The organism is Saccharopolyspora gloriosae, from assembly GCF_014203325.1.
In the GTDB taxonomy this organism is placed as follows: Bacteria; Actinomycetota; Actinomycetes; order Mycobacteriales; family Pseudonocardiaceae; genus Saccharopolyspora_C; species Saccharopolyspora_C gloriosae.
Window position 1 is genome coordinate 1 of record NZ_JACHIV010000001.1, and the last position, 228249, is coordinate 228249.

The following is a 228249-nucleotide window of genomic DNA, read 5'->3' on the forward strand; positions in this document are numbered from 1 at the left end:
TGACCAGCGGATCCGCGGCCGAGGACAGCGAACGGGCCACCCACGGGGTGCCGGCGATCCAGCGGTCCACGCGGCGCAGCCGGTTCGGGTTCGTGGTGCCGCGGGTGGGCACGCCGAGCGCGCGGGCACGTCCGGCCGCCAGCCGGGGAGCCCGCTTGCGGGGCTGGTTCATGCGGTTCCCGCCCAGGTGGTGGAGATCATCCGAGATCAGGCGGGCCGGCGGGCCAGCCACTCGGTGGTGAACCGCTCCTCGGCCGCCAGCAGCTTCTGCACCTGGTCGGCCACGAGGTCTTCGAGCTTGCCGCCGACGAACGGCACGTTCACCCGCACCTCGCCCTCGACGACGAACTCGCTGGCGTCGGCGCCGTCGGTCAGGTCGCGCAGCCACATCGATCCGCCGACCGTGCACGGCACCCCGGCGACCTCGGCCGCGATCTCGCCGGTGTAGTGCCCGTCCTCCTCGCGCCGCCAGGACTCGCTGCGGTCGATCACCAGGTCACCCGCGCCCACGACGGTGCGCGCCACCGGCGGCAGCGAGTCCGTGCGCACGCCCTGGCGCACCTCGAAGCGCACCGCGTCGCCGTCCACCGCGTGCTCCACGAGCTCGTTGCGGGTACCCCCGAGCTCGGTGAGGCGCTCCCGCAGATAGTCGAGGTCGATGAGCGCCGCATGCACCTGCGACGCGGGCCACTCGGAGGTGCTGCGGTGCTCGATGCGGCGTGCCATGGGCGGAAGGTTACCTTTGGCAATCGTGAACCCCTCGATGTCCGGCGCCGAAGGAACCAGCGGTGGCGCGCCGCCGACCGGCGAGCCGACGCCCCACGCCCTGTCCGGCCACACGACGCTGCGCCTCGGCGGCCCGGCCGCCGAGTTCGTCCTGGCCGAACACCCCGACCAGCTGGCCGAGGCGGTCCGGGAGTCCGACGCGGCCGGTCAGCGGCTGCTGGTGCTGGGCGGCGGCTCGAACCTCGTGATCGCGGACGGGGGCTTCGACGGCCGGGTCGTGCGGATCGCCACCCGCGGTCGCCGCTACGACATCGTCGACGGATTCGTGCAGCTCACCGTCGAAGCGGGCGAGGACTGGGACGACGTCGTCGCCGACACCGTCCACCAGGGGCTGGGCAACTTGGAGTGCCTGTCCGGGATCCCGGGGCTCACCGGCGCCACCCCGGTGCAGAACGTCGGCGCCTACGGCGTGGAGATCTCCGAGATGCTCGTCTCGGTGGACCTGCTGGACCGGCACACCGGGCGGATCCGCACGGTGCTGGCCGACGACCTCGGGCTGGTCTACCGGGGCAGCGTGCTCAAGCACACCGCGGACGCGGTGGTGCTGCGCGCCCGCTACCTGCTGCGCGACGGCGGGGAGTCGGCGCCGATCCGGTACGCCGAGCTGGCCCGCGAACTCGACGTGACGCCGGGCGCCCGCGTCGACGTGACCCGGGTGCGCGAGGCCGTGCTGCGCTTACGGCGCACGAAGGGCATGGTGCTCGACCCCGAGGACCACGACACCTGGAGCGCGGGTTCCTTCTTCACCAACCCCATCGTGGCGGCCGACGAGCTGCCCGGAGTGCTGGAGCTGATCGCGGCCCGCGTGGGACCGGACGAGCGGGTGCCGCAGTACCCGGCTTCGGACGGGCGCACGAAGCTCTCCGCCGCGTGGTTGATCGACCGCGCCGGGTTCGGCAAGGGCCACGCGGGCCCCGGCGGGCGCGCGGCGCTGTCCGACAAGCACACCCTGGCGTTGACCAACCGGGGCTCGGCGAGCACCGCCGACCTGCTCCACCTGGCGCGTGAAGTCCGCGACGGGGTGCGTTCGGCGTTCGGCGTGTCACTGGCGCCCGAGCCCGTCCTGGTGGACTGTTCGCTCTGAGGCGTGGGGGCGCGAAGCGCGGTTCCGGTGTGGTGCCGACCGGATTCACCCGCCTGCTGACCGGCCGGAAGAGTGACTCTTCGTGACTATTGATTAACCCTGAGTGTTAAATGGTTGCTGGAGGGGGCCGCCATGCTCAGCATCAGGGAACTTCGGGACAGAGCGGTCATCAGGCCGATCAAGCGCGCGGTCGAGGACCAGCTGCTGGACCTCCCAGGCGTCACCGCGGTCGACATCGGTGAGAAGCGCACCGCCGGCCGGTTCACCGGTGAGCAGGGCATCGTCGTGTCCGTCGCGCGCAAACGTCCTCCCGACCGGGTGTGGCCGGGCACGCACGTCCCCCCGGACGTGCTCGGCATCCCCACCGACGTCATCGAGGAAAAGCCGCTGCTGCAGCACGCGCACACCTGCGCCGAGGAATCGGTGGCGCTGCGCGGGCGCGGTTTCGCGCACGACGGCGCGGTCACCGGCGGGGACGGGCTGGCGCCGTGCCGCTCGGTGCAGCTGGCGCCGCCGGACGCCCGCTACGCGGGCCGGTACCGGCGCACCGGGACGCTGGGCGCGCTGGTCGTCGGGCATCCGCCCGCGGTGGCGACGATGGGCCTGACCACGTTCGACGTGGCCTGCCTCGACGACGGCTGGGCGGTCGGCGATCGGATGGTCGACCCGGACACCGGGCACGTGTACGCGGACCTGGCCCGCGGCGCGCTGTCCGGCCGGGTGGACGCGGCGGCCGTCACCTTGGGCAGGGGCGTCGGCCATTCCCCGGTGATTCCCGGCATCGGTCCGGTGACGGGGCAGTGCGCCGCCTATCCGGGTGAGCCGGTGCGCAAGTGCGGTTACGGCAGCGGTGTCACCAGCGGAGTGGTCACCTCGGTGGACGTGACGCTGCGGGTGGACCACGGCGCGGCGCTGGGCGTGCGGGTGCTGCGCGAGCAGATCCGCATCGACTGCCCCGCCTCCGCCGGGTGCTTCCTGCGTCCCGGGGACGCCGGCGGTGTGGTGGTCAACCACGACGGCCGGGTCGTCGGGCTGCTGTTCGCGGGCACCCGCAGCGGGATGACCGGCTTCGCCAGCCCCATCGTGGACGTGCTGGCCGAGCTCGACGTGGAGCTGTGCGTGCTGCACCGCCAGCTCCAAGTGTGATCGCGGATGTGCGGTGAGTTAGCCCACGGATGTGATCGTTCGCGCGATCGAGTTCTCGCGGCGACCGCGCGAGCCCGATGTCGATCACGGTCGGCGAGCGCCCTTCCCCCTGGTCATGGCCCTGTCGAGTGAGCCGGTCCCGCCCGATCGTGCGGTTCGCGCGGCCCGGGGGCGCTCGCAGCGGCGATGCTGTGACCCGACACACTGTTGATCGGCGACATCTTTTCTGGTCGCCGGACGTCTTCGAGTAGTGAGAACCATGTCGGAACGGATCGGGGTCAAGGAGTGCTGAGCAGGGTGGGTCGGTCGCGGGTACGGCTGCTGTGGACTGCGCTGGCGGGCGCGTTGGCGGCCGTGCTGCTGATATCGGGTTGCGGGTCGCAGTCCTCGGGCGGAGGTGGCACCGGGGGTGGCGCGCAGGCGCAGGCGCCCGCGGCCAAGGTGCACCTCGAACCCGGCGGCGGTGGCGACGTCAACCCGGCCGCGCCGGTGAAGGTCAGCGTCGAACGCGGCAAGCTCGACGACGTCGCGCTGACCAACGGCGACGGCAAGGAGGTCGAGGGCGAACTGGCAGCCGACGGCCTCAGCTGGACCGCCGGCGAGCAGCTCGGCTACGGCAAGACCTACACCTGGTCCGGCGAGGCCACCGGCACCGACGGGCAGAGCGTCCCGGTCCAGGGCAGCTTCACCACCGTGTCCCCGGCGAAGACGGTGCGCGCCACCGTCAACCCGACCGACCACACCGAGGTCGGCGTCGCGATGCCGATCAGCGTCAAGTTCGACCAGCCCGTCACCGACAAGGCCGCCGCGGAACGCGCGCTGCAGGTGCGGCCGTCCGTGCCCGTCGAGGGCGCCTGGGCGTGGCTGTCGGACAAGCAGGTGGACTGGCGGCCGAAGGAGTACTGGCCCGCGGGAACCCAGGTCGAGGTCGACGCCAACCTCTACGGCGTGCACTACGGCGAGGGCGAGTACGGGCGCTCCGACCTGACCACGAAGTTCTCCGTCGGCCGCTCGCAGATCGTCAAGGCGGACGCGTCCACGCACCAGATGATCGTCGAGCAGGACGGCAAGCAGATCGCGAGCTACCCGGCCAGCTACGGCAAGGACCACGATCCGGAGCTGAACACGCCCAACGGCACCTACATGGTGATGCAGAAGAACCCCGTCGAGATCATGGACAACCCCCGCTACGGCTACACCGACGTGGAGAAGAAGTGGGCCGTGCGGATGTCCAACCACGGTGAGTTCATCCACGAGAACGAGGAGAACCGCGCCAACCTCGGCAAGGTCAACACCTCGCACGGCTGCATCAACCTGTCGGAGGCGGACGCGAAGGCCTACTTCGACGGCGCGCTGATCGGCGACCCGATCGAGGTCACCGGTGCGGTCACCACGATGGAACCGCGCTTCGACGTCTTCGACTGGATGATCGATTGGGAGCAGTGGCAGCAGAAGTCCGCGCTGTGATCTAGCGCTGCGCTTTCCCGGTCCCGCGAGGGCGGTTCGATCCGCCCTCGCGGGACTTTTTCATGCCCGGTGCCGATCCCCGGCTGTGAACAGCGTCACCAGCCGCTCGGCGTTCGAGCCGGTCGCCGCGAGCTCCGGGGTAGCGTCAGCGGGCTGTGCTCGGCGGCGCAGGAATGTTTTCCCCCGCACCGGCGTCGAGCTTCTACAGCGTCCGAAACGGATCGGACGTCCGCGCGGACGTCCCCGACAAGGTTTGCGATAGGGCTAGTCGATGACTTCTGGCACCGCCCGGATGCGGCCCCGCCGCGCCGCCGTGTTCTCGTTGCACACTTCGCCGCTGGAGCAGCCCGGCACCGGTGACGCGGGCGGGATGAACGTCTACATCGCGCAGACCGCGACCCGGCTGGCCGAACTCGGCACCGAGGTGGAGATCTTCACCCGCGCCACGTCCTCCGAGGTGCCGCCGGTCGCGGAGCTCGCGCCGGGCGTCACGGTGCGCCACGTCGTGGCCGGTCCGTTCGAGGGCTTGGACAAGAACGAGCTGCCCGCGCAGCTGTGCGCGTTCGCCGCGGGCGCGCTGCGCGCGGAGGCCCGGCACGAGCCGGGGTTCTACGACGTCGTGCACTCGCACTACTGGCTGTCCGGGCAGGTCGGCTGGTTGGCCAGGGAACGCTGGGGAGTGCCGCTGGTGCACACCGCGCACACCCTGGCGAAGGTGAAGAACACCGCGCTGGCCGCGGGCGACACCCCCGAGCCGCGGGTCCGGGTGCTCGGCGAGGAGCAGGTGGTCGCCGAGGCGGACCGCCTCGTCGCGAACACCGAGGTGGAGGCGTCCGACCTGGTCCGGCTCTACGGCGCCGACCCGGCGGAGGTGGCGACCATCCCGCCGGGCGTGGACCTGCGCCGGTTCACGCCGGGAGATTCGGCCGCGGCGCGCGCCCGGTTCGGGTTGTCGCGGGACGCGCTGGTGTTCGCGTTCGTCGGCCGCATCCAGCCGTTGAAGGCACCGGACGTGCTGCTGCGCGCGACCGCGGAGCTGCTGGCCCGGCGTCCCGAGCTGCGCCCGCGGTTGGCGGTGCTGGTCGTCGGCGGCCCGTCGGGCAGCGGGCTGGAACGCCCGGAGGCGCTGCAGGAGCTGGCGCGGGAACTCGGCATCGCCGATGTGGTGCGCTTCCTGCCGCCGCAGGGCGGGGAGGCGCTGGCCGACGTCTACCGGGCCGCGGACGTGGTGACGGTGCCCAGCTACAACGAATCGTTCGGCCTGGTCGCGCTGGAGGCGCAGGCCTGCGGCACGCCGGTGGTGGCGGCCGCGGTCGGCGGCCTGCCGGTGGCGGTGGCCGACGGCAGGTCCGGGCTGCTGGTCGCGGGGCACGGTACGGACCAGTGGGCGGACGCGTTGAGCTCGGTGGCCGACGCCGGTTTACGCACCCGGCTCGCGGCGGGGACGGTGGAGCACGCGGAGACGTTCTCCTGGGACCGCACCACGGAGGCGTTGCTGGACACCTACGCGCGGGCGAAGCACGCGTTCCACTCGCAGTTCAGCTTGGAGGTGACGGCGTGACCGTCGTGGAGACCATCGAGTCCGCGCTGGACGCGAGCGAACTGGACTACCGGCAGGAGGCCGACGGCCGGTTCTTCGTGACGTTGCCGGGCACGAAGAAGCTGCAGACGAACTGCTGGCTGGTCGTGGCCGAGCACGCGGTGGTCGTGGAGGCCTTCGTGTGCAGGCAGCCGGACGAGGCGCACGAGGACGTCTACCGGTACCTGCTTCGGCGCAACGCGCGGCTCTACGGCGTGCACTACACGATCGACGGGACCGGGGACATCTACCTGGTGGGCCGGATCGGCCTGCACGCGGTGACGGCGGAGGAGATCGACCGGGTGCTCGGGCAGGTGCTGGAGGCCGCGGACGGGGATTTCAACTCGCTGCTGGAACTGGGGTTCGGCACCGCGATCCGCCGGGAGTGGGGCTGGCGGGAGTCGCGCGGCGAGTCGCTGGCGAACCTGCGGCCGTTCGAGCAGCTGGTGCGCCGGGACGGTCCGCTGGCGCCGGCGGACGAAGAACGGGCCTGACCCCCTGCTCCTGCGTGCGTCCGCTGGTCGGACCGGCGGACGCGAGGGGCGGCTCGGGAGAGAGGGGGAGTCGCGAGCTCGAACCGCCCCACGCGTGAGGTCCCGCCTGCGGGCCCAGTGGGCGGGGGGCACCCGGGGCCCGGCGGGGCGTGGTTCGACGGGGGAGACGAACCACGCTCTTTTTGTTGCTCTCGTCCGGACCGGGGAGTGCGTGGGAGCCGATCCGCGAGAGCAGTGTCAACTTCGCAGAGTCACGCACTGGCCACAAGTCCGATCTATTACTCCATTCGAGTGATCTTCCCCACTAGGGGTAACGCTGCGGATTAATCATCAAGGAATAGTGTGCTCGTTTGTGACTGGCGACACTTTCGTGTCACGGTGGCACGGTGAATGGATAACCGTCGGGTGACGACCACAACCGATTTGCGGGGTCACTGCCAGCGGCTGCGTTCCCCCGAAGATCATCACTCGATACGGTGGCGCACTGCTCTGAGTGATCGACCACGGGGTGGTCGTTGTGTCGCGCAACTGAAAAATTCTCATGTTTCATGCATGGTCACTCAGTCGCGGAGCAGTGGAGGCTGACCCGATCGGCCCAGTTCCGGTTGGTACTGCGTCGTTCGGGGGACGGGGACGATGTTCAGTGCGATCGGGTGGCCTCCCGAGGGCCTCGCGAGCTCGTCGCCGCCCCTCGCGTCAGGGCCCTGAGGTTCGCGGGCGCGCCCGCGGCGGCCGGGCACGCGGCGCGGACGGCTTGTCATAGCCTGAGCCCATGACTGTCGGGACTCTGGTACTGCTGCGACACGGCGAAAGCACCTGGAACGCCGAGAACCTGTTCACCGGCTGGGTCGACGTTCCCCTCTCCGAGAAGGGCACGACCGAGGCGCGCCGCGGCGGCGAGCTGCTGCGCGAAACCGGGGTGCTGCCCGACGTGCTGCACACCTCGCTGCTGCGCCGGGCCATCACCACCGCCAACATCGCCCTGGACGGTGCCGACCGGCACTGGATCCCGGTGCGCCGGGACTGGCGGCTCAACGAGCGGCACTACGGCGCGCTGCAGGGCAAGAACAAGAAGCAGACCCTGGACGAGTACGGCGAGGAGCAGTTCATGCTCTGGCGCCGCTCCTACGACACGCCGCCGCCGGAGATCGAGCCGACCGACGAGTTCAGCCAGGAAGGCGACCCGCGCTACGCGGACCTCGGCGCCGACATGCCGCGCACCGAGTGCCTCAAGGACGTCGTGGCGCGGCTGCTGCCGTACTGGGAGAACGCGATCGTGCCGGACCTGCGGGCCGGCCGGACCGTGCTCGTGGCCGCGCACGGCAACTCGCTGCGGGCGCTGGTGAAGCACCTCGACGGGATCTCGGACGAGGAGATCGCCGGGCTGAACATCCCGACGGGCATCCCGCTGCGCTACGACCTCGACGAGCAGCTGGCCCCGACCAACCCGGGCGGCACGTACCTGGACCCGGACGCCGCCGCCTCGGCCGCGGCGGCGGTGGCCAACCAAGGGCGCTGATCCGAGATCGCCTCGCCACCGGTGCGCAGCGGCGCCCGGTGGCGAGGCGATCACCGGCCGTAGTCTCACCGGGCGACACCTGAGCGAAGGTGTCGCCCGTTCTACGTCCGCTCCCTGTTCACGCGGGGAGCGCGGCAACGGTCCGCAGCTGAACCCGGCTCCACTTTCGAGTGAATCAGAGGTGAAGAACCCTCCGATTCATGTCGCGGGTGTCACGGATCGCGCTCGCGGGCTGGTCCAGCACCGCATCTCCCTGCTTACGATGCTGCTGTGACCGCATTGGGCTATACCGCCCTGATCATCGGCTTGCTGGCGATCGGTGTGGCGGCCGGGTACCTGGCCGCGCGGACGGCGCGGCACCGCGAACGCCGTCGGCCCGAGGGGCCGACCGTCGCGGAACTGCTGCAGCGACTCGTGCACCGGACGAACAACGGCATCGTCGTGCTCAACCGGTTCGGCGACGTGGTGCTGAACAACCCGCGCGCCGACGAGCTCGGCTTCGTCCGCGACAACCAGGCCGACCCCCGCGCCCGCAAAGCCGCCGAAGAGGCGCTGGAAACCGGCGAACCGGTGACCGTGGACCTGTCCCCGCTGAACCGCACGTCGCTGCGCGGTCGCGGACCGGCCGCGGTGCTCGGCGAAGTGCGACCGCTCGGCGACGGGTTCACCGTGATCGACGCGGGCGACGAGTCCGACGCCGTCCGGCTGGAGGCGACCCGGCGGGACTTCGTGGCCAACGTCTCGCACGAGCTCAAGACCCCGGTCGGCGCGCTCGCGCTGCTGGCGGAAGCCGTGATCGACGCCTCCGACGACGCCGACGAGGTCCGCCGGTTCTCCACCAAGATCCTGCACGAGTCGACCCGGCTGGGCACGCTCGTCTCCGAGCTCATCGCGCTGTCCCGGCTGCAGGGCGCCGAACGGCTGCCCGAGCTGACCACCGTCGAAGTCGACGTCGTCGTCGAGGAGGCGCTGGGGCGCTCCCGCATCGCGGCCGAGTCCGCGGGCATCGAGATCACCCTCGACGATCCCAGCGACCTGCTGCTCGACGGGGACCGGACGCTGCTGGTGACCGCGCTGAGCAACCTCATCGACAACGCCGTGTCGTACTCCCCGCCGGGGTCGCCGGTGTCAATCAGCCGCCGGATGGTCGGCGACTTCGTGGAGATCGCCGTCACCGACCGGGGCATCGGCATCGACCCGCAGCACCAGCAGCGGGTGTTCGAGCGGTTCTTCCGCGTCGACCCGGCCCGCTCGCGGGCCACCGGCGGGACCGGCCTCGGGCTGGCCATCGTCAAGCACGTCGCCGCCAACCACGGCGGCGAGGTGAAGTTGTGGAGCAGGCTCGGAACCGGCTCCACGTTCACCCTCCGGGTGCCTCGGCACGGTGCCGACGCGGAGGTGGGCGGTACCGGCGAGCAGAACGCGGCGACCGGTTCGGAGCTCGCCGGCTCCGAGCAGTCCGGGGGCGAGGCCCGGTCGGACGCCGCGGCGGGTACCGCCGAACCGGGCCGGGCGGACACCCGGCCCGAGACCGATAGTGCGGACGGGGTCGCAACCGTCGAAACGGGAGGAGTCCGGTGACCAGGGTGCTGATCGTGGAGGACGAGGAGTCCTTCGCCGACCCATTGGCGTTCCTGCTGCGCAAGGAGGGGTTCACCGCGGCGGTCGCAACGACCGGCCAGGAGGCGCTGGACGAGTTCGACCGCAACGGCGCGGACATCGTGCTGCTCGACCTGATGCTGCCCGGCATGAGCGGCACCGACGTGTGCAAGCAGCTGCGGCAGCGCTCCGCCGTCCCGGTGATCATGGTGACGGCGCGGGACAGCGAGATCGACAAGGTGGTCGGGCTCGAACTGGGCGCCGACGACTACGTCACCAAGCCGTACTCGGCCAGGGAGCTGATCGCGCGGGTGCGCGCGGTGCTGCGCCGCGGCGGCGAGGCCGAGGACCTGCAGCCGCAGGCGCTGGAGGCCGGTCCGGTGCGGATGGACGTGGAGCGGCACGTGGTGACGGTGGCGAGCGAGGAGATCAGCTTGCCGCTCAAGGAATTCGACCTGCTCGAATACCTGCTGCGCAACGTGGGCCGGGTGCTGACCCGCGGGCAGCTGATCGACCGGGTGTGGGGCGCGGACTACGTCGGCGACACCAAGACCCTCGACGTCCACGTGAAGCGGCTGCGCTCCAAGCTGGAGCCGGACCCGGCCGAACCCCAGTACCTGGTCACGGTGCGCGGCCTGGGCTACAAGTTCGAGGTGTGAGCGCCTCGCCCGCCCGGGGCGAGTAGCGACCCCGGCACGGGGCGCGTCGAGGCGGGGCGCGGGGGCGACGGCGGTGTGGCCCGGTTCGCACCGGTTCGTGGCCCCCACCCGGCTCGGGGGTGTGGTTGCGGCCGGTAACGTTGTCGGACATGCGCCTAGGGGTGCTCGACGTCGGATCCAACACCGTCCACCTGCTCGTGGTGGACGCGCACCGTGGTGCCCATCCGACCCCGATGACATCGGAGAAGACCGTGCTGCGGCTGGCCGAGCGGATCGGCGCCGACAGGCGCCTCGGCGACGACGACGCCGATGAGCTCGTCGGCACCGTCGCCGAGGTGAAGCAGGCCGCCGAGCAGGCGGGCTGCGAAGACCTGATGGCCTTCGCCACGTCCGCGATCCGCGAAGCCGACAACGCCACCGAGGTGCTCGCGCGCGTCCGGGACGAGACGGGCGTGGAATTGCGCGTGCTCTCCGGCGAGCAGGAGGCGCGGCTGACGTTCCTGGCCGCGCGGCGCTGGTACGGCTGGTCCGCGGGCAGGTTGCTGCTGCTCGACATCGGCGGCGGCTCGCTGGAGATGGCCATCGGCATCGACGAGCAGCCCGACCTGGCGGCCTCGCTGCCGCTGGGCGCCGGTCGGCTGGCCCGCACCCGGCTGCCGCAGGACCCGCCGAGCCGGCGGCAGGTGGGCGAAGTGCGGGAGTGGCTGGACGAGCAGCTGGCTCCGACGGCGAAGCGCTTCCGCAAGATCGGCGGCCCCGATCGTGCCGTCGCCACCTCCAAGACGTTCCGCTCGCTGGCGCGGCTCACCGGTTCGGCGCCCGCCTCGGCGGGCCCGCGCGTGCCGCGCACCCTCACCGAGACCGGCCTGCGCCAGCTGCTGGCGTTCATCACCCGGATGTCCGCGGCCGACCTGGCCGGGCTGGACGGGGTCAGCAGCGCGCGCTCCCACCAGCTCGTCAGCGGAGCGCTGGTCGCGGAGGCGGTGATGCGCGCGCTGGGCGTCACCGAACTGGACATCTGCCCGTGGGCGCTGCGGGAAGGCGTCATCCTCAGGCGGCTGGACCACGCCAACGGAGAGGACCACACTGCCATGCGGACCCGCCTAGAGCTCGGGTCGTTCGACGCGGAGCCCTTCGCGAACGGGTCGGATGCGGACCGGGGAACTGGACGGCAAGCCCACTACGGGGCACGGTGGAATCGATGAGTCGGGACAGCGGGTCCGAGCACCCGAGCCAGCGCACCGTCGCGGAGCTGCTCGCCGAGTACGGCGGCGGCTCCCAGAAGAACGCGCACCGGCGACGCAGGCGCGCCGAGGACCCGAGCGAAACCGCCCCGCAGGCGATCATCGAACGGGTGCTCTCGGACAGCGGCACCATGCGCGCGATCAAGCCGGACGAGGCCGAGGACACCCGTTCCGGCCAGGCCGGGGGCGCCGCCCCGCCCGCTCCGGGACGCCCGCAGGCACCGCACGGCGGCACGGGGCCGCAAGCCCCGGTTCCGCCCGCCTCCCCCCCGGCAGCACCCCAGTACGGCGGCCCGCCGTCCGGGCCGCAGCCCGCCGGGCCACCGCCCGGACCCCCGCGCACCGGGCCGCAGCCGACCGCGGCGCCACCTGCCGCGGGTCCGCCGCCCGCTCCCGCCGGTCCGGTTCCGCCCGTCGCGCCGGGACCGCCCGCGGCTCCCGCGGCGGAATCCGCGCCGCCCGAGGACGACGTCGCCGATCCGGACCAGGGGTCCGGGTTCTGGGCTCGCCGCTTCGCCGCCGCCGGGGCGCCGCCGCGCGCGACCGCTCCGCACGAACCCGAGGCCGCGCCGTCGGACGCGGAGATGACCGTCCAGCAGCCCGCGCTGCCCGGACGCGCCCCCGCGGGCCCGCCGCCCGAGCAGCCGACCCGGTCGGTGCCCATCGAGGGCGCGACCGAGCAGCTGCCGAGGGTGGAGGCCGAGGCCAAGAGCGCCGGGGCCGAGGGCACCGCGATGATGGCCTACCCCGGAGCTCCCGAAGCGCCGCAGCGCTCCGACGACCCGTACGACTTCGACGACTACGAGGACTACGACCGCACCGGCGGCGCCTACCCGGATGAAGCGGTCTTCGAGGACTACGCCGACGGCGAGGCCACCCGGTACCACCGGGACGGCTACGACGCCGACGACGACTACGACGACTACGACGCCGCGCCCGCCGGGTTGGACGCCGACGACTACCGGGCCGACGACGCCGACGAGGAACCGGAGCAGACCACCGGCAAGGAGTGGCTGGTGCTGGCGCTGCAGGGCGGTGCCGGGCTGATCTGCGGTGGCGCGGTGTGGTTCGCGTTCCGCTGGTTGTGGACCGCGATCCCGATCGCGGCGCTGGTCGCCGCGCTGGCGATCACGGGTGCGCTGGTGTTCGTGGCGCGGAAGTTCTTGCGCACCGACGATCTGCAGACGATCCTGCTCGCGGTGCTGGTCGGGCTGATCTGCACCGTGTCACCGGCCGCGCTGCTGCTGATCGGGCATTGAGGCCGGATTCGTCGCGCGGGTCCGCACCCGGACCCGCCGGGGTGACACCAGGTGGTGGGGCCGCGACACGCTGGGGCAGGACATGACACCGCAACCGCATACGACGACCGAGCCGAGCCGCCCCGACATCCCGGTCGGGCTCTCCAGCGCATCGGTGTGGCCGCAACCCGCGCGGGCGGCGTTCGAGATGGCGGCCGATCTGGGCTTCGACGGGGTCGAGGTGATGGTCTGGGCGGACGCGGTGAGCCAGGACGTGGGCGCGCTGCACCGGCTCGCGCAGGAGCACGGGGTGCCGATCCTGGCGGTGCACGCGCCCTGCCTGCTGATCACGCAGCGGGTGTGGTCGCCCGAGCCGGAGGAGCGGCTGCGCCGCGCGGTGGTGGCCGCGAGCGATCTGGGCGCCTCGACGGTGGTGGTGCACCCGCCGTTCCGCTGGCAGCGCCGGTACGCCGAGGGCTTCGGCGACCTGGTCGGCGAGCTGGAGGAGACCAGCGGCATCCGGGTCGCGGTGGAGAACATGTTCCCGATCCGCCCGCCGAACCGGCTCAACCGGCTGCGCGGCGGCCGGGCGAGCGGGCTGTCGGCGTTCACGCCCTCGCCCGACCCGACGGAGGTCGGCTACCGCAACTACACGCTCGACCTGTCGCATGCCGCCGCCGCGCACGTGGACGCGGTGGAGCTGTACAAGCGGATGCAGGACCGGCTCGCGCACGTCCACCTGGCGGACGGCACCGGAGCGCCCCGTGACGAACATCTCGTGCCGGGGCGCGGCACCCAGCCGTGCGCGCAGGTCTGCGAGCTGCTCGCCGCGGACGGCTTCGCCGGCTCGGTCGTGCTGGAGGTGAACAGTCGGAAGGCCCGCAACCAGCAGGAACGCGCGGCGCTGCTGGCGGAGTCGCTGGTGTTCGCCCGGTTGCACCTGCAAGCGCCCGGCAGGCCGCAGGAGGGCGAACCCGGTACCGGCCCGTGATCAACTTCGAAACGGGTACGTAGGATCATGGCATGAGTACGATGCGCGCCTCGCTCGCTCATGAGCGACGCCGGCACTGCGCGGGTCGCGCGTGAACGACACCCCCTTCCTCGACACCCTCGCCGTGCGCCCGCTGGGCGACGGCACCTTCGTCGCCGATCTGCACCAGGACTGGGCGGTCGGCGACCGCCCGCACGGCGGCTACCTGCTCGCGCTGCTCAGCCGCGCCGCCGTCGGCGAGACCTCGCTGGACCCGCTGTCGGTCAGCGCCCAGTACTTGCGCTCACCGAAGGTGGGGCCGGTGCTGCTGCGCACCGAACGCCTCAAGGCGGGCCGGACCGTCACCGTCGTGCGCGCGGTGCTGGAGCAGGCCGGGCAGGTGTGCGTGGACGCCACCATCACCCTCGGCGAGATCCCGGACGAGCCGCCCACCTGGTCGGACCTGCCGGACATGCCGGTGAACCCACCGCCGGACGCGGTCGACCTCGGCAGCTCCGATGCGGGCGGGCCGAACGGGCTCGCGCGGGCCTGCGACATGCGGCTCGATCCGCGCGGGGCCGGTTTCCTGCGCGGCAGCACCAGCGAACCGCTGCGGCTGCGGATGTGGGCGCGCCCGCACCAGGGGCAGCCGGACCTGCTGTTCGGGCTGATCGCCGGGGACCTGACGATGCCCGTCACGTTCAACCTGGGCCGCTTCGGGTGGTCGCCGACGGTGCAGCTCACGGCGCTGCTGCGGGCTCGGCCGGCGAACGGCTGGTTCCGGCTCGTGGTGGAGTCCAAGGCTGTGCACGGCCCGTGGTTCGACGAGGACACCCTCGTCATCGACTCCACCGGCCGCCTGGTCTGCCAGGCGCGGCAGCTGGCGCTGAGCGCGAAGTGAGGACGCGGGCGGGCCGTGCGCGGCCTGCCCGTTCCGGGCGGCGGCCGGGGTTAGGGTGGCGACTCCGGCCGAACGACCGCCGACCGTAGGGAGACCAGCCGTGCCGACCGTGCGCATCCACCCCATCCAGCTCGACTTCAAGCACTCGGGCGGCGGACAGGTGTGCAACCTGTGCGGGGCGCAGGAGAAGTGGGCCTCGGCGGCCCAGCCGACGGTGCAGGGCGCCGCCTACGACCGCTCGCTGCACCTGGCGCACCTGGTGACCGAGCACCTCGCCGACGTGCAGGGCACCTTCTCCAACGCCGAACGCGGCAAGGAGAAGTCCATCACCGACAACGCCCCCACCGACGAACCCGACGAGACCCCCGCGGAGTGATCCCCTCCGCACACGCGGCCGCTCAATGATCGTGCCGACGCCGCGAACCCACACCCACCACCTAGCCGAAGGCCACGCCTAGCCCGGCGAAACCGGCCCGCTCCAAGACCGAAGCCCGCGCCAGCGGCGAAGCCGTGCCTCCGGCGGGCGAAGCGACGCTTGCCTCGCGGCCGAAGGCCGTGCCTTTGCGGCGTAGCCGTGCAGTGGGCGGGCGAAGCCACGCCTGCCTCGCGGCCGAAGGCCGTGCCCCGCGGCGTAGCCGTGCCTGGATTCGCGAAGCGAATAGCCCACGTCCAAAAGCCGCTCATCGGCGGGTTCTCAGTCGGTCTCTCGCGAGGACGGCTTTTCCCTCGTGGCGGAGCCACTTGGGAAAAAGATCCCGCAGCGAGAGACCGACTGAGGTTCCGCTACCCGACCACCCGAGCAGAACGACCCGCCATCACTACGCCTGCTCGACGTCAAGATCCCCGTCGGCGTGTTGTTTGCGGAGTCGTTTCTTGTCGTACTTGCCGACGCTGGTCTTCGGCGCTTCGTCGATGAAGGTCCAGTGCTCCGGCAGCTGCCACTTCGCGACCCTGCCGAGCAGGAATTCGCGCAGTTCCGCCGCGTCCGCCTGCGCGCCTTCGTGCAGCACCACTGCGGCCAGCGGTCGCTCGTCCCACTTCGCGTCCGGCACGCCCACGACCATCGCCTCGGCGACGGCGGGGTGCGCCACGAGGTGGTTCTCCAGCTCCACCGACGAGATCCACTCCCCGCCGGACTTGATCACGTCCTTGGCGCGGTCGGTGAGCCGCAGGAACCCGTCGGCCGACAGGGTGCCCACGTCCTCGGTGCGCAGCCAGCCGTCGCGGAACTTCTCGGGGTCGTCGTTGTTGTAGTAGGACGACGCGACCCACGGGCCGCGCACCTCCAGCTCGCCGACGCTCTTGCCGTCCCACGGCAGTTCGTTGCCGTCGTCGTCGATGAGCCGCGCCTGCACGGCCGAGGACAACCGGCCCTGCGACTCCCGGTACGGCCACTGCTGCTCGCCGGTCGCCGAGCCCGGTGGCCGGGCGACGCTGCCCAGCGGCGAGGTCTCGGTCATGCCCCACGCGTGCAGCACGGGGATGCCGTAGCGCTCCTGGAAGGTCCGCATCAGCGACGGCGGGCACGCCGAGCCGCCCACCACGACCTCGCGCAGCGAGGAGATGTCCTGCGGGTCCTGGTCGAGGTGGCCCAGCACGCCCTGCCAGATCGTCGGCACGGCCGCGGCCATCGTGGGGTGCAGCGAGGTGATCATCCGGACCAGCGGCTCCGGCTGCAGGAACCGGTCCGGCATGATCAGCGACGCGCCCGCCATCATCGCCGCGTACGGCATGCCCCAGGACATCGCGTGGAACATCGGCACGACGGCCAGCCCGCGGTCCGCCTGCGCCAGCGCCATCCCGTCCGACATGCACACCTGCATCGAGTGCAGCCAGATGGAGCGGTGCGAGTAGACGACGCCCTTCGGGTTGCCGGTGGTGCCGGAGGTGTAGCACATCGCCGCCGCGCTGCGTTCGTCCAGCTCGGGCCAGTCGAAGGTCTCCTGGCGCCCGCGCAGCAGCTGCTCGTAGTCGTGCACCTGCACGCCCTCGGGGGCCTGCAGCGACGACGGGTCGCCGTTGACGATCACGTGCCGCACGGTGCTCAGCGACGGGAGGATCTTCTGGAACAGCGGGAGCAGGCTCTCGTCGACGACGACCACGTGGTCCTCGGCGTGATCGGCGATGTAGCTGATCTGCTCGGGGAACAAGCGGATGTTGAGGGTGTGCAGCACCGCGCCCATCGACGGGGCGGCCAGGTAGATCTCCAGGTGCTCGGCGTTGTTCCACATGAACGTGGCGACCCGCTGGTCCCCGGTGACGCCCAGCTCGCGGAGCCCGTGGGCGAGCTGAGCCGCGCGGCGGCCGACCTCGGCGTAGCTGCGGCGGCGGGCCTGTTCCCCGGTCCAGGTGACCACCTCCGAGGCTCCGTGGGTGGTGCTGCCGTGTTCCAGAATCCTGGCGATCGACAGCGGGCCGTCGTGCATCGTGCTCAGCATCGGGATCGGACCTCCAAGTCCGCGCGCTCGGGCGCTCCATCAACGGCGGTGTCGTGGCTGCGGACACACTAACCGCGCAGGTGACGCCTGGGGAGGGTCCGAACGGGACGTTCTGGCACCCTGATTCGCATGAACTCCATTGCCGTACTGGGCGCGGGCAAGATCGGTGAATCCCTGCTGTCGGGGCTGCTGCACGCCGGTCGGAACCCGGCCGACCTGCTGTTCACCGAACGCCACCCGGAGCGGGCCGCCGAACTCACCGACAAGTACGGCATCGAGCACGTGGAGATCGACGCCGCGGTGCGGCGCGCCGACGTGCTGATCGTCGCGGTCAAGCCGCAGGACATCGAGCCGCTGCTGGACGGGGTGGCGCCGCTGCTGGAGCCGAGCACGCTGGTCGTGTCGCTGTGCGCGGGGCTGCCGACGAAGCTCTACGAGCGCCGCCTCGCCGCGGGCACCCCGGTGGTCCGGGTGATGCCGAACACGCCGATGGTGGTCGGCGAGGCGATGAGCGCCATCTCGGCCGGTTCGCACGCAGACGAGAAGCACTTGGCGCTGGTGGAGGACCTGCTCAGCAGCGTCGGCCAGGTCGTGCGGGTCCCCGAGTCGCAGCAGGACGCGGTGACCGCGCTGTCGGGTTCCGGTCCCGCCTACTTCTTCTACCTGGTCGAGGCCATGATCGACGCGGGCATCCTGCTGGGCATCCCGCGCGCCACCGCGGCCGACCTGATCGTGCAGTCCGCCGTGGGGGCGGCGACCATGCTCCGCGACGGCTCGGAGGGGCACCCGGTGATCCTGCGCGAGGCCGTGACCTCGCCCGCGGGCACCACCATCGCCGGCATCCGGGAGCTGGAGAAGCACGGCGTGCGGGCGGCCCTCATCGACGCGATCGAAGCCGCCAGGGACCGTTCCGTCGAGCTGGGCAGCGCCCACGACTGACGGCGGACCCCGCAGGCCGGGTTGGCTTCTTCGGGGGGTTTCGAGATGTGGTGCAGGCGTCCTGACAGGCGGAAACTCCTGAAACCGGGACGTTCGTGCATCGCAGGATTCCCAGGCGTCCCGCTACTCTCGACAGAGCACGTGCGTGTGGAGTCCGTCGGAGGGGAAGCCGACGGCGCGTCACGTGTCGAAGGACTCGGTGAAGCATGTCTGCGAACTCGGAACCCACCCAGCAAGCACCCCCGCACGTCGGGCAGGTGCAGTTCCTCACCGTGGCCGAAGTGGCCAGGTTGATGCGGGTGTCGAAGATGACCGTCTACCGGCTCGTGCACGCCGGTGATCTCCCAGCCGCGCGGGTGGGACGATCGTTTCGCGTTGCGGAGAACGACGTGCACGCCTATCTGGAGAACGCCTACTACAACGCGGGCTGAGGGCCGCGTTCCGGCGTCATAGCGGGAAAATCGCCGTCCGCCTCCGGACGCAGCACCGCCCGTCCGGAGGCCGCCGGGCCGCTGGGGAGGACCACGTCGTCAGGGGTGCACCGGTGGGCGGGTAGGCTGCGGCATCGGTCGTGCTTGATGCCGGTGCGCTCACCGGCGGTGCGCCACGGGGCAGCACCGGCACGAAATGACATTCGTACCAACGCCGACAGCGAAGGATTCCGCATGGGCTCGGTCATCAAGAAGCGCCGCAAGCGCATGTCCAAGAAGAAGCACCGCAAGCTTCTGCGCAGGACCCGCGTCCAGCGTCGTAAGTTGGGCAAGTAAGGGAACTGCCGGACTCCGGCTCCGCCCGCGCGGTGCGAGACCAGAGTCTCGGGTCTCGCGCCTTCGCCGCCGCCGGCCACTCGGGTCGGCGGCGGTTGCTTTGGCACCCCTGTCCAGGTGGTCCGGGCCGGTTCCGGTTGCCCGGGCCGGGGGCCGCTGGTGGGGTGCACGAGGATCCCGCCGCGTTTCCTCGCACGTAACCGGGGCCACCGCCCGGGCTGGGTAGCATCGTGAACGGAGCTCGTGCTTCGCGGCCGCCGCCCGTCGTCGGCGCGCGAATGCAAGCGATCACCCTCCGGCCGGACTCTCGGGGAGAACCATGGTGCCGAACGTCGTCCTCGTGACGGGTGTCAGCAGCTTCCTGGGCGGGCACCTCGCCGCGCGGCTCGCCGCGAACCCCGACATCGAGCGCGTGCTGGGCGTGGACACCGCGCCCCCGCGGCCCGACCTGCGCCGCCGGATGGGCCGCACCGAGTTCGTGCGCGCCGACATCCGCAACCCGCTGATCTCCAAGGTGATCGCCGGCGCGAACGTGGACACCGTGGTGCACGCCGCCGTCAACTCCCAGTCCGGGCCCGAGGGGCGCGCGGCGATGAAGGAGATCAACGTCATCGGCACCATGCAGCTGCTGGCGGCCTGCCAGAAGGCGCCGGAGCTGCGCCGGATGGTGATCAAGTCGACGACGGCCGTCTACGGCGCCAGCCCCCGCGACCCCGCCGTGTTCTCGGAGGACATGGAGCCCAAGGACCTGCCGTCGTCCGGCTACGCCAAGGACGCCGGGGAGATCGAGGGCTACGTGCGCGGGTTCGGCAGGCGGCGCCCGGACGTGGACATCACGACGCTGCGCTTCACCCACCTCATCGGGCCGCGCATCGACGCGGACCTCACCCGCTACTTCGCGCTGCCGCTGGTGCCGACGGTGCTCGGCTACGACGCCCGGATGCAGCTGCTGCACTCCGAGGACGCGCTGGCCGTGCTGGAGAAGGCGACGACCCACGCCCTGCCCGGCGTGTTCAACGCGGGCGGCGACGGCGTGCTGATGCTGTCCCAGGCGATCCGGCGCGCCGGGCGGGTGGCCGTCCCCGTGCCGCGGCTCGGCGTGCCCGCGATGAGCCGGTTCTTCCGGGGCGCGCGGCTCGTCGACTTCTCCCCGGAGCAGATGCGGTTCCTGAACTTCGGCCGGGTCGTGGACACCACGAAGCTGCGCGAGCGCTTCGGGTTCACCCCGCGCTGGACCACGCAGCAAGCGTTCGACGACTTCGTGCGCGGACGCGACCTGCACCCGGTGATCGACCCCGACCGCGTCACGGCGTGGGAACGCGGCGTCGGTGACCTGCTCGCCCGACTGCGGTGATGGGAGGCCAGATGGCGGACGCCCGAGTGATCCCGCTGCACCCGGCGGATCAGCGGACCGGAGGTGGCGCGCGGCGCGGCGCGGCACCGATGCCGGAGTCCGTCCCCGCGCCGGAGGACGGTGCCGGGGGCTGGGAGGACGCGGTGGCCGACGCGCTGGCCTTCGCCCGCCGCAGGCTGCTCGGCGACTACAAGGTCGACGAGTTCGGCTTCGACGAGGACCTCACCGACCACCTCGTGGTGCCGCCGCTGCGACCGCTGTATGAGAAGTGGTTCCGGGTGGAGGCCACCGGCTTGGAGAACGTCCCCGAGTCGGGGGCGCTGGTGGTCGCGAACCACTCCGGGACGTTGCCGCTGGACGCGCTGATGACGACGGTGGCGCTGCGCGACCACCACGATCCGGGCAGGCACCTGCGGATGCTCGGCGCGGACCTCGTGTTCCGGCTGCCGATGGTCAGCTCCATCGCGCGCAAGGCCGGGCACACCCTCGCCTGCAATCCCGACGCGGAACGGCTGCTGCGGGCCGGTGAACTGGTGGGCGTGTGGCCGGAGGGCTTCAAGGGCATCGGCAAGCCCTACCGGGACCGGTACAAGCTGCAGCGGTTCGGCCGCGGCGGGTTCGTCTCGGCCGCGATGCGCACCGGCGCGCCGATCGTTCCCTGCTCGATCGTCGGCGCGGAGGAGATCTACCCGAAGCTCGCCGACATCCGTCCGCTGGCCAGGCTGCTGGGCGTGCCGTACTTCCCGGTGACCCCGCTGTTCCCGCACTTCGGGCCGCTGGGCATGGTTCCGCTGCCGTCGAAGTGGTACATCGAGTTCGGCGAGCCGGTCGAGACGGCGCACTTCGACGAGGGCGCCGCGGACGACCCCATGGTCGTGTTCAGCCTCAGCGACCAGGTCCGCGAGATCATCCAGCAGACCCTCTACCGGCTGCTGTCCCAGCGGCAGAACGTCTTCCTCGGCTAGGAGCTCAGGAGCGGTCGCGGCGACGGTAGGCGAGGCCCGCGGCGATCGCACCCGCGACGGCGCTCGCGCCGAGCATGGACTGGGCGCCGATGCGGGCGGCTTTGCGGCCGGTGCGGAAGTCGCGGATCTCCCAGCCGCGGGAGCGCGCGATGTCGCGCAGCCGCTGGTCCGGGTTCACCGCCACCGCCGTGCCCACGGCCGAGAGCATCGGCACGTCGTTGGCCGAGTCCGAGTAGGCCGTGCAGCGGCGCAGGTCGAGGCCTTCGCTGGCGGCGAGCGCGCGCACGGCGTGCGCCTTCGCCCGGCCGTGCAGCATCTCGCCGACGAGCCTGCCGGTGTAGAGGCCGTCGGCGTGCCCGGCGACGGTGCCCAGCGCCCCGGTCAGGCCGAGCCTGCGGGCGATGATCTGCGCCAGTTCCACGGGGGTGGCGGTCACCAGCCACACCCGCTGCCCGGCGTCGAGGTGCATCTGCGCGAGCGCGCGGGTGCCCGCCCAGATCCGGTCGGACATCAGCTCGTCGTAGATCTCCTCGCTGAGCTCGACGAGTTCGGCGACCTTGCGCCCGGCCACGAACGACAGCGCCTGCTCGCGGCTGGCCTGCACGTCGTCGGCGTTCTCCCGGCCGCCGACGCGGAACTTCAGCTGCTGCCAGGCGAATCCGGCCAGGTCGGAGGCGGTGAAGAACTTGCGCGCCGCCATGCCGCGGGCGAAGTGGAACAGCGAGGCGCCCATCATCATCGTGTTGTCCACGTCGAAGAAGGCCGCCGCTGTCAGGTCGGGCGGTGCGGTGAGCGAGCCGCCGGGTTCGGCGCCGGCCACGGCCGCCTCGGCGGAGGCCCGGCCGGCCACCTTCGCGCTGTCGAACGACGCGTCCGCCGGGTCCGGTTCGGCCGGGGTGCCGGGCACGTCGTGTTCAGGGACGTGGTGCTCTGGGCCGTCGTGGCCTGGGTCCCTGCTTGTCGGCACCGCCGCGCCTCCCGGTCTTGCTCCGGCTGGATGAGTCCTTGCTCGGGTCGGTCCTGGATCCCCAGGGCGCTGAGCGGGCCGTTTCCAGTGGTGCCGACCCGGTTCAGCAGGCTTCCAGCTTAGAGGCTCCCTCTCGGCCCGTTGGCGCGGTCCACGCCGACGGGCCGGGACGGAACATGATCGTGATCGCGGGGCTCAGCGCACATCGTCGGGCAGCAGCTGGGCCAGCCGCCGCACGGCGCGGTGCTGCAGGGCTTTGATGGCGCCTTCGCCGCGGTGCATGCGCTGCGCCGTCTCGGTCACCGACAGGCCCTGCATGAACCGCAGCTTGATGCATTCGCGCTGGTCGGGGTTGAGCTGCCGGACGCAGCGCAGCAGTTCCTGCTGGGTGGCGGCGTCGAGCACGTGCTGTTCCGGGCCGCACTGGGCCTGCGGCCGGTGCTGGGCGTCGGTGAGCTCGGGGATGGGCACTTCGAGGCGGGCGCGGCTGGACTTCACGTGGTCCAGGACGAGGTTCTTGGCGATGGTGATGAACCAGGCGGCGACGTCGCGGCCCTGGTAGCTGACGGTCGCGATCCGGCGCAGCGCGCGCAGGAAGGTCTCGCTGGTGATGTCCTCGGCGAGGCAGTGGTCGCTGACGCGGAACAGCACGTAGCGGTAGACCACGTGCGCGTACTCGTCGTAGAGCTTGCCGAAGGCGTCGGCGTCGCCGTTCTGGGCGGCGCTGACGTGCCGCCAGTTCTCGCCCGGCGCGGGTTCGGCCGCGGGCTGCGTCGTCGCCGGTTCGGCCTCCGGCCGCCGCTCGGCGGGTTCGGGGTGCCGCCGCGGTGCCTGCTGGTGCTGCTGGGCGGCCCGGCCGGGCGGGCGGTCCGGGAGGTGCGCGTGCCGGTGGTGGGCCGAGTGGACCGGGGCGGGCAACGTGCTGGTGAGCATTGTCTCGACCGACCTCCTGCCGTGGTGGTGACCCGGCTGTGGTGGCGCTGTGGCCTGCGGGTCACCGGGGGCGTGCTGGTCTGGTGCAACGTGATGATTCGGTCTGCGTCGCCGGAGCATACGTGTTGTTACTCATAAGTAGGTAGTGCTTCGGGGTCTCGGATTCATCGCGGTTGCCTCAGCGCCCCACCGCACGGTTGGGTGATGTCGAACACCCTTTGCGACACTGCGGGGGCGCCGCGAACGGCTCCGCAGGCACGGCGATGGAGGTACGCCCATGTCGACCGATGCGTGCCCACCCCGGGTCACCGGCGGGTCCGGTGCCGCGAACCCCGATGTGAACCTGGCGGATCTCGTGCGGGCCGCCGCCGAGCGCGGGCCCGACCACCCCGCGCTCATCGACATCGCCGGTCACGAGATGAACTGGTCCGAACTCGACGCCGCCGTCACCGGTTTCGGCCGGCGGTTGCTGGACGAGGGCGTGCGGCCCGGTGACCGGGTGGCGCTGGCGCTGTCGACGGGGTTCGAGTTCTGCGTCGCGCTGTTCGCGGTGTTCCGGATCGGTGCGACCGCCGTCCCGCTGCCGCCGACCGCTCCCGGCCCGGAACTGCGCCGGGTGATCGACGACAGCGGAGCCCGGCTGCTGATCACCGTGCGCGGTGACGACTCGGCCCCGGAGGAGGACTTCGGCGTCGCCAGGCTGGATCCGCCGACGGGAACCGAGCGGACCGATCTCGCGCTGCCGCAGGTCACCGCCGACCTCGCCGTGCTCTGCTACACCTCCGGCACCTCGGGACCCGCGCGCGGCGCGATGCTGCCGCACTCCGCGCTGCTGGCGAACGTGCGCCAGTGCGCGCGGCTGCGCCCGATGCCGGTCAACGCCGCCGACCGGGTGCTGCTGGCGCTGCCGATGTACCACGCGTTCGGCCTCGGGCCCGGCATGTTGCAGGTCGCGGCCGTGGGAGCCACCGCCGTGCTGCTGCCGCACTTCGATGCCGACGAGTCGCTGGCGACGATCGCGCGGCACCGGGTGACCTGCGTCGTGGGGGTGCCGCCGATGTACCGGGCGTGGTTGCGCACGCCGCCGGACCGGCTGCGCGAGGGCATGTCCACGGTTCGGCTGCTGACCTCCGGCGCCGCCCCGCTGGGCGCCGACGTGGCCGCGGCGGTGCGCTCGGCGACGGGGCTGGACGTGTTCGAGGGCTACGGGCTCACCGAGACCGGGCCGGTGGTGACCACGACGCTCGCCGGTGAGCGGGCCAAGCCCGGATCGGTGGGTCGCGCGCTGCCGGGCGTGCAGGTGCGGCTGGTCGACGCCGACGGTTCGCCGATGGACGAGGCCGACGGGGACACCGGCCGGGTCGCGGTGCGCGGCGAGAACCTGTTCCGCGGCTACTGGCCGGACGCCGCGCACGGGCCGGACGACGAGGGCTGGTTCCGCACCGGCGACGTCGGCTACTTCGACGCCGACGGCGATCTGCACCTGGTGGACCGGGCCACCGACCTGATCATCGTGAACGGGTTCAACGTGTACCCGAGGGAGGTCGAGGTGGTGCTGGCCGAGCTCGCCGGGGTGCGCGAGTCGGCGGTGGTCGGCGTGCCGGACGAGGCGCAGGGCGAGGCGATCAAGGCCGTCGTGGTCGCCGAACCCGGTGCCGAGCCGACTCCGGAGCAGGTGCGCGCGCACTGCGCCGCCCGGCTGGCGAAGTTCAAGGTCCCCGGCGAGGTCGTGTTCGCGAGCGCGCTGCCGCACTCGCCCACCGGGAAGATCGCCCGCCGGACCCTCCGCTCGCCCGCGCCGTGAGCTCCTGTCTTTGATCTCGGCTTGAGCTGTGGGTCGCTCGGCGGAACCTCAGCGGCTTCCTCGCTGGCAGGACACGACCAGCAACCCCGCGCACCCGGAACGACAAGATCAAAGACAGGCTCCGGGGTCAGCCTGGTTCCCGGCCGGGAATCCCGGCCCCGGGAGGTCGGTACCTTGAGGTGAGGTCTGGTCGAGGAGGTCGGAAGTGCCGGAGTCCGCGGGAACGGGGCGCGCGGTCACGTTGCTGGTGCGCGAGCGGTGCCACCTGTGCGACGTGGCGCTCGCAGAGGTGCGCGAGGTGTGCGGCGAGCTGGGCGTGCCCTGGTCGACCGAGGACGTGGACGCCGACCCCGAGCAGCGCGCGGAGTACGGCGACCGGGTGCCGGTGATCCTCGTCGACGGTGTCGAGCACGGGTACTGGAAGGTCGAGCCCGACCGCCTCCGCGCGGCGCTGACCCGCTGACCGCGTCAGGCGGCGGCAGGACGGCCGAAGACCGCCGAGCCCGTTTCGCCCGTTCGGCCCTGGCGGCGCGCGTTTCGCGGCCCGGCCGGGGTGCTCGGCCGCGAAACGCCTGGAGCGCGGGGCGTCGCGCCGGGTGTGTCGTTTCGCACCGAGCCGTCGGCCGCACGATCACCGCCAGCCTCGCGCTGATCGTCAACCGGAGCCGGATGCCTGCCAAGGCGTCCCTCTGACCAGTCGTTTTGGTTCGCGAGGGGCGCATCCGACATCATGGTGCAGGGTGGTCGTGCGGTCGCTGAGGCGGTCGCGCACGGACTTTGTGCCTGTCTTCACAAATGGCTACGGTGGTCTCTGAGCCGTGTCATCGAGGTCAGCGGTTCGCACCCTGGTTCACGCCGGTGCGCCGCTCGATCAGCGAGCGCGGCGGACGAGCATCACCAAGGCAGGTCAAGGGAGAGCCAGTGACGGCCCACGGAGAGGGCGAGCGGGACGCGGCCGGGCAGCCGGCGAACGTCCCGTCCGGGTCACCCGAATCGATCGCGGTCCCCGCCGCACGCGAGCGGGCGCGGGCCATTCCAGAGGCGGCCGTCGCCCGCCTGGCGGTGTACCTGCGGGTGCTGTCCGGCCTCGACGAGCGCGGCACCACCACCGTGTCCAGCGAGGAACTCGCCGCCTTCGCCGGGGTGAACTCCGCGAAGCTGCGCAAGGACCTGTCCTACATCGGCTCCTACGGCACGCGCGGCGTGGGCTACGAGGTCTCGGTGCTGATCGGGCAGATCGAGCGGACGCTGGGGCTGACCAAGAAGCACCGCGTCGCCGTCGTCGGCATCGGCAACCTGGGGCACGCGCTCGCCAACTACGGCGGCTTCCTCAACCGCGGCTTCCCGGTGGCCGCGCTGTTCGACCTCGACCCGGACCTGCTGGACGTGCCGGTCGGCGGCATCCCGGTCAGCGCCGTCGACGACATCGTCGACGTCTGCCGCGATCGGGAAGTGACCATCGGCGTCATCGCGACCCCGGCCGAAGGGGCGCAGGAGGTCTGCGACCGCCTCGTCGAAGGCGGCGTCGTGTGCATCCTGAACTTCGCCCCGGTCGTCCTGCGGGTCCCCGAGCACGTCGAGGTCCGCAAGGTCGACCTGGCGGTCGAGATGCAGATCTTGTCGTTCCACGTCGCCCGCCGCAATCAGGAGGCGGCGGTGGTGCCCGGCATCGCCGGGGGCACCGACGCCGGCCCGCCGGGCGACCGGGTGAACGGCAACGGGAACTCGAAGTCCGCGCTGGAGCGCGGTGATGTGGACGGGATGGTGGTTCGGCCGTGAACCTGCTCACCGTCGGGCTCTCCCACCGGAGTGCCCCGGTACGGGTGCTGGAGAGGGTCGCGATCGGCGCGGACGACGTCGACAAGATCCTCGGCGAGCTGCTCGACCGCCCGCACATCAGCGAGGTCTTCCTGGTCTCCACCTGCAACCGCGTCGAGGTGTACGCGGTCGCCGAGACCTTCCACGGCGGGCTGGGCGACGTGACCGAGGTGCTGGCCAGGCAGGCCGGTGCCGAGGTGGCGGAGCTCGCCGACCACTTCTACGTGCACTACGCCGGTGCGGCCGTCGAGCACCTGTTCTCCGTCGCGGCGGGGCTGGACTCGATGGTCGTGGGCGAGGCGCAGATCCTCGGGCAGCTGCGGCAGGCCTACGGCGTCGCCGACCAGGCCGGGACCGTGGGGCGCACCCTGCACGAGCTGGCGCAGCAGGCGTTGCGCGTCGGCAAGCGGGTGCACGCCGAGACCGAGATCGACGCCGCCGGTGCCTCCGTCGTGTCGGAGGCGCTGTCCGACGCCGAAGCGGTGCTGGGCGGCGTGGCCGGTCGGCGCGCGCTGCTGGTCGGGGCGGGCTCCATGGGCGGATTAGCGGCCGCCCAGCTGCGCCGTGCCGGGATCGGTTCCGTCGCGATCGCGAACCGCACCGCCGCCAACGGCGCCCGGCTCGCCGAGTCGCTGCGCGCCGAGGGGATCGAGTCGAGCACCGTCGAGCTGACCGGGCTGAGCTCCGCGATCGCCGCCGCCGACCTCGTCGTGACCTGCACCGGAGCGGTCGGAGCCGTCGTCACCCGGGACGTCGTCGCCGAGGCCCTGCGGGACCGGCCGGACACCGGGCAGCCGCTGCTGTTCTGCGACCTCGGCCTGCCGCGCGACACCGCGCCCGAGGTGGCGGAGCTGCCCGGCGTGGCCGTGGTCGACCTGGAGACGTTGCAGGCCCGCCTGACCGCGCAGCGCGGTGGCAGCGAATCCGAGCGCGCCGCGGCGATCGTCGCCGACGAGCTGCGCGGATACCTGGCTTCGCAGCGCTCCGCCGAGGTCACCCCGACGATCACGGCGCTGCGCAAGCGCGCCGCCGAGGTCGTCGACTCCGAACTCCTGCGGCTGGACTCCCGGCTGCCCGAGCTCGACGGCGCGGTGCGCGACGAGCTCTCCCGCACGGTGCGCCGCGTGGTGGACAAGCTGCTGCACTCCCCGACGGTGCGGGTGAAGGAACTGGCCGCCGTTCCCGGCGGCTCCGGTTACGCCGAGGCGCTGCGGGAACTCTTCGAATTGGACCCGCAGGCGCCGACCGCGATCCGCACGCCCCGCTCCGCGGAGGACGTGCCGGTGACCGGCGCGCGGTCCGCGCAGGCGTTGCTGCGGGACGCGCACGGCCAAGAGCCTGCTGAACAGGATGGTGAGGACCGGTGAACAAGACGCTGCGCATCGGCACCCGCGGTAGCGCGCTCGCGATGGCCCAGAGCGGCATGGTCGCCGAGCAGCTGGAGGCGGCGGGCTACCCGACCCAACTCGTCGAGGTGTCGACGCCGGGCGACCGCTCGATGGCGCCGATCGCCGAGATCGGTGTCGGCGTTTTCACCTCCGCGCTGCGCGAAGCCCTCGCCGATGGCGAGGTGGACGTCGCCGTGCACTCCTACAAAGATCTGCCGACCGAACAAGACCCCCGGCTCTCGCTGGCCGCCGTCCCGGTCCGGGAGGACCCGCGGGACGCGCTGGTGGCGCGGGACGGTCTGACGCTCGGTGAACTGCCTCCGGGATCCCTCGTGGGAACCGGTTCGCCGCGTCGCGCCAGCCAGCTGGAGGCCTTGGGCCTCGGTCTGGAAGTGCGCGGCATCCGCGGCAACGTGGACACCCGCCTGCGCAAGGTGACCGACGGTGAGTTGGACGCCGTCGTGCTCGCACGCGCCGGGCTGGCCAGAGTCGGCCGGCTCGCGGTGATCACGGAATCGCTCGATCCACTCCAGATGCTGCCCGCGCCCGCTCAGGGTGCGCTGGCTGTGGAATGCCGCGTCGACGACGTGGACACCGAGCACCTGCTCCAGTCCGTTCTGGATGACCAGGCCAGCCGCGTCGCGGTGGCCGCCGAGCGCGCCATGTTGGCAGCGCTGGAGGCAGGCTGCAGTGCGCCGATCGGCGCGCTGGCCGAGGTGGTGGAGGACCTCGACGAGGACGGCAGCGTGGCACAGCGGCTGTCCGTTCGCGGGGTCATGGCGACCGACGAGAATCGTTTGGTGCGCGCCTCCGCCACTGGTGAGACGACCGCCGCAGAGCAGTTGGGCCTGGCCTTGGCCGCCGAGCTGCTCGATGCCAGGGACGCTTTGCTCAGCGGTCCCGGTAGTAGTTGATGGGGAGTGCCCTGATGACACGCAAGAGCCCAGGACGGATCGCATTCGTGGGCTCCGGCCCCGGTGATGCGGGACTGCTCACCGTTCGGGCGAGATACTTGCTCACCGCAGCTTCGCTGGTGGTGACCGATCCAGATGTGCCCGCCGACGTCGTCGCGCTGGCCGCCGACGGTGCCGAGGTGCGGCCCGCCGTGGGGGAACCCGCGGAGGTCGCGCAGAACCTGGCCGACGAGGCCGGTACCGGCCGCTCGGTGGTCCGGCTCGTCGCCGGTGACCCGCTGACGGTGGACGCCGTGGTCCGGGAGGTCCGCGAGGTCGCCCAGACCGGTGCGGCGTTCGACGTGGTGCCCGGTGTCTCGCCGGGCAGCGCGGTGCCCGCCTACGCGGGCGTCGCGCTCGGCGCCGGTCACACCGAGGTCGACGTGCGCGGCGAGGTGAACTGGGCGGCGCTGGCGACCGCACCGGGTTCGCTGGTGCTGCACACGACCGGCAGCCACCTCGCCGAGGCCGCTTCGGCGCTGATGGAGCACGGGCTGACCGCGCAGACGCCGGTCGCCGTGACCTCCTCGGGCACCACCGTCTCGCAGCGCACGATCGACACGACGCTGGCCTCGCTGCCCGCCGACGCGGGCGAGCTGCAGGGCCAGCTGGTGGTGACGATCGGTTCGGTCACCGCGGAGCGGTCCGGGCTGTCCTGGTGGGAGTCCCGCGCGCTGTACGGCTGGAAGATCCTGGTGCCGCGCACCAAGGAGCAGGCCGGTTCGATGAGCGAGCGGCTCTGGTCGCACGGCGCCGTCTCGCACGAGGTGCCGACGATCTCGGTGGAGCCGCCGCGCAGCCCCGCGCAGATGGAGCGCGCGGTCAAGGGCCTGGTCGACGGCCGCTACCAGTGGGTCGTGTTCACCTCGACCAACGCGGTGCGCGCCGTATGGGAGAAGTTCCGCGAGTTCGGGCTGGACGCCCGCGCGTTCTCCGGTGTGAAGATCGCCTGCGTCGGCGAGTCCACCGCGGAGAAGGTGCGCTCGTTCGGCATCACGCCGGAGCTGCTGCCCTCGGGCGACCAGTCCAGCGAGGGCCTGCTGCAGGACTTCCCGCCGCACGACGACATCCTGGACCCGGTGGACCGGGTGCTGCTGCCGCGGGCGGACATCGCCACCGAGACGCTGGCCGCCGGACTGCGGGAACGCGGCTGGGAGATCGACGACGTCACGGCCTACCGGACCGTCCGGGCCGCGCCGCCGCCGGCCGAGACCCGCGAGATGATCAAGACCGGCGGGTTCGACGCGGTGTGCTTCACCTCCTCGTCGACCGTGCGGAACCTGGTCGGCATCGCGGGCAAGCCGCACGCGCGGACCCTGGTCGCCTGCATCGGCCCGAACACGGCCGAGACGGCCAAGGAGTTCGGCCTGCGGGTGGACGTGCAGCCGGAACTGGCGCAGGTCCCCGCGCTGGTCGACGCGCTGGCCGAGCACGCGGCCCGGCTCCGCGCCGAGGGCGCGCTGCCGCCGCCGAAGAAGGCGAAGCGGGCGCGCCGCAGCTGAGCCGAGTGGCCCGGATCTCGTTCACGACGGGGTCCGGGCCACCGTCGTCCTCCGCCCTGGCAGGCTCACCGAGGGGGAGGAAACGGACACCCTGCGCGGGTGCCCGAACGAAGATCAATCCGAGCGGGTGGCCGCCCGCGGTCGCCGCTCATCGCCGCGAGGGAGCTCGCCGATGTACCCGTCGCACCGCCCGCGCAGGCTGCGCCGCACCGCCGCCGTGCGCAGGCTGGTCTCCGAAACGAGCCTGGAGCCGCGGCACCTGGTGCTGCCGATGTTCGTGCGGGAGGGCCTGACCGAACCGGTCGAGATCACCTCCATGCCGGGCGTGTTCCACCACAGCCGCGACTCGCTGCGCCGCGCCGCCTCCGAAGCGGTCGCCGCGGGCGTCGGCGGGCTGATGCTGTTCGGCGTGCCCGCCGAGCACGATGCGACGGGATCGGGCGCCGTGGACCCCGACGGCATCCTCAACGCGGGCCTGCGCGACGTGGCAGCCGAGGTCGGGGACGCGACGGTGCTGATGGCCGACACCTGCCTCGACGAGTTCACCGACCACGGCCACTGCGGCGTGCTCGACGAGGACGGCGCCGTGGACAACGACCGCACCCTGCAGGTCTACGCCGAGATGGCGGTGGCGCAGGCCGACGCGGGCGCCCACGTGATCTCGCCGAGCGGGATGATGGACGGCCAGGTCGGCGTGATCCGGGAATCGCTGGACGTGACCGGGTTCGAGGACACCTCGATCCTCGCCTACTCCGCGAAGTACGCCTCCGCGTTCTTCGGCCCGTTCCGGGAGGCCGTCGACTCGCAGCTGACCGGGGACCGCAACACCTACCAGCAGGATCCGGGCAACGGCCGGGAAGGCCTGCGCGAAGCGGACCTGGACCTCGCCGAAGGCGCGGACATGGTGATGGTGAAGCCCGCGATGTCCTACCTGGACGTGCTGCGGGACGTGGCGAGCCTGTCCGACGTGCCCGTCGCCGCCTACCAGGTGTCCGGCGAGTACTCGATGATCGAGGCCGCCGTGGCGCGCGGCTGGCTGGACCGCCGCCGCACCGTGCAGGAGACGTTGACGTCGATCCGCCGGGCCGGCGCGGACATCGTGCTGACCTACTGGGCGACCGAGGCCGCCCAGTGGTACCGGGAGAGCTTGGGGATCAGGTGACGGCGCCGCAGCACCCCGACCGCGTCGGCGGTCCGGGTTCCGACCCGGCGGCGGACCGGCCGCCGTTGCCGCGCCTGCTCAACGTGGCGCGGTGGCTGTGGATCGCCGCCGCGCTGCTCGGCCTGGTCCGGGCCTACGTGCAGCTCAGCGACCGGCGGCAGTTGTCGACCGACCTGCGGGCGGCGCTGCCGGACCTGTCGCAGACGCAGCTCGACGACGAGATCAACGGGCTGATCACGTTCAACCTGCTGTACCTGCTGGCGTTGCTGGCGCTGTACGTGTCGCTGTCCACGCGGATGACGCAGGGCCGGAACTGGGCGCGGGTCGTGCTGACCGTGTTCGGTGGCTTCGGCGCGTTCGGGACGCTGGGCTCGCTCGTGCTGATGTCGCAGCTGGGGCAGGCGGAGCTGATGCGGCTGACCCAGGTGCGCGTCGAGCCCTCGGACCTGGTCTTCGGCGTGCTGGTGACGGCGGTCGAAGTGGCGGCCCTGGTGCTGATGTTCCTGCCGGAGTCGAACCGGTTCTTCAGCGAAGCCAAGCGGCCCCGGCCGCCGCGGTCCGCCGGGGCGCCGGGCGGATCCTTCCTCCGCTGAATCGGCTGTTTCCCCGCGTCCGGACCGTTCGTGGCGGCGGCGGTGGCACCGCGTGATCTAACCTCGATGGTGTGACAGCCTCGCAAGATCCGGAAATCCGCTCGCCGCAACCCGGTTCCGCCGCGGGGGAGCCGCACGGTTCCCGCGACGGCGAGTACCGGCTTCCGGACGCGCAGGTCTCCGGTGGCAGGCTCACCGGTGCTCCGCGCTCGCCGCGCGCTCCGGAGAGCGCCGCCCCGCGGGCCGCCGCCCCGCCGCCCGCGACGGGGCCGGTCGCGTTCACCGGTTCTCCCGGGCAGGTGTGGGTCGAGCCGTCACCGGCGGGGCGGCCCCGCGCGGTGACCATCGCCTGCGCGCTCGGCGTCGCCGACGTGGTGATCGCGTTCGTGATGCTCGGCGCCCGGCTGGCCACCACCGACGACCTGATCGTGCAAGCGATGGGGGAGGCCGACGCGTTCCTGCCGAACGACGGCGACATCAGCGGCGTGTACTACGGCGTGACCACCGGGCTGATCGCGCTCTACGCGCTGCTGGCGGCGGTGTGGGGCCTGCTGGTGCTGTTCATGGGGCGCGGCCGGAGCTGGGCGCGGGTGACGCTGACCACCGTCGCGTTCGTGTGGGCGGTGTCGACGCTGCTGTCGCTGGTGGGCACCCGATCGCCCGGCCAGCTGCTGACCTCGCTGGAGGTCGTGCAGGCCGTGGCCCTGGTGGCGACGATGGTGTGCATGCACGTGGCCTCCACCCGGGACCACTTCAGCGGCCACGGATGAGTGCCGCGCCTCGCGGAGGGGTTCGTTTTCCCGGAGCCGGTGGACAGCGGACTTGCCGGATTTCTACTGTTCTGGGGTGACGTCACCGCACGACCCCTGGCAGCAGGCCGGACCTCCGCCGCCGTACCCGTCGGCCCCGCCACCCGGCGCGACGCCCTACGGGCCTGCGCCCGGCGGGTTCCCGCAGTCCGGATACGACTTCGCGGAGCCCGCGCGGCCGGTCGCGGTCGAATGCGCGTTCTGGATCGCGATCGTGGTTCCGCTGCTGGTCACCGTGCTCTACGCGGTGAACTCGATGCTCACGCAGAGCTTCCTGATCGGCACGGTCGGCTCGGACAGCGGAGATCCGGCGCTGAACCAGGAGGTCGTCGGCCTGATGGCGGGCATCTCCTTCGCGGTCTTCCTGTTCGTCGTCGTGTTCGAGGTCGTGCTGACCGCGCTGTGGATCACGTTCGGGTTCAAGCTGCGGGCCGGGCGCACCTGGGCGCGGGTGGTGCTCACCGTGTTCGCCGCGTTCTGGGCGCTGTACTCGGTGGGCGGGCTGATCACCGGTGAGCCGGGGCTGACCGGCGCGCTCGCCGCGGACACCCCGACCCCTGCGGGCATCGTCGCTCTCGGCTACGCGCAGAGCGCCGTGGGCCTGCTGGCGATGGCGGCGTTCCTGGTGCTCGTGCACCTGCCCGCGTCGAACCGGTACTTCCAGGCGTCGAGGTTCCCGCGTTGATCGAATCGACCGAACCGCCCCGCTCGTTGCAGGCGGCGATCGGGTTGTGGGCCGCGCTGGCCGCGTTCCTGCTCGTGCAGACGGTGTTCTCCTGGGCGGACCGCGAGGAGTTGGAGCGCCAGCTCGTCGCCCACCACGTCGCCGCCCCCGACCAGGCGGGGACCGTGACGCTGGACCGGCTGCTGCTCAACACCGCCCTGGCCGTGGTCTTCGCCGCCGGTTACGTCGCGGCGGGGGTGCTGCTCCGCAAGCGCAGGCCGTGGGCCAGGATCGGGGTCTGCGCGTTGTTCGCGGTCCAGCTCGTGATCGTGCTCGGCGGATTCTCGTTCTCCGCGGCCAACCTGATCGTGCTGGCCCTCGGCGGCGCCGCGGCCTGGTTCAGTTGGACGACGTCCAGTACGAAATGGGTGACCGGCGAGCATGGATGAAGCCGAGACCGGACCGGTGCTCTACGCCGAGCCCGGCTCGACCTGGTGGCCGGTGCTGTGGGGGCCCGGTTTCGCGCTGGTCGGGTTGATCGTCGAGCTGGTCACGCCCGCGGGCGGCGTGAACCTGGCGGTGTGGGTCCTGCTGGCGGGCGTGCTCGCCGGGGCGGCGGTGCTGTGGGTCCACGCCCGGCGGCGGGCGCTGGCGGTGCGGCTGACGCCGTCGGTGCTGACCGTGGGCCGCGAGGACGTCGAGCTGGCCCGGATCGCGTCGATCACCGACGTCGGGGCGCCGCTGGGGGCGCGGGTGCTCGGCGGCGGCTTCACCACGCCGAAGGGCACCGGCGAGATCCCGCTGCGGTTATCCGACGACAAGGTCGTGCTGGCCTGGGCGAAGGACCCGGCGACGCTGATCGACCGGCTCCGCCCCCTGCTGCCGGAGAGCTGATCGTTCCGGGTGGCCGTGCGACCGGTGCGGGCGGGATGCGTGAGACGCTGCTCCGGTGACGTTCCCGGAACCGTGGTCCGCTGACGGGCCGATGCTCAGCGAGAACACCGCGGACGCGGCCGAACCCCGCGCCGGACTCGCCCAGCCGTGGCGGGCGGCGGTGGCGGCGGCCGAACTCGTGCTCGTCGCGGCCCTGGTCGTGCTGGCCTGGTGGTGCTGGGGCCGCGCGCAGCTCGCAGTGGAGGTGTCCGGCGCGACCGGCGTCCCGGTGCGCTCGACGCGGATCTTCGGCGACTGGGCCGCGCTCGGCATCGCGGCCCCGACCTTGGCGGCCGTGCTGTTCGTGGACGCCGTCCGCCAGCTGATGCTCGCCTGGGCGGTCCGCCGTCGCCCGCGCCGGGATTCCGCAGCCTGACGGGTGCGCGACGTACCGCGCCGCCCCGGCGAGGGTGGGACCGGTCACTGCGGACGGCCTGTCAGACTGGTGGCGTGACAGCCGAAACTCCTGGCAACACGAGTCCGAACGCCACTGCTCGGTCGGCGGAGCTGTTCGACCGAGCGCTCGCCGTGACGCCGGGCGGCGTCAACTCCCCGGTGCGGGCATTCAAATCCGTCGGCGGCACGCCGCGGTTCATGGTGCGCGCCGAGGGCGCCTACCTGTGGGACGCCGACGGCACCGAGTACGTGGACCTCGTCTCGTCCTGGGGCCCGATGGTCAACGGCCACGCGCACCCGGACGTGGTGCGGGCCGTGCGGGAGGCGGCCGTCGACGGCCTGTCCTTCGGGACGCCGGGTATCGGTGAGATCGACCTCGCGGCGGAGATCATCCGCCGGGTGGAGCCGGTGCAGCAGGTCCGGCTGGTCAACTCGGGCACCGAGGCGACGATGAGCGCGGTGCGCCTCGCCCGCGCCTTCACCGGTCGCACGAAGATCGTCAAGTTCGCCGGCTGCTACCACGGGCACGTCGATTCGCTGCTGGCCGGCGCCGGATCCGGCGTGGTCACGCTGGGCCTGCCGACGAGCCCCGGGGTGACCGGCGCGCAGGCCGCGGACACCGTGGTGCTGCCCTACAACGACATCGACGCGGTCCGCGCGGCCTTCGCCGAGTTCGGCGACGAGATCGCCTGCGTGATCACCGAAGCGGCGGCGGGCAACATGGGCGCGGTCGCCCCGCAGCCCGGTTTCAACGCCGCGCTGCGCGAGATCACCCGCTCCGCCGGATCGCTGCTGATCATGGACGAGGTGATGACCGGGTTCCGCGTCTCCGCCGCGGGCTGGTTCGGCCTCGACGGCGTCGCCGGGGACCTCTACACCTTCGGCAAGGTCATGTCCGGCGGCCTGCCCGCCGCCGCGTTCGGCGGTCGCGCCGACGTGATGGAGCTGCTCGCGCCCTCCGGGCCGGTGTACCAGGCGGGCACCTTGGCCGGGAACCCCGTCGCGGTCGCCGCCGGGCTCGCGAACCTGCGCGCGGCGGACGCGGACGCGTACGCGGCGCTGGACCGCAACGCGGCCCGCCTCGGCGACCTGCTCGGCGCCGCGCTGACCGAGGCCGGCGTGCCGCACCAGGTGGCGTTCGCGGGCAACCTGATCAGCGTCTTCTTCACCGAGTCCCCGGTGACGAACTTCGCCCAGGCCCAGGCCCAGCAGGCGTGGCGCTTCCCGGCGTTCTTCAACGCCTTCCTGGACCGCGGCGTCTACCCGCCGCCGAGCGCGTTCGAGTCCTGGTTCGTCAACGCGGCGATGGACGACGCCGCCTTCGAACGGATCGCGGAGGCGGCGCCGCACGCGGCGCGGGCCGCCGCGGCGGCTGAGGAGCCCACGGCATGAGCGGCACGAAGACGGTCGTGCACTTCCTGCGCCACGGCGAGGTGTTCAACCCGGACGGAATCCTCTACGGGCGGCTGCCCGGTTACCGGCTCTCGGACCAGGGCGCGGCGCAGGCGAAGCTGGTCGCCGAGTTCCTGGCGGGCCGGGACGTGCGCCACGTGGTGGCCTCCCCGCTGCAGCGGGCCCAGGAGACCGCCGCGCCGATCGGCGGCACCTTCGGACTGGACGTGGCCACCGACGACCGGCTGATCGAGTCGGCGAACAAGTTCGAGGGCCTGCGGGTGTCGGTGGGCGACGGGGCGCTGCGCTCGCCGCAGCACTGGTCGAAGCTGCGCAACCCGTTCCTGCCGTCCTGGGGCGAGCCGTACGTGGAGATCGCGCACCGCATGTTCGCCGCCGCGCAGCGCGCGCGTGCGGCGGCGGAGGGCCACGAAGCGGTGTGCGTGTCCCACCAGCTGCCGATCTGGACGTTGCGCCGGTTCGTCGAGGGCAAGCGGATGTGGCACGACCCGCGCAGCAGGCAGTGCTCGCTGGCCTCGCTGACCAGCCTGGTCTTCCGGGACGAGCAGCTGGTGCGCGTCGCCTACGTCGAACCGGCCGGTGAGACCGATCCGCGGGTGACCGGGGCATGAGACGGCTGCTGACCAGGGCCGCGCTGTCGGTGGCCGCGCTGAGCCTGATCGGTGGCTGCGCCACCGCGGGCACGGACGCCGTGGAGCAGGGCAGCGAGTTCACGTTCGTCTCACCGGGCGGGCAGACCCGCATCTTCTACCCGGAGGGCGAGCGGCAGCGCCTGACCGGGCTGCACGGCGACAGCCTGCTGAAGGAGGGCGAGCGGATCGGCCTGGAGGACTTCCAGGGCCAGGTCGTGGTCGTGAACCTCTGGGGCTCCTGGTGCGGTCCGTGCCGCGCGGAAGCCGACGATCTGCAGGCCGTCCAGGACAAGACGGGCCCGCAGGGCGTTCAAGTGCTGGGCATCGATGTGCGCGACAGCCGCTCGGCGGCGACGGATTTCCATCGGGATCGCGGTTTGACGTACCCGTCGATTTTCGATCCGTCGGGTCGTTCGCTGCTGGCGCTGAAGAACTATCCGCGAAGCGCGGTGCCGTCCACCATCATTCTGGATCGGCAACATCGGGTGGCCGCTGTTTTCCTCACGGAAATGCTCGAGAGCGAACTGCTTCCGGAAGTGCAGAAGGTCGCGGCGGAACCCGCGGCATGACGGGTTCCGGGCGTCGAATTCGGCGGGTTCCGCGGCTTCTCGGCCGCGGGTTCGCCGAATCCCGCCGCTCACCGGGTTCGTGATGCCGGACCGTTCGTGATGCCGGACCGGGCGCGGGTACGTCGTTCGGCCCACCGGTTGGGCCGAACGGTGCTCCGCCGCGGTCGTTCGCCGGAGCGCGGATGCCGCCGCGCGGGCTGATCGCCACCGGGATCAGGACGACCGGGCGGGCCGGGAGCCGGTCAGTTCCCGCCAGCAGTCCATGCACGTGCCCCGGCGCACCCACTCGTATTCGGTGCGCCCGTGCAGTTCGGTCGCGCTCGCTTCGACCCCGCAGTACGAGATGACGGGGCAGTTCGGGTCGGCTTCCAGCGCACCGGCCGCGAAAGCGTGGCGTCCCGCGGGGATCGGCCGCCACACGTAGGTCAGGCCCTGCTGCGGGGGCATCGCGTCGACTCCATTCCCTAGGGCGTTCGTCCTGCCTGGGAATGAGACCTCCTCAACACTCGAATGGCAATGCACTTCACCGAATCGAGCGATGGCACGACTTCGGCGGAGGAAATAGGTTCCTGCTATGACCAGTGTTCGAGCGCGGGGACTGGGCGCTGAGATACGAGAACTCCGCAAGTCCGCCGGATTGCGATTGGAACATCTCGCGCATCGGTGCGGGTGGTCGCGGGCGACCCTCGGGCGGATCGAATCGGGTGAGCGGGTGCCGAGCGAGGTCGAACTCGCCGCACTGCTGGACACGCTCGCCGTGTCCGGCTCGGAGCGCGCCCGCTTGTTCGAGCTCGTCAACGCGGCCACCGAAGCCCGCTGGTGGGAGGCCGGGTACGCCGGGATGCCGAGCGCGCTCACCGCGCTGATCGACTTCGAGCGGCTGGCGACCAGGATCACCGATGTGGCGCTGGCGCTGGTGCCGGGACTGCTGCAGACCCCGGATTACACGCGCGCGGTGCTCAGCGCCGGCGGCGTCCGGGCCGCGGACCTGGAGTCGCGAGTCGCGCTGCGCCTCGGCAGGCAGGGCGTGCTCACCCGGGAGGAACCGGCGCAGCTGCACGCCTACCTCGACGAATCGGTGGTGCACCGGCCGGTCGGCGGGCACCGCGTGATGGCGGACCAGCTGCGGCACCTGGTGCGGATGGGGCGGCGGCAGAACGTGTCGGTGCGGGTGATCCCGTTCGCGGCCGGCGCGTACGCCGAGCTCAACGGCAGCCAGCTGATCCTGGAGTTCGCCCGGCAGCGTCCCGTGGTCCACCTGGAGCAGCGTCGCCGCGGCGCGTTCCTGGAAGTGCCCGCGGACACCGCCCCGTTCCTCGAAGCCGCCGCCCGATTGCCCTCGGTCGCCCTCGACCAAGCGGAGTCGGCACTGCTGATCACGGATGTCGCGGCCGGCATGGAACGGGAATGTGAGCGCGACGGTGCATTGGCGTAAGTCCAGTCACAGCGGCGAGGAGAGCAACTGCGTGGAGGTCGCCAGAGCCCCCGGCATCGTCGCGGTCCGCGACTCGAAAGCCCCCCGCTCCGCCACCCTCGCCTTCACCCCCGAACTCTGGACGACCTTCCTCCGCACCCTGACCCCCCACCGGTGACGAACACCACGACGTGCCTTTGACCTGCCACCGCAGGGCTTCGCCCCCGCGGCGAATCCGCACCTCGCGGCCGAAGGCCGAGTGCCTTTGCGGCGAAGCCGTGCCTTGGGCGGACGAAGTCACGCCTGCCTTGCGGCGTAGCCGTGCCTGGATTCGCGAAGCGAATAGCCCACGTCAAGAAGCTGACCACCGGCGGGTTCTCAGCTTCCTTCTCGCGAGGACAGCTTTTTCCCTCGTGGCGGAGCCACTTGGGAAAAAGATCCCGCAGCGAGAAGGAAGCTGAGGTTCCGCCACCCGCCCCACCTCGCAGATCACCCCGTCGCCCCCGGGCGGCCCGGTGCGTAGGCTGGCTAGAGGAGTCCTTACCCTCGGGAGCGTGAATCCGACCGAGCTCGCCGCTTCCGGACCGCTGCTGTTCGCGGCCGTGATCGCGGTGCTCGCCGGGGCCGTCAGCTTCGCTTCGCCGTGCGTCGTGCCGCTGGTGCCGGGTTACCTGGCGTACTTGGCGGGCGTGGTGGGCGCCGAGGCTCCACCGGTGGATTCCGCCGAAGCCCAGCAGGCCCGCCGCGGCCGGTGGCGGGTGGCGGGCGCGGCGCTGCTGTTCGTGGCCGGGTTCAGCGTCGTGTTCGGCGCGGGCACGTTGTTGCTGCTGGGCCTGTCGGACGCGCTGCTCGCGAACGAACTGCTGCTGCAGCGCATCGGTGGTGTCGTGACGGTCGCGATGGGCTTGGTGTTCCTCGGCATGATCCCGGCGCTGCAGCGGGACGTCCGGTTGCACCGGGTGCCGCGCGCCGGGTTGTGGGGCGCTCCGCTGCTGGGCGCCGTGTTCGGCCTCGGCTGGACTCCGTGCCTCGGTCCGACGTTGACCGGGGTGATGTCGCTGGCCATCGGGACCGAGGCCGGCGTCGGCACCGCGATGCGCGGTGTCCTGCTCGTGGCGGCGTACTGCGTCGGGCTCGGGTTGCCGTTCGTGCTGCTCGCGTTGGGCGCGCGGTGGGCGGTGCGCAGCACGGACTGGCTGCGCCGCCGGGGCCGTGCCATCCAGATCGCGGGTGGTGCGCTGCTGGTCGTGGTGGGCGTGCTGCTCGTCACCGGGCTGTGGGGAGAACTGATCGCTGTGCTGCGCGAACCCGTCGCCGGATTCGAGACGCCGATCTGATGTCGCACTTCCGCTCCCTGCTGGCGTTCCTGCGCAACACCTGGCGCGGGCTGACGTCGATGCGCACCGCGCTGGTGCTGTTGTTCCTGCTGGCGATGGCCGCGTTGCCGGGCGCGCTGATCCCGCAGCGCTCGCTGAACCCGTCCGAGGTGGACAAGTACTTCACCGAGTACCCGGATCTCGCCCCGGTGCTGGACAAGCTGGGCGTGTTCGAGGTGTTCAGCTCGGTGTGGTTCGCCTCGATCTACGTGCTGCTGTTCATCTCGCTGATCGGCTGCCTGCTGCCGCGCTGCCTGGAGTACTACAAGCAGCTGCGCGGCAGGCCGGTGCGCACGCCGCGGAACCTGGCCCGGATGCCGCACCACGCTTCGGCCACGGTGGACGGGACTCCGGAGGAGGCGTTGGCGGCGGCGCGGCGCAGGCTGCGCGGCTGGCGCAAGGACGAGCGCGAGGACGACGACGGCACCCGCTCGATCAGCGCGGAACGCGGCTACCTGCGGGAGGCGGGGAACCTGGTGTTCCACTTCGCCCTCGTCGGGATGCTGGTGACCGTGGCTGGCGGCAAGATCCTCGGCTACGAGGGCCAGGTGATCGTGCTCGCCGACGGGTCCGAGTTCTGCAACTCCGGTACCTACAACTACGACTCGTTCCGCGCCGGCCTCAGCGTGGACGGCACCCAGTTGAGCCCGTTCTGCCTGCGGGTCAACGACTTCGACGCGAAGTACCAGCACACCGGCCAGGTCGCGAGCTACCGGGTGGGCATGGAGTACCAGTCCGGCGCGGACTTGGACGCCGGGAACTGGCAGCCCTACGACCTGCAGGTGAACCACCCGCTGCGGATCGCGGGTGACCGGATCTACTTGACCGGCAACGGTTATGCGCCCCGCTTCACCGTCACGTTCCCGGACGGCGCGAAGCGCACCCAGCTGACCCAGTGGCAGCCGATGGACCCGACGACCATGTTGTCGCAGGGCGCCACGAAGTTCGACCAGCCCGGTGTCACCGACGACGTGCGGCGGCGGCAGACGCAGCTCGCGGTGACCGGCTTGTTCGCGCCGACGGCCGCCTACCAGGGCAAGGTGCTGAGCTCGCAGTTCCCGGACCTGCTCGACCCGACGGCCGCGGTGGACGTGCTGCGCGGCGACCTCGGCCTGGATTCGGGGCGCGGGCAGTCGATCTTCGGCGTGGACCAGAAGATGGTGGAGTCCGGGCGGTTGAAGAAGGTCGCGCGGGAGAACGTGCGGGTCGGCGAGGAGATCCGGCTCGACGACGGCACCACCGTCCGGTTCGACGGCGTGGAGCGCTGGGCGAACCTGCAGATCTCGCACGACCCGTTCCAGCCGTACGTCCTCGGCTTCGCGGTGGCCCTGATCTTCGGGATCAGCGCCTCGTTGAGCATCAAGCGCCGCCGGATCTGGGTCCGGGTGGCCCCCGCCCCCGGGACCGGTGCGGACGATCCCGCGCGTACCGTTGTCGAGGTCGGCGGACTGGCCCGCACCGACCAGGCAGGCTACGGCGAGGAGTTCACCCGGCTGGCCAAGGACCTGCTCGGAACGGACGGCTCCGATGCGGAGCCTCCGGGGGCCGAATCCGCACGCGGAAGGAAGAGCTGATGGTCAACCAGATGTTGTCCAACTACAGCGACATGGCGTTCGCGACTTCGGTCGTCGTCTACATCGCCGCCATGCTGCTGTACTTCGCGGAGTTCGCCTACGGCGGGCGCAAGCAGCCCGCCCGCGCTCGCGAGGAGCACCTGGTCACCGCGGGCGGCGCGGAGTCCGACTCGGCGACCGGTGAGCGGATCGGCCGGATCGACACTCCGAGCAAGCGCCCGCTGTCGGAGCGGTTCGGCGGCATGGCCGTGTCGATGACGGTGCTCGGTGCCTTGGTACACGCGGCGTCGCTGGTGTTCCGCGGCGTGGCCACCGGCCGCGCGCCGTGGGGCAACATGTACGAGTTCGGCTCGGCGATCTGCTTGGCCGCGGTGATCGCGTGGACGATCGTGCTGTTCCGGCAGATGCGCGCGGAACGCCGCGAGTCCTCGCCCGCGCAGCTGCGCGGGCTCGGCGGGTTCCTGCTGCTGCCGGTGGTGCTGCTGCTGTTCCTGTCGGGCACGGTGCTCTACGCCCGCGCCGCGCCGTTGCAGCCCGCGCTGCAGTCCTACTGGATCGTGATCCACGTCAGCGCGGCGATCGTGTCCAGCGGTGCGCTGCTGTTCGCCGGTGTCGCCAGCGTGCTGTTCATGCTGCGCGCGCGGCACGAGAACAACCCGCTCAAGCTGGCCCGGTTCGGTTCCCGGTTGCCCACCACGCAGGTGCTGGACCGGATGGCCTACCGCGCCACCGTGATCATCTTCCCGGTGTGGACGTTCGCGATCGTCGCCGGTGCGATCTGGGCCGAGGCGGCGTGGGGCCGGTTCTGGGGCTGGGACCCCAAGGAGACCTGTTCCTTCATCGCGTGGGTCGTCTACGCTGCGTACCTGCATGCGCGTGCGACCGCGGGGTGGCGGGGAGTCAAGGCCGCGTGGATCAACATCGTCGGCCTGGCTGTCATGATCTTCAATCTTTTCTTCATCAACATCGTCGTCTCCGGACTGCACTCGTACGCTGGGCTATGAGTTCATGATCCGATCCGGAGCACGACCGCCGGCCACCCGTTCCTCCGCGGAATCGGGTGGCCGTCACTCGTCCCGGTAAAGATCGAACCGATGTGTGGGAGGTACGGGAACGGTGACCGGACGGTACGAAGAGCCCGAAACGCAACGCGATGCGGGTTCGGCCTCGCCCGGTGCGGACTCGGCGCAGCAGGCGAACGGCGCGACGGATCACGCGACGCCGGATTACGGCGACGGTGCGGTGCCCGCGGCGCCGCAGCCGTACGCGGAACCGGGGACCACGCCGAACACTCCCCTGCAGGGCGCGGGGAACGCCGGCGGGCCGCAGCCGTACTACCCGGGCGGCAACCCGAACGTCCAGAGTGGACAGTCCGTCCCTGACGCCGGTCCGCAGTACCCGCAGTACACCGAGCAGACGCCGTCCGGCCCGCAGCCGAACCAGCAGCAGCCGAACCAGCCCCAGCCGAACCAGTCCGGTCCGTACCCGGTGCCCGGCGGGCCGTCCGGGCCGCACCAGGTCCCCGGTGGCCAGTCGGGTCCCTACCCGGCGCCGGGCGGGCAGTCCGGTCCGTACCAGGTCGCGGGCAACTCGGGTCCGTACCAGGTGCCCGGCGGGCAGTCCGGCCCCTACCAGGTGGGCGGCCAGCCGAACCCCTACGCGCCGGTCGCCGGACCGTTCCCGCAGCAGCAGGGCTATCCGCAGCAGCCGCCGCATGGCCCCGCGCCGCAGGGCGGGCAGCCGCAGGGCCAGCAGCCGGCCGGGCAGCAGCCGACCGGTCAGCAGGCAGGAGTGCCGTTCGGCAAGGACCTCGCGTCCTCGCAGCTGCTGCGCCAGACCAAGCGCGCCCCGCAATCGGGTTGGCGCAAGGCGCTGTACGTGGCCAGCGGCCGTTCGATCAACCTCGGGGAGAGCGCGTCCGACCTGCGCCGCCGCGAGCTGATCGGCCGGATCAACCAGCCGCTGCAGGGCTGCTACAAGATCGCGATGCTGAGCCTGAAGGGCGGCGTCGGCAAGACGACCACGACCGCGACGCTGGGCTCCACGTTCTCCTCGCTGCGCGGTGACCGGGTCATCGCGGTGGACGCCAACCCCGACCGCGGCACGCTGAGCCAGAAGATCCCGCTGGAGACCACGGCCACCGTGCGCCACTTGCTGCGGGACGCGCAGCGCATCCGCAAGTACAGCGACGTGCGGTCCTACACCTCGCAGGGCCCGAGCCGGTTGGAGATCCTCGCCAGCGAGCAGGACCCGGCGGTCTCCGAGGCGTTCAGCGAGGACGACTACCAGCGCACGGTGACGCTGCTGGAGCACTTCTACAACATCGTGCTGACCGACTGCGGCACCGGACTGATGCACTCGGCGATGAAGGGCGTGCTCGACGTCGCGGACTCGCTGGTGATCGTCTCGTCCAGCTCCATCGACGGGGCGCGCAGCGCGTCGGCGACGTTGGACTGGCTCGACGCGCACGGCTACGGCCAGCTCGTGTCCCGCTCGGTCGCGGTGATCAACTCGGTGCGGCCGGGGTCCGGCAAGGTCGACGTCGACAAGCTCAGCGCGCACTTCGGTTCGCGCTGCCGCGCGGTGTCCCGGATCCCGTTCGACCCGCACTTGGAAGAGGGCGCGGAGGTCGAGCTGGACCAGCTCGCCGCCCCGACCCGGCTCGCCCTGCTGGAACTCGCGGCGATCGTCGCGGACGACTTCCCGCAGGCTTTCGGGCGCCAGCGCCAAGCCTGACCCCGCTTAGCAACGGCCCGCCCCACCTCGAATCCGGTGGGGCGGGCCGTTCGCTGTGCAAAGCCGACTTGAAACTCCGGCGCGCCCGTTCGCGGGCGCGGGAAGTCAGTCCTGGTCGCGGTCGTTCTTGTTGCGCTGTTGCTCGTCGAGACGACGCAGGAACTCCGGGTCGTCATCCGGCGCCAGCGGCGCTGCGCGACGCGGCGTGCTCGCACCCTCGTTCGCGGTGTCGCGCACGGGGCCGAACGCGCGCCACATCAGAGCGGCCACGGTGAGCGCGCCGATCGCTGCCAGGACGTAGATCATCAGGACACCTCCACTGCTCACCCCCGAGGTTAGCCGGAGAACGGCGGGTGGTGGGGTGCGCCGATCAGGGAACATCCGACGGTGCGGCGGAATTCGTCGGCGGCGCGGCGATGGGCCGTGCCCGGCCCGCCTCGGGCGGTGCTAGCCGCGGAGGCGGACCGGGCGCGTGCCGATCGTCGAGCGACTCAGGCGGAGCGGACGTCGTTGGTGAGTTCGGCCAACAGCGTGCGCACTTCCGATTCGCGGAACCGGCGGTGGCCGCCGGGAGTGCGAATGGAACCGATCCGGCCTGCCGTCGCCCATCTCGTCACCGTCTTCGGGTCGACCCGGAACAACGAGGCGACCTCACCGGGGGTGAGCAGCTGTTCCTGACCGTTCTGGCGAGACTGGGGAGTCGTCGCGGTCACAGGGGACCTCCACAATGCGGACGGTTTTTCGGGCATTCCGGTCGCATCCTGGCACCTCGATGGTCAGGTACTCGAACATTCGAGTCCAGGTAAAGGGAAGGTAAGGGACGAAAGCGGCGCTTCGGGCGAGATGGGGGAGAACTTCCCGATCTGCCCGTGCTCTACCCTGGCTGACGTGCAGGAACAGCGAACCGCATCGGTAACGGAGTCGGCCCCGCCGACCAACTTGGCGCGGGACATCGCGCTGTACACCGTGGTCAGGCTGGCCATGCTGCTCGCGGTCGTGGCCGTGCTGGCGCTCTGCGGGGTGCCGCTGCTGGTCGCCGCCGCGGTGTCCGTGGTGGTCGTCATGCCGCTGTCCATGGTGGTCTTCGGCGGGCTGCGCCGCCGCGTCGCCACCGGCATGGTGCACCGCGCCCGGCGTCGCGAACAACTGCGCGCCGAACTCCGCGGCGAGCGAGGGCAGTCCGATGACCAGGACTGATCCCCGCGGCTCCGGCGCGGTGACCGACCGCTCCTGCGACCGCACCCGCTCCTGGGCGGGCGAAGCGGTCCGCGTGATCGAAGCCGACGCGAACCGCAGCGCCGACACGCACCTGCTGCGGTTCCCGCTGCCGTCGGCCTGGGGCATCGACCTCTACCTCAAGGACGAGTCAACTCATCCGACCGGTTCGCTCAAGCACCGGCTGGCCCGATCGCTGTTCCTCTACGCCCTCTGCAACGGGTGGGTGACGGAGAACACTCCGGTGATCGAGGCGTCGTCGGGCTCCACCGCGGTCTCCGAGGCGCATTTCGCGCAGCTGCTGGGACTTCCGTTCATCGCGGTCATGCCGCGCTCCACCAGCCCCGAGAAGGTGGCGTTGATCGAGCGCCACGGCGGCACCTGCCACTACGTGGACCAGCCCGGCGCGATCTACGACGAGTCCCGCAGGCTCGCCGCCGAACTCGGCGGGCACTTCATGGACCAGTTCACCCACGCCGAACGCGCCACGGACTGGCGCGGCAACAACAACATCGCCGAATCGATCTTCGACCAGCTGGCGCTGGAACGGCACCCGATCCCGGAGTGGATCGTCACCGGAGCGGGCACCGGCGGCACCAGCGCGACGCTCGGCCGCTACATCCGCTACCGCAGGCACGACACCCGGCTCGCCGTGGTCGACCCGGAGCACTCCGTGTTCTACGACGCGTGGTGCCACGGAGATCCCGGCCGGACCGGCGAGCGCGGATCGCTCATCGAGGGCATCGGCAGGCCGCGGGTCGAACCGTCCTTCATCGGCCAGGCCATCGACCGCATGATCAAGGTCCCGGACGCCGCCTCCATCGCCACCATCCGCTGGGCCGAGGACGTGCTGGGCCGCCGCGTCGGCGGCTCCACCGGCACCAACCTGTGGGGAGTGTTCGGCCTCGTCGCGGAGATGGTGCGCGACGGCAGGACCGGCAGCATCGTCACGCTGCTCTGCGACGGCGGTGAGCGCTACGCCGAGACCTACTACGACGACCAGTGGGTGGCGGGTCACGGCTTCGACCTCAGCGGCCCGCTCGGCACCCTCGCCGAGTTCCACCGCAGCGGGACCTGGCCGCTCTCCGGGTGAGCGGCGAGCGGCACGTAGTCTGCGATCAAGCCACTAGTCCGAGGAGGGGCATGCGCCGGCCGACGAACTCAGCCGCGGTGCTGGTACCCACGGCCGCGCTCGCCGTCGTGCTCGCCGCCTGCACCTCGGGCGGGACGCCGCCCGCGCCGAGCAGCGCACCGGCCACGAGCGGCAGCGACCAGACCGAACCGGAATCGGTGACGCCGTCGATCACCCGCGAAGTGCCGCCGCAGCAACGCCGGAGCCTCGCGGGCGCCTCCGCGCCGCAGCTGTGCGGGCTGATCACCGTGGACGAACTCGCGCAGTTCGGCTACACCGTGCGGCCCGGAGTCCCGCGCGAGATCGGATTCGAACCTCCGGTGCGCGGCTGCCAGTTCCAAGCCGACAGCGGCGTGCGCTCGATCCTGATCGCCTCCCAGCCCGAGGGCTACGCGGATCTCGGGGAGGACGAGGTGCGCCTCGGCGAGCTGCCCGGCACGGAAACGTTGCGCGCCAACGACTGCACCGTGTTCGCCGCCGCGGGAGACGCGACCCTCCAGGTCACGGCGAAGGCCGCCGAAGCCGATTCCGACGAGTGCGAAGCAGCCCAGGGAATAACCCAGTACGTCCTCGCCGCCGTGCGGTGATGGTTTCCCGGTCGTTTTGCTTTGGTGGTCGGGTGGCGGAACCTCAGTGAGCCTCTCGCTGCGGGATCTTTTTCCCAAGTGGCTCCGCCACGAGGGAAAAAGCTGTCCTCGCGAGAGGCTCACTGAGAACCCGCGGGTGGTCGGCTTTTTGACGTGGGCTATTCGCTTCGCGAATACAGGCACGGCTTCGCCGCAAGGCAGGCTTGCTTCGCAGCCCAAGGCACGGCTTCGCCGCCATGCACGGCCTTTCGGCCGCTAAGCAGGCTTGCTTCGCAGCCCAGAGCACGGCTTCGCCGCTAGGCACGGCCTTTCGGCCGCAGAGCAGGCTTCGCTTCGCGGCCCAAGGCACGGCTTCGCCGCGAAGTGAGGCAGGTGGGCTTCGCCGCGCGGTGCGGGTTCGCTTCGCTGCGCCGGGTGGGGGTGGGTGCTCGTCGGTCAGCCGAATGCGAGGGCCAGGGCGGTGGCGAGGGCCCAGACGAGCATGGCCAAGCCCGTGTCGCGGAGGGCGGGGATGAGCTTGCGCCCGGTGCCGCCCCTGGTCACGGCCAGCACCGAATTGATCAGCAGGGGCAGGGCCAGGAAGCCCAGCAGCGCCCAGGAGTTGCGCAGGCCGATCAGCACGGTGATCAGGAACGGGATCAGCGCCAGCGTCACGTACAGGGTGCGGGTGTCGCGGTCGCCCAGCAGGACCGCCAAGGTGCGCTTGCCGGTGACCCGGTCCGTCGGGATGTCGCGCAGGTTGTTCGCCACCAGCACGGCGCTGGAGAACGAGCCGATGGCCACCGCGCCACCGACGCCGAAACCGCTGATCGTGCCCGCCTGCACGAACATCGTGCCGAGCACCGCGATCAAGCCGAAGAACACGAACACGGCGATCTCGCCGAGCCCCGCGTAGCCGTACGGCCGCTTGCCGCCGGTGTAGTACCAGGCTCCCGCGATGCACAGCGCGCCGAGCAGCAGCATCCACCACTGCCCGCTCAGCACGACCACGCCGATGCCCGCGAGCGCGCCCAGGCCGAAGCAGCCGAACGCCGCGTTGCGCACCGCCACCGGGTCGGCCGCACCCGAACCGACCAGCCGGAACGGGCCGACCCGATCGGCGTCGGTGCCCCGGATGCCGTCCGAGTAGTCGTTCGCGAAGTTCACCCCGGTGATCAGCAGCAGCGACACCGCCAGCGCGAGCAGCGCGATCGGCACGCTCCACTGGTCCACCCCGGTCGCCGCCCCGGTGCCGACCAGGACCGGCGCGATCGCGTTCGGCCACGTCCGCAGGCGTGCGCCCTCAATCCACTGCTTCACGGTCGCCATGTGAATCATCTTCGCGCATCACTCCTCGTCACCGGGTGAGAGTCGCGCGCAACGAGCGCCGGTCCGGCTTGCCGGGGCCGCGCAACGGCAGCTCGGCCACGAACTCGATGCGCTTCGGCGTGCTCGCCGCACCCGCGCGGTCCCGCACCGACGTGCGCAGTTCCGCCACCGGCGGTGGCGCCGACGGGTCGGCGGGCACGACGACCGCGACCACGGCCTGGCCCCACTCCGGATCGTCGATGCCCAGCACGCACGCCTCGCGGACGCCGGGGTGCTCGGTGAGGACGCGCTCCACCAGGACGGGGGCGACGTTCACGCCGCCCGTGATGATCACGTCGTCGGCCCGGCCGAGGATCTCCAACCTGCCGCCGTCGACGCGGCCCAGGTCGCCGGTGTGGAACCAGCCGTCGCGGAACGCGCTCGCCGCCTCCTGAGCCCGGTACCCGCGGGCCAGGGTGGGCCCGGCCAGTGCCACCGGCCCGGAACCGTCCTCGGCCGCCTCGACGTGCAGGCGCACGCCGTCCAGCGGGACGCCGTCGTAGACGCAGCCGCCCGCGGTCTCGCTCATGCCGTAGGTCGTCACCACCCGCACCCCGGCCGCCGCGGCCTGCTCGCGCAGCACGGGCGGGGTGGCGGCGCCGCCGAGCAGGACGGCGTCGAACTCCCGCAGCGCGGCCACGCCCGCGGCGTCGTCCAGCAGCCTGCGCAGCTGGGTCGGCACCAGCGCCGTGTAGTGCCTGCCCGGCGCGGCGAGGCTCCGGCGGGCGGCCGTGGCGAACCGGTCCGGGCGGAAGCCCGCCGCGGCGTCCACCGCTTCCAGCGGCGTGCCCGCGAGCAGCGCCCGCACCAGCACCTGGATCCCGGCGACGTGGTGCGCGGGCATCGCCAGCAGCCAGTGCCCCGGACCGCCGAGGCGCCGGTGGGTGGCCTCGGCCGAGGCGCGCAGCGCGGCGGCGGGCAGCAGCACGCCCTTGGGCGTCCCCGTCGAGCCGGAGGTGGCGATGACCAGGGCGGTCGGGTTCGACGGATCGTCCTCGCCGGGTCGCAGCGGGACGTCCGCGCCCATCGCTTCGACGATCGCGGCGTCGCCGTCCGGGGCGACCGGGAGCAGCGCCGGGCCGTCGCCGTCGAGCGCGCGGCGCAGCGCGGGCAGCACCGTCGTCGCCTGGGGGCCCGCCGGGACGGGCAGCGGCCGGAGTTCGCGGGCTGGCATGCCCGCCATCTTGCGCCCACCGCCGGTGCGGCCGGTGCGGCGGTGGGCGGTCACCGTGCGCTCGATCACCGGCCTTCGATCACCAGTTCGGATGATATCGCTCAACTGTTCGACTCGGCCGGTCGATGGTCATGTCAGAGCGACCTGCGAGCGAAGGCGGTGCGGACGATGAACTCCTGCGGTCACCCGATCACCGGGCGGACGGCCCTGCCGGGCACTCCCGTGCGGAACCGGTCAGTAGTACCAGGGGAACGGCGTCCAGTCGGGCTCCCGGCGCTGGAGGAACGCGTCCCGGCCCTCGACCGCCTCGTCGGTCATGTACGCCAGCCGCGTCGTCTCCCCGGCGAACAGCTGCTGTCCGACCAGGCCGTCGTCGATCGCGTTGAACGAGTACTTCAGCATGCGCTGCGCCGTCGGCGACTTGCCGTTGATCTCCCGTGCCCACTGCAGGGCGGTCGCCTCCAGTTCGGCGTGCGGCACGACCTCGTTGACCATCCCCATCCGGTGCGCCTGCTCGGCGTCGTAGGGGCGGCCGAGGGCGAAGATCTCGCGGGCGAACTTCTGCCCGACCTGCCGGGCCAGGTAGGCGCTGCCGAAACCGCCGTCGAAGCTCCCGACGTCGGCGTCGGTCTGCTTGAAGCGGGCGTGCTCGGCGCTGGCGAGGGTGAGATCGCACACGACGTGCAGGCTGTGCCCGCCCCCCGCGGCCCAGCCGGGGACCACCGCGATGACCAGCTTCGGCATGAACCGGATCAGCCGCTGCACCTCCAGGATGTGCAGCCGCCCGGCCCGCGCCGGATCGACGGTGTCGGCGGTCTCGCCCGCGGCGTACTGGTAACCGGACCGGCCGCGGATTCGCTGATCACCGCCGGAGCAGAACGCCCAGCCCGCGTCCTTGGGCGACGGCCCGTTCCCGGTCAGCAGCACGGCCCCGACGTCGCTGCACATCCGCGCGTGGTCGAGCGCGCGGAACAGCTCGTCCACGGTGTGCGGCCGGAAGGCGTTGCGGACCTCGGGCCGGTCGAACGCGATGCGCACGGTGCCGCGGCCGGGACCGTCCTCGACGCAGCGGTGATAGGTGATGTCGGTGAAGTCGAACCCGCTGACGGGTTCCCACACGGCCGGGTCGAACAGCTCAGAGACACGCGAGTTCAGCACGCCTGGGACAATAGGTCCCGTCTCGGCGTGCTGAACACCAGGAGGGCGCCGGCCAGTGTGAGCGGTGGCACGTCGCTCGGCCGGGATGACACCGGGTCGAAGCGGCCCGGCGGCCCCGGCGACACTGGGAGCGGTCAGGCAGCGTGCGAGGGAGTCCGGGGTGATGGGTTGAATCCGTCCACGGCACAGGCCGAGGTCATCGTCGATGAGCTGATCCGCAACCGGGTTCGGCACGTCGTGCTCTCTCCGGGTTCGCGCAACGCGCCGCTCTCGTTCGCCCTGCACCGGGCGTCGCAGGAGGGCCGGGTCCGGCTGCACGTCCGCATCGACGAGCGCAGCGCCGGGTTCCTGGCCTTGGGGCTGGCGGCGCGCAGCGGATGGCCGGTGGTGGTGGCGGGCACGTCGGGCACCGCCGCGGCGAACCTGCACCCCGCGGTCAGCGAAGCGACCCAGGCGGGGATTCCGCTGATCGTGCTCACCGCGGACCGCCCGCCGGAGCTGCGCGCGGCCGGGGCCAACCAGACGATCGACCAGCACCGCATGTTCGGTCCGCAGGTCCGGATGTTCGACGAGCTGGGCGTCGCCGAGAACCGCCCCGGGCAGCAGGCCTACTGGCGCAGCCAGGTCTGCCGCGCCCGGCAGGCGGCGCTGGGCACGGCGCGATCCGGCCCGGTGCACCTGAATCTGCCGTTCCGGGAGCCGCTGGTGCCGACCGGCGATCTCGAGTGGTGCGAGCCCTTGGACGGCCGCGCCGACGGCGGGCCGTGGACCGAAGCCGCCGTCGACGGCGGCGGCCCCAGCAGCCTGCGCGGGCCGACGGCGCGGCGCGGGCTGGTGCTCGCCGCGGACGGGAGCGCCGACGCGGCCGGAGCCTGGGGCGAACGGCACGGCTGGCCGGTGCTGTCGGAGACCGGCGGCGTCGGGCTCCCCGGCGGCGCGGCGATCAGCACCGGGATGTGGCTGCTGAACCAGCCCGAGTTCGTCCGCGAACACCGCCCGGAACAGGTGCTGTGCGTGGGCAGGCCGACGGTGTTCCGCCAGGTGCAGTCGCTGCTCACCGATGCCGGGGTGGAGGTGCTGCTGGCGCACGGCGGCGACGCGGACTGGCCGTCGCCCGGCCACGCGGTGCGGGAGGTCGCGCACACCTTCGAGGCCGGGCCGACCCGCTCGGCCGACCCGGAATGGCTCACCGCCTGGCAGCAGGCGGACCAGAAGGTCGCCGCCGCGCTGCACGCCGCGCTCGACCTGGAGCGCTGGCCGAACGGGCCGGTGCTCGCCAGGGACCTGGTCGACGAGCTGCCAGCCCGCTCGCTGCTGGTGCTGGGCTCGTCGAACCCGAGCCGGGACGTGGCGCTGGCGGCACGGCACCGCCCGGACGTCGCGGTGCACCGCAACCGAGGCGTGGCCGGGATCGACGGGACCGTCTCGACGGCGATCGGGGCCGCGCTGGCGCACGACGGGCCGACGTACGCGCTGCTCGGAGACCTCACGTTCCTGCACGACGGGAACGGGTTGCTGCTCGGGCCGCAGGAGCAGCGCCCCGACCTGACGATCGTGGTGCTCAACGACGACGGCGGCGGCATCTTCTCGCTGCTGGAACAGGGCGGCCCCGAACACCGCGGCTCGTTCGAGCGGGTCTTCGGCACCCCGCACGGCACCGACCTCGCCCAGCTGTGCGCGGCGCACGGCGTGGAGCACGTGCGGGTGCGGCAGCGCTCGGACTTCCCGGCCGCCCTGCACGGGCCACCGGGGCTGCGCGTCGTGGAGATCCAGGCCGACAGGTCGCAGACCCGCAGCCTCCACGCCCGCCTCCAGTCCGCAGTCAGCTCTGTTTTGATCGGGTGACGCCCTGCTTGTTCTTGGCCTGAGCAGGGCTGGGGTGGCGGAACCTCAGTCGTCTTCTCGCGAGGACGGCTTTTTCCCTCGTGGCGGAGCCACTCGGGAAAAAGATCCCGCAGCGAGAAGACGGCTGAGAACCCGCGGCGGTGCCGGTTGCTCTGCTGGTCGCTGCTCAGCGGCTTCGCCGCTGACAGGACCGAGATCAAAGCCCCGGCGCTCGCGGAGCGGTCGGGTAGCGCGGGTTCTCACAACGTGGGAGCTCGTGGGGGTGTTGTGAAGGTGTGTGTCGCTGTCGGCGTGAGCTGGTGAGCGGGTGGCGGGCTGTTGGGGTCCGGCTGTGGTGGCGCTGGCTCTGATCTGGGGAAATGCGTTCTCTGGTGGGGTGTTCACTGCCTTTTCGGGGGGCTTGTTCCGGTGGTGTTCGGTGTGCGTTGCCGAAGTTGGGCCGGGTCTGGCAAAAAACCTGCACTTCCGGGTTCTCGCGCTGCCCAGATCATCTTCGTACGCTGCAGGAAAAGACCTGATCTTCGGGAGGTGCCCTGGTGTTCAAGCGAACCGGTCTTCGGGTGACGGCGGCCGCGTGCTGCGCCGCGGCGTTCCTGGCGACCCCCGCCTCCGCGGGGACCGGCGGTCCGGGGGCTCCGGGGGCGGGTGATCCCTACTTCCCCGAATACGGCAACGGCGGCTACGACGTGTCGCACTACGACGTGCGGCTGCGCTACGAACCGCGGGACGACCGGCTCGCCGGCACCACGACGATCGTGGCGAAGCCGACCCAGAACCTCACCGCGTTCAACCTCGACTTCGCGCTGCCGGTGAAGTCGATCCGGGTCAACGGCAACCCCTCGGCCTTCCAGCAGCAGGGCACCGAACTCACCGTCACGCCGCCCGCCGAACTGCCCGCGGGTGCCGAGGCCACGTTCGTCGTCGACTACGACGGCGTGCCCTCCAGCGTCGAGGTCGACGGGCTCAACCCGTGGATCCGCACCTCCGACGGCGCGCTGGCCATCGGCGAGCCGGAGATCTCCGCGTGGTGGTTCCCCGGCAACGACCACCCCAGGGACAAGGCCACCTTCGACATCGCCGTCGACGTGCCCGACGGCACCGAGGTGCTGTCCAACGGCGTGAACACCGACACCTCCACGCTGGCCGGTCGCACCACGTGGAAGTGGCGCACCACCAAGCCGACCGCCACGTACCTGGCCTTCCTGGGCATCGGCCAGTACGCGATCAACACGAAGACCGGCGCCTTCGGGCAGCCTTTCGTCACCGCCTACGCCGACGGCCTCGGCGAGGTCGAGGGCGCGGCCAAGGCCAGCGTCGAGCGGACCCCGGAGGTGCTGGACTTCCTCGCCGGGCTGTTCGGCGAGTACCCGTTCGAGGCGCAGGGCGGCGTGGTCCCGGCGGAAGGCCTGAACTTCGCGCTGGAGAACCAGACCAGGCCCACCTACAGCCCGAAGTTCTTCCAGGACGGGGCCAACACGTCCGTCGTCGTGCACGAGAACGCCCACCAGTGGTTCGGCGACTCGGTGTCGGTGGACACCTGGCGCGACATCTGGCTCAACGAGGGCTTCGCCAGCTACTCGGAATGGCTGTGGTCGGAGCAGCAGGGCACCGGAACGGCGCAAGAACTGTTCGACCACTACTACTCGACCGCACCCGAGGACGCGTTCTGGCAGGTCGCTCCCGGTGAGCCGGGGCCGGACAACATCTTCGGCGACGCCGTGTACGATCGCGGCGCGCTGACCCTGCACGCCCTGCGCAACGTCATCGGCGACGAAGCGCTGCTCGACGTGGTGCGCACCTGGGTCGAGGACAAGCGGTACTCCACCGGCACCGTGGAGGACTTCATCGCGCTCACCGAGCAGCGCTCCGGAAAGCAGCTCGACGAGTTCTTCCAGGCGTGGCTGTTCACGCCGGGCAAGCCCGCCGCCACCCCGGAGAACGGGGTCCCGGCATCGGCCACCCGGGCCGGGGTGGCAGTGCCGGAGGCGGTGGCCGAGATCGACGCCACCCACCGGCACGTGCACGACGACCACTGATCAGCCGTCCGGGTGCCGGGGCGGCGCGCCCGTCCCGGCACCCGGACGCAGCTTTCAGCCGAGGCCGTCGAGCGCTTCGCGGACCGGCAGCATCTTCGCCGCCGCCTCCGCGACCTCCAGGTCCGGATCGGAACCGGCGACGATGCCGCCCCCGGCGAACAACCGGGCCCGCCCGCCCGCGCCGCCGGGGGAACCGCCGTCCTCGATCTGCGCGCAGCGCAACGCGATCCCCAGCTCCCCGTTGCCCGCGTCGTCCACCCAGCCGACGGGGCCGCTGTAGCGACCGCGGTCCATGCCTTCCAAGCGTCCGATCAGCGAGACCGCCGCGGGAGTGGGCGTCCCGCCGACCGCGGCGCTCGGGTGCACCGCGGCAGCCAGCCGCAGCAACGCCGCCACGCCGTTGCTCGCCGCGTGCTCGTGCAGTTCACCGGTGATGTGCGACGCCAGGTGCAACACGTTGCGCAGCCGCAGCACCTCCGGCCGTTCCGGCACCGCCAGCTCACCGCAGAACGGCCGGAGCTCGGCGGCCAGCGACTCGGTGGCGAAGGCGTGCTCCGACAGGTCCTTCGCCGACCCGAGCAGGGTGGAGGCGAGTTCGTCGGCGCTGACACCGGGTCGCGGCCACGTCGTCCCGGCCAGCACCCGCGACCGGATGCGCCGCCCCGTGCGCTCCAGCAGCAGCTCCGGCGTCGCCCCCACCAGGCCGTCCACCGCGAAGCTCCAGCAACCGGGATAGCGCGCCGCGAGATTGCCCAGCAGGTAGCGGGCGTCCAGCGGTTCGGCCGTGGTCGCCAGCAGGTCGTGCGCCAGCACCACCTTCCGCACCGCCTCGCCGTCCGAGCCGATCGCGTGACCGGAACCCCCCGGGCCCAAGATCCGCACCGCCTCGGCCACCGACCGCCGGTACCGCTCGGGGGACACGGCGCCCGCGTCGTAGCGGACCGCGCCGGGCTCGCCCACCGGCAGCCGAGGAGCCGTCGACGGCTGACCCACGGTCGTGATCCAGCGGACGCCGTCGCGGGACCCCACCACGACCTCCGGCACGACGACCACGGAATCGCCCGGCCGATCGGCGAACGCGAAGCTGGTGAACGCCACCGGGCCGGTGCCCGGCAACCGCACCTCGTCGTGCACCTCCACGCGTTCGCACCAGGAGTGCCACCAGGCGTCGGCCGCCGCGAACCGCTCCGGCCCCGAAGTGTCCAGCCGAGCCGCGCACCCCCAGCCGACCAGACCCTCCCCGCCGCGGACCCAGCTGACCGGGGACCGGTCGGGCAGCAGCTCCAGCAGCGCCGCGGTGCGCCGCGGGTCGTCCTCGGGGATCGCGACGGTGCGGACGGTCAGCGGACTCGGGGATGTCGCCACGCGTAGAGCCTAGGTGCGGCTGCCCGAGGAGGTCATGACCCGGCTCCTACAATCGGCGATCGTGGCGAGCGACGAGGTGCCCCCGGAGGCGACCGACACCGACGACGGCGGGCACCGGTGGACGGCGCGGCGCGTCCGACGAGCCTGCGCCCGCGGTGTCCTGGTCCTCGGCGTGCTGCTGACCGTGCTCGGCCTGTCCGTGGTCGTGGCCTGCGCCATCGACGACCGCACCATCGCCGAATCCCAGGGCGACGGGGTGGCCGAAGTGCTGGACACCTCGCTGACCCGCACCGTCGTCCGGTTCAGCACCCCCGAAGGCCGGGTGCACATCCCGCAGGACGGCGTGCTCTACCCCGGTGGCCTGCAACAAGGCCAGTTCGTGCGCGTCGAGTACGACACCCGCAACCCCGACCTGGTCCGCGTCGCGGGCCGCGGCATGGTGCTGTCCCTGCTGCCGGTGGCCGGCTGGCTCGCCGGGCTCTGGGTCGTCGTCGGCGGAGCGCACTGGCTGTTGCGCCGTCCCGCGCCGGTCGAACGCTGAACAACCGGGAATTCCGTCCCTTCCGCGCCGCCCGGCACGGCGGCCACAGTGGGCTCAGGTGACCCCGCGGTAGCGGGTGAACCGGGTGGGGCCGACGGCCGCACCAGCGAGTGTCAAGTGGTCTCGCGACCAGCGGTCCAGCCCGCACCACCGGGTGCGACCCCCGCGAGGTGGGTGAGCGCGTCATGGACACGATGAACTTCGGAACGGACGACCGGTGGTCCGGCCGGGTCGCCGCCGCCGGAAACCCGGACAGGTGGCCGGCATCGGACGGTGCGACGGCCGCCGACCCCGGCGGGCAGGACACGCCCGCGCCGGAGACGAAGCGACCCGAGTGGGTCCTGGGAGTCCCGGCAGCCCCTGCGGAGAACCGGGCCGTGCCGGACGGGGCGGCCCCCGCGGACCTCGCGCGGTACTGCCTGATGCTGGGCGACGACGCGCTGCTGCTGGCGCACCGCCTGTCCGCGTGGGGCGTGCGGGGCCCCGACCTGGAAGAGGGCGCCGCGCTCGCGGCGATCACCGTGGACCTGCTCGACCAGGCCCGGCCGCTGCTGGCCCGCGCCGCCGAACTCGAAGGCGCTGGCCGCGACGCCGACGGGCTCGCCTACCACCGCGACAGCAGCCGGTTCCGCAACGTCCGGCTCGCCGAGATCGACTGCGGTCCGGGCCCCGGCGGCGACTTCGCCCTGACCGTCGCCCGGTTGCTGCTGTTCGCCTCGTGGCGCCACGCCGTGTTCGAGCGGCTCGCCGGCACCCGCGACCCGGTCCTGTCGGCCATCGCCATGCGGACCTGGCGGGTGCTGCTGCGCCACCGCGAGCACGCCGCGCAGTGGGTGATCAGGCTCGGCGACGGCGGACCTGAGTCGCGCACCCGGATGCTCGACGCGCTGCAACGGCTGTGGCCGCTGACCGGTGAGCTGTTCGCGGTGCACCCGGTGGAGCGCAGGCTGGCCGCGGCGAACTGCGCGGTGGCCCCCGACGTGGTGCGCGCCGACGTGGCCGCGGTGCTGGACGAAACGCTGTCGGTGGCCCGGCTCGACCTGCCCGACCTCACCGAAGTGCCCTGGACGGGCACCGGGGGGCGCTACGGCGCGCACACCGAGTCGATGCCGTTCGTGCTCGCCGACATGCAGCACCTGGTGCGGGCCGATCCGGTCGAACCGTGATGATTCCGTTTCCGCGAATGAGTACTTTCCCGCAGGATCCGCCGCGGCGGTGCGGGCAAAGTGGGTGCGATGCCGGGAAGAACCCGGCGGGTCCGCCGCAGGACCGTCTTGGGGGCGAAGGTGGTACGCGGAAACCGAACGGAAGGCGCAACTGGAGATGGACGGTTTCTGGTTGGCAGTGCTAGTGGGAACGTTCGCGGGTGGCGCCGGCGCGGCGGGCACGCTGCTGGCCTGCCGCCTGCTGCGGAAGCGGTCGGCGCCCCCTGAACCGGTCGTGCCGCCCCGACCGGCAGTGGAGATCCGCGGAGATCACGGGCTCGGTGAACCGGGCCGGGTCGACACCTTGCTCCGCGACCTGCACCGGTGCGAGCAGGCGGTGGCGCGGGCCAGGTGCGCCGTCGAATCGGTGTCGTCGGCCCGAGCGCGCGAAGCCCTGCTGATGGTGGTCCGCCGGATGGACGCCGAGCTCCCCAGCGTGGAGGCCCTCGTGGAAGTGGGGCGCGGCCTCGGTGCCGGAGCCCCGCGGGGCCTGCCGGACGCGGAACGCGGCGACGTCGTGCTGCGCAGGGTGCACGTCCAGATCGCCGACGTCGCCGAGCGCTTCGGCATGATCACCGATCACGTGCTGGACATCGTCGTCGACCTCGTCGCCGCACCGGACCTGCACCGGATGCACCACGAGGTCGCCGTGCTGCGCGACCAGTTCCCGCTGCTGCGGCCCATGTCAGCGGTGTTCGGCCCCGGCGAGCGGGCAACGGGAGGCGCCGCGCACGACCTCTCGGCTCCCGCGATGTCCGCTTTTTGATGTCTTGTTCTTGGCGTGAGCAGGGGTCGGGTGGCGGAACCTCAGTCGTCTTCTCGCTGCGGGATCTTTTTCCCGAGTGGCTCCGCCACGAGGGAAAAAGCTGTCCTCGCGAGAAGACGACTGAGAACCCGCGGGTGGTCTTCTTGCTCAGGCTGGTCACTGCTCAGCGGCTTCGCCGCTGACAGGACAACTGCCAGGAACGCCGCTCACGTGCGAAGGCAAGATCAAAGAAAGGCAGTTCTCGCCACCCGCCGCACCAAACATCGAACGGTCGCGGGAATCCGGTCAGCGGGCGGCTTGTTGCCACCATTCGAGTACGTCACCGGCGACCGCCGGGCCCGCCACCAGCAGGCCGCCCATCGGCAGGGTCGCCGGTTCGCCGCGGCGGTCGAGCACGGCGGCGCCGGATTCGACGGCGAGCGCCAACGCGCCCGCGACGTCCCACTCCTCGTAGGAGTCCAGCACCGCCGCCGTCGCGTGGCCCAGCGCGACCTGCGCGATCGCCAACGCCGGGGAACCCAGCAGCCGCACGCCCACCTGGGCTTTCGTCGCGTTGCTGATGAACCGGTCCATCCCCGGCCACGTCCCGCCGCGGGTGAGTTCGGTGCACACGATGCCGGCGCGGGTCTCCTGCTGATCGGCGAGCCGCACCGGGGTGCCGTTGGCGCGCATGCCCCGGCCGCGCGCCGCCGCGTAGATCTGCGACCGGTACGGGTCGGCCACCACGCCCACCACCGGCCCGTGCTCGTCGAGCATCGCGAGGCTGTAGGCGCACCACGGCATCCCGGCCACGTAGTTCGCGGTCCCGTCCACCGGGTCCACCGACCAGCGGTACCGGGCCGAACCGGAGCGGGCGGTGAGCTGGTCGGCGACCGACGTGGACCATTCCGGGTCCGAGTCGAACTCTTCGCCGAACACCGGGACGCCGGGGAATTCGTCGCCCAGCACGCGGCGCGTGTGCCGTTCCAATGTGCGGCCCGTGTCCGTGACCCAGTCGAACGGCGACTCCGACGCCGCGGGCCTCGCCCCCCGCCCCGCCGTCGCGGTGATCACGTCGGCGGCGTCGTTCGCGAGCCGCCCCGCCACTTCCAGCGCACGGGAGATCAGTCCGGGCTCGATGTCGTGGGAAGGCTGCGAAGGCAAGACCGTCATGCCGCTCCAGTGTCGTGACCCCCGGTGTATGCGAAGCCACACCGAGGTGGACGCGGAAAGAGGACCTGCCGACCTTTGCCCTCGCCGATCCGCGCCGCGAGCGGGACGGGGCGGGGCAGTTGGCCGGTATTTACGTTCGTGTTCCGAGCGGTGTCACGCGGGGGACGTCTGGGCGCCGAGGTCGGGCGGGACCGTGTCGTCGTGCGCATCGCCATCGTGTCGGAGAGTTTCCTACCGCAGGTAAACGGGGTCACGAACTCCGTGCTGCGGGTGATCGAGCACGTGCGTCGCCGGGGTGATGAGGCTCTGGTGATCGCTCCGGGTGCCGGGCCGGAGGAGTACGAGGGCACTCCGGTGATCCGGTTGCCCGCGGTGGACCTCCCGGTGGTGTCGTCGCTGCCGATCGGGTTCCCGACCCGGCGGTTGCTGCAGGGGCTGCAGGACTTCGGGCCGGACGTCGTGCACTTGGCTTCGCCGTTCGTGGTGGGCGCTCGGGGGCTCGCGGCGGCGCGGAAGCTGGGCGTGCCGACGGTCGCCGTGTACCAGACCGACGTCGCCGGGTTCGCCGAGTCGTACGGGCTGGGCCTGACGGCGCGCGCCGCGTGGCGCTGGACGCGGCGGCTGCACTGCGGGGCGGACCGCACGCTCGCGCCGTCGACCTGGGCGGCGGAGGCGTTGCGGCAGCACGGCGTGCCCCGGGTGCACCGGTGGGGCCGCGGCGTGGACACGGCCCGGTTCCACCCGGCGAAGCGCGACGAGTCGTTGCGCGCCGAGCTCGCTCCCGGCGGGGAGCTGCTGGTCGGCTACGTCGGCAGGCTCGCCCCGGAGAAGCACATCGAGCGGCTCGCCGCGCTCAACGACGTGCCGGGGGTGCGGGTCGTGGTCGTCGGCGACGGGCCGCAGCGGGAGGCGCTGGCCGCGGAGCTGCCCGGAGCCGCTTTCCTGGGGCTGCGCACGGGTGACGAGCTGGCGCGGATCTACGCGAGCCTCGACGTGTTCGTGCACACCGGCCCGTACGAGACGTTCTGCCAGTCGGTGCAGGAGGCGATGGCCGCCGGGATCCCCGCGATCGCGCCGGACGCGGGCGGCCCCCGCGACCTCGTGCTGCCGGGGCGGACCGGCTACCTGCTGCCGCCGCACGACGAGGCCGCGTACGCCGAGCGGTTGCGCGCGGCCGTCGGCGCGCTGCGCGATCCGGCGTTGCGGGCGCGCTTCGGCGCCGCCGCGCGGGAGTCCGTCGCGCAGCGCACCTGGCCCGCGTTGTGCGAGCAGCTGATCGGCCACTACGGGGAGGTCATCGGGCGGCCCCGGGCCGACCGGTTGGCCGCGTGAGCGCGCGCTGCACGTAGGCTGCACGGGTGTCTCGTGCCGGTTTGGACAAGGATCCGCAAGCGGTCGCCGCGATGTTCGACGGCGTCGCGAAGCGCTACGACCTGACGAACACGGTGATGTCGTTCGGCCAGGACCGGCGGTGGCGGCAGATCACCCGGCAGGCGCTCGACCCGAAGCCGACGGAGCGGGTCCTGGACCTGGCCGCGGGCAGCGGGGTGTCGACCGCGGAGCTCGCGCGTTCCGGCGCGTGGTGCGTGGCCGCGGACTTCTCGCTCGGGATGTTGTCGGTGGGGCGGGACCGCGGGCTGCCGATGGTGGCCGCCGACGCGCTGCACCTGCCGTTCGCGGACGCCTCGTTCGACGCGGCGACGATCTCGTTCGGCCTGCGCAACGTGGTGGACACCGTGGCGGGGCTGCGGGAGATGGCGCGTGTCGTGCGCCCCGGCGGCCGGCTCGTGGTGTGCGAGTTCTCCACGCCCACCTGGGAACCGTTCCGCACGGTCTACATGAACTACGTGATGCGGGCGCTCCCGCCCATCGCGCGCGCCGTGTCGTCCAACCCCGACGCGTACGTCTACCTGGCAGAGTCCATCCGGTCCTGGCCGGACCAGCAGGCGCTGTCGACGAAGATCGCCGAAGCGGGCTGGTCCAAGGTCGCCTGGCGAGACCTCATGGGCGGAGCCGTAGCAGTCCACCGAGCCTTCAAACCCGAATAAGGCCACCCCGGCAAACCCGAGGCGGACGGGCAACCCCACACCAACCTCGCGGCCAAAGCCCGTGCCTTTGCGGCGAAGCCGTGCTCTGGGCGGCGAAGCCACGCCTGCCTTGCGGCCGAAGGCCGTGCCTGTATGTGCGAAGCACATAGCCCACGTCCAAAAGGTGACAACCCGCGGGTTCTCAGCTTCCTTCTCGCGAGGACAGCTTTTTCCCTCGTGGCGGAGCCACTTGGGAAAAAGATCCCGCAGCGAGAAGGAAGCTGAGGTTCCGCCACCCGACCCCAAAGCAAAACGACCGGCTCGACTCACACCACAAGAGCGAGCAATCGACTGCTGAGGGTTTTGCCGTGGGTGTCGAGTGCGAGCGAGGTCGTGACGCCGCCGTCGAGGGCCTGGTGGCAGACGAACTGCAGCGCGCACAGCAGCGGTAGTTCGTAGCGCAGGACTTCCCCGCGCACCCGCTCGGCCAGGTGGGCCCGCACCCGGTCCGCGGTGATCTCGCGGCGCAGCAGTTCGTAGTCGGCGTCGTCGTGCGGGAACAGCGACAGCGTCGAGATGTCGCCCTTGTCCCCGGCGCGGCAGTGCGCGATCTCATGCAGCAGCATCGTCGGCCTCCAGCAGCGTCACCTGCGGGTGCACCAGCTCGCGGGGGAGCGAGGTGGACACGATCCCGATCACGTCTTGCACCGTGGTGCGCACTCCGCCGCCGCCGGCCGGGCCGTTGGTGTAGAGCGATTCGACTTCGTGGCACACCAGGTCGGCCTGGTCGGCGTCGGGGGCGAGCGCGGCGACCCGCAGCCTGCATTCCGCTTCGGCGGAGGGGGTGTCGCCGAGCCGGCCCAGGACTTCGGCGCGCACCCGCAGTCCGGTGCCGCCGAGCCGTTCGGTGACGACGTCGGCGGCGAGCCGGGCGCGGCGGGCCGCGTTGGGGCCGGCGTAGGTGATTTCGGCTTCCGCCCGGTGTCCGGCGCGGTAGCCGACGCTGACCTTGAGCTCGCCGGGCCGGGTCCGGCCGCGGGCGCCCGCGATCCGCACCTGGTCCGGCCCGGTCTCGGTGGCGTGGACCGAGCGGAAGTCCAGCACCACGTCGGGGGTGCGGTAGCCGGTGGGGTCGGTGACTTCGTAGAGCAGTTGTTCCCGCACGGTCGCCCGGTTCACCGCGCCACCGGTGCCGTCGAGCTTGCCGAGCACCGCGGCACCGTCGCCTGCGACGTCGGCGTACGGGAATCCCAGGTCGGCGAGTCCGGGCACGTCTTTGACGCCGGGGTCGGCGAAGTAGCCGCCGGTGACCTGTCCGGCGCATTCCAGCAGGTGTCCGACGAGGGTGCCCGCCGCCGCCTGCTCGGGGTCGGCGAGGTCCCAGCCGAGGCGGTGCGCGAGCGGCGCCAGGAACAGCGACGGGTCGGCGACCCTGCCGGTGAGCACGACCGGGGCGCCGGTCGCCAGCGCGGGCAGCAGCGCGTCGGCGCCCAGGTAGGCGTTGGCGGACACCACTTCGCCGTGCTCGCCGAGCGCGATGCCGTCTTCCCACGCGGGCGCCGCGAGGTCGAGTTCGGCGAGCACGTCGTCCCCGGTCACCACCGCCACCCGGCCGGGCAGCCGGTGTTCGCGCAGCAGCGCGCGGGTGACCTCCCCGGCGGCGAGGGGGTTCGCCGCGCCCATGTTCGTCAGCACCCGCACGCCCCGGCGGGCCGCCACCGGCAGCAGCCGTTCGAACCGGGCGCGCAGCCGCGGGTCGTAGCCGAGGTCGGGGTCGGCGAGCCTGCGGCGTTGGCCGAGCGCGATGGTGCGTTCCGCCAGGCATTCCAGCACCAGGTCGTCGAGTCCGGCGTGCTCGGCGAGCGCCACGGCGGGTTCGATCCGGTCGCCCGCGAATCCGGCGCCGCTGCCGATCCGCGTCGTCGCGGCGTTCACAGCGCACCCGTGAGGACGGCGACGACGGTCATCACGAGCGTCGTGCCGAACGCCCACTTGAACAGGAACCGCTGGTGTTCGCCGAGGTCGACTTCGGTGAGGCCGAGCAGCACGAACGTGGCCGCCGTCAGCGGGCTCAGCGGGAAACCGGTGGTCATCTGCCCGAGCACCGCGGCCCGCCCGGCGGCCAGCGGGTCGCCGCCGAGCGCCGCGGTGGTCTCGGCGAGCACCGGCACCACGCCGAAGTAGTAGGCGTCGGGGGTGAACACCAGGCTCAGCGGCATCCCGAGCACCGCCGTGATCACCGGGAGCACGCCGCCCGCGCCGTCGGGCACCACGGAGACGAGGCTTTCCGCCATCGCCCGGATCATGCCGGTGCCGGTGAGGATGCCGGTGAACACGCCCGCCGCGAAGATCATCGTGGTGACGAGCACGACGTTGTGGCCGTGCTTGGTGAACAGCTCCTGCTGCCCGCTCCAGGATCGCCGGTTGATCAGCAGCGCCAGCAGGAACGCCAGCACGAACAGCACTTCCAGTTCCGCGAGCTGGGCCAGCAGCGCCCCCACCAGCACCAGCGTGAGCACCAGGTTCAGCCGGAACCGGATGCGGGCCGGGCGGTCCAGGTCGGGCTGTTCGATCTCCAGCACCTCGCCGACGCCGAGGCGCCTGCGCTCCCTGCGGCCGAGGATCACCGCCACGACCAGCACCCAGGCGATCCCGCCGAGCATGGCGGGCAGGATCGGCAGGAACACCTCGGAGCTGCCCGCGCCGAGGACCGCCATGGTGCGGGCGGCGGGTCCGCCCCACGGGGTCATGTTCATGACGCCGGCGCCGAGCCCGATCACGCCCGCCAGCAGGACCCGGCTCATGCCCAGCCGTGTGTAGATCGGCAGCATCGCGGTGCAGGTGATCAGGAAGGTGGAGGACCCGTCGCCGTCGAGGCCGACCAGCAGCGTCAGCACCGCGGTGCCGACGGTGATCTTGAGCGGGTCGCCCTTCGCCCAGCGCAGGATTCGCGCCACCAGCGGGTCGAACAGCCCGCTGTCGGACATCAGGCTGAAGTACAGCACCGCGAAGGTGATCATGATGGCGACGGGCGTGACGGTGCTCAGCCCGTCGGCGACCAGTTCGCCCAGCCGCGGCGCCGCGCCGGTGAGCAGGGCCGCCACCAGCGGCACCAGGGTCAGCGCGAGCAGCACCGACACCCGGCGGGACAGCACCAGGGCCAGGAACGTCCCGATGGTGAGGAAACCAGTCGCGGCGAGCATCGTTGCGGCACCTCCGGCGTTGAGCTGGAAGTACTGTGTCCGCTCGGCATATGCCGGTCAAGCATCGGATCTTGATAGATTCATGCGCTGTGCGGATGGATCTGACGTTGCAGCAGCTCCGAGCGATCCTCGCGGTGCACGAGGAAGGCGGGTTCACCGCCGCCGCCGAGCGGCTGCACCTCGCGCAGTCCTCGCTGAGCCGGACCGTGCTCGACGTGGAGCGCAAGCTCGGCATCACCCTGTTCGAGCGCACCACCCGGCGGCTCACGACCACCCCGGAAGGCGCCGAGTTCTGCGCCATCGCCCGCCGCGTCACCGACTCCTTCGACGCCGGGATGCGGCACTTCGACGGATTCCTGACCGGGTCCAGCGGCCGGGTGCGGGTGGCGACGCTGCCCTCGCTCGCCGCGATCCTGCTGCCGCCGGTGATCTCCGCGCACCGCGCCGCGCACCCCGGCATCGGGTTGTCGATCGAGGACGCCCTGTCCGGCGAGGTGCTGCGCAAGGTGCGCGCCGGCGACGTCGACCTCGCCGTGACCGTGCTGCTCGACGACACCGGTGATGACCTCGAAGCGCATCCGCTGGCCACCGACCGGTTCTGCTGCGTGTTCCCGCCGGAGCACCGCTTCGCCGATCGCGACTCGCTGCGCTGGGACGACCTGGACGGCGAGCCGTACATCGCGTTCGACGCGGCCAGCAGCATCCGCGCGCACACCGACCGCGCGACCGCCGCCGCGCGGGTGCGCCCGGAGCTGGTGGTCGCGGCGCGCAACATCGCCGCCGTGGCCGGGCTCGTCGCGGCGGGGCTGGGCGTCTCGGTCGTGCCCGGCCTGGTCCTGCCGCTGGTCGGATTCGCGGGCCTGGAGCACCGGCCGCTGTGCGAGCCGGAGGTGCACCGGCGGATCGCCGTGGTCCGCGACCCGGCCCGGCCGCTGACGGCGGCGGCCGCGGACTTCCGCGCGGCCCTGCTCGCCGCGCACCGCACCCCGCTGCCCGCCGAAGCCTCCTGGCAGGCGCGGGCGGAGTGACGGTCCCGGCGGCCCGTGGTCGCCGCCGCGGGGTCGACGATCTGGCGGAGATACGCCTCACCTGCGAGGACGGTCACCCGGGCGGCCCATCTTTCGGGGTCGATCGAGTGCCGCCACCGGCCTAGACTCGGCGGAGATAGTGAACTCGTTCACAAGCGGGTTCACCGAGTCACGGCGGAGCCGGGCCGGTGCGAGCACCGGTGCGGGTATCGGGTGCGTCCGCGTGCCTCCGCCGTGGCGTCACCGCACCTGCACGGCAATCAAGGAGTGTCATGACCAGCGCGACCCCCCGACGCCGACCGAACGACGACGCCGACGTGATCGTCGTCGGTGCCGGGCCGGCCGGCTCGACCGCGGCGACGTACCTGGCCCGCGCGGGCCTCGACGTGCTGCTGCTGGAGAAGAGCGTCTTCCCGCGGGAGAAGGTGTGCGGCGACGGCATCACGCCGCGCGGCGTCAAGCAGCTCATCGACCTCGGAGTGGACACCCGCGAGGACGCCGGCTGGCTGCACAACCGCGGCCTCCGCGTCGTCGGCGGCGGCGTGACGATCGAACTGGACTGGCCCGAGCTCGCCGATTTCCCGCCGTACGGCGTGGTCCGTCCGCGCAACGACTTCGACGACCTGCTGGCCCGCAACGCCGAACGCGCGGGCGCCCGGATGGTCCAGCAGACGACGGTGACCGGAGCCGTCAAGAATGAGCGGACCGGCCGAATCGACGGCGTCACCGCGAAGACCGGGCCGGACAAGCAGCCCGTCACCTACCGGGCCCCGCTGGTGCTCGGGTGCGACGGGGTGTCGGCCCGGCTGGCGCTGTCGATGGGCATCGACAAGCGCGAGGACCGCCCGATGGGCGTGGCGGTGCGCCGCTACTACGAGAGCCCGCGGACCAAGGACGACTTCCTGGAGTCGCACCTGGAGCTGTGGGACCGGTCCACGCCGTCGGAGCCGAAGCTGATGCCGGGCTACGGCTGGCTGTTCGGGATGGGCGACGGAACGGTGAACGCAGGGCTGGGCGTGCTGTCGACGTCGAAGTCCTACGGCAAGGTCGACTACCGCCAGCTGCTGCGCTCCTGGCTCGACGGAACCCCGGAGGAGTGGGGATTCCGCGAGGAGAACGCGACCGGCAAGATCGGCGGCGCGGCGCTGCCGATGGGCTTCAACCGCAAGCCGCACTACCAGGACGGGCTGCTGCTCGTCGGGGACGCCGGCGGCATGGTGAACCCGTTCAACGGCGAGGGCATCGCCTACGCCATGGAATCGGCCCGGTTGGCGGCCGAGTGCGTGGTCCACGCGTACGCGCGGCCGGAGGGCCCTTCGCGGGAACACGCGCTGCACCGGTACCCGTCCGCGGTGTCCGAAGCGATGGGCGGCTACTTCCGGCTCGGCAACATCTTCAGCAAGTTGATTGGCAATCCGACGGTGATGCGGATGGCCACCAAGCACGGGCTGCCGAGGGTCACGTTGATGCGTTTCGTGTTGAAACTGCTGGCAAATCTGTACGACGGCCGCGATGGGGACACGATGGACCGTGTGATCAGCACCACTACTCGTCTCACCCCTAGCGCCTGACAGCCGGAGTCTGGTCAGATGGTCACGTCGGTGTGCGGGAAGTCATAAAGTTAGGTTCGCCTCACTGCGGAGCGGTCACGGCCAACCGCATAGAGTGCTGAATCGACGCCGAAGACGTGACGTTCGTCTCGGCGGGGGCAGAAGGAGGGCGGTGTCATGGGCGACGCGAGCGCTTCGGGCGTGCTCGATCCGTACATCCCGCTGGTGCTGATGTTCGCGCTGGCACTGGGATTCGCGGTGTTCTCGGTGAGCATCGCGCCACTGGTCGGCCCCCGCCGTTACAACAAGGCGAAGCTCGATGCCTACGAGTGCGGGATCGAGCCTTCCCCGCAGCCCGTGATGGGCGGCGGCCGGATGCCGGTCGCGTACTACATCACGGCGATGCTGTTCATCCTCTTCGACATCGAGATGGTCTTCCTCTACCCGTTCGCGGTGTCCGCGGACTCCCTCGGCCTGTTCGGCGTGGCCGAGGTCGTGTTGTTCATCGCCACCGTCGGGTTCGCCTACGCCTACGTGTGGCGGCGCGGAGGTCTCGACTGGAACTAGCGCCCGGGTCCGGCGGACCTGAGCGAGCACTGACCGTTCTCAATGGCGACAGCGGAAGGAGTGCCGAGATGGGCCTCGAAGAGCAGCTGCCCAACGGCATCCTGTTGGCCAACGTGGAAAAGCTCGTCAACTGGACCCGGAAGACCTCGATGTGGCCCGCGACCTTCGGGTTGGCGTGCTGCGCGATCGAGATGATGACGGTCGGCGGTTCCCGCTACGACATCTCCAGGTTCGGCATGGAGCGCTTCTCCGCCACACCGCGGCAGGCCGATCTGATGATCGTCGCCGGCCGGGTGACCAACAAGATGGCCCCGGTGCTGCGGCAGATCTACGACCAGATGCCGGAGCCGCGGTGGGTGCTGGCGATGGGCGTGTGCGCCTCCACCGGCGGGATGTTCAACAACTACGCGGTCGTGCAAGGCGTGGATCACGTGGTGCCGGTGGACATGTACCTGCCGGGCTGTCCGCCCCGGCCGGAGATGCTGCTGGACGCGATCCTCAAGCTGCACGCCAAGGTCATGGACGAGCCGATCAACGCCAAGCGCGCCGCGTTGCGCGCCGAGAGCGGGGCTCGCACCGAACTCATCGCCTCCTCCGAGCGCTACGCGCCGAAGAACCGGTCGCAGCGCAAGCGCGCCGAACGGCAGCAGCTCGCGCAGAGCCAGGAGATGGGCGCGGAAGGCCCGCTCGCGGTCGAGACCGACGCGCAGCGGCAGCAGACGCAGCGGCAACTCGGCGCGGGCAGGTGAGCGGCATGACCGACTCGAAGCAGACCACCCCGGACCCCGGCGAGAAGGGCTCCAGCGCGGAACGCGCCGGCGAGGGCCTGGAACCGGTCCGCTCCGGCGCGGGCGCGGTCGCCGAACCGCGGGAGCCGATCGTCGCCGGTCGTGCCCGGCAGGGCATGTTCGGCGTGCGGGGCAGCGGTGACACCTCCGGCTACGGCGGGCTCCGGTTGCCGCCGCACGTGCCGCAGGCCGCCGAGCGGCCCTACGGCGGGTGGTTCGACGACGTGGCCGACGCGCTGCTGGATTCGTTGCGGGACAAGGGAATCGACTCGGCGATCCAGCAGATCACGGTGGACCGCGGGGAGATCACCTTCTACGTGGACCGCGAGCACCTGGTGCAGACCTGCTCGTCGCTGCGCGACGACCCGGCGCTGCGCTTCGAGCTGTGCAGCTCGGTCTCCGGCGTGGACTACGGGCCGGAGGTGCCGCAGCGGCTGCACTCGGTCTACCACCTGACGTCGATGACGTTCCGGCGCCGCATCCGGCTGGAAGTGGCGGTGGACGCGGAGGACCCGCACCTGCCGTCGGTCGTGTCCGTCTACCCGACGGCCGACTTCCAGGAGCGCGAGGCGTGGGACATGTTCGGCCTGATCTACGACGGGCATCCCGCGCTCACCCGGATCCTGATGCCGGACGACTGGGACGGGCACCCGCAGCGCAAGGACTACCCGCTGGGCGGCATCCCGGTGGAGTACAAGGGCGCCGAGATCCCGCCGCCGGACCAGCGACGAGCTTATTCATGAGGCGCCGGGCATTGCGCAGTCACGGCAGGCAGCACGCGGAGAGGTGCTGAACATGACCACCGAACCACTGACCGATCCCACCACGGACCCGGCCCACCCCGCCTCGTCGCGGGAGACGACCGAAGGCCGCGTCTACACCGTCACCGGCGGCGACTGGGACGACTTCCTCGACGAGTCGAGCGACTCGGAGCGGGTCGTCATCAACCTCGGCCCGCAGCATCCGTCGACGCACGGCGTGCTGCGGCTGGTGCTGGAGCTGGAGGGCGAGACCGTCACGCAGGCCCGGTCCGTCATCGGCTACCTGCACACCGGGATCGAGAAGAACACCGAGTACCGCACGTGGACCCAGGGCGTCACGTTCGTGACGCGGATGGACTACCTGGCGCCGCTCTACAACGAGGCCGCCTACTGCCTCGGCGTGGAGAAGCTGCTCGGCGTCGAGGCGCCGACGCGGGCGCAGACGTTCCGGATCATGCTGATGGAGCTGAACCGGATCTCCTCGCACCTGGTGTTCCTGGCGACCGGCGCGATGGAGCTGGGCGCCTCCACCGGCATGACCTACGGGTTCCGCGACCGCGAGGAAGTGCTGCACCTGCTGGAGTTCCTCACCGGGCTGCGGATGAACCACGCGTTCATCCGGCCGGGCGGGGTCGCCCAGGACCTGCCGGAGAACTACCGGGAGAAGGTCCTGGAGTTCATCAAGGTCATGGACAAGCGGCTGCCGGACTACGCGAAGCTGTTCTCCGGCCAGCCGATCTGGAAGCAGCGGCTCAAGGACGTCGGCTACCTGCCGCTGGACGGGTGCCTGCAGCTGGGCGTGACCGGGCCGATCCTGCGCTCCGCGGGAGTCGCCTGGGACCTGCGCAAGATCGAGCCGTACTGCGGTTACGAGAACTTCGACTTCGAGGTGCCCACGAGCACCGACGCGGACTGCTACGCCCGGTTCCTGCTGCGGGTGGACGAGATCCACGAATCGCTGAAGATCATCCGGCAGTGCCTGGACGCGTTCGAGCCGGGCCCGGTGATGGTGGACGACCCGAAGATCGCCTGGCCCGCGAAGCTGAGCATCGGCCCGGACGGCATGGGCAACTCCCTGGAGCACGTCCGCAAGATCATGGGCCAGTCGATGGAGTCGCTGATCCACCACTTCAAGCTGGTCACCGAGGGCTTCGACGTGCCGCCGGGGCAGGTGTACTCGCCGGTGGAGTCGCCGCGCGGCGAGCTGGGCTACCACTTGGTCTCCGACGGCGGCACCCGGCCGATGCGGGTGCACGTGCGGGAACCGAGCTTCGTGAACCTCCAGGCGTTCCCGGCGATGGCCGAGGGCGGACTGGTGGCGGACGTGATCGCGGCAGTGGCCTCGATCGACCCGGTGATGGGCGGGGTGGACCGATGACCGAGCAGTTCGACTTCACCACCACCGAGCACGTGCTGAGCCCGCCCGGCGAGCCGGTGTTCGGCGAGGGCGTGCGCGCCGACGCGAAGAAGCTCATCGAGCGCTACCCGGAGGCGCGTTCGGCGCTGCTGCCGATGCTGCACCTCGTGCAGTCCGAGCAGGGCCACGTCAGCCCCGAGGGCATCGAGTTCTGCGCCGACCAGCTCGCCCTGTCGGCCGCCGAGGTCAGCGCGGTCGCCACGTTCTACACGATGTACAAGCGCAAGCCCTGCGGCGAACACCTCGTCAGCGTGTGCACGAACACGCTGTGCGCGGCGCTGGGCGGCGACGACATCTACAAGCGGGTGTCCGAGCACCTCGGCGTCGGGCACGACGAGACCTCCGGAACGCCGGGCGAGCAGGGGTCGCTGACGCTGGAGCACGCCGAGTGCCTCGCCGCCTGCGACCACGCCCCGGTGCTGCAGGTCGACTACGAGTACTACGACAAGCAGAGCCCCGAGTCGGCGCTGGAACTGGTGAAGTCCTTGCAGCGCGGGGAGAAACCGGATCCGACGCGCGGCGCCCCGCTGACGGACTTCCGCCGCACCGAGCGCCAGCTCGCCGGGTTCTTCGACCGGCCGGGCGCCCGGCTGGAGGACACGGTCGACGGACCGTCGGCCGCGCCCGAGACGGTGCGCGGCGCCCACCTGGCCCGCGAGCGCGGCTGGACCGCGCCGCCGATGCCGGACGACGCGGAAATCCCGCCGCTGCCGGAGAAGGAGTGAGGGTGGCCATGACCGACGCGAACTCCCCGAACCAGCCCGACGACCTCACGCCGGTGCTGACGAAGCGGTGGCTGTCCCCGAACTCGTGGAGCATCCGCACCTACGAGCAGCTGGAGGGCTACACCGCGCTGCGCAAGGCGTTGCGGGCGCAGCCGGACCAGCTGATCGAACTGGTGAAGTCCGCGGGCCTGCGCGGCCGCGGCGGTGCCGGGTTCCCGGCGGGCGTGAAGTGGAGCTTCATGCCCAAGGAGCCGGTGAAGCCGCACTACCTCGTGGTCAACGCCGACGAGGGCGAACCGGGCACCTGCAAGGACATCCCGCTGATGATGGCCGACCCGCACTCGCTGGTGGAGGGCGTGATCATCGCCTGCTACGCGATGCGCTCGCACTTCTCGGCGATCTACGTGCGCGGTGAGGCGCTGCACTGCATCCGCCGGTTGAACAACGCCGTGCAGGAGGCCTACGCCGCGGGCTACCTGGGCAAGGACATCCTCGGCTCCGGGTTCGACTGCGACATCGTGGTGCACGCCGGCGCCGGCGCCTACATCTGCGGCGAGGAGACGGCGCTGCTGGATTCGCTGGAGGGCAAGCGCGGCCAGCCCCGGCTCAAGCCGCCGTTCCCCGCCGCCGCCGGGCTCTACGCGTGCCCGACGACGGTGAACAACGTCGAGACGATCGCCTCGGTGCCGTTCATCGTCAACGGCGGCGCCGACTGGTTCCGCACCATGGGGCGGGAGAAGTCGCCCGGCCCGAAGATCTACTCGCTGTCCGGCCACGTCGAGAACCCCGGCCAGTACGAGGCGCCGCTGGGCACCACGCTGCGGGAGCTGCTGGAGCTCGCGGGTGGCATGAAGGACGGCATCCCGCTCAAGTTCTGGACCCCCGGCGGCTCGTCGACGCCGCTGTTCACCGCCGAGCACCTGGACGTCCCGCTGGACTTCGAGGGCGCCGCCGAAGCGGGCTCGATGCTGGGCACCACGGCGCTGATGGTCTTCAACGAGACCGTGTCCGTGCCGTGGGCGGTGATGAAGTGGACCCAGTTCTACGAGCACGAGTCCTGCGGCAAGTGCACTCCCTGCCGGGAGGGCACCTTCTGGCTCGCCCAGGTCTTGGAGCGCATGGTCGAAGGGCACGGCACCGAAGAGGACATCGACACGCTGCTCGACGTCTGCGACAACATCTTCGGCCGTTCCTTCTGCGCCCTCGGTGACGGCGCGGTCAGCCCGATCACCAGTGGCATCAAGTACTTCCGCGAGGAATTCCTCGCGCTGTGTCAGCAGAACCGGCCCGGCGCGGAGCCGGGCGAGCCCGCACTGGCAGGAGCGGCCCGATGACGGTGGCATCCGAGCGTGAGACGAAGCCGGCCCCCGAGGGGCACGTCCGGCTGACGATCGACGGCGTCGAGGTCGACGCCCCGAAGGGCGAGCTGCTGATCCGCACCGCCGAGCGGATGGGCATCACGATCCCCCGGTTCTGCGACCACCCGCTGCTGGACCCGGCGGGCGCGTGCAGGCAGTGCCTGGTCGAGGTCGAGATGAACGGCCGGGCGATGCCCAAGCCGCAGGCCTCGTGCACGATGACCGTCGCCGACGGCATGGTCGTGAAGACGCAGAACAGCTCGCCGGTCGCGGACAAGGCGCAGCAGGGCGTGATGGAGCTGCTGCTCATCAACCACCCGCTGGACTGCCCGATCTGCGACAAGGGCGGCGAGTGCCCGCTGCAGAACCAGGCGCTCAAGCACGGCCGCGCCGAATCCCGGTTCCACGACACCAAGCGGACCTTCGCCAAGCCGGTGCCGATCTCCGCGCAGGTGCTGCTGGACCGGGAGCGCTGCGTGCTGTGCCAGCGCTGCACCCGGTTCTCCAAGCAGATCGCCGGTGACCCGTTCATCGAGCTGCTGGAGCGCGGCGCGGTGCAGCAGATCGGCATCGCCGAGCAGCAGCCGTTCCAGTCGTACTTCTCCGGCAACACCATCCAGATCTGCCCGGTGGGCGCGCTGACCAGCGCCGCGTACCGGTTCCGCTCCCGGCCGTTCGACCTGGTGTCCACGCCGGGCGTGTGCGAGCACTGCTCGTCGGGCTGCGCGACCCGCACGGACTGGCGGCGCGGCAAGGTGATGCGCAAGCTCGCCGCCGAGGACCCCGAGGTCAACGAGGAGTGGATCTGCGACAAGGGCAGGTTCGGCTTCCGCTACGCCACCGCGACCGACCGGTTCACCCGGCCGCTGGTGCGCGAGGGCGGTGAGCTGCGGCCCGCGTCCTGGACGGAGGCGCTGCGCAAGGCCGCCGAGGGACTGCTCGCGGCCCGCGACGACCGCGGCGTCGGGGTGCTGCCCGGCGGCCGGTTGACCGTGGAGGACGCCTACGCGTACGCCAAGTTCGCGCGGATCGCGTTGCGCACCAACGACATCGACGCCAGGGCCCGCGCCCACTCGGACGAGGAGCTCGCGTTCCTGGCGTCGACCGTGGTGGGCACGGCCCCGGACGCCGGCGCGGTCACCTACGCCGACCTCGAAGCCGCGCCCGCCGTGCTGTGCGTGGCGTTCGAGCCGGAGGAGGAAGCGCCGATCGTGTTCCTGCGGCTGCGCAAGGCGGCGCGCAAGGGACGGACGAAGGTCTTCCACCTGGGGCAGTGGAACTCGCCCGGCGTGGAGAAGACCACCCGGATCATGAGCGACGGCGGACCGGTGCGCACCGGCGCGCTGCTGCCCTGCCCGCCCGGTGGGGAAGCGGCGGCGCTGGCCGAACTCCCGTCCGAAGTCGACGAGCTCCTGAGCGCGGGGGGTGCGGTGCTCGCCGTCGGCGAACGCGCCGCGCAGATCCCCGGCCTGTACTCCGAGCTGGTGCGCACCGCCGCCCGCACCGGTGCGCGGATCGCGTGGATCCCGCGCCGCGCGGGCGAACGCGGCGCCGTCGAAGCCGGGGCGTTGCCGACGCTGCTGCCCGGTGGGCGCGGGGTAGGCGACCTCACCGCCTGCGCGGAGGTCGCGCAGACCTGGGGAGTGGACGCGGACAGCCTGCCCGCCGCCCCGGGCCGCGACACCACCGGCATCCTGCGCGCCGCCGCGCGCGGGGACCTCGGCGGGCTGCTCATCGGTGGCGTCGACCCGGACGACCTGCCCGACCCGGAGCTCGCCCGGACCGCCTTGGCGCACGCCGACTTCGTCGTCAGCGTCGAGATGCGGCCCACCGCCGTCACCGAGCACGCCGACGTGGTGCTGCCGATCGCGCCGAGCGTGGAGAAGGCGGGCAGCTACCTGAACTGGGAAGGCCGCCGCCGCGACTTCCGCACCACCATCGAAGGCACCGGCGCGCTGCCGGACTGCCGGGTGCTGGACACGCTCGCCGTGGAGATGGACGCGGACCTGTTCACCCAGAGCCCCGCCGCGGCCCGCGCCGAACTGGACCGGCTCGGCACCGGCACCGCCGCGAAGCCCCCGGCACCGGACGAGGCGGTGCGGCCCGCCGCGCCACCGGGACCGGGCCGGGCGCTGCTGGCCACCTGGCGGCAACTGCTCGACGACGCCTCGCTGCAGGTCGAGGAACCGAACCTCGCGGGCACCCGGCGCGACGTGGTGGCGATGCTCTCGCCCGCCACCGCGCAGCGGCTCGGAGTGCGGGAACGCCAGCAGGTCGAGATCCGCGGCGACCGCGGTGCGATCACCGTCGAGGCGCGGCTCACCGAGATGCCGGACGAAGTGGTCTGGCTGCCCGGCGCCTCCGGGCCGTCGCAGGTGAACCGGGTGCTCGGCGTCGGGCACGGCGCCGCCGTGGCGCTCGCCCCGGCGGTCGCGACCACCGGCGGCAGCTCGAACGGGCACGCGGGCAACGGGCACAGCGGCAACGGGCACGCCGGGTTCGGATTCGGCGCCGCGGAAGGGAACCGGTCATGACCCGCACCGCCGAAGTGCTCGCCGACGACCCGATCTGGCTGATCCTGATCAAAGTCGTCGTCATCTTCGCCTTCCTGGTGCTGATGACGCTGCTGACGATCTGGGCGGAACGCCGGGTCATCGGCCGCATGCAGCACCGCCCCGGCCCGAACCGGGCCGGACCGTTCGGCATCCTGCAGTCGCTGGCCGACGGCCTGAAGCTGGCGTTCAAAGAGGACATCCGGCCGGTGATGGCCGACAAGTGGGTGTACTTCCTGGCCCCGGTGATCTCCGCGACGCCCGCGCTGGTGTCCTTCTCGGTGATCCCGATCGGCCCGGAGGTCACGATCTTCGGCGAGCGCACCGCGCTGCAGCTCGTGGAGCTGCCGGTCGGCCTGCTGGTGGTGCTGGCCAGCGCCTCCATCGGCGTGTACGGCATCGTGCTCGCCGGGTGGGCCTCCGGTTCCCCGTACCCGCTGCTCGGGTCGCTGCGCTCGGCGGCGCAGGTGATCTCCTACGAGATCGCGATGGGCCTGTCGTTCGTCGCCGTGATCATGTACGCGGGCACGCTGTCCACCTCGGGCATCGTCGAAGCCCAAGCGCACGGCTGGTTCGCGCTGCTGCTGCCGTTCAGCTTCCTGGTCTACGTGGTGTCCATGGTCGGCGAGACCAACCGCGCCCCGTTCGACCTGCCGGAAGCCGAATCGGAACTCGTCGGCGGCTTCCACACCGAGTACTCCTCGCTGAAGTTCGCGCTGTTCTTCCTCGCCGAGTACATCAACATGGTCACCGTCTCGGCCCTGGCGAGCACGCTGTTCCTCGGCGGCTGGCACGCGCCGTGGCCGCTGAACCTGATCGGCGGCGGGGTGCTCGACACCGGCTGGTGGGGAGTGCTCTGGTTCCTCGCCAAGACGCTGCTGTTCCTGTTCGTGTTCGTGTGGCTGCGCGGCACGCTGCCGCGGCTGCGCTACGACCAGTTCATGAACCTCGGCTGGAAGTTCCTCGTCCCGCTGAGCCTGGTGTGGATCGTCGCCGTCACCGTGATCCGCGCGCTGCGCAACGAGCAGGTGCTCGGCTCGCCGACGTTCCTGATCATCGGTGCGGTCGTGATCGCGGCGCTGGTCGCCGCGGCCTTCCTCATCCCGGACCGCAAGCAGCCGGAACCGGACGAGCCCGCGGTGCCGATGGCGGGCAGCGGCTTCCCGGTCCCGCCACTGGACCTGCAAGTGCCCCCGACCCCACCGCGACGCGCGCAGGTGCCGTCGTCCGGGGCCGACGACGCCTCGAAGGAGGGAGCGGGCAGTGTTTGATCCGTTGAAAGGCTTCGGCGTCACCTTCGCGACGATGTTCAAGAAGGTCGTCACCGAGGAGTACCCCGAGGTCAAGAAGGTCACCGCACCCCGGTTCCACGGTCGCCACCAGCTCAACCGGCACCCGGACGGGCTGGAGAAGTGCGTGGGCTGCGAGCTGTGCGCCTGGGCCTGCCCCGCGGACGCGATCTTCGTCGAGGGCGGGAACAACACCGACGAGGAGCGCTACTCGCCCGGTGAGCGGTTCGGCGCGGACTACCAGATCAACTACCTGCGCTGCATCGGCTGCGGCCTGTGCATCGAGGCCTGTCCGACGCGCTCGCTGACCATGACCAACGAGTACGAGACGGCCGACGACGACCGCCAGAACCTCATCTACACCAAGGAGGACCTGCTGGCCCCGCTGCTGCCCGGCATGGAGCAGCCGCCGCACCCGATGCGGCTCGGCGAGGACGAGCAGGACTACTACGTGCGCGGCCCCGAACTGGCGCGGCAGACCGGTGTGCCGGAGGGCGAGACCGTGGAGACCGGTCACGAGGAGGCCCGACGGTGATGCTCGCGGCAACGGCGGTCCTCGCCCAGGAGCAGGCCGCGAACGTGGTCGGCGCCGGGGAGACCGCGACGTTCTGGATCCTCGGTCCGCTCTCCCTGGTCGGGGCGCTCGGCATGGTCTTCGCCCGCAACGCGGTGCACTCCGCGCTGTGGCTGGTGCTGACGATGCTCAGCCTCGGCGTGCTGTACATGGCGCAGAGCGCGCCGTTCCTCGGGTTCACCCAGATCATCGTCTACACCGGCGCGATCATGATGCTGTTCCTGTTCGTGCTGATGATGGTCGGGCGGGACTCCTCGGACTCGGTGGTGGAGGTGCTGCGCGGGCAGCGCCTCTGGGCGGCCGTCGCGGGCGTGGCGTTCGCGCTGCTGCTGGTGACCGGGCTGGCCCGCGCGCTCACGAACGTGCCGGTGGCCGCGCCGCTGGACCCGTGGTCGGCCCGCGGTGGCGGCGCCGGCGGGCTCGGTGCGCTGATCTTCACCGACTACCTGTTCCCGTTCGAGCTGACTTCCGCGCTGCTGATCACCGCGGCGGTCGGCGCGATGGTGCTCGCCTACGGCGGCAAGGGACGTGCCGCGCGGGTCAGCCAGAAGGAACGCGTCGAAGCGCGGCTGCGCGGCGACCGGTCCTCGCCGCTGCCCGGCCCCGGCGTGTACGCGACGGCGAACTCGGTGGCCACCCCGGCGTTGCTGCCGGACGGTTCGGTGGCCCCCGAATCGCTCTCGGAGATCTTGGACAACCTGCCCGCCGAGCGGCTCGCCGCGGAACGCGACGCCGTCGCGGGCAAGGGCACCGGTCCCGATCCGCACGCGCTGACCGGGCGCTCCGGCGGCCCCGCCGACCCGGCAGAAGCGGAGATCGGCGCGGAGACCGCCGGCACCCCGCCCGAAGCGCGGCGCACCCACGGTGAGAACGGCACGAACGGCCTGTCCGGCTCCGGGCACGCGTCCCCCGAGGAGGTCCGGCAGTGACCCCGACCTACTACCTGCTGCTGTCCGCGCTGCTGTTCAGCATCGGCGCAGTCGGCGTGCTGGTGCGGCGCAACGCCATCGTCGTGTTCATGTGCATCGAGCTGATGCTCAACGCGGTGAACCTGACGCTGGTCACCTTCGCCCGCATCGAAGGCTCCGTGCACGGGCAGGTGATGGCGTTCTTCGTGATGGTGGTCGCCGCCGCCGAGGTCGTGGTGGGCCTGGCGATCATCATGTCGATCTTCCGCACCCGCCGCTCGGCCTCGGTCGACGACGCCAACCTCCTCAAGTACTAGGAGCTCGCCGTGTTCGCCTCCGCGGCTGGTCCGCCGCGCACCGGCCGCGGGCCCCACCTGCACACCCGACCCCAAGTTCGCACTCACAGTAGGGAGAGCCTGGCGTGACGACGACGTTTTCGGCCAGCGGTCCCGATCTCCTCGCGGTGCAGGCCGCGCAAGGCGCCGTCCAGGGCAACGCCTGGCTGCTCGTCGCGCTGCCCCTGCTCGGCGCGACCGTGCTGCTGCTCGCGGGGCGCCGCGCCAACGGGTGGGGGCACCTGCTCGGCAGCGCGACGGTGATCGCCGCGTTCGCCTACGGGGTCGCGCTGTTCACCAGCATCGCCCGCGACGCGGAGCCGGTGCGCGAACTGCACGTGTTCTCGTGGATCCCGGTCAACGCGCTGCAAGTGGACTTCGGGCTCCGGCTCGACCCGCTGTCGATGGTGTTCGTGCTGCTGATCACCGGGGTGGGCGCGCTGATCCACCTCTACTCGATCGGCTACATGGCCCACGACCAGCAGGGCCGCACCGGGCGGGACAACACCGAGCGGCGCCGGTTCTTCGGCTACTTGAACCTGTTCGTCGCCGCGATGCTGGTCCTGGTGCTGGGCAACAGCTTCGTGACGCTCTACCTCGGCTGGGAGGGCGTCGGCCTGGCGTCCTACCTGCTGATCGGCTTCTGGCAGCACCGGCCCACGGCGGCAGCGGCGGCGACGAAGGCGTTCGTGATGAACCGCGTCGGCGACGTCGGGCTCGCGCTGGCGATCTTCCTGCTGTTCGCGAAGCTCGGCACCACGCAGTACACCGAGGTCTTCGCCCGCGCCGGTGAGCTCTCGCCCGGCGTGCTGCTGGCGATCACGCTGTTGCTGCTGCTCGGCGCCTGCGGCAAGTCCGGCCAGGTCCCGCTGCAGGCGTGGCTGCCGGACGCGATGGAAGGCCCCACCCCGGTGTCCGCGCTGATCCACGCGGCCACCATGGTCACCGCCGGGGTGTACCTGATCGCGCGGTCCAACCCGCTCTACACGCTGTCCCCGGACGGCAGGCTCGTCGTCACCATCATCGGCGCGGTCACGCTGCTGGTCGGCTGCGTCATCGGCTGCGCCTACGACGACATCAAGAAGGTGCTGGCGTACTCCACGGTCAGCCAGATCGGCTACATGATCCTCGCCGTCGGCCTCGGCCCGGCCGGGTACGCGCTCGGCATCATGCACCTGCTCACCCACGGTTTCTTCAAGGCGGGGCTGTTCCTCGGCGCCGGTTCGGTGATGCACGCGATGCGCGACGAGGTGAACATGCGCAAGTTCGGCGGGCTCGCGAAGTACCTGCCGATCACCTTCGCCACCTTCGCGCTCGGCTACCTGGCGCTGATCGGGTTCCCGTTCCTGTCCGGCTACTACTCGAAGGACGCGATCATCGAGGCCGCGTTCGGCCAGGAAGGCTGGCGCGGCTGGGTGTTCGGCGGCGCCGCGCTGCTGGGCGCCGCGCTGACCGCGTTCTACATGACGCGCCTGGTGCTGATGACCTTCTTCGGCGAGAAGCGCTGGGAGAAGCTCCAGTCCGAGGACGGCCACGACTTCCACCCGCACGAATCCCCGGCGATCATGACCGGGCCGATGATCGTGCTGGCCATCGGCTCGGTGGGCGCGGGCATGTTCCTCGCCTCCGGCGACCGGCTGGTCACCTTCCTCGCGCCGACGCTCGGCGAGCTGCAGGAATCGCACGGGGGAGCGCTGCCGCACTCGGTGATCCCGGTGCTCACCGTCGCGCTCTCCGCGCTCGGGGCGCTGGCCGCGTGGCTGCTCGTCGGCCGCAAGCCGGTGCCGGTGACCCGGCCCGAGAAGGTGTCGCCGGTGGTGCGAGCCGCCCGCGCCGACCTCGGCGGCAACGCGCTCAACGACGCCGTCGCCGTGAAGCCCACCGCCGGTCTCACCCGCGGCCTGGTCACCTTCGACCGCAAGGCCGTGGACGGCGCCATCACCGGGCTCGCCGCCGTGCTGCAAGGCGGCTCCGGATGGGGGCGGCGCAGGCAGAACGGGTTCGTGCGCTCCTACGCGCTGTCCATGCTCTGCGGCGGCGTGCTCCTGATCGGGGCGCTGATGGTGGTGGGCACGCCATGAGCGACCGCGATCCCCGGCCGCCGCGCGCGGCCACGCCGACACCCGCAGGTCCCGATCTCGAAGTCAGGGCCGCGCAATCTCTCGCGCACCGCCGTGTGGAAGAGGAGATCCGATGACCCTGCTCCTCGCGCTCATCCTGCTGCCGCTGGCCGGTGCGGTCGCGGTCGGGCTGCTGCGCCGCAACGCCCCCGCGGCGAAGTGGACGGCGCTCGCGGTGTCCCTGGCGGAGTTCGCCCTCGCGATCGCCGCCTGGGCCGCCTACGACCCGGCCGGCCCGCGGCTGCAACTGGCGAGCTCGTTCGAATGGATCCCCGCGTTCGACATCCGGGTGTCGTTCGCCGTCGACGGCATCGCGCTCGTCATGGTCGCCGTGATCGCGCTGCTGATGCCGCTGGTGCTGGGCTTCAGCTGGGGCGAGCGGCTGCCGGAGGGCCGCAGCCACGGCGGGTTCTTCGCGCTGCTGCTGGTGGAGCAGGCGCTGACGGTCGCGGTGTTCGCCGCGACCGACGTGTTCCTGTTCTACGTGCTGTTCGAGATCATGCTGATCCCGATGTACTTCCTCATCGGCGGTTACGGCGGTGAGCGCGGCAAGTACGCGGCGGTGAAGTTCTTCCTGTACTCGTTCCTCGGCGGCCTGATCATGCTGGCCTCCGCGATCGGCGCGTACGCCTACGCCGCGAAGACCACCGGCCAGGGCACCTTCGACTGGGCGACGCTGGCGCCGATCCTCGCGGACGCCCCGATCTCCGTGCAGGTGTGGATCTTCCTGGGCTTCTTCACGGCGTTCGCGATCAAGGCGCCGCTGGTGCCGCTGCACACCTGGTTGCCGGACGCCGCCGAGCAGGCCCCCATCGGGGTCGCGGTGATCGTCGTCGGCGTGCTCGACAAGGTCGGCACCTTCGGATTCCTGCGCTACAGCCTGCCGCTGACCCCGGACGCCTCCCAGCTGCTCGCGCCGCTGGTGCTGGTGCTCGCGGTGCTCGGCGTGCTCTACGGCTCGCTGCAGGCGTTCGGGCAGACCGACCTGAAGCGCTTCATCGCCTACGTGTCCATCGCGCACTTCGGCTTCATCGCGCTCGGGATCTTCGCCTACACCTCGCAGGCGCAGGTCGGCGCGGTGTCGTACATGCTCAACCACAGCCTCGCCACGGGGCTGCTGATCCTCGTCATCGGCATGATCATCGCTCGCGGCGGGTCCACCCGGATCGCCGACTACGGCGGCATGGCGAAGATCACCCCGCTGCTGGCGGGCACCCTGCTCATCGCCGGTCTCAGCACTCTGTCGCTGCCCGGCACCAACTCGTTCATCAGCGAGTTCCTGGTGCTGATGGGCGCTTTCCCGACGCAGCCGGTCTACACGGTGCTCGCCACGATCGGCATGGTGCTCGCCGCCGTGTACGTGCTGCGGCTCTACCAGCGGATCATGCAGGGCCCGGTGCGCGGCGACGCGCTCATCGGCACCGCGGGCGGCCCCGGAGCGGTCACCGACCCGAACCGGCCCGGCGCGCACCGCGCCCGCGTGCTCGACCTGCAGCCGCGGGAGATCGCCGTGCTGACCCCGCTGATCGTGCTGGTGCTCGCCCTCGGCGTGTACCCGAAGCCGGTGCTGGACGTGATCACCCCGTCGGTCGGGGCGACCATGAGCGAGGTCGGCGTCACCGACCCCGTGACCTCGCAAGGAGGGAACTGAACAGTGGGTGCCACTCAGGTCGCGGTCCACGCGCAACAGCAGATTCCGATCCCGCCGATCGACTACGCGGCGATCACGCCCGTGCTGGTCGTGCTCGGCGCCGCCTGCATCGGCGTGCTCGTCGAGGCCTTCGTGCCCCGGCGGTCGCGCTGGACCACCCAGGTCGCGCTGAGCCTGATCGCGCTGGTCGGCGCAGGAATCGCGCTCGGCCTGCACGCGCGGGCCGGCGGCACCGGCGTCACCACCCTGTCCGACTCGCTGGCGGTGGACGGCCCCACGCTGTTCCTGTGGGCGACGCTGCTCGGCCTCGGCGTCGCGGCGATCCTGCTCATCGCGGACCGCTCGGTGGAACCGGGCGGCGCGTTCGTCGCCGAGACCGCCGCCGAAGCCGAGCAGGACTCCGGGCGGGAACGGGGCGCCACCAGCGCGGTGGCCGGGATGCGCACCGAGATCTTCCCCCTCGCGCTGTTCTCCCTCGCCGGGATGATGGTGTTCTGCGCCGCCAACGACCTGCTCACCATGTTCATCGCGCTGGAAGTGCTGAGCCTGCCGCTGTACCTGATGTGCGGGCTGGCGAAGCGCCGCAGGCTGCTCTCGCAGGAAGCGGCGGTCAAGTACTTCCTGCTCGGGGCGTTCGCCTCCGCGTTCTTCCTGTACGGCCTCGCGCTGCTCTACGGCTACGCCGGTTCGGTGCGGCTCGCCGCCATCGCCGAGGCCACCGCGGGCAGCGACCGCTCGGACACGCTGCTCTACGCCGGCATCGGACTGCTGGTGGTGGGCCTGCTGTTCAAGGCCTCCGTCGGCCCGTTCCACACCTGGACGCCGGACGTCTACCAGGGCGCGCCGACCGCCGTCACCGGCTTCATGGCGGCCTGCACGAAGGTCGCCGCGTTCGGCGCGATCCTCCGCGTCCTGCAGGTCGCGCTGCACGGCTCCAGCTGGGAGTGGCGTGGCGTGATGTGGGCGGTGGCCATCGTGTCGATGGTGATCGGCGTCGTGCTCGGCCTGACCCAGAGCGACATCAAGCGCATGATCGCCTACTCCTCGGTGGCGCACGCCGGATTCCTGCTCATCGGCTCCATCGCGCTCACCGAGCGCGGTCTTTCGGGCACGATGTTCTACCTGTTGGCCTACGGGTTCACCACGGTCGCCGTGTTCGGTGTGATCAGCCTCGTGCGCACCGCGGAGGGTGAGGCTACTCACCTTTCGGACTGGGCCGGGCTGGCGAAGCGGTCTCCGCTGCTCGCGGCCGTGTTCACCTTCCTCATGTTCGCGCTCGCCGGAATCCCGCTGACTAGCGGTTTCATCGGGAAGTTCGTGGTCTTCGAGGCGGCGTTGTCCGACGGAATGGCCCCGCTGGTCGTGGTGGCCCTGGTGGCCAGTGCGGTTGCGGCGTTCTTCTACCTTCGTGTCATCGTGCTGATGTACTTCAGCGAGCCCGCCGCGGACGGCCCCACCGTCAGCGTCCCGGGCGCGTTCACGACGGCGGCGATCACGTTGGGTGTGGTAGTCACGCTGTTGCTGGGCGTGCTGCCCACGGTGGCCCTGGACTGGGCCGGTGTGGGTGGTTTCGTGTCGTAGAGTGCCCGCCCGTAGGGCGATTCCGTGGGGGAGCGAAGGCGACGGTGACGTGAGCAGCCCATCTGGTGAACCGGTCGGGAACGTGGCTGGCAGTACTGCTGCGAGCGGGTTCGACATCGACGACCCGGCGCTGGCCGAATCGATCTCCGCGGGGATGGCCAGGGTCGAAGAACTGCTCCACGATTCGGTGCGCAGCGAGTTCGACTTCGCCACCCGCACCTCGCTGCACCTGGTGGACGCCGGCGGCAAGCGGTTCCGGCCGCTGTTCGCGCTGCTGGCGGCGCACTTCGCGGACCCGTCCCCGGACGAGGTGATCACTTCGGCGGCGGTCGTGGAGATGGTGCACCTCGCGACGCTGTACCACGACGACGTGATGGACGAGGCCACGATGCGCCGCGGCGCGACCAGCGCCAACATGCGCTGGGACAACTCGGTGGCCATCCTCACCGGCGACTTCCTGATGGCGCACGCCTCCCGGCTGGTCGCCGACCTCGGCGCCGACGCGGTGCGCCGGATGGCGACCACGTTCGAGGCGCTGGTCACGGGCCAGCTGCGGGAGACGATCGGCGTCGGCGACGGTCAGGACCCGGAGGAGCACTACCTCCAGGTGATCTACGAGAAGACCGGTTCGCTGATCGCGACCGCCGGGCGGTTCGGCGCCAACGCGGCGGGCGCGACGCCCGAGCAGGTGGCGGCGCTGGAGAGCTTCGGCAAGAGCATCGGCATCGCGTTCCAGATCTCCGACGACGTGATCGACATCGCCTCGGCCGCGACGGACTCCGGCAAGACGCCCGGCACCGACCTGCGGGAGGGCGTGCTGACCCTCCCGATGATCTACGCGCGGGATGCGGCGGACACCGATCCGCGCTTGCTCGAACTGCTGGGGCAGCCGCTGAGCTCGGACGACGACGTGTCGGAGGCGTTGAAGCTGCTGCGCGAGTCCAGCGGTCTGCGCCGGGCTCGCGGCAAGCTCGACGAGTACGCGCAGGACTCGCGAGCGGTCCTCGCGGAGCTCCCGGCCTGCTCCGCGCGGGACGCGTTGGAGGCTCTGGTTCACTACGTGGTGGCCCGGACCCGCTGAGGTCGGCTGGCGGGTGTTCGGGCCGCGGCACCTCGGGTGACGAATCGTCACCGGAGGCCTGCTCCGCGTAGCGGGATCGACGTCGGGTCGGTCCGCGGGCCGGGGCGGGTGGCGTCTCCGGCTCCCACGAAAGCGTGGGCAGTGGTGCTCGTGAGTGCCGGGAACTGAACACTAGGCGCGCTGATCCGCTCTTCCGGGTTCGATTCAGAGCCCGGTTCGAGGGATGGGCTGCGCCGAGGTACGGAGCGCAGCGTGTTCGGCGTAGCCTGTCGGAGCTCACGGTGCCCCACGTGGCCTTGGAGGAGGGCGTCGCCGGTGGTGTGGCTGTTTACGCAGGTGTGGTTGTGGAGTGTCGCCGCGTTCCTGCTCGGATCTGTGATCACTTGGTTGTTGTTCGTGGTCCCGCTGCGGCGGAAGCTGCGCAAGGTCAGGTCCGACTACGCGGAGAACGTGGCGCAGCAGGGCGCGCGCCACGACCGGCAGGTCCGGCGCCCGCACGACCCGGCGCCGCCGCGGAAGGTCGAGCGCACCACCGTGCAGCCGCGCTGGGAGCAGGAACCGGACGAGGACCCGCTGCCGGAGCCGCCCGAACCGGCGCCGCAGCCGCCGGCGCACACCGCCCGGCTGCCGCACCCGGGCGCGGAGCAGCCCGCCGGAGCCGACGCGCGCGCCGAGGTGTCGGTGCGCGGCGGCTCGCAGGTCGCCGACCTCGTCGTCGACGACGACGCGCCCCGCCCCGCCGAACAGCGCCCCACCGCGCAGCGCCCGCAGCAGCAGGCGGCGCCGGCGGCGCGGCCCACCGGGGCCTGGCAGGAGGACGAGAGCGCCTACGCGGGCCGCTCCAGCGGCGGCTGGTGGCCCAGCCGCGGCCGGGACGACGAGACGCCCGCGCCGGCGAACCGGTCCGCGCCGTGGACCATCCCCGCCGACCACGAGCCCGAGGACGACGCTCCGCGTCCGTCCTCCGCCGACATCGGGCAGGCGCTCGGCCGCGGCGAGAGCACGTCCGTCGACCCGGTGACCGACCGCCCGGCCGAGTCGGCGAGCACCTGGTTCCAGAAGGACGACGCGCCCGAATCCGCCGAGCCGACGCGGCCCGCGGAATCGACCGGCGGCGGCACCGAGATCTTCGCCCGGCCCGACGTCGGCTCCGAGGCTCCCGCCAGGTCCGGGCCGCCGGGACTGTCCGGCGCGGCCGAGCTGTCCGCGGCCCTGGGCCTCTCGGACCTGTCGAGCTCGCCGCGACCGGCCGCCGAGCCGGCCCGCGACACCGCTGAGCCGGTGCGGGAGACCGCCGAACCGGTGCGGGACGTCGCCGAACCGGTGCGGGAAACCGCCGAACCGGCTCCGGAGCCGGAACCCGAGCCCGAACCGGAGCAGCCCGCCGAACCCGCCGCGTCCGACCGGGCAGAGGAACGCGAGGACGACCACGGCTTCGCGGGCAACCTGCGCGCGCTGGTGGAAAGCCGGGGCAGCGAGTTCGCCGACTCGGCGGGCACGCCCAGCCACTCCCCGGACGTGCCGGTGATCGCGGAGTCGGAGCAGACCCCGCTGCCGCGCCGCACGCCCGGCGCCGGGCCGCGCCCCGGGATGCCGCAGCCCCCGCGTTCGCAGGGCGCCGCGTGGCACGCCGACCCGCAGGCGCAGGCCAACCGCAGGCGCGAGTCGCTCGCCGCGCCGCAGGAGCCCTCGCAGCAGGACGGCCACATGATCAAGGGCGATTTCGGTTCGCGGCGCTACCACGCGCCGGACTCGCCGCACTACGACCGGATCGTCGCCGAGGTCTGGTTCCGCAGCGAAGTCGACGCCGAAGAAGCAGGCTTCGTAGCCTGGAACGACTGACCGAACGCTCTGTCTTTGATCTTGGCCTGCGTAGCTGGTCGTTCAGCGGAACCTCAGCGGCTTCCTCGCTGCGGGATCTTTTTTCCAAGTGGCTCCGCCACGAGGAAAAAAGCTGTCCTCGCGAGGAAGCCGCTGAGAACCCGCCGGTGGTCGTCTTGCTTTGGTGGTCACTGCTCAGCGGCTGCGCCGCTGACAGGACAACGACCGATGACGTCGCTCGCCTGGTGAGGCACGGTCAAAGACAGGCGTTGAACCGGTCGCTCACGGTTGCGGTGGGCGCTCCAGCAGGCGGGACAGCACCACCGTCGACACGGTGCGGCTGATGAACTCCACCGCGCGCAACCGTTCCAGCGCGGTCTCCAGGTGGTGGATGTCCGCGGCCCGCAGGTGCACGATCGCGTCGGCCGGGCCGGACACCGTGTAGGCGGCCACCACCTCCGGCAGCGGTTCCAGGCCGCTGCGGATGCGGTGCGTGGGCACGTTGCCGTGGCAGTGCACCTCGACGAAGGCCTCCGTGCCCCACCCCAGCGCCTCCGGGTCGACGACCGCGGTGAACCCGCGCAGGATTCCCAGGTCCAGCAGCTTGTCCACCCGGCGCTTCACCGCGGGGGCGGAGAGCCCGACCACGGCGCCGATCTCGGCGTAGCTCGCCCGCGCGTCCGTCACCAGCTGCGAAACGATTCGCTGATCCAAGGTGTCCATGCGCAACATACTGCCGCAATTCGCGCAATGGAGCGTTATTGAACGTCGTCGGAGGCCCGATTAGATTTCGTATCATGACGGTCACCGCCGCATTCGCGGATCAGCAGGCCGCGCCGCGCCCCGGCGCCCGCACTCCCACGTTGCGCAACTACGTGATGTGCCCGCCGGAGCACTTCGCGGTGGAGTACGTGATCAACCCGTGGATGGATCCGGACGAACCGGTCGACGTCGCGGTGGCGATGCGGCAGTGGCGGGAGCTCAAGGAGACCTACGAGCGGCTCGGCCACGCCGTGTCGGTGGTGCCCGCGCAGCCGGGGCTGCCGGACATGGTGTTCGCGGCGAACTCCGGCACCGTCGTCGGCGGCCGGGTGCTGGGCTCCCGGTTCCGGGCCGAGCAGCGCGCGGCGGAGGCCGAGCACTTCCGCCGCTGGTTCGGCGAGAACGGCTACCGCGAGATCGTGATGCCCGCGCGGATCAACGAGGCCGAGGGCGATTTCGCGTGGACCGGTGGCCTGCTGCTGGCGGGCACCGGTTTCCGCACCGACCCGGAAGCGCACGCGGAGGCGCAGGAGGCGCTGGGCGTGCCGGTGGTCTCGCTGCGGCTGGTCGACGCCCGCTACTACCACCTGGACACCGCGCTGTTCGTCCTGGAGCAGGGCGCGCACCCGCAGATCGCCTACTACCCGGAGGCGTTCTCGCCGGGTTCGCGACGGGTGCTGCAGCGGTTGTTCCCGGACGCGGTGATCGCCGACGCCGCCGACGCCTCGTGCCTCGGGCTCAACGGCGTCTCGGACGGCCGCAACGTGGTGCTGCCGCTGGAGGCGACCGGACTGGCGGAGCAGCTGCGGGCGCGCGGGTACGAGCCGATCCACGTCGACGTCTCGGAGCTGCGAAAGTCGGGCGGTGGCCCGAAGTGCTGCACGATGGAACTGCACGGCTGAGCTGATCAGCAGGGAGCGCCGACGGTTCCCCGCAACCGTCGGCGCGGGCGATCACTGCTCCAGCACGGCCTGCACGCCGAGTTCGATCTCGACGGTCGGGCCGACGACGGCGATGCCCTTGGCGAGCGTCGCCTGCCAGTTCACCGCGTAGTCCTCGCGGCGCAGGCTGGTGGTGGCGCGGCAGGCGGCCCGGCGGTCGCTGTCGAAGCCGGGGCCCTGCCAGGTGCGCTGCCCCAGGTAGGCGGTGTCGAGCTGCACGTTGCTGCTGCTGCCGCGCAGCGTGAACGCGCCGTCGATCAGCCAGCGGTCGCCGCGGACCTGGTGGAACTTCGTGCTGCTGAAGTACAGCTTCGGGTAGTTCTCCACGTCGAGGAAGTCCGCCGACTTCAGGTGCGTGTCCCGCATGTTCACGCCGGTGTCGATGCTGTCGGCGTCGATCACCACGTCGATCCGGGAGTCCTCGAAGCGCGGCGCGACCTGGATCTGGCCTTCGAAGGCGTTGAACCGCCCGCGGATCTTCGACATGCCGACGTGCTGCGCGACGAAGTGGATCTCGGTGTGGGTGGGGTCGAAGGTCCACACGCCCGGCTGGGGCAGCGCCAGCGAGTTGTCCGACTCCAGCCGCACGCCGCCGAGCGAGGTGTGCTGGTTGACCCGCACCTCGATGCGCGCGCTCTTGCGCTTGAACCCGCCGGCGCTGATCGAGATCTTGTGCATGCCCGGTTGCACCGTTGCGAGGAACGAGCCGTAGCTGTCCGTCTCGGAGTGCGCGATCTGCTGGTTGAGCCGGTCGGTGATGGTGACCAGCGCACCCGGCAGCAGCTTGCCCATCTCGTCGTGCACCTGGCAGCTGATCACGCCGCCATCGAGGGGGGTTTCCGGCAGGTATCCGGCGTTTCCGGCGCCGGGCCGTGGAGCGGCGCCGGTGTTGCCGCGACGCCTGCGCAATTTGGCGAACATCTGGGATCCTTTCCGCTCTCCCGCCGACCCCCAGGCGGGAAAGTTGTTCATTTCGGTGGCGCGGCCATGCTAGGCCCGACGGATCTTGGTGTCCCGGTCCCATGTGGTCTGATCGCACCGTTGCAGGTCATCGTTGCACCATGGTCGAATCGGTCTGGACCTACCGGGTGGCGTGGGGCACGCCACGAGAGCGGAACTTCGGTCGTCCGCCGCGCGTTTTCCCTATGACTCCCGACCACGTCGACGAGTGACGTCGCAGGTCGAGGGCGTTTCAGCAGAGCCCGGAGGAGACACACGGTGAGCAGCGACAGGCACGGAGGGCGCGGCGTGGTGGGCGGGCATTTCAACGGACTCAAGACCGCGCTGCTGCTCGGCGGGATGAGCGCCCTGGTCCTTCTGGTCGGCTCCTTGTTCGGCCGGATGGGCCTGGTCATCGCGTTGGTCGTGGCGCTGGGCATGAACGGCTACGCCTATTTCAATTCGGCAAAGCTGGCGTTGCGTTCCATGCACGCGCGTCCCGTGTCCGAAGCGGAGCAGCCCGCGATGTACCGCATCGTCCGGGAACTGGCCACCTCCGCCCGCCAGCCGATGCCCGCGCTGTACCTCAGCCCGACGCGGGCGCCGAACGCGTTCGCCACCGGCCGCAACCCGCGCAACGCCGCCGTCTGCTGCACGACCGGCATCCTCGAACTGCTCGACGAGCGGGAGCTGCGCGCCGTGCTCGGCCACGAGCTGTCCCACGTCTACAACCGGGACATCCTGATCTCCAGCGTCGCGGGGGCGCTGGCGAGCGTGGTGACGTTCCTGGCGAACTTCGGGATGTTGTTCGGGATGTTCGGCGGCAACGACGAGAACCGGCCGAGCCCGGTGGCGATGCTGCTGATCGCCCTGCTCGGGCCCGTCGCGGCGGGCGTGGTGCAGATGGCGGTGAGCCGGTCCCGGGAGTACCAGGCGGACGCGTCCGGCGCCGAGCTCACCGGGGACCCGCTGGCGCTGGCCTCGGCGCTGCGCAAGCTGGAGCGCGGCACGCAGGAGGCCCCGCTCGCCCCGGACCCGAAGCTCGTGTCGCAGTCGCACCTGATGATCGCCAACCCGTTCCGCCCCGGTGAGCGGATGGCGCGATTGTTCTCCACCCACCCGCCCATCAGCGACCGGGTGCAACGCCTGGAAGGCATGGCGGGCCGGCGCCTCATGCCGTGAGCCGGCGTCAGGTGGTGGCGCCGGCCGAGCGGGCCACTTCCATGACGTATTCGCCGTAGGCGGACTTCGCGAGCTTGGTGCCCAGCGCGTGGCACTGCTCCGCGGAGATGAAGCCCATCCGCAGCGCGATCTCCTCCAGGCACGCGATGCGGACTCCCTGGCGGTGCTCCAGCACCTGCACGAACTGGCCGGCTTCCAGCAGCGAATCGTGGGTGCCGGTGTCCAGCCAGGCGTAGCCGCGGCCCAGCTCCGTCAGGTGCGCCCGCCCTTGCCGCAGGTAGGCCATGTTGACGTCGGTGATCTCCAGCTCGCCGCGCGGCGACGGCGTCAGGCCGCGGGCGATGTCCACCACGTCGTTGTCGTAGAAGTAGAGGCCGGTGATGGCCTTGTTGGACCGCGGCTGCTCCGGCTTCTCCACGATGGACACGAGCTTCCCGTCGGAGTCGACCTCGCCGACGCCGTAGCGGTGCGGGTCGCGCACCGGGTAGCCGAACAGCGTGCACCCGTGCAGGTCGCGGGTGCTCTGCTGCAACACCCGGGAGAACCCCTGGCCGTAGAAGATGTTGTCGCCCAGCACCAGCGCCACCGGGTCGGAGCCGATGAAGTCCGCGCCGATCACGAAGGCCTCGGCGAGCCCGTTCGGCTGCGGCTGCTCCGCGTACTCGATGCTGATGCCGAACTGCGAACCGTCCCCGAGCAGCCGCTGGAACAGCGGCAGGTCCACCGGGGTGGAGATGAGCAGGACGTCCCGGATCCCGGCGAGCATCAGCACCGACAGCGGGTAGTACACCATCGGCTTGTCGTAGACGGGCAGCAGCTGCTTCGACACGCCCTGCGTCAACGGGTGCAGCCGGGTGCCGCTGCCACCCGCGAGCACGATTCCCTTCACCCGGACATCCCTCCAGAGCCTGTCGGTCGTCACCACGGTAGACGACCCGGCCCTGGAGGTAACCGCAGTTTCCCGCCCGCAGTGGCCCGTTCCACGCCCGCGCCGAGAGCCTGAGCCGCTCAAGATCAATGCGAAAGCGCTCCGGCGGGGCCGAGGCCGCGGCGGAGCGTGTTCGGGCGGCTACGGCGACGACAGGCGGTGTTCCGGGCGCCCGACGTGATCGTCACGCCCGGGATCCCCGGACCGGGTGCCGAACCTGCCCTGCCTGGCACCCGGCCTGGTTCCACGACCGGCCCGCGGCGAAGCGGCCGGGATCAGCGGAAGTTCTCGAACTGCAGCGCCACGTCGAAGTCGGTGGACTTCAACAGCTGGATCACGTTCTGCAGGTCGTCCTTCTTCTTGCCCGAGACCCGCAGCTGCTCGCCCTGGATCTGAGCCTGCACGCCCTTCGGGCCCTCGTCGCGGATCTTCTTCGAGATCTTCTTCGCCACGTCCTGCTCGATGCCCTGCACGACCTTGCCGCTGACCCGGTACACCTGCCCGGAGCTGGCGGGCTCACCCACGTCGAACGCCTTCAACGAGATGCCGCGCTTGATCAGCTTCTCCTTGAACACCTCGATCGCGGCCCGGCACCGCTCCTCGGTCTCGGACTCCAGCGCGATCGCCTCCTGCCCCGACCACTGGATCTTCGTGCCCGTACCGCGGAAGTCGAACCGGTTCGCCAACTCCTTGGCGGCCTGGTTCAGCGCGTTGTCCACTTCCTGCCGGTCCACCTTGCTCACCACGTCGAACGACGGGTCTGCCACCTCGCATACCTCCTGTTGGAACGGGACGTCTCGCCCGGACACGCTACCGGCACCACCCCCTCCGGAACCGGTCGACGCACACCTGTATTCTTGTCCCCGCAAGCCAGCGCGAGCTGGCAGGCGAAGCCAGGTTGCCCGAGCGGCCAAAGGGAGCTGACTGTAAATCAGCCGCGCAAGCTTCGGAGGTTCGAATCCTCCACCTGGCACACCAGCCACAACGGCCCGGTGACCTGCAAAGACAGGGTCACCGGGCCGTTTTGCGTTGTCCGGTCGTGTCCGGCTGACTACGGCCGTTGGCGGGTGTCTGTGCCGAATGCGTGCCGAAATCTCACCGGTCGCCGAGCAGGTCTTGGACCCGCTGCCGAGCCGCTGTCTCGCCTCCGTCGAGGCACTTCGCGTAGACCCGAAGCAGGACGTGAACGCTGTGCCCCGCCCACTCGGCTACTCGCGTCGGCTCCACGCCCGCGTTGAGCCAGGTGGACACCGCGGCGTGGCGGAGGTCGTAGGGCCGCTTCGCCAATGGCGACGCCTGGACCTCCTCGGTGAACACCGCAGCACGGGCACGCGCCCACACGCGGCCGTAGACGCTGCTTCCGAGCCGCCCGCCGCTCCGCTGGCCGGGGAACAGCCGGCCATCGGGCGCGGTGCCGTACAGCCGCAGATGGCGGTTCAGGTAGTTCGTGAGTCCCGGCGAGCAGGGGACCGGGCGGCCCACTCCGTCTTCCCGGTGTTTGAGCCCGCGTACTTCGCTGCGGGTTCTGCTGTCGCTCCACTGGCTACCAACTTCGGGGGCGGCTTGTTCGAGGTAGATCTCACCCCATCCACTGCTGGGAAGAGCGAGGTTGCGCTTACTGATTTCGGCGGCCTCCTCCGGGCGCAGAGCGCCAAAGTAGAGCAGCGCGAAGAACGCGGTCAGCCTGTCGTTGATGTCCTCCACCGCATTGAGCAGGGTTCGGGCCTGAACTGGATTGGCCACGCTCCGGCGGTCCACCAGCCGAAGTGAAGTCGTCGCCTTCTTCAGCTTGATCTCGGTCATCGGATTCGTCCGGAGCAGGTTCCTTTCCCGCGCGAAGTCGAGTGCTTCCTTCAACGTCGTTCGCCGTAGCCGCACGGTGTTCGCGGCAGCCCTCCCGCCGTCATGGTTGTAATCGAGTGCGCTAAGCAGCTTCCGGAGAGCGTCAGGCTCGGAAAGCTCGGAGACGTGACGACTGTTCCGGCCGAACCAGCGCAACCACCCGGTGATCTCCTCGGGGTGGGCCGCGCTGCGCGTGGTCGTGCTGAACGCGGAGCGGAGCGCCTTGCTCGCCGCCTGCCTGTCCCGCCCGTCGAGCGGAGCGCGCAGCAGCGCGAGAGTGATCGGAATCAGGGAATCCGCGATGCTCTTCCGACTGTTCGGCGCGATGTCGGGCCACTTCATGTCGACGTACTCACACGCGAACTCGAACCAGGTCTGCTGGGCTGCGGCCTGCTGCTGCATGGTGACCGGAAGGCCGGTCGTGCACTCGAACGCGATCCCGTTCCGCGTCGCCGTGACGAGCTTCGACCGGAAGGCATCCGCGAGGTTGAAGGTGCTGAACGGCTCCTTGAACCGTTGAGTGGCGGCTCGCCAGCGCACCCAGTAGGTCGTCTTCGTCTTCCCCGTCCACTTGTCGATGGACCAGATGCGGACATCGTGAGTGGTCTCGCTCATGCGGCGTCCTCCAGGTCGATCAGCCAGCGATCCGCTTCAGTGCGGCGGATTCGGAGCCCGCCGTTCGGCAACTTCACGCACGCGGGGCCGATGCCCTTCGCACGCCACTCGTAGAAGGTCGAGCGCGAGATCTTCATCTGCCCGCAGAACTCCGGGACGGTCAGGAGCGCGGTTCGGCGCTCAACGCGGGGCGGTTTGGTGGCGGTAGCGCTCTTCTGACTGGACTTCGGAGGAATCGGGGCTCCCGTGGGCGAGGCGCGGCGACTTTGGCGGCGGTCGGTCATGCGGCGCCCCTTTCGGTGGTGGAGGGGGAAGCCGTCCCAGACGTCCCAGGCGTCGCGATGCTGGTCAGGCTGGGACGGTTTGGTTCGGTGGGACGCTTTGATCCGTCCCAGGGGTGCAAGGCGTCCCGCGTTGAGCTGGGCGGCGACGCTTGGGACGGCCGGGACGGCTCACCCCCAGGGGGTGAGCAGTAGCGGGTCCAGGCGTCGAGGAAGTCCGAGCGGCGGTAGCCCTTGGACTGGGTTCCGTCGGGGAAGCGGACGTTGCCGGAGCGGATGTCGAACTCGCCGAGCAGCCGGGCGAGCTTGGCTTGGGTGAGGCCTTGGGCGCCGTAGTCGCGCCAGGGTGCTTCGGGGTCGGCGTTGAGCTGGCGGATGAGTTCGCCGCTGGCGATCTCGTACTGATCGCCGAAGGCGGTGCGGCAGTCCACCAGTAGCCGGGTGCGCAGGGTTCCTTCGTTGTCGCCTTGGGACTCGGCGATCAGCGTGAGAGCGGCTTGGCGTGCCCGGTCGGGCCAGTCGCCGCCCGCGTGGTCGGCGACCGCGATCAGCGGTTCCCAGGTGTCGGCGGCGCGGTCTTCGATGGGCATCGGGGGTTCGGCGCGTTCGAGTTGGGCCAGGTCGGTGCGGAGCCAGTCGCCGATCCGTCCGGCGAGTTCCACGAGCGCGGGCCGGTCGCGTCGGTGCCGGTAGGGGGCGACTTTTTCGCCGGGTGCGCGGCGGCGCATGCGGATCACGACGGCGCGGTCTTCGATGGTGTCGGGCATGGTGCCGATTCCGGCGAGCGCGGCCATCGCGAACGTGGCGATCGATTCGACGCGGTTGGTGGCGGCGTCGTAGCGCTTGGCCGGGCGGTTGCGCTGGTGTCCGGCGTTGAGCAGCCCGCGCAGGTCCTCGTTCCCGTCGGCGTTGGGGCCGAAGATCGTGTCCGCCTCGTCGACGAGCATCGTGGGCGGGTCCTCGGTGATGGATCGGTACACGGCGGCCGGGCTGGCGTTGACGGTCAGGAACGGGTCGTGGCAGGTGGCCTCCACGACGTCGAGCAGGCGAGATTTCCCGCAGCGCTTCTCCGGGGCGCGGATGACCAGGCGCGGGGCGTGTGCCCAGGCGAGTTGTGCATGGCTGGCGGCGGTCCAGAGGACGACGGCGTCCAGGGCGTGCGGGCTGGGCAGGATCACGTAGCGGGTCAGGGCCGCGTGCAGCTCGTCGAGGAGTGCGGCGCCGGCGCGGGCGGGTTGAGGCTTCATCGGGGTGTCTCCAGGCGGGTCGATGGGGTGGTCATGCGGTATGGCCGTAGCCGTGGAGGGAGTCCGGTCCGTCGCGTGCGCCGCGTTGCCAGCCGCGTGCGGCGTTGCGGCGGGCGGTGGCTACCTCGATCGGTTTGCCGGTGCGCTGGCGGCGGCGGATCGCGGCGTCCACCAGGGCGTCGATGGCGTCGTGTTCGGACCACGGGGCCGTGTCGTGGACGACGAGGTTCGCCAGCCGCCGGGCGGAGGCGTAAAGGAGTCGCCAGCGCTCCCCGTCGCGGGTTTCGACCTTGTGCAGCTCGTCGTCCCAGACCCGCCGCCAGTAGCCGGGCGCATGGCCACCAGCCGGTCCAGCGGGAAGGTTGGGAGCCTCCCCCGGTTCGATCGCCGGGGGCGGCGGTACGGCTCGGCGAGCCAGCCAGTCGGGAAGCTCGGCGATGTCGATTCGGTTGGAGGTCCGTTCGTAGGTGCCGGTGCAGTCCTCCGGCGGCGCGGTGATCCGGCACGCCGGAGCCACCACGTAGCCACCCTGGGCACGGATGTCGATCTGGTGGCCGACTCGACCGCTGGCGTCACTGGTGGCGTCGAGCCCTGCCGGAGCCCGGAAGTACAGGTGCCTTCCGCCGCTCGGTGTCGAGATCTCCAGCGTCTCTGGCAAGTGCACGTTCTCGGCCGTGGTGATGGCGTGCAGTGCTTCCAACCCGTCCGCTACCTGGAGGGGCACGTCGTCTGCGGCGGGTGCGGCTGGTTTGGGCTTGCGGTCCAGGTCGAGGACCACCAGCCCGGACGGGCCGGTACTGATGCCGACGTTGGCGCGCGGGGTGTGCGTCCACCAATGGCGGATCACGGCCGGGTCGGTGGTGGCCGAGAGGTAGCCGTGGCACGGCACAGCGGCTGTCAGGCAGCGGCACTCGGTGGGAGTGCACTTGTCGGCCTTGCAGTACAGGCAGTTTCCGAACGGGCGCTTGCTGTTCGGCCGCAGCGGGAAGACGTACAGCCCGTGGTGTGCGAGCCAGGTGGCGAGTTCGAGCGAAGTCGTCATGGGTTCTCCTCTGGTGGCTCAGGCCGTGCGGTCCGGCGGCGTCAGGTCTCGGACTCGGCGAGGTCGTCCGGCCAGCGCCACGGCTGACCGTTGGGCGTGCTTGGCCCGGTACATCCGCCGGTCGGCCGCGCCGAGCAGCTCGCCGAGCGGGGCGCCGGCCTCGGCGACGGCCAGGCCGACGCTGCCCAGCGCGGTGAGGCGCCGGCCCCGCACTTCCAGCGGCTCGGCGAGTACCTGGGCGATCTCGTCGGCCCGGCGCTTCGCCGCCGCACGGCTGCCGATGTGGCCGAGGTGGACGGCGAATTCGTCGCCGTGCAGCCGCACGGCTCGCTCACCCGGCGCGGTGTTCTCCGCGAGGCGGGTGGCGACGGCGGCCAAGACCTCGTTGCCGAAGTCGTGGCCGTGGGTGTCGTTGATGGCCTTGAAGTGGTCCAGGTCGATGAGCAGCGCCCCGACGAGCCCAGACCGGCGGGTGCGGCGTGCGTGGCGTCGGAGTGCGGCGCGGTTGCCGATGCCGGTGAGTTCGTCGGTGTGCAATCGGCGGTCCAGGAAGGCCGCTGCGGTGGTGGCGGCCGCGGCCCATCCGGCGGTCATCAAGGGCAAGGTGAGTTCTGCGAACATGAGCGGTGCGCTCCTTCGGGAGTGAAGTGGTCCCGCCCGTCGGACTCCGGCCAGAGACAGCCGGGCGGGACCGCGGTTTCCTCAGCGGTTGCGGCGGTTCTTGCGGTGCAGACGCCGGTAGGCGTTCCACGCCTTGAGCCCGGCTCGGGGCCGCAGTCCGGTGCTCTTGCACGCGCCGCAGAGCCGGATGGCGCGGAGGAACGGGGAGCGGAATTTGCCCTCTCCGTGGCAGGTCCGGCAGGCCTTGAACGGCCAGAGCACGCAGCTCGCGATGTAACCGAGCGTGATGATGATCAGGGCGGCGATGAGGATGGTGCTCGCGGAGTTTGCGGGGGTCACAGGTGGCCTCCAGGCGGTTTCGGGCACAGATCGGCCCGCACGCCTCTAGGAACTAGGGCGCTGGTGGCAAACGGAATGGGTGTCTAGCGGGGTCTCTAGACCTAGAGGCGGCACCGTCTAGGGCTAGAGACCCGCCGGGGGCTATCCGGCATCGCGATGACGGTTACGTTCCGTGACTTCTTCGGTGATGTCGGCGCGGGTGATGCCGATGCGGCTCGCACCCTTGCCCTCGTCGGTTGTGCCCCAGACCTGCCCGGTGCGGATGCCGTGGCGCTTCAGTGCGGCGGTGAGGTCGGCAGCCTCCCGATAGGTGCCGTAGACGTCGGGTCGCAGTTCGTAGAGGCGTGCGATGACGCGTTCGTTCCAGACCTTCTTCTCCATCTCCGGCACTACGGTGAGGACGTCCTCAAGCAGCGTGTCCCGGCGGGAGTCCTGTTCGGACTGAAGCTGCTCGCCGATGGCATGGCCTGTCAGGGTCCCGGCCTGCTCGCGCAGGTGTCGGGCGTAGGCCACGACCTTGTCTGAGGCTGGTCCGTCGAGTCCGGCGACGCTGCGCACGATCTGCGCTTCGCTGCCTTCGCCGACGAGGTAGCCGATTCCCTTGTCGTCCCACGCGAACGTCGTGGCCCGCACGCCCTGCTTGTACTTCGACGTGCCCAAGACCATGTCGTTTTCGGTCTGTCCCTGGACCTTCAGGCAAAGGCGGGTCGAGACGTTGGCGCTGATGCCGGTGGGCAGGGATTTCGCGTCGGGGCGTTGGGTGGCGAGCATCAAGATGATGCCCAGCGCCGGGCCGCGTTTCACGAGGTCGGTGCAGATCGCTTCGAGCTCTTCGCCGAAGTCGGGGTGCTCGAACCACACCTGGCACTCATCGACCCCGATCACGATGGGGTGCAGCCGCAGCGTCTTGTTGCTGGCCAGGTCGGGGGTGACCTTGTTCTCCGGTGCCAGGCCCTGCTTCGCCAGGTCCCGGATCAGCTTCGCGCGGCGGCGCAGCTCGTCGCGTAGTGCTCGCAGGTCGGTGACGGCCTTGTCGATCTCCTCCGGTTCGTCCCCTACCCCGTGGACGTGGGTGACCGGTTCCAGCGGGTCGAGGTCGCCGGTGCCTTTGAGGTCGTAGGTGTGCAGCTCCGCCCGTGGATCGAGGGCGGCGATCAGCAGCAGCTCGCGGAGAGCGAACGTCTTGCCCATGCGGGGAATCGCCCCGATGACCACCGAGGTGAACATCAGCCGCAGATCCACCCACCGGCCACGCTGATCGGTCCCGAACGGCTGAGACTGGAACAGATCGACCCGGTTTCCCTTGCGCAGCGCCCAAGCGGGCTGGGTCGCCTTACGCATGTCCTGATCGCCCACCCACAGGATCAGGCGTCCGGCGTGTTCGGCGTTGTCGGCCTCCGGCCACACGCAGCCCAACGGGCGCCGGAGCCCGGAGGCGAGTTTGGCGCGACGCTCCATGATGTCGCCCGGCGTCACCCCCGGCGGCAGATCGATGTCCGCACGCCAGCCCTTGCCATCGCGAGCGATCGGACGCGGGAACCCGACCCCGGTTCCGCCCTTGCCCAATGCCTGGTTGATTAGCGAGATCCCCAGCGATGCCAGTGCGGTTTCGACGGCGCCGGAGGTGAGCTTGGGGACCTTGGTGGACTCCACCGCTCGCGACGCGATCGGCTTGTCAGAAGGCGCTCCCAACCAGCCGAGTCCCGCCAGCGCGAGCGCGACCGTGGCCCACTGTGCGGCGGCGGGAAGCACGGCATGACCGAGCAGGATCGCGGCCAACCCCACGGCGCCGAGGCCGGCGGCCAGGAACGCGCGAGCACGGACCCGCCCGTCCCGCTGCTGCGAGAGCTTCAGGTACTCGGCGGCGTCCTCCCGCCGCGCCGACGCGAGCCGCACCGGGAGGCCCTCGGCATCACCGATCCACCGCAACAGACCGCCGACCATCCGGAGCGATCCTGCGGGGATCCGCATGACGACCCGAGTGACGTAGACCGGGCACCGCACGGCGTGGAACCCGGCACTGTGTCCGGCGTAGCCCAGCGCCCACCGTGCGGTGGCCCGGAACTCCTCGGCGTCCTTGGCCCAGGCCGGGAGGATGGGGAGTCGCTTATCGGCACGAACCAGGGCCGAACCGGGCTCGGATTTCGTCGGCTGGCCCACCTGTGGCGGCTTGACGATCTCGCCGTCGATCACCTCCGTCTCGGCCGACTCGGTCGCGGGCTGCTCGGTGTTGGGCGTGGTGACCCGTTCGGAAGGCAGGTGCAGGACTCGGGCGGTCTGCTGCTCGTCCTGGTCGTGGTGCTGTTCGTCGTGGTCGGTCATGGGGTCACCTCCGGGTGGTCGGTGTGCAGCAGGTGAGTCAGGGCCGCGCCCATGCCGAGTACGGCGACCGGCAGGCACGCGACCAGGGTGGTGATCCACCAGGGGGCTGCGGTCATGCCTGCGGCGGTCATCAGGTGGTAAGCGACCTGCCCGAGCGCGCCGAGCCCCAGCGAGCCGAGCGCGGAGACCTGGGCGAACCGGCGTGCCCTGTGCGGGACCTGGCCGGACAGCCACACCCGCAGGGCATAAGCGGCGTAGGTCTCGACTCCGATGGGGAGGGTGATCGCGGTGTTGAGTTCGAGCCCGTCCCAGATGCCCGGAAGCGGGTGCACGATGCCGAACCCGGTGAGTCCGCCGAGGCCGACCCAGCCGGACCAGATCGCCACGAACGCGGGCAACGCCAGCAACAGCACCGGCCAACGCGAAACCGGCTTGCCCACGGTCGGGGGCTCCGGGTTCGTGATCTTGCTGACCTGCTCCGGGGCCATCGGCTCCGCCTGGTCGTCGGTGGCCGGAGTCTCGGGCTCGTCGCGCTCGGCGGGGCCGGGATCGGCGGGTTCCGGCTCCGGGCCGTTCTCTTCGGCGTGGTCCTCGGCGGGCGGCTTTGCCGCCTGCCCGGCGGAGTCGTTCGAGTCCGGTTCGGAGACCAGGTGCAGCCGGACCGGGTTCGGTTCCGGGGTGGTTTCGGCGAGCAGGTCCAGCACGGTGTTGGCCTTCTTTGCCCCGATCCGCAGTTCCGACATGAGCCGGTTCCGCGACGGCAGTTCACCGAGGTCGGCGGCGAGCTGCCGGGCCTGCGGCACGAGGTCTTCGATCGGGATCGGGTAGGCGCTCTTGGCGGTGGTCACCGGGCCACCTCCCGCAGCAGGCGCGGGGCGGGGACGCGGTCACCCAGGTGCTCGACGGCGAGCATCACGCCCTTCAGCAGCACGATCACGGCGAACGCGGCGAGGGCGGTGGTGCGCACCAGCCCTGAGGCCAGTGACAGCGCTACCAACAGCACGGCGGGCAGCACGCCCCACCGCAACGCCTGGAACGTCACCCGCACGGGCGGACTCACGATCCGGAACAGGCGCACTAGCATCGGAATCCTCCTGATTGATCACGAGATGGGTTGGGAGCCCCGGCCCAGCGCGGTTCTTGGCGGGATTGGCTGGGCCGGGGGCACCGCTAGCGGGAGTGGCGGCGCAGCGCGTCGCGCACGATCAGGTCGTGGTCGAACGCCAGACGGCGGGACAGCGCGATCTCGACGGGCATCCAGCGCGCGTCTCGCGCGTCGTCTCCGGCGGTGGCCTGCGGCATGGTCGGCAGCAGCGCGGTGAAGGCCACAGAGATCACTCGGCCGCGCGGGTCGCGCTCGGGCTCGTCGTAGACGCCGACCTGGTCCAGGTGCCCGGTGGTCAGGCCGGTCTCTTCGGTCAGCTCGCGGCGGGCGGCGGTGATGAACCGCTCCCCGTTGTCGACATAGCCACCCGGAAGCGCCCAGTGCCCCGCGAACGGCGTCCAACCCCTGCGGATGAGCAGCACGTGTCGCACTCCGCCGGACTCGGCGAACAGGACGATGTCGGTGGTCAGGCTGGCGTTGGTGATCTCAGACAAAGCAGTGCCCTTTCGGCCGTAGTTCGGGTTCAGTCGAAGGTGATGTCGCCGGTGATGACTCCGGCTTGGATGCCGACCACGCCACCGCGGTTGACGTTCACGACGGTGCCGCCGGGTTCGGTGATCGCCAGGTCGTCACGGTGCTCGCCCCGGGCGAGGTCATCGGCGGTGTAGGTCCGGCCTCCGATGTGGACGGTGAAGTTCTTAGGCATGGCTCCTCCTGGTGTTGCGGTGGTCAGAGAACGGCGGTGAGCAGGGCGGCCACAGCCAGCCACAGCCAGTGCCAGGACTGATCGAGCGCGTAAGCGCCGGTGCCCAAACTCGGGTTGTCGTCGCGACCGGTACGGGGTACGCCGAAGCGGTAGAACTCCCCGTTCCCGCACCACTCGGCGAGCGTCGCGAGCGTGAACCGGCGATCGGCCCAGTAGTGGGTGACCGCGCTGACCACCTGGCCGACGACGAACCCGGCCGGGCTGATCGGCAAGCCGAGCACCGCCCACAGCAGCGCGACCGTTCCGGCCGTGGCGGCGGTGTAGGACAGCACGTGCGCCGCACAGGAGAACCGCCCCAGCCAGTCCGGACGGCCCTTGTTCGCCGCCTGGTGCGAGGTCTGCAACCAGTGATCAGCGACGTGATGCGCCACCAGCAGCGCGGGCAGAACCGCAGCGAAGATCAGAGCGGGTTCGAGGTGCACGGCCATCACGCGGCCTCCCCGTCCAGCTCCCCCGCCGGAACCTCGGCAGCAGCGGAAACCAGGCGCAACACCGAGTTCCCGACGCGCCGTTGGTAGCGACGCAGCCGGACCCGCTCACCTGAACCCAACTCCGACCAGACGAACGGCGCCACCAGCGGCTCCGGCGAACCCAACTCCTCGGCGACGACCGCCTCCCAGTGGTCCCGCACGTGCAGGCGGTCCCACTCAGGCAAAGCGGCCTCGCAAAAGGCCAGGTCAATTGCGGAAAAGTCGTAGTCGTGAGGGGACATCCCTCAGCCTCCTTCCAAGCGATGTCGATAAAAGTAGCGCTACTAGTAGCGCTACACAAGATCGACGATGCCGCTGAACCGAAGGTTCGCGTGCACAGGTGGGCTCTTGATCGGTTGAAGCGCTATGATTTGCGCTGGTAGTAGCGGGTTCGGGGGAGGCTTACGTGGGCAAGCACTGGGACGCCGTAGCGACCGCCATCAACACCCGATTGGCCGAGTTGGACTTGACCCAGCGAGAGCTAGCGGAGCGGTCCGGTGTCAGCACGGCGACCCTGCGACAGCTCCAGAACAACTACGAGCCGCGCCGCCGGAGCCCGCGAACCTTGGCGGCGATCTCCGAAGGGCTCCGCTGGCCCGCTGATCACTTGGCCCAGGTGCTCGAAGGAGAAGTCTCGCGCGAAGACACCGGGACTCTCCGGTCCGACGTCGCTCGCCTCTCCCATGAGCTGACCGATGCCCGCACCGAGATCGACGATCTCCGGGCGGAAGTTCGGCAGCTCGGCACCAAGTTGAGCGACATCGAAGCGCGCGACGCTCGCTGAGCGCGCCCACAAGGAAAACGGAGTGCGCAACATTAGCTGACCTCACCGAAGAAGGTCATCAAGGACTTGCCTGCGCTCCCAATTCCCCCCGCCACTGACGTCACGAAGTGGGCCGCCGCCACCGGGCTCTGGATGACCGTCGCGAGCGCCGCGAACAGGAACAGGACGCCGATCAGCTTCGAGAGCGGGCCGCCGCCGGCCTTCGGTGCTCCGGGGATTGCGTTCTTCGCCATTGCTGCCTCCTAGGTCCGTCCGCACCGCGTATCGGTGCTGGTCTTTCCTTGCTGGCACCAATTTGACCGGGAACGCGCGGACGTTCCCACGGGTATTTGCTGGTCATTTGCAGACGTCCTGGGCGGGATATACCGTCCCAGCTGATCCCCCGAGGCGTCCCAAAACGCCCGGAGAACGTCCCGAAACGTCCCTTGGAGGTGTGGTGGCGAACGAGCGCCTGCGCGCAGCCACTCGCGCCGTCAACCTCACGATTGAGGAAGTCGCGAAGGCTGTCGACGTCGATCCGAAGACTGCCGAACGCTGGATCACGAAGGAACGGGTTCCACATCGGAAGACCCGTCGCGAGGTCGCGGAACTGCTCAACGTCGCCGAGGTCCAGCTCTGGCCCTCGCTAGCGGATGACCTGCACACATCGCCCAGCGACAACACCGAGTTGGTGCACCTCTACCCATCCCGCTCGGCGGTGCCGTTCGCGCTGTGGACAGAGCTGATCGCTGGCGTGCGGGAACGCATGGAGGTGCTGGTCTTCTCCGGTCAGTTCCTCGTCGAGCAGCACGACATCCTTCCGCTGGTGAAGCAGAAAGCGGAGTCGGGCGCACATGTCCGCTTCGCCGTGGGAGATGAAACGTCCCCAGCCGTCATTCAGCGGGCCGTCGAGGAAGGCACGACCGGCGGCCTGGAAGGTCGTATTCAGCTGATGCGGCGGTACCTGAGCAAGGTCTCCAGCTTGCCGAACGTTGAAGTCCGCACGCACGGAACGATCCTGTACAACTCGCTCTACCGCTTCGATGACCAGCTGCTCGTCAACGGGCACGCTTTCGGGGCGCTCGCCGGGGAGTGCCCCGTGATGCACCTGCGGAAGGTTCCCGACGGGCCGATGTGGGAGCACTACATGCAGTCCTTCGAGCGGGTCTGGAAAGAAGCCGAATCCGACACGCTGTGAGGAGAAGCCAGTGGCTCGCGTCGACTACTTCAACGACCCGGACGCGCCGAAGGCGAATTCGGTGGTCCCGTCCGTCACCGCGGTGATCCGCAACGCCGCTGGCGAGGTGCTGTTGATCCACAAGGTCGACAACGACCTGTGGGCGCTGCCCGGCGGCGGCCATGACGCGGGGGAGTCCATCACGGACACCGTGGTGCGGGAAGTTCAGGAAGAGACCGGCCTGGACGTCGAGGTCATGCGGCTGGTCGGCACCTACACCGATCCGCGCCACGTCATGGCCTACACCGATGGCGAAGTGCGGCAACAGTTCTCGCTGTGCTTCGAAGCTCGCTGGACCGGCGGTCGGCCGCGGGAAGACGGCAGCGAAACCAAGGCGGTCCGCTGGGTCGCCCCAGCGGACCTCGATCAGCTGACCATTCACGCGTCGATGCGCCTGCGGATCGATCATGCCCTGGACGAGACCCGAACGCAGCCCTACTTGGGCTGATCCTCGGCCAGCCGCCGTTCCGTGCGCGCCACGGCTTCAGCGAGCACCGGGCGTGCCTTGATCCAGGTGCGGTGCACGGGGTCATCTGGGGCGTACCGGCTCAGAATCTCGTCGATCCGCCCGGAGTAGGTCAGCCGTTGGCCGGCGGGGCCGGTCGTGAGATCAGCGGTTACCAGGGCGTCGAGCAAGGCGGAGTCCTCGAACGGGAACTCTGCGAGTTCGTGGTCAAGTCCGCGTTCGGCTGCTTCGAACCGGGCGCCGGAGTGGTGCGCCACGAGGTTCACGATGCGCTCCGGCCACTGCTGTTCCCGCAGGTATCGGGCACCGTCCAGCGGGTGGAAGCGGGTATGCCCGACCTCCTCGGCATATCCGATGTCGTGCAGCCAGGCCGCCGCGATCAGCGTGTCGCGGTCCTCGGGAGGCAGCGCTTCCTGTAACTCCGTCGCGCGGGAGGCGACGGCTTGAACGTGCAGCCAGCGCCGGCCGAGCGGCGCGACGAAACGTTCGGCCGTCTCGGCAGCTTGCGGTACCAACTCCATGCGTGCTCACGCTACCTTTCGATTCGTGCCCTGACGTGCACGTGACTGCGGTAGACCCCTGCCCAAGACGCGCTCGGCATAGGGCTTCTCATGGCGCCCTGAGATCACCGGAGAGCTAGTTTCCCGGTCGGCGGGGGATGACGGGAGGGGCACAAGCAGCCTCACGCTCGCGGCGCTCGGCCATGCACCACTCCTGAAAGTCCTCATAAGTCGGGAACCGCCCCACCTGAATCCGCCGCAACGGCTCAGCTTCCCGAAGCTCCCCGGTCAGTCGCCGGACGTACTCCGTCCCGCCGTAGACCTGAACCTCCCGGCCGTGCGGCCACACGTACATCCACCCGCCGACCCCAACCACCCACGTACTGCGATCCACCAGCCACCCCCAAAACGGACATTGAGGCCAAGTAGGCCAACTGTAAGGCCAATGAGGCCATGCAGGCCAGAGAGGCAGCAGAGGACACGCCGCAGCCATACGTTCAGCACGTGACCAAGCGGCTGCTGTCCTCCGGCGAGCTGGCGAAGGAGCTAGGAATCTCCCGCCGCTCCATCAGCCGCTACGCCGACGAAGGTTTGATCTCGGTCGCGCTCGTGACTCCTGGGGGTCGCTACAAGTTTGATCTCGACGTTGTCCGCGCAGAACTTCGCAAGGCTGCGCAAGGGCGAGGCCACGCTTAGGAAGTCGCGGCACGCTTAGTGGTGCCACCCTGTCGCTTTCGGTAGCGTTCGGAATACACTGCGTGCATGGATATCGGCGTGGTCGTTGATCTTGCGGCAGGCACTGTTGCCCCTTTGTCCAGCGTGGTCGCGCTGCTGGTTGCCGCAAGCGCGACATTCGCAGCGAGATGGACGCCGAAAAATCCCGCCGAATCACGAGACGACGTCGGTTTGGTCGAAATCGATGTTGATGATCCGCGCCAGGCTGAGGAGTTTGTAAAGGGCTACTTGCAGCGCCATCCTGTGAATCGGGGTTCGGCGAAATGACTCAAGGCGTAAGTGGTTCGCAAATCGAGCAGAATGCGACAACCGCCCCTAAAGGGAAATACAATTCTTTTCCTGCTGCGGGAGTCGGGGGGTTTGGTAGCGGATCGGCGGTAGTTTCGTTGGCCCATTATATTGGCCTGCAAACCATGCTTGGGCAGGTTCTTGTTCTCCTGACGCCAGTCGTTACTGTGCTCGGAAGCTCGGCATTTTTTCAGCTAAAGCTTCGGCTTGAGTGGTACAATGAACGATCTCAAGTAAAGCGGGCGCGAAAAACTTTGGAGGATCAGCTAAACTATCCGCACACTTCGGCATCCCACAAGCGCGAAATACAAAAGCTTCTCGAAAAGTTGGATCACTCTGAGGCTGAGAATGAATTTGCGCGAATCAAAGCGACAGGAAATGCTGGAGTTCGACGACTGTTGGATTGAGTCCGAGCGTTGGCCGGCGCTGATCGGCGTCGGAACAGTGATCAATTCTCGACCCCTCTTGGTATCATAGCCATGAGAACTCTTTCGTAGTTATCTTCTATTTCGTTATCCACTAGTTGTGCCTCCCAGTTGGGAATTGAGCTCCACACTTCCCCTGTTGTTCTTGCGAACGCATATGAATCATGGAAATGCGCAAGCGAATGAAAGCGACAGCTGCCAAACCATGCCTCCCTGGGGATCTCCGAAGGATGCGCCGCTTTCGCGTCTAGAAACTGAGCTTGATCAAACGATGCATCCTTGTAAAAATCAACATGGGCAAACTTTGCACCCTCGCCGAAGTAGGCATTTCGAAATGATGCGTCGCCATGAAATGATGCCGATCGAAATATAGCCATCTCATTGAAAGTGGCGTCCCCGAAGTTTGCTCCATCAAAGAATTCGACGCTGGAAAAGTTGACGCCGTCGAATACCGTGCCAGTGGACCAAAGTTCACCTTCAAAGCTGGCCCCCTTAAATGTTACCCCTCCGAAAAATCGTGACTCATCAAATGACGCCTCTCCTTTGAAGCGAGATCCAACAAAGTACGTGCCGCCGACGAAACGGGTTTCCCTGAACTGTGCAGATCGAACACAACATTGATCCATCGACCACTGAAACAATGTAGCCTCAGACAAGTCGAGGTCAATGTCTTCCCAGAATTGGTTTCCTGAGTCTTTATCTTGCCGACTTGGCCGGATGTGCGAGCCAATCAGGCGCTGCACTGTCTGCCGCACCTGGATTTCTTGAATAGCTTCCTCGTCCTGGATTGCCAGTTCCGGCTTCGGCTGACGGCTCACGAAAGCAGCTAACCCTGGACTTTCCGTTTCAAAATACTGACCATCGAGTTCGAATATGCTCACCCGGGGGCGGATTTCCCTCTTGCGTTTCTCTTCAAGGTTTTCTATCGGACTGGTATCTCTTTCGAAGTTACTTGGAGAGAATGGCATTCGTAAATATGAACACATTAAGTCAACGATTGTCTGTCGGTGAATTGGATTCGCTTGTCCCAGTCTCTCTAGTGCATATAGACCCGCCATCCGAACCGGGGCCTTGTCTGATCCAAGTTGTTCAGCGGCGGCAGCGTAGAGCTCGGTGACCCGGCGCTCTGTGGCGTCATGTTCGGTGGCGACTGCGGTCCGGGCTTTCTGGGCGAGGTCAAGCTCCGTCGTGCGTTGTCGACGTGCGGCTAAAAACAGGGCAACGGCTCCACCTGTGCCGACAACGATGCTTCCGGCTAGCTTGATGATCTCTAGCTGGATCTTGTCTTGCGCACTGCCGCCGCCGTAGAGGCTGAGAAGTAGCCAGACCGCGAGTGTCCCGACTACTAGCAAGACGGCAGCGCCAGCCCAGATCGACCAAGCAGGCATCACGGGCACGTGCTCGGGTTCGTCGTCCGTCACACGGCCGCGCTTCCGTAGGAAACTGAACATAAGTGGGAGCGTGCCAGACGATCACTAACCGCGGGCCATATTTTCACCGATCTAGTTCTGAGCTTTCGCTTGGCCTGCCGCTCAGCAGGGCTGCCCGGCATCGCGGGTTAGCCCGATGGTGCCGGTTGCGCTTACGGTTGCATTCGTTGGAGTTCGTCCGCGCTCGCGTCTGTGGGAGAAGTATCGCTCGTCAGTCACAACGACCACCGTGAACGTTATCGAACAGGACAGAGCTCGAAAGCGAGAGCCCGGAGGCTTGGCTGGGTAGTGTTAGTGCGGACGCATGATGGAGCGTCTGGTCAGTCGTTGGCCACATTGATCGATGCCACGAAGTTTTCGCACTTCAGAGCTCTGTGGGCGGTACTCTGTAAATAAGCCGCGGAAGCTTCGGAGATTCGAATCCTCGGCCCTGGTACACCCGGCGACGTGGGGAACGATTGTGCAGAGGCGGAGGACGACAGGCTAGGCCCACAGTCAGTCTCAGTTCTAGTCTCATCTGCTCGAATACGGGACCGTTCAGGCATGATCCCTGGCCAGCCTTTACGGACGTGCTGAACGGCCCCGCGCCAACCCGAGCCCGCGAAAGCGAGCGCCCTGAAAGGGGTGATGTCACATTATCTTCTTGCGAAAAAATGGATCCCGGCAGGTAGTCCCGCCGGGATCCATGGTGCTTAGTCGCCAGTTGGGATCGCGCACTGAATCGTGAGAGCTGCGCAGGTTTTTCTGCTGATCAAACTGGGCGACTGAAAATAAGCTTCCCTGTCCCGTACTGCACTGGCGCTACGAGATAGCAAGCCATGAACATTGCGGAGGTTCCGCTCGTGAGGCCCACGACGAGAGCAACGATCGGACATATCACCGATACTACGGTGAGCCATGCCTTTTCGGGCCTGGTGGGAGTGCTCGTCCGTTCCAGTACAAGCATGTGCGTAACCAGGGCCAGGATCGAGCTCAAGGTGAATATGCCCAAGATTAGTGAATTCATGGGATTCTCAGTCGTGATCCGTCGGGCATTTCCAGTAATATCCCTGTGTGCTCGCGCTATCTGTGCCGGGGTCCTCGTTGTGTACCTTCACGCATCCCAAGGACTCCATTTTCTGGTCGCTGGTCATGTTGGCGAATCGGCGGATCTCACTTTGCAGGTATGCTCGATCCTCGGGGCTAAGATTCTTTTCTGCTTCTTTGGCCTCTTGGAGTGCACACCCGGCGGAAACGGCCACGCCGACCCAGCCCGCCGCGCGAGCTGCCACCGCTCGTGCCATAGAAGCGGCGCTCAGGCCGAAGCCCGTCAGGGAACTGCAAATCATAGGGTCGTAACTGGCTGGCTGCACGTCAGGAATGACGCTTTCTGGTGTTGCAGCTTTTTCCGTATCGCTCAACCTAGCCCCCTGGGCTGCAATGCTGTTTTGGTTCATTAATTCCAGTATCCGATTCAACGCGATACCGTGCCGTATCGTGCCAGTTGTCATCGTCCAGTTGGCAGCGATGGTTAAGTGTCACCCGAACGGAGTACGAGGGGCGCGTTCTGAGTGCTTAGCTGGGCGTTCACGTCCTCACGGATGTGGGCTGCGGGCCAAGCTCGTGTGGTAGCGGGCCGTTACAGCCTCGGCCTCGTGTACGTGCTGTTCAAGGACTTGCGCCCATGCCAGCCTACTGACACCGCCGTCGTCGATCTGCAAGACAGTAGGTCGGCGGCCCGCTGTATCGGGAACGCAGACCTCACCGTCCGGTTGCAGCGAGCCCCAAGAAGCAGGTTTAACGTGCGCTGTGCCAAATCTGTGCCCAGATTCGAGCTAGAGCCAGCATCTTTGCAGTTCAGCGCCCCGCGTCGCGTGGTCTGTAAATCAGCCGCGCAAGCTTCAGGGGTTCGATACCTTCACCGGGCACACCAAATGGAGCGGCCCGGTGGCCTGCCGGTACACGTCGCCGGGCTGTTGTGCGTTGTACGGCTGCAACCGGCTTCGTGCTAGGTCGAGCTCCCCGAGCCTTACGGCTTGCCTGTGGGGCGACCGCCGAGCGTTGACAATACTTCGACGCCAGGCGCCGACCGTGGTGTACGGGCGCAGGGTCTCCGTGGCTACGCGGTGGGTGTCGCCGACCAGCTGGCTTGTCTCCGCAGCATTAAGCCTCCCAAGGGGCTGATGCATGGATCTTGTGGAACAGCCACATAACGGCCGCTCTTGTGGGTACCGTGACGATCAAGCCCCCACTGGGGTGTTGTTTTGGTAAACGAGTGATGTAAAGGCTCCGCTGTAGCCTTGCAGGAGGAAAAATGGTAGCCGTTGACAGCTCCCGCGAGCTTGAAAAGATTCGTATTGCGGTCCAGTCTTCCGATCCTACGGTCCCTCAATTTGATCGCGCCGCTGCGGAGCAGGCCGGACTGCAGCCTGAGTTCGCAGACGAATTTGAGCGGTCCTTTTATCAGAGTGCTGACGAGCTGAAGAAGTCGTCAGACCCTAGCTACAAACAGCAGTCCCCGTCGGTGCGGGGGTCGCTGCTTCCTGATTGGGCCAACTGCGCAATCGCCATCGCAGGGCTCGCCGGAGCCACTGTGGGCGCGGTTGCGGCTATTTTCGCTTCGGGTGGCACCTTGGCTTTCGCGCTGGCGACGTATGGCCTGTCCGGGGCCAGCGTGCTGGGTTCGTGCTACGACGAGCACGGCAATCCCGTGGTTTGAGGTGCTGATGAAACGCATACCGTCACGATTGCTGGTAGCCGCGACTGTCATCCTGGCGCTAGCGCTGGTCGCCTTGCTGTCGACGACCGCTTCGTCGTCCTTGCTTCCGGGGCCGGTCTTGTGGGGACTCGTAGTCCTTGTCGTGCTCCTGCTCGGCGCAAGCTTGACCGAGCTTGGCAGGCGGAAGCGACGCGGACGGACGTGATGCAGCACGGCCAGCCCCGCAGCGTGGAGCTAGCGCAGCGTGTCGAACAGATGGCGCCCCGCTTGGGCCTTATTCGGGTGTATGCGTGGCCGTTCTGCGCGGTTCGCCGGACGACGATGACCGGAGCCCACGGATGCGCTGAACACGTGGGGGCAAACCTCGAAAGCGCGTGAGCAGCCTCCGTGAGATGCCTCGGAGTGGTCAATTTCTGGCCATCTTCGCGACTCTCAAGACGTTGTGCCTGGTGAGAGCGACGCAAGCGGCACTCTGTAAATCAGCCGCGCAAGCTTCGGAGGTTCGAATCCTCCACCTGGCACACCAGCCACAACGGCCCGGTGACCTGCGAAGACAGGGTCACCGGGCCGTTTTGTGTTGTCCGGTCATGTCCGGCTGACTACGGCCGTTGACGGGTGTCTGTGCCATATACGTGCCACAGTTTGTGAGCGGGTCTTAGGTCGCGCTGCCGATCTCTGCCATCCGGCCATCGGCTTGAGCAGCCGCGTCTCGTCGAAGCCCTACCGGAGACCACGGTCGTCCAAGCGGTCAGCGGCACTGTGCAGTTGGAAACACCGCAGTGTGCGACGACGATGCCCTTGCCAAGTTCGTTCGACGAACATGACCGCCCGACATAAGTCGGGAGGCCAGGGCAGGCGGTACCGAAGGAGGCTCGGCGATTTCGGAGGTTGTCGTCTCCTGGCGTGGACTCGGCTGCCGTAGACCGCGGCGCGTATGTGGTGCGGCACAATTGGCGAGGTGGTGAGTCACAACGAGGTGTGGGCCAGCGTCGCCGGAAATGTTTTCCAGGCTGGTGCAGTGCATGGTGATGTCGTCATGCTCCCCCGCGAACATCGCCAGGGCGTCGATGCGTTGCAAGCAGAGCTCATTCGGCATCTCGCAGGCGAGGTGCGAACGCAGAGTGCCCAAGAGCTGCGCCAGTGGGGAATCCGTGACAGGGATGCGTTGTCCGTGCGCTGGCACACTGCTACGGAGGACTTGCTCGATCATTGGGAGAACATTCACGGTAGTTCCGAGGTGCTGTCGCTGGCGGGGCATTTCACCGCGATCCGAACTACGTACAAGGCTATTCAGTCGAAGCGGCTGGTGATCTTGGGTGGTGCAGGTACAGGCAAGACGGTTCTTGCGCACCGCCTTATTCTAGACCTGATCGGGGACGCCGATCCAGTGCCGGTGTTGTTCAGTCTCAGTGAATGGAATCCTGCCACCGGGTTGTCGCGTTGGATCGGGCAGCAGCTCGCACGTGATTTCTCGTTTTTGGGCGCCAGTGAAATCATTACCGGAAAGCGACAAGCGGATCTTCTCGTCGAGCGCGGTCTAATTCTGCCTGTTCTAGACGGGTTCGACGAGCTTCCCGAGCAGCACCGTCGTGCCGCGATTGGCGAGATCAGCAGGTTCGATGTGCCACTGATCCTCACGAGTCGGCCGGACGAGTACGCACGGGCTACCCGTGGAGTTAAGGCCATTGGCGGCGCTGCGGCCATCGAACTTGAGAACCTCTCCCTTGAAGATGCTCACCATTACTTGCGCCGCAGGGTCAGTAGAACCCGCAGCGTGGAATGGGACGCGGTGTTCGACCACCTGCGCACACAACCTGACGACACGGCGAGCCGGAACCTTGCCCGCGTGTTGACTACGCCTTTAATGGTCACTCTTGCTGAGACCGTCCACGGCAATTCACGAGATCATCGCCCTCCCGCTCTGTTAGATTCTCTGCAGTTTCCCAGCAGTGAAGCTATCGAAGACCATCTTTTAGGCGCTTACCTCGACGCCGTTTACGAACGCCGTACGCGCGGGGGTGATGCAGAAGGCCTGAGTCCGGGGTCGTACCGAGCCCGTCGCTGGCTCGGATACCTTGCCAACCACCTCGAAGACCGCAACGCTCACGACCTCGACTGGTGGCGCCTACCTGTCACTCTCCGCCGGTCCACCCGAATCCTTGTCACCTCTGCCGGGTTGGCCCTCGTGCTCGGAATGATCGGGCACGGCGTGTACTGGAGTGGGTACGCAATGCTCGCGATGTTCGGAAGTGACGTGTTCAGCAAGGGCATGTTCGGAGAGGTGGCTGGTTTTGCGCTTAGTGCTTCCGGATATGCATTCGGGCTCACGTTCTGGATCACTGGTGGGCTCGCGACTGGAATGGCGGTCGGGCTTGTAAATGAGTCAAAATTTGTTCGTGGTCGTCTAGGTCGGGAGCCGGAAAGACTGCGCCTGTTTGCGCGTAGGCAAGGTCGTGCTCAACGTTCCTGGCTGACAAGGGTTAAGAATTTTTTCTCCGAATCCGCTGGCGGATTCGTGGTAGCCATTGCTATTGGAATTATGGTCGAGTCGGGGGGCGGGTTAGCGGCCACTCCTTTGCATAGGATTTCGGTTGGGGTGTTTGGTGGGATTGCGGATGGGATTGCAAGTAGTTCGATATACGCGTTTTTGGTCGGGCTCGGTTGCGGAGTCATCCTCGGTCTAGTGTATGGACTGGTGAATGTTGTCGTGACCGCTCTTGGAGACCCCTTCGGCCCTGATGCCACCACTCCTTGGGTTCTTTTGGCTCGTGACCGTGTGGTCACGCTCGTCCGAACAGTAACCGTTGTTCTTGTTGTAGGGCTTGTGGTTGGATTCATGTACGGATCAATCGTGGTCGATTTTGAGGAAGGCTTCGAAGTTGGCATCGGGATAGCCATCCTAAGTGGACTGGCCAGGATCGCCCTCTCGGCGTGGGGTATCTGGTTGCTGTTCGTGCGCTTGTGGTTGCCCTTGACAGGGCGATTGCCGTGGCGTCCGAAGCTTTTCCTCGAAGACGCATATCGGCGTGGGGTGCTGCGCAGAAATGGTGCGTCTTATCAATTCCGTCATGCGCGGATTCGGGACCATCTGCGGGGTGGTCGGGGTGTTGAGTAAATCTGTCAGTGGTTAAATTTATGCCGACCTGGCGCGTTGGGCTTGGCTCCACGAATTTAGCCCGCACTTGCAGCGCACAATGATCGTCCGATAGGAATTCTTCAGGACTTGTGGTGATACTGCCTTGTCAAGAATATGTTTGGTGGAGAAGCAAGTTTCCACGCCTTCTAGGTTGTCATCGTGAACGGTCCGTATTTCGAGGTGCTCGTGGAACACATATTGTCACGGTTGTTGGTAGCTGCGGCAGTCGTCATGGCACTGGCGCTGGTCGCCTTGCTGTCGGCGACCACTTCGTCGCCCTTGCTTCCGGAGCTTGTCTTGTGGGGGCTTGCAATCCTTGCCGTGCTCTTGTTGGGCGCAAGTCTGATCGAGCTAGGAAGGCGGAAGCGACGTGGACGGGCGTGATGTGCGCGGTCACGCCCGCTGCTGGAACTACCGCGGACGCCCCGATTGGCGCTCAGTTCGGTCTCGTTGAGAGAGGAGCGCGGCTGTTCGACGCGGTTCGCTGGGCGGCGCTGTGAATCAGCGGCGCACGTTTCGGAGGTTCGAATCCTACGTCAGCCACAAGGGGCCGGTGAACTGCAAGAACATGTTCATCGGGCGTTGTGCGTTGTGCTCAGGTCGGCTCGGGTTGACGGGGTTCCGTGCTGAAGCCGCAGACCAGTCCCCGAGCGGGTCTCGGCCCGGTGTCGGGCCGAGACCGGCGGGGCGCGCGGTTGCTCGCGCGTCGGTGCGGGATCAGAGGACGCCGGACTCGGCGATCTTGATGTCGGCCTGGGGGGTGCCGCTCTGCGAACCCAGCTTCTCGATCTTCGTCACGAGGTCCAGGCCGTCGACGACCTCGCCGAAGACGACGTGCTTGCCGTCCAGCCAGGTGGTGGCGATGGTGGTGATGAAGAACTGGGAGCCGTTGGTGTTCTTGCCCGCGTTGGCCATGGACAGCTGGCCGGGCTTGGTGTGCTTGATGCTGAAGTTCTCGTCGTCGAACTTGCCGCCCCAGATGCTCTTGCCGCCGGTGCCGTTGCCCGCCGTGAAGTCACCGCCCTGCAGCATGAACTGGGGGATGACGCGGTGGAAGCCGGAGCCCTGGTAGCCGAAGCCGTGCTGGCCGGTCGCCAGTTCGCGGAAGTTCTGCGCCGTCTTGGGGACGGTGTCGTCGAACAGCTGGAAGGTGATTCGGCCGGCCTGCTCGCCGTTGATCGTGATGTCGAAGTAGACGTTGTTTCCCATGCCGCCGATCTTTTCACACGGGCAATTCCGTCCGGCACCAAGTGCGGTTGCTTCGAGCTGCTCTCACTGGTAAGCGTCGCGAGGCGGCGCCGGTCGTGCAGCAGGTCGCGACCCGCTCGCGCGCTGCCGCGACCTCGGTCTCCGCGGACGGTCGACCCTCGAACACGGTGCCGTGCCGCGGTGGCCGGTGGCGGCGAGCTCCCTTGCTCGTGCCTTGGCTGGATCCGAGTGCCGAATGCGGAGGAAATGGTGTTCCGACTAGTGCGGTGGCCCTATTTCGCAGCGTTTTCGGAGCCCTCGAAAATGCGGGGTTTCCGTGAATCGAGGGACCGGGCTCAGGGGAGGATCCCGAATGCGGCCCAGGTGTTGGCGACGGGTTCGGAGGCGTCGGGGTCGACGTCGGGGCGCCACGCGGTGACGCGGACCGGGCCGGGTTCGAGGACCTCGTAGCCCGTGAGCAGCGCGGGCGCCGCGGAAAGCGGCCGGGGGATCACCGGCGTGGAGGTGCGCTGGTAGATGGCCAGACCGCGGTCGACGGTGGCGGGGGCGAGGTTCTCGATCGTGGTGTGCGACAGCGCGAGCACGCTCCCGGAGACGCAGGCGTCGCGGTAGGTCGCGAGGATCGCCGCCGGGTCCTGCTCGTCGCGCACGAAGTGCAGCACGCTGATCGCGAGCACGGCGACGGGCCGGGTGAAGTCCAGCAGCTCGGTCACGCCCGGCGCGGTGAGCACCGTCCGAGGGGCGGTCAGATCGGCTTGGGTGACCGAGACCCGGGGCTCGTCGCGCAGCAGGCGGCGGGCGTGGGCGACGGCGATCGGTTCGCGGTCCACGTAGGCGATCCGCGCGGTCGGGTCGATCTGGTGAGCGATCTCGTGCACGTTGCCCACGGTGGGGACGCCGGAGCCGAGGTCGAGGAACTGGTTCACGCCGAGGTCCAGGCACAGCCGCACCGCGCGGCCGAGGAACGCCCGGTTCGCACGTGCCGTGGTGGCCACGCTGGGCAGCGTCGCGATCTGCTCCTCCGCGGCTGCGCGGTCCACCGCGAAGTTCGCCGAACCGCCCAGGTAGTAGTCGTACATCCGGGCCGCGTTGGGGCCGTTCGTGTCCGGGTCGCCGGTGAGGCCTGCCAGATCCACGTGCGACTGCCGTTCCGGGCTCACCGGAACCTCCTCTTCTCAGATGTCGAGCACTCGAAGTATGCGGGGTGCGGGGCTGCGAACGACAGTGCGAATTCCGCCCTGATCGGCCGCTGCCGCGGTCCGGGCGCTCTCGGTAGCGTCCGTGCCGGGAGGGACCATGTACCCCGAGATCGAACCCCACGCGAGCGGACTGCTCGACGTCGGTGACGGCCACTCCGTGCACTGGGAGTGCTGCGGGAATCCGGATGGGAAACCGGTCGTGGTGCTGCACGGCGGACCCGGGTCGGGGTGCACGCCGGGGTGGCGGCGCTACTTCGATCCGGACGCTTACCGGATCGTGCTGTTCGACCAGCGCGGCTGCGGGCGCAGCACGCCGCTCGCCGGCGAACCGGGCGCCGACCTAGCCACGAACACCACGCACCACCTGCTCGCGGACGTCGAACTGCTGCGGGACCACCTCGGTGTCGAGCGCTGGATGGTGTTCGGCGGCTCGTGGGGCTCGACGCTCGGCTTGGCGTACGCGCAGCGGAACCCGGAGCGCGTCACAGAACTGGTGCTGTTCAGCGTCTGCACGACGACCCACCGCGAGGTCGAATGGATCACGCAGGACATGGCGCGCGTGTTCCCCGAGCAGTGGGACCGGTTCCGCGCCGGAGTTCCCGAGGCGGAGCGGGACGGGCGGCTCGTCGACGCCTACGACCGGTTGCTGCACGCCCCGGACCCGGCGGTGCGGGCGCGGGCCGCGCGGGACTGGTGCCGGTGGGAGGAGGCGCACGTCGAGGTGGGGCACGCGCGTCCGGATTCCCGCTACGACGACCCGGACTTCCGGATGACGTTCGCGCGGCTGGTCACGCACTACTGGCGGCACGGCGCGTGGTTCGAGGACGGCGAACTGCTGCGGGGCGCGCAGCGGCTCGCCGGAATCCCGGGGGTGCTGGTGCACGGGAGGCGGGACGTCAGCAGTCCTCCGGACATCGCCTGGCGGCTGGCGCGGGCCTGGCCGGACGCGGATCTGCGGCTCATCGACGACGCCGGGCACGGCGGTGGCGCGGTGGCGGCGGAGCTGGTCGCGGTCACCGACCGCTTCGCCGCGGGGTGATCAACCCCGGTAGATCAGGACGTCCGCCTGGGCGAGTCCGTCCCGCACCGCGGTCCGCTCGGCTTCCGGGAGCCCGTCGACGAACTCGGGTCCGGCGGCTTTCACCAGCACCATCAGCTTCTTCGCGATCCCGCGGGCCTGGGTGAGCCGGACCTGCGAGCCCTCCAGCGCCGCCCGCGAGTCGGTGATCAGCCGCCGGTAGCGGTGGTTGAGCTCGGCCCGCGCGTCCACGACGTCCAACGCGACCGCCAAGCGGGACAGCTCGTTCGTGGGCACCTGCTCTTCCGACACGTGCGGCAGCTTACGAGGCCGTTCGGAACGGGTCGCGCCTCCGGTGCCCGCGTGACGTCACCCGAAGGGCGTCGGAGCAGCACCTTCCCGAACGACTATGAGGGCGTGAGGCGACCGCAGGCGCAACCGGATCCCGCGGCAGCGCTAGCTCGGTCGGTACGACGAGGAGACGTGCGGCTGTGGGCGCGAGAGGTGCTGGGCAGACTCGGCCCGCACCACCAGGCGGCACTGACCTTGCGCGAGCGCCGGAACCTCTACGGGAATCGCGGCACGGCGACATCGACTACCTCACCATCGCCACACCGGACTCGGCGCGCGCGAAGGCGTTCTACGGCGCCGTGGGCTGGGGATTCGCGGCGGACGGCTGGCAGATCGAGGGCGTGCGGCCCATGGCCGGATTGCACGGCGGGCAGCCCCACGACGTGCACTTGTGCTTCCGAGTCGACGATCTCGACGCCGCTCTCGACCGGGTGCGGGAACACGGTGGTGAGGCGGGTGAACCGCAGGACATGCCGTACGGGCGCCTCGCCACGTGCGCGGACGACCAGGGCCACCGCTTTTACTTGCTGGGGTGAGGTGGATTCGATGGCGGTCGGACGCACCGGAGGTAGCGAACGGGTGGATTTCGTCGGCCGATCGCGGCGCTCGCTCCGGTTAATCGTGAGAGTGATCACCGCTGGCGCTCCAGCCGCTCCAGCGCCGGACCCGCACGACGATGAGCGTCAGGTGCGGTGGGCGCTGCCGGTACTGCTCGTACTTGGCGGCGAGCACCTCGACCGACTCCGGGTGCGACGCGGCCGGGGCGAGCTCGGCGATGCCGTCCGCGCGCGCCCACCACAACTGCTCCCAATCCTCGGAGTACTCGTCGGCCAGCAACGTGACCTGCGGGTTCTGCTCGATGTTGCGGAGCCGGCGCAAGGACGTGGTCGATTTCGGCTTGTGGTCGACGGCGGTCACCACCACGTCCCCGTCGACCGCGAACGTCACCGGCACGAGGTGCGGCCGAGCACCCGGGTCGGCCGTCGCCAACCGGGCCACTCGCGCCGCGCTGAACCAGTAGCGTGCCTGCTCATGGCTGATGCGCATCGGGTCGGCCACTCCGTATTTTCGAGGTGTGCGAGCAGTTTCCGAACCAGGATCCGACATCGTCGTCGGTCCCACCTACGCGGAGCACCGGCATTGGCTCCGCTACCAGGAGTACTTCCCGAGCGGACTCAGCTTCGACGGCGACCCGGGTCGCGGTCCGGACGGGGAGCCCGCCGCGTTGACCGGCGACGGCCTCCCGGTGGAGAGCTGGTGGTCCTGGCGCGGCAGACGGGTGCACCTGGATCGGATCCCGCGCCCGCAAGCCCCGGCGAAGCTCATCGCGCTGCACGGCATCGGCGGCTACGGCCGGATGCTGATGCCGTACGGCAGGCTGCCCGCGCTCGCCGATCTGGAGTTCCTCGCGCCCGACCTGCCCGGTTTCGGGCTCACCGCCAGCGGTCTGCGGCAGGTGACCTACGACGGCTGGCTGCGTTGTGTGACCGACCTCGTCGCGGCGGAGCGGCGAACGGATCAGCGCCCCATCGTCCTGATGGGGGTGGGGTCCGCTGGGCGGCTGGCCTACGACGTCGCCGCACGCGCAGGCACCGACGGCTCGATCGCGGGAGTGGTCGCGACCGGGCTCGCGGATCCGCGCCGGGAAGACGTGCGCCGGATGCTGGCGACCACCCCGGAGCTGGGCCGGTGGGTCGGGCTGCTCGGGCTGCTGCCGGGCTCGTTGCCGATGCCGCTGCCACCGGCGTGGGCGCCGGTTCGGTGGTTGGTGAACATCGCCGCGATGTCGAACCACGCCCAGTTCGCGCACGCGATCTGGGCGGACCCGCTGGGCGGCGGGAATTGGATGTCTCTGGGATTCCTGCGCAGTTTCCTGCTCTCCGCCCCGGCGGCGGAACCGGAGGACTACGCGGGGCCACCGGTGCTGCTGGCCCACCCGGCGGAAGATCGCTGGACGCCGCCGCGGTTGTCCCGCGAGTTCTTCGACCGGCTCGGCGCGGCCGGTCGGTTCGCCTCGTTGCACGGGGCCGGACACCTGCCGACGGAGGAGTCGGGGCTGGCCGATCTGGATCGTGCCTTGCGTGATTACGTAGACGAACTAGGTTTGCTGTGAACCGTTGCTCCGATTGACGGAACTGTGATCACTGATCGTGTTCCATGGATACTCTCCGCATGGTCACTGATCGGTTGCTGCGGCCTTTTTCACATCGCGCGGCGCGAGTTCCCGGCGACAACTCGCCATTCGAACCGCCAGGATGGTCGGAGTCGAAGGCGCTGGTCAGTTCGATGTCCGTGCAGGTGGCCAGGTCGCCCATCGCACATCGCGCGCCAGGAAAAAAGATCTTGACGGCGTTCGGCGGGCAACTCGGCCCTGGCCAATCGTGCCCGTCGTGAGTCACGATCGGCTCGGCAATCCGGTGCGACATTCGTGTCGCCGGACAGGAGGAGGGTGGATGATCGAGAGTCACCACACCCTCGATCCGGAGGCGACGCTGGACACCCCGCGTCCGCCGGTGCGGGCCGAGGTGGATCCGGCGCGCAGGCGGGTGTTCACCGCTTTCTCCCTCGGCACCTTGCTGGTGGGGCTGCTGGTCTCCGGCCTGACCTCGTCCTGGCTGGACTTCCGCTACGACGCGAGCCTGCTCTACATCGGCCCGCTGCTGGCCATCGGTTTCCTCGTCGCCGAGCAGCTCACCATCGACGTCGACGTGAAGCGCGTCGGCTGGACCATCTCGTTCACCGAGATCCCGCTGATCCTGGGACTGCTCACCGCGCCGTTCGAAGTGGTGCTCGCGGCGAACCTGCTGGCCGGGCTCGGCGCCCAGGTCGGCCGCCGCGCCGCGACCCACGTCGTCTACAACGCGGGCGTGATGTGCCTGGAGATCGCGGTCCCGTTCGCGGTCGCCACCGCGGTGCAGCGGGCACTGCCGGAACTGGCCCCCGAGTGGTTCGGGCCGGTACTGGGCACCCTCACCTCCCCTCTGATCAGCTGCGCCTTCGCGCTGGCCGCGCTGCACGTGCTCGGCGGCGCGATGCGGGTCAGCGCCGCCGGACGCCTGTCGGTGCGCACACTGGCGGTGGGCCTGCTCAACACCTCCGTCGGGCTGATCGGCTACGAGGTCGCCAAGAGCACCCGCTGGGGCTGGCTGCTGGTGGCCCTGGTCGCCGTCGCCGTCGTCGGCCTCTACCGCGCCTATTCCGGACTGCTGCGGGAACAGCGCGACCTGGAAGCGCTCAGCGACGTGAGCCTCAGCGTCGCCCGGTCCGGCCAGGCCGCCGTGCGCAACCCCTCCGAACCGGAGGAGAACACCACCTCCGTCAGCGAGTGGGAACCCGTCGCCGAACGCATCCGCGAACAGCTCAACGCCACCCGCGTCGTGCTGCGGCTGCGCCTCGACCCGCGCGGCGAGGTGAGCACGCTCGTCGCGGGCGAACCGCTCCCGGAGGCCGCCCGGATCGCCGGGCCGCACGCCCTGCGCGACGACCCGCTGCTGCAACTGCCCGGCAGCCACGTCCGCTCCTTCCGCACCCTCGAAGCGCCCGACGAGGTGCGCCGCGCGCTGCGGATGCGCGGCGCCTACGAGTCGCTGGTGGTGCCGCTGCGCGGAGCGAGCCAGCTGCTCGGCGCCGTCGAAGCGCACGACCGGGTCAGCCGCTGGCGCGGTTTCGGCCGCGCCGACGTGCGGTTGCTGCACACCCTCGCCAGCCACCTCGCGACCGCGATGGACAACCGGCGGCTGCTGGCGCGGTTGCGCCACGACGCCTACCACGACCTGCTCACCGGCCTGCTCAACCGCGCGGGCTTCCGCGAGATGGCCGCGGAGGAACTGCGCGCCGGGCGGACCGCCGTGGTGCTGCGGGTGGACCTGGACCTGCTCACCACGGTCAGCGAGGCGCTCGGTTACACCTGGGGCGACCGCATCGTGGTGGCCGCCGGGCAGCGCATGCTCGGCGAGCTCGGCCCCGAGGTGCCGCTGGCACGGCTGGAGGCCAACTCGTTCGCGGTGCTGCTCAGCGATCACACCGAGGAGCAGGCGCACGCGGTCGGCGAGCGGCTCTGCGAAGTGATCGGCGAGTCCTATCCGCTGGACCGGCTGGTCGTGGAGGCCGGCGGCGTCGCGGGCTACTCCTCGTCGGCGCCGAGCGACGCGGAGAACGAGAACGACATCGACACGCTGCTGCAGCACGCCGACGTGGCGGTGCGCGCCGCGCGCAACGCGAAGGACGTGGTGCGCGGCTACGCCCCGGCGATGGGCCAGGTGTTCCTGCGGCGCTTCCAGCTGGTCACCCAGTTCCGCCAGGCGCTGGACACCGGTCAGGTCGAGGTGCACTACCAGCCGAAGGTCGCGCTGCCGGGCAGGCAGGTCGTCGGCGCGGAGGCGCTGGTGCGCTGGTGGCACCCGGAGTACGGGCGCCTGGACCCGGACGAGTTCGTCCCGGTCGTGGAGGCCACCGGCCTGGTCGACGCGCTCACGTCCTTCGTGATGGAACGCGCGCTGATCAAGGTGCGGGAGTGGATGGACCGGGACCTGCGGATGTCGGTCGCGGTGAACCTCTCGGTGCGCAACCTCAACGACGAGTCCTTCCCGGACCGGGTGTCGGAGGCGCTGCTGCGCCACGACGTCCCGCCGGAGCTGCTGACCTTCGAACTCACCGAGTCCTCGGTGATGGAGGAGCCGGAGCGGTCCATGCCGGTGCTGCGGCGGCTGCACGCGCTGGGCGTGGTGCTGGCCGTGGACGACTTCGGCACCGGCTACTCCTCGCTGGCGTACCTGCGGACGCTGCCGGTGGACGAGGTGAAGATCGACAAGAGTTTCGTGCTCGGCATGGGCACCGACCTCAGCGACATGGCCGTGGTGCGCACCATCGTGGAGCTCGGGCATTCGCTGGACCTGGTCGTGGTCGCCGAGGGCGTCGAGGACGACGCGGCCCGGGACCAGCTCGTCGGAATGCGGTGCGACATCGCGCAGGGCTACCTGATCTCCCGGCCGCTGCCGGAGGACCGCTTCGAGGCGTGGCTGCAGGCCCGGACCGTGAAGGCCCGCGGCCCCAAGTCCGAGACGGTGCTCACACTCGTGCACTGATCGGCCGCGGTGGGCGGATCTCGGCGCCGGGAGCCTCCGGTTCGGCTCTGAACTGGAGTTTCCCCGAACGGGTACCCCCGCTGCGGAGCCGGTTCGGCGGGTGTGTAAAGTTCTAATCGCTCCGCAAGGACATGCCCCAATAGCTCAGTCGGCAGAGCGTCTCCATGGTAAGGAGAAGGTCTACGGTTCGATTCCGTATTGGGGCTCGGAAAGCAGCTGCGGTGCTCGGTTATCTGGGTGCTGCAGCTGTTTTGCATGAGGTAACCTCGGTGACTGACGCTGACAGGTTTCCCTCGGCGGTGTAGCTCAGTCGGTAGAGCAAGCGGCTCATAATCGCTGTGTCGTCGGTTCAAGTCCGGCCACCGCTACCACATCGGTTCGCCCACGTCCGTCGAGCGAGCCTCCTAGGACGCAGTACGAGAGAGGAAGGGCACCTCTGTGGCAGCCACCGACGTTCGCCCCAAGATCACCTTGGCCTGCGAAGAGTGCAAGAACCGCAACTACATCACCAACAAGAACCGGCGCAACGACCCGGACCGCTTGGCGATGAAGAAGTTCTGCCCCAACTGCGGTACGCACCGCACCCACAAGGAGACCCGCTGATCGCAGCGCTCCAGTTGGACTCGAGAAACCCGCCCGGCACCGCCGCGGCGGGTTTTTCATGCGCAGAGGGGTTTCGCGCGTCTGTCGACGGCTGGGATCGGCACGATCGGTAACCTGCGTCCGTGCCGCTAGACCAGTCATTCATCGGGCGTGAATACCCGCCCACGGAGCCCTACGAGGTCGGCCGCGAGAAGATCCGCGAATTCGCCGACGCGATCAAGGACGACTCCCCGGTGCACCGGGACGCCGGTGCCGCCGAGGCCGCCGGACATCCGGACGTGATCGCCCCGCCGACGTTCGCCGTGATCCTCTCGATGCGCGCGCACGACGCCGTGGTGTCCGACGCGGCGCTCGGCCTCGACTACAGCAAGGTCGTGCACGGCAACCAGCGCTTCACCCACCACCGCCCGATCCGGGCCGGGGACGTGCTGCGCACCGTGGTGGTCGTGGACGACATCAAGGCCCGCGCGGGCAACGACTTCCTCACGGTGCGGGCCGAGATCACCACCGTCGGCGGAGAGCCGGTGTGCACCGCGATCTCGACGCTGGTGGCGCGCGGCACGGCAGAGCAGGGGGAGCAGGTATGACGGTGCGGTTGTCCGACGTGGCGAAGGGCGACGAGCTCCCCGCGCTGAACGTCCCGGTGACCCGCGAGGACCTGGTGCGCTACGCGGGAGCATCCGGGGACTTCAACCGGATCCACTGGAACGAGCGGTTCGCCACCGAGGTGGGCTTGCCGGACGTGATCGCGCACGGGATGTTCACGATGGCGCTGGCCGGGCGGCTGGTGTCGGAGTGGACGGGAGATCCGGGGGCGATCGTGGACTACGGCGTGCGGTTCACCCGCCCTGTAGTCGTCCCGGACGACGGCGTCGGCGCGCTGCTCGAACTGACGGGGAAGGTCGCCGCGGTCAACGAGGACGGCACCGTCAAGGTCGCCATCACGGCCCGCAGCGCCGAACAGGGCGTCCTGGGCGGCGCCAGCGCCCTCGTGCGCCTCCCGGAGTGATCACCCCGCAGTGAGCCGGATCGGCGCGCACGGCCCCGCACAGCCCTAGTGCGGGGCCGTTCTCGTGCGCGGGCGCCTGTCTTTGGTCTTGGTTTGAGCAGTGGGCCGGGTGGCGGAACCTCAGCGGCTTCGCCGCTGACAGGACAACGACCACGAACGCTGCTCACCTGGAAATTCAAGAACTAAGACAGGCCCCTGAACGCGCGACCGCCCCTCCGGTGGTTCGAACCGGAGGGGCGGTCGGCTCAGGTCAGCGCGCTTCGCCGAGGAGGTCGGCGACGCGGCGGACGCCTTCGACGAGGTCGTCGTCGCCGAGCGCGTAGGAGAGCCGGAAGTACCCGGGGGTGCCGAACGCCTCACCCGGCACCACGGCGACCTCGGCCTGCTCCAGCACCAGCTCGGCGAGCTCCACGCTGGTGCTCGGCCGGACCCCGCGGATCTCCTTGCCGAGCAGGCCCTTGACCGAGGGGTACGCGTAGAACGCGCCCTCCGGCTCCGGGCAGGTCACGCCGGGGATCGCGGAGAGCAGCCCGACGATGGTGCGGCGGCGCCGGTCGAACGCGGTACGCATCTCGGCGACCGCGTCCAGCGACCCGCTCACGGCTTCCAGCGCGGCGCGCTGCGACACGTTCGCCACGTTCGACGACAGGTGCGACTGCAGGTTCGTGGCGGCCTTGATCACATCGCTGGGCGCGATCATCCAGCCGACGCGCCAGCCCGTCATCGCGTAGGTCTTGGCGACGCCGTTGAGCACCACGCACGTGTCGGCGAGCTCCGGCACCGCCGCGGTGATCGAGACGTGCTCGGCGGCGCCGTAGACGAGGTGCTCGTAGATCTCGTCGGTGATGACCCAGATGCCGTGGCGCAGCGCCCACTCGCCGATCGCCTTGACCTGGTCCGGCGGGTACACCGCGCCGGTCGGGTTGGACGGGGAGTTGAACAGCAGCACCTTCGTGCGCGGGGTGCGCGCGGCTTCGAGCTGGTCGACGGTCGCCAGGAACCCGGACTCGTCGTCGGTGGGGACGATCACCGGAACGCCATCGGCGAGCGTGATCGCCTCCGGGTAGGTCGTCCAGTACGGCGCGGGCAGCAGGACCTCGTCGCCGGGGTCGAGCAGCGCGGCGAACGCCTGGTAGACGGCCTGCTTGCCGCCGTTGGTGACCAGCACCCGGCTCGGGTCGACCTGCACGCCGGAGTCGCGCAGGGTCTTCGCCGCGATCGCCTCCCGCAGTTCCGGCAGACCCGCGGCGGGGCTGTAGCGGTGGTTGCGGGGGTCGGAGCACGCGGCGATGGCGGCGTCGACGATCGGCTGCGGCGTGGGGAAGTCGGGTTCGCCGGCGCCGAAGCCGATGACCGGCCGCCCGGCGGCTTTGAGCGCCTTCGCCTTCGAGTCGACCGCGAGCGTCGCGGACTCGCTGATCCCTCCGACGCGGGCGGAGACCCGCGGCTTCGACGTGTGCTCGGACTGATCTTGTGGTGCGGCCATGGGAGCATCCTCGCAGAGGTCGGAAGGCCGCGGCACGCTCCCCGCCTCGGTGTTCTCCGATTAGAGGGGCGTGCGTGCGGGGGGTGCAGAGCGATCCCGTACACTTCCCGTCTTGGGATGCCGGTACACCCGCACCCGAGCTCGGTGCAGGCCGAATTCGGGGCTGGCGTATCGTGTGTTCAGTCGCGGCCGACGGCCGCGAAGGGGTGTAGCTCAATTGGCAGAGCAGCGGTCTCCAAAACCGCAGGTTGCAGGTTCGAGTCCTGTCACCCCTGCGTCGATGCACACGGTGAGCGGAGGATGCAGGCGTGAGCGACGACCGCGAGCAGGGGCCGGACGAGCAGCAGGACGATGCCGCTCAGCCCTCCAGCGCCGCCGCACGACGCGAGCGTCGCTCCTCCCGTGCTTCCGCCCGGCAGGGTGGTGAACGGGCGGGCGGGCCGGACTCCGGTGCCACCCGCACAACTGAGTCGAAAGGCCGGCCGACTCCCGCACGGGACGGCCGGAAGGGTCGGGTCTCGCCGTTCCGCAAGGTGTGGCGCTTCCTGCGCGAGGTCGTCGCCGAGCTGCGCAAGGTCATTTGGCCGACACGCCGGGCACTGATCACCTACACGCTTGTGGTGCTCGTGTTCGTCAGCATTCTGGTGGCGTTCGTCGCAGGCCTGGACGTGCTGTTCGCCAAGGGCGTGCTCTGGTTGTTCGGCTGAGCGCCACGGCCCGCGGCGAACAGCGGGCCGCTGTCGCGCCATCGACCCGGCGCATAACGCACGAGAGGAAGCGAGACCCACTGTGACCTCAGGAGACGGGACCTCCCACGAGGACCAGGAGTTGACCGCCCGGACCGGTACGCCGGCCGAGGCCGAGGTGTCGGCCGAGGCCGACGACGTCGACTCCGCTCGCGGCGCCGACTCCGGCGAGGACACCGGTTCGACCGAGGCGGCCACCGGCGCCGACGACGAGACGTCGGCTGCGGCCGAGTCCGCCGACGACGACTCGGAATCCGCCGGTACTCCGGACGACTCCGACGACGCTCCGGCGGGCGAGGAAGCCGAAGCCGAGGAAGCCGACGAGGTGGAGGCGGACCCGGTCGAGGAGCTGCGCGCCGCGCTGCGTCGCGCCCCCGGCGAGTGGTACGTCGTGCACTCGTACGCCGGCTACGAGAACAAGGTCAAGACGAACCTGGAGACCCGCGCCCAGACGCTGGACGTCGAGGACTTCATCTTCCAGGTCGAGGTGCCCACCGAAGAGGTCACCGAGATCAAGAACGGCCAGCGCAAGCTGGTGCAGCGCAAGGTGCTGCCCGGCTACATCCTGGTGCGCATGGAGCTCAACGACGCTTCGTGGAGCGCGGTCCGCAACACCCCGGGTGTCACCGGGTTCATCGGTGCGACCTCGCAGCCTTCGCCGCTGAGCATCAACGACGTGCTGAAGTTCCTCGCGCCGCAGGCCGAGAAGGAAGCGAAGCCGGAGCAGGGCAAGAAGGCCGCCCAGCCGACGGCCGCGGCGAAGTCCTCGGTCGAGGTGGACTTCGAGGTCGGCGAGTCGATCACCGTCATGGACGGTCCGTTCGCCACGCTGCCCGCGACGATCAGCGAGGTCAACGCCGACAACCAGAAGCTCAAGGTGCTGGTGTCGATCTTCGGCCGGGAGACGCCGGTCGAGCTGTCGTTCAACCAGGTTTCCAAGATCTGACCGGCTCCCCGCAGCCGTCCCGCGACGGGTCGACAGGGGGATTCCGGCGGCCACGGCAGGACCGGGCAGGACCTACCGTGGATACGGGCGAAGCCACCGTCGTGGTCCCCGCCCGTGCCCGGCCCGGTGATCGGGTCGGGCGAACGGACACCGAAGACACAGGAAGCTAGAGATGCCGCCCAAGAAGAAGAAGCTCGCAGCGATCATCAAGCTGCAGATCTCGGCAGGCCAGGCCAACCCGGCTCCGCCCGTCGGCCCGGCGCTGGGTCAGCACGGCGTGAACATCATGGAGTTCTGCAAGGCCTACAACGCCGCCACGGAGAGCCAGCGCGGCGACGTGGTCCCGGTCGAGATCTCCGTGTTCGAGGACCGCTCGTTCACTTTCGCCCTCAAGACCCCGCCGGCGGCGAAGCTGCTGCTCAAGGCCGCGGGTGTGCAGAAGGGCAGCGGTGAGCCGCACAAGTCCAAGGTCGGCAAGGTGACCGCGGACCAGGTTCGCGAGATCGCGCAGACCAAGATGGTCGACCTCAACGCCAAGGACCTGGACCAGGCTTCGAAGATCATCGCCGGCACCGCCCGGTCGATGGGCCTGACCGTCGAAGGCTGACGACCCGGCATGTGTGGGAGGGCTCGCGCAGCCCTACGCGACCACGACTGATCCACCTCTAAGGACAGAGAATGACTAAGCGCAGCAAGGCATACCAGCAGGCCGCCGAGCTGGTCGACCGCGCGCGGCTGTACGCGCCGCTGGAGGCCGTCGAGCTGGCCAAGAAGACCGCCAAGGTCAAGATGGACCCCACCGTCGAGGTGGCGTTGCGACTGGGCGTCGACCCGCGCAAGGCCGATCAGATGGTCCGCGGCACCGTGAACCTGCCGCACGGCACTGGCAAGACCGTCCGGGTCATCGTGTTCGCCACCGGGGACAAGGCCGCTGAGGCCGAAGCCGCCGGCGCGGACGCGGTCGGCTCCGAAGATCTGATCGAGCGCATCCAGGGCGGCTGGCTCGACTTCGACGCGGCGATCGCCACCCCGGACCAGATGGCGAAGGTCGGCAAGATCGCGCGCGTGCTCGGCCCGCGCGGGCTCATGCCGAACCCGAAGACCGGCACCGTCACCCCGAACGTCACGAAGGCCGTTGACGAGATCAAGGGCGGCAAGATCAGCTTCCGGGTGGACAAGCAGGCGAACCTGCACCTCATCATCGGCAAGGCCTCGTTCGACACCGAGAAGCTGGTGGAGAACTACGCGGCCGCGCTGGACGAGATCCTGCGTTCCAAGCCGTCCACCTCCAAGGGCCGCTACGTCAAGAAGATCACCTTCACGACGACCATGGGCCCCGGCATCCCGGTGGACCCGGCGCTGACCCGGAACCTCACCGAGGCTCCTGCTTGATCTGAGTTCCCACGAAGCGGGCCGTCCCTGTCGGGGCGGCCCGCTTTCGCGCGTCAGGAGCAGCTGGTCGGCTGGTACTGGTCGATCTGCCAGCCGCCGTCGCTCTGCCGGGTCATGCGGAACTCGCCCAGCGGCGGGCCGCCGGAGATCCGCAGCGAGCAGGAGTCGACGAGCGCCTGGTCGCCGGTCTGCTGCATGACGTCGTTGGTGAAGCCGGGGCTGCTGAACGAGTTGGGCTCGGTGACCTGCGAGCCGGCCTTGCGGGCCGCGGTGGCGCAGTCCCCGCTCTGGAAGTGGTAGGCGAAGGCGGCCTTGCCGGGTTCGGTGAACAGCGCGCAGGCCTGCTCGGGATCGTGGGCGACGTAGTTGTAGAGCGCGCGGATCACCTGCTGCGGGGATTCCGGGGTGATCGGCGCGGCGTTCGGCGGCGCCCCGCCGTTGCCGCCGCCGCCACCGCCGCTGCCGCCGAAGTAGTGGCTGATGGCCCAGTTGAGCAGCAGCAGGATCAGCACGATGTAGACGAGCCGCCGGATCAGCTTGAACCGCAGCAGGCCCAGCGCCTTCTTCCACCACGGCCTGCCCCGCGGCGGGCGCGGCGCGGTGAGCGGCTCCTCCTCGGTGCCGGGCGCGGCCGCCCCGGCGGGGCCGGGGGAGCCGCCCTGCTGGCGCTGCCACTCCTGGAACTTCTGGAATTCGAGGAACTGCTGGTACTGCCGGAGCTGCTCGTCGTCGGGCGTCGCGCTCACCGGCGGCGTGCGCTGGTCCGGTGGGTCCACGACCAGTTCGGCGTCCACCACCTCGGGGGCGTTCTCGGACGTCGGGCGGGGGGAGCGGTCGTCGCGGTGCGACTCGTTGGGGTCGGCCACGCCTGACATCTTGCCGTGCCGGGCAAGCGCGATGATCGGTGTCCGCGAGATCGACGCCGCGCGGTGCCGGTTCCGGAGCGTGCGCGCCCGCGCCGCGAGCGGCTCGCCGGAGATCGCCGCCGGTGAGCCGCGGGGGTGCTGTCCGGGACGGTGGAGGCCTGCCGTACTCTGGTCGCAGTTCCACCCAAGACCGCTGGTCTTTCCTCGCGCCGCACGTCGGCGGGAGGAACGAAGGTCCCGTTGCGATGCGGGCGGCCCGCGCAGGAGAACGTGGCGGCACCAGAGCGCTCTGCAGCGCCGGTGCTGAGTACGCCCCGTGCCCTGCTGCGCCGGGGCGTTTTTCGTCTCCTCGGGATCGGTTACCGGCTACGAATCCGCCATCCGCGGATTCCGAGTCGTTCGAAGAGAGGAGGCGACATGGCAAAGCAGGACAAGGTCGACGCGGTCGGCGAGATCGCTGAGCGGTTCACCAACGCGACCACCACCGTGGTGACCGAGTACCGCGGGTTGTCCATGGCGCAGCTGGGGCAGCTGCGCACCGCCCTCGGCGAGGGCGCGACCTACCGCGTCGCGAAGAACACGCTCGTCAAGCGGGCCGCTGAGCAGTCCGGGGTCGACGGCCTCGACGACCTGTTCGTCGGTCCCACGGCGATCGCCTTCATCGAGGGCGAGCCGGTGGACGCGGCGAAGGCGCTGCGCGACTTCGCCAAGGACCACCAGGCCCTGGTGATCAAGGGCGGCTACATGGACGGCCGCGCGATCTCGGTTTCCGAGGTCGAGCGCATCGCCGACCTGGACTCGCGCGAGGTCACCCTGAGCAAGCTGGCCGGCGCGATGAAGGGCAAGTTGACCGAGGCCGCCGGCCTGTTCGCAGCCCCGGCATCGCAGGTCGCACGGCTCGCCGCCGCGCTGCAGGAGAAGAAGGGCGCCGAGTCGGACTCCTGATCCGTCCCGGCCCGGAACGCCGCGCGCGCCGGGATCCCGCCCGCACATCGCACCGCTCGCCCCGGCGAGCGCAGATCTGAAAGGAACGCCGTCATGGCCAAGCTGAGCAACGACGAGCTGCTGGACGTCTTCAAGGAAATGACCCTGCTCGAGCTCTCCGAGTTCGTGAAGCAGTTCGAGGAGACCTTCGACGTCACCGCCGCCGCCCCGGTCGCGGCCGTGGCCGCCCCGGCCGCCGGTGGCGCTGCCGCCGAGGCCGAGGAGCAGGACGAGTTCGACGTCGTCCTGGAGGACGCCGGCGACAAGAAGATCCAGGTCATCAAGGTCGTCCGCGAGGTCGTCTCCGGTCTGGGCCTGAAGGAGGCCAAGGAGCTCGTCGAGGGCGCGCCGAAGGCCCTCCTGGAGAAGGTCGACAAGGACAAGGCCAACGAGGCCAAGGCCAAGCTGGAGGAGTCCGGCGCCAAGATCTCCCTGAAGTGATTTCGCGCCGTCCGGTTCCGAGTCCGCAGGGACGGGGCCGGACGGCTCGCACTTCACGAACGGCCCCGCTTCGGCGGGGCCGTTCTGCGTTCCGGGCCGGATCGATCGGATAACGATCCTCGCGGGTGATCCGAGAACTGGATCACTTTCGCCGCCACGCCGTTTCCGCGGTGATCACGCGGTGTGCGGAACGCGATGGCGGACATCCACTCTGGGTGTCCGCCATTTTTCCGTCCGTGCACATTTCATTGATTTTTTCGGTCTGCGGAACGATGAATTCGGACAGTTCGGAACGGTTTTCGTCCTGCTCTGGGAATCCAAGTGAACTCATGAGTAACCTGTGCGCGTCTCGCTCGTTGCATAGGTGTGACGCTCCTGACGTCGGTTAGTCGAGTCACATATGCGAGGCTCCCCATTCGGGTGCGCTACTGCACCTGGCGGAGTGCTGCCAGCGAGTAACGCGGCCAACGAAGGAACGCGGAGGTGCCGGATGGGTGTCGAGGTCAGGGTCGAGGGCTTGTCGAAGTCCTTCGGCGCGCAGACCATCTGGCGGGATGTGTCGCTGACCCTGCCAACCGGGGAGATCAGCGTGCTGCTGGGACCTTCGGGCACCGGTAAGTCGGTGTTCCTGAAGTCGCTCGTGGGACTCCTCAAGCCGGAGCAGGGCAAAGTCGTGATCGACGGCGTCGACGTCTGCGACTGCTCGGAGAGCAAGCTCTACGAGATCCGGAAGCTGTTCGGCGTCCTGTTCCAGGACGGCGCGCTGTTCGGATCGATGAACCTGTACGACAACATCGCCTTCCCGCTGCGCGAACACACTCGGAAGAACGAGTCCGAGGTTCGCCAGGTGGTCATGGAGAAGATGGAGATGGTCGGGCTCATCGGCGCCGAGTCGAAGCTGCCCGGTGAGATCTCCGGTGGTATGCGCAAGCGGGCCGGCCTGGCCAGGGCGCTGGTGCTGGACCCGGAGATCCTGCTGTTCGACGAGCCGGACTCGGGCTTGGACCCGGTGCGCACGGCCTACCTGAACCAGCTGATCGTGGACTTGAACGCGCAGATCGACGCGACCTGTCTGATCGTCACGCACGACATCAACACGGCCCGCACGGTGCCGGACAACATCGGGATGCTGTTCCGCCGCAACCTGGTGATGTACGGGCCCCGGGAGGTGCTGCTGACCTCGCGCGAGCCGGTCGTGGAGCAGTTCCTCAACGGCCGCAGGCAGGGCCCGATCGGCATGAGCGAGGAGAAGGACGCCGGGCAGATGGCCGCGGAGCTCGCCGAGCTCGAAGGCGACAAGGGCGTCCCCGACATCATCCCGCAGCTCGACGTCTCGCCCGGACTGCCGGAGCGCACCGCGGTGCGGCGCAGGCAGGACCGCGTGATGGCGAACCTGCACTCGCTGACTCCCGAGGCGCAGCAGCAGATCTTCAAGAGCATGAGCGACCAGGAGCGCGAGCACTACGGCATCCGCGCGGGCGTCGCTCCGGCCCAGGCCCCGTCGATGAGCGGCTCGCTGCCGCAGGGCGACGTCGCCCGGGTGCCGCAGCAGGCCGCCTCGCAGCAGGCCACCCGGCCCGCCGGTCCCGCCCCGCAGGCGGCACCGCAGCAGGCGCCGCAGAACCGGCCCCAGCAGAACCAGGCTCCGCAGGGTTCGGCGGCGCCGAACCCGGGTCCGCAAGGTTCCGCCCCGGCGCACGGTCACGCCCGCCCCTCGCCGCGGCCCCGGCCGCGCAGCGGCGAGCCGCCGTTCCAGTCCGGTTTCCAACCCGATGATGAACCGGTGAGCGCCCGCCGCCGTTGGTTCGGACGCCGAAAAGGTGGTGAGCAGTGAGCGCACCGCCCACGCGATCGCGGGCGAGAAGCGCACGATCCTTCCCAGGTGCGGGAGGATTGCGTGAGACGGGCCGTTTGTTCGCACTGGGACTGGACGTGATCCGGTCCATTCCGCGCCGGCCGTTCCAGTTCCGCGAGTTCATCCAGCAGTGCTGGTTCATCGCCAGCGTGACGATCATGCCCACCGCTCTGGTGGCGATTCCGTTCGGCGCGGTCATCGCGCTGCAGCTCGGTTCGCTGACCCGGCAAATCGGCGCCCAGTCGTTCACCGGTGGCGCGAGCGTGCTCGCGATCATCCAGCAGGCCAGTCCGATCGTGACGGCCCTGCTGATCGCCGGTGCCGGTGGTTCGGCGATCTGCGCCGACCTCGGCTCCCGCAAGATCCGCGACGAGATCGACGCGATGGAGGTGCTCGGCGTTTCCGTCGTGCAGCGCCTCGTGGTGCCCAGGGTGCTGGCGGCGATCCTGGTCGCGGTGCTGCTCAACGGCATGGTCAGCGTCGTCGGCGTGCTCGGCGGCTACTTCTTCAACGTGATCATGCAGGGCGGTACGCCCGGTGCCTACATGGCGAGCTTCAACGCGCTGGCGCAGCTGCCGGACGTGTGGATCAGCGAGCTCAAGGCCTTGATCTTCGGTTTCCTGGCGGGCGTGGTCGCGGCCTACCGCGGCTTGAACCCGCCGCCCGGCCCGAAGGGCGTCGGGGACGCGGTGAACCAGGCCGTGGTGATCACCTTCCTGCTGCTGTTCGCGGTGAACTTCATTCTGACCACGATCTACCTCCAGGTCGTGCCGCCCAAGGGGATGTGAGCGGGCATGACGACGATGACGCAGCGCGTGAAGAGCGTGGCTCGCCGGCCACTGCAGATGCTCGACGATCTGGGCGACCAGATGTCGTTCTACCTGCGGACGCTGGGCTGGATCCCGAAGTCGGTCACCCGCTACGCCAAGGAGACCCTGCGGCTGCTGACCGAGGTCAGCTTCGGCAGCGGGGCGCTCGCGGTGATCGGCGGCACGGTCGGCGTGATGATCGGCATGACGCTGTTCACCGGCACCGTGGTGGGCCTGCAGGGCTACGCGGCGCTGAACCAGCTGGGCACCTCGGCGTTCGCCGGGTTCGTCTCGGCGTACTTCAACACCCGTGAGATCGCGCCCCTGGTGGCCGGTCTGGCGCTGTCGGCCACGGTCGGCTCCGGGTTCACCGCGCAGCTCGGCGCGATGCGGATCTCCGACGAGATCGACGCGCTGGAGGTCATGGGCGTGCCCAGCCTCCCGTACCTGGTGACGACGCGGGTGATGGCCGGGTTCGTCGCGGTGGTCCCGTTGTACGTGCTGGGGCTGCTGACCTCGTACCTGGCGGCGCGCACGGTGACGGTGCAGCTCTACGGGCAGTCGGCCGGTACCTACGACCACTACTTCAACCTGTTCCTCCCACCGGAGGACGTGCTGTGGTCGTTCTTGAAAGTGCTCATCTTCAGCGTCGTGGTGATCATGACGCACTGCTACTACGGCTACCGCGCCAGCGGCGGCCCGGCAGGGGTGGGCATCGCGGTGGGGCGCGCGGTGCGCACGGCGATCGTGACGACCGCTCTGCTCGACTTCTTCCTCAGCCTCGCGATCTGGGGCACCACGACGACGGTTCGGATCACGGGATGAGTACTCGCAGCGCATTGTTCACGGCGCGGCGCAGACTGCTGGGTCTGTCGCTGTTGATGTGCATCATGCTGTTCTTCGCCTTCACCATCGCCACCTACCAGCGCGCCTTCGAGTCCAGCGTGGACGTGGTGCTCAAGGCCGCGCGCAGCGGGAACCAGCTGCTGCCCGAGTCGGACGTCAAAGCGCACGGCATGATCATCGGCCGGGTCGACGAGGTGCGGCCCACCGACGAGGGCGCGGAGCTGCACTTGGCGCTGGAGCCGGACAAGGCGCGGCTGCTGCCCGCGAACGTGTCGGCGAGGCTGCTGCCGCGGACGTTGTTCGGTGAGCGCTACGTGTCGCTGGACGTGCCGGAGCAGGCGTCGTCGACGCGGCTGGCCGCGGGCGATGTGATCTCGCAGGACCGGACGCGCGCGTCGGTGGAACTGGAGACGGTGCTGGCGGACACGATGCCGGTGCTGCAGGCGGTGCACCCGGACGACCTGGCGGTGACGCTGAATTCGCTGGACCAGGCGCTCGACGGTCGCGGTGAAGAGGTCGGCGACACGATCACGCGGCTGAACCAGTACGTCGAGGGGCTCAACCCGTCCGTCCCGCAGCTGCAGGAGAACCTGCGCCAGCTGGTGGGCGTGGCCGAGACCTACGAACAGGCGGCCCCGGACGTGCTGCAGGCGCTGGGCGATCTGTCGGTGACCTCGCGGACCCTGGTGGACCAGCAGGAGAACCTGCGGTCGCTGACCTCGCAGCTGACCACGACGTCGAACGACGCGACCGGTTTCCTGGAAGCCAACGGCGACGACCTCATCAGGTTGGGCGAGTCGACGCGGCCCACCGCGGACGTGCTCGCGAAGTACTCCCCGTCGTTCCCGTGCTTCCTCAAGGGCATGGCCGACTACGTGCCGCTGATCAACGACGCCTTCGGCGTCGGCACCAAGGAGCCGGGTCTGCACATCACGCTCGAAATCGTGCCGAACCGCGGGAAGTACATCCCGAACCAGGACGAGCCGGTGTACGGCGACAAGCGCGGGCCGCGCTGCTACGACTTCGTCAACGGCCCCAAGCCGTTCCCGCAGTACCCGCCGGACGGTCCGCTCAACGACGGTTCGGTGCCGCCGCCCGCGGCCCGCACCGGCAACGAGGGCCTGCTGCCCAGCGGTGGGGCCCCGGCGAGCACCTCGCCGCAGTCGGCGAGCGCGCCGGCCCTCGATGACCTCGGACTGCAGAACTCGCCGGCCGAACGGGACATGGTCTCGACGGTGCTGGCGCCGACGATGGGCACCTCCGCCCAGGGCGTGCCCGGTTGGGGCTCGCTGCTGGTCGGACCGGTGCTTCGCGGAGCGGAGGTGAGCTACCGATGAACGCGCGCGGAATCCTCGGGCCACTGGTCAAGTTCGGCATCTTCGTGCTCGTCACGGTGCTGGCCAGCGGCGTCCTGGTGATCACCATCGCGAACAACGACCTGCGCTCCTCGGAGTCCTACAGCGCCCGGTTCACCGACGCCACGGCCCTCAACGAGGGCGACGAGGTGCGGATCTCGGGTGTGAAGGTCGGCCAGATCGAGCAGATCAGCGTCGTGGACCGGCGGGTCGCGGAGGTCGAGTTCAACGTCTCGCAGCGCAAGCTGCCCAAGTCGGTGCGGGCCACGATCAAGTACCGCAACCTGGTCGGCCAGCGCTACCTCGCGCTGGAGCAGGGCGCGGGCGCACCGAACGACTACCTGCCCACCGGCGGCACGATCCCGCTGGAGCAGACCAAACCCGCGCTGGACCTCACGGTGCTGCTCGGCGGTTTCAAGCCGCTGTTCCAGGCGCTGTCGCCGGACGACGTGAACAAGCTGTCCTACGAGATCATCCAGGTCCTGCAGGGCGAGGGCGGCACGGTGCAGAGCCTGCTGGCGCACACGGCGTCGCTGACCTCCACGCTGGCCGCGAAGGACCAGGTGATCGGGGAGGTCGTCAACAACCTCAACGGGGTGCTCGGCACCGTCAACGCCCGCGACGACCAGCTCTCCGGGCTGATCGTGCAGTTGCAGCAGGTCGTGTCCGGTCTCTCCGAGGACCGCGACTCCATCGGTGAAGCGGTGGGCGCGCTGGACGGCCTCACCAACACCACCGCCGGACTGCTCACCGAAGCGCGGCCGCCGTTGCAGCAGGACATCGCCGGGCTCGGCGAACTGTCCAAGAACCTCAACGACAACGAAGAGATCACCGAACGCACGTTGCAGAACATGCCGGACAAGCTGAACACCATCACGCGCACCGGCACGCACGGAGCGTGGTTCAACTTCTTCCTGTGCGGATTGTCCGGCCAGGTCGGCATCGGTGATCTGAACATCCCGCTGCCGCTGATGCCGGTGACCCAGCCGAGGTGCCAAGCATGACGTCTTTCCAGAAGCGCGATCCGCTGAAGATCGGCGTGGCCGGGATCCTGGTGCTGCTCATCGGGTTCGCCGTCGCGATGAACTTCGAGCGGCTGCCGCTGATCAGCGGCACCAGCTACCAGGCGAACTTCAGCGAGGCCGCCGGTCTGGTGCCGGACAACGAGGTCCGGGTCGCCGGGGTGAAGGTCGGCACCGTCAGCTCGGTCGAGCTCGAAGGCGATCACGTCGCGGTGTCGTTCCGGGTCAAGGACACCTGGATCGGGAACAACACCACGGCCGCGATCAAGATCAAGACGCTGCTCGGGCAGAAGTACCTGGCGCTGGACCCGCGCGGTGACGAGGAGCAGTCCTCCTCGGACCCGATCCCGCTGAACCGCACGATGGCGCCCTACGACGTGATCGAAGCGTTCAGCGGCCTGCAGCGGACCGTCGGCAGCATCGACACCCAGCAGCTCGCCGACAGCTTCCGCACGTTGTCCGACACGTTCTCCGACACCCCGGACGACGTGCGCGGGGCGCTCAACGGGCTCTCCGCGCTGTCGCAGACGATCTCCTCGCGCGACCAGCAGCTCAAGGAGCTGCTGGCGAACACCGCGAACGTGTCCCGCACCGTCGCCGACCGCAACGCGGAGTTCGAGAAGCTGCTCGCCGACGGGAACCTCCTGCTGGAGGAGATCCGCGACCGCCGCGACCAGATCAGCTCGCTGCTCGACGGCACCCGTGCGCTGTCCGCGCAGCTGAGCGGACTCGTCGACGACAACGCCGCGCAGCTCGGCCCGACCCTGGCCCAGCTGGACAAGGTCACCAAGATGCTGCAGCGCAACCAGGACAACCTCAGCCGCAGCATCGAGGCCTTCGGGCCGTTCACCAGGGTGTTCTCCAACGTGCTCGGCACCGGCCGCTGGTTCGACACCTACATCTGCGGCCTGCTTCCGCCCGCCGTCGGCCCGCTCAACCCGGAGGGCTGCAAGCCATGAGCACCCGGAAACCACCCCTCACCAGCCTGATCGCGATCGCCTGCGCGGTCGCGCTGCTGGCCACCGGCGCCGTGTGGTGGCTGTTCTACGGAGCCAACGAGAAGCGCGTCACCGCGTACTTCTCCGCGGCCGTCGGCGTCTACCCGGGCGGCGACGTGCGGATGCTGGGCGTGCCGATGGGCACCGTCGACGAGGTCACCCCGAACGGGCGGACGGTGCGCGTGACGATGTCGCTGGACCGCGACGTGGACGTGCCCGCCGACGTCAACGCGGTGCTCGTCTCGCCCAGCGTCGTCAGCGACCGGTACGTGCAGCTCGCTCCCGTCTACAAGGGAGGACCGAAGCTCGCCGAGGGCGCGGTCATCCCGAAGGAGCGCACCGCGACGCCCGTCGAACTCGACGAGGTCTACCGCAGCCTCAACGACATCACCTCCGCGCTCGGCCCGGACGGGGCGAACAAGGACGGCGCGCTCAGCGACCTGCTCAACACCGGGGCCGCGAACCTCGACGGCAACGGCCAAGCGCTCGCCGACACGCTGCAGCACCTCGGCCAAGCGGGCAGCACGCTGTCCGGCAGCAGCAAGGACCTGTTCGCGACCGTCGACAACCTGCAGCGGTTCACCTCGATGCTCAACTCCAACGACGAGCAGGTGCGCCGGTTCAACACCCAGATGCAGGAGGTCAGCTCGCTGCTGGCCGGGGAGCGCGAAGACCTCGGCGCATCCATGGCGGAACTGGCCGTCGCGCTGGGTAAGGTCGAATCCTTCGTCCGGGACAACCGGGAAGGGCTCAAGTCCAACGTGGACCAGCTCAACGGCGTGGCGCAGGTGCTGGTGAACCAGAAGGCGGCGCTGTCGGAATCGCTGACGGACGCGCCGCTGGCCCTGGGCAACCTGCAGAACTCCTACAACGCGGCCTCCGGAACCCTGGACACCCGCGCGGTGATCAACGAGCTGAACGAGCCGCCGCTGGTCGGCGTGTGCAAGCTCGTCCGCCAACCGGCCGCGGGCACCCCGCTGCAGCTGCCGGACAACGTGCTCGACGCCTGCAACGCGATCCAGCCGGTGCTCGACGGGCTGCTGCCCGTCTCCAGCATCGCGGACCTGCTCTCGCAGGTGCAGGGGAATCCGCCCGCGCAGCAGAACGGCGGCGCGGCCGGGGACCCCGTGCTCCCGCTCGGTGGCACCGGTGCCCCGCTCGTCACCGGAGGTGGCCAGTGATCAGCCGCGGAACCTTCGCGAACCGGCGGGCGGCTCGGCCCGCGGGATCGGCCCGGCTCGGCGCCGGGAAGATCGTCGCCCTCGCCACCACCGCGCTGGTGCTGGTGAGCGGCTGCGGATTCACCGGAGTCTCCGGCTTACCGCTGCCCGGCGGCGCCGACCTCGGCGACAAGCCCTACCAGGTGAAGGTGCGCTTCGCTGACGTCCTGGACCTGGTGCCCAACGCCGGAGTGCGCGTCAACGACGTGCCCGTCGGCCGGGTCAGCGAGATCGGACTCGCCCCCGGCTCCTGGGACGCCGAAGCGGTCCTGCAGGTCAACCGCGACGTCAAGCTGCCGGGCAACGCCATCGCCCGGCTGCGCCAATCCAGCCTGCTCGGTGAGAAGTACGTCGAACTCGCCGTGCCGCCCGAACCCGAGGCGCCGCAGGGCAAGCTCATCAACGGCGACGTCATCGGCATCGACCGCAGCGGTCGCAACCCCGAGGTCGAAGAAGTCCTCGGTGCGCTGTCGCTGCTGCTCAACGGCGGTGGCGTGTCCCAGCTGCAGAACATCACCCGCGAGCTCAACAACGCGCTCGAAGGACGCGAAGCCGACGCCCGCAACCTGCTCGGCAACCTCGACGAACTCGTCGCCGGCCTGGACGCGCAGCGCGACGACATCACCCGCGCCCTCGACAGCGTCAACCGGCTCTCCGCGAGCCTCAACGAGCAACGCGGCAACATCGACACCGCGCTGCGCGACCTCGAACCCGGACTGCGCGTGCTCAACGACCAGCGCGGTCAGCTCGTGACGATGCTGCAGTCGCTGGACAAGCTCTCCGGGGTCGCCACCAACGTCGTCGACCAGAGCCAGGACGACCTGGTGCACAACCTGCAAGCCCTGCAACCGACGCTGGCGCAGCTGGAGGCGGCGGGCGACGACCTGCCGAAGTCCTTCGAGATCCTGCTGACCTACCCGTTCACCGACGGCGCGGCGCAAGGCATCAAGGGCGACTACACGAACCTCTACATCGACGCCGATCTCAACCTCACCAACATCATCGGCAACATCGGCCGCGCCCGGCAGCCGCTGATCGACCTGCCCGGAGCACCGCCGCTGCCGCTGCAACCGCAGGCGCCGCAGGCACCGGGAACGGGCGGCACCGATCCCACGGCACCCGAAACGTCTCCCGCCCCGAAGCCGGACGACGAAGACGGTGGGCTGCTCGACTTCCTGTTCGGAGGCGATGACTGATGCTCACGCGCAAAACCCGTCTGCAGATCGTCGCGTTCCTGGCGATCGCGCTCGTCGGCATCGGCTACGCGGGTGCCCGCTACGCCGGGCTGGACCGGTTGCTCGGTCCGCGCGGCTACGTCGTGACCATGAACCTGGCCGACTCCGGCGGCATCTTCGACAACGCCGAGGTCACCTACCGCGGCGTGCCCATCGGGCGGGTCGGGGAGATGAAGCTCACCAGCGGTGGGATCGAAGTGCCGCTGGACATCGAGGCCGGGCACAAGCGCATCCCCTCCGACGTCGATGCCGTGGTCACCAACCGCTCCGCCGTCGGTGAGCAGTACGTCGACCTGCGGCCCAGGAAGGACGGCGGACCGTTCCTGAAGGACGGCTCCGTCATCAACCGCGCCGCCACCAGCACCCCGCTGCCGGTGGAAGATCTGATGACCAACCTGGACGACTTCGCGAAGTCCGTGCCCGAGGACTCGCTGCGCACCGTCGTCAACGAGCTCGGCACCGCGTTCCGGGACAACGGCGGCAACCTGCAGCGCGTGCTCGACACGACGCGGGAGTTCACCACCGAAGCCCAGCAGCACCTGCCGCAGACCCGGCAGCTGCTGGAGGACGGCACCACGGTGCTCGCCACGCAGAACGAGCAGGGCTCCGCGATCCGCTCCTACAGCTCCGACCTGAAGTTGCTGGCCGAGCAGCTGCGCACGTCCGACCCGGACCTGCGGAACCTGATCAAGAAGGCGCCGCCCGCCGCGCGCCAGGTCAGCGGGCTGCTCAACGAGACGGGGCCGCAGCTGGGCACCCTGATCACCAACCTGACCAGCACCACCGACCTGCTCGCCGCCAACAACGACGGCATCGAGCAGCTGATGGTGACCTACCCGATGGTCTCCGCGGGCGGATACAGCGTGGTTCCGGGCGACGGCACCGCCCACTTCGGGCTGGCCCTCAACATCTTCGACCCGCTTCCGTGCACGGCGGGTTACGAAGGAACCGACAAACGTGCGGGTAACGACCTCGCGCCGACACCGCTGAACACTGATGCACACTGTGCGGAGCCGCCGGGTAGCCCGATCAACGTCCGCGGGGCGCAGAACGCTCCTGGACAGTGACCTCCGACGGCACCGTGAAACGAGGTGACCCGATGACCGAGAACGCGGCCGACGCCGGCCCCGAACCCGAGAACCGCACGTCCAGGACCACGCGGTCGCCACTGCTGATCCCGTCGATCGCGCTCGCCGTGGCCCTCGTGGCGGCGCTGTTCTTCGGCGTCAGCTGGGCCGTCGCGGCCAACGGCGGCAGCGCCGCCTACGGTGCCGAACGGGATGCCGCGCTGCAGGCGGGCACCCAGTCGATCATCAACTTCAACACGCTCGACCACCGCGACGTGCAGCACGGGCTCGACCTGTGGGAGCGCTCGTCCACCGGGCCGCTGCACGAGGACGTCGTGCGCGGTCGGCAGCAGTACGCCGACAGCATCACGCAGGCCAAGACGGTCACCCAGGCCGAGGTGCTCTCCGCCGGGCTCACCGAGCTCAACGAGCGCGCCGGCAAGGCCCGCATGATCGCGGTGGTGAAGGTGACCGTGACCCCGGAGGGCCAGCCGCCCACCGAGAAGCGCAGCCGGTACCAGGCCGAGCTCACCCGTGAGGGCGCGGACTGGAAGCTCAGCGTCCTCGGTCCCGTCGCGGTCGGCTGAGCCCGGCCCGCCCCGATCCAGCTGTGCCGACTCGTTCGTACTAGGAGTGGTTCCCGTGTCCAGTCCCCGCCGTCCCGGATCGACGTCGCGGCGGCGCGTCGCCGGTCAGCGCAGCCGTTCCGGCTCCACCGCGAACAGCACCCGGATCGGGCTCAACCGGCCGGAGGATTCGGCCGAGGCCGTCGACGAGGCGGCCACCGAGGAACAGACCGGTGCGACGCCGGACACCGAGACCGGCGCGACGTCGGCCGAGGAGACCGAGGACGCGCAGGAGCAGGCGGCTCAGGCGGACGACGCCACGCCCGGCGAGTCCGACGGCTCCGAGGTGACCGCCGAGCCCGCCGATGAGCCGCAGGACGGCCCGGTCAGCACCGGCAAGGCCGGACGCGCGAAGCGCAACGGCACGACGCACCAGACCACGCCGGGCGCGGGTCAGGACGGCGCCGCCCAGCAACCGGCCCGCTCGAACCAGCCGGACGCCGAACGGCCCGGCGACGTCGACGAGGCGCAACGCGCGGAGGGCGACCCGGCCGAGCAGTCCGAGTCCGACGCGGAGCCCGCCACCGGTGGCCGCGGCGCAACCAAGAACCTGATCGCCGCGATGCTGGTGGCGACGGTGGTGCTCGCCGGCCTCGCCGCCTGGTTCGGCGTCGAGGCCTACGCCGTGCGCAACGGCAACCAGGCGCTCTCCGACCAGGCCACCACCAGCGAGGTCAACGGGCAGATCTCCGACGGCGTCGAGAAGATCTTCTCCTACGACTTCGCCGACACCGGCAAGACCGAGCAGGCCGCTAAGGACCTGCTCACCGGTGGTGCCGTCGGCGAGTACGACAAGCTGTTCGCCACCGTGAAGGAGCAGGCGCCGATCCAGAAGCTGGTCGTGACCACCACGGTCAAGGCAAGCAGCGTGACCCGTCTGGAAGGCGACCGCGCCGAGGTGCTGCTGTTCGTGGACCAGAACGCGACCCGCACCGACGTCGGCGGTCAGCCCTCGGTCGGCCCGGCGCAGGTGGTCATCAACGCGGAGAAGCACGGCGACGACTGGAAGATCGCCCAGATCACCCAGCGGTGATCCACTGCTTGTCCTTGGTCTTGGCTTGAGTAGTGGGTCGCTCAGCGGAACCTCAGCGGCCTTCTCGCTGCGGGATCGATTTCTGATGTACGTCCGATACACGGCGAAATCGCTGTCCTCGCGAGAAGGCCGCTGAGAACCCGCCGGTGGTCACCTTGCTCAAGCTGGTCGCTGCTCAGCGGCTCCGCCGCTGACAGGACAACGACCGACAACGCCGCTCAGGCAGCGGCCTTCCCTCCAGGTCGGTGGGAAGGCCGCTGAGCGAACGTGGTGCACGCTGAGTCGGTTCCCCTGGGAGCTCGGGTCGTCAGGGGCCTACGTGCAAGTGGGCTGACCAGCGGGACGGTGCCTCGGGGAAGTCCGCGCGCAAGCGGCGGGCGGCGTCGTGCAGGGCGTGCGCCGCTCGGCCGGTGTCGAACTCCTCGGAACCGAACACGGCTTCGTAGACCTCGGAGTGCACGTCCACGGCGCAGTCCTCGTCGACCTCCCACAGGGTGCCGATGACGTGCGCGAATCCCGCGAAACCCAACGCGGAGGCCAGCGGCACCGCCGCGGCCGACGGGGCGTCCACGAACGTCGAGCAGCGCCCCAGGTAGCCGAACTCGACCTGGTGCAGCCCCAACTGCCCCAGTTCCACCACGCCCAGCCCCCGCTGCGGTGGCTCCCGATCCAGCACGAGCCCCGCCGCGGGCTGGCCCGGGTACTGCGCGCTCGGTTCGCACACGTGCACCCACGCCGTGTCGGGCAGCAGCTGCTGGACCTCCACCGCCGACGTCGAACGCGGGGACAGCACCTCGGCGTCCGGCCAGTACCGGGCGAGGATCTGGTTCTCCCGCGGCAACTCCCGCGCCCCCGGCTCCAGCGAGTCGGCGGCCACCAGCGCCCGGCCGCCGTCCGGCACCGGGCGGCGCCTGGTGTCGTTCAAGGTGCTCAGCGACGGCGCGTACGAGGACACGACCCGGTCCAGGGCGCTCGCCCCGTCCTTCGAAGCCGCCGCGTGCAGCGGCAGGAAGCTCAACGCCCCCAGCACGTACCACCACATGCGCGGCCAGCGCTGCCCCTCCGCCGGTTGCTGCACGTAGCCCATCCGGTCCAGGACCGGGCGGGTGATGTTGTGCCACAACCAGTCGAGCGCCTCCAGCAGCGCGCGCTGATCGCGCTGGTCCGTCGCCGCCAGGGCCGCCCGCGCCTGCTCGGCCGCCGAATCCGGGCCCGCTCCCGGCAGCGGCACCGTCATCACCCGGCCGGCGAACAAGATCAACGCATCGGAGCGGTACCGGCTCAGGTTGACCAGCACCACGGAGCCTTCGGCACCGTTGCCCGCCAGCTCGGCGAACGGCTGTAATCGCAGGTGCCCGGCGTGCGCCGGATCGGAGCGCACCTCGCGGAGCAGGTCCTCCCACGCGTCGACCAGCCGTGCGCGCAGCGCGACGCCCTCGTCCGGATCGGTCAGCGCGGGCTCACCCGGCGGCCGATCGAGCAGCCGGCGCAACCGGACCGCTTCATCGGCCAGCTCCGGGTGATCGCGGTGCAGACCGCCCAGCTCACCGCCCGCGGGCAGGAAGTCCGACAGCAGCGCGACGCGGCCGTGCTCCAGCAGTTCCACGGCGCGTTCCGGCTCGCCGTTCTCCACCGCGCACGCGGCGGCGTCCGCGGCGATCAAGGCCCAGCGCTGCTGCATCGCGGGGGAGGCCACGGCTCGCTTCGCCCGGGTGACCAGCGGCAGCAGTTCGACGGCCGAGGTGAACGACTCCACCGCCTCCGACCACCGCTGCGCGCCCGCGGCGAGCCGACCGTTCAAGCTCGCCGCCCGCAGCCGGTGGTCGGCCGGAGCCGAAGTCTGCGCCGCGGCCTCTCCGAGCACCCGCCGCGCCCAGCGGTAGAACCGGCGACGTCCGGTGCGCTGGTGCAGGGACTGCAGCGCCCGGCCCAAGTGCGTGGCGACCGCGGCCCGCTCCGGGGCGTCCGCGGCCATCGCCTCCAGCGCCCGGTCGAACCATTCGACCGCGGTCTCCAGCTCGCCGGTGCGCGTGGTGCGGCGGAACCGGTGCGCCGAGATCACTCCCAGCTGTGCCCACGCCAGGTGCTGCGCCGTCTCGGCAGCCGCGGCCGCCTGCTGGCACACCTGCTCGGCGCGGTCCAGGTCGGCTTCGTCGGCGCTGCTCTCGTAGCGGGTGAGCAGGCTCAGCGCCAGCGAGTGCAGCACCTTGCCGTTCTGCGACGACTCCACCGACGCTTCGCCGGCGGCGACCGCGGTGTCCAGCGCGTCCGACTCTGCGCCGTGCAGGAAATGCCTGCGCAGCAAGGCTCCGTACCCGGCCAGCGCGAACGGCTGCTCCGGATCGTCGGGCGCCATCCCGCGCGCGCTCGCCGAATAGGCGCGCAGCGTGCGGCGCAACGGCCCCGGCTCACCGGTGCTGTCCACGTGCTCGGTGGTGGACTCGGCGAGCAGCACCAGGGCACGCCCGAGCAGCGGATGTCCGGCGGTCAGCACGCCCAGCACGCCGACCAGCTCGCTGATCCCCGCTTCCAGGTCGGCCAGGTCCCCGGCCTGCTCGAAGCGCAACCGCAACGCGCTCGCCAGGTGGCACAGCGCGTTGCGCCGCGGCTCGCCGTCGGCCAACCCGTCGGCGCCGCGACGGAGGTGCGTGATGCCTTCGTCCAGGTCCTGCGGGGACCCGGTGCGCTGGTAGCGGCGCAGCAGCGCCGCACCGAGGTTGATCCGCAGCTCCGCGGCTTCCGCCCCGCCCCCGCGGGACGCCGCGCGTGCCGCCTCCCGGAACGCGTCGATCGACTGGTCGTCCGATCGCGGGTCCTCGGCGAGCCGGGCGTGGGTCTTCAGCGCGTTCGCCAACCGGACCAAGGTCATGATCCGGCGCGGGTCCCGGCGCGGGGTCTGCTCGGTGGCGGTGCGGGCCGCCCGCACCGATTCCTCGGCGTGCCCGACGGAACCGCTCGACGTGGCCAGCTCGGTCAGCGCCAGCGCGAGGTTGCACCGGTAGAGCACCAGGTCCGGGTCGCCCTGGTCGGCCTGCGAGGACGCATCCCGGTAGTACGTGACCGCGTCTTCCAGGTCTCCCGGCTGTCTGCTGCTCAGGTACATCAGCTGGGACGCGCTGCCCAGGTTGTTCAGCACCCCGGCGCGCGCCGGATCGCGATCGTCGAGCACTCCCGCGGTGGCGCGGAACACCTCGGTGACCCAGGGCAGCCGCGCGAAGTCGAGCGTGGAGATGATCTCGTTCATCGCCTTGATGGCGTCGGCGTAGCGCTGCTCCGGACTTTGCCGGGCCTGGGGCGATGTCGGCCCCGGATCAGCGGCTGCCTGCGTCGGCACGGCCTGCCCGCCCGTCCCGGTGAACCACGACGCTCCAGCCTCGGCGCCCTGCTGCTCCCCGGTCGAACGCGCCCGACCGTCGGCGAGCTCGTCCGGCCGACCCGCATCGTCATTCATCCCGATTCTCCTGTGGCATGCTCACACGACTATCAACGTCGCGGCGTCGCGGGACGTTTCACCGTACCGATGTTCGCGGGTACCGAATAGCCCGTGCGCCAGCGGCGATGGGCCGGTTGCCGGAGCACGCGTTCCGTGCACGATCCGCGACTCCCTGCGAGGTCAGGTGGGCGATGTTCCACTCCCGCGCCCCGCCGGACGACTCGCCCGAAGCCCGGTGGCGTGAGATGGCCGACAACGCTGGCGGCCTTCTGGATCATAGGGGAACAGTGGTCATCTTCGGGGCCGAAACCGGACGAATCCGGGTGCGGTGAGCGACCGCCCGTGCTTGTCCAGGGCTGCGCGAACACTGGCGGAAATTCGCCGAAACCACCGGTCTGTGGAGTTGTGACCAGGTATAACGACCGCTTTGTCGATCACGTCGAGTGATCGTGTCTTGCGCCACGAGGGTGATCGGAGCGTGATCTCTTGACTGTCGGCTGCGGCGGGTTCACTCTGGTCACCAACACGGGCAGGGCCTCGCGAGGTGCGGCTCCGCAGACGACTTCCGGGACGGTTCGTCGGCGGGCCCCTCGACAGGTGGCGTCGTAGCGTCTAGACTGCTACTTTGCGCTGCCCTCTTTCCGCCCTCCCCATGACGGGACGTAGGATCGTGGGCGCCATTGCACCCTTGACAGTCGTGTTAGCTGGTTGCCAACGCCTCCTGACGCGGCTGTAGCCAGTTCAGAGTCCCGGAAGGACGCATCTTGGCAGTCTCCCGCGCGACCAAGGTCTCTGCAGCTTCCAACTACACGTCGGGGATCGCTGGGGCACCCAGGCGGGTCTCGTTCGCGAACATCCGCGAACCGTTGGAAGTACCTGATCTGCTCGATCTGCAGGTCCAGTCCTTCGAATGGCTTGTCGGCAATGAGGCCTGGTTCCAGCGCCGGGTCGACGCCGGCGAAGATAGCCCAGTCGGTGGCCTGGAAGAAGTCCTCAGCGAGATCTCCCCGATCGAGGACTTCTCCGGATCGATGTCCCTGTCCTTCACTGATCCGCGCTTCGACGAGGTCAAGGCCTCGGTTGACGAGTGCAAGGACAAGGACATGACCTACGCGGCCCCGCTGTTCGTCACGGCGGAGTTCACCAACCACACCACTGGCGAGATCAAGAGCCAGACGGTGTTCATGGGTGACTTCCCGGTCATGACCAACAAGGGCACCTTCATCATCAACGGCACCGAGCGCGTCGTGGTGTCCCAGCTCGTGCGCTCGCCCGGCGTCTACTTCGACAGCTCGGTCGACAAGACGACCGACAAGGACGTCTACAGCGTCAAGATCATCCCCAGCCGCGGTGCGTGGCTGGAGTTCGACGTCGACAAGCGCGACACCGTGGGTGTCCGCATCGACCGCAAGCGCCGCCAGCCGGTCACCGTGCTGCTCAAGGCGCTGGGCTGGAGCGCCGAGGCGATCCGCGAGCGGTTCGGCTTCTCCGAGACGCTGATGGCGACCCTGGAGAAGGACCACACCGCCGGTCAGGACGAGGCGCTGCTGGACATCTACCGCAAGCTGCGTCCGGGTGAGCCCCCGACCAAGGAGAGCGCGCAGACCCTCCTGGAGAACCTGTTCTTCAAGGAGAAGCGCTACGACCTGGCCCGCGTCGGCCGCTACAAGGTCAACAAGAAACTGGGCCTGGAGCTGCCGTTCGACTCCGGCGTCCTCACCGAGGACGACATCGTCACGACGATCGAGTACCTCGTCCGGCTGCACGCCGGCGAGACCTCGATGGGCGAGGGCGACCTGGAGGTCCCGGTCGAGGTCGACGACATCGACCACTTCGGCAACCGTCGCCTGCGCACCGTCGGCGAGCTGATCCAGAACCAGGTTCGGGTCGGCCTGTCCCGCATGGAGCGCGTCGTCCGCGAGCGGATGACCACGCAGGACGTCGAAGCGATCACGCCGCAGACGCTGATCAACATCCGCCCGGTGGTGGCGGCGATCCGCGAGTTCTTCGGTACCTCGCAGCTCTCCCAGTTCATGGACCAGACCAACCCGATCGCGGGCCTGACGCACAAGCGTCGTCTCTCCGCGCTCGGACCGGGCGGTCTCTCCCGGGAGCGCGCCGGCATGGAGGTCCGCGACGTCCACCCGTCGCACTACGGCCGGATGTGTCCGATCGAGACGCCGGAAGGCCCGAACATCGGTCTGATCGGCTCGCTGGCCACCTTCGCCAGGGTCAACCCGTTCGGCTTCATCGAGACGCCGTACCGCAAGGTCGTCGACGGCCGGGTCACCGACCAGATCGACTACCTGACCGCGGACGAGGAAGACCGCTACGTCAAGGCGCAGGCGAACGCGCCGATCGACGAGGACGGCACCTTCCTCGACGAGCGCGTCCTGGGTCGCCGTAAGGGCGGCGAGGTCGAGCTGCTGGCTCCGACCGAGATCGACTACATGGACGTCTCGCCGCGGCAGATGGTCTCCGCCGCGACCGCGATGATCCCGTTCCTCGAGCACGACGACGCGAACCGCGCCCTGATGGGTGCGAACATGCAGCGTCAGGCGGTGCCGCTGCTGCGCAGCGAGTCGCCGCTGGTCGGCACCGGCATGGAGCTCCGCGCCGCCGTCGACGCCGGGGACGTGGTGACCGCCGACAAGGCGGGCGTCATCGAAGAGCTCTGCGCCGACTACGTGACGGTGATGGCCGACGACGGCACCCGGCACACCTACCGGCTGCAGAAGTTCAACCGCTCGAACCACGGCACCTGCACCAACCAGAAGCCGATCGTGAACGAAGGCGATCGCGTCGAGGTCGGTCAGGTCATCGCGGACGGGCCGTGCACCCAGAACGGCGAGATGGCGCTGGGCAAGAACCTGCGCGTGGCCATCATGCCGTGGGAGGGGCACAACTACGAAGACGCGATCATCCTGTCCCAGCGCCTGGTGCAGGACGACGTGCTCACCTCGATCCACATCGAGGAGCACGAGGTCGACGCTCGCGACACCAAGCTGGGCGCCGAGGAGATCACCCGGGACATCCCGAACGTCTCCGAGGACGTGCTGGCCGACCTCGACGAGCGCGGCATCATCCGGATCGGCGCCGAGGTGCAGGGCGGCGACATCCTCGTCGGCAAGGTCACGCCCAAGGGCGAGACCGAGCTGACCCCGGAGGAGCGGCTGCTGCGCGCGATCTTCGGCGAGAAGGCGCGCGAAGTGCGCGACACCTCGCTGAAGGTGCCGCACGGCGAGACCGGCAAGGTCATCGGCGTGCGCGTGTTCAACCGCGACGAGGACGACGAGCTGCCCCCGGGCGTCAACGAGCTCGTGCGGGTCTACGTGGCGCAGAAGCGCAAGATCCAGGACGGCGACAAGCTCGCCGGCCGGCACGGCAACAAGGGCGTCATCGGCAAGATCCTGCCGATCGAGGACATGCCGTTCACCGAGGACGGCGCCCCGGTCGACATCATCCTGAACACCCACGGTGTTCCGCGACGGATGAACATCGGCCAGGTGCTGGAGACCCACCTCGGGTGGATCGCCTCGCAGGGCTGGTCCATCGACGGGGACCCGGACTGGGCGAAGCGGCTGCCGTCGGACCTCTACGAGGTCGAGGCCGGCACCAACACCGCCAGCCCCGTCTTCGACGGTGCCCGTGAGGAAGAGATCACCGGCCTGCTCGGCTCGACCCTGCCGAACCGCGATGGTGAGCGCATGGTCAAGGCGAACGGCAAGGCGCAGCTGTTCGACGGGCGCAGCGGTGAGCCGTACCCGTACCCGGTGGCCCTCGGCTACATGTACATCCTGAAGCTGTCGCACCTGGTGGACGACAAGATCCACGCCCGGTCGACCGGCCCGTACTCGATGATCACCCAGCAGCCGCTGGGCGGTAAGGCGCAGTTCGGTGGCCAGCGCTTCGGTGAGATGGAGTGCTGGGCCATGCAGGCCTACGGCGCCGCGTACACCTTGCAGGAACTGCTGACGATCAAGTCCGACGACGTCATCGGTCGCGTGAAGGTCTACGAGGCGATCGTCAAGGGCGAGAACATCCCCGACCCTGGTATTCCGGAGTCGTTCAAGGTGCTCCTCAAGGAGCTGCAGTCGCTGTGCCTGAACGTCGAGGTCCTCTCGACCGACGGTGCCGCCATCGAGATGCGCGACGGGGACGACGAGGACTTGGAGCGTGCCGCGGCGAACCTCGGCATCAACCTGTCCCGCAACGAGTCGCCTTCGGTGGACGACGTCGTTCAGTGACTTCGCCGCCGGTCCGCGGGCATGTGCCTGCCCGCGGACCGGCCATCGACCCAACCTGGCATTCCCGGCCGGTAGCCGGCCGGACCTTTCGACTAAGGGAGAAGACCCGACGTGCTGGACGTCAACTTCTTCGATGAACTCCGCATCGGCCTCGCCACGGCCGACGACATCCGCCAGTGGTCGTTCGGCGAGGTCAAGAAGCCCGAGACGATCAACTACCGAACCCTGAAGCCGGAGAAGGACGGGCTCTTCTGCGAGAAGATCTTCGGTCCGACCCGCGACTGGGAATGCTACTGCGGCAAGTACAAGCGGGTCCGCTTCAAGGGCATCATCTGTGAGCGCTGCGGCGTCGAGGTGACCCGGGCCAAGGTGCGCCGTGAGCGGATGGGGCACATCGAGCTCGCCGCTTCGGTGACCCACATCTGGTACTTCAAGGGCGTTCCGAGCCGGCTCGGCTACTTGCTGGACCTTGCTCCCAAGGACCTCGAGAAGATCATTTACTTCGCCGCGTACGTGATCACTTCGGTGAACACCGAGATGCGGCACAACGACCTGTCGACCCTCGAGAACGAGATGACGGTCGAGCGCAAGCGGGTCTCCGACCAGCGGGACGCGGACCTCGAGGCCCGTGCCCAGAAGCTGGAAGCCGACCTGGCCGAGCTCGAGGCCGAGGGCGCGAAGAGCGATGTGCGGCGGAAGGTCAAGGAGGGCGGCGAGCGCGAGATGCGCCAGCTGCGCGACCGTTCGCAGCGCGACATCGACAAGCTCGACGAGATCTGGGAGACCTTCACCAAGCTGGAGCCCCGTCAGCTGATCTCGGACGAGATGCTCTACCGCGAGCTCTACGACCGCTACGGCGAGTACTTCACCGGCGGCATGGGTGCCGAGTCCATCCAGGCGCTGCTGCAGGACTTCGACATCGGCGCCGAGGCCGAGCTGCTGCGCGAGACGATCCGCTCCGGCAAGGGGCAGAAGAAGCTCCGCGCCCTCAAGCGGCTCAAGGTCGTCGCGGCGTTCCAGGCCACCGGGAACAACCCCGGCGGCATGGTGCTCAACTGCGTGCCGGTGATCCCGCCGGACCTGCGTCCGATGGTCCAGCTCGACGGTGGCCGGTTCGCCACCTCGGACCTCAACGACCTGTACCGCCGGGTCATCAACCGCAACAACCGCCTCAAGCGACTGATCGACCTCGGTGCGCCCGAGATCATCGTCAACAACGAGAAGCGGATGCTGCAGGAGTCCGTGGACGCGCTGTTCGACAACGGCCGTCGCGGACGTCCGGTGACCGGCCCGGGCAACCGGCCGCTGAAGTCGCTGTCCGACCTGCTCAAGGGCAAGCAGGGCCGGTTCCGCCAGAACCTGCTCGGCAAGCGCGTCGACTACTCCGGCCGTTCGGTCATCGTCGTCGGCCCGCAGCTGAAGCTGCACCAGTGCGGTCTGCCGAAGGAGATGGCGGTCGAGCTGTTCAAGCCGTTCGTGATGAAGCGGCTGGTCGACCTCAACCACGCGCAGAACATCAAGTCCGCGAAGCGGATGGTCGAGCGCCAGCGCCCGCAGGTGTGGGACGTGCTGGAAGAGGTCATCGCCGAGCACCCGGTGCTGCTCAACCGTGCTCCCACGCTGCACCGGCTGGGCATCCAGGCCTTCGAGCCGCAGCTGGTCGAGGGCAAGGCCATCCAGCTGCACCCGCTGGTGTGCGAGGCGTTCAACGCCGACTTCGACGGTGACCAGATGGCGGTGCACCTGCCGCTGTCGGCGGAGGCGCAGTCCGAGGCCCGGATCTTGATGCTCTCGAGCAACAACATCCTCTCGCCCGCCTCGGGTCGTCCGCTGGCGATGCCGCGACTGGACATGGTCACCGGCCTGTACCACCTGACCAGGCTGGTCGACGGTGCCACCGGTGAGGGCCAGGCGTACTCCTCGGTCGGCGAGGCCATCATGGCCTTCGACCGCGGCAGCCTGTCGCTGCAGGCGAAGATCCGGATCCGGTTGCGCGACGTGGTGCCCGCCAAGGAGGCCACGCCGGAGGACTGGGAGCCGGGCAAGCCGTGGCTGGCCGACACCACGCTGGGCCGGGTGTTCTTCAACGAGCTGCTGCCCGAGGACTACCCGTTCGTCAACGACCTGCTGCCGAAGAAGCGGCAGGCGGCGATCGTGAACGACCTCGCCGAGCGGTACCCGATGGTCGCGGTCGCCCAGACCCTGGACCGGCTCAAGGACGCCGGCTTCCACTGGGCCACCCGTTCCGGTGTGACCGTGTCGATCTCCGACGTCGTCGTGCCGCCGCAGAAGAGCGAGATCCTCGACTCCTACGAGCAGCGCGCCGAGCAGGTGGAGAAGCGCTACCGCCGTGGTGCGCTGTCCTACCAGGAGCGCAACGCGGAGCTGGTCAAGGTCTGGACGGCGGCCAAGGACGAGGTCGCCGAGGCCATGGAGAAGAACTTCCCCGAGGACAACTCGATCAGCATGATCGTGAAGTCCGGGGCGGCGGGCAACATGACCCAGGTCGTGCAGCTCGCCGGCATGCGTGGCCTGGTGTCGAACCCGAAGGGCGAGTACATCCCGCGCCCGATCAAGGCGAACTACCGCGAAGGCCTGTCCGTGCTGGAGTACTTCATCTCCAACCACGGTGCCCGCAAGGGTCTGGCCGACACGGCGCTGCGCACCGCCGACTCGGGTTACCTGACCCGTCGTCTGGTGGACGTCTCGCAGGACGTCATCGTCCGCGAGACCGACTGCGGCACCGAGCGCGGCATCAAGATGCCGATCGCCGAGGTGCTGCCGGACGGCACGGTGCTGCGCGACGCGCACGTCGAGACCAGCATCTACGCCCGCACCACGGCCGAGGACGTCACGGACTCGGACGGCAACATCGTGCTGGCCCGCGGTTCCGACCTCGGTGACCCGGCGATCGAGAAGCTGCTCGGCGCCAAGGTTTCCAAGGTCAAGGTCCGCAGCGTCCTGACCTGCGAGTCCGGCGTCGGCGTGTGCGCGGTCTGCTACGGCCGCTCGATGGCCACCGGCAAGCTGGTGGACGTCGGCGAGGCCGTCGGCATCGTCGCCGCCCAGTCCATCGGTGAGCCCGGTACGCAGCTGACGATGCGTACGTTCCACCAGGGCGGTGTCGCCGGTGACGACATCACCACCGGTCTTCCGCGTGTCACGGAGCTGTTCGAAGCTCGGGTCCCGAAGGGCAAGGCGCCCATCGCCGACGCCCCCGGACGGATCCGGATGGAGGACAACGACCGGTACTGGAAGATCACGGTCATCCCGGACGACGGCAGCGAAGAGATCGTCTACGACAAGCTGTCCAAGCGGCAGCGGCTCGCGGTCATCTCGGTGGACGGCACCGAACGGCAGATCGCGGACGGCGACCACGTGGACGTCGGCCAGCAGCTGCTGGAAGGTGCGGTCGACCCGCACGAGGTGCTGCGCGTGATGGGCCCGCGCGAGGCCCAGCTCCACCTGGTCCGCGAGGTCCAGGAGGTGTACCGCTCGCAGGGCGTGGGCATCCACGACAAGCACGTCGAGGTCATCGTCCGCCAGATGCTGCGCCGGGTCATCATCATCGACTCGGGCGCGACCGAGTTCCTGCCCGGTTCCCCGGTGGAGCGCTCGCAGTTCGAGGGCGAGAACCGCCGCGTGGTGGCGGAGGGCGGCGACCCGGCTTCGGGCCGTCCGGTGCTGATGGGCATCACGAAGGCGTCGCTGGCCACGGAGTCCTGGCTGTCGGCGGCCTCCTTCCAGGAGACGACCCGCATCCTCACGAACGCCGCGATCGAAGGCGCGAGTGACAAGCTGGTCGGCCTGAAGGAGAACGTGATCATCGGTAAGTTGATCCCGGCCGGTACCGGTATCAACCGCTACCGCAACATCCAGGTGCAGCCGACCGAAGAGGCGCGGGCCGCGGCGTACGCGATCCCGTCCTACGACGACGGCTACTACACGCCGGACGTGTTCGGCGCGGGCACCGGTGCCGCGGTGCCGCTGGACGACTACGACTTCGGTCGCGACTACCGGTAAGGTTCGCGGTCCGCGGTCGCGGAACAGTGCACGGAAGGTCCCCGCTCGGGTTCGAGCGGGGACCTTCCGCTGTCCGGGGAGGTCCGCCGCGCTGCGGCCGACGAGCGTGCGAGCGGCCACGCGCAGGGCGTGCCGCAACCGGGTGGCGATCATGTCGGTGCTCCTTCCGCGTCGGCGGGGTCGTGGGACGCTCGCCGGGGACCGCCGCAGGTCGGCAGGCCGCGGCGGCGCGCTTCGGTGAGCAGGGCGAGCTGGTCGTGCAGCAGGCGGTGGCGCATCGCCTCGCACTCGCGGATCGCGGCGATCAGACCGGGATCCGAGTACGCGGCGGCGTGCTCGTCGGTGACCACGGGTGGTTCCGGCGGGCCGGCCTGAGCCGTCGGGTCGGCTGGATCGGCCTCGGGAGACCGGACCGCTCCGCTGGGAGTCCGGGGACGAACCGGGGCGAGGCGGAGCGGGCGGTGGTGGCGCGTTCTGGGGTCCATGACTCCGATCATCCAGAGTCGAACACCCGTTCGCCATTACACGAGCGGGTGGTCCGCGGCGGGAATACCGGCGCCCGCCCGCCGAGTTGCACGCGGCATGCGATCAGTCGGAGTTTCCGAGTTCGGCGGGCCTGACGTGCTGCGCGAGTTCCAGGTCCCGCAACGGCACGCCGGCCCCGGTGAGGTCCGGATCAGGGTGCGCGCGGCGGCGGTCAACCCGACCGACACCGTGCTGCGCAGCGGGGCCTACGCCGAGCGGTTGCGGGAGAACCCGCCGCCGTACGTCCCCGGCATGGACGTCGCGGGCGAGCTCGACGAGGTGGGCGAGGACGTCGACACCGGGCTCGCGGTCGGGGACCGGGTGATGGCGGTCGTCGTGCCGCACGCCGCCCACGGCGGCTACTCGGAGAGCCTGGTGCTCCCGGCGAGGTCGGTGGTGCGGGTTCCGGCCGGGGTCGACCACGTGGCCGCTTCGACCCTGCCGATGAACGGGCTGACAGCCCGGCAAGCGCTGGACCTGTTGGAGCTGTCGCCGGGGGACTCGCTGGCGGTCACCGGTGCGGCCGGAGCGTTCGGCGGATACGTCGTCCAGCTGGCCAAGGCCGACGGCCTGCGGGTGATCGCCGACGCGGCCGATGCCGACCGGGAGCTCGTCCGGTCGCTCGGCGCCGACGTCGTCGTGGAACGCGGCGACGACGTGGCGGCGCGCATCCGGGAGGTGGAACCGGACGGGGTGCCGGCGGTCGCGGACGGCGCGGTGCACAACGACCTGGTCGTGCCCGCGGTGCGCGACGGCGGCCGGATCGCGACGGTCCGGTTCTTCACCGCCGAAGCGGAGCGCGGCATCACCTACCGGCCGGTCTCGGTCCGGGATTACGCGCAGGAATGGGAGAAGCTCGACCGGTTGCGGGCCCAGGTGGAGCAGGGCGCGCTCAGCCTGCGGGTCGCGCGGACGTTCCCCGCGAGCGAGGCCGCCGAGGCGCATCGCGCACTCGAGGCGGGCGGCGTGCGGGGGAGGTTGGTGCTGGAGTTCTGAGCCGCTGGCGGTAGTGGGCTCGGCGGAGTGTGACCGGGACGGTGGCGTTGCGCGCCGCCACCGTCCCGGATCCCCGGATGACCGGCGCCCCGCGCCCGTGGACGCATCGGAGCGCCGGTGTTCCGGGGACGTGTCAGCCGACCGGGAAGGTCGTCAGCTCTCCAGCTCGGACAGAGCCTTGCGCACCCGCTCGACCTCGGCCTCGAGTTCGGCGAGCTTCGCCTCGTGCTGCTCCCGAGCGGCGGACAGGACTTCTTCGATGGCTTCGGAGATGTCCTGGTGCAGTTCCGCGGCGGCCTTCGACACCGCTGCCGCCGGGACCGGCAGTCCCTGGACGACCCGCTTGCCGGCGTGCAGGAGCTCGGCCTGCCACTCGCCTTCCGCGGTGCCCGTCACGGTCAGGGTGAGCTCGACCGTGCGGGTCTTCTTGGCGGTGCTCTGCTTGCGGGCGCGGGTCTTCTTGGGCGCGGGCTCCGGTGCCGCGTCGGCGTCCGCCGGGGCGGCATCGGTGGGTGCCGTCGCCTGCGCGGTGTCCACCTCGGCCTGGGCGGTGCCGTTCTCCGGCTGCGTCGGGGCCTGCTCGGCTTGGGTCTCTTCGCTGGTCACCTGGTCTGCTTCCTGCTCGCCCACGGTTTCTCCTTGATGTGCGCCGGTCGGTGACCCAGGATAGAACACCAGTTCCCCTCAGCCGTGGCGGCGGGAGGGCCCGGCGCGCGAGGGCACTGTAGCGGGGCGTGCCGGGCCACCGACGGTCATGGGTCGAGCGTGTCGAGCAATGCTTCCAGCGCGGGGCGGAAGGCGTGCTCGGCCGGAGCTGCGTAGCCGATCACCACGCCGGGCGGGTGCTCGCCGCGGCGCACCCACCACGGCCCGAGCGCTTCGAGCTCGACGCCGCGGCTGCGCGCCCGAGCCATGATCTCCTGCTCGCTCGGCCCGTCCGGGGCGAGGCGCAAAGTGAGGTGCAGGCCAGCGGAGATCCCCGCCGGATAGCGCCGATGGCGGGTCCGGAGGCCGTCCAAGCCCTCCAGCAGCTGCTCGCGCCGCGCCCGGTACGCCGCCCGAGATCGGCGGACGTGCTGGTCGTAGGCGCCGGAGCGGAGCAGCTCGCCGAGCGCGAGCTGGTCGAACAGCGGCCCGTACCTGCCGTGCGTCTTCATCTCCCGCACCGGTTCGACGAGCCGCGCGGGCAGCGCCAGCCACGCGATGCGCAGCGCCGGGGCGAGGGTCTTGCTCGCCGTTCCGGCGTAGATCACCGTGTCGGGCGCCATGCCCTGCAGCGAGCCGACGGGCCGCCGGTCGAAGCGGAACTCGCCGTCGTAGTCGTCCTCCACGATGATCCTGCCGTCGGCCTTGGCCGCGCGGATCAGCGCTGTCCGCCGCTGCGCCCGCATCGTGACGCCGAGCGGGAACTGGTGCGCGGGGGTGACGACGGCGGCGGGGCTGCGCAGCGCGGACACGTCGATGCCGCCGTCGTCGACGGGGACGCCGTGCACCGACATCCCGTTGTCCTCGGCGATGGTCCGGAAGTGCGGCAGCGACGGGTCCTCGAAGTCCACCGACGTCACGCCTCGCGCGTGCAGGGCCCTGCTGATCAGCGACAACGCTTCGCTGTAGCCGTTGCAGACGATCAGTCGATCCGGTGAGGTGTGCACGGCCCGCGCCCGCCGGAGGTACTCGGTGAGCGCTTCCCGCAGTGCGAGCGGACCTTGCGGATCGCCGTAGTCGAGGTCGTCGGCGGGCATGGTGCGCAGGATGCGACGGCTCGCCGCGAGCCAGTCCTTGCGCGGGAAGGCGCTCAGGTTCGGCCTGCCCGGCCGGAAGTCCCAGCGCGGCGTGCGGGGAGCCGGGCGCGGAGCCGCGGGTTCCGGGCGTTCGCCGCTGCGGAGCCGGTCGGCGACGGTGGTCGGCGCGCCCTGCCGGGACAGCAGGAACCCCTCGGTGCCGAGCTGGACGTACGCGCGGGTCACGGTGCCGCGAGCGATGCCGAGGTCGTGGGCGAGGGCCCTGGTGGAGGGCACGCGACTGCCCGCGGCGAGCCGTCCGTCGCGGATCGCGGCGCGCAACGCCTCGGCGAGCGCGCCGCTGTCCGGCCGACCGGACCAGTCCAAGTGCAGGTCCAGTCCCGATTCGGGCGAACTGGACCGATCGCGGGTCACGGCACCGGACCCTATCGAACGCGGGCCGGGCGCGGGTCGCTGAACCCGCCTGCCCACGGGCTCCTGGTTGCTAATCTCCGGTAGGTCGAGAGCCTGGCACGTCGGAGAACGAGGACAGCGAAGATGCAGCAAGCACCACCCGACGCGCACGAACGCTTCCTCGGCAGCATGCTCGGCGGCGCGTTGGGGGACGCGTTGGGCTTCGCCGTCGAGTTCCACTCGATGGACAAGATCCGCGAACGCCACGGGGCCGCCGGGCTGACCGAGCCGGCGCCCGCGCAGGAGAAGGCGGAGATCTCCGACGACACCCAGATGATGCTGTTCACGCTGGAAGGCCTGATCCGGGCGCACGTGGCGCGGCGGATGAAGCCCGTGGACAACGACCCGGTGCCGGAAGTGCAGCACGCGTACCAGCGGTGGTTGCACACGCAGGGCCGGAGCTGGGCGGAATCGGCGGGGCCGTACGCCGTGCACTTGGCCGAGCCGGACGGCTGGCTGATCACCGAGCGCGGCCTGTTCGCGACGCGCGCCCCCGGCAACACGTGCATGACCGCCCTGATCGGGTTCGCCCGCACGCACCGGCAGGCGTCCCAGGACAACGCGATCAACGACTCCAAGGGTTGCGGCGGGGTGATGCGCGCTGCCCCGGTCGCGGTCTGGTCGCACGACCCTGCGGAGGTCTTCCACGCGGCCGTCGGCGTCGCGGCGCTCACCCACGGGCACCCGTCCGGCTACCTGTCGGCGGGCGTGCTGGCGGTCATCGTGCACCAGCTGATCCGCGCCGTGCCGCTGCCGGACGCCGTGCGGCTCGCGCGGGACCTGCTGCTGCGGTGGCGCGGCCACGAGGAGCAGCTGCGGTCGCTGGACGCCGCGGTGGAACTGGCGGCGGAGGGGATCGTCGCGCCGGAGCGGTTGGAGGAGCGGCTCGGCGGCGGCTGGGTCGGTGAGGAAGCACTGGCCATCGGCCTGTACGCGGCGCTCGCCGCGCCCGACGTGCGGGACGCGTTGCGGCTGTCGGTGAACCACTCCGGCGACTCGGACTCGACCGGGATGGTCTGCGGCAACATCGTGGGGGCGCTGCACGGGGACCGGGCGCTGCCGCCGGAATGGCTGGACGTGCTGGAACTGCGCGAGGTCGTGACGGCGTTGTCGCAGGACGCGCTCGTCGAGTTCAGCCCGGCCCCACCGACGAACGCCACCTGGAGCACCAGGTACCCAGCTTGGTGAGGTCTTGGGGGGCGGGGTCTTTTTGCTCGGGTGGTCCTGTGGCGGAACCTCAGCTGTCTTCTCGCTGCGGGATCTTTTTCCCGAGTGGCTCCGCCACGAGGGAAAAAGCTGTCCTCGCGAGAAGACAGCTGAGAACCCGCGGGTGGTCGATCTGCGTAGGTGGTCGCTGCTCAGCGACTTCGTCGCTGACAGGACACTGATCAAAAGCCGGGACTGGGTACTGACTTGCGTTGGTCAGCCGATCAGGTGATTTGGGGGCGGTTGGTGGGGTGTGCGGGGCTTCGGGGGACGGGATTCGGGGGTGCGCCGGCGTGGGGGAGTCGGTGGTGGGTGGGGGATCGGCGGTTCTTGTGGCGGGCCGGGATCGGTGTCGGGTGAGCCCGGCGGCGGGGGCCGGGCGGTGCGCATCGGGCGTGGTGATCGCGTCGTGAGCAACGTCTCGATCTCGGCGGCACCCGTCGTGGCCACCGACGTTCCGCGGCGCGCGACACCCGGCCGTTCGATCATTCGGGGGAGTCGGCATCGGTGTCGGTCAAGTGCGGCAACATTGCGGGGTGCGGTCAACGGGATCGACGCCGTTCCACCGGAACGGCCGCGACGTCCGGGAAGTGCTCGGACATGATCCGCCTCAACGGTGTGGCGGCCCTGGCGACCGACGGCTCGTGACCGCATGGCGCGCGTCGTTGCCCCGCACGGTGACCCGACAGGAGACTGGGGATGACCGGTGACACCTCGTGGTTCGCGAACACGCACGGTTCGGCGGTGTCGCGGCGAGAGCCGCGCGCGTTGAGCTGGTCGGACCGGTTCCGCGGCGCGCTGCTCGGCGGTGCCGTGGGCGACGCGCTGGGCGCGGGGGTGCGCACCCGCTCGGCCTGGGACATCCAGCACTGGTTCGGCAAGCAGGGCGTCGCGGACTACCTGCCGGTGTTCGGCAGGCGCGGCGGCGTCACCGAGCTGACCCAGCTCGCGGTGTTCACCCTGGAGGCGCTGCTGCGTGCCCGTGCGGTCAACGGTGAATCCGCCGAGTGGTTACCGACCCCCGTGATCCGCACGAACCACCTGCGCTGGCTCTACACGCAGGGCGTTCCGTGGGAGTACGCCATGTCCGGCTACCTGCAGACGCACCCGGAGCCGAGCGGGTGGCTGCTGGAGACGCCGCAGCTGTTCTCCACCCGAAATCCGGCCGGTGGCGCCCTGTCGGGGCTGGGCAAGCTCGCCACGCAGCCCCCGGCGCAGGCCACCCACGACTCGCGGTTCGGTTCGGTGGTGCGCCCCGGATTCGCCGATTGCGCGGTGTGGGCGGCGCCGACGATGGTGTGGAGCACCTCGGAGGACCGCGTGTTCGCGGCGGGCGCCGACGTGGCTCGGTTGCTCACCGACGACCTGAACGTGCACGGGGCGGCCGGGTTCCACGCGGACGTCCTGACCCAGCTCATCCAGGGCGACATCGGGTTGTGGGACGCGGTGGGGCTCACCGACACCCGGCTGAGCTCGCTGCACAGCGGCGTGGAGGGGCCTGCCGCGGTGCGCAGGGCGGTGCACGCGGCGATGTTCGCGACCCGCGACGGCCGCCGCCCGCAGCCCGCCGAACTGGACGCGGAGTTCGACACGGAGCACAAGCCCGGTGAGCTCGGCACCGCACTGGCCTCGGTCGCGGCCACGGGGAGCTTCGCGGACGCCGTGGTGATGGCCGTCAACGTGTCGGCGGACAGCAGCGTCACGGGCGCGATGGCCGGTCAGCTCGCCGGAGCCCTGTACGGGCCGGAGGCGATTCCGCCGCGGTGGCGCGACGAACTCGAACTGGGCGACATCATCGAGACCCTGTGCGCGGACGCCGCGGAGGCCTTCGCGCCGCCGCCCCCGCCGCCCCCGCTGCCGAAGTGGGCGCAGCGCTACGTCGGTGATCCGCGGCGCGAGGCCGCGGGCCCGCGGGAGCTCGGCGCTCCTGAGCACGTGACCACCGTGGACAGCGGCAGAGGCCCGGAACCGGTCCGCTCGGTGGACGGCAGCAACGACCCCACCATGATCATCGATCTCGGTCAGATCGAGTCCCACGCGGATTCCTTGGAGTTCGGCGAACCGGGCACCGGGGAGCCCGAGCAGGTCGCGCGGCCGGTGGAGCCCGAACCCGAGCCCGCCCCGGAACCCGAGCGGCCCGCGGCGAACTCGTTCACCCAGACCACCGACCGCACCGACCTGTCGCTGCTCGCCGCGCACCGGCCCGTCGACGACGCCGACGAGTCCCGGCCGATGCCCGACCTCGGCGCCGGTGGTTTCTCGCTGTCCACCGACCGCACCGATCGGGAAGAGCTGGCCCGGCTGGCGAAGCTCGTCTCGTTGCGGCCCGAGGAGGCCGGCCGCATCCCGGTCGCCGAACCGGAACCGCCGGTGGAGGAAGCGGAAGCGCCCCAGGGCCCGCCGCCTGCGGCGCAGCAGCCCTACGAAGCACCCGCCGGGCAGCCGTACGAGCACGGCAGGCGGTGGACATCCGACGACGTTCCCGACGCCGGTGAGCAGGGCGAAGCGGCCGAGGTGGAATTCCCCGACGCGGATTCGGACACGCCTCGGGCCGAGGGGCCCGGGACCGAGCGACTCCCCGTGCCGAACGCCGCGGAACCGGACCAGCGCGGCGCGGACGTCGCACCGGAACCGCGGGAACAGCAGGTCCAGCCGCCGCAAGTGCCGGAACCGGAGGCGCCGCAACCCACCGAGCAGGAAGCGCCGGTGCACCGCGCTGCCGAGCCGGAGGCGCCGGTGAGCGACGCGCGCGCCACCAAGGCCGCCTCCGGCGGGCACGCGAAGTCGGAGACGACCGACGAGGTCGCGCCGTCGCTGACCGAGCGGGTGCTCGGCTGCTTCCTCGGTGGCGCGCTCGGCGACGCGCTCGGGTCGGATCTGGAGTTCGTCACCGCCGAGCAGATCACCGAGAAGTTCGGCTCCGCGGGCCCGCAGGGCCTGCGGGAGGCCTACGGCGTGCAGGGCGCGATCACCGACGACACGCAGATGACGCTGTTCAGCGCCGAAGGGCTGATCCGCGGCGGCATCGCGCGGCGCACCCTCGGCAGCACCGACCCGCTGCCGGAGATCCAACTGGCGTACCAGCGCTGGCTGCACACCCAAGGCGTCGAGTGGGAGGCCGCCGCGGGAGCGTTCCGCGCGGTGTACCCGGAACCGGACGGTTGGCTGGTGGAGGTCCCCGGCCTGTTCGCCGCCCGCGCCCCCGGCAAGACCATCTTCCGGGCGCTGACGCGGTTCGGCGACGGGCAGGCCGCGGGGTCGCTCACCGAGCCCATCAACGATTCGAAGGGCTGCGGCGGCGTGATGCGTTCGGCGCCGATGGCGATGTACTCGCCGGATCCGCCGGTGGCGTTCGAACTGGCTGCGCGGGCCGCTGCGCTCACCCACAGCCACCCCTCCGGCTACTTGTCGGCGGGAGCGCTCGCGGTGATCGTGCAGCAGGCGCTGCTGGGCCAGACCCTCGACGACGGCGTGTGGCTGGCGCTGCAGGTGCTGGAGACCTGGGACGGCCACGAGGAGACGAGCGCGCTGCTCAAGCAGGCCGTGGAGCTGGCCGAACGGGGTGAGCCCGGTCCGCAGGACATCGCGGAGACGCTCGGCGGCGGCTGGGTCGGGGAGCAGGCCCTGGCCATCGCGGTGTGCGGTGCGCTCGCCGGCGGTGACGACGTGGCGAAGGCGCTGCGCATCGCGGTGCACCACGACGGCGACAGCGACTCCACCGGTGCGATCTGCGGCAACATCGTCGGCGCGCTGATCGGGGTCAGCGGGTTGCCGGTGAGCTGGCTCGCCGACCTGGAGCTGCGCGACGTCGTCGAGCAGATCGCGTTGGACTGCGTCGCCGAGTTCGGCGACTCGCTGGCCCACGACCCGGACGACCCGGAACCGCCCGCGAGCGAACGCCCGGCCGACGAGGAGTGGGACGAGCGCTACCCGATCCGGCGGCTGCCGGTGCAGGACGATCGGCGCGGCTTGAGCGAAGCGGCCGACGAGGGCGCCCCATGGGGCGGTGAGCAGCAGGACCGGAACGACCGGCGGGATTCCGGGGAGGACCGGCCCGACCCGGGTGATCCGCCGACGGCGCTGCTGCCCGCGGTCGGCTCGGTGGAGGACCCGGGAGTGCCGGAGCAGCCGTCGGAGGCCGACGCCGCGGCGCCGCGGGCGCAGGACACCGAACCGGAGCCGCTCGCGGCGTTCCCGGCGCCGAAACCGTCTCCGCGTCGCATCCACAGCCCGCAGCCCGCGTACGACGGCGAGAGCTGAGCCGTTCGTCCCGAGCCGCCCGCGGCGATCGCGTCGCGGGCGGGCACCGCACCCGGACTCCGGTGTGGACGGCGGCGCCCGGGGAGATCCGGGACACAGCGGCGAACGCGGTGATCCGCACCGCCGTCCGCGTCGGCGTTGGTACCGTTCCCGCCGCACGAGAAGATCGGTTGCGGTGCGTGGGCGTCGGCCACGGGTGGCGACCGCGAGCATTGCGGGAGACGGCGTTGCCCGAAGACATCAGCGCGACTGAGCGAATGGTCCGCGAGTGGCAGGAGCGGGCGACGGAGAAGGCCGAGAAGTTCGGCCGCATGCAGGCGCAGATCGAGCAGCTCTCCGTCACCGAGCGCTCGCGCGACGGTGCGGTCCAGGTGACCGTCGGGTCCAGCGGCATGCTCGAGGACCTGGTGCTCGCCGAGAACGCGGGCAACCGTCCGATGACCAAGCTCTCGGCGGAGATCATGCGGGTCGTGCAGCTCGCGCAGTCCCGGCTCCCCGAGCGGATGCGGCAGGCCGCGGCGGACACCGTCGGCGAGGACGACGAGGCCGTGCGGCACATGCTGGGCCAGGCGACCCGGTTCTTCCCGGAGGCGCCCGAGGAACCGGAGGAACCGCCGAAGCGGCCCGGTGTCCAGGAGATGCGCATCGGCACCGACGAGGACCGGCCGCAGCGTCCTGCGCGCAGGCCGAGCCGTCGCGCGCCGGACGACTTCGACGACGACGACTTCAGCCGCGGCTCGTTCCTGCGCTGACCGGGGGAGAACCGACATGCCCGAGCAGATGAACGTCGTCATCGAGAGCCTGCGCGCGCACGCGTCCAAAGTGGACGGAGTAGCGGACGAGCTGGACGGCGCGGTGCGGACCTCCGAGCAGGTGTCGATGGACAACGACGCCTACGGAATCCTGTGCCGGCCGTTCGCGTGGATGGTCGACCAGGCCGAGCAGCAGGGGATCGACACGATCAAGGAAGCCGCGAAGGCCATCCGGGACACCGCGCAGGAGGTCCGCGCCGCGGCCGAGGACTACCAGTCCGCCGACGACGGCAACCGGGACGTGCTCGGCGGTATGCAGGCGTGACCAACCCGCTCAGCAACGCGCAGAACGCCGCCGACCCCGCCGAACCACCCGAGAGCATCAAGGGCATCGGCATCGCCGAGTCCTGGCACGACGTCACCAGCCTCAACGACGGTTCCAGCTGGATCGAGTCCGGCCTCGCCTACGGCGGCCTGGCGATGGAAGCGGTCAGCGTCGTCGTCGACCCCATCGGCACGCTGCTGTCCTACGGCCTGTCGTGGCTGATCGAGCACGTGCAGCCGTTGCAGGACGCCCTGGACTGGTTCGCGGGCGACCCCCAGGGCGTCGAGGCGTACGCGCAGCAGTGGCAGCAGGTCGCGGTCTCGATCAACACGGCGGCGACCGGGTACTCCGAGGCCGTCCGGGCCGACACCGCGCAGTGGACCGGTGCCGCGGGCGACGCCTACCGGCGGCACGCCGCGGAGAAGGGCGAGGCGCTGACCGGCGCGGGGAAGCTCGCGGAGACCATCGGCACGGTCGTCGAGGCGATGGGCATGGTCGTGTCGTTCGTGCGCGACTTCGTGCGGGACCTGATCGCCGACTGCATCTCCCGGCTCATCACCTACGCGCTGGAGGCGTGCGCGCCGCCGGTCGTCTCGCTGGCGTGGGTGGTGCCGCAGGCGGTGGCGTTCATCGCCAAGACCGTCACCAAGGTCTCCGACGTCGTGCAGAAGTTGCTGAAGACCATCAGCAACGTCTCGCCGAAGATGGCGAAGATGGTCGAGGCCTTCGGCGACATCATGCGGCTGCTCGGCAAGGGCGGGAAGCAGGCCGGCGAGAAGGCGGCCCAGGCCGGGCGGTTCGCCGCGAAGGCCGCCGACAAGCTCGACGTCTCCGGCAAGATCGCGGACAAGGCGGCGGAGAAGGCGTGGCGGAGGGTCGACGACGTCTTCGGCACCGACGTCGCCGGCAAGCACCAGGCCAAGTTCGGGCCGGACCTGCCCGGCGGTTCCGGTGGTGGGGCAGGGGATTCCGGCGGCGATCTGTCGGCGCCGGGTGGTTCCGCGCCGGGCGCCCCGCCGCGGTCGACGGATTCGGACTTCTCGCCGGTTTCCGGTGGTGAGGCGGGGAGTTCCTCGCGCGCGGCGTCCGGTGGTGCTGACGTGTCCGGCTCGGCGCGGGCCGACGAGGGTGCCGCCGCGCATCCGGGGTCGCCGAGCGCCGGTGCGCCCGCGCAGGGCGGGCACGGTCCGGCGGGCGGCGGTGCGCACGGTCCGGCGGCGGGCGGCGGTGCCCCGGAGAGTTCGCCGCGAGCGGACGCTCCGGCGCCTGGCGGACACAGTGGACAGCCGTCGGCCGTCGGTGGTTCCGCGGCGGGCGACCCGGCCGGTGGTTCGCGGGCAGGTGACCCGACCTCCGGTGGTGGGCATGCGGCGGGCGGATCGCCGGGTTCGTCCGCGGAGGCACCGAGCCGTCCGGCCTCCACCACGGCCTCCGGAGTGGAGGCGCCCGCACGTCCCCAGCCGTCCGGGCCGGAGGCGCCGGCCGCGCCGAACACGCCGCGCCAGGACCCGCAGGCCGCACCCGGGGGTGGCGGCCCGGCCGCCGCAGGAGGCCCTGGCGGCGCGGCACCCCCCGCCGGGGGAGCACGCCCAGGCTCCGGTGGCTGGACCGGCACACCCGGCAGCCCCGGCGCCGCTCGTCAAGCGGGCGGGAACTCGGGACCGCGCGGCCCGGAGGCGCCGGGCAGGCCAGGCGCCGCTCACCAGAGCACCCCGCGCGGCCCTGACTTCCCGCGCGGCCCCGGCGGTGCGCCGCACGGCGGCTCGCGCCCGGACGCTCCGCCTCGGATGCGGCAGGACGGTCCTCCGCCACAGCCGCGTCCCGACGCCCTCCCACCCGGCAGCGGCCCGCGCGCCGCCGGTCCGCAACACCCGTTCCGCGCAGGCGAAGCACCGGTGCGCGGTCCGCACCCGGCTGCGGCCGCTCCCCGGGGGCCGCGCTCGGACGGCGCCCCTGCTCCCGGCGGACGCCCCGACATGCCACGCGTCGCGCATGCCGATTCCGGTGCACGCGCGCCGACTCCGCGGGGTGTCGGGAGCCCGCAGGTGCCGCACGGCGGTCCGGCACCTCGACCGAACGGCGCGGACGGGCCGCAGTGGGGATCGGTCCGACCCGAGCACTACGGCGGCGTCCGAGGCGCGGCGACCCCGGCGTGGGGACCCGGTCGGCCGCGCCTGGAGGCGCAATCCGCGCCGCTCGAACCGACGCGCGCCCCGCAACGACCACAACCGGCCGCACCCGAGCAGCCGAAGCACTCGACCAGCGAGTCGATGGCCGCCGAGGAGCCGATCCCCCACGAGAAGCGGTTCGACCACCGCTGGAACGTCGACGGGAGCCGCTTCCGCAGGCTCGACATCTCCGAGGACCTGCACGCGAAGCTCGGCACCGACGTCCAGCACATCCGCGCGACCACGGCCGGAATCTCGATGGTCCGGCACTCCGGACCGGTGTTCAACAAGGCGGAGTTCCAGCAGAAGCTGCCGCGACCGGCCGTGGACCCGAAGCGCTTCACGGTCGAAGTCCACGGCGGCCCGCACGGGGTGCGACTCGGCGGCACGGACCTGAACGCGAAGGAATTGGCCGAGGTCATCAAGGCCGCACCCGGTTACAAGCCGGGCGAACCGGTCCGCCTGCTGGCCTGCCGCACCGGCGCCGACACCGGCGACGGCACGCCGAACTTCGCGCAGGAACTCGCGAAGGAACTCGGCGTCGAGGTCGTCGCCCCGAAAACCGACGCCTGGGTCGACAACTTCGGCAACATCTACGCCAGCAACGACCGCGCGTCCTTCACCCCCGACGCGTCCGGTGCCCCGCAACCGCGCTTCGACGAACCCGGCCAGTGGACCGCCTTCCGCCCCGACGGCACCACGGCCGTCCACGACAGCCCCTACCCACCGGGCCACGAACCGGAATGGGTCCGCTTCGGCGACCAAGCCGAAGCAGCGGAACGCCGCAGCATCTGGCCGTTCAGGAGGAAGAAGGACGACGAGCTCGATCCACATGAGCAGTGGGCCAGGCGACATCAGCCACCGCCACCTGCGGCCCAGAAATCTCCGCAGCCCCATCAGTGGCCTGGTCAAGCGCCACCGCACTTGAACCGGCAGTTCCCACCGCAGCAGTTCCGTGCCCAGCCGGCACAACCGCGGCCGGGCGAGTACCCCACGCAGTTCGGCCAGGGGCACGGCACTCCGCCGAGTGCTCCGCGCTCGCCAGGGCAGGGCTTCCAGAACGGGCCTCCGCACGCTCCGGGCGGTGACGGCCGACACGGGGGACACGAGCAAGGCCCTTCGGCGCTTCCGTCAAGACCACCGTCGCACCCGCAGCACCGCGCGATGCAGCCACCGCCGCAAGCACCACCGGCGCCCCGTTCCCACCCGTCGTCCCGTCCTGCACCGCACGCCGCAGGACCTGGTGGGCAGGCGGCGCCGAGGCCACCGCAATCCGCTCCCCAACAGTGGTCACCGCTCGCACCGCATGCCCTCCCACGGGCTCAAGGGCCGTACCAGCCGGCGCCGCGGCCGCCGATGGCATCGAGCGCCCCGTCGCACGCGCCGCAGACAGGCCAGGGCGGGGCGTTCCCCGAACACGGACGGCCGCACACGTCCGGTGGGGACCGCCCACCGAGGCCGAACGTGACGTCCGGTCCGCAGGGGACGCCCCCGGCGCCGCACCGAAGCGCATTCCCGCAAGCAGGCTCCGCGAACGGTGCGCATCTTTCAGGCGGCGGTCCGCAGCATCGCTCATTCGATTCGACTCCGCGCCCGGGAAGTTCGCCTGAGGCCGCGACGACCGCCGATTTTCCGCCGCCGCGTCACGATGCTGGGGACGGAGAACCGGACGGTTCCTCACAGCTCGGTGGGGCCACGTCGGAAGAGAGCCACTTCTCGGGTTCCGAGGCGACGGCGGAGCAGGAATCCGCTCCCTACATCGGATTCGAACTCGACAAGTCCGAGCCGTCCATCGACCCGGCCCCTGATGTGCCGGAGCCGCCGTCCGGGAACTCGAAGATCGCGGACGCCCTCGGCGTCACACCGGACACGGACGAGGAGCTCGCTGCGCGAGCTCTGGCTCGGGAGGAGCGGGCACGAGAGATCGCGGAGGCTGAATTCGCGACGCCGACGGGTAGTGGAACGGCAGGGTTCATCGCCCGTGACCAGGATATTGATCGGTTCGGCGACATCCTGGAGCGCTACGGCGATGGCCGTCCTTATCGGAGGCTCGATTCTGAAGAGCTGGTCATGGCGCGCTTGAAGAATCCGGTCGCGTTGCGAGGTGTCACCGATGTCGAGCTGACGGCGATGCGCAGCTACACCATGGATGGTGCGAACAGTCCGACGGGTGGTTCTTGCTACCAGCTCAACGAACGTCTGCGCAATGGTGATCCTCCGGTGGAGGAGGGGCATCCGGACTACGAGAAGCTCCCGGGGCAGGAAGAATACCGACGAGTTCTCACCTCGGGGTTGAACAAGATGCGGGCCAACCTGATCGAATCCGGGGAAGTGTCGGCCGCGCCGGTGTCCTTGGGTCGGAACATCGGTGTTCCGCTGACGTCGCTCGATGATTTCGCCAAGCGCTATGCGCCCGGGAACGCGGTGACGGAGAACGCGTTCGTCAGTTGCAGCCCGGAGCGGAGCGACTTCCAGCCCAAGGGCTATCATCCGGAAACGCATGCCTTCGTCCAGTTCACGATCAAGACTCCCGATGGGGTCTCGGTCCAACATCTTTCCGGATTCGAGTTCGAGAGGGAGACGCTCGTGGTTGCAGGGCGGAATTTCCGCGTCACTCACTTCGCCGATGACGATTCGGGTCCTGAGCGCAGGATCGAGGTCGTGCTCGAGGCCATCGAAGAATGAGTCGTGGAGTGCGGATCGTGGCGGTGCGTCGAGATTTTCCCCGTGCTTTCTCTGGGATGCTGAGGAGCCGATGATGGCAGCGGACAGCAGTGCGGCGGGCCAGGGGCCCGCTATGCAGGTGGCGTTGAACGCCGATGAAGTCGAGTTCATCTCGGCGTGGCGAATGTATCGCGCGGGCGATGCGGCGTTGTCGCAGTCGGCCCGAGATTTCCTGGATCAGATTTCGAATCGGGCAGGAATCAGCGGTGGGGGCGACTCCTCGGCCGCGTCGGCCCCTCGTATTCGTGATCTTCCGGTTTACGACGCGGACGCCGCAGAGCGGATCAAGGCCGCTCTTCCTGGGATCGTTCTCGGTGGCGCCGTGGGGGACTCGATCGGTGCGCCGGTCGAATTCGACGACCTTGCGATCATTCAGCAGAAGTGCGGTCCTGCTGGTGTTTCGGGGCCGCTTCCGGTGTTCGGGAAGCCGAGTGCGTTCACCGATGACACGCAGTTGCTCGCCTTCACGCTGGAAGCCCTCATCATCGGCCGATCCCAACTTCGGGCAGGGGGTTTTCGCACGCACTCGCACCCGCGCAACGCTCTCCAGATGTCCTACGCGCGTTGGCTGCACACACAAGGGTTGGAATGGCGTGCAACGTTGCCCGGCACCTTGCGCAAGGCGATTCCTGAGCCGGGCGGCTGGCTGGTCGGCCAAGAAGAACTCCGGGCGCAACGATCGCCGGATCGAGTCAGCCTGGACGCACTCGCCGCGTTCGCACGGGCGACCGACGACAACGCCGCTCAAGGGATCAGCAACTTCGACACCCCGCTGAACCAGGACAAGAGCCCAGGCGCCCTGCTCCGGGCCGCGCCGTGCTTCCTGTGGTCCGACGTGCCGGAACGGGTGTTCAACCTGGGCGCCAACGTCGGCGTGATCACCCACGGGCACCCGACCGGTTACCTGCCGTCCGGAACCTTCGCGACGGTGTGCGGCGGACTTGCGCAGGGAGCGTCGCTGCGGGCCGCGATCGACGGCGCGTTGGAGCAGCTCCGCCGGTGGGAAGGCAATGACGAGACGCGGTCGTCGTTGGAGCGAGCACTGGAACTGGCGGAGTCCGGGCGGATGGATGCGGATGCCCTCGAGGCTCGCATCGGTCCGGGCTGGCGCGCTGACGAGGCTCTGGCCATCGGCTTGGCCGCCGCCGTCGCGTCCCCCGGCGACTTCCGGCGAGCGGTCGGTGTGGCGGTCAACCGGTCCGGGAACAGCACGACACCGGCCGCGGTGTGCGGTGCCGTGCTGGGGGCCTTGCACGGCGTTGCGATCGTTCCACCGGACTGGCTGTCGACCCTGGAATGGCGTGCAGGGTTCGAAGAACTGATCAGCGACTCGCTCGCTGAGTTCGCCGCGCCGGACGCCGCCGACGGGGCGGACTGGTCTGCGAAGTACCCGCGGCAACTCTGACTGTGCGACGAACGGACTGTGAAGGCTGACTATGACGCGGTTCAGAACCCTTCGGGTGCCTCTGACCTGGGAGGAACAGCAGGCGATACGGGCATGGCGCGAGGTGTCGGCGGAGGGGAGCGCCAGCCGATTCCTCGCCGACGTCAAGCAGGTGGTGCCCCGCGTACCGGGACTGCCCCGGGAGCGGGTCAACAGCACGACGCTCAGTTCCGCGGAGCTGACGGCGTTGTCCGCGTGGCGTCGAACCCACTCCGACGTGCTGGCCCGGACGCCGCTGGATTCGCTCGCGGTCAGGGCGATCGAACGTGGTGGAGACTTCGTCGCCGGCGGCCCGGTCGAGTTCCGGGCGCCGTTCACCCCGGCCCACTCGACTCCATTCAACGGCGGCGAGAAGGAAGCCGCGCAGCTGGAGAGCCGCTGCATCGGTCTGCTCGTGGGCGCCATGGCCGCGGACCTGCCCGGTGACTCGTACCGGACCGCGCTCGCATTCGTGGCCGCTGAATCGGTGATCCGTTCGCACCTCGCGCTGCGTCGAGCCGGAGCGGCTCACCTGGTCCAGGAGTTCCACTTCGGGAAGCAGCGCCTGGACTGGTTGCTGGGGCAACGTCGCGCGCAGCGCCCGTCGGGGTGGTTGTGGCAGGACCGAGCGATGCTCGGCATCGTCGGCGGCCGGTTCCTCGCCGACGCCGATCGTGACCCGACGGCGTTGCTGGCCGCAGCCGCGCCGCTCGCGGTCCTCGGTGGCTCGGAAGAAGTCGTCGCGGCGCTTCAGGCGTGGACCGCGGACGCCGGAGTCCACCTCGCCGGAGCCGCGCTCGCGGCACTGCTCCGGCACCGGGTCTTCCACCCGACGTGGGGTGTGGCGTTGAGCGCAGTGCGCACGGAACTGCGGCCGTGGCCGGATCATGAGCCCGTTCTCGCCCTGCTCGGTTCGTCGATCGAGCTCGCGCGAACCGCGCCTGCGGGCGTCGCCGCTCGACAGGAGATCATCAACGAGCACTTCGGCTCCGGCGCTGCGCATGCCGCCCTGGCCGCGGCCTTGTACGCGGTGGCGTCGAGCGCATCGTGGCAGGACGCTTTCGACGTGGCGTCCGGCTGGGAGCCGGACGGGCGAACTGCCGGGATGCTGTGCGGCTTCCTCAACGGGATGTGCGACGGCCCCACCGCGGTGCCCGGTGAGCGATTGCGGGACTCCCGGCTGCTCGGCGTCGCCACTCGGCTCGGCCGTGACCTCGCCGCCGAGTTCGGACGACTTCCTCGTGATGACGCGGAGTGGCACCGCGGCTACCCGAGCGGCCCGTGGACGACAGGCGCGTCGCCGGATGCTCCGCAGCGCACGACGGTCATCCGGGACGAGCATGACCGCCCTGCGAACCCCCGCCCGCAGTCCGCAGCACGCCCGGAGCCGCTCTCCCCGCGAGACCGCTTCATCGGGGCGCTGGTCGGCGGGGCGGTGGGGGATGCGCTCGGGTATGCGGTGGAGTTCCAGGACATCGGGACGATCCGGCGCGAGCACGGCGAGGGCGGGCTAGCCGGGCCGGTGCTGCGGGACGGCGTCGCGCGGGTCTCCGATGACACGCAGATGATGCTGTTCACGTTGGAAGGCCTGATCCGGGCGCACGTGGCGCGGCGGATGAAGCCGGTGGACAACGATCCGATCCCCGAGGTGCAGCACGCCTACCAGCGCTGGCTCCACACGCAGGGCCGTCCGTGGGCGCAGGCGGGCGGGCCTTACGCGCAGCACTTGCAGGTACCGGACGGGTGGTTGATCACCAACTCGGCGTTGTTCGCGCAGCGCGCGCCGGGCGGCACCTGTCTGGGGGCGTTGGAGAGCTTCGAGCGGACGCACCGGCACGCCACGCCGCAGCATCGGATCAATGATTCCAAGGGGTGCGGCGGGGTCATGCGCGCGGCACCGGTCGCGGTGTGGTCGAACGATCCGGCCGAGGTGTTCTGGGCCGCGGTCGGGACCGCCGCGCTCACCCACGGCCATCCCAGCGGTTTCCTGTCGGCGGGGGTGCACGCGGTGATCGTGCACCAGCTGATCCGCGAAGTGCCGTTGCCGGAGGCGGTACGGGTGGCTCGGGACCTGCTGGTGCGATGGCCACGGCACGAGGAGCAGTTGCGGGCCCTGGACGCGGCAGTCGAGCTGTCCGAGCGGGGGCCGGTCGCCCCGGAGGAGATCGAGGCGGCTCTCGGCCAGGGCTGGGTCGGTGAGGAGGCGCTCGCGATCGGGCTCTACGCCGTGCTCGCCACCGGCGGCGTGCGGGAGGCGCTGCTGCTGTCGGTGAACCACTCGGGGGACTCGGACTCGACGGGGATGGTGTGCGGCAACATCGCGGGGGCGCTGCACGGCATCCACGCCTTGCCGCCGGAGTGGCTGCAGGCCTTGGAACTGCGCGACGTCGTCGAGGCCCTCGCGCGGGACGCGCTCACCGAGTTCAGCCCGTCGGCGCCGACCGATGCGTCGTGGACGTGGCGGTACCCGGCATGGTGATCACGATCGTTCGGCGGCGGGCGTCCACCCGCGACGCCGCCGCGAACCACGAAGGGGAGAACAGGTGATTCTGGGGACGCCCATCGCCGGGACCTGCGTCCGGACCGGAGGTCGGCTGGTGCCGCTGCTGGAGTCGCGGGACGGCTCGGCGGTGCTCGACGGCGTCGAGGCTCCGGTCCCGCACGAGCGGATCGACGCCGTCCTGGTGCGCCAGGGCGAGCCGCCCGAGCCTGGCCGTCCCTTCCCCTCCTCGGCGTCCCACGGTGCGCCGACGAAACCGGCCGCACGCCCGGACACGCGCGCCGAGGTGCGCGGGCTCGTTCCGCGGCTGGGACCGCCGGGGTGGCGGGAGGTCCACGTCGAGTGCGCGGCGCTCGGCACCCGCATCGAGGTCGTGGCGACCGTCGTCACCGACGACGGCAGGCACCCGTGGATCTCGCCGCAGGAGCTCGTCGACGCGCTGCAGCGCAGCCGCGCCGTCGAGTACCGGCCGGAGCAGGGGGCGTGGACCACGGCGCGCTGCACCGCCGTCGTCGGGGCGGAGCCGGAGTTCGAGACCGCTCACGCCGAGGTCCGGTGGGCGGACGGGGAGGACGATCCGCAGGCCGCCTTCGACGAGCTCCGCTACTTCCCGCGCGTCCAGGCGCCGGAGTGGCTGCTCGTGCAGGCGTGGCGGCACTTCGCGAACCACCGCGACGCCGCGGGAGCGCGCGGGCCGGTCCGGATGGCGCAGGTCTTCGACGGAACGGACGGCGACGGGCGCCCGCTGGCGCACCGGCCGGTGCTGCCGTGGCTGGAGAAGCAGCTGGTCCTCGACTACCTGCTGGGAGGTGAGGTCGTCCTGTCGGCCCGCAGCACCTCCGAGGACGAGATCGACCCGCGGCGCCCGCCGGCGGTGCCCAAGCAGTTCCACACCGACGGCACCTGGGCGTGGCCGCTGGCGACGGCCTACTACCTCGACGCCCACGACATCACGCCGCCGCGCGACTTCCTCGACCACATCCGCCGCAACGGCCACCGCTGCCCGGAGCGCGTCGCCGACCACGCCACCGAGCAGGCGAAGGCGCTGGTGCTGGGCGCTGACCCGGACGCCCTGGACGGCGAGCGCGCCGCGGACGCGATCGACGTGGCCCGGCGGTTCATCGCGAGGTTCGGCGTCAGCCGGCGCTTCTACAGCTTCACCGAACCCCTCGAAGGCGGCTGGAGCATGCTGCGCGAGCCGGACGGCTGGTGGTCGGTGTTCTGCCTCGACGAGGGGGAGGTGCGCAACGAGTCCCGCTTCGCGGAGGCCCACGGCGCCGCGGCGCACCTGATCGGAGCGGTGGCGCTGACCCGGACCTCGATGCTGCGGGAACTCGACGAGCCGCTCGCCGACTACGAGTGCCCGATCGAACCGCTCGGTCCGGACCTGCCGCTGTCGCACTACGACGACAGGTTCGTCGTGGTGCTGCCCGACGGCGCCGAGGTCGACCGGTTCGGGACGTCCGACGGCAACACCGTGTTCGTGCCCGGCACGGGGCTGCCGCACCGCTCGATGCCACCGGAGCGGGCGCCGGGGGAGTACCGCCGGTACCGGGTGCTCGGCGGCTACGAAGTGGTGACCGGAGTGATCCGACCGGACCACGGCCAGGTCGGCGGCGGTCAGGCCTACTTCCTGCCGCAGGCCGTCGGCGAGCTCGTCGCCGGTGGCTGGCTCGCGGAGCTCTGATGCGCGTGCGGCGGGTTCCGCGCTCCCCGAGCGGGCCTGCGGCTCTTGCTCGCAGGGGTAAACTCGGCGGGAACACCACACCACTAGCTCGGTCCGCGGCGGCTTCGGGGAAGATCGAGCAGGTCTTGGGGACCCCGTTTTGACCCCCTCAGAACGGGGCGGGTATCTTTGTTTATCGGACCCGAAAGCTATCGGGTCGGTCCGTATGCCCGTGCGTGAACAGGGGCCGCTCCGGTGGTCGTGATCGCGGACATGGGCCGTGCGGAACTCTCCTGACAACCATCGGGTTCGTTCCTGTCGGTGCGCTCCCGCAGGCACCACCAGCGCCGCAAGGCCGAGGAGCGGGCGACACGCCCGACCTCGTGGTGCGGGGGAGGCCTAAGTAAACAGTGCCTGCGAGGTGCTCGGCGCCAGGGCACGTGCCCGGACGCCGACGTTGCGAGCGCCGCCGGGCGAGAGCAACCACGAAGACGCGAACGCTCAAGAGAAAGCCGGTCCATGCCCACCATCCAGCAGCTGGTCCGTAAGGGCCGCCAGGACAAGGTCGCCAAGACCAAGACTGCGGCGCTCAAGGGGAGCCCGCAGCGGCGTGGCGTGTGCACCCGCGTGTACACCACCACCCCGAAGAAGCCCAACTCGGCACTGCGCAAGGTCGCTCGTGTCAAGCTCACCAGCGGCATCGAGGTCACGGCCTACATCCCGGGTGAGGGGCACAACCTCCAGGAGCACTCGATCGTGCTGGTTCGCGGCGGCCGTGTGAAGGACCTCCCCGGCGTGCGGTACAAGATCATCCGTGGGTCTGCCGACACGCAGGGTGTGAAGAACCGCAAGCAGGCTCGCAGCCGGTACGGCGCGAAGAAGGAGAAGAGCTGATGCCCCGCAAGGGTCCGGCCCCGAAGCGGCCGCTCAACGCCGATCCCGTGTACGCCTCGCCGCTGGTCACCCAGCTGGTGAACAAGGTCCTCGTCGACGGCAAGCGCTCGTTGGCCGAGAAGATCGTGTACGCGGCGCTCGAAGGTGCGCGGGAGAAGAACAGCACCGACCCGGTGGTCACGCTCAAGCGCGCGCTGGACAACGTGAAGCCGACCCTGGAGGTCCGCAGCCGCCGTGTCGGTGGCGCGACCTACCAGGTGCCGATCGAGGTCCGCGCCGGTCGCTCCACCACGCTGGCGCTGCGCTGGCTCGTGACCTACTCGCGGCAGCGCCGCGAGAAGACCATGGTCGAGCGCCTGATGAACGAACTGCTCGACGCCAGCAACGGCCTCGGCGCGAGCGTCAAGAAGCGCGAAGACACGCACAAGATGGCGGAGTCCAACAAGGCCTTCGCGCACTACCGCTGGTGACGTCGGGTCGGCTCCTGCCCGCCTCGGCACACCGATTCGACGGCTTGCATCTGCTGTAGGAACGGGGAAGAAACTCGTGGCACGCGACGTGCTGACGGACCTCACGAAGGTCCGCAACATCGGCATTATGGCCCACATCGACGCGGGCAAGACCACCACGACCGAGCGGATCCTGTACTACACCGGGATCAACCACAAGCTCGGCGAGACGCACGACGGCGCCTCGACGATGGACTGGATGGAAGAGGAGCAGAAGCGGGGTATCACGATCACCTCGGCTGCTACCACGACCTTCTGGGAAGACAACCAGATCAACATCATCGACACTCCGGGACACGTCGACTTCACGGTCGAGGTGGAGCGCTCGCTGCGCGTCCTGGATGGCGCCGTCGCGGTCTTCGACGGCAAGGAAGGTGTCGAGCCGCAGTCCGAGCAGGTCTGGCGGCAGGCGGACAAGTACGACGTCCCGCGCATCTGCTTCGTCAACAAGATGGACAAGCTCGGTGCGGACTTCTACTTCACCGTGAAGACCATCCGCGAGCGGCTCAACGCCACTCCGCTGGTGCTTCAGCTGCCCATCGGCACCGAGTCCGACTTCGAGGGCGTCGTCGACCTGGTCAGCATGAAGGCGCTGACCTGGCGTGGTGACGTGAAGAAGGGCGAGAGCTACGAGATCGAGCCGATCCCGGAAGACCTCGTCGAGAGCGCGAACTCGTACCGCGAGCAGCTGGTCGAGGCCGTCGCCGAGACCGACGAGGCTCTGATGGAGGCCTACTTCGGTGGCGAGGAACTCACCACCGAGCAGATCAAGGCCGGCATCCGGAAGCTGACCGTCGAGCGCACCGCGTTCCCGGTCCTGTGCGGCACCGCGTTCAAGAACAAGGGCGTGCAGCCCATGCTCGACGCGGTCGTCGACTTCCTGCCGTCGCCGCTGGACGTGCCGCCGGTGCAGGGTCTGATGCTCGACGGTGAGACCACCGCGGAGCGCAAGCCCAGCACCGAGGAGCCCTTCGCCGCGCTGGTGTCCAAGATCGCCGTGCACCCGTTCTACGGGAAGCTGACCTACATCCGGGTCTACTCGGGCAAGGTCACGCAGGGCACGCAGGTCATGAACTCCACGCGTGAGCGCAAGGAGCGCATCGGGAAGTTCTTCCAGATGCACTCCAACAAGGAGAACCCGGTCGACGAGGCCCAGGCGGGTCACATCTACGCCGTGGTCGGTCTCAAGGAGACCACCACCGGTGACACGCTGTGCGATCCGCAGAAGCCGATCGTGCTCGAGTCGATGACCTTCCCGGAGCCCGTCATCGACGTGGCCGTCGAGCCGAAGACGAAGGCCGACCAGGAGAAGCTCTCCACGGCGATCCAGAAGCTCGCCGAGGAGGACCCGACCTTCCGCGTTCACCACGACGAGGAGACCGGTCAGACGGTCCTCTCCGGCATGGGCGAGCTGCACCTGGAAGTCCTGGTCAACCGGATGAAGTCGGACTTCAGGGTCGAGGCGAACATCGGTAAGCCCCAGGTGGCCTACCGCGAGACGATTCGCAAGTCGGTCGAGAAGTACGAGTACACGCACAAGAAGCAGACCGGTGGTTCCGGGCAGTTCGCCCGCGTCATCATCGCGGTCGAGCCGATCGAGCAGACTGCCGACAGTGCGACGTACGAGTTCCAGAACAAGGTCACCGGTGGTCGCGTCCCGCGCGAGTACATCCCGTCGGTGGACCAGGGCGCGCAGGACGCCATGCAGTACGGCGTGCTGGCCGGCTACCCGCTGGTGGGCGTCAAGGTGACCTTGCTGGACGGCCAGTACCACGAGGTCGACTCCTCGGAGATGGCGTTCAAGGTCGCCGGTTCCATCGCCCTGAAGGAGGCCGCGCAGAAGGCCTCCCCGGCGATCCTCGAACCGGTGATGGCGGTCGAGGTGATCACGCCCGAGGACTACATGGGCGATGTCATCGGCGACCTCAACTCCCGCCGTGGCCAGATCCAGGCCATGGAGGAGCGCAGCGGTGCGCGTGTCGTCAAGGCGCAGGTGCCGCTGTCCGAGATGTTCGGGTATGTCGGCGACCTGCGTTCCAAGACGCAGGGCCGCGCGAACTACTCGATGGTGTTCGACTCCTACGCCGAGGTTCCCGCGAACGTGGCGAAGGAGATCATCGCGAAGGCTACGGGCGAGTAATTCCCTGTAGTTCGGCGGCGGCCGGCTCGGCCTCGTGATCGGGGCCGCGGCCGTCCGCCTCCAAACCCGACAGGACTCCGCCTGGCACTAAATCTTCGCGTAACGCGGGGACTGGCTAGTCGTACGGCGGAAAGAGAACTAAGTCCAGGAGGACAATCCAGTGGCTAAGGCGAAGTTCGAGAGGGACAAGCCGCACGTCAACATCGGGACCATCGGTCACGTTGACCACGGCAAGACCACGCTCACCGCGGCCATCACCAAGGTGCTGCACGAGAAGCACCCGGAGCTGAACCCCTTCACGCCGTTCGACGAGATCGACAAGGCGCCGGAGGAGAAGCAGCGCGGTATCACGATTCAGATCGCGCACGTCGAGTACCAGACCGAGAAGCGTCACTACGCGCACGTCGACGCCCCCGGTCACGCCGACTACGTGAAGAACATGATCACCGGTGCCGCCCAGATGGACGGGGCGATCCTGGTGGTGGCCGCCACCGACGGCCCGATGCCGCAGACGCGTGAGCACGTGCTGCTGGCTCGCCAGGTCGGTGTGCCCTACATCCTCGTCGCGCTGAACAAGGCCGACATGGTCGACGACGAGGAGATCATGGAGCTCGTGGAGATGGAGGTCCGCGAGCTGCTGTCCGGCGAGGAGTACGACGGCGACGGTGCTCCGGTCGTCCGCGTCTCCGCGCTGAAGGCGCTCGAGGGCGACCCCGAGTGGACCGACAAGGTCATGCAGCTGCTCGACGCGGTCGACGAGAACGTTCCGGACCCGGAGCGCGAGACCGACAAGCCCTTCCTGATGCCGGTCGAGGACTCCTTCTCGATCACCGGCCGCGGCACCGTGGTGACCGGTCGGATCGAGCGCGGCGTCATCAAGGTGAACGAAGAGGTCGAGCTCGTCGGCATCAAGGACACCGCGCTGAAGACCACGGTCACCGGCGTCGAGATGTTCCGCAAGCTGCTGGACGAGGGCCAGGCCGGTGACAACGTCGGTCTGCTCGTGCGCGGCATCAAGCGCGAGGACGTCGAGCGCGGCATGGTGGTCGTCAAGCCGAAGACCACGACCCCGCACACCGAGTTCGAGTGCCAGGTCTACATCCGGTCGAAGGAGGACGGTGGCCGTCACACCCCGTTCTTCAACAACTACCGGCCGCAGTTCTACTTCCGCACCACCGACGTGACCGGCGTCGTGACCCTCCCCGAGGGCACCGAGATGGTCATGCCGGGCGACAACGTCGAGATGTCGGTGCAGCTGATCCAGCCGATCGCGATGGAGGACGGCCTCCGCTTCGCGATCCGCGAGGGTGGTCGTACGGTCGGCGCGGGTCGCGTCACCAAGATCATCAAGTGATCCACCGCGAGGGCCTGCTCCTTCTCTGAAGGGGCAGGCCCTCGCTGGCTTCCGGGGTCCGCGCCGCGGTGCGAACTCCGAAAACCACCCCCCGATTCGGGCTGGCATACGGCGTGTGCCATCCTGTATGGGTTGCTCGTTCGGAGCGGCCGGTTTCCCAGGCGTTCATCGCCTAGTAGTGGAAGTCCCGGCCGCTCCGCCACGAGAAGCCCCGCGCCCTGGAGTTTCGGAGCAGGACCGGTTTCGGCCGGGCCTGGGCGCTGCGCCGGGAGTTCTCCCGCGTCGCCGTCCGGCAGGGTGCACAGCAAGAGGTGTACGGGTCTTCGGGAGTGCCCTTCGGGGAGCTCCGTGATCCATCCCAGCGGCGGAGTTCGATGGGACCGGTCTGTTCGCAGCGGGCGACACGCCCGACCGCGTGTACCGGGCACCAGCAACCTGAACAGGGGCGGACCGAGGGCTGAGTTCGACGGGCGGGAGAAATCCCGGTTCGAGAGCTCACCGGCCCAGGCCGCGACGGGCACCCGAAGCCCATGGGCGCAGCGCCGTCGTCAGCATCGAGCTGAAGACCGCCGCAGCGCCGACCACTGGCGGCACGAGACTAGAGGAACGGCAAGCCACTATGGCGGGACAGAAGATCCGCATCCGGCTCAAGGCCTACGACCACGAGGCGATCGACGCGTCCGCGCGCAAGATCGTTGAGACCGTGACGCGCACCGGCGCTCGGGTCGTCGGGCCGGTGCCGCTGCCGACGGAGAAGAACGTCTACTGCGTCATCCGCTCTCCGCACAAGTACAAGGACTCGCGGGAGCACTTCGAGATGCGGACGCACAAGCGGCTCATCGACATCCTCGAACCGACGCCGAAGACGGTGGACGCGTTGATGCGCATCGACCTTCCGGCCAGCGTCGACGTGAACATCCAGTAAGGGTCGGCCCATCGTGAGACGGCTCGTTCGCGGGCCGGCCGTAGTGCGGAGAGAACAAGACTGATGTCTGACAGGCAGATCAAGGGGATTCTGGGCACCAAGCTCGGCATGACCCAGGTCTTCGACGAGAACAACCGGGTCGTCCCGGTGACCGTCGTGCAGGCCGGGCCGAACGTGGTCACCCAGATCCGTACCCCCGACAAGGACGGCTATTCGGCCGTGCAGCTGGCGTTCGGCGCCATCGACCCCCGCAAGGTGAACAAGCCGCGCACCGGCCACTTCACCAAGGCCGGGGTCACCCCGCGCCGCCACCTCGTCGAGCTGCGCACGAATGACGCCGGTGAGTACGAAGTCGGCCAGGAGATCACCGCCGAGCTGTTCGAAGCCGGCACCGTGGTCGACGTGGTCGGCACCAGCAAGGGCAAGGGCTTCGCCGGCACGATCAAGCGGCACGGCTTCCACCGCCAGCCGATGAGCCACGGTGCTCAGGCCGTGCACCGGAAGCCGGGCTCGATCGGTGGCTGCGCCACCCCGGGTCGCGTCTTCAAGGGCATGAAGATGTCCGGCCGGATGGGCTCGGACCGCGTCACCACCCAGAACCTCAAGGTTCACCGGGTTGAGGGCGACTCCGGCCTGTTGCTGATCAAGGGCGCCGTTCCTGGCCCCAAGGGCGGCCTGGTTCTGGTCAAGAGCCCCGCGAAGGGTGGTGCGTGATGAGCGCGACGCTGGACGTCCGTACCCCGGACGGCTCCACCGACGGCAGTGTCGAGCTGCCCGCCGAGATCTTCGACGTGCAGGCCAACGTGGCCCTGATGCACCAGGTGGTGACGGCCCAGCTGGCCGCCGCTCGCCAGGGCACGCACTCCACGAAGACTCGCGGTCAGGTCTCCGGTGGCGGCAAGAAGCCGTACCGGCAGAAGGGCACCGGTAACGCCCGTCAGGGTTCGATCCGGGCTCCCCAGTTCACCGGTGGTGGCACGGTGCACGGCCCGCAGCCGCGGGACTACACCCAGCGCACCCCGAAGAAGATGAAGGCCGCCGCGTTGCGCGGTGCGCTGTCCGACCGCGCTCGCGCCGGCCAGCTGCACGTCGTGACGCACGTGGTCGGTGGCGAGTCGCCGTCGACCAAGGCCGCCAAGTCCGCGGTCCGCATCTGGACCGAGGCGAAGCGGGTGCTGGTGGTGCTGAACCGCTCGGAGGAGGCCAACTCCTGGCTGAGCCTGCGCAACCTCGAGCACGTGCACCTGATCGACCCGGGTCAGCTCAACACCTACGACGTGCTGGTCAACGACGACGTGGTGTTCAGCAAGGCCGCATTCGAGCGGTTCGTCGCCGGGCCCGTGCAGGGCCGCTCCGCCAAGGCAGCAGCCGTGGCAGCGAGCGCTGAGGAGGCACAGCAGTGATCCCCGACCCGCGAGACATCATCTTGGCGCCGGTCATCTCCGAGAAGAGCTACGCGCTCTTGGAGGAGGGCCAGTACACGTTCCTGGTTCGCCCCGGCACGAACAAGACCGAGATCAAGATCGCCGTTGAGAAGATCTTCGACGTCAAGGTCTCCAACGTGAACACGATCAACCGCAACGGCAAGCGCAAGCGCACCCGCACCGGGTACGGCAAGCGCAAGGACACCAAGCGGGCGATCGTGACGCTGTCCCCGGAGAGCAAGCCGATCGAGATCTTCGGCGGACCGGCCGCCTGACCGGCGCTGATTAGGACGAGGTTTCTACAGAGATGGGCATTCGCAAGCACAAGCCGACGACGCCGGGCCGTCGCGGCTCCAGCGTGTCCGACTTCGCCGAGATCACCCGGTCGGAGCCGGAGAAGTCGCTGGTGCGCCCGCTGCACGGTCGCGGCGGCCGCAACGCGCACGGCAAGATCACGACGCGGCACCAGGGCGGCGGCCACAAGCGGGCCTACCGCCTCATCGACTTCCGCCGCAATGACAAGGACGGTGTGCCGGCCAAGGTCGCGCACATCGAGTACGACCCCAACCGCAGTGCGCGCATCGCGCTGCTGCACTACCTGGACGGCGAGAAGCGCTACATCGTGGCGCCGAACGGCGTCCGGCAGGGTGACAAGGTCGAAAGCGGGCCGCGGGCCGACATCAAGCCCGGCAACAACCTCCCGCTGCGCAACATCCCGACCGGCACCGTGATCCACGCGATCGAGCTGCGCCCCGGTGGCGGAGCCAAGATCGCGCGGTCCGCCGGTGCCCGGGTCCAGCTGGTGGCCAAGGACGGCCCGTACGCCCAGCTGCGGATGCCTTCGGGCGAGATCCGCAACGTGGACGTGCGCTGCCGCGCCACGGTCGGCGAGGTCGGCAACTCCGAGCACTCGAACATCAGCTGGGGCAAGGCCGGCCGCATGCGGTGGAAGGGCAAGCGCCCGACCGTCCGCGGTGTCGTCATGAACCCGGTCGACCACCCGCACGGTGGCGGTGAGGGTAAGACCTCCGGTGGTCGCCACCCGGTCAACCCGAAGGGTCGTCCCGAGGGCCGCACCCGCCGCAACAAGCCCAGTGACAAGCTCATCGTCCGGCGCCGTCGCACCGGCAAGAAGCGCTGAGCAGGGAGGTAGTAGCACATGCCACGCAGCCTTAAGAAGGGCCCGTTCGTGGACGACCACCTGCTCAAGAAGGTGGACGCGCTCAACGAGTCGGGCAAGAAGACCGTGATCAAGACCTGGTCCCGCCGGTCCACGATCATCCCGGACATGCTGGGCCACACCTTCGCGGTGCACGACGGTCGCAAGCACATCCCGGTGTTCGTCACCGAGTCGATGGTCGGGCACAAGCTGGGCGAGTTCGCGCCGACGAGGACCTTCAAGGGCCACGTCAAGGATGACCGGAAGTCCCGCCGCCGCTGAGCGGGGGCGAACCAAGAGCAAGGGGTAGCAGGATGACAGCCCGTTCCGACGACACCGCGGCGGATGACAACCGCGCGGTGGCGCGGGCCCGCTTCGTCCGCGTGACGCCGATGAAGGCCCGTCGCGTGGTCGAGCTCATCAAGGGCCGTAACGCCAGCGAAGCCCTGGCAGTGCTCCAGTTCGCGCCGCAGGCCGCCAGCGGTCCGGTGTCGAAGGTGCTCGCCAGTGCCGTCGCCAACGCGCAGAACAACCAGTCGCTCGACCCCGACACCCTGTGGGTGCACCGGGCGTACGTGGACGAGGGACCGACGCTGAAGCGGTTCCAGCCCCGTGCCCAGGGCCGTGCGTACCGGATCCGCAAGCGGACCGCGCACATCACCATCGAGGTGGAGTCGCGGCCGAAGGCGGCCGGTAAGACGAAGAGCCAGAAGGGGAGTGCCCGGTAGTGGGTCAGAAGATCAACCCGCACGGCTTCCGACTCGGCATCACCACGGACTGGAAGTCCCGGTGGTACGCCGACAAGCAGTACGCGGAATACGTTGCGGAGGACGTCAAGATCCGCCGTCGGCTCTCTCGCGGTATGGAGCGCGCAGGGATCTCCAAAGTGGAGATCGAGCGCACCCGCGAGCGGGTCCGGGTGGACATTCACACCGCCCGGCCGGGCATCGTCATCGGCCGTCGTGGTGCCGAAGCGGACCGCATCCGCGGTTCGCTGGAGAAGCTGACCGGCAAGCAGGTCCAGCTCAACATCCTCGAAGTCAAGAACTCCGAGGCCGACGCGCAGCTCGTCGCGCAGGGCGTGGCCGAGCAGCTGTCCAACCGCGTGTCCTTCCGGCGCGCGATGCGCAAGGCCATCCAGTCGGCCATGCGCTCGCCGCAGGTCAAGGGCATCCGGGTGCAGTGCGGTGGCCGTCTGGGCGGGGCCGAGATGTCCCGCTCGGAGTTCTACCGCGAGGGTCGCGTCCCGCTGCACACGCTGCGCGCGGACATCGACTACGGCTTCTTCGAGGCCCGCACCACGTTCGGGCGCATCGGCGTCAAGGTGTGGATCTACAAGGGTGAGCTGGTCGGCGGCCTGAAGCAGAAGCAGCAGGAGTCCGAGGTGCGCGCGCCTCGCGGCGAGGGCGGCGGCGGACGTGGCGAGCGCGGCGACCGCGGTGGCCGTTCCGACCGCGGTGGCCGTCGTCGTTCCGGAGCTTCGGGCACCACCGGTGCCGGTGGCACCGAGGCCGGTCGCGCCGCAGCCAAGGGCGGTTCGGCGGAGAGCTCGGAGCAGGCGCAGACCGCGGGCGACGTGGCCGCTGCCAACGCTCCGGCCGTGGCCGAGCCGCAGGCCGATCAGAAGACGGAGGGCTGAGCAGTGCTGGTCCCACGCAGGGTGAAGTGGCGCAAGAGCCACGCACCGAAGCGCAGTGGCTTCGCCAAGGGCGGCACCCGCATCAACTTCGGCGAGTACGGCATCCAGGCGGTCGAGCACGGCTACGTGACCAACCGTCAGATCGAGTCGGCGCGTATCGCGATCACCCGGCACGTCAAGCGTGGCGGCAAGGTCTGGATCAACATCTTCCCGGACCGCCCGCTGACGAAGAAGCCGGCCGAGACCCGTCAGGGTTCCGGTAAGGGCTCGCCCGAGTCCTGGGTCGCGAACGTCAAGCCGGGCCGCGTCATGTTCGAGCTGAACTTCCCGAACAAGAAGACGGCCGTCGAAGCGCTGACCCGCGCGGCGCACAAGCTGCCGATGAAGTGCAAGATCGTGTCCCGCGAGGGTGGTGACTTCTGATGGCGGCTGGTGTCACCGCTGGTGAGCTCCGGGAGCTGGGCGACGAGGAACTGGTGGCCAAGGTCCGGGAGTCGAAGGAAGAGCTGTTCAACCTTCGCTTCCAGATGGCGACCGGGCAGTTGGAGAACAACCGCCGGTTGCGCGTGGTCCGCAGGGACATCGCCCGGATCTACACCATCATGCGCGAGCGCGAGCTCGGCCTGACGGTGTCCCCTGACGCGACCGAGGAGGGCGCGGCATGAGCAGCCAGGCAGAGGAACAGAGCGTGGCGCGGAACTACCGCAAGACCCGCGAGGGATACGTCGTGTCCGACAAGATGGACAAGACGATCGTGGTGTCGCTGGAGGACCGCAAGAAGCACGCTCTCTACAGCAAGGTCATGCGCCAGACCACCAAGGTCAAGGCGCACGACGAGGCCAACACGGCCGGTGTCGGCGACCGCGTGCTCCTGATGGAGACCCGGCCGCTGTCCGCGACGAAGCGCTGGCGCCTCGTCGAGGTCGTGGAGAAGGCCAAGTAGGACATCGAAAGCGGGCCGGGCGCCGGTATGTCGGCGTCCGGCCCGCTGCCGGTGATGACCGCGCGCGTCAAGTCGGAAATTTGGCGCGCCAGAGTGTGTCCGCGCGCAGGGTGCGGGCACTTAGGGTCAGGAGTCAGACGTGATCCAGCAGGAGTCGCGACTGCGTGTCGCCGACAACACTGGGGCCAAGGAGATCCTCACGATCCGGGTCCTCGGTGGTTCTGGTCGGCGTTACGCGGGTATCGGTGACGTCATCGTCGCCACCGTCAAGGAAGCAATTCCGGGTGCCGGCGTGAAGAAGGGCGATGTGGTCAAGGCCGTCATCGTCCGGCAGAAGAAGGAAAAGCGCCGCGCGGATGGTTCCTACATCCGGTTCGACGAGAACGCCGCGGTGCTGCTCAAGACCGACGGTGGTCCCCGTGGGACCCGCATCTTCGGCCCGGTCGGGCGCGAGCTGCGCGACAAGAAGTACATGAAGATCATTTCGCTCGCGCCGGAGGTGCTGTGATGAAGATCAAGAAGGGCGACACCGTCGTCGTGATCTCCGGCAAGGACAAGGGCGCTCGCGGCAAGGTCATCGAGGCCTACCCGCAGCGTGAGCGGGTCCTGGTCGAAGGCGTGAACCGGATCAAGAAGCACACCAAGGTCTCCCGGACCGAGCGTGGTGCGCAGTCCGGCGGAATCGTCACCCAGGAGGCGCCGATTCACGTGAGCAACGTGATGGTGGTCGACTCCGACGGCACTCCCACGCGTGTGGGCTACCGGTTCGGCGAGGACGGCAAGAAGGTTCGCGTGTCCCGCCGCAACGGGAAGGACATCTGATCATGACCACCACGGAGAAGATCGTCCCCCGGCTCAAGACCCGGTACCGCGACGAGATCCGCAAGGCCCTGCACGAGGAGTTCGAGTACTCGAACGCCATGCTGGTCCCCGGCGTGGTCAAGGTCGTCGTCAACATGGGTGTCGGTGACGCGGCGCGGGACAGCAAGCTCATCGAAGGCGCGGTCCGCGACCTGACCACGATCACCGGTCAGCGCCCCGAGATCCGCCGGGCCCGCAAGTCCATCGCTCAGTTCAAGCTGCGCGAAGGCATGCCGATCGGTGCGCGCGTCACGCTGCGCGGCGACCGCATGTGGGAGTTCGTCGACCGCCTGGTCACGATCGCGCTGCCGCGCATCCGTGACTTCCGCGGCCTGTCGCCGAAGCAGTTCGACGGCAACGGCAACTACACCTTCGGGCTCAACGAGCAGTCGATGTTCCACGAGATCGACCCCGACTCGATCGACCGTCCCCGCGGTATGGACATCACAGTGGTGACCACGGCCACCACCAATGAGGAAGGCCGGCGGCTGCTGCGCCACCTGGGCTTCCCGTTCAAGGAGCAGTGATGTCGGGTATCGCAGGGCGTCGAAACAAGGAGAACTGAGCCGATGGCCAAGAAGGCGCTGATCAACAAGGCCGCGCGCAAGCCGAAGTTCAAGGTGCGCGGCTACACCCGCTGCCAGCGCTGCGGGCGTCCGCGGTCGGTGTTCCGCAAGTTCGGCCTGTGCCGCGTGTGCTTCCGCGAGATGGCGCACGCCGGCGAGCTGCCGGGCGTGAGCAAGTCTTCCTGGTGAGTGCCCGCCCGCTGGGCGATACCCGGTCACGGGTACGCTCGGCGGGCACCACCAGGGCTTTTACCCGCTTCGGCGGGTGGCGCGCGTGCGTGCCGCTGACATGAGCCTGCCCGTCCGGCAGGCATCCGACTTCGCCTAGGCCAGGATCCAGACCTCCCGCTGTGCGGGACGCGTCCGGGCCCGTCGGAACCGGGTGAGAAAGGTGGACCAGGTCACATGACGATGACCGACCCCATCGCAGACATGCTGACGCGTCTGCGGAATGGAAGTTCGGCGTATCACGACGAGGTCGTGATGCCGCATTCGAAGCTCAAGGCGAACATCGCCGAAATCCTCAAGCGCGAGGGTTACGTGACGGGTTCCCGTGCCGAGCAGGGCGAGAAGGGCCAGAACCTGGTCGTCGAGCTCAAGTACGGCCCGAACCGGGAACGCAGCATCGCCGGCCTGCGGCGGGTCTCCAAGCCCGGTCTGCGGGTCTACGCGAAGTCCACGAACCTGCCGAAGGTTCTCGGCGGCCTGGGCATCGCGATCATTTCCACGTCCGGTGGTCTGGTGACCGACCGGCAGGCCATCAAGCAGGGCGTGGGCGGGGAAGTCCTCGCCTACGTTTGGTAAGGGAGGAGGAGCATGTCGCGTATCGGGAAGCTTCCGATCACCGTGCCCTCCGGTGTCGAGGTCACCATCGACGGGCAGGCGGTGACGGTCAAGGGCCCCAAGGGCACCTTGGAGCAGAACATCGCCGAGCCGATCACCGTTGAGAAGGACGAAGACGGGTCGGTCCTGGTCAAGCGGCCGGACGACGAGCGCGAGAGCCGCTCGCTGCACGGTCTGTCGCGCAGCCTGGTCAACAACATGGTGCTCGGCGTCAGCAAGGGCTACCAGAAGGACCTGGAAATCCACGGCGTGGGTTACCGGGTGCTGCTCAAGGGCGCGAACCTCGAGTTCTCCTTGGGCTACAGCCACCCCATCGTGATCGAGCCCCCGAAGGGCATCGAGTTCGCGACCGAGGGTGCGACCAAGCTGTCGGTCAAGGGCATCGACAAGCAGTTGGTCGGCGAGATCGCCGCGAGGATCCGCAAGCTGCGCCGTCCCGACCCGTACAAGGGCAAGGGCGTGCGTTACGCCGGCGAAGCCATCCGCCGCAAGGTCGGAAAGACGGGTAAGTGACCATGAGCGAGACAACCACTGCTACGAAGCGCAAGCCCGTGGGCAAGGACATCTCGACCGTGCGTCGGATCGCCCGCGCGAACCGCCACTTCCGGCTCCGGAAGAAGATCAGCGGCACGCCGGCGCGTCCGCGCCTGGTCGTGACCCGGTCCACGCGGCACATCGTCGCGCAGGTCATCGACGACGTCGCGGGTCACACGCTGGCGTCGGCCTCCAGCATGGAAGCCGACCTGCGCACCCTCGAGGGCGACAAGAAGGCCAAGGCGACCAAGGTCGGCGAGCTCGTCGCCGCCCGTGCCAAGGACGCCGGTGTCGAGAAGGTCGTGTTCGACCGGGGTGGCAACGCCTACCACGGCCGGGTCGCGGCGCTGGCCGACGCCGCCCGTGACGGCGGCCTGGAGTTCTGACATGCGTACGACTGAGATGACAACGATCGAGAGGGACGCCTGATGCCTGGACGCACTCGGCGTGACGGCGGTTCGGAGTCCGGCGGCAAAGACCGCCGGGACCGCCGCGACGGTGGCCGTGGCGGGGCGGCCCAAGAGAAGAGCATGCAGTTCGAGCGTGTCGTGACGATCAACCGCGTCGCGAAGGTCGTCAAGGGCGGCCGGCGGTTCAGCTTCACCGCGCTCGTGGTCGTCGGTGACACCGACGGCATGGTCGGTGTCGGTTACGGCAAGGCCAAGGAAGTGCCCGCGGCGATCGCCAAGGGCGTGGAGGAGGCGAAGAAGAACTTCTTCCGCGTCCCCCGCCTCGGCGGCACGATCACGCACCCGGTCCAGGGTGAGGACGCCGCCGGCGTCGTCATGCTGCGTCCGGCCAGCGCCGGTACCGGTGTCATCGCCGGCGGCCCGGTGCGCGCGGTGCTGGAAGGCGCCGGCGTGCACGACGTGCTGAGCAAGTCGCTGGGCAGCGACAACCCGATCAACATCGTGCACGCCACGGTGGCGGCGCTCAAGAGCCTGCAGCGTCCGGAGGAGGTCGCGGCCCGCCGCGGTCTGCCGCTGGAAGACGTGGCTCCCGCGTTCATGCTGCGTGCGCGTGCCGGTCAGGGGGCGTGACGTGGCACAGCTGAAGATCACCCAGACCCGTGGTCTGGTGGGCACGAAGAGCAACCAGCGCGACAGCATGCGCACCCTCGGCCTGCGCAAGATCCGCCAGACCGTGGTTCGCCCTGATGACGCGAACACGCGTGGCCTGGTCAAGGCCGTGCACCACCTGGTGACGGTTGAGGAGGTCGACTGAGCATGGTCATCAAGATTCACGACCTGCGCCCCGCGCCGGGTTCGAACCGGGACAAGATCCGGGTCGGCCGCGGTGAGGGCTCCAAGGGCAAGACCGCGGGCCGCGGTACCAAGGGCACCAAGGCTCGCAAGACCGTCTCCCCGCGCTTCGAAGGCGGGCAGATGCCGATCCAGATGCGGCTCCCGAAGCTTCGCGGCTTCAAGAACCGCAACCGGGTGGAGTACCAAGGCGTGAACCTCGGCCGCCTGGCCGCTGCGTTCCCGAACGGTGGCACCGTCGGCATCGACGAGCTGATCTCGGCCGGACTCGCCAACAAGGGCGAGCTGGTCAAGGTTCTCGGTGGTGGTGAGCTGGAGGGCGTCAAGCTGGACGTCACCGCGCACGCCTTCACCGGCAGCGCGCAGGAGAAGATCACTGCCGCGGGCGGTTCGGCTACCAAGCTGGAGAGCTGAACGCTCCGGTGATTCCGGTCGAAAGGGCCGGTCGACCTTCGGGTCGGCCGGCCCTTTCGCATGTCCGGGTCGTGTTAGCGGTGCTTGCGTGGTTTCCCGGGAAAGCTCGCCGTCGCCCGGTCGAGGCGTGCTGGGCGACATCCGGGCATCGGCACTGGACAACGCCTCGGCTCGAAGTTGATTCCCGGCTTCCGCCGTTATCGCTGATAACGCGTTTTCCGGCCGATTTTCCGGTTCTCGTCCGGCGTTTTTCGATTCGGCTCAGGTATATGTGAACGCTGAGTTCTGCTGCGGTGAACCGGAACTGATCTGAATCGGCGCGCGCCGGGTGGCTGCTCGGCAGGTGCTCGTGGCCGATCGGACGCGCCTTGCTCCGCGAAGGGCCTTGGTGACCTGGTGTTCCGTTCCGGTCGCCGGTGGCGCGTGAGGTCGGCCGGGGTGCGGTGGAGCAGTGGGGCTGAGCCGTCCGGGCGCAGCGAAAAGTGTGAGCAATCGCCGCCGTTCCGCCGAATGGAAGCGCTCCCATTCGCAGGTACTGGCCATTCCGATGCGCGTTTAAGTTGTTCGGACCAGTGCTCCCGAGCACTCCTTCGGAATCAATTATGAGGAGCAGGTATGCGGCGTCGAACGCTACGAGCCGGACTGCCGATCGCGGCGATGTCCCTGCTGGCGGCCACCGTTCCCGGAATCGCCGGTGCCGCGGCGGCCGAGGCGAGCCCGGCGCGGCACTGCGCCTTCGACGCGGGCACCGGCCAGCAGCGCTGCTTCGACACCCTCGCCGAGGCCACCGGCAGCGCCCGGTCGGAGGTGGCGAGCACGCGGGACGGCGAGGTCGTGCAGGGGACCTTGTTCGACGAGGAGAACTACGGCGGGGACAGCTTCACGATCTACGGCGCCGGGCTGTGCGAGAAGGACGGCAAGGTCGAGTACCAGATCGACCTGCCGGACGACTGGAAGGACCGGGTCACCTCGGTGCAGCCGTGGGCGAACTGCTGGATCTGGCTGTACCCGGAGCCGAACCTCGGCGGCGACCGCGACGGGCCGTTCAAGGAGAACACCGCCTACGTCGGTGACCTGATCAACGACCGCACCCAGTCCGTCGGACTCAGCTGAGCGGTCGCCGAGCGCGGCACCGAACCGGCGCCGCCCAACATCGAGGAGAGCCCTCATGTCCCCACGTCGATCCAGCGCGGTCCTCGTCTCGGCGTTCTCGCTGGCAGCGATGGCCTTCGCGCCGTCGGCCGCCGCCGCGGACGAGCCGACGGTCCGCGAACTCATGGAGAAGTGCGACAACGGCACCGACAGCTGCGTGTTCCACCCGGAAGGCCAGCCGGAGTACTACACCGATGAGGCGCACACCGTCGGTGACCCGGTCTACAACTGCACCGACGGGATCCAGCGCTCCTCGGTGGAGTGGTCGGACACGACCTCGCAGAGCAACAGCGTCGGCATGTCGATGACCACGGAGGCCGGGTTCGGCAAGGTCTTCTCCATCGCCTACGAGCAGAGCTACGAGCACACCTGGGAGGAGTCGCACACCGAATCCCAGACGACGAACGTGGACACCGAGCCGAACCAGGTGGGTTCGGTCGAGCGCGCGGCGCAGATGCAGAAGGTGAAGGGCACCTACGAGCTGCACTTCGAGGACAAGTTCTACGACCACTACATCTGGTACGTGCCGATGGAGGTCACGGGCCCGGCGCCGGACCCGACCAGCGCGGTCAGCCAGCACGTGCGGGACATGACGGAGGAAGAGATCTCCCAGTGCCCGTGATGATCCCGGTGCCCGTGACGAGCCCGGTGCCCGTGATGAGCCCGGTGCTCGTGATGATCCCGGTGCTCTGGAAGTGCTCCCCGTCCTTGAACGCCTCGGCGGCGCCGTCCGGGTCCGCCGCCGGAAGAGAGGTCCACCGATGATCCACCGCATCGCCACCGCCGCCGCCACGGCCGCCGTGGCAGGACTGCTGGTCGTCCCGCCCGCCTCCGCGGCCGACGAACCCACCGCGCGCGAACTGCTGGAGAAGTGCGACAACGGCACCGACAGCTGCGTGTTCCACCCGGAGGGGGAGCCGGAGTACTTCCAGAACACCTCCGAGCTCGTCGGCAGCCCCACGTTCAACTGCACCGAGCTGCCGCAGCGGATGGGGGTGTCCTGGTCGGACACCACCTCCGAGAGCAACAGCCTCGGGCTGTCGATGTCGACCTCGTTCGGCGAGGTGTTCAAGGTGACCTTCAAGGCCAGCTACGGCCACGAGTGGAAGGAATCCCACACCGAGACCCAGACGACGAACATCGACGTCAATCCCGGTGACGCCGGGCGGGTCTTCCACGGGCCGAAGATGCAGAAGGTCAAGGGCACCTACGAGCTGCACTTCGAGGACAAGTTCTACGACCACTACATCTGGTACGTGCCGATGGAGGTCACCGGCCCCGCCGATTCCCAGGAGAGCACGATCACCCAGGACACCAGCCCGATGACCGACGAGGAGAAGTCGGCCAACTGCGGCTGATCCGCGGATCCGCGGGGCCTTCCGGCGCACTGCCGGGAGGCCCCGCGGCGGGTCGTGCGCAGGTCGGACCGGTCGGTGGACCGGGAGGGCCGCGCCGGCCGCGCTCCCGTCGGCGAACCCTCTTCCCGGTGCTGTGACCGGGAGGGTGCGGCGGATCACCGCCGACTGACGGAGCGTATTCGGCGACCTGCTAGAGTCGCCCAGGCAGCACCGTGCCGAGCACGGTGCTGTGGATTTTCCAGCCGTGCCGGCCCCGCGTACGAGGATTTGGGAAGCCGGCCATCGTTCGGCCGGTAACCCCGGCTTGCGCACCAGGAGGTTCGCGTGCTCGGCGCCTTCCGCTCGGCTCTGGCGACGCCGGACCTGCGCCGCAAGATCCTGTTCACACTGGGCATGGTCGTGCTGTACCGGCTCGGCGCCACGATTCCCTCTCCGGGGGTTTCGTACCCGAACGTCCAGCAGTGCTATCAGGAACTGCAGGGCAGTCAGAGTGTCTTCTCGCTGTTGAACCTGTTCAGCGGTGGCGCGCTGTTGCAGCTGTCGGTGTTGTCGCTGGGCATCATGCCCTACATCACCGCGAGCATCATCATCCAGCTGCTCCAGGTGGTCATTCCTCGCTTCGAGCAGTTGAAGAAGGAAGGGCAGTCCGGCCAGGCGAAGCTGACGCAGTACACCCGCTACCTGGCGATCGCGCTCGCGGTGCTGCAGGCGACGGGCATCGTCGCGCTCGCCGAGCGCGGCCAGCTCTTCCCCGACTGCTCCGCGGACGTCATCCCGGACAGCTCGGTGCTGAACCTCATCACCATCGTGGTCGTGATGACGGCGGGCGCCGCGCTGCTGATGTGGATGGGTGAGCTGATCACCGAGCGCGGTGTCGGCAACGGCATGTCGCTGCTCATCTTCACCTCGATCGCGGCCCGGATCCCCGCTGAGGGCGGCAAGATCCTGCAGACGCACGGCGGCCTGGTGTTCACCGTGGTCTGCCTGTTCGCGGTGGCGATCATCGCCACGGTGGTCTTCATCGAGCAGGCGCAGCGCCGGATCCCGGTGCAGTACGCGAAGCGCATGATCGGTCGCCGGATGTACGGCGGGACGTCGACGTACCTGCCGCTGAAGGTGAACCAGGCCGGTGTCATCCCGGTGATCTTCGGTTCCTCGCTGCTGTACCTGCCGCAGCTGCTCGGGCAGCTCGCGGGCAACCAGGACTCCTGGTGGGCGCGGTTCATCCAGACCTACATCGTCGACCCGTCCAGCTGGGTGCACATCCTGCTGTACATGGCGATGATCATCTTCTTCGCCTACTTCTACGTCTCCATCACGTTCAACCCGGAGGAACGGGCTGACGAGATGAAGAAGTTCGGCGGCTTCATCCCCGGCATCAGGCCTGGTCGGCCGACCGCCGAGTACCTGAGCTTCGTGCTGTCCCGCATCACGCTGCCCGGCTCGTTGTACCTGGGCATCATCGCGATCCTGCCGAACTTCTTCCTGGGCCTGACGGGCCAGGGCGGGAACCAGAACTTCCCGTTCGGCGGCACGGCGGTGTTGATCATGGTCAACGTCGGCTTGGACACCGTGAAGCAGATCGAGAGCCAACTCACGCAGCGGAACTACGAGGGTTTCCTCCGGTAAACTCCCCGAGTACGGATGGCGGACTCATTGTTTCGCATCGCGGAAGCTCATCGGCGTTCCGCATAGCGCGTGCATTATGGTGTTCGTCCGTGGCGACGTTCGGCGTGGCCCTGGCCTGGGCTGATACCAGGGCGGCCCGCCGAGCGTCGATCCCGCCGGGCAACGCGCGCGGCGATCAGCATCCGCACTCCACGGGGTGAGTGCGGAGCGCTCGACGAAGGTGGCTGCAGACCACCGCAATGATTCGGAGGCAGACCCTTGGTGCGATTGGTTCTCGTCGGCCCGCCTGGTGCGGGCAAGGGCACCCAAGCGGCCGTGCTGGGCGAACGGCTCGCCGTTCCGCACATCTCCACCGGCGACCTGTTCCGCGCGAACATCGGGAATTCCACGCCACTCGGGCAGAAGGCCAAGTCCTACATGGACGCGGGCGAACTGGTTCCCGACGAGGTCACCAACGAGATGGTTCGCGAGCGGCTGGCGGAGCCGGACGCGCAGGACGGGTTCCTGCTCGACGGATTCCCGCGGACGACGCCGCAGGCCGACGTGCTCGGCGAAATCCTGGCCGACAACGGCATGGAGCTCACCGCCGTCGTCCAGTTCGACGTGCCCGAGGAAGAGCTCGTGCGCCGCATGCTCGACCGCGGCCGGTCGGACGACACCGAGGACGTGATCCGGCGCAGGCTCGCCGTCTACCACTCGGAGACCGAACCGCTGCTGGACTACTACCGGGCCAAGGTCGTCAAGATCGACGCACTCGGCTCGGTCGAGGACATCACCGACCGCGCGCTCGACGCGTTGGGCCAGAAGAAGGCCTGACGGGCGCGCACCAGACCTGAGGAACGGACGGGAACACGGGTGTTTCGGCGAGGCAAGGGCATCGAGCTCAAATCGGTCGGCGAGATCGAGGCGATGCGGGCGGCGGGGCTGGTCGTGGCCAGCGCGCTCGCCGCGGTCTCCGCGAAGGCCGAACCCGGTGTCAGCACCGGTGAGCTCGACGAGGTCGCCGAGCAGGTGATCCGGGACGCCGGTGCCGTCCCGTCCTTCCAGGGCTACCACGGCTTCCCGGCGTCGATCTGCGCGTCGGTGAACGAGAAGGTCGTGCACGGCATCCCGTCGAAGTCCGAGGTGCTCGCCGACGGCGACCTGCTGTCGGTGGACTGCGGGGCCATCCTCGAAGGCTGGCACGGGGACTCCGCCGTCACCCTGTCGATCGGCGCGGTCAGCGAGCGCGACCAGGCGCTGTCCGACGCGACGCGCCAGGCCATGTGGGCCGGGTTGCAGCGGGCGCAGGCCGGAGCGCACCTGACCGACATCTCGCACGCCGTGCAGACCGCGGCGCAGGCGGCGGGCAAGTCCGACGGCATCGACTACGGGATCATCGCCGAGTACGGCGGCCACGGCATCGGCACCGAGATGCACATGGAGCCGTTCCTGCCGAACCTCGGCAAGCCCGGTCGCGGCCCGAAGCTGCGGGTCGGCATGGCGTTGGCGGTCGAGCCGATGCTGACGCTCGGCTCGGTGGACACCGTGGAACTGGACGACGAGTGGACCGTGGTCACCTTCGACGGTTCCCGCGCGGCGCACTGGGAGCACACCGTCGCGATCACCGAAGACGGGCCCTGGGTCCTCACCGCTCCGGAGCAGTGAGCCGAGCCCCTAGCCCGGCGTGAGAACACCTCTGACGCGAATGCCTCATCCGGCGGCGAGAGCCGTCCGGATGAGGCATTCGTCGTGCGGGGGTCAGTGCCGCGGGCGGCGGCAGACGTACACGCGGGCGGGCGGGACGTTGCGCCACACCGTGCTGCGCGGCAGCACTTCCTCGAAGGTCTCCCGCAGGATCTCGGTGAAGGCGATCGTGTTCGCCCGCCACAACGTCGTCACGTAGGTGACCGTGGTGAACACGCCTTCCTTCGTCAGCACCTTCGAGACCTCGCGCAGCAAGGCGCGTTGCTGGTCGGCGGGCAGCAGCGTCCACGGGATGCTGCTGATGACCGCGTCCACCTGGGTGCGGTTCGCCGCGGCGAGCAGTTCGACGAGGTGCCGGGCATCGCCTTCGATGACCTCCAGCCAGGGCTTCGTGGAGTTGAGGTACCGCACCAGCTCCGGGTCGATCTCCACGGCCAAGTGGTCGGAGCCGTCGGGCAGCCGTTCGCGCAACGCCCCGCTGAGCGCACCGGTGCCCGGCCCGAGTTCGAGCACCGTCGGCGTGCCGCTGGCCGGGACGACCTCCGCGACCGCTCTCGCGACGTGCTCGGAGGTGGGGAGCACGGCACCCACGGTGCCGGGCTGCCGGACGGCGCGCGTGACGAAGGTGCGGTACTCGCGCAGCTTGGCTTGCTTGCTCACTCGGCGCTCCAGGATCGGAAGAGAGGTCCTGGAGAACCGTAACGGCCCGCCCCCGGAATCCGGCGGTCCCGGATGCCGTGAGCGGGAAATCGCCCGGATCTGCCCCAAAGGGCACGGAGATCCTTTTCGGGGCATTTCCGGATCGTCGTTCTGGCGATGGCCGCGTCGCTGACCAGTGCTCGGGCGAGAGCACCGAAGGTTCTCGGTGCTCTGCTCACGAGGTCCGCTATCGGGGTCGCGGCCGCTCGAAGAATTGATCTCGAAGCGAAAAGCGCTCCGATCCCGCCGCAGCACAAGATCGAACGGCGTTTCGTCAGTGCAACGGGCGCCGGCAGATGTAATGCAGGATCGGCGGGAAGTTGCGCCACGTCGTGTGCGTGAGCACCTCGTCGAACGTGGTGGCCAGGCGGGTGCGGAACCGCTTGCCGCCGGGGTTGTGCTCCGCGGGCAGGTAGGTGAGCGCGGTGAACGCGCCGTGCGGGGCGAGCACCTTGGTGACCTCGCCGAGGACGCGGTCCTGTTCGTCGTCGGGGAGCAGCGACCACGGGATGCTGCTGATCACCGCGTCCACCCGGTCGACGCCCCGCTCGGCCAGCAGCGGGACCAGGTCACCGGCGTCGCCGTGCACGAGCTCCATCCACGGCGCGTGCGCCCGCAGGTGCTCCACCATCTCGTCGACGAGCTCGATGCCGATGTGCCGGGCCCCCGCGGGCAGCCGCTCGTGGATGCCGCCGCTGAGCGAGCCGGTGCCGGGGCCGAGCTCCAGCACGACGGGCGTGCCGGTGGTGGGCACCACCTGCGCGACGGTCGCCGCGACGGCGGCCGAGGTGGGGGTGGCCGCACCGACCTCCCGCGGATTGCGCACGGCACTGGTGAGGAACGTGCGGTATTCGGCGAGCCTGCCCACCGGTCCGGGCGACGGCTTCCGGGCGGCGGATGTGTGGTCCTGTTGCGCGGTCACTGCTCTCCTCGAAGCGCGGATCAGCGGTCGGAACGGGTGGCTGCGTTGGCGCCGGAACCGGAGCTGCTCGCGGGTTCCTCGGACGGAGCGCTGGGCGAATCCGAGTCGCCGGGGCTTTCCGCAACCGCGCCGGTCGACATCATCGTCGCGCCGACGGGTGAGATCGAACGTAGACAGCCCGCGAGCGGTGCCGCAACCACCCGAGTGGGGGGTGCGGTGGAGGTCTGCTCACACTCGCTCCCGCCCGTTCACCCACCGTCGATGCGCGCGCACCCACCGCGTTGACGCGCCCGCTCCGCGTGAGGGGCCCGGCGCCGGGGTGGATCGCGCGCGAGCGCCGAATCCGGACCGGCCCGCCGACCAGGGACGTTGTCCAGCCCCCGGATGAAGCCCGAATCGGCCTGCGCGTACAGTGGAGCAACGGCGCACTCATCGCGCCGGTTCGTCGTGCCTTGTGCTCGCAGGGGGCATTCCGGGGAGTTCGTCATCGGACTCATCGGCCGGGCCGTCCCACGGGCGTCTCGCGGTTCACCGCACACTCAGGGCAGTTCGGGCCGACCGGAGCGCGTCCGTCGCCGGTCCTGGAGGGAAGTCTCCGGGTCGGGTGGCCGAAGGCGCAAGCCTTACCAACCGTCACCGTCACGAAACGCGGAGGACATGGGCAAAAAAGACGGGGCCATTGAGGTCGAGGGTCGCGTGATCGAGCCGCTCCCCAACGCGATGTTCCGCGTCGAGTTGGAGAACGGGCACAAGGTCCTCGCGCACATCAGTGGCAAGATGCGTCAGCACTACATCCGCATCCTGCCCGAGGACCGGGTCGTCGTGGAGCTCTCGCCCTACGACCTTTCCCGTGGGCGCATCGTCTACCGCTACAAGTGACCTCCACGGTGTCCGGGAGACCGGGCACGCGTCCGAGCAGGAGAGCACGACCGTGAAGGTCCAACCTAGTGTGAAGAAGATCTGCGACAAGTGCCAGATCATCCGTCGTCATGGGCGGGTCCTGGTCATTTGCGACAACCAGCGCCACAAGCAGCGCCAGGGCTGATCGCGTCCGTCGCGGACATGTAGCCGTACTGACAATCCAAGGGAACTCCCCTCGCCTGCCGGCTCGTGAGTGAGCCGGTCCACCTCCGGTTCCAGGCCGGGGCTTCACGCCGGATGCGGTGTGGAGGCGGCAGGGGTTGCAGACCTGGAACGACACGAAGGAGACCTGCCTACATGGCAAGGATCACCGGTGTCGACCTCCCGCGTGACAAGCGCATGGAGGTCGCGCTGACCTACATCTTCGGGATCGGCCGCAGCCGCTCCCAGGAGATCCTGACGGCGACGGACATCTCGTTCGACGCGCGCGCGAAGGATCTCGACGATGACCAGCTCGCGAAGCTCCGCGAGTACATCGAGAACAATTTTCGGGTCGAGGGTGACCTGCGCCGCGAGGTCGCGGCCGACATCCGCCGGAAGATCGAGATCGGTTGCTACGAGGGGACGCGGCACCGCCGCCACCTCCCGTTGAACGGGCAGCGGACGAAGACCAACGCCCGTACCCGCAAGGGACCGAAGAAGACGGTCGCCGGCAAGAAGAAGGCCGGGAAGAAGTAAGCGTCGCTAGGAGACCACAACAGCTATGCCACCCAAGTCTCGCGCTGGCGCCGTCAAGAAGGTGCGGCGCAAGGAAAAGAAGAATGTTGCGCACGGACAAGCGCACATCAAGAGCACCTTCAACAACACCATCGTCTCGATCACGGACCCGACCGGTGCGGTGATCAGCTGGGCCTCCGCGGGCCACGTCGGGTTCAAGGGCTCTCGCAAGTCCACCCCGTACGCCGCGCAGATGGCCGCTGAGAACGCCGCCCGCAAGGCCGCCGAGCACGGCATGAAGAAGGTCGACGTCTTCGTGAAGGGTCCGGGTTCGGGCCGCGAGACGGCGATCCGCTCGCTGCAGGCCGCCGGCCTCGAGGTCGGCACGATCCAGGACGTGACCCCGCAGCCGCACAACGGCTGCCGGCCGCCCAAGCGGCGCCGGGTCTGATCGCGGGAAAGGAGTAGAAGAAGATGGCACGTTACACCGGTCCCGCGACCCGCAAGTCCCGCCGTCTCAAGGTTGACCTCATCGGTGGGGACCAGGCGTTCGAGCGTCGTCCGTACCCGCCGGGGCAGCACGGGCGCGCGCGCATCAAGGAAACCGAGTACCTGCTGCAGCTCCAGGAGAAGCAGAAGGCTCGTTTCACCTACGGCATCCTCGAGCGGCAGTTCCGCTCCTACTACGAGGAAGCCAACCGCCGCACCGGGCGTACCGGCGAGAACCTCCTGCAGCTGCTGGAGTCCCGCCTGGACAACGTGATCTACCGGTCCGGTCTGGCCCGCACCCGCCGGATGGCGCGGCAGCTGGTCAGCCACGGCCACTTCGTGGTCAACGGCACCAAGGTGAACGTTCCGAGCTTCCAGGTCTCGAAGTTCGACATCATCGACGTGAAGCCGAAGTCGGTGAACACCACGCCGTTCATCATCGCCAAGGAGACCTTGGGCGAGCGGCCGGTGCCGGCATGGCTGCAGGTCGTGCCGTCGAACCTCCGCATCCTGGTGCACCAGCTCCCGGAGCGCGCGCAGATCGACACCCCGGTCACCGAGCAGCTCATCGTCGAGTACTACTCGAAGTGATGCTTCCCGCCGGCGGCCCTCACCGGTCGCCGGCGGTGGCCGTCCGGGCGGCGGAGCCGGATTCCGTCGTCCGCTCGCGGTTCGCCGCGAGCTGCTATCGGATCGACGTCAAATAGCGGGCGTCGTGAGGTAAAGGAAACTCAACATGCTCATCTCCCAGCGACCCTCACTGGCCGAAGAGGCCGTGACCGAGACCCGCTCCCGGTTCGTCATCGAACCGCTGGAGCCCGGCTTCGGCTACACCCTCGGCAACTCGCTGCGCCGGACCTTGCTGTCCTCCATTCCCGGCGCGGCCGTCACCAGCCTGCGCATTGACGGTGTGCTGCACGAGTTCACCACCATTCCGGGCGTGAAGGAGGACGTCACCGACGTCATCCTGAACCTCAAGGAGCTCGTCACGAGCTCCGAGGAGGACGAGCCGGTCACGATGTACCTGCGCAAGCAGGGCCCCGGTGAGGTCACCGCGGCCGACATCGTGCCGCCGGCCGGGGTCACCGTGCACAACCCGGATCTGCACATCGCCACGCTCAACGGCAAGGGAAAGCTGGAGATCGAGCTCGTCGTCGAGCGCGGTCGCGGCTACGTCCCGGCGGTGCAGAACAAGCAGACCGGTGCGGAGATCGGTCGCATCCCGGTGGACTCGATCTACTCGCCGGTGCTGAAGGTGACCTACAAGGTCGAGGCCACCCGTGTTGAGCAGCGCACCGACTTCGACAAGCTGATCCTGGACGTCGAGACCAAGCCGTCGATCACGCCGCGCGACGCGGTCGCGTCGGCCGGTCGGACCCTGGTCGAGCTGTTCGGGCTGGCGCGCGAGCTCAACGTGGACGCCGAGGGCATCGAGATCGGACCGTCGCCCGCCGAGGCCGACACCATCGCGGCCTACGCGATGCCGATCGAGGACCTGGACCTGACGGTGCGCTCCTACAACTGCCTCAAGCGGGAGGGCATTCACACCGTCGGCGAACTGGTGTCGCGCAGCGAGGCGGACCTGCTGGACATCCGCAACTTCGGTGCGAAGTCCATCGACGAGGTCAAGCTGAAGCTGGTGGGTCTGGGACTGGCACTGAAGGACAGCCCGCCCGGGTTCGACCCGTCGGCCGCGGCCGCCGAGTACGCCTCGGAGGGCTGGTCGGCGGACGACGACACCCCGCTGGGCTCCTTGTCGGTGGCCGAGGACAACGGCTACGACGACGGTCAGGACTACGCGGAGACAGAGCAGCTGTAGCTGTGATGCGCGGGAAGGGCCACCCGATCCGCGCCTTGAGAGGAGCAAGCGATGCCCACCCCCACCAAGGGAGCGCGTCTCGGCGGGTCGCCGTCGCACGAGCGGTTGATGCTGGCCAACCTGGCCACGTCGCTGTTCGAGCACGGGAAGATCACGACGACCGAGGCGAAGGCGAAGCGGCTGCGGCCGCTCGCCGAGCGCCTGATCACCAAAGCGAAAAAGGGCGACCTGCACAACCGTCGCGAGGTCATGAAGACCATCCGCGACAAGGACGTCGTGCACAAGCTGTTCGCCGAGATCGGTCCGCACTTCGCGGAGCGTCCGGGCGGCTACACCCGGATCATCAAGGCGATGCCGCGTCGCGGTGACAGCGCCAAGATGGCCGTGATCGCCCTGGTGACGGAGAAGACCGTCACCTCCGAGGCGGAAGCCGCCCGCGGCACCAAGTTCGCGAAGGACGCCGAGCCGGCCGCCGAGGCGACCCCGGCCGCGGACGAGTCCGCCGCGGTCGAGACCGAGGCCGTCGAGGCCAAGGCCGACGACGCCGCTGAGGCCAAGGCCGAGGAGGCCGAGAAGAAGGACGAGTCCTGATTCCGGTTTCTGACGCGTCGAACGAGCCCGTCGCTCCTTCCGGGGAGGGCGGGCTCGTTCGTCTTCGCTTGGACGTGTCCTACGACGGCACGGACTTCGCCGGTTGGGCGAAGCAGCCCGGGCAGCGCACGGTGCAAGGCCTCCTGGAGGACGCGCTGTCGAAGCAGCCGCCGGGCCGGGAGATGTCGCGATCCGTCGTGGTGGCGGGCCGCACGGACGCGGGCGTGCACGCCGACGGCCAAGTCGTGCACGTGGACGCCAAACCGTTCCGCTCCGCCGCCGAGGCGCGGTTTCCCGTTGACGCACAAGGGATTCCGCTCCTCGACCGGCTCGCGCACCGGTGGAACCGCATCCTGCCCGGCGACGTGCGGGTGCGCTCGGTCGTGCTGGCGCCCGACGGCTTCAACGCCCGCTTCTCCGCGCTGCGGCGGCACTACCGGTACCAGGTCTCGGACGCGCCGTGGGGCGTCGATCCGTCGCGGCGGCGGAACACCCTGGCGTGGAACCGCACCGTGGACGTCGACGCGCTGAACGCCGCCTCGCGGGATCTGTTGGGACTGCGGGATTTCGCCGCGTTCTGCAAGCCCCGCGACGGCGCGACGACCGTGCGCGAGCTGCAGCGCTTCGAGTGGGAACGGGTCGCCGAGCACCTGATCGTGGCCCGGGTGAGCGCGGACGCGTTCTGCCATTCGATGGTGCGGAGCCTGGTGGGCGTGCTGCTGCTGGTCGGCGACGGCCGCCAAGGCCGCGGTTGGCCCGCGGAACTGGCGGACTCCGCGGAACGCACCAGTGCGGTCGCGCCCGCGCACGGGTTGACGTTGGTGGGCGTCGACTACCCGGACACCGCAGAACTCGCGGAGCGCGCTGAGCTCACTCGCGCGGTGCGCTCGCTTCGGTGATTCCCGCCCGGTCGTTTTGCTCGGGTGGTCCTGTGGCGGAACCTCAGGTGTCTTCTCGCTGCGGGATCTTTTTCCCAAGTGGCTCCGCCACGAGGGAAAAAGCCGTCCTCGCGAGAAGACACCTGAGAACCCGCCGGTGAGGACTTCTTGACGTGGGCTATGTGCTTCGCACATACAGGCACGGCCTCCGGCCGCAAGGCAGACTTCGCTCCGCTCGTCCACTGCACGGCTTCGCCGCTAGGCATTGCTTTTGGCTGCGCGGCGGAGTGGTGTGCGGGGGCGGGGGGTGTTGTCAGGGTTTGCGGAGGGCTTCGGTCAGTTTGACTCGGGCTCCGGTTCTGAGGATGGCGTTGGCGTAGATTCGGCCGCCCAGGCGGAGCAGGCCGGCCAGGGCGGCGATGCTCAGGAGCACGGCGACCGCGGACTCCCAGGGCTCGGCCACGCCCAGGGCGGTGCGCATCGGCATCAGCACCGGGGAGAAGCCGGGGACCAAGGACAGCGCGGCGCCCAGCGTGCTCTCCGGATCGTTCGGCAGCACGGTGAGGCCGACGACGAACGGGATCACCAGCAGCATGATCACCGGGGTGACCACGCTCTGCAGGTCCTCCTGGCGCGACACCAGGGACGCGGCGGCGGCGAGCACCGTGGCGTACAGGTAGAAGCCGAGCAGGAACCACACCAGCGCCCACAGCATGGTCCCGAGCAGCGCGGCGGAGGGCAGCGCCAGCACCCCGGCTCCGACGGCGACCGCGAGCCCGATCCCGCCGATCAGCACGAACTGCGCCAGCCCGGCCAGCCCGATCCCGAGCACCTTGCCCGCGAGCAGCTGGGTGGGGCGGATGGTGGAGAGCAGGATCTCCACGACGCGGCTCGTCTTCTCCTCCACCACGCCTTGCGCCACGGCCTGGCCGAACATGATCAGGAAGAAGTAGAGCAGCATCCCCGCGCCGACGGCCATGCCGAGCCGCTGGCCGCGCTGCGGGTCGTCGGGCTCCAGCGTCCGCACGTCCACCTGCGCCCCCGCCAGCACGGCTCGCACGTCCGCGGGGTCCAGCCCGGCCATCGCGAGCTCGGCGTCGAGGGCCTGCTGGCGCACCACCTCGTCCAGCGCTGTGCGCACCCCCGAATCGGGCGCGGTGCGCACGATGAGGTTCAGGGCGTCCGGTGCTCCGGCGACGAGCCCGTCCAGTTCGCCGTCGGCGACGAGCGCCTCCCCGGTGGCCTGATCCGGGATCCGGGTGCTCTCGACGGTGGTGCCGAGCCGGGCGGCGGTGCGTTCGAGGGGCGTCGCGACGGCGGTCGCCTGCCCGGTGAACCCGATCTTGGAAGTGGCCCCCTGCTGTCCGATGAAGAACATCAGCGCGGCGTAGCCGACCAGGATCGCGAGGATCGCGCCGGTGCTGATCAGGAAGGACCGGGTGCGGATCCGGGTGTTGACCTCGCGGCGGGCGACGGTCCACACGGTGCGCAGCGGACTCACGCGGCACGCTCCTCGGTGACGACGGTGCGGAACAGGTCGGTGAGGTCGGGCCGGTCGCGGCGGAACTCGTGCACCGGGCCCGTGGCGAGAGCGGCGCGCAGCACGGCCTGGTCGTCGGCGCCCTCGGCGAGTTCGAGGGTGGTGCGGCCGTCCCGGACGTCGAGGACGCGGACTCCGGCGAGCCCGTCGGCCCATCCCGCGGTGGCCAGCGGCGCGTGCACCACGAGCTTCGCTGCGCCCTGATCGCGCAGCTCGGCGACGGTGCCGCACGCGACGGTGCTCCCGGCGGCGACGATGCCGACCCGGTCGCAGAGCCGCTGCACCAGGTCGAGCTGATGGCTGGAGAACAGCACCGGGATGCCCCTGTCGCGGGTTTCGCGCAGCACGTCGCTCATCACCTCCACGGCCACCGGGTCGAGGCCGGAGAACGGCTCGTCGAGCACCAGCACGTCCGGTTCGTGCACGAGGGCCGCCGCGAGCTGCACGCGCTGCTGGTTGCCGAGGCTGAGCCGCTGCACCTGCTCCTCGCGCCGGTCCCGCAGGCCGAGCCGGTCGGTCCAGTGCGCGGCGGCGGACCGCGCGCGCTCGCGGCTCATGCCGTGCAGCTCCCCGAGGTAGGAGAGTTGTTCGGCGACCTTCATCTTCGGGTAGAGGCCGCGTTCCTCCGGCATGTAGCCGAAGCGCCTGCGGACGTCTAGGTCGAGCGGTGCCCCGCGGAAGCGCACCTCGCCCGAGTCCGCGGCGAGCACGCCGAGCGCGATGCGCATCGTGGTGGTCTTGCCCGCGCCGTTGCTGCCGACGAAGCCGAACAGCTCACCGGCGCCGACGGTGAACGTCATGTCGCGCAACGCGACGGTCTCGCCGTAGCGCTTGGAGATGCGGTCGATCTCCAGGCCGCTGTCCGCCACGTGCAACGCCTCCTCGGGTTCGTACCGCCTGCGGATCATCGTGCCGGACGAGGTGCGGGGATCGGTCCGGTTCGGGGCTTTCCGCGAGGTCGGGGCATGTCGGTTCGGTCACGGGTTCCCGGTGCGGGGTCAGTCGAGCAGGCCGTGCAGGGCCTTGTCGACGAGGGCGGTCACCACGGGCAGCGCCTCCGCCCGAAGGTCCGGCCGCAGGCCCAGCCGGGTGCGCCGGTCGAGGACGTCGTCGGCGTCGAGCGCCCCTTCGTGGCGCACCGCCCACAGCACTTCGGCGGCGGTGAGCTCGGTGCCAGGCGCCACCGGTTCGGCGAGGTCCGGGTCCAGTTCGGCGAGCGCGGCCACCCGGCCCGCTTCGGTGCCGTAACGCGCCACGAGCCGCGGTGCCGCCTCGATCCGGTGCAGGTGCGCCCGGTCCGCGGCGCCGACCAGCGGAACGGCGGTGGTGCGGGACGGGCCCGCGGGCAGTCCGGCGGCGCGGACGGCGGTGTCCACGGCTTCGGCGGCCATCCGCCGGTAGGTGGTGAGCTTGCCGCCGACGACGGTGACCACCCCGTCCGGGGAGGTGCGCACCGCGTGCCTGCGGGACAGGTCGGCCGACGACGCCTTGCGCTTGCCCGCGGGTTCGTCCAGCAGCGGGCGCAGCCCGGCGAACGACCCCAGCACGTGCTCCCTGCCGAGCGGTGCGCCGAGCGCGCCGCGCACCGCGGTCAGCAGCTGGTCCACATCGGACTCCGGCACTCCCGGCACGGCGGGGATGGGGCCGTGCACCGGTTCGTCGGTCAGTCCCAGGTAGGCGGTGCCGTCGGATTGCGGCAGCAGCAGGAGGAAGCGCCCGGACTCGGCGGGCAAGGTCAGCGCGGTGCCGGTGAGCCCGGCGGCCTCGGCGTCGATGACCAGGTGCGAGCCGCGCGAGGGGCGCAGCCGGACCTCCGGCGAGAGCTCCCCGGCCCACACGCCGGTCGCGTTCACCACGGCGCGCGCCGACAACCGCAGGTGCTGCCCGGTGCGCTGCTCGACGGTGTCCGCGCCGTCGCGATCCAGCGCGGTCGCGCGCACCCGGGTGAGCACTCGCGCGCCGAAACCGGCGGCGGTGCGGGCGAGCGCGACGACGAGCCGCGCGTCGTCGATGAGCTGCCCGTCGTAGCTCAGCAGCCCGCCGCGCAGCCCTTCGGTGCGCAGGCCCGGCACGAGCGCTCCCGCTTCGACGGCGGGGACGCGGCGCGGCGCGGGCAGCACCGCGGCCGGAGTCCGCGCGGCGCGGCGCAGCGCATCGCCCGCGTGCAGCCCGGCGGTGAGCACGGCCTCCGACTTCCGGGACACGGCCTCGTGCAACGGGATCAGCTGCGGCAAGGTGCGCACCAGGTGCGGCGCGGTGCGGGTCATCAGCACGTCGCGTTCGACGGCGCTCTCCCTGGCCGTCGCGAGGTCGCCGTGCGCGAGGTAGCGCAGTCCACCGTGGACGAGCTTGCTGGACCAGCGCGACGTTCCCCACGCGAGGTCGTCGGCTTCCACCAGCGCGACGCGCAGCCCGCGGGAGGCGGCGTCCAAGGCCACTCCGGCGCCGGTGACCCCTGCTCCGACCACCAGCAGGTCCAGCGTCTCGTCGGCCACCGCGGACAGCTCGGCGCCGCGGCGGGCGGTGTTCAGCGAGGTGGCGCGCAAGGAGCCTGCGGGCAGCGGCGTGGTGCTCATGGGGCCTCCGGGTGGGCAGGTCGGGCGGGGGCCGGGCGCAGCGCCGCGTCGAGCAGTGCGGCCAGTTCGCGGTTCATCGCGTCGGGGGCGGTTCCGGCGGTGAGGCGGGCGGAGAGCACGAAGGACTGGACGAGCAGCAGCAGCGCCCTTGCCTGCGCGGCGGGATCGGAGTGGCGCACCGAGCCGTCGACGTGCCCGTCGGCGAGGTAGTCGAGCAGGAAGCGCTCCGCGGCGAGCTGGGTGCTGCCGAGGCGTTCGACGAGGTAGGGCAGCAGCAGTGCGGCATCGGTGTCGAGGACCCTGCGCAGCAGCGGCGAGTCCTGGAGCTGCCGGACGGTGTCGAGGGTGGCGGTGACGAGCCGTTCGCGGGCGGTGCCGCTGCCCTCCTGTTCCCGCGCGTGGCGCAGGATCGCGCAGAAGTCCCTCGTCATCAAGGTTCCGACGAGGCTGCTGACGTCGGGGAAGCGCCGGTACAGCGTCATCCGGCTGATCCGGGCGCGGCGGGCGATCTCGGTGAGCGTGGTGCGCCGCACGCCGTGCGCGAGCACGCTGTCCCGCGTGGCGCGCAGGATCTCGGCGTCCTCGACGCGGTTCGCCGCCGTCCGGGAGGGCAGCCTCGGCCAGCCCGCGGCGCTGTGACGTTGCGACGTCATATGTAACACTGTACTGGTGAGCGAGTTGATCGACCACACCCTGCGAGGTGGCTGGACGCCCTCCGGGGCCGGTGCGGCCCCGTTGCCGGCGCACGCGCTGCGCTGGCTGTCCACGCGCATCGGGCTCGACGGGATCACCACGCCCGCCGCGCCCGCATCGCTGCTGGACGTGCCGGGCAGCGCGCTGCCGGAAGCGGCCCGCGCGGAGCTCGCGGAACTGCTCGGCGAGCACCAGGTGCAGACCGGGGCGACGGCCCGGCTGGGGCGCGCCGGTGGCTTGTCCTACGCGGACCTGGTGCGCCGCCGCGACGGCACGGACCTGGCGATCCCGGACGCGGTGCTGCTGCCCGCGGACCCGGCGCAGGTGCAGCAGGTGCTCGAGGTGTGCGTGCGCCACGACGTGGCCGTGGTGCCGTTCGGCGGCGGTACGTCCGTCGTCGGCGGGGTCACCGCGCTGCGCGGCGAGAAGTCGTCGGTCGTGGCGCTGGACCTGGCCGGGTTGGACCGGCTGATCTCCGTCGACCCGGTGTCGCGGATCGCGGTGCTGCAGGCGGGAGTCCGGGCGCCGGAGGCGGAGTCGTTGCTGGCGGCGCACGGTTTCACGCTGGGCCACTTCCCGCAGTCGTTCGAACGCGCCACCATCGGCGGGTTCGCCGCCACCCGCTCGGCCGGGCAGGCCTCGTCGGGTTACGGGCGGTTCGCGGACATGGTCGAGGGAGTGCGGGTGGCGACCCCGGTGGGCGAGTGGCGGCTCGGCTCCGCGCCCGCGTCGGCCGCCGGGCCCGACCTGCGCCAGCTCGCCGTCGGCGGGGAGGGGGCGCTGGGCGTCATCACCGAGGTGGCGCTGCGGGTGCGGCCCAAGCCCACCGAGATGCGCTACGAGGCGCTGGTGCTGGACGGCTGGCAGGCGGGCGCGGAGGCGGTGCGCGCGCTGGCGCAGCAGCGGGTCCTCGCCGACGTCACCAGGTTGTCCGATGTGGACGAGACCGCCGTGCAGCTGGAGCTCTCCGGCGGCGTGAAATCCCGCGCGCTGCGGACGTTGCTGCTGGGGCGGCGCATCGCCGAACCGTGCCTGCTGGTCCTCGGCTGGGAGTCCACCAGCGGCGCGGAGCTCAAGCAGCGCCGGGCGGCGACGTTGCGGGCGCTGAGCGGATTCCGCTCGCTGCGGCTCGGGCCGCGCGGCGGGGAAGCCTGGCACAGCAACAGGTTCGCGGGACCACGGCAGCGGGACGCGCTGCTCGACGTGGGCGTGTGCGTGGAGACGCTGGAGACCGCGACCTGCTGGTCCCGGCTGTCCGAGCTGCGCTCGGCGGTGCGCGCCGCGCTGGTGCGCGCGCTGGAGCACGACGGGCGGGCGCCGATCGTGATGTGCCACCTCTCGCACGCCTACGAAACGGGCGCCTCGCTGTACTTCACGGTGCTGGCGGCGCGCAGCGCGCAGGACCCGATCGGCCAGTGGCAGCGCGCGAAGGACGCGGCGACCGACGCCATCACCAAGCGCGTCCCCGGCCACGAGATGGGCCGCGGCACCCTCACCCACCACCACGCGGTGGGCGCGGACCACTTGCCGTGGCTCGAATCCGAGATCGGCTCGATCGGCACCACCGTCCTCGCCGCGGCGAAGCGGGCGGTCGACCCGACCGGAATCCTCAACCCCGGCAAGCTGATCCGCTGAGAACGCCAGAAGCGGACCGTTGAGCGGCGCTCGCGCGACCGGCACCGTATTCGTCTTGCCGTTCCAGGTGCGCGGTGTTCTTGCGCTGTGTCTTGTCAGCGGCGGAGCCGCTGAGCAGTGACCGGCTTGAGCAAGGCGACCACCGGCGGGTTCTCAGCGGCCTTCTCGCGAGGACAGCGATTTCGCTGTGTATGGACATACATGAGAAATCGATCCCGCAGCGAGAAGGCCGCTGAGGTTCCGCCACCCGACCGGCTACGCAGGCCAAGCTCACGGACTGAAAAAGGCCATCAGATCGTGACGAGCATCTTGCCGGTGTTCTTGCCCTGGAGGAGGCCGAAGAACGCTTCGGGGGCGTTGCGCAGGCCCTCGACGACGGTCTCCTCGTAGTGGATCTTGCCGTCGCGCACCAGCGGGGCGACGTCGGTGTGGAACTTCTCCCGCAGGTCGGCGTGGTCGATCACGATGAAGCCGCGGATGCGCAGGCGCTTCTTCACGATCTTGAACATGTTGCGCGGGCCGGGGGAGGGCTCGGCGTCGTTGTAGACGGAGATCGCCCCGCACGCCGCGATGCGGCCGAAGTCGTTGAGCTCGTCGATGGCCGCTTCCAGGTGGTCCCCGCCGACGTTGTCGAAGTACACATCGATGCCGTCGGGCGCCGCCTGCGCGAGCTGGTCGCGGACCGCGCCGTCCTTGTAGTTGAACGCGGCGTCGAAGCCGAGGTCCTCGGTGATGTGGCGGACCTTCTCGGCGGAGCCCGCGCTGCCGATGACCTTCGCCGCCCCGTTCTGCTTGGCGAGCTGGCCGACCAGCGAACCCACCGCGCCCGCGGCGCCGGAGACGAAGACGGTGTCGCCTTCCTTGAACTCGGCGATCTCGAACAAGCCCGCGTAGGCGGTCAGGCCCGGCATGCCCAGCACGCCCAGGTAGGCGTTGAGCGGCGCGGCGTCGCCGTCGACGGGCACGGCCCGCTTGGCGTCGAGCGTCGCGTACTCGCGCCACCCGAGGTAGTGCAGCACGTGCTGGCCGACCTCGAACTGCGGCGAGTTCGACGCGATGACCTCGCCGACGGCGCCGCCGTCGAGCGGCTTGCCGAGCTGGAACGGAGGCACGTAGGACTTGACGTCGTTCATCCGGCCGCGCATCGCCGGGTCGACGCTCATGACCTTGTTGCGGACCAGGATCTGGCCCTCGCCGGGAGCGGTCACCGGTGCGTCGGTGATCTCGAAGTTGTCCTGCGTGGGGAAGCCGTTCGGGCGGCTCGCGAGCCGGATTTCGACGCCGGTGTCCGGAAGTCCCTGGGTCGTCACGCTGGCCTCCATATACGAAACTGATTCGTGTCGGAAATAGTGTGTAGCAAGGGGTTCGCCGTCCACATGATGGCCGCGCGGGCAACGCCGTGCGCGGTGGACGCCCCTGCAGGGCAACCTCGCCGAAGACCGGATCATTCCCGGTTCGGCAGTGGCATCGCTAACGAAATCGAACCGCCGCCGCGGGGCCCGCTCACTCCGGGTTCTTGCCCCGGCGCAACGAGGGCGACCAGCGGGACTTCTCCAACGAGCGGCGCAACATCAGGTACGCCGACTGCACCGAGGCGATCAAGTCCTCCGCGCGGCCCGGCGCCACCCTGCGCTCCGGGGCGGGCATCGGCGTCACCCGCATCCAGCGCTCGTCCCACAGCGCCTGCATCGCGTGCTTCCAGCGCTTCTCCACCTCGTCGACGACCTCGTCGCGGACCTCGGCGGCCTCCTCGATCCGCACCGAGGCCGCCGCGACCTCCTGCGCCAGCCGGGCCGACTTCTCCCGCTCGTGCTCGCGCATCCGCTCGGCCGCGCTGGTCGCCGTCGCGATGAGCTCCTTGTACCGCGCCGACGCCGGAACCTCGCTCATCCCGCGCCCTCCTCGTCCGCGTTCCGCCGGGCCGCCGCCGGTGCGCCGGTCAGGTCGAACGGCAGCACCACCTCCGGCTGCGCGTGCACCGAGCGGTCGAAGAACAGGCCGCGCCGCGCGCGCGGCGACCAGTGCACCAGCTGCCCGGCGGCGAAGCTCGACAGCTCCTGGCCGTGCACGTCGAACGCCACCCACGCGCCGATCTCGTCGACCGGCCCCATCAGCGTCGTCTTCAGCCGCTGCGCGCTGCGCCACCAGCCCAGCACGTGCAGCCGCTGCTCCGGGCCCTGCTTGAGCAGTTTCCGCAGCTGGTCGAGGCCGCTGGTGAAGGTGCTGGGGTCCTTCTTCTCCATCGCCGAGTGCGCCGCGTCGACGCCGTAGCACAGCACGTACTCCGGGAGGCCGTCCGCGCTCTCGCTCGCGGCGCGGTCGTCCACCTTCGCGGCGAGCTCCGGGACGACCTTCACGGCCTGGTCCACCCCGTGGTGGACGTGCACCTCGTGGCCCAGCTCCACCAGCGCCTCGGCCAGGTCCGCGACGTCCGGCGCGACCTCCTCGACCAGGCCGAGCAGCGTGAACCGCACCTGGTGCGCCCGGTGCTGGCGGGCCAGCGACAACGCGGCCGCGCCCAGCACGCTCACCGCGTCCACCCGCACCGAGCCGATCACGGCGATGTTCCGGCCCGGCGAGCGGTCCATCCGCACGACCGCGGCCGTGCCGTTCACGTCGATCACCTGCCCCAGCAGCGCCTTCGCCGGGGCGGCTTCCGGTGACAGCCGGGTGAAGTCCGGCAGCGTGGACAGCGCGGGCAGCAGCGAACCGTCGAACAGCCGCGGTGGCACCGCGTTCTCCGGGCGCCGCTCCCACAGCCGGCGCTGCAGCTCGTCGAACGTGCCCTTCGCCGTGGAGTCCGGGATCCGCGCGACGTCGTTGCCGTGCTTGACCCCGGACTCGTGGTTGATCACCGCGTGCCAGCGCGGCAGCTCCAGCGCCGCCTCGTTCTGATCGGCCAGCACCCGGCGCGCCTTCGGCAGCGCGATGCGCAGGATGAACTGCTCGAAGATCGCCGGTTTGCCCCAGAACGCCTCGATGCCCGAGACGTCCTGGCTCGCCAGCACCAGGTGGATGCCCTGCGACCGGCCGCGCCGCGCCACGTCCTCCAGCAGCGAGGTGGCCTGCGCGGAGACCGTGTCGCGTTCGGCGAACAGGTACTGGAACTCGTCGATCACCGCCACGATCCGCGGCCAGCGGCCCTCCGGGTCCTCGGCGCGCAGCTCCTCCAGCTTCGTGACCTCGTGCGCCTTCGCAGCATCCGCGCGGCGGCGCATCTCGGTGGACAGGAAGCGCAGCAGCGCCAGCCCGAACTCGCGGTCCTCGTTGACGTTCACCCCGACCAGTTGCGCGTGCGGCAGCCACGTCGGATCCCGCCTGCCCGGCGTGAACTGCGCGAACGACACGCCCTCCTTGAAGTCCAGGAGGTACAGCTCCAGCTCGTCCGGCGAGTACCGCGCGGCCATGCCGCCGAGCATCGCGTACAGGAAGTTCGTCTTGCCCGATCCGCTCGGGCCGCCGATCAGCGTGTGCGGGCTCGCGTCACCGAGCGTCACCTTCACCGGCTCGCCCTCGTGGAACCCCGCCGGAGCCTGCAGTCCCGAAGCGGAGCGCTGCGCCCACAGCGGCTCCGGCACCAGGTCCTCGAACGTGCGGACCCGCGACCGGCGCGCGATGAACTCGGTGGCGATCGCCGAGCACGCCTTGGTCACCGCTTCCCGCGACGGCGCCGCGTCCAGCCGCACCACCGCTTCCGGCCCGGTCATGCTGGTCCGGGCCTCCTCGGCGCGCAGGGTGACCGACTCCACCGAGCTGTTCACCGTCATCGGCAGGTCGGCCACGATCAGCTGCACGCCGCAGGCCAGCCCGTTGCGCGCCACCCGCTGCAGCTGCTGCTGCTGTTCCTCGCGCAGCGGTTCGCCGTCGCCGAACAGCACCGCGATGCGCCACGGCTCGTCGCGCTGCCCGGTCTCCTCGGCCAGCGCCCGCAGCGAGATGTGACCGCCGTTGAGCGCGCTGGTGTGGATCCGGCGGATGTGGTCGGAGAGCTCCTCCAGCATCTCGCCGAGCCGCGTCGGATCGTGCGCCGTGAGCAGGCCCGCGTTCGTCAGCGGGTACAGGCCGGGCAGCGTGCCGGTCAGCTGCGCCACGTCCCACACGTGCACCCGGACCAGGCCCGGCTTGTAGTGGCTGAGCACGCGCAGCACCAGGTTCTGCACCAGCGCCTCGCGCGCGTCGCCGGTCTGCTTGTTCGAGGTGATCCGCAGGTGCGCCTCGTCGAGCAGCGGCACGGCCACCGGGAACGGCCGCGGGTCGGGGGAGCCGGGCACGTGCCCGGTGCCGACGCGCCAGAGCTGCGGTGGCCGGGAGCTCGCGTCCGCGGTGCCGGGTTCGCCCAGCCATTCCGGCCACGGGCGGCCGGCGATCCCCGGCGCGGCCTCGGCGACCAGCGCGGCCAGCTGGTCGGGGCCCTGCCCGGTCCAGCCGGTGAAGATCTGCTCGCGCTCGGTGCGCGCCTCGTGCATCGCGCCGTCGAACATCGGGCCGGGTTCGCCGCCGACGATCGACGGGTCCCGCTCGGCCCTGGCCAGCCCGGCGGCGGCGATGCGCTGCGCGTACTCCTGCTGGGCGTAGGCGGAGCAGACCCGGTCGAACTCGTTCTCGGCTGCGCCGAGGGCGGTCGCGACGGTGCTCCGCAGGTGCTCGAAGGCCGTTTCGATGCTGCTACGCCGCTCGTTGCGTTTGCGCACACCCCACCTCGGCACCTGGTGTTACAGACCGTGAGGAAACTACCACTCGGAAGTTTCCGTTCATGGGTCGTGGTGGCGCGGAGCACCGCGCCTCGGCTCCGCTGCCGCCGATCGGCGGTGACCCCGGCGGCACGCGGCTCACAGTCGCATCGCGAACGCGCGCAAGGTCTCGACCACGTGCGAGAGCGTGGTCAGCGTGCGTTCCAGTTGGTCATCGGCCCTGCTCAGCTCCGGCGGCACCACCGTCTCCGGATGATCCGGATCCAGGCGGGTCAGCGCGGCCTGCGTCTCCGACAGGGCGCGCCGTCCGGTGGTCAGCTGCTGCCGGGCCTCGTCGAGCTTGGCCTCGGTGTCGCGCAGCGCGGCCACCAGCTCCGTCAGCGACGACACGTCACAGCCGTCCAGCCCAGCCGTCGGCCGCCTCGATGCTGTTGCTGATCGAGCTCTTCAGCAGGTCCAGGTTCTGGCCCGCGTCCACCAGCATGTTGCGCGCCTGCAAGATCTCGTCGTGCCCGCTGCCCTGGATGGCCTGGCTCAGCAGGCCCTGCGCCTCGTCCAGGGCGAGGCGTGCCTGCCCGAGCGACCCGAGGGCTTCATCGGCCTTCGACTTGGCTTGAGCAACTCCGTTGCGAACCTCTTCGACGCTCGCCATCTGCAGCCAACCTTCCGGGGTACTGATCAGGGGTGTGTCGATCCACAAGTTAGCGTCCGCCACTAGTCCGTTCGCGGGCAGGGCGGGCGATGTTGATCAGGGATGGCAACCGCTGCGGAGATCGTTCCGGCGCTCGCCGGGACGACCTCGGTGAGCACGCGCGCGACCTCGCCGAGCGTTCATCGCGCGGGCTGCCGCTCCGCCGTGCCGGGTGCGGGCGCGGCCACGCTGAGCTCCACCGCGGCGATCCCCGACGGCGGTGTCGGAGCCGCGGACCACCGGGACACCACCGACCCCTCGTCCCGGCGCAACCGGGACCAGCCGTTGCCGCCGAGCACCTGCACCGCGTTCGCCACGATCTCCGCGGGCTCGCCCAGCGACGGGCCCAGATCCAGCACGATCCGCACCACCGGGGGGCGCTCGGTCCAGTCGGTGATCGTCGAACGCCCGGACAACCTGCTCGCCAACGCGCGCGCCGGCCACTCCGCGCCCGCCCGGCGCTCGGTCACCACGTCCACCAGCAGCGCCAGCCGCGGGCGCGGCCTGCCCTGCTCGTCGACATCGCTGAGCACCGGCTCCGGTGCGGGAGCGGGCTCGTCCGGATCGTCGAGCCGGAGGTCGAAACCGGAACCGTCCGGCAGCTCCGAACCGGCCCACGCCTCGACCAGCAACCGCTCGCCGCCGCGCACCAGCGCCTCGACCAGGTCCGGATCGTCGATCACCGTCCATGCCGTCGGCGGTTCGCACGCCACCCGGTGCCCGCCGTAGCGGGGACCGAGATCGCGCAAGAACGTCCGCACCGCGCGCGCCAGCGCCGCCGGACCCGCCTGGGTGCCTGGCTCGGACGTCGAGACGCCGACCGTGACCGACCAGCAGCCCGGTTCCTCGTCGGAGCAGTCGCCGGATTCCACGATCCGGCCACCGACCTGGCGCAGCAGTGCACGGCACGCGTCGCGTGCGGAACGGTCGTCGTCGGCGCCCACGACGACGGTGATGAGCAGTTCCAGCCCGGATTTCTCAACCATCGCCGGGGCATTGTCGCGCATCCGGTACCCCGGAACGAAGGGTTGATCAGGTGAACCACGTCGCCGTCCCGCCTACCGGGAGGTGCCCGCGGCGGGGCCGGGCGGACGCGGACGGCGCACCGGCCCTTCCCGGTCGGGCGAGCGGGGTCCGATCGCTCACGCGGCGCGACCACCCCGGCCCGCCCGCTGGGCGGAACGTGCGACGGCCCCTCCGCTCGTGGAGCGGAGGGGCCGTCGTCGCGCCCAGGGACCTCAGGCGGTCGTGTCCCGGCCGGTCACGCCGCCGCCCGAACCGCCGCTTCCGGAGCCGCCGCTGCCCGAACCGCCGGAGCCGCTGCCGCGCGTCGAGGAGCTCTGCTCGCCCGACCGCTGGTGCTTGCCGCCGCCGGTCTGGTCCTGCACGTCGAACCGCTCGCGCCGGACCTCGTCCTGCACGGTCCGCTCCTCCGTGACCAGCTCGGCGCGCAACCGCAGCCGCTCCACCGGCACCGACTCCTTCGTGACCATCGGACGGTCCTCGTGCAGCACGACCTCCTGCTCGTCCTCGCCGAGCGACGAGGTGGCCGGCATCGAGCCGCGCTCCGACTCGCCGATCGGCTCCCGCTCGATGCGCACCTCCTCGTGGCTGATCGGCACCGTGACGGTCTGCTGCTCGGTCACGACGTACTTGCGCACCCGGACCCTGCCGGACTCGATCTGCTCGGTGTTCACCCGCAACCGCTCCTCGGAGCGGGTCATCGACTTCATGCCCGCGGCGTCACCGCTGGCCGTGGCCGACCCCGACGCGGCCGTCGTGCCCGAGCCGGTGCGGGTGCCGCTGCCGGACGTGGTCCCCGTCGTGGAGCGGGTGTCCTGCTCGGTGGCGCCGCTCGACGTCCGCCCACCGGCCATCGCCGCGCCGCCCGCCGCCATGCCGCCGGCCGCGGCGCCCGCGGTGCCGGTCTGCTTGCCGGATTCGGCCTCGGCCGCCCCGGTCTGCTGCGGCACGTCGCGCTGTTGTTGCTGCGGCGACGTCGAACCCTGCTGCAGGCCGTAGTAGTCGTAGAGGTCGTGGCCCTCCTTGTCGGAGAGGTGGCCCTGCTCGGCGTCGACCCGCGGGGCGTCGCGGACCTTCTCCTTGGTCACCCCGACGTTGATGCCCTTGTCGCCGCGTTCGGCGCCGGACAACGGCACGAAGCTCTCCTTGGTGCCGAACAACCCCGTGCGGACCGTGACCCATTCCGGCTGGTGGTTGGCGTCGTCGACGTAAACGTTGCCGACCCGGCCGATCCGGTCGCCTTCCCGGTCGTACACCTCGCTGCCGATGAGGTCCTGTGCACGCTTGACGTCCTTCATGACTACCGCCTCACTCGTCTGCTGGTTCGCAGCCCGGGCTCGTCGCTTCGGCCGGGAGCGCGAATGCGCTGGGCGATCCGGCCGCTGTGCGGTGCCGCGTACTCACGTTGTGCCCGGCCGGGGCGGGCCGCAATCGGCTTCGCAGCCCACTTCACGCATGTGGGTGAGGGCGGTGCCGGGATCCAGGCGGAATGTGATCAGCACGTCGCAGTGGGGGCGACGAACGAGTAATAACAACCGCGCTTACGAGTGATCGCGTGACCAGGACGGTCAGGTGTTGAGCTCCCGGCCCACGAAGGTCAGCACCTCGTCGACGACCTCGGCCCGGTTCGTCTCGTTGAACAACTCGTGGCGGGCGCCGGGGTAGACGTGCTCGTAGAAGTCCAGCCCTCGCACCCGGTCGATGCCGGTTCGGGTGTCGGCCTCGGGGACCAGTTCGTCGTCCTCGCCGTGCACCCACAACGTCGGCAGCCGCAGCGCCGGCCCGTCGTTCACCGCCTCCAGGCAGCGGTCGATCATGCGCAGCGTGGCCCGCTTGAACGAGCCGTGCCACACCAGCGGATCGGCCTCGTACTCCCGGCCCACCTCGGGGTCGCGGGACAACGTCGACGGATCGATCGGTGCCTGCGGGATCTCGTCGCACTCCAACAGGTCCAGCACGTGCCAGGTGCCCAGGACCGGCCCCGACAGCACCACGGCCGCCAGCTCGTCCTGGTGCTCCTGCGCGAACCGCACCGCGAACATGCCGCCCAGGGAATGCCCGATCAGCACCACCGGCAGCTGCGGGTACCGCTCGGAGACCTCGCGGCGCACCGCGTCGAGATCGGCGACGACCTGCTCCGCGTCGCTGATCAGGACCCGCTCGCCCGGCGATTCCCCGTGCCCCGGCAGGTCCGGCGCGACGACCACCGCGCGCGCCGATACGAGCTGCTCCGCGAGCCACTGGTACCGACCCGAATGCTCGCCGTAGCCGTGCACCACCAGCGCGATCCAGCCCGGCGCGCGCCCGGACCACTCGCGCACCATTCGCTCGCCCCTCGGGCCTGCGACGGACCGCTGAATTGCCTCGATCATGGGTATCACCCCAGCACAACAGGTCCGACAAGGCCAGCACCGGCAAGGGCCCGTCCTCGGCTCGGGACGTTCGGGCCGGGCGGTGCGCGCACGACGATGCCCGGCGCCGCCGTGGCGCCGGGCACCGATCCCGATCAGGAGTGGTAGGCGCTGTTCTCGATCGCCCCGAACCCGCACACCGAGCCGAGGTCCCAGCTCACCGTCAGCGGATCCCGCTCGTCGGGCGGCGTCACCAGGGCGCTGACCGGTTTCGGCTGGCACGGGCCCTGTTCGGACTCGCCCTCGTGCGGGACGGCGGTCCAGTGCAACGTGGAGCTCGCGGACTGCCCCGGGGCCAGCCGCACCACCTGCGGGCCGGGGCTCGGGGTCCGCTCCATCTTCGTCGGCACTTCGGCGTCGTCCGCGCCGAGCAGCTGCATGCCGCCGTAGCCGTAGACCGTGCAGGCCTCGCCGCTGGTGTTGGTCAGCGTGAGCTCCGCGTACCGCTGGCCCGCGCCCGACTCACCGTGCTGCACGGCGCCGGAGAGCATCGAGGTGTGGCAGCGCTCCACCTGGCTGCGGGGCTCGGCCGCGGCCTGCCCGGAAGCCGCCGGGCTGCTCTCCGCCGCCGGGGACGGAGCAGCCGCCGCGGACGGCTCCTGGGCCTGCGAGGCGCCGGGAAGCGGAACGGTCGGCAGCGGCGCGTCGGACACCTGCGGGCTCTGCGCCTGGTTCGTCATGGAGCCGCAGCCGCCGAGCAGTGCCGCGCCCAGCGCCACCGCCGTCACCTGGCAGATCCGGTTCGTCTTGCTGGGCTTCCGGCCATCCAGTCGTTGCGAGAACACCGTTGACCACCTCCATCGGCCGCCTCGTACGGCCCGTCGTCGCTATCCGGTCCGCTGTTCTGAAGACGTCTGGCGCCACAGGTGGTTGCACGTCTTGTGCGGTCCGCCCGGAGTTCCCCCGGATGGAGGCGCCGCCCGTTCGGGCCGCCCCCACTGTGCCGCCGCCCGATCCGGTCCGCGACCTGCGCCGTCGATCGGTTCGGGAGCAGTGCTTGATCGTGATCGGCGATCGCGCCGCTGGGGAGCGCGACATGATCACCGGGCGCGGAACAGGACCGATCGGGTGGCGCTCTTGACCTGAACGGCGGAACTCGGTGATCGTTGACCTTCGATACGTTGGCTATGAGAACTGTCCCCGGTCGGCGGAGAACGACGTTCCTCGCTTTCGGAAAGAAATGCCGGCGCCGGGGCCGGCGGAACAGACCGCGAAGAGAGACGAGACCGCCGATCCGGTTCGTGTGGCGTGACTCGCGCACCGGACCGCATCCGGTGAAGTGAGGGGGTTCGGGGATGGCGAGCATTCCAGGAATCGATGTCGCGCGATATCAAGGAGAACCGGACTGGGCCGCCGTTCGCGGCGCCGGATTCGCGTTCAGCTACATCAAGGCGACCGAAGGCGTCGGCTATGTGAGCCCGACGCTGGATTCACAACTCGGCGGGGCTCGCGCGGCCGGGCTGGTGACCGGGCTCTACCACTTCGCCCGGCCGGACACGAACTCGCCGCAGGCGGAGGCCGCCGACTTCGCCGGGCAGCTGGCCCGGACCAACTCCAGCGGCGCGGGGAACCTGCCGCCGTGCCTGGACATGGAGACCGAGGCCGCTGACCTCGGGGCGTGGATCAAGGGCTTCGTGGACGCGTTGCGCGGCCACACCGGGCGCAACGAGGTCGTCGTGTACGCCTCCTCGTCCTGGTTCAGCGACAAGCTGGCCACCGACTCGTGGGTCGACCCGGGCGTGTTCCTGTGGGTCGCGCACTACGGGCAGCCGCCGGGACAGCCGGGCTTCCTCACCGATCGGGTGGCGATCCACCAGCACGCTTCCGACGGGCAGGTGCCCGGGATCGCCGGTGCGACCGACCTCAACGTGTCGCTGGTGGACCTGCCGGTGCTCACCGGCGGCACCGCGCCGCCGCCGGCGCCGCCCGCTCCGCCCGCGCCCGAGACCTACGTGGTGCAGCCGGGGGACACGCTCTCCGGGATCGGGGCGAAGGTCGGCGTGGCCTGGCAGTCCATCGCGCAGGCCAACGGCATCAGCGACCCGAACCTGATCTACGTGGGACAGGTCCTGCGCATTCCCCGCTGACGCGCGGGCTCGTTCGTCCCGGGTGAATCCCGGTTGGTCTCTCACCGTTCTCGCGAGGGACCGACCGGGGCACGCCGGTGGGCGCGAGATCAGGTGAGGACGGGGGCGCGGGCGAGCACCGCGCCGAGGCCGTAGGCCAGTCCCATGACGGCGAGCTCCGCCGCCGCCCAAGCGATGAGCGCGGTTCGCCGGTGGCGTTCCACGCGGGGCAGCAGCCGGTACCGGGCGTGGCCGCCCAGGCCGGCGAGCAGCGCGAGCAGGACGGTTTTGAGCAGCACGATCCGCCCGTAGCCGGTGGTCACGAGGCCGTCGAGTCCGCTGCCGGTGGCCGTGAGCTCGGTCAGGCCGTTGAACAGGCCGGATGCCGCGACCGCGAGGATGGCGGCGGTCGCGAGCCGCGAATAGCGCGGCAGCGCGGTGGCCAGCTGGCTCCGGTGCGGGGCGACGAACAGGGCGACCGCGGCGAGTCCGCCCGCCCAGACGGCGGCGGCGAGCACGTGCAGCTGCACCGAGATCATGCTCAGGTTGTGGTACTCCCAGTCGGTGGCGTGCCCGGTCAGCGGCATCGGCAGCAGTCCGAGCAGGGCGAGCACGGCGCGCAGGTCGTCGGTGGATCCCTCGTTCGCTGGGCCGCCGCCCACGGTCCGGCCGTCGCGCACGACGCCGGTCAAGCCGAGCGCCGCGCAGCCCGCGGCGCACACCGCGCTCAGCGCCAGCGCCGTTCCGGCGGGCACGCCGCTGATGTACCCGGCGACGTCCTCGGCGCTCGGGGTGCCGCCGAGGAGTTCGGCGGCGTAGAGCACCAGCAGCAGCAAGGCGCAGGCCAGCCAGGCGAGTGCCGTGATCACCGCGGTCCGCCGGGACAGCGCGAGGTGCCTGCGGGCGTGCCTGCCGCGGTCGGGGACCAACCTGGGCAGCAGGCCAAGTCCGACCGTCGCGACGGCCGCGAGGTCGAGCAGCGCCCGCACCGGTGGTGCGATGAAGCGGGTGGCCGTGTCGGGCGCGGCGAGGCCGGGCACTTCGTCGGCGCCGATGTGGGCCGCGGCGGCGAGCGCGGCGGCCGAGGCGAGCACCACGGGGGCGATGGCCGCGATGCGGACCCCGTTCCCCGAGGTCTTGCGGCCGGGAGCGGCTCGCCCGGATCGGTGGTGGTCGGGGCCGGTCCCGGTGTCGGCGGACATCGCAGCATCGTCGCACCTGGTCGAGATGTGCCGGGGTCCGCGGTGACCGGGAACGGTTCAGCGTGTTGGCCCGATCACGATTCCGCCGGAATAGTTGATCTTGAATGTGGCTCGGGCGTTCCGCTGGCGTGCGGTTATTCCTGCGGCATAACGATTTCCGCGGGTTCGGATCCGCTGCCTCCGCGTGACGTGAAACCATCGTTCGTTGTGTTGCTGACAAAGGTCTCAGCGGGGTTGTTCTACAGTCGTGCACGTGGATCAAGCGGGCGGTAATGAGTGGGCGGGGTATGTGGCGCATACCCCGCTGCTGCTCGCGCCCGCGGATTCACGAGGGGAAGGCGGGGTGGCGCGACTGAACCCGCACCGACTGCGTTCGTCCGTTCACGGCGCGCATTCTTGTTATGCCGGTCGGAGCACCGCGCGGGTTCGGCGCGTTTCCCGCGCGACGGCCGTTCACTGCTATTCGCCGATTGTTTCCCCGCAGGTTCTGGGTGAGCTGGAAACCTTATCGGGCGAGCCGGTCGCGACGGGATCTTCGGCTCGCCCCGCCGAGAACCCGGACCGCCGCCGCGGGGGGCTCGGGGTGATCCCTTACGCGGAACGGAGCGCGCGCGGTGGATCCGGCGGCGACCTCCGGGGCGGTCGTCTGCGGTGTTCGGGGGAATCCGGCACGGCTGCGCTGGGTGAACGGGTCGAAAGGTCCGGATCGCGCCCGAGTGCCGCCGTGCTCGGCGCATCATGGGGTGGACCGATCCGGGGCGGTGGCGCCGTGGACGTGGATGTGCGCGGCGCATGATCGGCTCAGGGAAAGTGAGGGTGCGCGCCCCGATGTGGGGCAGGCCCGCGATGCGCGAGATTGAGCGGTGTGGACGAACAGCACGGACTGCCAGGGACGACTTCCGGGAGCGGGGTCGGCCGGACGTCGCGTCGCGGGCTCCGGGGTGGGGCGTGCGCGGCTCGGAGGCCGGGTGACCGGCAGGTGATCTTCGTGGGGCGGTGTGCGACGTGACCACGCTCGCGGTGGCGCTGGCGGCGCTGGGAGCCTGCGGCTATGCGGTCGGCGCCCGGCTGCAGCACGGCGCGGTGCAGGACGCGATCGGCGACGGCGGGCTGAAGGTCCGCAGCCAGGTCCGGTTGCTGCGCAACCATCGGTGGCTGCTCGGTCTGCTCGCGCTGGGCAGCGGGGCGCTGCTGCACGCGTGCGCGCTGGGTCTCGCGCCGTTGAGCGTGGTGCAACCGGTCGGGGTGCTGGCGCTGCCGATCACCGTGCTGCTCAACGCGCGGCAGCAGGGCGTGCGCACGCGGGATTTGAACGTGCACGTGGTGCTGGCGGTGTTGGCCGCGACCGGGGGCGTCGCGGCGTTCGTGTTCTTGGCGGCCGGGAGCGCGACCGCCACGGCGGTGCTGCCGGACGAGCAGCTGCTGGCGACCCAGCTCGTCGCCGGTGCGGTGCTGGCCCTCGGGGTGTTCGGGTTGCTCACCCGGTCGAAGGTCCGCTGCATGGCCTACGCCGCGGGCTGCGCGGTCGCCTACGGACTGGTCTCGTTGCTGGTGCGCGCCCTGGTGCAGCAGCTCGGCAGCACCCCGCTGCTGGACATCAACCCGCTGCCGGTGGTCGTGATCGTCGTCGCGATGGTCGTGGGCGGCTGGTTGCTGCAGCACGGCTACGCCAGCGGTCCGCCCGACCTGGTGGTGGCCTGCCTGACGGTGATCGATCCGCTGGTGGCGGTGGGCCTGGGGATCGGCCTGCTGGGCGAGGCCGATGCCGTCGGCAGCGCCACCGCGGTCGGCGAAATCCTGTGTGCCGTGATCGCCTGTGCCGGGGTGTTCGCACTCGCGCGGCATCACCCGGACACCCAGGAACAGCGAGTGCAACAAACCGTGACCGGCGACGGCAACACCGACGTACGGCGGATACGTTCTGACGGGAGTTCAACTTGACTTCGCAACCGTTCGGTGGAGATCGGCTGCGCATCGTGATCGGTGCGGTGATGTACCCGCCCGAGGTGAACGGTGCTGCCAACTTCGGCCACCGGCTCGCCACCGGGCTGGCCCGCCGCGGCCATGACGTGCACGTGATCTGCCACTCGGTGGATCGGCAAGAGAGCACCCGCGTCGAGGACGGGGTGACGGTGCACCGGGTCGCGTCGTACCGCACCCCGGCGCACCCGACGTTCCGCGCGTGCCCGCCGTGGCAGGCGTCCTCGGTGGCGGACCGGCTGCTCCGGGAGATCCAGCCGGACATCGTGCACGTCCAGTCGCACTTCTTCATCGGCCGCGGTCTGATCAACGCCGCTCGCCGGCAGGGCATCGGGCTGATCGCCACCAACCACTTCATGCCGGAGAACATCTTCGGCTACGTGCGGATTCCGCGTGCCCTGCAGAAGGCGGGCGCGTGGCTGCTCTGGCACAACCTGATCAAGCACTACGGCAAGGCGCAGCTGGTCACCGCCCCGACGCCGCGGGCGGTGCAGCTCCTGCAGGAGAACGGGTTCGCCAAGCCCGCGGTGCCGGTGTCGTGCGGGATCGACGTCGACCTGTACCGGAGCCGGGCGCACGAGGTGCGCAAGCAGGACCCGGACCCGTCGACCCGCACCATCCTGTTCGTCGGCAGGCTCGACGAGGAGAAGCACATCGACGACCTGCTGCGGGCGATGGCGCTGCTCAAGACGACCCGCGCCACCCGCCTGGAGATCGTCGGGGACGGAAGTTGCCGGGAGCCGCTCGGCGAGCTGGCCGCCGAGCTCGGCATCGAGGACCGGGTGCACTTCGCGGGCCTGGTCGACGAGCAGGAGCTGCTCGACGCCTACGCCAGGGCGGACCTGTTCTGCATGCCGAGCATCGCCGAGCTGCAGAGCCTGGCCACCATGGAGGCGATGTCGGCGGTCACACCCGTCGTGCTGGCGGACGCGATGGCCTTGCCGCACCTGGTGGAGGCCGGGAAGAACGGCTGGCTGTACCCGCCGCGGGACGTGCACGCGCTGGCCCACGCGATCGACGACGTGATCGCCGACCGCGACACCATCGACCGGATGGGCGCCGCGGGCGAGCGGTTGGTGAGCCGCAAGCACGACATCGACGCGGTGCTGGGCCGGTTCGAGTCGATCTACCGGCACGCGCTCGCGCACGACGACGGGGTGACGCCGGTGGAGCTGCCTGCCGAGCTGGCGAGTTGAGCCGCCGCCATGACCAGCAGACCACTGACCCGCGACTCCGCGGTCCCGCCGGAACCGGCCCTGGGCGCCGAGCTGCGCGTGGAGCGCATCCAGGGTTCTGACCTGCACTTCTGGATCTACCGCGCCGGCGCGGGCGAGGCCCCGGAGCCCCGGGGCTCCGGAGCTCCGGGGAACGCGGTGCCGGAGCCCGGCGCCGATGCCGATGAGACCGGCGGAGATCCGCTGATCGTCATGGTGCACGGGCTGCGCGGTACCCACCACGGGCTGGAACCGATAGTCGAGCGGTTGCCCGGTCGCACCGTGGTCGTTCCAGACCTGCCTGGTTTCGGGGACTCGGGTCCGATGACCGACCGCGCGCACGACGTCGCCGGCTACGCCGCCGTGATCGTCGAGCTGATCGAACGGCTCGGCGGGAGACAGCGGCCGGTGGTGCTGCTCGGGCACTCGTTCGGTTCGATGGTCGCGGCTCATGTCGTGTCCTGTGTTCCGGAGTTGGTGGCACGGCTGGTGCTGGTGAATCCGATCTCGACCCCGGCGTTGCACGGGCCGAGGGTGATGCTGTCCCGGCTGACCTCGCTGTACTACACGCTGGGCACGGCGTTGCCCGCGCGGCTGGGCCGGCTGCTGCTGGCGAACCGGTTGGTGGTGCGGGCGGCGGGCCAGGCGATGCTGCGGACCCGTGATCCGCAGGTGCGCCGTTTCGTGCACGAGAGCCATCTGCGGCACTTCAGCCGGTTCCACAGCCCGCAGCTGCTGAGCGAGACCTACGAAGCCTCGGTGACCGGCACGGTCGCGGACTACCGCGCTGCGCTGGCGTTGCCGACCCTGCTGGTCGCGGGCGAGTCCGACGAGATCGCGCCGGTCGCCGGCCAGCGCGAACTCGTCGCGGGGCTGCCGGACGCCGAACTGGTGATCATCCCGGGCGTCGGCCACCTCGTGCACTACGAGACCCCGGCCGCCGCCGCGGCGGAGATCGACCGCTTCTTGGGAGAGGCATGAGCGCACGCCCCACCGACGCGGCCGAGACCACCGGCGCCGCCGACGTGGTCGACGGGCGGTCCCCGCGAGTGTTCGTCGACGCCCGGTGGACCAGGACCGACGCGCACGACGGGATCAGCCGCTTCGGGGCCGGGCTGATCGAGGCGCTGCACGTCCTGCACCCGGTGACGATGCTGATCCACGACGAGCGCCAGCTCGCGCTGCTGCCCGCGGGCGTGCCGCACATCAAGATCAACAGCCCGTTCTCGGTGCGGGAGCTCGTCGTCTCGCGCAGGCTGCACGCGCTGGGCGCCGACGTGGTCTTCAGCCCGATGCAGGTCATCGGTGGTGTCGGCCGCCGCTACCGGCTCGTGCTCACGTTGCACGACCTGATCTACTACCGGCACCCGGAGCCGCCGGGCTTCCTGCCCGTGCCCGTGCGGGCGATCTGGCGGCTGTACCACCGCGCCTACTGGCCGCAGCGGCTGCTGCTGAACCGCGCCGACGCGGTGGTCACCGTCAGCGAGACCACGCGGCGGTTGATCGGGCGCCACCGGCTCACCCGGCGGCCCGTGACGGTCGTGCGCAACGCGCCCTCCGAGCCTCCGGAGCCGGACCAGGACGGTGCCGAGCAGGGGCCGGTGGGCCAGGTCCGGGACCTCGTCTACATGGGTTCGTTCATGCCCTACAAGGACGTGGAGACGCTGCTGGCGGGCATGGGCTCGCTGCCCG

Annotated in this window: 219 protein-coding genes, 4 tRNA genes and 2 pseudogenes (1 of these 225 only partly in view); 162 read left to right on the forward strand and 63 right to left on the reverse strand. The window is 70.1% G+C overall.

The window, feature by feature from the left end; all coding sequences use genetic code 11:
* Positions 1-172, reverse strand: a pseudogene (locus BJ969_RS29895) (class I SAM-dependent methyltransferase); the annotation flags it as partial.
* Between the two features lie 35 nt (positions 173-207).
* Positions 208-726 (reverse strand): DUF2505 domain-containing protein, encoded by a 519-nt coding sequence (locus BJ969_RS00010; protein WP_184475960.1) that lies wholly within the window; start codon positions 724-726, stop codon positions 208-210.
* Between the two features lie 37 nt (positions 727-763).
* Between BJ969_RS00010 and BJ969_RS00015 the strand changes: the two genes are divergently transcribed.
* From BJ969_RS00015 to BJ969_RS00075, 13 genes are all read left to right on the forward strand, one after another.
* Positions 764-1870, forward strand: coding sequence for a UDP-N-acetylmuramate dehydrogenase (locus tag BJ969_RS00015; protein WP_184484548.1), 1107 nt, complete (start codon positions 764-766; stop codon positions 1868-1870).
* Positions 1871-2002: 132 nt separating this feature from the next.
* Complete coding sequence (locus BJ969_RS00020; RefSeq protein ID WP_184475962.1) at positions 2003-3016, forward strand: chymotrypsin family serine protease; 1014 nt, start codon at positions 2003-2005, stop codon at positions 3014-3016.
* 297 nt (positions 3017-3313) lie between these two features.
* The gene (locus BJ969_RS00025) at positions 3314-4483 is read left to right on the forward strand and encodes a L,D-transpeptidase (RefSeq protein ID WP_343071151.1); all 1170 of its coding nucleotides are present in this window, start codon (positions 3314-3316) and stop codon (positions 4481-4483) included.
* 271 nt (positions 4484-4754) lie between these two features.
* Positions 4755-6044, forward strand: a complete 1290-nt coding sequence (gene mshA, locus BJ969_RS00030; RefSeq protein ID WP_184475965.1) for a D-inositol-3-phosphate glycosyltransferase — start codon at positions 4755-4757, stop codon at positions 6042-6044.
* Positions 6041-6556: a YbjN domain-containing protein gene (locus tag BJ969_RS00035; protein WP_184475967.1), complete on the forward strand. Its 516-nt coding sequence runs from the start codon at positions 6041-6043 to the stop codon at positions 6554-6556. The genes mshA and BJ969_RS00035 overlap by 4 nt, the downstream gene beginning before the upstream one ends.
* A gap of 772 nt (positions 6557-7328) precedes the next feature.
* Entirely contained in the window at positions 7329-8075 is a 747-nt protein-coding gene (locus BJ969_RS00040) for a phosphoglyceromutase (protein ID WP_184475969.1), read from the forward strand.
* Positions 8076-8345: 270 nt separating this feature from the next.
* The gene (locus BJ969_RS00045) at positions 8346-9656 is read left to right on the forward strand and encodes an ATP-binding protein (protein ID WP_184475971.1); all 1311 of its coding nucleotides are present in this window, start codon (positions 8346-8348) and stop codon (positions 9654-9656) included.
* Positions 9653-10333 (forward strand): response regulator transcription factor, encoded by a 681-nt coding sequence (locus BJ969_RS00050; protein WP_184475973.1) that lies wholly within the window; start codon positions 9653-9655, stop codon positions 10331-10333. Before BJ969_RS00045 ends, BJ969_RS00050 begins: the two co-directional genes overlap by 4 nt.
* A gap of 149 nt (positions 10334-10482) precedes the next feature.
* Positions 10483-11538 carry a Ppx/GppA family phosphatase gene (locus tag BJ969_RS00055; RefSeq protein WP_184475975.1) on the forward strand — a complete coding sequence of 352 codons (1056 nt, stop codon included), beginning with the start codon at positions 10483-10485 and terminating at the stop codon, positions 11536-11538.
* Positions 11535-12836 carry a hypothetical protein gene (locus BJ969_RS00060; RefSeq protein WP_184475977.1) on the forward strand — a complete coding sequence of 434 codons (1302 nt, stop codon included), beginning with the start codon at positions 11535-11537 and terminating at the stop codon, positions 12834-12836. The genes BJ969_RS00055 and BJ969_RS00060 overlap by 4 nt, the downstream gene beginning before the upstream one ends.
* A gap of 82 nt (positions 12837-12918) precedes the next feature.
* Positions 12919-13806, forward strand: a complete 888-nt coding sequence (locus BJ969_RS00065; RefSeq protein ID WP_184475979.1) for a sugar phosphate isomerase/epimerase family protein — start codon at positions 12919-12921, stop codon at positions 13804-13806.
* Between the two features lie 91 nt (positions 13807-13897).
* Positions 13898-14686, forward strand: a complete 789-nt coding sequence (locus BJ969_RS00070) for a thioesterase family protein (protein WP_343071152.1) — start codon at positions 13898-13900, stop codon at positions 14684-14686.
* 100 nt (positions 14687-14786) lie between these two features.
* A complete protein-coding gene (locus BJ969_RS00075) occupies positions 14787-15062 on the forward strand; it encodes a hypothetical protein (protein ID WP_184475981.1) in 276 nt (91 codons plus the stop codon).
* 442 nt (positions 15063-15504) lie between these two features.
* Here the strand turns inward: BJ969_RS00075 and BJ969_RS00080 are convergent, their stop codons facing one another.
* On the reverse strand, positions 15505-17124 hold the full coding sequence (locus tag BJ969_RS00080) for a long-chain fatty acid--CoA ligase (RefSeq protein WP_184475983.1): 1620 nt from the start codon (positions 17122-17124) through the stop codon (positions 15505-15507).
* Between the two features lie 129 nt (positions 17125-17253).
* On the opposite strand from BJ969_RS00080, the gene proC reads away from it, so the two are divergent.
* The 5 genes from proC (at position 17254) to BJ969_RS00105 (ending at position 21149) form a co-directional block, all read left to right on the forward strand.
* Positions 17254-18063 carry a pyrroline-5-carboxylate reductase gene (gene proC / locus BJ969_RS00085; RefSeq protein ID WP_184475985.1) on the forward strand — a complete coding sequence of 270 codons (810 nt, stop codon included), beginning with the start codon at positions 17254-17256 and terminating at the stop codon, positions 18061-18063.
* Positions 18064-18269: 206 nt separating this feature from the next.
* Complete coding sequence (locus BJ969_RS00090) at positions 18270-18494, forward strand: helix-turn-helix domain-containing protein (protein ID WP_184475987.1); 225 nt, start codon at positions 18270-18272, stop codon at positions 18492-18494.
* Between the two features lie 234 nt (positions 18495-18728).
* Entirely contained in the window at positions 18729-18830 is a 102-nt protein-coding gene (locus BJ969_RS00095) for a 30S ribosomal protein bS22 (RefSeq protein ID WP_003402602.1), read from the forward strand.
* 319 nt (positions 18831-19149) lie between these two features.
* Positions 19150-20184, forward strand: coding sequence for an NAD-dependent epimerase/dehydratase family protein (locus tag BJ969_RS00100; protein WP_184475989.1), 1035 nt, complete (start codon positions 19150-19152; stop codon positions 20182-20184).
* 11 nt (positions 20185-20195) lie between these two features.
* Positions 20196-21149: a lysophospholipid acyltransferase family protein gene (locus BJ969_RS00105; RefSeq protein WP_184475991.1), complete on the forward strand. Its 954-nt coding sequence runs from the start codon at positions 20196-20198 to the stop codon at positions 21147-21149.
* A 4-nt stretch (positions 21150-21153) separates the two neighbouring features.
* Here the strand turns inward: BJ969_RS00105 and BJ969_RS00110 are convergent, their stop codons facing one another.
* Together BJ969_RS00110 and BJ969_RS00115 are read right to left on the reverse strand one after the other, a co-directional pair.
* On the reverse strand, positions 21154-22056 hold the full coding sequence (locus tag BJ969_RS00110; protein WP_184484552.1) for an HAD-IB family hydrolase: 903 nt from the start codon (positions 22054-22056) through the stop codon (positions 21154-21156).
* A gap of 255 nt (positions 22057-22311) precedes the next feature.
* Positions 22312-23049: a sigma-70 family RNA polymerase sigma factor gene (locus tag BJ969_RS00115; protein ID WP_184475993.1), complete on the reverse strand. Its 738-nt coding sequence runs from the start codon at positions 23047-23049 to the stop codon at positions 22312-22314.
* A 277-nt stretch (positions 23050-23326) separates the two neighbouring features.
* Between BJ969_RS00115 and BJ969_RS00120 the strand changes: the two genes are divergently transcribed.
* The 16 genes from BJ969_RS00120 (at position 23327) to BJ969_RS00195 (ending at position 37685) form a co-directional block, all read left to right on the forward strand.
* Positions 23327-24853, forward strand: coding sequence for a class I adenylate-forming enzyme family protein (locus BJ969_RS00120; protein WP_184475995.1), 1527 nt, complete (start codon positions 23327-23329; stop codon positions 24851-24853).
* A 205-nt stretch (positions 24854-25058) separates the two neighbouring features.
* Positions 25059-25316, forward strand: coding sequence for a glutaredoxin family protein (locus BJ969_RS00125; protein ID WP_184475997.1), 258 nt, complete (start codon positions 25059-25061; stop codon positions 25314-25316).
* A gap of 458 nt (positions 25317-25774) precedes the next feature.
* Positions 25775-26632, forward strand: a complete 858-nt coding sequence (locus BJ969_RS00130) for a redox-sensing transcriptional repressor Rex (protein ID WP_184475999.1) — start codon at positions 25775-25777, stop codon at positions 26630-26632.
* Positions 26629-28038 (forward strand): glutamyl-tRNA reductase, encoded by a 1410-nt coding sequence (locus tag BJ969_RS00135; RefSeq protein WP_184476001.1) that lies wholly within the window; start codon positions 26629-26631, stop codon positions 28036-28038. Before BJ969_RS00130 ends, BJ969_RS00135 begins: the two co-directional genes overlap by 4 nt.
* Positions 28035-28973, forward strand: a complete 939-nt coding sequence (hemC, locus tag BJ969_RS00140; RefSeq protein ID WP_184476003.1) for a hydroxymethylbilane synthase — start codon at positions 28035-28037, stop codon at positions 28971-28973. The genes BJ969_RS00135 and hemC overlap by 4 nt, the downstream gene beginning before the upstream one ends.
* Positions 28973-30514, forward strand: coding sequence for a bifunctional uroporphyrinogen-III C-methyltransferase/uroporphyrinogen-III synthase (locus BJ969_RS00145; RefSeq protein WP_425503507.1), 1542 nt, complete (start codon positions 28973-28975; stop codon positions 30512-30514). The genes hemC and BJ969_RS00145 overlap by 1 nt, the downstream gene beginning before the upstream one ends.
* Positions 30515-30686: 172 nt before the next feature.
* Positions 30687-31676: a porphobilinogen synthase gene (gene hemB / locus BJ969_RS00150; RefSeq protein ID WP_184476007.1), complete on the forward strand. Its 990-nt coding sequence runs from the start codon at positions 30687-30689 to the stop codon at positions 31674-31676.
* Positions 31673-32269, forward strand: a complete 597-nt coding sequence (locus BJ969_RS00155; protein WP_184476009.1) for a hypothetical protein — start codon at positions 31673-31675, stop codon at positions 32267-32269. Before hemB ends, BJ969_RS00155 begins: the two co-directional genes overlap by 4 nt.
* Before the next feature lie 71 nt (positions 32270-32340).
* The gene (locus tag BJ969_RS00160) at positions 32341-33039 is read left to right on the forward strand and encodes a hypothetical protein (protein WP_184476011.1); all 699 of its coding nucleotides are present in this window, start codon (positions 32341-32343) and stop codon (positions 33037-33039) included.
* Positions 33040-33115: 76 nt separating this feature from the next.
* Complete coding sequence (locus tag BJ969_RS00165) at positions 33116-33763, forward strand: hypothetical protein (protein ID WP_184476013.1); 648 nt, start codon at positions 33116-33118, stop codon at positions 33761-33763.
* Positions 33760-34191, forward strand: a complete 432-nt coding sequence (locus BJ969_RS00170; protein WP_184476015.1) for a hypothetical protein — start codon at positions 33760-33762, stop codon at positions 34189-34191. Before BJ969_RS00165 ends, BJ969_RS00170 begins: the two co-directional genes overlap by 4 nt.
* Positions 34184-34636, forward strand: coding sequence for a hypothetical protein (locus BJ969_RS00175; RefSeq protein ID WP_184476017.1), 453 nt, complete (start codon positions 34184-34186; stop codon positions 34634-34636). The genes BJ969_RS00170 and BJ969_RS00175 overlap by 8 nt, the downstream gene beginning before the upstream one ends.
* A 55-nt stretch (positions 34637-34691) precedes the next feature.
* The gene (locus BJ969_RS00180) at positions 34692-35051 is read left to right on the forward strand and encodes a hypothetical protein (protein WP_184476019.1); all 360 of its coding nucleotides are present in this window, start codon (positions 34692-34694) and stop codon (positions 35049-35051) included.
* A 74-nt stretch (positions 35052-35125) separates the two neighbouring features.
* Complete coding sequence (hemL, locus tag BJ969_RS00185; RefSeq protein ID WP_184476021.1) at positions 35126-36463, forward strand: glutamate-1-semialdehyde 2,1-aminomutase; 1338 nt, start codon at positions 35126-35128, stop codon at positions 36461-36463.
* Entirely contained in the window at positions 36460-37095 is a 636-nt protein-coding gene (locus BJ969_RS00190) for a histidine phosphatase family protein (RefSeq protein ID WP_184476023.1), read from the forward strand. The genes hemL and BJ969_RS00190 overlap by 4 nt, the downstream gene beginning before the upstream one ends.
* Entirely contained in the window at positions 37092-37685 is a 594-nt protein-coding gene (locus tag BJ969_RS00195) for a TlpA family protein disulfide reductase (RefSeq protein WP_184476025.1), read from the forward strand. The genes BJ969_RS00190 and BJ969_RS00195 overlap by 4 nt, the downstream gene beginning before the upstream one ends.
* 213 nt (positions 37686-37898) lie before the next feature.
* Here the strand turns inward: BJ969_RS00195 and BJ969_RS00200 are convergent, their stop codons facing one another.
* Entirely contained in the window at positions 37899-38132 is a 234-nt protein-coding gene (locus BJ969_RS00200; protein WP_184476027.1) for a hypothetical protein, read from the reverse strand.
* Between the two features lie 127 nt (positions 38133-38259).
* On the opposite strand from BJ969_RS00200, the gene BJ969_RS00205 reads away from it, so the two are divergent.
* The 6 genes from BJ969_RS00205 (at position 38260) to BJ969_RS00230 (ending at position 44785) form a co-directional block, all read left to right on the forward strand.
* The gene (locus tag BJ969_RS00205; protein WP_184476029.1) at positions 38260-39120 is read left to right on the forward strand and encodes a helix-turn-helix domain-containing protein; all 861 of its coding nucleotides are present in this window, start codon (positions 38260-38262) and stop codon (positions 39118-39120) included.
* A gap of 31 nt (positions 39121-39151) precedes the next feature.
* Positions 39152-39277 carry a DUF397 domain-containing protein gene (locus BJ969_RS30705; RefSeq protein WP_343071153.1) on the forward strand — a complete coding sequence of 42 codons (126 nt, stop codon included), beginning with the start codon at positions 39152-39154 and terminating at the stop codon, positions 39275-39277.
* Positions 39278-39653: 376 nt separating this feature from the next.
* Positions 39654-40436 (forward strand): cytochrome c biogenesis protein CcdA, encoded by a 783-nt coding sequence (locus tag BJ969_RS00215; RefSeq protein ID WP_184476033.1) that lies wholly within the window; start codon positions 39654-39656, stop codon positions 40434-40436.
* Positions 40436-42049 carry a cytochrome c biogenesis protein ResB gene (resB, locus tag BJ969_RS00220; RefSeq protein WP_184476034.1) on the forward strand — a complete coding sequence of 538 codons (1614 nt, stop codon included), beginning with the start codon at positions 40436-40438 and terminating at the stop codon, positions 42047-42049. Before BJ969_RS00215 ends, resB begins: the two co-directional genes overlap by 1 nt.
* Positions 42046-43053 carry a c-type cytochrome biogenesis protein CcsB gene (ccsB, locus tag BJ969_RS00225; protein WP_184484554.1) on the forward strand — a complete coding sequence of 336 codons (1008 nt, stop codon included), beginning with the start codon at positions 42046-42048 and terminating at the stop codon, positions 43051-43053. The genes resB and ccsB overlap by 4 nt, the downstream gene beginning before the upstream one ends.
* A gap of 112 nt (positions 43054-43165) precedes the next feature.
* Positions 43166-44785 carry an AAA family ATPase gene (locus BJ969_RS00230; RefSeq protein ID WP_184476036.1) on the forward strand — a complete coding sequence of 540 codons (1620 nt, stop codon included), beginning with the start codon at positions 43166-43168 and terminating at the stop codon, positions 44783-44785.
* Positions 44786-44890: 105 nt separating this feature from the next.
* Here the strand turns inward: BJ969_RS00230 and BJ969_RS00235 are convergent, their stop codons facing one another.
* Positions 44891-45091 (reverse strand): hypothetical protein, encoded by a 201-nt coding sequence (locus BJ969_RS00235; protein WP_184476039.1) that lies wholly within the window; start codon positions 45089-45091, stop codon positions 44891-44893.
* Between the two features lie 185 nt (positions 45092-45276).
* Positions 45277-45498 carry a BldC family transcriptional regulator gene (locus BJ969_RS00240; RefSeq protein WP_184476042.1) on the reverse strand — a complete coding sequence of 74 codons (222 nt, stop codon included), beginning with the start codon at positions 45496-45498 and terminating at the stop codon, positions 45277-45279.
* 175 nt (positions 45499-45673) lie between these two features.
* Between BJ969_RS00240 and BJ969_RS29900 the strand changes: the two genes are divergently transcribed.
* Genes BJ969_RS29900 through BJ969_RS00255 form a run of 3 tightly spaced genes read left to right on the forward strand, consistent with a single transcriptional unit; the run spans position 45674 to position 47719 of the window.
* Positions 45674-45982: a DUF4229 domain-containing protein gene (locus BJ969_RS29900; RefSeq protein WP_343071154.1), complete on the forward strand. Its 309-nt coding sequence runs from the start codon at positions 45674-45676 to the stop codon at positions 45980-45982.
* Positions 45969-47093, forward strand: coding sequence for an L-cysteine desulfhydrase Cds1 (cds1, locus tag BJ969_RS00250; RefSeq protein ID WP_184476048.1), 1125 nt, complete (start codon positions 45969-45971; stop codon positions 47091-47093). The genes BJ969_RS29900 and cds1 overlap by 14 nt, the downstream gene beginning before the upstream one ends.
* Before the next feature lie 50 nt (positions 47094-47143).
* Positions 47144-47719 carry a DUF3558 family protein gene (locus BJ969_RS00255; RefSeq protein WP_184476051.1) on the forward strand — a complete coding sequence of 192 codons (576 nt, stop codon included), beginning with the start codon at positions 47144-47146 and terminating at the stop codon, positions 47717-47719.
* A gap of 435 nt (positions 47720-48154) precedes the next feature.
* Here the strand turns inward: BJ969_RS00255 and BJ969_RS00260 are convergent, their stop codons facing one another.
* From BJ969_RS00260 to BJ969_RS00270, 3 genes are all read right to left on the reverse strand, one after another.
* Positions 48155-49027 carry a 1,4-dihydroxy-2-naphthoate polyprenyltransferase gene (locus BJ969_RS00260; RefSeq protein WP_184476054.1) on the reverse strand — a complete coding sequence of 291 codons (873 nt, stop codon included), beginning with the start codon at positions 49025-49027 and terminating at the stop codon, positions 48155-48157.
* 28 nt (positions 49028-49055) lie between these two features.
* Complete coding sequence (gene menE / locus BJ969_RS00265; protein WP_184484556.1) at positions 49056-50240, reverse strand: o-succinylbenzoate--CoA ligase; 1185 nt, start codon at positions 50238-50240, stop codon at positions 49056-49058.
* Between the two features lie 234 nt (positions 50241-50474).
* Positions 50475-51398, reverse strand: a complete 924-nt coding sequence (locus BJ969_RS00270; protein WP_184476057.1) for a 1,4-dihydroxy-2-naphthoyl-CoA synthase — start codon at positions 51396-51398, stop codon at positions 50475-50477.
* A 168-nt stretch (positions 51399-51566) separates the two neighbouring features.
* Between BJ969_RS00270 and menD the strand changes: the two genes are divergently transcribed.
* Together menD and BJ969_RS00280 are read left to right on the forward strand one after the other, a co-directional pair.
* Positions 51567-53243 carry a 2-succinyl-5-enolpyruvyl-6-hydroxy-3-cyclohexene-1-carboxylic-acid synthase gene (menD, locus tag BJ969_RS00275; RefSeq protein ID WP_184476059.1) on the forward strand — a complete coding sequence of 559 codons (1677 nt, stop codon included), beginning with the start codon at positions 51567-51569 and terminating at the stop codon, positions 53241-53243.
* A 536-nt stretch (positions 53244-53779) separates the two neighbouring features.
* Positions 53780-55279: a M1 family aminopeptidase gene (locus tag BJ969_RS00280; RefSeq protein WP_184476062.1), complete on the forward strand. Its 1500-nt coding sequence runs from the start codon at positions 53780-53782 to the stop codon at positions 55277-55279.
* A 54-nt stretch (positions 55280-55333) separates the two neighbouring features.
* Here the strand turns inward: BJ969_RS00280 and BJ969_RS00285 are convergent, their stop codons facing one another.
* The gene (locus BJ969_RS00285; RefSeq protein WP_343071155.1) at positions 55334-56644 is read right to left on the reverse strand and encodes an isochorismate synthase; all 1311 of its coding nucleotides are present in this window, start codon (positions 56642-56644) and stop codon (positions 55334-55336) included.
* 34 nt (positions 56645-56678) lie between these two features.
* Here BJ969_RS00285 and BJ969_RS00290 point away from each other — a divergent pair, with 34 nt between their 5' ends.
* The 3 genes from BJ969_RS00290 to BJ969_RS00300 all read left to right on the forward strand — a co-directional run bounded on the left by BJ969_RS00290 (position 56679) and on the right by BJ969_RS00300 (position 59156).
* Complete coding sequence (locus BJ969_RS00290; protein ID WP_246456641.1) at positions 56679-57185, forward strand: DUF3592 domain-containing protein; 507 nt, start codon at positions 56679-56681, stop codon at positions 57183-57185.
* Positions 57186-57370: 185 nt separating this feature from the next.
* On the forward strand, positions 57371-58351 hold the full coding sequence (paaC, locus tag BJ969_RS00295) for a 1,2-phenylacetyl-CoA epoxidase subunit PaaC (protein WP_246456642.1): 981 nt from the start codon (positions 57371-57373) through the stop codon (positions 58349-58351).
* A 178-nt stretch (positions 58352-58529) separates the two neighbouring features.
* A complete protein-coding gene (locus tag BJ969_RS00300) occupies positions 58530-59156 on the forward strand; it encodes a hypothetical protein (protein ID WP_343071676.1) in 627 nt (208 codons plus the stop codon).
* 285 nt (positions 59157-59441) lie between these two features.
* Here BJ969_RS00300 and BJ969_RS00305 read toward each other — a convergent pair whose 3' ends face one another.
* The gene (locus BJ969_RS00305; RefSeq protein ID WP_184476069.1) at positions 59442-60308 is read right to left on the reverse strand and encodes an inositol monophosphatase family protein; all 867 of its coding nucleotides are present in this window, start codon (positions 60306-60308) and stop codon (positions 59442-59444) included.
* Positions 60309-60524: 216 nt separating this feature from the next.
* On the opposite strand from BJ969_RS00305, the gene BJ969_RS00310 reads away from it, so the two are divergent.
* Both BJ969_RS00310 and BJ969_RS00315 read left to right on the forward strand, forming a co-directional pair.
* The gene (locus BJ969_RS00310; RefSeq protein WP_343071677.1) at positions 60525-61640 is read left to right on the forward strand and encodes a glycosyltransferase family 4 protein; all 1116 of its coding nucleotides are present in this window, start codon (positions 60525-60527) and stop codon (positions 61638-61640) included.
* A gap of 26 nt (positions 61641-61666) precedes the next feature.
* A complete protein-coding gene (locus BJ969_RS00315) occupies positions 61667-62356 on the forward strand; it encodes a demethylmenaquinone methyltransferase (protein WP_184476075.1) in 690 nt (229 codons plus the stop codon).
* Between the two features lie 305 nt (positions 62357-62661).
* Here the strand turns inward: BJ969_RS00315 and BJ969_RS00320 are convergent, their stop codons facing one another.
* Genes BJ969_RS00320 through BJ969_RS00330 form a run of 3 tightly spaced genes read right to left on the reverse strand, consistent with a single transcriptional unit; the run spans position 62662 to position 65538 of the window.
* Complete coding sequence (locus BJ969_RS00320; RefSeq protein ID WP_184476078.1) at positions 62662-62961, reverse strand: AtuA-related protein; 300 nt, start codon at positions 62959-62961, stop codon at positions 62662-62664.
* Positions 62948-64270 (reverse strand): acyclic terpene utilization AtuA family protein, encoded by a 1323-nt coding sequence (locus BJ969_RS00325; protein WP_184476081.1) that lies wholly within the window; start codon positions 64268-64270, stop codon positions 62948-62950. The genes BJ969_RS00320 and BJ969_RS00325 overlap by 14 nt, the downstream gene beginning before the upstream one ends.
* Positions 64267-65538: a CitMHS family transporter gene (locus BJ969_RS00330; RefSeq protein ID WP_184476084.1), complete on the reverse strand. Its 1272-nt coding sequence runs from the start codon at positions 65536-65538 to the stop codon at positions 64267-64269. The genes BJ969_RS00325 and BJ969_RS00330 overlap by 4 nt, the downstream gene beginning before the upstream one ends.
* 95 nt (positions 65539-65633) lie before the next feature.
* Here BJ969_RS00330 and BJ969_RS00335 point away from each other — a divergent pair, with 95 nt between their 5' ends.
* The 18 genes from BJ969_RS00335 to BJ969_RS00420 all read left to right on the forward strand — a co-directional run bounded on the left by BJ969_RS00335 (position 65634) and on the right by BJ969_RS00420 (position 87665).
* The gene (locus BJ969_RS00335; RefSeq protein WP_221315663.1) at positions 65634-66566 is read left to right on the forward strand and encodes a LysR family transcriptional regulator; all 933 of its coding nucleotides are present in this window, start codon (positions 65634-65636) and stop codon (positions 66564-66566) included.
* 272 nt (positions 66567-66838) lie between these two features.
* Complete coding sequence (locus BJ969_RS00340) at positions 66839-68137, forward strand: geranylgeranyl reductase family protein (RefSeq protein ID WP_184476090.1); 1299 nt, start codon at positions 66839-66841, stop codon at positions 68135-68137.
* A 156-nt stretch (positions 68138-68293) separates the two neighbouring features.
* The gene (locus BJ969_RS00345) at positions 68294-68683 is read left to right on the forward strand and encodes an NADH-quinone oxidoreductase subunit A (protein WP_184476093.1); all 390 of its coding nucleotides are present in this window, start codon (positions 68294-68296) and stop codon (positions 68681-68683) included.
* Between the two features lie 68 nt (positions 68684-68751).
* Entirely contained in the window at positions 68752-69432 is a 681-nt protein-coding gene (locus tag BJ969_RS00350) for a NuoB/complex I 20 kDa subunit family protein (protein ID WP_184476096.1), read from the forward strand.
* Between the two features lie 5 nt (positions 69433-69437).
* Positions 69438-70214: an NADH-quinone oxidoreductase subunit C gene (locus tag BJ969_RS00355; RefSeq protein ID WP_184476099.1), complete on the forward strand. Its 777-nt coding sequence runs from the start codon at positions 69438-69440 to the stop codon at positions 70212-70214.
* Positions 70215-70266: 52 nt separating this feature from the next.
* On the forward strand, positions 70267-71610 hold the full coding sequence (locus tag BJ969_RS00360; protein ID WP_184476102.1) for an NADH-quinone oxidoreductase subunit D: 1344 nt from the start codon (positions 70267-70269) through the stop codon (positions 71608-71610).
* Positions 71607-72374, forward strand: a complete 768-nt coding sequence (gene nuoE, locus BJ969_RS00365; protein WP_184476105.1) for an NADH-quinone oxidoreductase subunit NuoE — start codon at positions 71607-71609, stop codon at positions 72372-72374. Before BJ969_RS00360 ends, nuoE begins: the two co-directional genes overlap by 4 nt.
* 8 nt (positions 72375-72382) lie before the next feature.
* Positions 72383-73708, forward strand: a complete 1326-nt coding sequence (nuoF, locus tag BJ969_RS00370; protein WP_184476108.1) for an NADH-quinone oxidoreductase subunit NuoF — start codon at positions 72383-72385, stop codon at positions 73706-73708.
* Positions 73705-76266 carry an NADH-quinone oxidoreductase subunit G gene (locus BJ969_RS00375; RefSeq protein WP_184476111.1) on the forward strand — a complete coding sequence of 854 codons (2562 nt, stop codon included), beginning with the start codon at positions 73705-73707 and terminating at the stop codon, positions 76264-76266. The genes nuoF and BJ969_RS00375 overlap by 4 nt, the downstream gene beginning before the upstream one ends.
* Complete coding sequence (gene nuoH, locus BJ969_RS00380; protein WP_184476114.1) at positions 76263-77555, forward strand: NADH-quinone oxidoreductase subunit NuoH; 1293 nt, start codon at positions 76263-76265, stop codon at positions 77553-77555. Before BJ969_RS00375 ends, nuoH begins: the two co-directional genes overlap by 4 nt.
* Positions 77548-78108, forward strand: coding sequence for an NADH-quinone oxidoreductase subunit NuoI (gene nuoI, locus BJ969_RS00385; RefSeq protein WP_184476117.1), 561 nt, complete (start codon positions 77548-77550; stop codon positions 78106-78108). The genes nuoH and nuoI overlap by 8 nt, the downstream gene beginning before the upstream one ends.
* Positions 78108-79076 (forward strand): NADH-quinone oxidoreductase subunit J, encoded by a 969-nt coding sequence (locus BJ969_RS00390; RefSeq protein WP_184476120.1) that lies wholly within the window; start codon positions 78108-78110, stop codon positions 79074-79076. The genes nuoI and BJ969_RS00390 overlap by 1 nt, the downstream gene beginning before the upstream one ends.
* Positions 79073-79372, forward strand: a complete 300-nt coding sequence (gene nuoK / locus BJ969_RS00395) for an NADH-quinone oxidoreductase subunit NuoK (RefSeq protein WP_184476123.1) — start codon at positions 79073-79075, stop codon at positions 79370-79372. The genes BJ969_RS00390 and nuoK overlap by 4 nt, the downstream gene beginning before the upstream one ends.
* A gap of 146 nt (positions 79373-79518) precedes the next feature.
* Positions 79519-81471: an NADH-quinone oxidoreductase subunit L gene (nuoL, locus tag BJ969_RS00400; RefSeq protein ID WP_184484564.1), complete on the forward strand. Its 1953-nt coding sequence runs from the start codon at positions 79519-79521 to the stop codon at positions 81469-81471.
* 112 nt (positions 81472-81583) lie between these two features.
* Positions 81584-83161 carry a complex I subunit 4 family protein gene (locus tag BJ969_RS00405; protein WP_184476125.1) on the forward strand — a complete coding sequence of 526 codons (1578 nt, stop codon included), beginning with the start codon at positions 81584-81586 and terminating at the stop codon, positions 83159-83161.
* A 3-nt stretch (positions 83162-83164) separates the two neighbouring features.
* Positions 83165-84742, forward strand: a complete 1578-nt coding sequence (gene nuoN / locus BJ969_RS00410; protein WP_184476128.1) for an NADH-quinone oxidoreductase subunit NuoN — start codon at positions 83165-83167, stop codon at positions 84740-84742.
* A 49-nt stretch (positions 84743-84791) separates the two neighbouring features.
* The gene (locus tag BJ969_RS00415) at positions 84792-85823 is read left to right on the forward strand and encodes a polyprenyl synthetase family protein (RefSeq protein WP_425503508.1); all 1032 of its coding nucleotides are present in this window, start codon (positions 84792-84794) and stop codon (positions 85821-85823) included.
* Between the two features lie 315 nt (positions 85824-86138).
* Positions 86139-87665, forward strand: coding sequence for a sunset domain-containing protein (locus BJ969_RS00420; RefSeq protein ID WP_184476131.1), 1527 nt, complete (start codon positions 86139-86141; stop codon positions 87663-87665).
* A gap of 261 nt (positions 87666-87926) precedes the next feature.
* On the opposite strand, the gene BJ969_RS00425 is transcribed toward BJ969_RS00420, so the two are convergent.
* Complete coding sequence (locus BJ969_RS00425; protein WP_184476133.1) at positions 87927-88367, reverse strand: Lrp/AsnC family transcriptional regulator; 441 nt, start codon at positions 88365-88367, stop codon at positions 87927-87929.
* A 74-nt stretch (positions 88368-88441) separates the two neighbouring features.
* Here BJ969_RS00425 and ddaH point away from each other — a divergent pair, with 74 nt between their 5' ends.
* Entirely contained in the window at positions 88442-89308 is an 867-nt protein-coding gene (gene ddaH / locus BJ969_RS00430; protein ID WP_184476136.1) for a dimethylargininase, read from the forward strand.
* A gap of 51 nt (positions 89309-89359) precedes the next feature.
* Here the strand turns inward: ddaH and BJ969_RS00435 are convergent, their stop codons facing one another.
* Entirely contained in the window at positions 89360-90268 is a 909-nt protein-coding gene (locus tag BJ969_RS00435; RefSeq protein WP_184476139.1) for a YceI family protein, read from the reverse strand.
* Between the two features lie 330 nt (positions 90269-90598).
* Here BJ969_RS00435 and htpX point away from each other — a divergent pair, with 330 nt between their 5' ends.
* The gene (gene htpX / locus BJ969_RS00440; RefSeq protein WP_184484568.1) at positions 90599-91468 is read left to right on the forward strand and encodes a zinc metalloprotease HtpX; all 870 of its coding nucleotides are present in this window, start codon (positions 90599-90601) and stop codon (positions 91466-91468) included.
* Positions 91469-91475: 7 nt separating this feature from the next.
* Here the strand turns inward: htpX and rfbA are convergent, their stop codons facing one another.
* Together rfbA and BJ969_RS00450 are read right to left on the reverse strand one after the other, a co-directional pair.
* Entirely contained in the window at positions 91476-92357 is an 882-nt protein-coding gene (gene rfbA / locus BJ969_RS00445; protein WP_184476142.1) for a glucose-1-phosphate thymidylyltransferase RfbA, read from the reverse strand.
* Between the two features lie 314 nt (positions 92358-92671).
* Positions 92672-93163, reverse strand: a complete 492-nt coding sequence (locus BJ969_RS00450) for a YajQ family cyclic di-GMP-binding protein (protein WP_184476146.1) — start codon at positions 93161-93163, stop codon at positions 92672-92674.
* A gap of 125 nt (positions 93164-93288) precedes the next feature.
* Here BJ969_RS00450 and BJ969_RS00455 point away from each other — a divergent pair.
* Positions 93289-93369, forward strand: a tRNA-Tyr gene (locus BJ969_RS00455).
* Positions 93370-93491: 122 nt separating this feature from the next.
* Here BJ969_RS00455 and BJ969_RS00460 read toward each other — a convergent pair.
* The 13 genes from BJ969_RS00460 to BJ969_RS00520 form a co-directional block, all read right to left on the reverse strand.
* Complete coding sequence (locus BJ969_RS00460) at positions 93492-94853, reverse strand: tyrosine-type recombinase/integrase (RefSeq protein WP_184476149.1); 1362 nt, start codon at positions 94851-94853, stop codon at positions 93492-93494.
* On the reverse strand, positions 94850-95137 hold the full coding sequence (locus BJ969_RS30710) for a helix-turn-helix domain-containing protein (RefSeq protein WP_184476152.1): 288 nt from the start codon (positions 95135-95137) through the stop codon (positions 94850-94852). Before BJ969_RS30710 ends, BJ969_RS00460 begins: the two co-directional genes overlap by 4 nt.
* Entirely contained in the window at positions 95134-96381 is a 1248-nt protein-coding gene (locus BJ969_RS00470) for a DUF3631 domain-containing protein (RefSeq protein ID WP_184476155.1), read from the reverse strand. The genes BJ969_RS30710 and BJ969_RS00470 overlap by 4 nt, the downstream gene beginning before the upstream one ends.
* Positions 96382-96412: 31 nt before the next feature.
* A complete protein-coding gene (locus BJ969_RS00475) occupies positions 96413-97423 on the reverse strand; it encodes a bifunctional DNA primase/polymerase (protein ID WP_184476159.1) in 1011 nt (336 codons plus the stop codon).
* Between the two features lie 18 nt (positions 97424-97441).
* Positions 97442-98044 carry a GGDEF domain-containing protein gene (locus tag BJ969_RS00480; RefSeq protein ID WP_184476162.1) on the reverse strand — a complete coding sequence of 201 codons (603 nt, stop codon included), beginning with the start codon at positions 98042-98044 and terminating at the stop codon, positions 97442-97444.
* Between the two features lie 81 nt (positions 98045-98125).
* A complete protein-coding gene (locus tag BJ969_RS00485) occupies positions 98126-98383 on the reverse strand; it encodes a hypothetical protein (protein ID WP_184476165.1) in 258 nt (85 codons plus the stop codon).
* Between the two features lie 141 nt (positions 98384-98524).
* Entirely contained in the window at positions 98525-100705 is a 2181-nt protein-coding gene (locus BJ969_RS00490; RefSeq protein WP_184476168.1) for an FtsK/SpoIIIE domain-containing protein, read from the reverse strand.
* Positions 100702-101553 (reverse strand): ABC transporter permease, encoded by an 852-nt coding sequence (locus tag BJ969_RS00495; protein WP_184476171.1) that lies wholly within the window; start codon positions 101551-101553, stop codon positions 100702-100704. Before BJ969_RS00495 ends, BJ969_RS00490 begins: the two co-directional genes overlap by 4 nt.
* On the reverse strand, positions 101550-101789 hold the full coding sequence (locus tag BJ969_RS00500; protein ID WP_246456643.1) for a hypothetical protein: 240 nt from the start codon (positions 101787-101789) through the stop codon (positions 101550-101552). Before BJ969_RS00500 ends, BJ969_RS00495 begins: the two co-directional genes overlap by 4 nt.
* An 86-nt stretch (positions 101790-101875) precedes the next feature.
* Entirely contained in the window at positions 101876-102304 is a 429-nt protein-coding gene (locus BJ969_RS00505) for an NUDIX domain-containing protein (RefSeq protein WP_184476173.1), read from the reverse strand.
* A gap of 29 nt (positions 102305-102333) precedes the next feature.
* Positions 102334-102516, reverse strand: a complete 183-nt coding sequence (locus BJ969_RS00510) for a hypothetical protein (protein ID WP_184476176.1) — start codon at positions 102514-102516, stop codon at positions 102334-102336.
* Positions 102517-102539: 23 nt separating this feature from the next.
* Entirely contained in the window at positions 102540-103004 is a 465-nt protein-coding gene (locus tag BJ969_RS00515) for a DUF3307 domain-containing protein (RefSeq protein WP_184476179.1), read from the reverse strand.
* On the reverse strand, positions 103004-103288 hold the full coding sequence (locus tag BJ969_RS00520) for a hypothetical protein (protein ID WP_184476182.1): 285 nt from the start codon (positions 103286-103288) through the stop codon (positions 103004-103006). Before BJ969_RS00520 ends, BJ969_RS00515 begins: the two co-directional genes overlap by 1 nt.
* A 164-nt stretch (positions 103289-103452) precedes the next feature.
* Here BJ969_RS00520 and BJ969_RS00525 point away from each other — a divergent pair, with 164 nt between their 5' ends.
* Positions 103453-103830 (forward strand): helix-turn-helix domain-containing protein, encoded by a 378-nt coding sequence (locus tag BJ969_RS00525; protein WP_184476185.1) that lies wholly within the window; start codon positions 103453-103455, stop codon positions 103828-103830.
* A 32-nt stretch (positions 103831-103862) separates the two neighbouring features.
* On the opposite strand, the gene BJ969_RS00530 is transcribed toward BJ969_RS00525, so the two are convergent.
* Positions 103863-104063, reverse strand: coding sequence for a hypothetical protein (locus BJ969_RS00530; protein ID WP_184476188.1), 201 nt, complete (start codon positions 104061-104063; stop codon positions 103863-103865).
* Positions 104064-104266: 203 nt separating this feature from the next.
* Here BJ969_RS00530 and BJ969_RS00535 point away from each other — a divergent pair, with 203 nt between their 5' ends.
* Both BJ969_RS00535 and BJ969_RS00540 read left to right on the forward strand, forming a co-directional pair.
* Complete coding sequence (locus tag BJ969_RS00535; RefSeq protein WP_184476191.1) at positions 104267-105007, forward strand: helix-turn-helix domain-containing protein; 741 nt, start codon at positions 104267-104269, stop codon at positions 105005-105007.
* A 10-nt stretch (positions 105008-105017) separates the two neighbouring features.
* Positions 105018-105494 carry an NUDIX domain-containing protein gene (locus BJ969_RS00540; RefSeq protein ID WP_184476194.1) on the forward strand — a complete coding sequence of 159 codons (477 nt, stop codon included), beginning with the start codon at positions 105018-105020 and terminating at the stop codon, positions 105492-105494.
* Here BJ969_RS00540 and BJ969_RS00545 read toward each other — a convergent pair.
* Positions 105482-106033, reverse strand: coding sequence for an HD domain-containing protein (locus BJ969_RS00545; RefSeq protein WP_184476197.1), 552 nt, complete (start codon positions 106031-106033; stop codon positions 105482-105484). The genes BJ969_RS00540 and BJ969_RS00545 overlap by 13 nt on opposite strands.
* Positions 106034-106516: 483 nt before the next feature.
* On the opposite strand from BJ969_RS00545, the gene BJ969_RS00550 reads away from it, so the two are divergent.
* From BJ969_RS00550 to BJ969_RS00560, 3 genes are all read left to right on the forward strand, one after another.
* On the forward strand, positions 106517-106708 hold the full coding sequence (locus BJ969_RS00550) for a MerR family DNA-binding transcriptional regulator (RefSeq protein WP_343071156.1): 192 nt from the start codon (positions 106517-106519) through the stop codon (positions 106706-106708).
* Positions 106709-106774: 66 nt separating this feature from the next.
* Positions 106775-107014 (forward strand): hypothetical protein, encoded by a 240-nt coding sequence (locus tag BJ969_RS00555; RefSeq protein ID WP_184476200.1) that lies wholly within the window; start codon positions 106775-106777, stop codon positions 107012-107014.
* Positions 107011-107442: a hypothetical protein gene (locus tag BJ969_RS00560; RefSeq protein ID WP_221315666.1), complete on the forward strand. Its 432-nt coding sequence runs from the start codon at positions 107011-107013 to the stop codon at positions 107440-107442. The genes BJ969_RS00555 and BJ969_RS00560 overlap by 4 nt, the downstream gene beginning before the upstream one ends.
* A gap of 41 nt (positions 107443-107483) precedes the next feature.
* Here BJ969_RS00560 and BJ969_RS30715 read toward each other — a convergent pair whose 3' ends face one another.
* Both BJ969_RS30715 and BJ969_RS00570 read right to left on the reverse strand, forming a co-directional pair.
* A complete protein-coding gene (locus BJ969_RS30715; protein WP_184476203.1) occupies positions 107484-108881 on the reverse strand; it encodes a pentapeptide repeat-containing protein in 1398 nt (465 codons plus the stop codon).
* A 1022-nt stretch (positions 108882-109903) separates the two neighbouring features.
* A complete protein-coding gene (locus BJ969_RS00570; RefSeq protein ID WP_184476206.1) occupies positions 109904-110326 on the reverse strand; it encodes a hypothetical protein in 423 nt (140 codons plus the stop codon).
* Between the two features lie 857 nt (positions 110327-111183).
* Here BJ969_RS00570 and BJ969_RS00575 point away from each other — a divergent pair.
* The gene (locus BJ969_RS00575) at positions 111184-111588 is read left to right on the forward strand and encodes a hypothetical protein (protein ID WP_184476209.1); all 405 of its coding nucleotides are present in this window, start codon (positions 111184-111186) and stop codon (positions 111586-111588) included.
* Positions 111589-112546: 958 nt separating this feature from the next.
* A complete protein-coding gene (locus BJ969_RS00580) occupies positions 112547-114703 on the forward strand; it encodes an NACHT domain-containing protein (protein ID WP_184476211.1) in 2157 nt (718 codons plus the stop codon).
* A 738-nt stretch (positions 114704-115441) separates the two neighbouring features.
* Here BJ969_RS00580 and BJ969_RS00585 read toward each other — a convergent pair.
* Both BJ969_RS00585 and BJ969_RS00590 read right to left on the reverse strand, forming a co-directional pair.
* Positions 115442-115933 carry a peptidylprolyl isomerase gene (locus BJ969_RS00585; RefSeq protein ID WP_184476214.1) on the reverse strand — a complete coding sequence of 164 codons (492 nt, stop codon included), beginning with the start codon at positions 115931-115933 and terminating at the stop codon, positions 115442-115444.
* Positions 115934-116268: 335 nt separating this feature from the next.
* The gene (locus tag BJ969_RS00590; RefSeq protein ID WP_343071157.1) at positions 116269-117093 is read right to left on the reverse strand and encodes an SAM-dependent methyltransferase; all 825 of its coding nucleotides are present in this window, start codon (positions 117091-117093) and stop codon (positions 116269-116271) included.
* Between the two features lie 136 nt (positions 117094-117229).
* Between BJ969_RS00590 and pip the strand changes: the two genes are divergently transcribed.
* Positions 117230-118171: a prolyl aminopeptidase gene (gene pip / locus BJ969_RS00595; protein WP_184476217.1), complete on the forward strand. Its 942-nt coding sequence runs from the start codon at positions 117230-117232 to the stop codon at positions 118169-118171.
* Here the strand turns inward: pip and BJ969_RS00600 are convergent, their stop codons facing one another.
* The gene (locus BJ969_RS00600; protein ID WP_343071158.1) at positions 118172-118462 is read right to left on the reverse strand and encodes a hypothetical protein; all 291 of its coding nucleotides are present in this window, start codon (positions 118460-118462) and stop codon (positions 118172-118174) included.
* Positions 118463-118641: 179 nt separating this feature from the next.
* On the opposite strand from BJ969_RS00600, the gene BJ969_RS29920 reads away from it, so the two are divergent.
* Complete coding sequence (locus BJ969_RS29920) at positions 118642-119037, forward strand: VOC family protein (RefSeq protein WP_184476220.1); 396 nt, start codon at positions 118642-118644, stop codon at positions 119035-119037.
* Positions 119038-119116: 79 nt separating this feature from the next.
* On the opposite strand, the gene BJ969_RS00610 is transcribed toward BJ969_RS29920, so the two are convergent.
* Positions 119117-119548, reverse strand: coding sequence for a TIGR03668 family PPOX class F420-dependent oxidoreductase (locus tag BJ969_RS00610; protein ID WP_184476223.1), 432 nt, complete (start codon positions 119546-119548; stop codon positions 119117-119119).
* Positions 119549-119576: 28 nt separating this feature from the next.
* Here BJ969_RS00610 and BJ969_RS00615 point away from each other — a divergent pair, with 28 nt between their 5' ends.
* From BJ969_RS00615 to BJ969_RS00645, 7 genes are all read left to right on the forward strand, one after another.
* A complete protein-coding gene (locus BJ969_RS00615) occupies positions 119577-120614 on the forward strand; it encodes an alpha/beta hydrolase (protein WP_343071159.1) in 1038 nt (345 codons plus the stop codon).
* Between the two features lie 340 nt (positions 120615-120954).
* A complete protein-coding gene (locus BJ969_RS00620; protein WP_184476228.1) occupies positions 120955-123585 on the forward strand; it encodes a putative bifunctional diguanylate cyclase/phosphodiesterase in 2631 nt (876 codons plus the stop codon).
* A gap of 133 nt (positions 123586-123718) precedes the next feature.
* Positions 123719-123791, forward strand: a tRNA-Thr gene (locus tag BJ969_RS00625).
* Between the two features lie 89 nt (positions 123792-123880).
* A tRNA-Met gene (locus tag BJ969_RS00630) sits at positions 123881-123956 on the forward strand.
* A gap of 67 nt (positions 123957-124023) precedes the next feature.
* Positions 124024-124188, forward strand: a complete 165-nt coding sequence (rpmG, locus tag BJ969_RS00635) for a 50S ribosomal protein L33 (RefSeq protein WP_184476231.1) — start codon at positions 124024-124026, stop codon at positions 124186-124188.
* 122 nt (positions 124189-124310) lie between these two features.
* On the forward strand, positions 124311-124775 hold the full coding sequence (locus BJ969_RS00640) for an FAS1-like dehydratase domain-containing protein (RefSeq protein ID WP_184476235.1): 465 nt from the start codon (positions 124311-124313) through the stop codon (positions 124773-124775).
* Positions 124772-125197 carry a MaoC family dehydratase gene (locus tag BJ969_RS00645; protein WP_184476238.1) on the forward strand — a complete coding sequence of 142 codons (426 nt, stop codon included), beginning with the start codon at positions 124772-124774 and terminating at the stop codon, positions 125195-125197. The genes BJ969_RS00640 and BJ969_RS00645 overlap by 4 nt, the downstream gene beginning before the upstream one ends.
* Positions 125198-125447: 250 nt before the next feature.
* On the opposite strand, the gene BJ969_RS00650 is transcribed toward BJ969_RS00645, so the two are convergent.
* A complete protein-coding gene (locus BJ969_RS00650) occupies positions 125448-126683 on the reverse strand; it encodes a pyridoxal phosphate-dependent aminotransferase (protein WP_184476241.1) in 1236 nt (411 codons plus the stop codon).
* Positions 126684-126885: 202 nt separating this feature from the next.
* Between BJ969_RS00650 and BJ969_RS00655 the strand changes: the two genes are divergently transcribed.
* The 5 genes from BJ969_RS00655 (at position 126886) to rplA (ending at position 129767) form a co-directional block, all read left to right on the forward strand.
* Positions 126886-126958: transfer RNA gene (locus BJ969_RS00655), tRNA-Trp, on the forward strand.
* Between the two features lie 33 nt (positions 126959-126991).
* Positions 126992-127390, forward strand: a complete 399-nt coding sequence (gene secE / locus BJ969_RS00660; protein ID WP_184476244.1) for a preprotein translocase subunit SecE — start codon at positions 126992-126994, stop codon at positions 127388-127390.
* A 121-nt stretch (positions 127391-127511) separates the two neighbouring features.
* The gene (gene nusG, locus BJ969_RS00665; protein WP_184484580.1) at positions 127512-128375 is read left to right on the forward strand and encodes a transcription termination/antitermination protein NusG; all 864 of its coding nucleotides are present in this window, start codon (positions 127512-127514) and stop codon (positions 128373-128375) included.
* 172 nt (positions 128376-128547) lie between these two features.
* Entirely contained in the window at positions 128548-128982 is a 435-nt protein-coding gene (rplK, locus tag BJ969_RS00670; protein WP_184476247.1) for a 50S ribosomal protein L11, read from the forward strand.
* 71 nt (positions 128983-129053) lie between these two features.
* On the forward strand, positions 129054-129767 hold the full coding sequence (rplA, locus tag BJ969_RS00675) for a 50S ribosomal protein L1 (protein ID WP_184476250.1): 714 nt from the start codon (positions 129054-129056) through the stop codon (positions 129765-129767).
* Between the two features lie 53 nt (positions 129768-129820).
* On the opposite strand, the gene BJ969_RS00680 is transcribed toward rplA, so the two are convergent.
* Positions 129821-130633, reverse strand: a complete 813-nt coding sequence (locus BJ969_RS00680; RefSeq protein ID WP_184476253.1) for a hypothetical protein — start codon at positions 130631-130633, stop codon at positions 129821-129823.
* Between the two features lie 417 nt (positions 130634-131050).
* On the opposite strand from BJ969_RS00680, the gene rplJ reads away from it, so the two are divergent.
* The 13 genes and pseudogenes from rplJ (at position 131051) to BJ969_RS00745 (ending at position 144124) form a co-directional block, all read left to right on the forward strand.
* Entirely contained in the window at positions 131051-131578 is a 528-nt protein-coding gene (gene rplJ / locus BJ969_RS00685; RefSeq protein WP_184476256.1) for a 50S ribosomal protein L10, read from the forward strand.
* A 93-nt stretch (positions 131579-131671) separates the two neighbouring features.
* On the forward strand, positions 131672-132058 hold the full coding sequence (gene rplL / locus BJ969_RS00690; protein ID WP_184476260.1) for a 50S ribosomal protein L7/L12: 387 nt from the start codon (positions 131672-131674) through the stop codon (positions 132056-132058).
* 490 nt (positions 132059-132548) lie between these two features.
* Positions 132549-133694 (forward strand): annotated as a pseudogene (locus BJ969_RS00695) (ABC transporter ATP-binding protein); the annotation flags it as partial.
* A gap of 194 nt (positions 133695-133888) precedes the next feature.
* Entirely contained in the window at positions 133889-134701 is an 813-nt protein-coding gene (locus BJ969_RS00700) for an MlaE family ABC transporter permease (protein WP_184476267.1), read from the forward strand.
* 15 nt (positions 134702-134716) lie between these two features.
* The gene (locus tag BJ969_RS00705; RefSeq protein WP_425503597.1) at positions 134717-135547 is read left to right on the forward strand and encodes an MlaE family ABC transporter permease; all 831 of its coding nucleotides are present in this window, start codon (positions 134717-134719) and stop codon (positions 135545-135547) included.
* Positions 135544-136905: an MCE family protein gene (locus tag BJ969_RS00710; RefSeq protein WP_184476272.1), complete on the forward strand. Its 1362-nt coding sequence runs from the start codon at positions 135544-135546 to the stop codon at positions 136903-136905. Before BJ969_RS00705 ends, BJ969_RS00710 begins: the two co-directional genes overlap by 4 nt.
* Positions 136902-137927, forward strand: coding sequence for an MCE family protein (locus BJ969_RS00715; RefSeq protein WP_184476276.1), 1026 nt, complete (start codon positions 136902-136904; stop codon positions 137925-137927). Before BJ969_RS00710 ends, BJ969_RS00715 begins: the two co-directional genes overlap by 4 nt.
* Positions 137924-138904: an MCE family protein gene (locus tag BJ969_RS00720; protein ID WP_184476279.1), complete on the forward strand. Its 981-nt coding sequence runs from the start codon at positions 137924-137926 to the stop codon at positions 138902-138904. The genes BJ969_RS00715 and BJ969_RS00720 overlap by 4 nt, the downstream gene beginning before the upstream one ends.
* Entirely contained in the window at positions 138901-140124 is a 1224-nt protein-coding gene (locus tag BJ969_RS00725; protein WP_184476282.1) for an MCE family protein, read from the forward strand. Before BJ969_RS00720 ends, BJ969_RS00725 begins: the two co-directional genes overlap by 4 nt.
* A gap of 71 nt (positions 140125-140195) precedes the next feature.
* A complete protein-coding gene (locus tag BJ969_RS00730) occupies positions 140196-141359 on the forward strand; it encodes an MCE family protein (RefSeq protein ID WP_343071679.1) in 1164 nt (387 codons plus the stop codon).
* The gene (locus tag BJ969_RS00735; protein WP_184476285.1) at positions 141359-142465 is read left to right on the forward strand and encodes an MCE family protein; all 1107 of its coding nucleotides are present in this window, start codon (positions 141359-141361) and stop codon (positions 142463-142465) included. Before BJ969_RS00730 ends, BJ969_RS00735 begins: the two co-directional genes overlap by 1 nt.
* A 32-nt stretch (positions 142466-142497) precedes the next feature.
* Complete coding sequence (locus tag BJ969_RS00740; RefSeq protein WP_246456645.1) at positions 142498-143052, forward strand: hypothetical protein; 555 nt, start codon at positions 142498-142500, stop codon at positions 143050-143052.
* A 55-nt stretch (positions 143053-143107) separates the two neighbouring features.
* Positions 143108-144124, forward strand: coding sequence for a hypothetical protein (locus BJ969_RS00745; protein ID WP_184476287.1), 1017 nt, complete (start codon positions 143108-143110; stop codon positions 144122-144124).
* A 307-nt stretch (positions 144125-144431) separates the two neighbouring features.
* Here BJ969_RS00745 and BJ969_RS00750 read toward each other — a convergent pair whose 3' ends face one another.
* Positions 144432-147575, reverse strand: coding sequence for a CHAT domain-containing protein (locus tag BJ969_RS00750; RefSeq protein WP_184476289.1), 3144 nt, complete (start codon positions 147573-147575; stop codon positions 144432-144434).
* Between the two features lie 746 nt (positions 147576-148321).
* Here BJ969_RS00750 and rpoB point away from each other — a divergent pair.
* Together rpoB and BJ969_RS00760 are read left to right on the forward strand one after the other, a co-directional pair.
* Entirely contained in the window at positions 148322-151804 is a 3483-nt protein-coding gene (rpoB, locus tag BJ969_RS00755; protein WP_184476291.1) for a DNA-directed RNA polymerase subunit beta, read from the forward strand.
* Between the two features lie 111 nt (positions 151805-151915).
* Positions 151916-155827, forward strand: a complete 3912-nt coding sequence (locus BJ969_RS00760) for a DNA-directed RNA polymerase subunit beta' (protein WP_184476294.1) — start codon at positions 151916-151918, stop codon at positions 155825-155827.
* Between the two features lie 149 nt (positions 155828-155976).
* Here the strand turns inward: BJ969_RS00760 and BJ969_RS00765 are convergent, their stop codons facing one another.
* A complete protein-coding gene (locus BJ969_RS00765) occupies positions 155977-156177 on the reverse strand; it encodes a hypothetical protein (protein WP_184476297.1) in 201 nt (66 codons plus the stop codon).
* Between the two features lie 232 nt (positions 156178-156409).
* Here BJ969_RS00765 and BJ969_RS00770 point away from each other — a divergent pair, with 232 nt between their 5' ends.
* Complete coding sequence (locus BJ969_RS00770; RefSeq protein WP_184476300.1) at positions 156410-157348, forward strand: NADP-dependent oxidoreductase; 939 nt, start codon at positions 156410-156412, stop codon at positions 157346-157348.
* Between the two features lie 153 nt (positions 157349-157501).
* Here BJ969_RS00770 and BJ969_RS00775 read toward each other — a convergent pair whose 3' ends face one another.
* Positions 157502-157978: a DUF6319 family protein gene (locus BJ969_RS00775; protein ID WP_425503509.1), complete on the reverse strand. Its 477-nt coding sequence runs from the start codon at positions 157976-157978 to the stop codon at positions 157502-157504.
* Between the two features lie 122 nt (positions 157979-158100).
* Positions 158101-159504, reverse strand: coding sequence for a MocR-like pyridoxine biosynthesis transcription factor PdxR (gene pdxR / locus BJ969_RS00780; protein WP_343071160.1), 1404 nt, complete (start codon positions 159502-159504; stop codon positions 158101-158103).
* Between the two features lie 123 nt (positions 159505-159627).
* Here pdxR and BJ969_RS00785 point away from each other — a divergent pair, with 123 nt between their 5' ends.
* The 39 genes from BJ969_RS00785 to map all read left to right on the forward strand — a co-directional run bounded on the left by BJ969_RS00785 (position 159628) and on the right by map (position 197820).
* A complete protein-coding gene (locus BJ969_RS00785; RefSeq protein WP_184476303.1) occupies positions 159628-160731 on the forward strand; it encodes an ADP-ribosylglycohydrolase family protein in 1104 nt (367 codons plus the stop codon).
* A 717-nt stretch (positions 160732-161448) separates the two neighbouring features.
* The gene (locus BJ969_RS00790; protein ID WP_184476306.1) at positions 161449-165009 is read left to right on the forward strand and encodes an ADP-ribosylglycohydrolase family protein; all 3561 of its coding nucleotides are present in this window, start codon (positions 161449-161451) and stop codon (positions 165007-165009) included.
* 227 nt (positions 165010-165236) lie between these two features.
* On the forward strand, positions 165237-165761 hold the full coding sequence (locus tag BJ969_RS00795) for a YbaB/EbfC family nucleoid-associated protein (protein ID WP_246456646.1): 525 nt from the start codon (positions 165237-165239) through the stop codon (positions 165759-165761).
* A gap of 16 nt (positions 165762-165777) precedes the next feature.
* On the forward strand, positions 165778-166086 hold the full coding sequence (locus tag BJ969_RS00800) for a type VII secretion target (protein ID WP_184476309.1): 309 nt from the start codon (positions 165778-165780) through the stop codon (positions 166084-166086).
* Positions 166083-170939: a WXG100 family type VII secretion target gene (locus BJ969_RS00805; protein WP_184476312.1), complete on the forward strand. Its 4857-nt coding sequence runs from the start codon at positions 166083-166085 to the stop codon at positions 170937-170939. The genes BJ969_RS00800 and BJ969_RS00805 overlap by 4 nt, the downstream gene beginning before the upstream one ends.
* 73 nt (positions 170940-171012) lie before the next feature.
* A complete protein-coding gene (locus tag BJ969_RS00810) occupies positions 171013-172383 on the forward strand; it encodes an ADP-ribosylglycohydrolase family protein (protein WP_184476315.1) in 1371 nt (456 codons plus the stop codon).
* Positions 172384-172438: 55 nt separating this feature from the next.
* Positions 172439-174880 (forward strand): ADP-ribosylglycohydrolase family protein, encoded by a 2442-nt coding sequence (locus tag BJ969_RS00815; RefSeq protein WP_343071161.1) that lies wholly within the window; start codon positions 172439-172441, stop codon positions 174878-174880.
* A gap of 64 nt (positions 174881-174944) precedes the next feature.
* On the forward strand, positions 174945-176588 hold the full coding sequence (locus tag BJ969_RS00820; protein ID WP_343071162.1) for a glycohydrolase toxin TNT-related protein: 1644 nt from the start codon (positions 174945-174947) through the stop codon (positions 176586-176588).
* A 498-nt stretch (positions 176589-177086) separates the two neighbouring features.
* Positions 177087-177461 carry a 30S ribosomal protein S12 gene (gene rpsL / locus BJ969_RS00825; protein ID WP_009948619.1) on the forward strand — a complete coding sequence of 125 codons (375 nt, stop codon included), beginning with the start codon at positions 177087-177089 and terminating at the stop codon, positions 177459-177461.
* Complete coding sequence (rpsG, locus tag BJ969_RS00830; RefSeq protein ID WP_184476324.1) at positions 177461-177931, forward strand: 30S ribosomal protein S7; 471 nt, start codon at positions 177461-177463, stop codon at positions 177929-177931. Before rpsL ends, rpsG begins: the two co-directional genes overlap by 1 nt.
* A gap of 76 nt (positions 177932-178007) precedes the next feature.
* Positions 178008-180110: an elongation factor G gene (fusA, locus tag BJ969_RS00835; RefSeq protein WP_184476327.1), complete on the forward strand. Its 2103-nt coding sequence runs from the start codon at positions 178008-178010 to the stop codon at positions 180108-180110.
* Positions 180111-180270: 160 nt separating this feature from the next.
* Complete coding sequence (tuf, locus tag BJ969_RS00840; RefSeq protein WP_184476330.1) at positions 180271-181464, forward strand: elongation factor Tu; 1194 nt, start codon at positions 180271-180273, stop codon at positions 181462-181464.
* 619 nt (positions 181465-182083) lie between these two features.
* Positions 182084-182389 (forward strand): 30S ribosomal protein S10, encoded by a 306-nt coding sequence (gene rpsJ, locus BJ969_RS00845; RefSeq protein WP_009948626.1) that lies wholly within the window; start codon positions 182084-182086, stop codon positions 182387-182389.
* Between the two features lie 63 nt (positions 182390-182452).
* The gene (gene rplC / locus BJ969_RS00850; RefSeq protein WP_184476333.1) at positions 182453-183103 is read left to right on the forward strand and encodes a 50S ribosomal protein L3; all 651 of its coding nucleotides are present in this window, start codon (positions 182453-182455) and stop codon (positions 183101-183103) included.
* A complete protein-coding gene (gene rplD, locus BJ969_RS00855; RefSeq protein ID WP_184476336.1) occupies positions 183103-183792 on the forward strand; it encodes a 50S ribosomal protein L4 in 690 nt (229 codons plus the stop codon). The genes rplC and rplD overlap by 1 nt, the downstream gene beginning before the upstream one ends.
* On the forward strand, positions 183789-184088 hold the full coding sequence (rplW, locus tag BJ969_RS00860; protein ID WP_184476339.1) for a 50S ribosomal protein L23: 300 nt from the start codon (positions 183789-183791) through the stop codon (positions 184086-184088). Before rplD ends, rplW begins: the two co-directional genes overlap by 4 nt.
* A 32-nt stretch (positions 184089-184120) precedes the next feature.
* Entirely contained in the window at positions 184121-184954 is an 834-nt protein-coding gene (gene rplB / locus BJ969_RS00865; protein WP_184476342.1) for a 50S ribosomal protein L2, read from the forward strand.
* A gap of 18 nt (positions 184955-184972) precedes the next feature.
* Positions 184973-185254: a 30S ribosomal protein S19 gene (gene rpsS, locus BJ969_RS00870; protein WP_184476345.1), complete on the forward strand. Its 282-nt coding sequence runs from the start codon at positions 184973-184975 to the stop codon at positions 185252-185254.
* Between the two features lie 32 nt (positions 185255-185286).
* Complete coding sequence (rplV, locus tag BJ969_RS00875; RefSeq protein ID WP_184476356.1) at positions 185287-185700, forward strand: 50S ribosomal protein L22; 414 nt, start codon at positions 185287-185289, stop codon at positions 185698-185700.
* The gene (gene rpsC, locus BJ969_RS00880) at positions 185700-186611 is read left to right on the forward strand and encodes a 30S ribosomal protein S3 (protein ID WP_184476359.1); all 912 of its coding nucleotides are present in this window, start codon (positions 185700-185702) and stop codon (positions 186609-186611) included. The genes rplV and rpsC overlap by 1 nt, the downstream gene beginning before the upstream one ends.
* A gap of 3 nt (positions 186612-186614) precedes the next feature.
* A complete protein-coding gene (gene rplP, locus BJ969_RS00885; RefSeq protein ID WP_184476363.1) occupies positions 186615-187034 on the forward strand; it encodes a 50S ribosomal protein L16 in 420 nt (139 codons plus the stop codon).
* Positions 187034-187276: a 50S ribosomal protein L29 gene (gene rpmC, locus BJ969_RS00890; RefSeq protein ID WP_184476366.1), complete on the forward strand. Its 243-nt coding sequence runs from the start codon at positions 187034-187036 to the stop codon at positions 187274-187276. Before rplP ends, rpmC begins: the two co-directional genes overlap by 1 nt.
* Positions 187273-187554, forward strand: coding sequence for a 30S ribosomal protein S17 (rpsQ, locus tag BJ969_RS00895; RefSeq protein ID WP_184476369.1), 282 nt, complete (start codon positions 187273-187275; stop codon positions 187552-187554). The genes rpmC and rpsQ overlap by 4 nt, the downstream gene beginning before the upstream one ends.
* Positions 187555-187693: 139 nt before the next feature.
* Positions 187694-188062, forward strand: coding sequence for a 50S ribosomal protein L14 (gene rplN / locus BJ969_RS00900; RefSeq protein ID WP_184476372.1), 369 nt, complete (start codon positions 187694-187696; stop codon positions 188060-188062).
* A complete protein-coding gene (gene rplX / locus BJ969_RS00905) occupies positions 188062-188376 on the forward strand; it encodes a 50S ribosomal protein L24 (RefSeq protein WP_184476375.1) in 315 nt (104 codons plus the stop codon). The genes rplN and rplX overlap by 1 nt, the downstream gene beginning before the upstream one ends.
* Positions 188377-188378: 2 nt before the next feature.
* Positions 188379-188942 (forward strand): 50S ribosomal protein L5, encoded by a 564-nt coding sequence (gene rplE / locus BJ969_RS00910; protein ID WP_184476378.1) that lies wholly within the window; start codon positions 188379-188381, stop codon positions 188940-188942.
* A gap of 42 nt (positions 188943-188984) precedes the next feature.
* Complete coding sequence (locus BJ969_RS00915) at positions 188985-189170, forward strand: type Z 30S ribosomal protein S14 (RefSeq protein ID WP_184476381.1); 186 nt, start codon at positions 188985-188987, stop codon at positions 189168-189170.
* Between the two features lie 216 nt (positions 189171-189386).
* A complete protein-coding gene (gene rpsH / locus BJ969_RS00920; RefSeq protein WP_184476384.1) occupies positions 189387-189785 on the forward strand; it encodes a 30S ribosomal protein S8 in 399 nt (132 codons plus the stop codon).
* A 12-nt stretch (positions 189786-189797) separates the two neighbouring features.
* Positions 189798-190337 (forward strand): 50S ribosomal protein L6, encoded by a 540-nt coding sequence (gene rplF, locus BJ969_RS00925; protein WP_184476387.1) that lies wholly within the window; start codon positions 189798-189800, stop codon positions 190335-190337.
* A 2-nt stretch (positions 190338-190339) separates the two neighbouring features.
* Positions 190340-190744, forward strand: coding sequence for a 50S ribosomal protein L18 (gene rplR, locus BJ969_RS00930; protein ID WP_184476390.1), 405 nt, complete (start codon positions 190340-190342; stop codon positions 190742-190744).
* 42 nt (positions 190745-190786) lie between these two features.
* Positions 190787-191398, forward strand: a complete 612-nt coding sequence (rpsE, locus tag BJ969_RS00935; protein WP_184476393.1) for a 30S ribosomal protein S5 — start codon at positions 190787-190789, stop codon at positions 191396-191398.
* A gap of 1 nt (position 191399) precedes the next feature.
* The gene (gene rpmD / locus BJ969_RS00940) at positions 191400-191582 is read left to right on the forward strand and encodes a 50S ribosomal protein L30 (RefSeq protein ID WP_184476396.1); all 183 of its coding nucleotides are present in this window, start codon (positions 191400-191402) and stop codon (positions 191580-191582) included.
* A 2-nt stretch (positions 191583-191584) separates the two neighbouring features.
* Complete coding sequence (gene rplO, locus BJ969_RS00945) at positions 191585-192034, forward strand: 50S ribosomal protein L15 (protein ID WP_184476399.1); 450 nt, start codon at positions 191585-191587, stop codon at positions 192032-192034.
* 615 nt (positions 192035-192649) lie between these two features.
* Positions 192650-193147 carry a hypothetical protein gene (locus BJ969_RS00950; protein WP_184476401.1) on the forward strand — a complete coding sequence of 166 codons (498 nt, stop codon included), beginning with the start codon at positions 192650-192652 and terminating at the stop codon, positions 193145-193147.
* A gap of 55 nt (positions 193148-193202) precedes the next feature.
* Positions 193203-193808, forward strand: a complete 606-nt coding sequence (locus BJ969_RS00955) for a hypothetical protein (protein ID WP_184476403.1) — start codon at positions 193203-193205, stop codon at positions 193806-193808.
* Between the two features lie 139 nt (positions 193809-193947).
* On the forward strand, positions 193948-194544 hold the full coding sequence (locus tag BJ969_RS00960) for a hypothetical protein (protein ID WP_184476405.1): 597 nt from the start codon (positions 193948-193950) through the stop codon (positions 194542-194544).
* Between the two features lie 324 nt (positions 194545-194868).
* Positions 194869-196173, forward strand: a complete 1305-nt coding sequence (gene secY, locus BJ969_RS00965; RefSeq protein ID WP_184476407.1) for a preprotein translocase subunit SecY — start codon at positions 194869-194871, stop codon at positions 196171-196173.
* A gap of 258 nt (positions 196174-196431) precedes the next feature.
* On the forward strand, positions 196432-196989 hold the full coding sequence (locus tag BJ969_RS00970; RefSeq protein WP_184476409.1) for an adenylate kinase: 558 nt from the start codon (positions 196432-196434) through the stop codon (positions 196987-196989).
* A gap of 39 nt (positions 196990-197028) precedes the next feature.
* Complete coding sequence (gene map, locus BJ969_RS00975) at positions 197029-197820, forward strand: type I methionyl aminopeptidase (protein WP_184476411.1); 792 nt, start codon at positions 197029-197031, stop codon at positions 197818-197820.
* 93 nt (positions 197821-197913) lie between these two features.
* On the opposite strand, the gene BJ969_RS00980 is transcribed toward map, so the two are convergent.
* Together BJ969_RS00980 and BJ969_RS00985 are read right to left on the reverse strand one after the other, a co-directional pair.
* Positions 197914-198519 (reverse strand): methyltransferase domain-containing protein, encoded by a 606-nt coding sequence (locus BJ969_RS00980; protein WP_184476413.1) that lies wholly within the window; start codon positions 198517-198519, stop codon positions 197914-197916.
* Positions 198520-198832: 313 nt separating this feature from the next.
* Positions 198833-199480, reverse strand: a complete 648-nt coding sequence (locus BJ969_RS00985; protein ID WP_343071163.1) for a class I SAM-dependent methyltransferase — start codon at positions 199478-199480, stop codon at positions 198833-198835.
* 657 nt (positions 199481-200137) lie between these two features.
* Between BJ969_RS00985 and infA the strand changes: the two genes are divergently transcribed.
* From infA to truA, 8 genes are all read left to right on the forward strand, one after another.
* Positions 200138-200359, forward strand: coding sequence for a translation initiation factor IF-1 (gene infA, locus BJ969_RS00990; protein ID WP_009948665.1), 222 nt, complete (start codon positions 200138-200140; stop codon positions 200357-200359).
* Positions 200360-200411: 52 nt separating this feature from the next.
* The gene (gene rpmJ, locus BJ969_RS00995; RefSeq protein ID WP_184476415.1) at positions 200412-200525 is read left to right on the forward strand and encodes a 50S ribosomal protein L36; all 114 of its coding nucleotides are present in this window, start codon (positions 200412-200414) and stop codon (positions 200523-200525) included.
* Positions 200526-200698: 173 nt separating this feature from the next.
* Positions 200699-201079: a 30S ribosomal protein S13 gene (rpsM, locus tag BJ969_RS01000; RefSeq protein WP_184476417.1), complete on the forward strand. Its 381-nt coding sequence runs from the start codon at positions 200699-200701 to the stop codon at positions 201077-201079.
* 25 nt (positions 201080-201104) lie between these two features.
* The gene (rpsK, locus tag BJ969_RS01005) at positions 201105-201509 is read left to right on the forward strand and encodes a 30S ribosomal protein S11 (protein WP_184476418.1); all 405 of its coding nucleotides are present in this window, start codon (positions 201105-201107) and stop codon (positions 201507-201509) included.
* A 23-nt stretch (positions 201510-201532) separates the two neighbouring features.
* The gene (gene rpsD / locus BJ969_RS01010) at positions 201533-202138 is read left to right on the forward strand and encodes a 30S ribosomal protein S4 (RefSeq protein WP_184476420.1); all 606 of its coding nucleotides are present in this window, start codon (positions 201533-201535) and stop codon (positions 202136-202138) included.
* Positions 202139-202283: 145 nt separating this feature from the next.
* On the forward strand, positions 202284-203366 hold the full coding sequence (locus tag BJ969_RS01015; protein WP_184476422.1) for a DNA-directed RNA polymerase subunit alpha: 1083 nt from the start codon (positions 202284-202286) through the stop codon (positions 203364-203366).
* A gap of 51 nt (positions 203367-203417) precedes the next feature.
* Positions 203418-203957 (forward strand): 50S ribosomal protein L17, encoded by a 540-nt coding sequence (gene rplQ / locus BJ969_RS01020; RefSeq protein ID WP_184476424.1) that lies wholly within the window; start codon positions 203418-203420, stop codon positions 203955-203957.
* Between the two features lie 68 nt (positions 203958-204025).
* Entirely contained in the window at positions 204026-204856 is an 831-nt protein-coding gene (gene truA / locus BJ969_RS01025) for a tRNA pseudouridine(38-40) synthase TruA (protein ID WP_184476426.1), read from the forward strand.
* Between the two features lie 292 nt (positions 204857-205148).
* Here truA and BJ969_RS01030 read toward each other — a convergent pair whose 3' ends face one another.
* From BJ969_RS01030 to BJ969_RS01045, 4 genes are all read right to left on the reverse strand, one after another.
* On the reverse strand, positions 205149-206336 hold the full coding sequence (locus tag BJ969_RS01030; protein ID WP_343071164.1) for an ABC transporter permease: 1188 nt from the start codon (positions 206334-206336) through the stop codon (positions 205149-205151).
* The gene (locus tag BJ969_RS01035) at positions 206333-207283 is read right to left on the reverse strand and encodes an ABC transporter ATP-binding protein (protein ID WP_184476428.1); all 951 of its coding nucleotides are present in this window, start codon (positions 207281-207283) and stop codon (positions 206333-206335) included. The genes BJ969_RS01030 and BJ969_RS01035 overlap by 4 nt, the downstream gene beginning before the upstream one ends.
* Before the next feature lie 90 nt (positions 207284-207373).
* A complete protein-coding gene (locus BJ969_RS01040) occupies positions 207374-208951 on the reverse strand; it encodes a glycerol-3-phosphate dehydrogenase/oxidase (RefSeq protein ID WP_246456647.1) in 1578 nt (525 codons plus the stop codon).
* Positions 208948-209604 carry a TetR/AcrR family transcriptional regulator gene (locus BJ969_RS01045; protein WP_184476430.1) on the reverse strand — a complete coding sequence of 219 codons (657 nt, stop codon included), beginning with the start codon at positions 209602-209604 and terminating at the stop codon, positions 208948-208950. The genes BJ969_RS01040 and BJ969_RS01045 overlap by 4 nt, the downstream gene beginning before the upstream one ends.
* 16 nt (positions 209605-209620) lie before the next feature.
* Here BJ969_RS01045 and BJ969_RS01050 point away from each other — a divergent pair, with 16 nt between their 5' ends.
* Entirely contained in the window at positions 209621-211279 is a 1659-nt protein-coding gene (locus tag BJ969_RS01050) for an FAD-binding protein (RefSeq protein ID WP_184476432.1), read from the forward strand.
* A 290-nt stretch (positions 211280-211569) separates the two neighbouring features.
* Here the strand turns inward: BJ969_RS01050 and BJ969_RS01055 are convergent, their stop codons facing one another.
* The 9 genes from BJ969_RS01055 to BJ969_RS01095 form a co-directional block, all read right to left on the reverse strand.
* Entirely contained in the window at positions 211570-212589 is a 1020-nt protein-coding gene (locus BJ969_RS01055) for an NADP-dependent oxidoreductase (protein ID WP_343071165.1), read from the reverse strand.
* A 193-nt stretch (positions 212590-212782) separates the two neighbouring features.
* Positions 212783-213169 carry a hypothetical protein gene (locus BJ969_RS01060; RefSeq protein ID WP_184476436.1) on the reverse strand — a complete coding sequence of 129 codons (387 nt, stop codon included), beginning with the start codon at positions 213167-213169 and terminating at the stop codon, positions 212783-212785.
* Positions 213166-215970: an FtsK/SpoIIIE domain-containing protein gene (locus BJ969_RS01065; protein WP_184476438.1), complete on the reverse strand. Its 2805-nt coding sequence runs from the start codon at positions 215968-215970 to the stop codon at positions 213166-213168. Before BJ969_RS01065 ends, BJ969_RS01060 begins: the two co-directional genes overlap by 4 nt.
* 138 nt (positions 215971-216108) lie before the next feature.
* Positions 216109-216360 carry a hypothetical protein gene (locus BJ969_RS01070; protein ID WP_184476440.1) on the reverse strand — a complete coding sequence of 84 codons (252 nt, stop codon included), beginning with the start codon at positions 216358-216360 and terminating at the stop codon, positions 216109-216111.
* Position 216361: 1 nt separating this feature from the next.
* Positions 216362-216622 (reverse strand): hypothetical protein, encoded by a 261-nt coding sequence (locus BJ969_RS01075; RefSeq protein ID WP_184476442.1) that lies wholly within the window; start codon positions 216620-216622, stop codon positions 216362-216364.
* Between the two features lie 179 nt (positions 216623-216801).
* A complete protein-coding gene (locus BJ969_RS01080) occupies positions 216802-217647 on the reverse strand; it encodes a hypothetical protein (RefSeq protein ID WP_184476443.1) in 846 nt (281 codons plus the stop codon).
* Positions 217648-217899: 252 nt separating this feature from the next.
* The gene (locus BJ969_RS01085) at positions 217900-218982 is read right to left on the reverse strand and encodes a DUF2382 domain-containing protein (RefSeq protein WP_184476445.1); all 1083 of its coding nucleotides are present in this window, start codon (positions 218980-218982) and stop codon (positions 217900-217902) included.
* 270 nt (positions 218983-219252) lie between these two features.
* Complete coding sequence (locus BJ969_RS01090) at positions 219253-220008, reverse strand: alpha/beta hydrolase (protein WP_246456648.1); 756 nt, start codon at positions 220006-220008, stop codon at positions 219253-219255.
* Positions 220009-220190: 182 nt separating this feature from the next.
* Positions 220191-220880 (reverse strand): DUF4232 domain-containing protein, encoded by a 690-nt coding sequence (locus tag BJ969_RS01095; protein ID WP_343071166.1) that lies wholly within the window; start codon positions 220878-220880, stop codon positions 220191-220193.
* Positions 220881-221390: 510 nt separating this feature from the next.
* On the opposite strand from BJ969_RS01095, the gene BJ969_RS01100 reads away from it, so the two are divergent.
* Positions 221391-222182 carry a GH25 family lysozyme gene (locus tag BJ969_RS01100; protein WP_184476449.1) on the forward strand — a complete coding sequence of 264 codons (792 nt, stop codon included), beginning with the start codon at positions 221391-221393 and terminating at the stop codon, positions 222180-222182.
* An 89-nt stretch (positions 222183-222271) separates the two neighbouring features.
* Here BJ969_RS01100 and BJ969_RS01105 read toward each other — a convergent pair whose 3' ends face one another.
* On the reverse strand, positions 222272-223363 hold the full coding sequence (locus tag BJ969_RS01105; protein WP_184476452.1) for a copper resistance D family protein: 1092 nt from the start codon (positions 223361-223363) through the stop codon (positions 222272-222274).
* Between the two features lie 1005 nt (positions 223364-224368).
* Between BJ969_RS01105 and BJ969_RS01110 the strand changes: the two genes are divergently transcribed.
* The 4 genes in view from BJ969_RS01110 to BJ969_RS01125 are tightly spaced (at most 9 nt apart) and all read left to right on the forward strand, a layout consistent with a single transcriptional unit that may run on beyond the window.
* On the forward strand, positions 224369-225304 hold the full coding sequence (locus BJ969_RS01110; RefSeq protein ID WP_184476455.1) for a DMT family protein: 936 nt from the start codon (positions 224369-224371) through the stop codon (positions 225302-225304).
* Positions 225301-226539, forward strand: a complete 1239-nt coding sequence (locus BJ969_RS01115) for a glycosyltransferase (RefSeq protein WP_246456649.1) — start codon at positions 225301-225303, stop codon at positions 226537-226539. The genes BJ969_RS01110 and BJ969_RS01115 overlap by 4 nt, the downstream gene beginning before the upstream one ends.
* Before the next feature lie 9 nt (positions 226540-226548).
* Complete coding sequence (locus BJ969_RS01120) at positions 226549-227538, forward strand: alpha/beta fold hydrolase (RefSeq protein ID WP_184476457.1); 990 nt, start codon at positions 226549-226551, stop codon at positions 227536-227538.
* Positions 227535-228249: the 5' portion of a glycosyltransferase family 4 protein gene (locus BJ969_RS01125; RefSeq protein ID WP_184476459.1), read on the forward strand. The gene runs 461 nt beyond the window's last position; only the first 715 of its 1176 coding nucleotides appear in the window; it begins with the start codon at positions 227535-227537; its stop codon lies beyond the right edge, outside the window. Before BJ969_RS01120 ends, BJ969_RS01125 begins: the two co-directional genes overlap by 4 nt.

Excerpts from the sequence above, each read along its gene's own strand:
- BJ969_RS00010 (WP_184475960.1), bottom strand. The coding sequence starts at position 726 with ATGGCACGCCGCATCGAGCACCGCAGCACCTCCGAGTGGCCCGCGTCG.
- BJ969_RS00015 (WP_184484548.1), top strand. The coding sequence starts at position 764 with ATGTCCGGCGCCGAAGGAACCAGCGGTGGCGCGCCGCCGACCGGCGAG.
- BJ969_RS00020 (WP_184475962.1), top strand. The coding sequence starts at position 2,003 with ATGCTCAGCATCAGGGAACTTCGGGACAGAGCGGTCATCAGGCCGATC.
- mshA (WP_184475965.1), top strand. The coding sequence starts at position 4,755 with ATGACTTCTGGCACCGCCCGGATGCGGCCCCGCCGCGCCGCCGTGTTC.
- BJ969_RS00040 (WP_184475969.1), top strand. The coding sequence starts at position 7,329 with ATGACTGTCGGGACTCTGGTACTGCTGCGACACGGCGAAAGCACCTGG.
- BJ969_RS00055 (WP_184475975.1), top strand. The coding sequence starts at position 10,483 with ATGCGCCTAGGGGTGCTCGACGTCGGATCCAACACCGTCCACCTGCTC.
- BJ969_RS00060 (WP_184475977.1), top strand. The coding sequence starts at position 11,535 with ATGAGTCGGGACAGCGGGTCCGAGCACCCGAGCCAGCGCACCGTCGCG.
- BJ969_RS00065 (WP_184475979.1), top strand. The coding sequence starts at position 12,919 with ATGACACCGCAACCGCATACGACGACCGAGCCGAGCCGCCCCGACATC.
- BJ969_RS00080 (WP_184475983.1), bottom strand. The coding sequence starts at position 17,124 with ATGCTGAGCACGATGCACGACGGCCCGCTGTCGATCGCCAGGATTCTG.
- proC (WP_184475985.1), top strand. The coding sequence starts at position 17,254 with ATGAACTCCATTGCCGTACTGGGCGCGGGCAAGATCGGTGAATCCCTG.
- BJ969_RS00090 (WP_184475987.1), top strand. The coding sequence starts at position 18,270 with ATGTCTGCGAACTCGGAACCCACCCAGCAAGCACCCCCGCACGTCGGG.
- BJ969_RS00095 (WP_003402602.1), top strand. The coding sequence starts at position 18,729 with ATGGGCTCGGTCATCAAGAAGCGCCGCAAGCGCATGTCCAAGAAGAAG.
- BJ969_RS00100 (WP_184475989.1), top strand. The coding sequence starts at position 19,150 with ATGGTGCCGAACGTCGTCCTCGTGACGGGTGTCAGCAGCTTCCTGGGC.
- BJ969_RS00105 (WP_184475991.1), top strand. The coding sequence starts at position 20,196 with ATGGCGGACGCCCGAGTGATCCCGCTGCACCCGGCGGATCAGCGGACC.
- BJ969_RS00115 (WP_184475993.1), bottom strand. The coding sequence starts at position 23,049 with ATGCTCACCAGCACGTTGCCCGCCCCGGTCCACTCGGCCCACCACCGG.
- BJ969_RS00120 (WP_184475995.1), top strand. The coding sequence starts at position 23,327 with ATGTCGACCGATGCGTGCCCACCCCGGGTCACCGGCGGGTCCGGTGCC.
- BJ969_RS00145 (WP_425503507.1), top strand. The coding sequence starts at position 28,973 with ATGGGGAGTGCCCTGATGACACGCAAGAGCCCAGGACGGATCGCATTC.
- hemB (WP_184476007.1), top strand. The coding sequence starts at position 30,687 with ATGTACCCGTCGCACCGCCCGCGCAGGCTGCGCCGCACCGCCGCCGTG.
- BJ969_RS00175 (WP_184476017.1), top strand. The coding sequence starts at position 34,184 with ATGGATGAAGCCGAGACCGGACCGGTGCTCTACGCCGAGCCCGGCTCG.
- BJ969_RS00190 (WP_184476023.1), top strand. The coding sequence starts at position 36,460 with ATGAGCGGCACGAAGACGGTCGTGCACTTCCTGCGCCACGGCGAGGTG.
- BJ969_RS00195 (WP_184476025.1), top strand. The coding sequence starts at position 37,092 with ATGAGACGGCTGCTGACCAGGGCCGCGCTGTCGGTGGCCGCGCTGAGC.
- BJ969_RS00200 (WP_184476027.1), bottom strand. The coding sequence starts at position 38,132 with ATGCCCCCGCAGCAGGGCCTGACCTACGTGTGGCGGCCGATCCCCGCG.
- BJ969_RS00205 (WP_184476029.1), top strand. The coding sequence starts at position 38,260 with ATGACCAGTGTTCGAGCGCGGGGACTGGGCGCTGAGATACGAGAACTC.
- resB (WP_184476034.1), top strand. The coding sequence starts at position 40,436 with ATGTCGCACTTCCGCTCCCTGCTGGCGTTCCTGCGCAACACCTGGCGC.
- BJ969_RS00235 (WP_184476039.1), bottom strand. The coding sequence starts at position 45,091 with ATGATCTACGTCCTGGCAGCGATCGGCGCGCTCACCGTGGCCGCTCTG.
- cds1 (WP_184476048.1), top strand. The coding sequence starts at position 45,969 with ATGACCAGGACTGATCCCCGCGGCTCCGGCGCGGTGACCGACCGCTCC.
- BJ969_RS00255 (WP_184476051.1), top strand. The coding sequence starts at position 47,144 with ATGCGCCGGCCGACGAACTCAGCCGCGGTGCTGGTACCCACGGCCGCG.
- BJ969_RS00260 (WP_184476054.1), bottom strand. The coding sequence starts at position 49,027 with ATGGCGACCGTGAAGCAGTGGATTGAGGGCGCACGCCTGCGGACGTGG.
- menE (WP_184484556.1), bottom strand. The coding sequence starts at position 50,240 with ATGCCAGCCCGCGAACTCCGGCCGCTGCCCGTCCCGGCGGGCCCCCAG.
- BJ969_RS00290 (WP_246456641.1), top strand. The coding sequence starts at position 56,679 with ATGACCCGGCTCCTACAATCGGCGATCGTGGCGAGCGACGAGGTGCCC.
- paaC (WP_246456642.1), top strand. The coding sequence starts at position 57,371 with ATGGACACGATGAACTTCGGAACGGACGACCGGTGGTCCGGCCGGGTC.
- BJ969_RS00305 (WP_184476069.1), bottom strand. The coding sequence starts at position 60,308 with ATGACGGTCTTGCCTTCGCAGCCTTCCCACGACATCGAGCCCGGACTG.
- BJ969_RS00320 (WP_184476078.1), bottom strand. The coding sequence starts at position 62,961 with ATGCTGCTGCATGAGATCGCGCACTGCCGCGCCGGGGACAAGGGCGAC.
- BJ969_RS00330 (WP_184476084.1), bottom strand. The coding sequence starts at position 65,538 with ATGCTCGCCGCGACTGGTTTCCTCACCATCGGGACGTTCCTGGCCCTG.
- BJ969_RS00335 (WP_221315663.1), top strand. The coding sequence starts at position 65,634 with ATGGATCTGACGTTGCAGCAGCTCCGAGCGATCCTCGCGGTGCACGAG.
- BJ969_RS00340 (WP_184476090.1), top strand. The coding sequence starts at position 66,839 with ATGACCAGCGCGACCCCCCGACGCCGACCGAACGACGACGCCGACGTG.
- BJ969_RS00345 (WP_184476093.1), top strand. The coding sequence starts at position 68,294 with ATGGGCGACGCGAGCGCTTCGGGCGTGCTCGATCCGTACATCCCGCTG.
- BJ969_RS00350 (WP_184476096.1), top strand. The coding sequence starts at position 68,752 with ATGGGCCTCGAAGAGCAGCTGCCCAACGGCATCCTGTTGGCCAACGTG.
- BJ969_RS00355 (WP_184476099.1), top strand. The coding sequence starts at position 69,438 with ATGACCGACTCGAAGCAGACCACCCCGGACCCCGGCGAGAAGGGCTCC.
- BJ969_RS00360 (WP_184476102.1), top strand. The coding sequence starts at position 70,267 with ATGACCACCGAACCACTGACCGATCCCACCACGGACCCGGCCCACCCC.
- nuoE (WP_184476105.1), top strand. The coding sequence starts at position 71,607 with ATGACCGAGCAGTTCGACTTCACCACCACCGAGCACGTGCTGAGCCCG.
- nuoF (WP_184476108.1), top strand. The coding sequence starts at position 72,383 with ATGACCGACGCGAACTCCCCGAACCAGCCCGACGACCTCACGCCGGTG.
- BJ969_RS00375 (WP_184476111.1), top strand. The coding sequence starts at position 73,705 with ATGACGGTGGCATCCGAGCGTGAGACGAAGCCGGCCCCCGAGGGGCAC.
- nuoH (WP_184476114.1), top strand. The coding sequence starts at position 76,263 with ATGACCCGCACCGCCGAAGTGCTCGCCGACGACCCGATCTGGCTGATC.
- BJ969_RS00390 (WP_184476120.1), top strand. The coding sequence starts at position 78,108 with ATGCTCGCGGCAACGGCGGTCCTCGCCCAGGAGCAGGCCGCGAACGTG.
- BJ969_RS00405 (WP_184476125.1), top strand. The coding sequence starts at position 81,584 with ATGACCCTGCTCCTCGCGCTCATCCTGCTGCCGCTGGCCGGTGCGGTC.
- BJ969_RS00425 (WP_184476133.1), bottom strand. The coding sequence starts at position 88,367 with ATGGACACCTTGGATCAGCGAATCGTTTCGCAGCTGGTGACGGACGCG.
- ddaH (WP_184476136.1), top strand. The coding sequence starts at position 88,442 with ATGACGGTCACCGCCGCATTCGCGGATCAGCAGGCCGCGCCGCGCCCC.
- BJ969_RS00435 (WP_184476139.1), bottom strand. The coding sequence starts at position 90,268 with ATGTTCGCCAAATTGCGCAGGCGTCGCGGCAACACCGGCGCCGCTCCA.
- BJ969_RS00460 (WP_184476149.1), bottom strand. The coding sequence starts at position 94,853 with ATGAGCGAGACCACTCACGATGTCCGCATCTGGTCCATCGACAAGTGG.
- BJ969_RS30710 (WP_184476152.1), bottom strand. The coding sequence starts at position 95,137 with ATGACCGACCGCCGCCAAAGTCGCCGCGCCTCGCCCACGGGAGCCCCG.
- BJ969_RS00470 (WP_184476155.1), bottom strand. The coding sequence starts at position 96,381 with ATGAAGCCTCAACCCGCCCGCGCCGGCGCCGCACTCCTCGACGAGCTG.
- BJ969_RS00475 (WP_184476159.1), bottom strand. The coding sequence starts at position 97,423 with ATGACGACTTCGCTCGAACTCGCCACCTGGCTCGCACACCACGGGCTG.
- BJ969_RS00480 (WP_184476162.1), bottom strand. The coding sequence starts at position 98,044 with ATGTTCGCAGAACTCACCTTGCCCTTGATGACCGCCGGATGGGCCGCG.
- BJ969_RS00490 (WP_184476168.1), bottom strand. The coding sequence starts at position 100,705 with ATGACCGACCACGACGAACAGCACCACGACCAGGACGAGCAGCAGACC.
- BJ969_RS00500 (WP_246456643.1), bottom strand. The coding sequence starts at position 101,789 with ATGCTAGTGCGCCTGTTCCGGATCGTGAGTCCGCCCGTGCGGGTGACG.
- BJ969_RS00510 (WP_184476176.1), bottom strand. The coding sequence starts at position 102,516 with ATGCCTAAGAACTTCACCGTCCACATCGGAGGCCGGACCTACACCGCC.
- BJ969_RS00515 (WP_184476179.1), bottom strand. The coding sequence starts at position 103,004 with ATGGCCGTGCACCTCGAACCCGCTCTGATCTTCGCTGCGGTTCTGCCC.
- BJ969_RS00520 (WP_184476182.1), bottom strand. The coding sequence starts at position 103,288 with ATGTCCCCTCACGACTACGACTTTTCCGCAATTGACCTGGCCTTTTGC.
- BJ969_RS00530 (WP_184476188.1), bottom strand. The coding sequence starts at position 104,063 with ATGGCGAAGAACGCAATCCCCGGAGCACCGAAGGCCGGCGGCGGCCCG.
- BJ969_RS00545 (WP_184476197.1), bottom strand. The coding sequence starts at position 106,033 with ATGGAGTTGGTACCGCAAGCTGCCGAGACGGCCGAACGTTTCGTCGCG.
- BJ969_RS00555 (WP_184476200.1), top strand. The coding sequence starts at position 106,775 with ATGGATATCGGCGTGGTCGTTGATCTTGCGGCAGGCACTGTTGCCCCT.
- BJ969_RS00560 (WP_221315666.1), top strand. The coding sequence starts at position 107,011 with ATGACTCAAGGCGTAAGTGGTTCGCAAATCGAGCAGAATGCGACAACC.
- BJ969_RS00570 (WP_184476206.1), bottom strand. The coding sequence starts at position 110,326 with ATGAACCAAAACAGCATTGCAGCCCAGGGGGCTAGGTTGAGCGATACG.
- BJ969_RS00575 (WP_184476209.1), top strand. The coding sequence starts at position 111,184 with ATGGTAGCCGTTGACAGCTCCCGCGAGCTTGAAAAGATTCGTATTGCG.
- BJ969_RS00585 (WP_184476214.1), bottom strand. The coding sequence starts at position 115,933 with ATGGGAAACAACGTCTACTTCGACATCACGATCAACGGCGAGCAGGCC.
- pip (WP_184476217.1), top strand. The coding sequence starts at position 117,230 with ATGTACCCCGAGATCGAACCCCACGCGAGCGGACTGCTCGACGTCGGT.
- BJ969_RS00610 (WP_184476223.1), bottom strand. The coding sequence starts at position 119,548 with ATGCGCATCAGCCATGAGCAGGCACGCTACTGGTTCAGCGCGGCGCGA.
- BJ969_RS00620 (WP_184476228.1), top strand. The coding sequence starts at position 120,955 with ATGATCGAGAGTCACCACACCCTCGATCCGGAGGCGACGCTGGACACC.
- BJ969_RS00645 (WP_184476238.1), top strand. The coding sequence starts at position 124,772 with ATGACGGTGCGGTTGTCCGACGTGGCGAAGGGCGACGAGCTCCCCGCG.
- BJ969_RS00650 (WP_184476241.1), bottom strand. The coding sequence starts at position 126,683 with ATGGCCGCACCACAAGATCAGTCCGAGCACACGTCGAAGCCGCGGGTC.
- rplK (WP_184476247.1), top strand. The coding sequence starts at position 128,548 with ATGCCGCCCAAGAAGAAGAAGCTCGCAGCGATCATCAAGCTGCAGATC.
- rplA (WP_184476250.1), top strand. The coding sequence starts at position 129,054 with ATGACTAAGCGCAGCAAGGCATACCAGCAGGCCGCCGAGCTGGTCGAC.
- rplJ (WP_184476256.1), top strand. The coding sequence starts at position 131,051 with ATGGCAAAGCAGGACAAGGTCGACGCGGTCGGCGAGATCGCTGAGCGG.
- rplL (WP_184476260.1), top strand. The coding sequence starts at position 131,672 with ATGGCCAAGCTGAGCAACGACGAGCTGCTGGACGTCTTCAAGGAAATG.
- BJ969_RS00705 (WP_425503597.1), top strand. The coding sequence starts at position 134,717 with ATGACGCAGCGCGTGAAGAGCGTGGCTCGCCGGCCACTGCAGATGCTC.
- BJ969_RS00710 (WP_184476272.1), top strand. The coding sequence starts at position 135,544 with ATGAGTACTCGCAGCGCATTGTTCACGGCGCGGCGCAGACTGCTGGGT.
- BJ969_RS00715 (WP_184476276.1), top strand. The coding sequence starts at position 136,902 with ATGAACGCGCGCGGAATCCTCGGGCCACTGGTCAAGTTCGGCATCTTC.
- BJ969_RS00720 (WP_184476279.1), top strand. The coding sequence starts at position 137,924 with ATGACGTCTTTCCAGAAGCGCGATCCGCTGAAGATCGGCGTGGCCGGG.
- BJ969_RS00725 (WP_184476282.1), top strand. The coding sequence starts at position 138,901 with ATGAGCACCCGGAAACCACCCCTCACCAGCCTGATCGCGATCGCCTGC.
- BJ969_RS00735 (WP_184476285.1), top strand. The coding sequence starts at position 141,359 with ATGCTCACGCGCAAAACCCGTCTGCAGATCGTCGCGTTCCTGGCGATC.
- BJ969_RS00740 (WP_246456645.1), top strand. The coding sequence starts at position 142,498 with ATGACCGAGAACGCGGCCGACGCCGGCCCCGAACCCGAGAACCGCACG.
- BJ969_RS00750 (WP_184476289.1), bottom strand. The coding sequence starts at position 147,575 with ATGAATGACGATGCGGGTCGGCCGGACGAGCTCGCCGACGGTCGGGCG.
- BJ969_RS00770 (WP_184476300.1), top strand. The coding sequence starts at position 156,410 with ATGCGATCAGTCGGAGTTTCCGAGTTCGGCGGGCCTGACGTGCTGCGC.
- BJ969_RS00785 (WP_184476303.1), top strand. The coding sequence starts at position 159,628 with ATGCAGCAAGCACCACCCGACGCGCACGAACGCTTCCTCGGCAGCATG.
- BJ969_RS00790 (WP_184476306.1), top strand. The coding sequence starts at position 161,449 with ATGACCGGTGACACCTCGTGGTTCGCGAACACGCACGGTTCGGCGGTG.
- BJ969_RS00800 (WP_184476309.1), top strand. The coding sequence starts at position 165,778 with ATGCCCGAGCAGATGAACGTCGTCATCGAGAGCCTGCGCGCGCACGCG.
- BJ969_RS00810 (WP_184476315.1), top strand. The coding sequence starts at position 171,013 with ATGGCAGCGGACAGCAGTGCGGCGGGCCAGGGGCCCGCTATGCAGGTG.
- rpsL (WP_009948619.1), top strand. The coding sequence starts at position 177,087 with ATGCCCACCATCCAGCAGCTGGTCCGTAAGGGCCGCCAGGACAAGGTC.
- rpsG (WP_184476324.1), top strand. The coding sequence starts at position 177,461 with ATGCCCCGCAAGGGTCCGGCCCCGAAGCGGCCGCTCAACGCCGATCCC.
- rpsJ (WP_009948626.1), top strand. The coding sequence starts at position 182,084 with ATGGCGGGACAGAAGATCCGCATCCGGCTCAAGGCCTACGACCACGAG.
- rplC (WP_184476333.1), top strand. The coding sequence starts at position 182,453 with ATGTCTGACAGGCAGATCAAGGGGATTCTGGGCACCAAGCTCGGCATG.
- rplD (WP_184476336.1), top strand. The coding sequence starts at position 183,103 with ATGAGCGCGACGCTGGACGTCCGTACCCCGGACGGCTCCACCGACGGC.
- rplB (WP_184476342.1), top strand. The coding sequence starts at position 184,121 with ATGGGCATTCGCAAGCACAAGCCGACGACGCCGGGCCGTCGCGGCTCC.
- rpsS (WP_184476345.1), top strand. The coding sequence starts at position 184,973 with ATGCCACGCAGCCTTAAGAAGGGCCCGTTCGTGGACGACCACCTGCTC.
- rplV (WP_184476356.1), top strand. The coding sequence starts at position 185,287 with ATGACAGCCCGTTCCGACGACACCGCGGCGGATGACAACCGCGCGGTG.
- rpmC (WP_184476366.1), top strand. The coding sequence starts at position 187,034 with ATGGCGGCTGGTGTCACCGCTGGTGAGCTCCGGGAGCTGGGCGACGAG.
- rpsQ (WP_184476369.1), top strand. The coding sequence starts at position 187,273 with ATGAGCAGCCAGGCAGAGGAACAGAGCGTGGCGCGGAACTACCGCAAG.
- rplX (WP_184476375.1), top strand. The coding sequence starts at position 188,062 with ATGAAGATCAAGAAGGGCGACACCGTCGTCGTGATCTCCGGCAAGGAC.
- rplE (WP_184476378.1), top strand. The coding sequence starts at position 188,379 with ATGACCACCACGGAGAAGATCGTCCCCCGGCTCAAGACCCGGTACCGC.
- BJ969_RS00915 (WP_184476381.1), top strand. The coding sequence starts at position 188,985 with ATGGCCAAGAAGGCGCTGATCAACAAGGCCGCGCGCAAGCCGAAGTTC.
- rpsH (WP_184476384.1), top strand. The coding sequence starts at position 189,387 with ATGACGATGACCGACCCCATCGCAGACATGCTGACGCGTCTGCGGAAT.
- rplF (WP_184476387.1), top strand. The coding sequence starts at position 189,798 with ATGTCGCGTATCGGGAAGCTTCCGATCACCGTGCCCTCCGGTGTCGAG.
- rplR (WP_184476390.1), top strand. The coding sequence starts at position 190,340 with ATGAGCGAGACAACCACTGCTACGAAGCGCAAGCCCGTGGGCAAGGAC.
- rpsE (WP_184476393.1), top strand. The coding sequence starts at position 190,787 with ATGCCTGGACGCACTCGGCGTGACGGCGGTTCGGAGTCCGGCGGCAAA.
- rplO (WP_184476399.1), top strand. The coding sequence starts at position 191,585 with ATGGTCATCAAGATTCACGACCTGCGCCCCGCGCCGGGTTCGAACCGG.
- BJ969_RS00950 (WP_184476401.1), top strand. The coding sequence starts at position 192,650 with ATGCGGCGTCGAACGCTACGAGCCGGACTGCCGATCGCGGCGATGTCC.
- BJ969_RS00955 (WP_184476403.1), top strand. The coding sequence starts at position 193,203 with ATGTCCCCACGTCGATCCAGCGCGGTCCTCGTCTCGGCGTTCTCGCTG.
- BJ969_RS00960 (WP_184476405.1), top strand. The coding sequence starts at position 193,948 with ATGATCCACCGCATCGCCACCGCCGCCGCCACGGCCGCCGTGGCAGGA.
- infA (WP_009948665.1), top strand. The coding sequence starts at position 200,138 with ATGGGCAAAAAAGACGGGGCCATTGAGGTCGAGGGTCGCGTGATCGAG.
- rpsM (WP_184476417.1), top strand. The coding sequence starts at position 200,699 with ATGGCAAGGATCACCGGTGTCGACCTCCCGCGTGACAAGCGCATGGAG.
- rpsK (WP_184476418.1), top strand. The coding sequence starts at position 201,105 with ATGCCACCCAAGTCTCGCGCTGGCGCCGTCAAGAAGGTGCGGCGCAAG.
- rpsD (WP_184476420.1), top strand. The coding sequence starts at position 201,533 with ATGGCACGTTACACCGGTCCCGCGACCCGCAAGTCCCGCCGTCTCAAG.
- BJ969_RS01015 (WP_184476422.1), top strand. The coding sequence starts at position 202,284 with ATGCTCATCTCCCAGCGACCCTCACTGGCCGAAGAGGCCGTGACCGAG.
- rplQ (WP_184476424.1), top strand. The coding sequence starts at position 203,418 with ATGCCCACCCCCACCAAGGGAGCGCGTCTCGGCGGGTCGCCGTCGCAC.
- BJ969_RS01035 (WP_184476428.1), bottom strand. The coding sequence starts at position 207,283 with ATGATCCGCAGGCGGTACGAACCCGAGGAGGCGTTGCACGTGGCGGAC.
- BJ969_RS01040 (WP_246456647.1), bottom strand. The coding sequence starts at position 208,951 with ATGAGCACCACGCCGCTGCCCGCAGGCTCCTTGCGCGCCACCTCGCTG.
- BJ969_RS01045 (WP_184476430.1), bottom strand. The coding sequence starts at position 209,604 with ATGACGTCGCAACGTCACAGCGCCGCGGGCTGGCCGAGGCTGCCCTCC.
- BJ969_RS01060 (WP_184476436.1), bottom strand. The coding sequence starts at position 213,169 with ATGAGCGAGGTTCCGGCGTCGGCGCGGTACAAGGAGCTCATCGCGACG.
- BJ969_RS01075 (WP_184476442.1), bottom strand. The coding sequence starts at position 216,622 with ATGGCGAGCGTCGAAGAGGTTCGCAACGGAGTTGCTCAAGCCAAGTCG.
- BJ969_RS01080 (WP_184476443.1), bottom strand. The coding sequence starts at position 217,647 with ATGGTTGAGAAATCCGGGCTGGAACTGCTCATCACCGTCGTCGTGGGC.
- BJ969_RS01085 (WP_184476445.1), bottom strand. The coding sequence starts at position 218,982 with ATGAAGGACGTCAAGCGTGCACAGGACCTCATCGGCAGCGAGGTGTAC.
- BJ969_RS01090 (WP_246456648.1), bottom strand. The coding sequence starts at position 220,008 with ATGGTGCGCGAGTGGTCCGGGCGCGCGCCGGGCTGGATCGCGCTGGTG.
- BJ969_RS01100 (WP_184476449.1), top strand. The coding sequence starts at position 221,391 with ATGGCGAGCATTCCAGGAATCGATGTCGCGCGATATCAAGGAGAACCG.
- BJ969_RS01105 (WP_184476452.1), bottom strand. The coding sequence starts at position 223,363 with ATGTCCGCCGACACCGGGACCGGCCCCGACCACCACCGATCCGGGCGA.
- BJ969_RS01120 (WP_184476457.1), top strand. The coding sequence starts at position 226,549 with ATGACCAGCAGACCACTGACCCGCGACTCCGCGGTCCCGCCGGAACCG.